Origin of the sequence: Sphingomonas sp. NFR15 (assembly GCF_900103265.1) — a bacterium.
In the GTDB taxonomy this organism is placed as follows: domain Bacteria; phylum Pseudomonadota; class Alphaproteobacteria; order Sphingomonadales; family Sphingomonadaceae; genus Sphingomonas; species Sphingomonas pollutisoli.
Genome location: NZ_FMWX01000007.1, coordinates 1 through 226850, shown reverse-complemented (window position 1 = coordinate 226850; position 226850 = coordinate 1). Strand labels below are relative to the sequence as shown.

At 68.0% G+C, this 226850-nt stretch carries 213 protein-coding genes, 2 tRNA genes, 1 other RNA gene, 1 pseudogene and 1 riboswitch (1 of these 218 running past the window's edge); of the genes and pseudogenes, 103 read left to right on the top strand and 114 right to left on the bottom strand.

Annotated elements, in window-relative coordinates; translation table 11 throughout:
* Positions 1 to 1362, top strand: the 3' portion of a protein-coding gene (locus tag BLS81_RS16195; protein WP_093225405.1) for a TonB-dependent siderophore receptor. It extends 1101 nt beyond the left edge of the window; the window shows 1362 of its 2463 coding nt (coding positions 1102-2463); the start codon falls outside the window, past its left edge; it ends in the stop codon at positions 1360 to 1362.
* 60 nt (positions 1363 to 1422) lie between these two features.
* Positions 1423 to 2505 carry a purine nucleoside permease gene (locus BLS81_RS16190; RefSeq protein ID WP_093225404.1) on the top strand — a complete coding sequence of 361 codons (1083 nt, stop codon included), beginning with the start codon at positions 1423 to 1425 and terminating at the stop codon, positions 2503 to 2505.
* Between the two features lie 30 nt (positions 2506 to 2535).
* Here BLS81_RS16190 and BLS81_RS16185 read toward each other — a convergent pair whose 3' ends face one another.
* Entirely contained in the window at positions 2536 to 3006 is a 471-nt protein-coding gene (locus BLS81_RS16185; RefSeq protein ID WP_093225402.1) for an Lrp/AsnC family transcriptional regulator, read from the bottom strand.
* 98 nt (positions 3007 to 3104) lie between these two features.
* Here BLS81_RS16185 and putA point away from each other — a divergent pair, with 98 nt between their 5' ends.
* Positions 3105 to 6701 carry a trifunctional transcriptional regulator/proline dehydrogenase/L-glutamate gamma-semialdehyde dehydrogenase gene (gene putA, locus BLS81_RS16180; protein ID WP_093225401.1) on the top strand — a complete coding sequence of 1199 codons (3597 nt, stop codon included), beginning with the start codon at positions 3105 to 3107 and terminating at the stop codon, positions 6699 to 6701.
* Between the two features lie 221 nt (positions 6702 to 6922).
* A complete protein-coding gene (locus BLS81_RS16175) occupies positions 6923 to 8476 on the top strand; it encodes an MFS transporter (protein WP_093225399.1) in 1554 nt (517 codons plus the stop codon).
* Positions 8477 to 8506: 30 nt separating this feature from the next.
* On the opposite strand, the gene BLS81_RS16170 is transcribed toward BLS81_RS16175, so the two are convergent.
* Complete coding sequence (locus BLS81_RS16170) at positions 8507 to 8995, bottom strand: MarR family transcriptional regulator (protein ID WP_093225398.1); 489 nt, start codon at positions 8993 to 8995, stop codon at positions 8507 to 8509.
* 71 nt (positions 8996 to 9066) lie between these two features.
* Here BLS81_RS16170 and BLS81_RS16165 point away from each other — a divergent pair, with 71 nt between their 5' ends.
* The 4 genes from BLS81_RS16165 (at position 9067) to BLS81_RS20465 (ending at position 14171) form a co-directional block, all read left to right on the top strand.
* Positions 9067 to 10194, top strand: coding sequence for a branched-chain amino acid aminotransferase (locus BLS81_RS16165; protein ID WP_093225396.1), 1128 nt, complete (start codon positions 9067 to 9069; stop codon positions 10192 to 10194).
* Positions 10195 to 10263: 69 nt separating this feature from the next.
* Positions 10264 to 10338, top strand: a tRNA-Gln gene (locus BLS81_RS16160).
* Between the two features lie 851 nt (positions 10339 to 11189).
* Positions 11190 to 13238 carry a beta-galactosidase gene (locus BLS81_RS16155; protein WP_256326293.1) on the top strand — a complete coding sequence of 683 codons (2049 nt, stop codon included), beginning with the start codon at positions 11190 to 11192 and terminating at the stop codon, positions 13236 to 13238.
* 72 nt (positions 13239 to 13310) lie between these two features.
* Positions 13311 to 14171, top strand: a complete 861-nt coding sequence (locus tag BLS81_RS20465; RefSeq protein WP_143023373.1) for a hypothetical protein — start codon at positions 13311 to 13313, stop codon at positions 14169 to 14171.
* Here the strand turns inward: BLS81_RS20465 and BLS81_RS16150 are convergent.
* The 4 genes from BLS81_RS16150 to BLS81_RS16135 all read right to left on the bottom strand — a co-directional run bounded on the left by BLS81_RS16150 (position 14087) and on the right by BLS81_RS16135 (position 19357).
* On the bottom strand, positions 14087 to 15370 hold the full coding sequence (locus BLS81_RS16150) for a ComEC/Rec2 family competence protein (protein ID WP_093225393.1): 1284 nt from the start codon (positions 15368 to 15370) through the stop codon (positions 14087 to 14089). The two genes, BLS81_RS20465 and BLS81_RS16150, sit on opposite strands and share 85 nt — an antisense overlap.
* 2 nt (positions 15371 to 15372) lie before the next feature.
* Positions 15373 to 17724, bottom strand: a complete 2352-nt coding sequence (locus BLS81_RS16145; RefSeq protein WP_176787198.1) for a TonB-dependent receptor — start codon at positions 17722 to 17724, stop codon at positions 15373 to 15375.
* 87 nt (positions 17725 to 17811) lie between these two features.
* Complete coding sequence (locus BLS81_RS16140) at positions 17812 to 18816, bottom strand: FecR family protein (RefSeq protein WP_093225390.1); 1005 nt, start codon at positions 18814 to 18816, stop codon at positions 17812 to 17814.
* On the bottom strand, positions 18758 to 19357 hold the full coding sequence (locus BLS81_RS16135) for an RNA polymerase sigma factor (protein WP_093225389.1): 600 nt from the start codon (positions 19355 to 19357) through the stop codon (positions 18758 to 18760). The genes BLS81_RS16140 and BLS81_RS16135 overlap by 59 nt, the downstream gene beginning before the upstream one ends.
* Before the next feature lie 263 nt (positions 19358 to 19620).
* Here BLS81_RS16135 and BLS81_RS16130 point away from each other — a divergent pair, with 263 nt between their 5' ends.
* Both BLS81_RS16130 and BLS81_RS16125 read left to right on the top strand, forming a co-directional pair.
* The gene (locus BLS81_RS16130; protein ID WP_093225387.1) at positions 19621 to 22284 is read left to right on the top strand and encodes a TonB-dependent receptor; all 2664 of its coding nucleotides are present in this window, start codon (positions 19621 to 19623) and stop codon (positions 22282 to 22284) included.
* Positions 22284 to 23375: a Ca2+-dependent phosphoinositide-specific phospholipase C gene (locus BLS81_RS16125; RefSeq protein ID WP_093225386.1), complete on the top strand. Its 1092-nt coding sequence runs from the start codon at positions 22284 to 22286 to the stop codon at positions 23373 to 23375. The genes BLS81_RS16130 and BLS81_RS16125 overlap by 1 nt, the downstream gene beginning before the upstream one ends.
* Before the next feature lie 180 nt (positions 23376 to 23555).
* Here BLS81_RS16125 and BLS81_RS16120 read toward each other — a convergent pair.
* The 4 genes and pseudogenes from BLS81_RS16120 to BLS81_RS16105 form a co-directional block, all read right to left on the bottom strand.
* Positions 23556 to 23972: pseudogene (locus BLS81_RS16120) on the bottom strand (transposase); the annotation flags it as partial.
* A gap of 108 nt (positions 23973 to 24080) precedes the next feature.
* Positions 24081 to 25550, bottom strand: coding sequence for a tryptophan halogenase family protein (locus tag BLS81_RS16115; RefSeq protein ID WP_093225384.1), 1470 nt, complete (start codon positions 25548 to 25550; stop codon positions 24081 to 24083).
* Between the two features lie 2 nt (positions 25551 to 25552).
* The gene (locus tag BLS81_RS16110) at positions 25553 to 27529 is read right to left on the bottom strand and encodes a glucosidase family protein (protein WP_256326292.1); all 1977 of its coding nucleotides are present in this window, start codon (positions 27527 to 27529) and stop codon (positions 25553 to 25555) included.
* Between the two features lie 132 nt (positions 27530 to 27661).
* Positions 27662 to 30307: a TonB-dependent receptor domain-containing protein gene (locus BLS81_RS16105; protein ID WP_093225381.1), complete on the bottom strand. Its 2646-nt coding sequence runs from the start codon at positions 30305 to 30307 to the stop codon at positions 27662 to 27664.
* A gap of 203 nt (positions 30308 to 30510) precedes the next feature.
* On the opposite strand from BLS81_RS16105, the gene BLS81_RS16100 reads away from it, so the two are divergent.
* On the top strand, positions 30511 to 31047 hold the full coding sequence (locus BLS81_RS16100; protein WP_093225380.1) for an MAPEG family protein: 537 nt from the start codon (positions 30511 to 30513) through the stop codon (positions 31045 to 31047).
* A 93-nt stretch (positions 31048 to 31140) separates the two neighbouring features.
* On the opposite strand, the gene BLS81_RS16095 is transcribed toward BLS81_RS16100, so the two are convergent.
* From BLS81_RS16095 to BLS81_RS16085, 3 genes are all read right to left on the bottom strand, one after another.
* Positions 31141 to 32106: a quinone oxidoreductase family protein gene (locus BLS81_RS16095; RefSeq protein WP_093225378.1), complete on the bottom strand. Its 966-nt coding sequence runs from the start codon at positions 32104 to 32106 to the stop codon at positions 31141 to 31143.
* A gap of 40 nt (positions 32107 to 32146) precedes the next feature.
* Positions 32147 to 32713 carry a TetR/AcrR family transcriptional regulator gene (locus tag BLS81_RS16090; protein ID WP_093225377.1) on the bottom strand — a complete coding sequence of 189 codons (567 nt, stop codon included), beginning with the start codon at positions 32711 to 32713 and terminating at the stop codon, positions 32147 to 32149.
* Positions 32714 to 32793: 80 nt separating this feature from the next.
* Positions 32794 to 33411, bottom strand: coding sequence for a TetR/AcrR family transcriptional regulator (locus tag BLS81_RS16085; RefSeq protein WP_176787197.1), 618 nt, complete (start codon positions 33409 to 33411; stop codon positions 32794 to 32796).
* 81 nt (positions 33412 to 33492) lie between these two features.
* Between BLS81_RS16085 and BLS81_RS16080 the strand changes: the two genes are divergently transcribed.
* Entirely contained in the window at positions 33493 to 35082 is a 1590-nt protein-coding gene (locus BLS81_RS16080; protein ID WP_093225506.1) for an ABC-F family ATP-binding cassette domain-containing protein, read from the top strand.
* On the top strand, positions 35070 to 36302 hold the full coding sequence (locus tag BLS81_RS16075; RefSeq protein WP_093225373.1) for an MFS transporter: 1233 nt from the start codon (positions 35070 to 35072) through the stop codon (positions 36300 to 36302). The genes BLS81_RS16080 and BLS81_RS16075 overlap by 13 nt, the downstream gene beginning before the upstream one ends.
* Positions 36303 to 36306: 4 nt before the next feature.
* Here BLS81_RS16075 and BLS81_RS16070 read toward each other — a convergent pair whose 3' ends face one another.
* On the bottom strand, positions 36307 to 36732 hold the full coding sequence (locus BLS81_RS16070; protein WP_256326291.1) for a DUF1348 family protein: 426 nt from the start codon (positions 36730 to 36732) through the stop codon (positions 36307 to 36309).
* A gap of 244 nt (positions 36733 to 36976) precedes the next feature.
* Between BLS81_RS16070 and BLS81_RS16065 the strand changes: the two genes are divergently transcribed.
* Both BLS81_RS16065 and BLS81_RS16060 read left to right on the top strand, forming a co-directional pair.
* On the top strand, positions 36977 to 38023 hold the full coding sequence (locus BLS81_RS16065; protein WP_093225369.1) for an alpha/beta fold hydrolase: 1047 nt from the start codon (positions 36977 to 36979) through the stop codon (positions 38021 to 38023).
* Positions 38020 to 38550 carry a cytochrome P460 family protein gene (locus BLS81_RS16060; RefSeq protein ID WP_093225368.1) on the top strand — a complete coding sequence of 177 codons (531 nt, stop codon included), beginning with the start codon at positions 38020 to 38022 and terminating at the stop codon, positions 38548 to 38550. Before BLS81_RS16065 ends, BLS81_RS16060 begins: the two co-directional genes overlap by 4 nt.
* Positions 38551 to 38636: 86 nt before the next feature.
* On the opposite strand, the gene BLS81_RS16055 is transcribed toward BLS81_RS16060, so the two are convergent.
* From BLS81_RS16055 to BLS81_RS16045, 3 genes are read right to left on the bottom strand one after another with little or no spacing between them, the layout of a single operon-like run.
* Entirely contained in the window at positions 38637 to 39416 is a 780-nt protein-coding gene (locus BLS81_RS16055) for an alpha/beta fold hydrolase (protein ID WP_093225366.1), read from the bottom strand.
* 22 nt (positions 39417 to 39438) lie between these two features.
* Positions 39439 to 39852 (bottom strand): organic hydroperoxide resistance protein, encoded by a 414-nt coding sequence (locus BLS81_RS16050; protein WP_093225365.1) that lies wholly within the window; start codon positions 39850 to 39852, stop codon positions 39439 to 39441.
* Positions 39853 to 39884: 32 nt separating this feature from the next.
* Positions 39885 to 41156: an epoxide hydrolase family protein gene (locus BLS81_RS16045; RefSeq protein ID WP_093225363.1), complete on the bottom strand. Its 1272-nt coding sequence runs from the start codon at positions 41154 to 41156 to the stop codon at positions 39885 to 39887.
* A 230-nt stretch (positions 41157 to 41386) separates the two neighbouring features.
* On the opposite strand from BLS81_RS16045, the gene BLS81_RS16040 reads away from it, so the two are divergent.
* The 4 genes from BLS81_RS16040 to BLS81_RS16025 all read left to right on the top strand — a co-directional run bounded on the left by BLS81_RS16040 (position 41387) and on the right by BLS81_RS16025 (position 47378).
* Positions 41387 to 42499, top strand: a complete 1113-nt coding sequence (locus BLS81_RS16040; RefSeq protein ID WP_093225504.1) for a redoxin domain-containing protein — start codon at positions 41387 to 41389, stop codon at positions 42497 to 42499.
* Between the two features lie 58 nt (positions 42500 to 42557).
* Complete coding sequence (locus BLS81_RS16035; protein ID WP_093225362.1) at positions 42558 to 43403, top strand: oxidoreductase; 846 nt, start codon at positions 42558 to 42560, stop codon at positions 43401 to 43403.
* A 3-nt stretch (positions 43404 to 43406) separates the two neighbouring features.
* Positions 43407 to 46154 (top strand): ATP-binding protein, encoded by a 2748-nt coding sequence (locus BLS81_RS16030; RefSeq protein ID WP_093225360.1) that lies wholly within the window; start codon positions 43407 to 43409, stop codon positions 46152 to 46154.
* Between the two features lie 186 nt (positions 46155 to 46340).
* Positions 46341 to 47378 carry a LacI family DNA-binding transcriptional regulator gene (locus BLS81_RS16025; protein WP_093225359.1) on the top strand — a complete coding sequence of 346 codons (1038 nt, stop codon included), beginning with the start codon at positions 46341 to 46343 and terminating at the stop codon, positions 47376 to 47378.
* On the opposite strand, the gene BLS81_RS16020 is transcribed toward BLS81_RS16025, so the two are convergent.
* Together BLS81_RS16020 and BLS81_RS16015 are read right to left on the bottom strand one after the other, a co-directional pair.
* Positions 47369 to 48943: an MGH1-like glycoside hydrolase domain-containing protein gene (locus tag BLS81_RS16020; protein WP_256326289.1), complete on the bottom strand. Its 1575-nt coding sequence runs from the start codon at positions 48941 to 48943 to the stop codon at positions 47369 to 47371. The genes BLS81_RS16025 and BLS81_RS16020 overlap by 10 nt on opposite strands.
* Positions 48940 to 50505 (bottom strand): glycoside hydrolase family 43 protein, encoded by a 1566-nt coding sequence (locus BLS81_RS16015; protein ID WP_093225357.1) that lies wholly within the window; start codon positions 50503 to 50505, stop codon positions 48940 to 48942. The genes BLS81_RS16020 and BLS81_RS16015 overlap by 4 nt, the downstream gene beginning before the upstream one ends.
* A gap of 339 nt (positions 50506 to 50844) precedes the next feature.
* Between BLS81_RS16015 and BLS81_RS16010 the strand changes: the two genes are divergently transcribed.
* The gene (locus tag BLS81_RS16010) at positions 50845 to 53871 is read left to right on the top strand and encodes a TonB-dependent receptor domain-containing protein (protein ID WP_093225356.1); all 3027 of its coding nucleotides are present in this window, start codon (positions 50845 to 50847) and stop codon (positions 53869 to 53871) included.
* Between the two features lie 62 nt (positions 53872 to 53933).
* Entirely contained in the window at positions 53934 to 55490 is a 1557-nt protein-coding gene (locus BLS81_RS16005) for a rhamnogalacturonidase (RefSeq protein ID WP_093225354.1), read from the top strand.
* Between the two features lie 229 nt (positions 55491 to 55719).
* Here the strand turns inward: BLS81_RS16005 and BLS81_RS16000 are convergent, their stop codons facing one another.
* On the bottom strand, positions 55720 to 56616 hold the full coding sequence (locus tag BLS81_RS16000) for a LysR substrate-binding domain-containing protein (protein WP_093225353.1): 897 nt from the start codon (positions 56614 to 56616) through the stop codon (positions 55720 to 55722).
* A gap of 87 nt (positions 56617 to 56703) precedes the next feature.
* On the opposite strand from BLS81_RS16000, the gene BLS81_RS15995 reads away from it, so the two are divergent.
* Positions 56704 to 57477, top strand: coding sequence for an alpha/beta fold hydrolase (locus BLS81_RS15995; RefSeq protein ID WP_176787196.1), 774 nt, complete (start codon positions 56704 to 56706; stop codon positions 57475 to 57477).
* A gap of 98 nt (positions 57478 to 57575) precedes the next feature.
* On the opposite strand, the gene BLS81_RS15990 is transcribed toward BLS81_RS15995, so the two are convergent.
* Positions 57576 to 58514 carry a cation diffusion facilitator family transporter gene (locus BLS81_RS15990; protein ID WP_093225351.1) on the bottom strand — a complete coding sequence of 313 codons (939 nt, stop codon included), beginning with the start codon at positions 58512 to 58514 and terminating at the stop codon, positions 57576 to 57578.
* Positions 58515 to 58793: 279 nt separating this feature from the next.
* On the opposite strand from BLS81_RS15990, the gene hrpB reads away from it, so the two are divergent.
* Positions 58794 to 61352: an ATP-dependent helicase HrpB gene (gene hrpB, locus BLS81_RS15985; protein WP_093225349.1), complete on the top strand. Its 2559-nt coding sequence runs from the start codon at positions 58794 to 58796 to the stop codon at positions 61350 to 61352.
* Positions 61353 to 61384: 32 nt separating this feature from the next.
* Positions 61385 to 61666 carry an ETC complex I subunit gene (locus tag BLS81_RS15980; protein WP_093225347.1) on the top strand — a complete coding sequence of 94 codons (282 nt, stop codon included), beginning with the start codon at positions 61385 to 61387 and terminating at the stop codon, positions 61664 to 61666.
* A gap of 162 nt (positions 61667 to 61828) precedes the next feature.
* Here BLS81_RS15980 and mscL read toward each other — a convergent pair whose 3' ends face one another.
* Positions 61829 to 62266, bottom strand: a complete 438-nt coding sequence (gene mscL, locus BLS81_RS15975) for a large conductance mechanosensitive channel protein MscL (protein ID WP_093225346.1) — start codon at positions 62264 to 62266, stop codon at positions 61829 to 61831.
* Between the two features lie 83 nt (positions 62267 to 62349).
* On the opposite strand from mscL, the gene BLS81_RS15970 reads away from it, so the two are divergent.
* The 4 genes from BLS81_RS15970 to BLS81_RS15955 are packed head-to-tail and all read left to right on the top strand — an operon-like array spanning position 62350 to position 64977.
* Positions 62350 to 62928 carry a LemA family protein gene (locus tag BLS81_RS15970; protein WP_093225344.1) on the top strand — a complete coding sequence of 193 codons (579 nt, stop codon included), beginning with the start codon at positions 62350 to 62352 and terminating at the stop codon, positions 62926 to 62928.
* Between the two features lie 2 nt (positions 62929 to 62930).
* Positions 62931 to 63800: a TPM domain-containing protein gene (locus BLS81_RS15965; RefSeq protein WP_093225500.1), complete on the top strand. Its 870-nt coding sequence runs from the start codon at positions 62931 to 62933 to the stop codon at positions 63798 to 63800.
* Positions 63800 to 64465: a TPM domain-containing protein gene (locus tag BLS81_RS15960; RefSeq protein ID WP_093225342.1), complete on the top strand. Its 666-nt coding sequence runs from the start codon at positions 63800 to 63802 to the stop codon at positions 64463 to 64465. The genes BLS81_RS15965 and BLS81_RS15960 overlap by 1 nt, the downstream gene beginning before the upstream one ends.
* Positions 64462 to 64977 carry an NUDIX hydrolase gene (locus tag BLS81_RS15955; RefSeq protein ID WP_371128296.1) on the top strand — a complete coding sequence of 172 codons (516 nt, stop codon included), beginning with the start codon at positions 64462 to 64464 and terminating at the stop codon, positions 64975 to 64977. The genes BLS81_RS15960 and BLS81_RS15955 overlap by 4 nt, the downstream gene beginning before the upstream one ends.
* 91 nt (positions 64978 to 65068) lie before the next feature.
* On the opposite strand, the gene BLS81_RS15950 is transcribed toward BLS81_RS15955, so the two are convergent.
* Positions 65069 to 65500 (bottom strand): RrF2 family transcriptional regulator, encoded by a 432-nt coding sequence (locus tag BLS81_RS15950; RefSeq protein ID WP_093225338.1) that lies wholly within the window; start codon positions 65498 to 65500, stop codon positions 65069 to 65071.
* A 42-nt stretch (positions 65501 to 65542) separates the two neighbouring features.
* Here BLS81_RS15950 and ssrA point away from each other — a divergent pair.
* Positions 65543 to 65892, top strand: a transfer-messenger RNA (tmRNA) gene (gene ssrA, locus BLS81_RS15945).
* Positions 65893 to 66217: 325 nt separating this feature from the next.
* Here ssrA and BLS81_RS15940 read toward each other — a convergent pair.
* Genes BLS81_RS15940 through BLS81_RS15920 form a run of 5 tightly spaced genes read right to left on the bottom strand, consistent with a single transcriptional unit; the run spans position 66218 to position 72177 of the window.
* Positions 66218 to 66703: a hemerythrin domain-containing protein gene (locus tag BLS81_RS15940; RefSeq protein WP_093225336.1), complete on the bottom strand. Its 486-nt coding sequence runs from the start codon at positions 66701 to 66703 to the stop codon at positions 66218 to 66220.
* Between the two features lie 54 nt (positions 66704 to 66757).
* Complete coding sequence (locus BLS81_RS15935; RefSeq protein WP_093225334.1) at positions 66758 to 70156, bottom strand: chromosome segregation SMC family protein; 3399 nt, start codon at positions 70154 to 70156, stop codon at positions 66758 to 66760.
* Between the two features lie 27 nt (positions 70157 to 70183).
* Complete coding sequence (locus BLS81_RS15930) at positions 70184 to 70930, bottom strand: DsbA family protein (protein WP_093225332.1); 747 nt, start codon at positions 70928 to 70930, stop codon at positions 70184 to 70186.
* Between the two features lie 27 nt (positions 70931 to 70957).
* Positions 70958 to 71638: a DsbA family protein gene (locus BLS81_RS15925; protein WP_093225330.1), complete on the bottom strand. Its 681-nt coding sequence runs from the start codon at positions 71636 to 71638 to the stop codon at positions 70958 to 70960.
* On the bottom strand, positions 71635 to 72177 hold the full coding sequence (locus BLS81_RS15920) for a DUF721 domain-containing protein (RefSeq protein ID WP_093225328.1): 543 nt from the start codon (positions 72175 to 72177) through the stop codon (positions 71635 to 71637). Before BLS81_RS15920 ends, BLS81_RS15925 begins: the two co-directional genes overlap by 4 nt.
* A 50-nt stretch (positions 72178 to 72227) precedes the next feature.
* Between BLS81_RS15920 and BLS81_RS15915 the strand changes: the two genes are divergently transcribed.
* Genes BLS81_RS15915 through nudC form a run of 3 tightly spaced genes read left to right on the top strand, consistent with a single transcriptional unit; the run spans position 72228 to position 75417 of the window.
* On the top strand, positions 72228 to 73232 hold the full coding sequence (locus BLS81_RS15915; RefSeq protein WP_093225498.1) for an A/G-specific adenine glycosylase: 1005 nt from the start codon (positions 72228 to 72230) through the stop codon (positions 73230 to 73232).
* Positions 73229 to 74551 carry a serine hydrolase domain-containing protein gene (locus BLS81_RS15910; protein WP_093225327.1) on the top strand — a complete coding sequence of 441 codons (1323 nt, stop codon included), beginning with the start codon at positions 73229 to 73231 and terminating at the stop codon, positions 74549 to 74551. Before BLS81_RS15915 ends, BLS81_RS15910 begins: the two co-directional genes overlap by 4 nt.
* Positions 74548 to 75417, top strand: coding sequence for an NAD(+) diphosphatase (gene nudC / locus BLS81_RS15905; protein ID WP_093225325.1), 870 nt, complete (start codon positions 74548 to 74550; stop codon positions 75415 to 75417). The genes BLS81_RS15910 and nudC overlap by 4 nt, the downstream gene beginning before the upstream one ends.
* An 82-nt stretch (positions 75418 to 75499) precedes the next feature.
* On the opposite strand, the gene BLS81_RS15900 is transcribed toward nudC, so the two are convergent.
* Positions 75500 to 76390, bottom strand: a complete 891-nt coding sequence (locus BLS81_RS15900; RefSeq protein ID WP_093225324.1) for a prephenate dehydratase — start codon at positions 76388 to 76390, stop codon at positions 75500 to 75502.
* Between the two features lie 106 nt (positions 76391 to 76496).
* Here BLS81_RS15900 and BLS81_RS15895 point away from each other — a divergent pair, with 106 nt between their 5' ends.
* Complete coding sequence (locus tag BLS81_RS15895) at positions 76497 to 77162, top strand: c-type cytochrome (RefSeq protein ID WP_093225323.1); 666 nt, start codon at positions 76497 to 76499, stop codon at positions 77160 to 77162.
* Between the two features lie 202 nt (positions 77163 to 77364).
* Here the strand turns inward: BLS81_RS15895 and BLS81_RS15890 are convergent, their stop codons facing one another.
* The gene (locus tag BLS81_RS15890; RefSeq protein WP_093225322.1) at positions 77365 to 78249 is read right to left on the bottom strand and encodes an LOG family protein; all 885 of its coding nucleotides are present in this window, start codon (positions 78247 to 78249) and stop codon (positions 77365 to 77367) included.
* Positions 78250 to 78319: 70 nt separating this feature from the next.
* Positions 78320 to 78967, bottom strand: coding sequence for an extensin family protein (locus BLS81_RS15885; RefSeq protein WP_093225320.1), 648 nt, complete (start codon positions 78965 to 78967; stop codon positions 78320 to 78322).
* Positions 78968 to 79171: 204 nt separating this feature from the next.
* Between BLS81_RS15885 and BLS81_RS15880 the strand changes: the two genes are divergently transcribed.
* From BLS81_RS15880 to BLS81_RS15870, 3 genes are all read left to right on the top strand, one after another.
* Positions 79172 to 80314: a phosphoserine transaminase gene (locus BLS81_RS15880; RefSeq protein WP_093225319.1), complete on the top strand. Its 1143-nt coding sequence runs from the start codon at positions 79172 to 79174 to the stop codon at positions 80312 to 80314.
* A 118-nt stretch (positions 80315 to 80432) separates the two neighbouring features.
* A complete protein-coding gene (gene serA / locus BLS81_RS15875; protein ID WP_093225317.1) occupies positions 80433 to 82010 on the top strand; it encodes a phosphoglycerate dehydrogenase in 1578 nt (525 codons plus the stop codon).
* A 223-nt stretch (positions 82011 to 82233) separates the two neighbouring features.
* Positions 82234 to 83337 carry an ATP phosphoribosyltransferase regulatory subunit gene (locus BLS81_RS15870; protein WP_093225316.1) on the top strand — a complete coding sequence of 368 codons (1104 nt, stop codon included), beginning with the start codon at positions 82234 to 82236 and terminating at the stop codon, positions 83335 to 83337.
* 118 nt (positions 83338 to 83455) lie between these two features.
* Here BLS81_RS15870 and BLS81_RS15865 read toward each other — a convergent pair whose 3' ends face one another.
* On the bottom strand, positions 83456 to 84781 hold the full coding sequence (locus BLS81_RS15865) for a dihydroorotase (RefSeq protein ID WP_093225314.1): 1326 nt from the start codon (positions 84779 to 84781) through the stop codon (positions 83456 to 83458).
* 44 nt (positions 84782 to 84825) lie between these two features.
* On the opposite strand from BLS81_RS15865, the gene BLS81_RS15860 reads away from it, so the two are divergent.
* Complete coding sequence (locus BLS81_RS15860) at positions 84826 to 85566, top strand: CAF17-like 4Fe-4S cluster assembly/insertion protein YgfZ (protein WP_093225313.1); 741 nt, start codon at positions 84826 to 84828, stop codon at positions 85564 to 85566.
* A 257-nt stretch (positions 85567 to 85823) separates the two neighbouring features.
* Here the strand turns inward: BLS81_RS15860 and BLS81_RS15855 are convergent, their stop codons facing one another.
* The 23 genes from BLS81_RS15855 to BLS81_RS15745 form a co-directional block, all read right to left on the bottom strand.
* Positions 85824 to 86948 (bottom strand): OmpA family protein, encoded by a 1125-nt coding sequence (locus tag BLS81_RS15855; RefSeq protein WP_093225311.1) that lies wholly within the window; start codon positions 86946 to 86948, stop codon positions 85824 to 85826.
* Between the two features lie 136 nt (positions 86949 to 87084).
* Positions 87085 to 87588, bottom strand: coding sequence for a DUF2793 domain-containing protein (locus BLS81_RS15850; protein ID WP_093225310.1), 504 nt, complete (start codon positions 87586 to 87588; stop codon positions 87085 to 87087).
* Between the two features lies 1 nt (position 87589).
* Positions 87590 to 89752, bottom strand: coding sequence for a phage tail protein (locus BLS81_RS15845; protein ID WP_093225308.1), 2163 nt, complete (start codon positions 89750 to 89752; stop codon positions 87590 to 87592).
* A gap of 1 nt (position 89753) precedes the next feature.
* Positions 89754 to 90146: a hypothetical protein gene (locus BLS81_RS15840; RefSeq protein WP_093225307.1), complete on the bottom strand. Its 393-nt coding sequence runs from the start codon at positions 90144 to 90146 to the stop codon at positions 89754 to 89756.
* A complete protein-coding gene (locus BLS81_RS15835; RefSeq protein ID WP_093225305.1) occupies positions 90143 to 90952 on the bottom strand; it encodes a DUF2163 domain-containing protein in 810 nt (269 codons plus the stop codon). Before BLS81_RS15835 ends, BLS81_RS15840 begins: the two co-directional genes overlap by 4 nt.
* Complete coding sequence (locus tag BLS81_RS15830; RefSeq protein ID WP_093225304.1) at positions 90949 to 93246, bottom strand: DUF2460 domain-containing protein; 2298 nt, start codon at positions 93244 to 93246, stop codon at positions 90949 to 90951. The genes BLS81_RS15835 and BLS81_RS15830 overlap by 4 nt, the downstream gene beginning before the upstream one ends.
* A gap of 12 nt (positions 93247 to 93258) precedes the next feature.
* A complete protein-coding gene (locus BLS81_RS15825; protein WP_093225302.1) occupies positions 93259 to 93825 on the bottom strand; it encodes a tail tape measure protein in 567 nt (188 codons plus the stop codon).
* Entirely contained in the window at positions 93818 to 94018 is a 201-nt protein-coding gene (locus tag BLS81_RS15820) for a phage tail assembly chaperone (protein ID WP_093225301.1), read from the bottom strand. Before BLS81_RS15820 ends, BLS81_RS15825 begins: the two co-directional genes overlap by 8 nt.
* Positions 94015 to 94329, bottom strand: a complete 315-nt coding sequence (locus tag BLS81_RS15815) for a GTA-gp10 family protein (RefSeq protein ID WP_093225299.1) — start codon at positions 94327 to 94329, stop codon at positions 94015 to 94017. The genes BLS81_RS15820 and BLS81_RS15815 overlap by 4 nt, the downstream gene beginning before the upstream one ends.
* Complete coding sequence (locus BLS81_RS15810; protein ID WP_093225298.1) at positions 94326 to 94733, bottom strand: phage major tail protein, TP901-1 family; 408 nt, start codon at positions 94731 to 94733, stop codon at positions 94326 to 94328. Before BLS81_RS15810 ends, BLS81_RS15815 begins: the two co-directional genes overlap by 4 nt.
* A gap of 30 nt (positions 94734 to 94763) precedes the next feature.
* Positions 94764 to 95147: a tail completion protein gp17 gene (locus BLS81_RS15805; protein WP_093225296.1), complete on the bottom strand. Its 384-nt coding sequence runs from the start codon at positions 95145 to 95147 to the stop codon at positions 94764 to 94766.
* Complete coding sequence (locus BLS81_RS15800; protein WP_093225295.1) at positions 95144 to 95341, bottom strand: hypothetical protein; 198 nt, start codon at positions 95339 to 95341, stop codon at positions 95144 to 95146. Before BLS81_RS15800 ends, BLS81_RS15805 begins: the two co-directional genes overlap by 4 nt.
* Positions 95335 to 95898: a head-tail connector protein gene (locus BLS81_RS15795; protein ID WP_093225496.1), complete on the bottom strand. Its 564-nt coding sequence runs from the start codon at positions 95896 to 95898 to the stop codon at positions 95335 to 95337. The genes BLS81_RS15800 and BLS81_RS15795 overlap by 7 nt, the downstream gene beginning before the upstream one ends.
* 136 nt (positions 95899 to 96034) lie before the next feature.
* Complete coding sequence (locus tag BLS81_RS15790; RefSeq protein WP_093225293.1) at positions 96035 to 97087, bottom strand: phage major capsid protein; 1053 nt, start codon at positions 97085 to 97087, stop codon at positions 96035 to 96037.
* 72 nt (positions 97088 to 97159) lie between these two features.
* Positions 97160 to 97561, bottom strand: a complete 402-nt coding sequence (locus tag BLS81_RS15785; protein WP_256326287.1) for an HK97 family phage prohead protease — start codon at positions 97559 to 97561, stop codon at positions 97160 to 97162.
* A gap of 53 nt (positions 97562 to 97614) precedes the next feature.
* On the bottom strand, positions 97615 to 97923 hold the full coding sequence (locus BLS81_RS15780; RefSeq protein WP_093225290.1) for a DUF6127 family protein: 309 nt from the start codon (positions 97921 to 97923) through the stop codon (positions 97615 to 97617).
* Entirely contained in the window at positions 97920 to 98933 is a 1014-nt protein-coding gene (locus tag BLS81_RS15775) for a phage portal protein (protein WP_093225495.1), read from the bottom strand. Before BLS81_RS15775 ends, BLS81_RS15780 begins: the two co-directional genes overlap by 4 nt.
* Positions 98934 to 99072: 139 nt before the next feature.
* Positions 99073 to 99741, bottom strand: coding sequence for a spermidine synthase (locus tag BLS81_RS15770; protein WP_093225289.1), 669 nt, complete (start codon positions 99739 to 99741; stop codon positions 99073 to 99075).
* Between the two features lie 125 nt (positions 99742 to 99866).
* Positions 99867 to 101189, bottom strand: a complete 1323-nt coding sequence (locus tag BLS81_RS15765; protein ID WP_093225287.1) for a DNA-packaging protein — start codon at positions 101187 to 101189, stop codon at positions 99867 to 99869.
* Positions 101186 to 101620: a hypothetical protein gene (locus BLS81_RS15760; protein ID WP_093225286.1), complete on the bottom strand. Its 435-nt coding sequence runs from the start codon at positions 101618 to 101620 to the stop codon at positions 101186 to 101188. The genes BLS81_RS15765 and BLS81_RS15760 overlap by 4 nt, the downstream gene beginning before the upstream one ends.
* A 69-nt stretch (positions 101621 to 101689) precedes the next feature.
* Entirely contained in the window at positions 101690 to 102109 is a 420-nt protein-coding gene (locus BLS81_RS15755) for a response regulator (RefSeq protein WP_093225284.1), read from the bottom strand.
* Positions 102106 to 103929, bottom strand: a complete 1824-nt coding sequence (locus tag BLS81_RS15750) for a sensor histidine kinase (protein ID WP_093225283.1) — start codon at positions 103927 to 103929, stop codon at positions 102106 to 102108. Before BLS81_RS15750 ends, BLS81_RS15755 begins: the two co-directional genes overlap by 4 nt.
* Positions 103926 to 104561, bottom strand: coding sequence for a response regulator transcription factor (locus tag BLS81_RS15745; RefSeq protein ID WP_093225493.1), 636 nt, complete (start codon positions 104559 to 104561; stop codon positions 103926 to 103928). Before BLS81_RS15745 ends, BLS81_RS15750 begins: the two co-directional genes overlap by 4 nt.
* 143 nt (positions 104562 to 104704) lie before the next feature.
* On the opposite strand from BLS81_RS15745, the gene BLS81_RS20835 reads away from it, so the two are divergent.
* Entirely contained in the window at positions 104705 to 105358 is a 654-nt protein-coding gene (locus tag BLS81_RS20835) for a hypothetical protein (RefSeq protein WP_093225281.1), read from the top strand.
* Positions 105359 to 105361: 3 nt separating this feature from the next.
* Here BLS81_RS20835 and BLS81_RS15735 read toward each other — a convergent pair whose 3' ends face one another.
* The 10 genes from BLS81_RS15735 to BLS81_RS15690 form a co-directional block, all read right to left on the bottom strand.
* A complete protein-coding gene (locus BLS81_RS15735) occupies positions 105362 to 105634 on the bottom strand; it encodes a hypothetical protein (RefSeq protein ID WP_093225280.1) in 273 nt (90 codons plus the stop codon).
* The gene (locus BLS81_RS15730) at positions 105627 to 105839 is read right to left on the bottom strand and encodes a type II toxin-antitoxin system antitoxin (RefSeq protein ID WP_093225278.1); all 213 of its coding nucleotides are present in this window, start codon (positions 105837 to 105839) and stop codon (positions 105627 to 105629) included. The genes BLS81_RS15735 and BLS81_RS15730 overlap by 8 nt, the downstream gene beginning before the upstream one ends.
* A gap of 13 nt (positions 105840 to 105852) precedes the next feature.
* Complete coding sequence (locus BLS81_RS15725; protein WP_093225277.1) at positions 105853 to 106755, bottom strand: SPFH domain-containing protein; 903 nt, start codon at positions 106753 to 106755, stop codon at positions 105853 to 105855.
* Between the two features lie 162 nt (positions 106756 to 106917).
* Positions 106918 to 107418, bottom strand: a complete 501-nt coding sequence (gene pal, locus BLS81_RS15720) for a peptidoglycan-associated lipoprotein Pal (protein ID WP_093225275.1) — start codon at positions 107416 to 107418, stop codon at positions 106918 to 106920.
* Positions 107419 to 107497: 79 nt separating this feature from the next.
* Entirely contained in the window at positions 107498 to 108928 is a 1431-nt protein-coding gene (gene tolB, locus BLS81_RS15715; protein WP_256326286.1) for a Tol-Pal system beta propeller repeat protein TolB, read from the bottom strand.
* On the bottom strand, positions 108928 to 109923 hold the full coding sequence (locus BLS81_RS15710) for a cell envelope biogenesis protein TolA (RefSeq protein WP_093225274.1): 996 nt from the start codon (positions 109921 to 109923) through the stop codon (positions 108928 to 108930). The genes tolB and BLS81_RS15710 overlap by 1 nt, the downstream gene beginning before the upstream one ends.
* Before the next feature lie 31 nt (positions 109924 to 109954).
* Positions 109955 to 110392 (bottom strand): protein TolR, encoded by a 438-nt coding sequence (gene tolR / locus BLS81_RS15705; RefSeq protein WP_093225272.1) that lies wholly within the window; start codon positions 110390 to 110392, stop codon positions 109955 to 109957.
* A gap of 3 nt (positions 110393 to 110395) precedes the next feature.
* On the bottom strand, positions 110396 to 111094 hold the full coding sequence (gene tolQ, locus BLS81_RS15700) for a protein TolQ (protein WP_093225271.1): 699 nt from the start codon (positions 111092 to 111094) through the stop codon (positions 110396 to 110398).
* Entirely contained in the window at positions 111091 to 111585 is a 495-nt protein-coding gene (locus tag BLS81_RS15695) for a YbgC/FadM family acyl-CoA thioesterase (protein WP_093225269.1), read from the bottom strand. Before BLS81_RS15695 ends, tolQ begins: the two co-directional genes overlap by 4 nt.
* Before the next feature lie 157 nt (positions 111586 to 111742).
* Positions 111743 to 112759 carry an NAD(P)H-dependent flavin oxidoreductase gene (locus BLS81_RS15690; RefSeq protein WP_093225490.1) on the bottom strand — a complete coding sequence of 339 codons (1017 nt, stop codon included), beginning with the start codon at positions 112757 to 112759 and terminating at the stop codon, positions 111743 to 111745.
* A gap of 101 nt (positions 112760 to 112860) precedes the next feature.
* Between BLS81_RS15690 and BLS81_RS15685 the strand changes: the two genes are divergently transcribed.
* Both BLS81_RS15685 and BLS81_RS15680 read left to right on the top strand, forming a co-directional pair.
* Entirely contained in the window at positions 112861 to 113286 is a 426-nt protein-coding gene (locus tag BLS81_RS15685) for a secondary thiamine-phosphate synthase enzyme YjbQ (protein ID WP_093225268.1), read from the top strand.
* Positions 113283 to 113684 (top strand): hypothetical protein, encoded by a 402-nt coding sequence (locus tag BLS81_RS15680; RefSeq protein WP_218123138.1) that lies wholly within the window; start codon positions 113283 to 113285, stop codon positions 113682 to 113684. The genes BLS81_RS15685 and BLS81_RS15680 overlap by 4 nt, the downstream gene beginning before the upstream one ends.
* Before the next feature lie 173 nt (positions 113685 to 113857).
* Here BLS81_RS15680 and BLS81_RS15675 read toward each other — a convergent pair whose 3' ends face one another.
* A complete protein-coding gene (locus BLS81_RS15675; RefSeq protein ID WP_093225266.1) occupies positions 113858 to 115120 on the bottom strand; it encodes an aspartate kinase in 1263 nt (420 codons plus the stop codon).
* 180 nt (positions 115121 to 115300) lie between these two features.
* On the opposite strand from BLS81_RS15675, the gene ubiG reads away from it, so the two are divergent.
* A complete protein-coding gene (gene ubiG / locus BLS81_RS15670) occupies positions 115301 to 116020 on the top strand; it encodes a bifunctional 2-polyprenyl-6-hydroxyphenol methylase/3-demethylubiquinol 3-O-methyltransferase UbiG (protein ID WP_093225264.1) in 720 nt (239 codons plus the stop codon).
* 122 nt (positions 116021 to 116142) lie between these two features.
* On the opposite strand, the gene BLS81_RS15665 is transcribed toward ubiG, so the two are convergent.
* Positions 116143 to 117675, bottom strand: a complete 1533-nt coding sequence (locus BLS81_RS15665) for an ABC transporter permease/substrate-binding protein (RefSeq protein ID WP_093225263.1) — start codon at positions 117673 to 117675, stop codon at positions 116143 to 116145.
* Positions 117676 to 117796: 121 nt separating this feature from the next.
* Positions 117797 to 118579 carry an ATP-binding cassette domain-containing protein gene (locus BLS81_RS15660; RefSeq protein ID WP_093225261.1) on the bottom strand — a complete coding sequence of 261 codons (783 nt, stop codon included), beginning with the start codon at positions 118577 to 118579 and terminating at the stop codon, positions 117797 to 117799.
* 106 nt (positions 118580 to 118685) lie between these two features.
* On the opposite strand from BLS81_RS15660, the gene BLS81_RS15655 reads away from it, so the two are divergent.
* From BLS81_RS15655 to thiC, 5 genes are all read left to right on the top strand, one after another.
* Entirely contained in the window at positions 118686 to 119462 is a 777-nt protein-coding gene (locus BLS81_RS15655) for an SDR family oxidoreductase (protein ID WP_093225260.1), read from the top strand.
* Positions 119463 to 119623: 161 nt separating this feature from the next.
* Positions 119624 to 120508 (top strand): MipA/OmpV family protein, encoded by an 885-nt coding sequence (locus tag BLS81_RS15650; protein ID WP_093225258.1) that lies wholly within the window; start codon positions 119624 to 119626, stop codon positions 120506 to 120508.
* Between the two features lie 138 nt (positions 120509 to 120646).
* Entirely contained in the window at positions 120647 to 121600 is a 954-nt protein-coding gene (locus tag BLS81_RS15645) for a ferritin-like domain-containing protein (protein WP_093225257.1), read from the top strand.
* 41 nt (positions 121601 to 121641) lie between these two features.
* Entirely contained in the window at positions 121642 to 122715 is a 1074-nt protein-coding gene (locus BLS81_RS15640; RefSeq protein ID WP_256326285.1) for a ferritin-like domain-containing protein, read from the top strand.
* 53 nt (positions 122716 to 122768) lie between these two features.
* A riboswitch (TPP riboswitch) is annotated at positions 122769 to 122885 on the top strand.
* A 41-nt stretch (positions 122886 to 122926) separates the two neighbouring features.
* Positions 122927 to 124804 carry a phosphomethylpyrimidine synthase ThiC gene (gene thiC / locus BLS81_RS15635; protein ID WP_093225255.1) on the top strand — a complete coding sequence of 626 codons (1878 nt, stop codon included), beginning with the start codon at positions 122927 to 122929 and terminating at the stop codon, positions 124802 to 124804.
* Between the two features lie 54 nt (positions 124805 to 124858).
* On the opposite strand, the gene BLS81_RS15630 is transcribed toward thiC, so the two are convergent.
* The 6 genes from BLS81_RS15630 to BLS81_RS15605 all read right to left on the bottom strand — a co-directional run bounded on the left by BLS81_RS15630 (position 124859) and on the right by BLS81_RS15605 (position 129181).
* Complete coding sequence (locus tag BLS81_RS15630; RefSeq protein WP_093225254.1) at positions 124859 to 125155, bottom strand: type II toxin-antitoxin system RelE/ParE family toxin; 297 nt, start codon at positions 125153 to 125155, stop codon at positions 124859 to 124861.
* On the bottom strand, positions 125152 to 125385 hold the full coding sequence (locus BLS81_RS15625) for a type II toxin-antitoxin system ParD family antitoxin (protein WP_338061556.1): 234 nt from the start codon (positions 125383 to 125385) through the stop codon (positions 125152 to 125154). The genes BLS81_RS15630 and BLS81_RS15625 overlap by 4 nt, the downstream gene beginning before the upstream one ends.
* A gap of 99 nt (positions 125386 to 125484) precedes the next feature.
* Positions 125485 to 126120, bottom strand: coding sequence for a 2-dehydro-3-deoxy-6-phosphogalactonate aldolase (locus tag BLS81_RS15620; protein ID WP_093225250.1), 636 nt, complete (start codon positions 126118 to 126120; stop codon positions 125485 to 125487).
* A gap of 9 nt (positions 126121 to 126129) precedes the next feature.
* Complete coding sequence (locus tag BLS81_RS15615; RefSeq protein WP_093225249.1) at positions 126130 to 127011, bottom strand: 2-dehydro-3-deoxygalactonokinase; 882 nt, start codon at positions 127009 to 127011, stop codon at positions 126130 to 126132.
* A complete protein-coding gene (locus BLS81_RS15610) occupies positions 127008 to 127883 on the bottom strand; it encodes an SMP-30/gluconolactonase/LRE family protein (protein ID WP_256326284.1) in 876 nt (291 codons plus the stop codon). Before BLS81_RS15610 ends, BLS81_RS15615 begins: the two co-directional genes overlap by 4 nt.
* The gene (locus tag BLS81_RS15605; RefSeq protein WP_093225247.1) at positions 127880 to 129181 is read right to left on the bottom strand and encodes a sugar MFS transporter; all 1302 of its coding nucleotides are present in this window, start codon (positions 129179 to 129181) and stop codon (positions 127880 to 127882) included. Before BLS81_RS15605 ends, BLS81_RS15610 begins: the two co-directional genes overlap by 4 nt.
* Before the next feature lie 94 nt (positions 129182 to 129275).
* Here BLS81_RS15605 and BLS81_RS15600 point away from each other — a divergent pair, with 94 nt between their 5' ends.
* The 6 genes from BLS81_RS15600 to BLS81_RS15580 all read left to right on the top strand — a co-directional run bounded on the left by BLS81_RS15600 (position 129276) and on the right by BLS81_RS15580 (position 135852).
* Positions 129276 to 131069 (top strand): IlvD/Edd family dehydratase, encoded by a 1794-nt coding sequence (locus tag BLS81_RS15600; protein WP_093225245.1) that lies wholly within the window; start codon positions 129276 to 129278, stop codon positions 131067 to 131069.
* A gap of 163 nt (positions 131070 to 131232) precedes the next feature.
* The gene (locus tag BLS81_RS15595) at positions 131233 to 132810 is read left to right on the top strand and encodes an aldehyde dehydrogenase (NADP(+)) (RefSeq protein WP_093225243.1); all 1578 of its coding nucleotides are present in this window, start codon (positions 131233 to 131235) and stop codon (positions 132808 to 132810) included.
* Complete coding sequence (gene araD1 / locus BLS81_RS20975; RefSeq protein ID WP_218123137.1) at positions 132807 to 133781, top strand: AraD1 family protein; 975 nt, start codon at positions 132807 to 132809, stop codon at positions 133779 to 133781. Before BLS81_RS15595 ends, araD1 begins: the two co-directional genes overlap by 4 nt.
* The gene (locus tag BLS81_RS20970) at positions 133778 to 134707 is read left to right on the top strand and encodes a Gfo/Idh/MocA family protein (RefSeq protein ID WP_256326282.1); all 930 of its coding nucleotides are present in this window, start codon (positions 133778 to 133780) and stop codon (positions 134705 to 134707) included. The genes araD1 and BLS81_RS20970 overlap by 4 nt, the downstream gene beginning before the upstream one ends.
* A gap of 22 nt (positions 134708 to 134729) precedes the next feature.
* The gene (locus tag BLS81_RS15585; protein ID WP_256326281.1) at positions 134730 to 135461 is read left to right on the top strand and encodes a FadR/GntR family transcriptional regulator; all 732 of its coding nucleotides are present in this window, start codon (positions 134730 to 134732) and stop codon (positions 135459 to 135461) included.
* Positions 135462 to 135642: 181 nt separating this feature from the next.
* Positions 135643 to 135852 carry a hypothetical protein gene (locus tag BLS81_RS15580; protein WP_093225240.1) on the top strand — a complete coding sequence of 70 codons (210 nt, stop codon included), beginning with the start codon at positions 135643 to 135645 and terminating at the stop codon, positions 135850 to 135852.
* A gap of 50 nt (positions 135853 to 135902) precedes the next feature.
* Here BLS81_RS15580 and BLS81_RS15575 read toward each other — a convergent pair.
* Positions 135903 to 135978, bottom strand: a tRNA-Ala gene (locus BLS81_RS15575).
* 257 nt (positions 135979 to 136235) lie between these two features.
* Here BLS81_RS15575 and BLS81_RS15570 point away from each other — a divergent pair.
* Positions 136236 to 137261 carry a DUF2171 domain-containing protein gene (locus BLS81_RS15570; protein ID WP_093225239.1) on the top strand — a complete coding sequence of 342 codons (1026 nt, stop codon included), beginning with the start codon at positions 136236 to 136238 and terminating at the stop codon, positions 137259 to 137261.
* Between the two features lie 141 nt (positions 137262 to 137402).
* On the opposite strand, the gene BLS81_RS15565 is transcribed toward BLS81_RS15570, so the two are convergent.
* Positions 137403 to 138185, bottom strand: coding sequence for an SDR family NAD(P)-dependent oxidoreductase (locus BLS81_RS15565; protein WP_093225237.1), 783 nt, complete (start codon positions 138183 to 138185; stop codon positions 137403 to 137405).
* A 117-nt stretch (positions 138186 to 138302) separates the two neighbouring features.
* On the opposite strand from BLS81_RS15565, the gene BLS81_RS15560 reads away from it, so the two are divergent.
* Positions 138303 to 140393 (top strand): RelA/SpoT family protein, encoded by a 2091-nt coding sequence (locus BLS81_RS15560; protein ID WP_093225236.1) that lies wholly within the window; start codon positions 138303 to 138305, stop codon positions 140391 to 140393.
* Positions 140394 to 140410: 17 nt separating this feature from the next.
* Here the strand turns inward: BLS81_RS15560 and BLS81_RS15555 are convergent, their stop codons facing one another.
* The 3 genes from BLS81_RS15555 to pgi form a co-directional block, all read right to left on the bottom strand.
* Positions 140411 to 140779 carry a type II toxin-antitoxin system VapC family toxin gene (locus tag BLS81_RS15555; RefSeq protein ID WP_093225234.1) on the bottom strand — a complete coding sequence of 123 codons (369 nt, stop codon included), beginning with the start codon at positions 140777 to 140779 and terminating at the stop codon, positions 140411 to 140413.
* Positions 140776 to 140967 carry a type II toxin-antitoxin system VapB family antitoxin gene (locus tag BLS81_RS15550; protein WP_093225483.1) on the bottom strand — a complete coding sequence of 64 codons (192 nt, stop codon included), beginning with the start codon at positions 140965 to 140967 and terminating at the stop codon, positions 140776 to 140778. Before BLS81_RS15550 ends, BLS81_RS15555 begins: the two co-directional genes overlap by 4 nt.
* Before the next feature lie 135 nt (positions 140968 to 141102).
* Positions 141103 to 142593 (bottom strand): glucose-6-phosphate isomerase, encoded by a 1491-nt coding sequence (pgi, locus tag BLS81_RS15545; RefSeq protein ID WP_093225233.1) that lies wholly within the window; start codon positions 142591 to 142593, stop codon positions 141103 to 141105.
* A 107-nt stretch (positions 142594 to 142700) separates the two neighbouring features.
* On the opposite strand from pgi, the gene lepB reads away from it, so the two are divergent.
* The gene (gene lepB, locus BLS81_RS15540) at positions 142701 to 143561 is read left to right on the top strand and encodes a signal peptidase I (RefSeq protein WP_093225231.1); all 861 of its coding nucleotides are present in this window, start codon (positions 142701 to 142703) and stop codon (positions 143559 to 143561) included.
* On the top strand, positions 143558 to 144229 hold the full coding sequence (gene rnc / locus BLS81_RS15535; RefSeq protein WP_093225230.1) for a ribonuclease III: 672 nt from the start codon (positions 143558 to 143560) through the stop codon (positions 144227 to 144229). Before lepB ends, rnc begins: the two co-directional genes overlap by 4 nt.
* 94 nt (positions 144230 to 144323) lie before the next feature.
* On the opposite strand, the gene BLS81_RS15530 is transcribed toward rnc, so the two are convergent.
* On the bottom strand, positions 144324 to 145334 hold the full coding sequence (locus tag BLS81_RS15530; protein WP_093225482.1) for a glycosyltransferase family 2 protein: 1011 nt from the start codon (positions 145332 to 145334) through the stop codon (positions 144324 to 144326).
* Between the two features lie 149 nt (positions 145335 to 145483).
* Here BLS81_RS15530 and BLS81_RS15525 point away from each other — a divergent pair, with 149 nt between their 5' ends.
* Positions 145484 to 145900: a Rieske (2Fe-2S) protein gene (locus BLS81_RS15525; protein WP_093225228.1), complete on the top strand. Its 417-nt coding sequence runs from the start codon at positions 145484 to 145486 to the stop codon at positions 145898 to 145900.
* 10 nt (positions 145901 to 145910) lie between these two features.
* On the opposite strand, the gene BLS81_RS15520 is transcribed toward BLS81_RS15525, so the two are convergent.
* Entirely contained in the window at positions 145911 to 146348 is a 438-nt protein-coding gene (locus tag BLS81_RS15520) for a hypothetical protein (RefSeq protein WP_143023372.1), read from the bottom strand.
* 144 nt (positions 146349 to 146492) lie between these two features.
* Here BLS81_RS15520 and gor point away from each other — a divergent pair, with 144 nt between their 5' ends.
* The 3 genes from gor to BLS81_RS15505 all read left to right on the top strand — a co-directional run bounded on the left by gor (position 146493) and on the right by BLS81_RS15505 (position 150900).
* Positions 146493 to 147842, top strand: coding sequence for a glutathione-disulfide reductase (gene gor / locus BLS81_RS15515; RefSeq protein WP_093225225.1), 1350 nt, complete (start codon positions 146493 to 146495; stop codon positions 147840 to 147842).
* A gap of 76 nt (positions 147843 to 147918) precedes the next feature.
* Complete coding sequence (locus BLS81_RS15510; protein WP_093225224.1) at positions 147919 to 149952, top strand: M13 family metallopeptidase; 2034 nt, start codon at positions 147919 to 147921, stop codon at positions 149950 to 149952.
* 183 nt (positions 149953 to 150135) lie between these two features.
* On the top strand, positions 150136 to 150900 hold the full coding sequence (locus tag BLS81_RS15505; RefSeq protein ID WP_093225222.1) for a helix-turn-helix domain-containing protein: 765 nt from the start codon (positions 150136 to 150138) through the stop codon (positions 150898 to 150900).
* Between the two features lie 126 nt (positions 150901 to 151026).
* Here BLS81_RS15505 and dprA read toward each other — a convergent pair whose 3' ends face one another.
* Together dprA and plsY are read right to left on the bottom strand one after the other, a co-directional pair.
* On the bottom strand, positions 151027 to 152109 hold the full coding sequence (gene dprA, locus BLS81_RS15500) for a DNA-processing protein DprA (RefSeq protein WP_093225221.1): 1083 nt from the start codon (positions 152107 to 152109) through the stop codon (positions 151027 to 151029).
* Positions 152102 to 152710, bottom strand: coding sequence for a glycerol-3-phosphate 1-O-acyltransferase PlsY (plsY, locus tag BLS81_RS15495; protein WP_093225219.1), 609 nt, complete (start codon positions 152708 to 152710; stop codon positions 152102 to 152104). The genes dprA and plsY overlap by 8 nt, the downstream gene beginning before the upstream one ends.
* A gap of 118 nt (positions 152711 to 152828) precedes the next feature.
* Between plsY and murI the strand changes: the two genes are divergently transcribed.
* Positions 152829 to 153626, top strand: coding sequence for a glutamate racemase (murI, locus tag BLS81_RS15490; protein ID WP_093225480.1), 798 nt, complete (start codon positions 152829 to 152831; stop codon positions 153624 to 153626).
* Here the strand turns inward: murI and BLS81_RS20830 are convergent.
* Positions 153623 to 153772 carry a hypothetical protein gene (locus BLS81_RS20830; RefSeq protein ID WP_176787195.1) on the bottom strand — a complete coding sequence of 50 codons (150 nt, stop codon included), beginning with the start codon at positions 153770 to 153772 and terminating at the stop codon, positions 153623 to 153625. The genes murI and BLS81_RS20830 overlap by 4 nt on opposite strands.
* 224 nt (positions 153773 to 153996) lie before the next feature.
* Here BLS81_RS20830 and hemA point away from each other — a divergent pair, with 224 nt between their 5' ends.
* Positions 153997 to 155250, top strand: coding sequence for a 5-aminolevulinate synthase (gene hemA / locus BLS81_RS15485; protein ID WP_256326277.1), 1254 nt, complete (start codon positions 153997 to 153999; stop codon positions 155248 to 155250).
* 415 nt (positions 155251 to 155665) lie between these two features.
* On the opposite strand, the gene BLS81_RS15480 is transcribed toward hemA, so the two are convergent.
* From BLS81_RS15480 to BLS81_RS15455, 6 genes are all read right to left on the bottom strand, one after another.
* Entirely contained in the window at positions 155666 to 156229 is a 564-nt protein-coding gene (locus BLS81_RS15480; RefSeq protein WP_093225217.1) for a Uma2 family endonuclease, read from the bottom strand.
* 31 nt (positions 156230 to 156260) lie between these two features.
* Positions 156261 to 156920, bottom strand: a complete 660-nt coding sequence (locus tag BLS81_RS15475) for a class I SAM-dependent methyltransferase (protein ID WP_093225216.1) — start codon at positions 156918 to 156920, stop codon at positions 156261 to 156263.
* Positions 156920 to 158146 (bottom strand): BtaA family protein, encoded by a 1227-nt coding sequence (locus BLS81_RS15470; protein ID WP_093225215.1) that lies wholly within the window; start codon positions 158144 to 158146, stop codon positions 156920 to 156922. Before BLS81_RS15470 ends, BLS81_RS15475 begins: the two co-directional genes overlap by 1 nt.
* A gap of 269 nt (positions 158147 to 158415) precedes the next feature.
* Positions 158416 to 158979, bottom strand: a complete 564-nt coding sequence (locus BLS81_RS15465; protein ID WP_093225214.1) for a fasciclin domain-containing protein — start codon at positions 158977 to 158979, stop codon at positions 158416 to 158418.
* A gap of 85 nt (positions 158980 to 159064) precedes the next feature.
* A complete protein-coding gene (locus BLS81_RS15460) occupies positions 159065 to 159799 on the bottom strand; it encodes an anti-sigma factor (protein ID WP_093225212.1) in 735 nt (244 codons plus the stop codon).
* Positions 159796 to 160380 carry a sigma-70 family RNA polymerase sigma factor gene (locus tag BLS81_RS15455; protein ID WP_093225211.1) on the bottom strand — a complete coding sequence of 195 codons (585 nt, stop codon included), beginning with the start codon at positions 160378 to 160380 and terminating at the stop codon, positions 159796 to 159798. Before BLS81_RS15455 ends, BLS81_RS15460 begins: the two co-directional genes overlap by 4 nt.
* 109 nt (positions 160381 to 160489) lie before the next feature.
* Between BLS81_RS15455 and BLS81_RS15450 the strand changes: the two genes are divergently transcribed.
* The 4 genes from BLS81_RS15450 to BLS81_RS15435 all read left to right on the top strand — a co-directional run bounded on the left by BLS81_RS15450 (position 160490) and on the right by BLS81_RS15435 (position 164044).
* Positions 160490 to 160939: an RpiB/LacA/LacB family sugar-phosphate isomerase gene (locus BLS81_RS15450; protein WP_093225209.1), complete on the top strand. Its 450-nt coding sequence runs from the start codon at positions 160490 to 160492 to the stop codon at positions 160937 to 160939.
* Entirely contained in the window at positions 160936 to 162261 is a 1326-nt protein-coding gene (gene glyA, locus BLS81_RS15445; protein WP_093225208.1) for a serine hydroxymethyltransferase, read from the top strand. The genes BLS81_RS15450 and glyA overlap by 4 nt, the downstream gene beginning before the upstream one ends.
* A gap of 1 nt (position 162262) precedes the next feature.
* Positions 162263 to 162739: a transcriptional regulator NrdR gene (gene nrdR, locus BLS81_RS15440; protein WP_093225206.1), complete on the top strand. Its 477-nt coding sequence runs from the start codon at positions 162263 to 162265 to the stop codon at positions 162737 to 162739.
* Positions 162740 to 162883: 144 nt separating this feature from the next.
* The gene (locus tag BLS81_RS15435; protein ID WP_093225204.1) at positions 162884 to 164044 is read left to right on the top strand and encodes a TrmH family RNA methyltransferase; all 1161 of its coding nucleotides are present in this window, start codon (positions 162884 to 162886) and stop codon (positions 164042 to 164044) included.
* Positions 164045 to 164133: 89 nt separating this feature from the next.
* On the opposite strand, the gene BLS81_RS15430 is transcribed toward BLS81_RS15435, so the two are convergent.
* Complete coding sequence (locus tag BLS81_RS15430; RefSeq protein ID WP_256326276.1) at positions 164134 to 165027, bottom strand: phosphatase PAP2 family protein; 894 nt, start codon at positions 165025 to 165027, stop codon at positions 164134 to 164136.
* A 247-nt stretch (positions 165028 to 165274) separates the two neighbouring features.
* Entirely contained in the window at positions 165275 to 165682 is a 408-nt protein-coding gene (locus tag BLS81_RS15425) for an EVE domain-containing protein (protein WP_093225203.1), read from the bottom strand.
* Between the two features lie 154 nt (positions 165683 to 165836).
* Here BLS81_RS15425 and BLS81_RS15420 point away from each other — a divergent pair, with 154 nt between their 5' ends.
* Both BLS81_RS15420 and BLS81_RS15415 read left to right on the top strand, forming a co-directional pair.
* On the top strand, positions 165837 to 166205 hold the full coding sequence (locus BLS81_RS15420) for a hypothetical protein (RefSeq protein WP_093225201.1): 369 nt from the start codon (positions 165837 to 165839) through the stop codon (positions 166203 to 166205).
* Positions 166206 to 166300: 95 nt separating this feature from the next.
* Complete coding sequence (locus BLS81_RS15415) at positions 166301 to 166567, top strand: DUF3297 family protein (protein WP_093225200.1); 267 nt, start codon at positions 166301 to 166303, stop codon at positions 166565 to 166567.
* 220 nt (positions 166568 to 166787) lie between these two features.
* On the opposite strand, the gene BLS81_RS15410 is transcribed toward BLS81_RS15415, so the two are convergent.
* Entirely contained in the window at positions 166788 to 167588 is an 801-nt protein-coding gene (locus BLS81_RS15410; RefSeq protein ID WP_093225199.1) for a LytR/AlgR family response regulator transcription factor, read from the bottom strand.
* Positions 167585 to 168691 (bottom strand): sensor histidine kinase, encoded by a 1107-nt coding sequence (locus BLS81_RS15405; RefSeq protein WP_093225197.1) that lies wholly within the window; start codon positions 168689 to 168691, stop codon positions 167585 to 167587. Before BLS81_RS15405 ends, BLS81_RS15410 begins: the two co-directional genes overlap by 4 nt.
* A gap of 253 nt (positions 168692 to 168944) precedes the next feature.
* Between BLS81_RS15405 and BLS81_RS15400 the strand changes: the two genes are divergently transcribed.
* From BLS81_RS15400 to BLS81_RS15385, 4 genes are all read left to right on the top strand, one after another.
* Positions 168945 to 170144: a toxic anion resistance protein gene (locus tag BLS81_RS15400; RefSeq protein WP_093225196.1), complete on the top strand. Its 1200-nt coding sequence runs from the start codon at positions 168945 to 168947 to the stop codon at positions 170142 to 170144.
* A 1-nt stretch (position 170145) separates the two neighbouring features.
* Complete coding sequence (locus BLS81_RS15395; RefSeq protein ID WP_093225194.1) at positions 170146 to 170844, top strand: HAD family hydrolase; 699 nt, start codon at positions 170146 to 170148, stop codon at positions 170842 to 170844.
* 71 nt (positions 170845 to 170915) lie between these two features.
* Complete coding sequence (locus BLS81_RS15390) at positions 170916 to 172139, top strand: GGDEF domain-containing protein (RefSeq protein WP_093225193.1); 1224 nt, start codon at positions 170916 to 170918, stop codon at positions 172137 to 172139.
* 482 nt (positions 172140 to 172621) lie between these two features.
* Entirely contained in the window at positions 172622 to 173944 is a 1323-nt protein-coding gene (locus tag BLS81_RS15385; RefSeq protein WP_093225191.1) for a glycosyltransferase, read from the top strand.
* 13 nt (positions 173945 to 173957) lie between these two features.
* On the opposite strand, the gene BLS81_RS15380 is transcribed toward BLS81_RS15385, so the two are convergent.
* Entirely contained in the window at positions 173958 to 174659 is a 702-nt protein-coding gene (locus BLS81_RS15380; protein WP_093225477.1) for a hypothetical protein, read from the bottom strand.
* 191 nt (positions 174660 to 174850) lie between these two features.
* On the opposite strand from BLS81_RS15380, the gene BLS81_RS15375 reads away from it, so the two are divergent.
* Entirely contained in the window at positions 174851 to 176428 is a 1578-nt protein-coding gene (locus BLS81_RS15375; RefSeq protein ID WP_093225189.1) for an amidase, read from the top strand.
* A 109-nt stretch (positions 176429 to 176537) separates the two neighbouring features.
* Here BLS81_RS15375 and BLS81_RS15370 read toward each other — a convergent pair whose 3' ends face one another.
* Positions 176538 to 177080 (bottom strand): hypothetical protein, encoded by a 543-nt coding sequence (locus BLS81_RS15370; RefSeq protein ID WP_093225188.1) that lies wholly within the window; start codon positions 177078 to 177080, stop codon positions 176538 to 176540.
* 132 nt (positions 177081 to 177212) lie between these two features.
* Between BLS81_RS15370 and BLS81_RS15365 the strand changes: the two genes are divergently transcribed.
* Positions 177213 to 177578 (top strand): PRC-barrel domain-containing protein, encoded by a 366-nt coding sequence (locus BLS81_RS15365; RefSeq protein WP_093225475.1) that lies wholly within the window; start codon positions 177213 to 177215, stop codon positions 177576 to 177578.
* Between the two features lie 218 nt (positions 177579 to 177796).
* Here BLS81_RS15365 and BLS81_RS15360 read toward each other — a convergent pair whose 3' ends face one another.
* On the bottom strand, positions 177797 to 178675 hold the full coding sequence (locus BLS81_RS15360) for a tyrosine recombinase XerC (RefSeq protein WP_093225186.1): 879 nt from the start codon (positions 178673 to 178675) through the stop codon (positions 177797 to 177799).
* Positions 178676 to 178810: 135 nt separating this feature from the next.
* On the opposite strand from BLS81_RS15360, the gene BLS81_RS15355 reads away from it, so the two are divergent.
* The 8 genes from BLS81_RS15355 to BLS81_RS15320 all read left to right on the top strand — a co-directional run bounded on the left by BLS81_RS15355 (position 178811) and on the right by BLS81_RS15320 (position 186382).
* Positions 178811 to 180979, top strand: coding sequence for a primosomal protein N' (locus BLS81_RS15355; protein WP_093225185.1), 2169 nt, complete (start codon positions 178811 to 178813; stop codon positions 180977 to 180979).
* 106 nt (positions 180980 to 181085) lie between these two features.
* Positions 181086 to 182663: a S1C family serine protease gene (locus BLS81_RS15350; protein ID WP_093225183.1), complete on the top strand. Its 1578-nt coding sequence runs from the start codon at positions 181086 to 181088 to the stop codon at positions 182661 to 182663.
* A gap of 55 nt (positions 182664 to 182718) precedes the next feature.
* Positions 182719 to 183618: an acetylglutamate kinase gene (gene argB, locus BLS81_RS15345; protein WP_093225182.1), complete on the top strand. Its 900-nt coding sequence runs from the start codon at positions 182719 to 182721 to the stop codon at positions 183616 to 183618.
* 61 nt (positions 183619 to 183679) lie between these two features.
* The gene (locus tag BLS81_RS15340) at positions 183680 to 183991 is read left to right on the top strand and encodes a YggT family protein (protein WP_256326273.1); all 312 of its coding nucleotides are present in this window, start codon (positions 183680 to 183682) and stop codon (positions 183989 to 183991) included.
* Positions 183958 to 184281, top strand: a complete 324-nt coding sequence (locus tag BLS81_RS15335; protein WP_256326271.1) for a DUF167 family protein — start codon at positions 183958 to 183960, stop codon at positions 184279 to 184281. The genes BLS81_RS15340 and BLS81_RS15335 overlap by 34 nt, the downstream gene beginning before the upstream one ends.
* 4 nt (positions 184282 to 184285) lie before the next feature.
* Positions 184286 to 185161 carry a bifunctional methylenetetrahydrofolate dehydrogenase/methenyltetrahydrofolate cyclohydrolase FolD gene (folD, locus tag BLS81_RS15330; protein ID WP_093225179.1) on the top strand — a complete coding sequence of 292 codons (876 nt, stop codon included), beginning with the start codon at positions 184286 to 184288 and terminating at the stop codon, positions 185159 to 185161.
* Complete coding sequence (locus tag BLS81_RS15325; RefSeq protein WP_093225177.1) at positions 185158 to 185751, top strand: hypothetical protein; 594 nt, start codon at positions 185158 to 185160, stop codon at positions 185749 to 185751. The genes folD and BLS81_RS15325 overlap by 4 nt, the downstream gene beginning before the upstream one ends.
* Before the next feature lie 10 nt (positions 185752 to 185761).
* Positions 185762 to 186382, top strand: coding sequence for a MarC family protein (locus tag BLS81_RS15320; RefSeq protein ID WP_093225176.1), 621 nt, complete (start codon positions 185762 to 185764; stop codon positions 186380 to 186382).
* Positions 186383 to 186504: 122 nt separating this feature from the next.
* Here BLS81_RS15320 and BLS81_RS15315 read toward each other — a convergent pair whose 3' ends face one another.
* Positions 186505 to 188280: a hypothetical protein gene (locus tag BLS81_RS15315; protein ID WP_093225174.1), complete on the bottom strand. Its 1776-nt coding sequence runs from the start codon at positions 188278 to 188280 to the stop codon at positions 186505 to 186507.
* A 92-nt stretch (positions 188281 to 188372) separates the two neighbouring features.
* Between BLS81_RS15315 and BLS81_RS15310 the strand changes: the two genes are divergently transcribed.
* From BLS81_RS15310 to BLS81_RS15280, 7 genes are all read left to right on the top strand, one after another.
* A complete protein-coding gene (locus tag BLS81_RS15310) occupies positions 188373 to 188771 on the top strand; it encodes a GtrA family protein (RefSeq protein ID WP_256326270.1) in 399 nt (132 codons plus the stop codon).
* The gene (locus tag BLS81_RS15305; protein ID WP_093225171.1) at positions 188771 to 189499 is read left to right on the top strand and encodes a class I SAM-dependent methyltransferase; all 729 of its coding nucleotides are present in this window, start codon (positions 188771 to 188773) and stop codon (positions 189497 to 189499) included. Before BLS81_RS15310 ends, BLS81_RS15305 begins: the two co-directional genes overlap by 1 nt.
* Positions 189500 to 189624: 125 nt before the next feature.
* A complete protein-coding gene (gene era / locus BLS81_RS15300; RefSeq protein ID WP_093225170.1) occupies positions 189625 to 190521 on the top strand; it encodes a GTPase Era in 897 nt (298 codons plus the stop codon).
* A gap of 74 nt (positions 190522 to 190595) precedes the next feature.
* The gene (gene tgt, locus BLS81_RS15295) at positions 190596 to 191741 is read left to right on the top strand and encodes a tRNA guanosine(34) transglycosylase Tgt (RefSeq protein WP_093225168.1); all 1146 of its coding nucleotides are present in this window, start codon (positions 190596 to 190598) and stop codon (positions 191739 to 191741) included.
* Positions 191738 to 191920, top strand: a complete 183-nt coding sequence (locus tag BLS81_RS15290) for a hypothetical protein (RefSeq protein ID WP_093225167.1) — start codon at positions 191738 to 191740, stop codon at positions 191918 to 191920. Before tgt ends, BLS81_RS15290 begins: the two co-directional genes overlap by 4 nt.
* A 201-nt stretch (positions 191921 to 192121) precedes the next feature.
* Entirely contained in the window at positions 192122 to 194962 is a 2841-nt protein-coding gene (locus BLS81_RS15285) for a M16 family metallopeptidase (protein WP_093225471.1), read from the top strand.
* A gap of 192 nt (positions 194963 to 195154) precedes the next feature.
* Positions 195155 to 196204, top strand: coding sequence for a cell wall hydrolase (locus tag BLS81_RS15280; RefSeq protein WP_093225469.1), 1050 nt, complete (start codon positions 195155 to 195157; stop codon positions 196202 to 196204).
* 176 nt (positions 196205 to 196380) lie between these two features.
* On the opposite strand, the gene BLS81_RS15275 is transcribed toward BLS81_RS15280, so the two are convergent.
* The 4 genes from BLS81_RS15275 to BLS81_RS15260 form a co-directional block, all read right to left on the bottom strand.
* Complete coding sequence (locus tag BLS81_RS15275) at positions 196381 to 196998, bottom strand: FKBP-type peptidyl-prolyl cis-trans isomerase (protein WP_093225165.1); 618 nt, start codon at positions 196996 to 196998, stop codon at positions 196381 to 196383.
* A gap of 87 nt (positions 196999 to 197085) precedes the next feature.
* The gene (gene rpsU, locus BLS81_RS15270; RefSeq protein ID WP_069203433.1) at positions 197086 to 197292 is read right to left on the bottom strand and encodes a 30S ribosomal protein S21; all 207 of its coding nucleotides are present in this window, start codon (positions 197290 to 197292) and stop codon (positions 197086 to 197088) included.
* A 109-nt stretch (positions 197293 to 197401) separates the two neighbouring features.
* Positions 197402 to 197704: a polyhydroxyalkanoic acid system family protein gene (locus BLS81_RS15265; protein WP_093225164.1), complete on the bottom strand. Its 303-nt coding sequence runs from the start codon at positions 197702 to 197704 to the stop codon at positions 197402 to 197404.
* Positions 197705 to 197791: 87 nt separating this feature from the next.
* Positions 197792 to 198208, bottom strand: coding sequence for a VOC family protein (locus BLS81_RS15260; RefSeq protein ID WP_093225162.1), 417 nt, complete (start codon positions 198206 to 198208; stop codon positions 197792 to 197794).
* A 189-nt stretch (positions 198209 to 198397) separates the two neighbouring features.
* Here BLS81_RS15260 and lnt point away from each other — a divergent pair, with 189 nt between their 5' ends.
* The 3 genes from lnt to BLS81_RS15245 all read left to right on the top strand — a co-directional run bounded on the left by lnt (position 198398) and on the right by BLS81_RS15245 (position 202388).
* Positions 198398 to 199933, top strand: a complete 1536-nt coding sequence (lnt, locus tag BLS81_RS15255; RefSeq protein ID WP_093225467.1) for an apolipoprotein N-acyltransferase — start codon at positions 198398 to 198400, stop codon at positions 199931 to 199933.
* A gap of 72 nt (positions 199934 to 200005) precedes the next feature.
* On the top strand, positions 200006 to 201226 hold the full coding sequence (metK, locus tag BLS81_RS15250; RefSeq protein WP_093225161.1) for a methionine adenosyltransferase: 1221 nt from the start codon (positions 200006 to 200008) through the stop codon (positions 201224 to 201226).
* Positions 201227 to 201290: 64 nt separating this feature from the next.
* Complete coding sequence (locus tag BLS81_RS15245) at positions 201291 to 202388, top strand: hypothetical protein (protein ID WP_143023371.1); 1098 nt, start codon at positions 201291 to 201293, stop codon at positions 202386 to 202388.
* Here BLS81_RS15245 and BLS81_RS15240 read toward each other — a convergent pair.
* The gene (locus BLS81_RS15240; protein ID WP_093225157.1) at positions 202381 to 203256 is read right to left on the bottom strand and encodes a formate/nitrite transporter family protein; all 876 of its coding nucleotides are present in this window, start codon (positions 203254 to 203256) and stop codon (positions 202381 to 202383) included. The genes BLS81_RS15245 and BLS81_RS15240 overlap by 8 nt on opposite strands.
* A gap of 100 nt (positions 203257 to 203356) precedes the next feature.
* Between BLS81_RS15240 and trmB the strand changes: the two genes are divergently transcribed.
* Complete coding sequence (gene trmB / locus BLS81_RS15235) at positions 203357 to 204037, top strand: tRNA (guanosine(46)-N7)-methyltransferase TrmB (RefSeq protein WP_093225466.1); 681 nt, start codon at positions 203357 to 203359, stop codon at positions 204035 to 204037.
* 81 nt (positions 204038 to 204118) lie between these two features.
* Positions 204119 to 204595: a DUF2721 domain-containing protein gene (locus BLS81_RS15230; protein WP_093225156.1), complete on the top strand. Its 477-nt coding sequence runs from the start codon at positions 204119 to 204121 to the stop codon at positions 204593 to 204595.
* 69 nt (positions 204596 to 204664) lie between these two features.
* Here BLS81_RS15230 and BLS81_RS15225 read toward each other — a convergent pair whose 3' ends face one another.
* Entirely contained in the window at positions 204665 to 204928 is a 264-nt protein-coding gene (locus tag BLS81_RS15225; RefSeq protein WP_143023370.1) for a hypothetical protein, read from the bottom strand.
* A gap of 239 nt (positions 204929 to 205167) precedes the next feature.
* Between BLS81_RS15225 and BLS81_RS15220 the strand changes: the two genes are divergently transcribed.
* The 6 genes from BLS81_RS15220 (at position 205168) to BLS81_RS15195 (ending at position 211210) form a co-directional block, all read left to right on the top strand.
* Entirely contained in the window at positions 205168 to 205881 is a 714-nt protein-coding gene (locus tag BLS81_RS15220; RefSeq protein WP_093225153.1) for a response regulator transcription factor, read from the top strand.
* On the top strand, positions 205878 to 207197 hold the full coding sequence (locus BLS81_RS15215) for an ATP-binding protein (RefSeq protein ID WP_093225464.1): 1320 nt from the start codon (positions 205878 to 205880) through the stop codon (positions 207195 to 207197). Before BLS81_RS15220 ends, BLS81_RS15215 begins: the two co-directional genes overlap by 4 nt.
* A gap of 53 nt (positions 207198 to 207250) precedes the next feature.
* The gene (locus BLS81_RS15210) at positions 207251 to 207655 is read left to right on the top strand and encodes a type II toxin-antitoxin system PemK/MazF family toxin (RefSeq protein WP_093225151.1); all 405 of its coding nucleotides are present in this window, start codon (positions 207251 to 207253) and stop codon (positions 207653 to 207655) included.
* Positions 207656 to 207943: 288 nt separating this feature from the next.
* On the top strand, positions 207944 to 208639 hold the full coding sequence (locus BLS81_RS15205; protein ID WP_093225150.1) for a carbonic anhydrase: 696 nt from the start codon (positions 207944 to 207946) through the stop codon (positions 208637 to 208639).
* On the top strand, positions 208636 to 210150 hold the full coding sequence (locus BLS81_RS15200; RefSeq protein ID WP_093225148.1) for a SulP family inorganic anion transporter: 1515 nt from the start codon (positions 208636 to 208638) through the stop codon (positions 210148 to 210150). The genes BLS81_RS15205 and BLS81_RS15200 overlap by 4 nt, the downstream gene beginning before the upstream one ends.
* 247 nt (positions 210151 to 210397) lie before the next feature.
* A complete protein-coding gene (locus tag BLS81_RS15195; protein WP_093225146.1) occupies positions 210398 to 211210 on the top strand; it encodes a TorF family putative porin in 813 nt (270 codons plus the stop codon).
* A gap of 96 nt (positions 211211 to 211306) precedes the next feature.
* Here the strand turns inward: BLS81_RS15195 and BLS81_RS15190 are convergent, their stop codons facing one another.
* Positions 211307 to 213877, bottom strand: coding sequence for an HWE histidine kinase domain-containing protein (locus BLS81_RS15190; RefSeq protein ID WP_093225145.1), 2571 nt, complete (start codon positions 213875 to 213877; stop codon positions 211307 to 211309).
* A complete protein-coding gene (locus BLS81_RS15185; RefSeq protein ID WP_093225143.1) occupies positions 213878 to 214426 on the bottom strand; it encodes a biliverdin-producing heme oxygenase in 549 nt (182 codons plus the stop codon).
* A 157-nt stretch (positions 214427 to 214583) separates the two neighbouring features.
* On the opposite strand from BLS81_RS15185, the gene BLS81_RS15180 reads away from it, so the two are divergent.
* Positions 214584 to 216227: a hypothetical protein gene (locus tag BLS81_RS15180; RefSeq protein ID WP_093225142.1), complete on the top strand. Its 1644-nt coding sequence runs from the start codon at positions 214584 to 214586 to the stop codon at positions 216225 to 216227.
* A gap of 83 nt (positions 216228 to 216310) precedes the next feature.
* Complete coding sequence (locus tag BLS81_RS15175; RefSeq protein WP_093225140.1) at positions 216311 to 216814, top strand: DUF1993 domain-containing protein; 504 nt, start codon at positions 216311 to 216313, stop codon at positions 216812 to 216814.
* Here the strand turns inward: BLS81_RS15175 and BLS81_RS15170 are convergent.
* From BLS81_RS15170 to BLS81_RS15135, 8 genes are all read right to left on the bottom strand, one after another.
* Positions 216784 to 217440 carry a trimeric intracellular cation channel family protein gene (locus BLS81_RS15170; RefSeq protein ID WP_093225139.1) on the bottom strand — a complete coding sequence of 219 codons (657 nt, stop codon included), beginning with the start codon at positions 217438 to 217440 and terminating at the stop codon, positions 216784 to 216786. The two genes, BLS81_RS15175 and BLS81_RS15170, sit on opposite strands and share 31 nt — an antisense overlap.
* Positions 217441 to 217665: 225 nt before the next feature.
* On the bottom strand, positions 217666 to 219057 hold the full coding sequence (gene lpdA, locus BLS81_RS15165) for a dihydrolipoyl dehydrogenase (protein WP_093225137.1): 1392 nt from the start codon (positions 219055 to 219057) through the stop codon (positions 217666 to 217668).
* A gap of 112 nt (positions 219058 to 219169) precedes the next feature.
* Positions 219170 to 220369, bottom strand: a complete 1200-nt coding sequence (odhB, locus tag BLS81_RS15160; RefSeq protein ID WP_093225136.1) for a 2-oxoglutarate dehydrogenase complex dihydrolipoyllysine-residue succinyltransferase — start codon at positions 220367 to 220369, stop codon at positions 219170 to 219172.
* A 106-nt stretch (positions 220370 to 220475) separates the two neighbouring features.
* Entirely contained in the window at positions 220476 to 223412 is a 2937-nt protein-coding gene (locus BLS81_RS15155; protein WP_093225134.1) for a 2-oxoglutarate dehydrogenase E1 component, read from the bottom strand.
* Positions 223413 to 223560: 148 nt separating this feature from the next.
* Positions 223561 to 224445 carry a succinate--CoA ligase subunit alpha gene (gene sucD / locus BLS81_RS15150; RefSeq protein ID WP_093225133.1) on the bottom strand — a complete coding sequence of 295 codons (885 nt, stop codon included), beginning with the start codon at positions 224443 to 224445 and terminating at the stop codon, positions 223561 to 223563.
* Between the two features lie 61 nt (positions 224446 to 224506).
* A complete protein-coding gene (mdh, locus tag BLS81_RS15145) occupies positions 224507 to 225469 on the bottom strand; it encodes a malate dehydrogenase (protein WP_093225131.1) in 963 nt (320 codons plus the stop codon).
* 117 nt (positions 225470 to 225586) lie between these two features.
* On the bottom strand, positions 225587 to 225901 hold the full coding sequence (locus tag BLS81_RS15140; protein ID WP_093225130.1) for a hypothetical protein: 315 nt from the start codon (positions 225899 to 225901) through the stop codon (positions 225587 to 225589).
* Entirely contained in the window at positions 225901 to 226227 is a 327-nt protein-coding gene (locus BLS81_RS15135) for a YbjQ family protein (RefSeq protein ID WP_093225128.1), read from the bottom strand. Before BLS81_RS15135 ends, BLS81_RS15140 begins: the two co-directional genes overlap by 1 nt.
* A 370-nt stretch (positions 226228 to 226597) precedes the next feature.
* Between BLS81_RS15135 and BLS81_RS15130 the strand changes: the two genes are divergently transcribed.
* Positions 226598 to 226850, top strand: a 253-nt coding sequence (locus BLS81_RS15130; protein ID WP_143023369.1) for a transposase, incomplete at its 3' end; no start/stop codon positions are given.

The window sequence follows — 226850 nt, the reverse complement described above, 5'->3', positions numbered from 1 at the left end:
GCGGGGCCCAACGATTTTCTGAAGAACAAGCAATCGACCGGCTATTTCGACATCATCTGGGATGGCGGCAACGATCTGGAAATCAAGAATCAGTTCTTCTACGATGGCACGCGCAACCGGAACAACAACGATTACGGCTTCTCACAATTCCACAAATCCTATGTGATTGAGGACAAGATCGTCGCGGCGAAGACCTTCAAGACCGACATCGGAAAATTTGCGCTGCAACTGTCGCCGTCTATCCGCTACACGGATTTCCTGCACGGCGACGATTTCACCTACGAATATTTCCACCGCGTCGATCTGTCGGTTGGCTACACGCCCGCATCCAACCGGCTGCTGTCGAACGAATGCGGCTGCAATTACACCAACTACATCAAGGGCCATGATACCGATTACGGGTTCGCCGGCCTGCTCGACGCCGACTTCGACTTCGGCCTCGATGTGATCCTTGGCGGCCGGTACGACAAGGTGGATGTCACCTCATCCTACAACCCGAGCAAGATGGAGGTCGCGCCGACCACGGTCTCGGGATCGGGCAGCAACGATGGCTGGTCGTGGAACGCCAGCGTGTCCTACAAACTGCCGTTCGGGCTGATCCCCTATGGGACGATCTCGCGCCAGACGACGATCATCGCCGGCCAGGGTTCCGAAATCGACCCAGTCACTGCAATCGCCGGCACCTTCATGACCGCCTCGAAGCTCTATGAGGGCGGCATCAAGGGAAGCTGGCTCGGCGGCCGGCTCTACGGTGCGCTCGCGGTCTATAACCAGGAGCGGGTCGATCACAACATCCAGTCGTCGACCGTCAACCAGTCGGTGCAGACCAAGGGCCTTGAGGCCGAGATGCGCTGGTCGGTCGACAAGCATCTGCTTCTCACCGGATCATACACGCACCTCAAGGTCTACAACCTGACCTTCTACGATGCGGGCTCGACATTCAGCTTCTTCGGGGTCGGCGATCTGCCCAACGTCACCAATCCCGCGCTGATCTTCGGCGGCCAGCCGGGCGGCCTCGTACCGATCCCGGACAAGGAGGCCTCGCGGCGGCAGGGCATTCCGACCAACACCTACACCGCGACGGGCACCTATAAGTTCGACAACGGCATCGCGCTCAACGCCAGCCTCGTCCACGTCGATTCGGTGTTCTCTGGCCAGTCGCGGACGGTCAAGCTGCCGGCATATACGTTGCTCGATGTCGGCGCATCTTACGAGACCGGACCGTTCCTGTTCCGCGTCATCGTCAAGAACGCCACCGATGCGACCTATTATCGCGCCAACTTCACCGAATTGTTCGGCGGCACGATCGTGCTGCCCGAGCGGCCGCGCAGCTTCCAGGCGACGATCCAGTACAAGTTCTGACATTCTCGAAGGGGCGCCCGCTTAGGCTGGCGTCCCTTCGCCCATTATGGAAACCCCGCCATGCGCCTGTTGACCCGCGCCACCATCCGCGCCGCCGCGCTGTTCGGCCTCGGCGCCCCCGCGCTTGCCGCGCCTGCGGATTGCCAACCCGGCAGCGCCTGCACGCACCCCCTGCCCGTCAAGGTCGTGATCGTCACGATGTTCGAGATCGGCGCGGACAGCGGCGACGCGCCGGGCGAGTTCCAGATCTGGAAGGAACGCCGCCACCTCAACACGCGCATTCCCTTTCCGCAATCCTATCACGATCTTTATTACAATCCGGACACGCAGACGCTCGGCATGGTCACGGGGATGGGCAGCATCCGCTCGGCGACGGCGACGCTCGCGCTCGGGCTGGACCAGCGGTTCGATCTCACCCATGCCTACTGGCTGGTCGCGGGCATCGCCGGGGTCGATCCCGCCAGGGCGTCGATCGGCTCGGCGGCATGGGCACGCTATCTGGTCGACGGCGATCTCGCGCATGAGATCGACGCCCGCGAAATTCCCAAGGACTGGAAATCGGGCTATTTCGCGCTCCACAGCAAGGGGCCGAACGACGCCAGCCCGCCGACCGGACAGGGCGAGGTGTTCGAGATCAACGCCGGCTTGCGCGATTGGGCGTTCGCGTTGACCAAGGACATCGCCTTGCCCGACGAGGCCGGCCTGCGGGCAGCACGCGCGCGCTTCACCGGCTATCCGGCCGGGCAGCGCCCGCCCTTCGTTCTCAAGGGGGACAATCTCGCCGCGATGACCTTCTGGCACGGTAAGCTCATGACCGGCTGGGCCGAGGATTGGGTGAAATATTGGACGCGTGGACAAGGCGAGTTCGTCACCTCGGCGATGGAGGAGACCGGTACCTACCAGTCGATCACCTATCTCGACACGATCGGCCGGGTCGACAAACGGCGCTTCATGGTGCTGCGCGCCGGCAGCAACTATACGATGCCGCCGTCCGGCGTGGACGCCGCGACCTATCTGCTGCGCGAGAACGAAGGCTATGCCGGCATGCACGCCGCGCTCGAGAATCTGTACACCGTCGGATCAAAAGTGGTCGATGAACTGACCGCGCATTGGGACCGATACGAGAAGAACGTACCGGAATAAGCCGATCTGCGGGCCGGACGTTCCCGCCGATCAGCCGCCGCGTTCCTTCACCGTCTCCATCGCGACGAACGTCGAGGTGCTCTCGACATGCGGCAGGCTCGAAATCTTCTCGCCGAGCACGATGCGGTAGCGGCGGATGTCGGCGGTGCGGACCTTGAGCAGATAGTCGAAGCTGCTCGCGATCATATGGCATTCCTCGACCTCGGGAATGCGGCGCACCGCGGCGTTGAAATCGCGGAGCGCGGCCTCGCGGGTGTCGGACAGCTTCACCTCGGCGAAGGCGACGTGATCGAGCCCGAGCCGCGCCGGATCGACGATCGCGCGAAATCCGCGAATCACCCCGGTCGCGATCAGCCGGCGCAGCCGCGCCTGGGTCGGGGACTTGGACAGACCGATCCGGCGGGCGAGATCGGTGACGGTCATGCGCGCGTCTTCGACCAGCGCCGCGACGATGCGGTGATCGAACTCGTCCAGATCGACTGTACGCGGGGTCTTTTCCATCCACTTTGCCTGCCACATGCACCTAAAAAAGTCGATCATCCACGGCTTTGCCGCGACATCGGTCGGAACGCCGTCACGGCTGTTGCTAGACTGGCGCGATGACGACACCCCCGCCCTTCGCCGCCTTCGCACCCCCGATCCGCCCCGCCACGCCGCTGCGCGCCGCCATCACCGCCGCCTACCGCCGCGACGAGGCCGAGGCGCTCGCTCCGCTGCTCGCCGCCGCGACGCTCGACGATCCGACCCGCGCCAAGGTGCGCGAGACCGCGCACACGCTCGTCACCACCTTGCGCGCGCAGAAGCGCGGCAGCGGGGTCGAGGGGCTGGTGCAGGAATATGCGCTCTCCAGCCAGGAGGGCGTCGCCTTGATGTGCCTCGCCGAAGCGCTGCTGCGCATTCCCGACGACGCGACGCGCGACGCGCTGATCCGCGACAAGATCGCCGATGGCGATTGGGGCGCGCATCTCGGCGGCGGCAAGTCTTTGTTCGTCAACGCCGCGACCTGGGGGCTGGTCGTCACCGGCAGACTGGTCGGCAGCGTCGATGATCGCGGGCTCGGCGCCGCGCTCACCCGGCTGGTGGCGCGCGCAGGCGAGCCGGTGATCCGGCGCGGCGTTGACCTGGCGATGCGGATGATGGGCGAGCAGTTCGTCACCGGCGAGACGATCGACGAGGCGCTGCGGCGCGCGCGGACGATGGAGGCGAAGGGCTTCGGCTACAGCTACGACATGCTCGGGGAAGCGGCGACCACCGCCGCCGATGCGGCGCGCTATTTCGGCGATTACGAGCGCGCGATCCATGCGATCGGGACGGCGTCGGCGGGGCGCGGCGTGTATGGCGGGCCGGGCATTTCGATCAAATTGTCGGCGCTGCACCCGCGCTACGTGCGCGCACAGGCCGGGCGCGTGATGGCCGAATTGCTGCCGCGCGTGACCGATCTCGCGCGACTCGCCAAACGCTATGATATCGGCTTCAACATCGATGCGGAGGAGGCCGACCGGCTCGAACTGTCGCTCGATCTGCTCGAAAGCCTCGCGCTCGATCCCGATCTCGCCGGGTGGAACGGGCTCGGCTTCGTCGTGCAGGGCTATGGCAAGCGCTGCCCGTTCGTGATCGACTGGATCGTCGATCTCGCGCGGCGCAGCGGACGGCGGATCATGGTGCGGCTGGTCAAGGGCGCCTATTGGGACGCCGAGATCAAGCGCGCGCAGGTCGATGGGCTGGCGGACTTTCCGGTCTATACGCGCAAGGTGCATACCGATGTCGCGTATATCGCCTGCGCGCGGAAGCTGCTGGCCGCGCGCACGTACGTGTTCCCGCAATTCGCCACGCACAATGCGCAGACGCTGGCGACGATCTATCATCTGGCCGGGCCGGGCTTCGCGGTCGGCGATTACGAGTTCCAGTGCCTGCACGGCATGGGCGAGCCGCTCTACGAACAGGTGGTCGGCGCGGAGAAGCTCGGGCGGCCGTGCCGGATCTACGCCCCGGTCGGAACGCACGAGACGCTGCTCGCGTATCTGGTGCGGCGGCTGCTCGAGAACGGCGCCAATTCGTCGTTCGTCAACCGGATCAACGACGTGTCGGTGCCGGTCGAGGCGATGATCGCCGATCCGGTCGAGATCGTGCGGGCGATGCCGCAGCCGGGCGCTCGTCACGACCGGATCGGGCTGCCGGCGAACCTCTACCCCGATCGCGCCAATTCGCGCGGGCTCGATCTGAGTGATGAGAGCGTGCTCGCCACACTCGAAGCCGCGCTGCTCGAGAGTGTCGCGACCGGCTGGATCGCCGCGCCGCCGGGTGGCGAGGGCGTGGCGCGCCCGGTGTACAACCCGGCGGATAGGCGCGACGTGGTCGGCACCGTGTTTGAACCGTCGCTCGCGCAGGCCGAGGCCGCGGCCGCGCGCGCCGCCGCGTCGCGCTGGGGCGCGGTGCCCGTGGCGGAGCGCGCCGCGATCCTCGACCGAGCCGCAGAGGCGCTTCAGGCGCGGATGCCGGTGCTGCTCGGGCTGATCGTGCGCGAAGCGGGCAAGTCGCTTCCCAATGCGATCGCCGAGGTGCGCGAGGGCGTAGATTTCCTCCATTACTACGCCGCACAGGCGCGGGCCACCTTCGGCGCGGAACAGGCGCCGCTCGGGCCGGTGGTGTGCATCAGCCCGTGGAACTTCCCGCTCGCGATCTTCACCGGCCAAATCGCCGCCGCGCTCGCCGCCGGCAATCCGGTGCTCGCCAAGCCGGCCGAAGAAACCCCGCTGATCGCGGCCGAGGCGGTGCGGCTGCTTCACGCGGCGGGGGTGCCGGGCGATGCGCTGCAGTTGCTCCCCGGCGACGGCGCGATCGGCGCGGCGCTGGTTGCCGCGCCCGAGACGGCGGGCGTGGTGTTCACCGGCTCGACCGAGGTGGCGCGACTGATCCAGCGCCAGCTTGCCACGCGCCTGTCGCCGGCCGGCAAGCCGATCCCGCTGATCGCCGAGACCGGCGGGCAGAATGCGATGATCGTCGATTCGTCGGCGCTCGCCGAGCAGGTCGTGGCCGACGTGCTCGCCTCGGCGTTCGACAGCGCCGGGCAACGCTGCTCGGCCTTGCGCATCCTGTGTTTGCAGGACGAGGTCGCCGATCGCACGCTGGCGATGCTGAAAGGCGCGCTCGCCGAGCTAAGCCTGGGGCGAACCGACCGACTCGCGGTCGATATCGGCCCGGTCATCACCGCCGAGGCGCAGGCGTCGATCACCCGACATATCGAGACGATGCGCGCCCACGGCCATGCCGTCACGCAAGCGCCGCTGCCGGCGACTTGCGCGCACGGCACGTTCGTTGCGCCGACGATCATCGAGATCGACCGCATCGCCGATGTGACGCGCGAGGTGTTCGGCCCTGTCCTGCATGTGCTGCGCTTCAAGCGCGAGCGGCTGGGCGAGCTTGTCGATGCGATCAACGCGACTGGCTACGGGCTCACCTTCGGGCTCCACACGCGGCTCGACGCGACCGTCGCCGAGGTGACGGCGCGGGTGCAGGCGGGCAATCTCTACGTCAATCGCAACGTCATCGGCGCGGTGGTCGGCGTCCAGCCGTTCGGCGGGCGCGGCCTCTCAGGCACTGGCCCAAAAGCAGGCGGCCCGCTCTATCTGGGACGGCTAACCCAGGTCGCGCCGGATGTCGCCGAGCATAGCGGGCACATCCCGCAGCGCTTGCGCGACTTCGCCGACTGGCTCGCCGCAAGGGGGGATGCACGCGGCGCGGCGCGGGCGCTGCGCTATGGCGCTGCCTCCGCGCTCGGCGTCGAGCGCGCGCTGCCGGGGCCAGTCGGCGAACGCAACCTCTACGCGCTTCACCCGCGCGGCAGCATCCTGCTGAGGCCGACGAGCGCGGCCGGGCTGATCGAGCAGATGGCGGCGGTGCTGGCGACCGGCAATCGCGGCGTGGTGGAGGGCATGGCGCTTCCCGCCGGCTTGCCGGCGCGCGTCGCGGCGGCGTTCGCGGTGGAGGCTGAATCCTGCGCGGCCGCTCTGGTCGAGGGCGATCCGGCCGAGACGCTGGCGCAGGTCGCGGCGCTCGACGGGCCGATCGTGTCGGTGCATCGCGCGGACCCCGCCCGCCCGCTCGCCTATGATCCGGTGTGGCTGGTCGAGGAGGTTTCGACCTCGATCAACACGACGGCGGCGGGGGGGAATGCGAGCCTGATGGCGATCGGGTGAGCCATCGTCGCCCCGGCGAAGGCGGGGGCCGCTGGGTCGCTTGGCGAGCCGGGGCCCCAGCACTCAGCGGCCCCGGCCTTCGCCGGGGCGACGATGATGGCGAGCGAGCGGTTCCCTTTTCCGGCCTGCACGCCCATATGGAGCTGACAAGCACGCCCGCATTACAGACGGACGGCCTATCGCGGGAGAGCTGATCCTCGCCCGTTCAACGAAGTGCTTCTATGTCCCTTCTCCCCTTTCCCGGTCAGCCGGCACAGCGCCCGAGGCGGCGCGGGGTCGCCTCGGTCAATGCCGAGGTGCGCGACGGCATTGTCCCGGCGGCGGGGTCGCTCGCCAAGACGCAGGATCTCGGGCCGGCGGTGTCGGGGCAGAATTACCGGCTGGTCGCGCTCATCATCGCCAGCGCGTTGTTCATGGAATTCGTCGACGCGACCGTGCTCGCGACGGCGCTGCCGACGATGGCGCGCGATTTCGGGGTGCGCGCGCCCGAGATGAGCATCGCGCTCACTTCGTACCTGCTCGCGCTGGCGATCTTCATCCCGGCCTCGAGCGTGCTGGCGGATCGCTATGGCTCGCGCACCGTGTTCCGCGCCGCGATCCTGCTGTTCATGGCCGGCAGCCTCGCCTGCGGGCAGTCGCGCACGCTCGAGATGATCGTGGTGTCGCGCTTCGTGCAAGGCATCGGCGGGGCGATGATGATCCCGGTCGGGCGGCTGGTGCTGCTGCGTTCGGTCGCCAAGCAGGACATGGTCAACGCGATGTCGTGGCTGCTGGTGCCCGCGCTGATCGGGCCGATCGTCGGGCCGCCGCTTGGCGGGTTCATCGTCACCTATCTCGATTGGCGCTGGATCTTCTACATCAACCTGCCGGTCGGCGTGCTTGGGGTCTGGCTGGTCGGGCGTTTCATCGCCAACATCAAGGAGGATCAGCCCGCGCCGTTCGATCCGCGCGGCTTCGTGTTGAGCGGGCTGTCGCTCGGCTGTCTGCTGTTCGGGTTCGAGATGGTCAGCCGCCCCGGCGAGGGCGGCGCGGCGACGGCCCTGGTCGCGATCGGCGTTGTCGCCGGCATCTTCTACATCCGCCACGCGCGCGGCCGCGAGGGGGCGATCCTAGATCTCACCCTCATGCGCGATCCGACATTTCGGCTGTCGGTGATCGCCGGTTCGCTGACGCGCATCACCCAGGGCGCGCAGCCCTTCCTGCTGCCGCTGATGATGCAGGTAGGCTTCGGCTTCTCCGCCGCGCGCAGCGGCACGATCACGGTGGCGACCGCGATCGGATCGCTCGCGATGAAGAGCGTCGCGCAGCGCGTGCTGCGGTGGTTCGGCTTTCGCCGCGCGCTGATCTGGAACGGCGTGATCGCGACGGCGGGCTATGCGATCTGCGGACTGTTCCGCCCGAACTGGCCGGTATGGGCAATGTTCGGGATGCTCGCGATTTCGGGCTTCTTCATGTCGTTCCAATTCACCGCCTACAACACGATCGCCTATGACGGCGTCGACAAGCGCCACATGAGCAGCGCGACCGCCTTCTATTCGACCTTCCAACAGCTGATGCTGTCGCTCGGCATCTGCGTCGCGGCGATCGCGCTGCATCTCGCGATGCTGGCGAACGGCCATGCGGCGCCTGCGCTCGAGGATTTCTCGGCGGCATTCTGGGTGGTGACGTCGATCTCGCTCAGCGCGACGCTGTGGAACGTCCGCTTCGCGCGGGACGCCGGCGCGGAGATCAGCGGGCATGTCGCGCCGGCTGCGGCGGAGAAGCAGGCGGCTTGAGGTGACGGGCGTGCCGCAGACGGCTCGCCTCTACTCGCCGAGCAGGCCGATCCGCTTGCGATCCTCGGCCGGGATCAGCCCTTCGAGCACCGCCCAGAAACCGCCGACCGCCGCCTGCCCCGCGCTCGCATAAGCGGCGGACAGCCGCTCGCGCAGCGCATCGAACAATTCGGTTTCGAGACGGCGCCCGGCCTCGCTGAGGCGGAGCAAGCGCTGGCGCCGGTCGCGCTCACCGGCGCGCATCTCGACCAGTTCGCGCTCGATCAGTTCGTTGAGCACGCGGCCGAGCGATTGCTTGGTGATCGCCAGCAGACCGAGCAACTGGCTCACCGTCAGGTCGGGCTGACGGGCGATGAAATACAGCGCGCGGTGGTGCGCCCGCCCCAGCCCCTGGTTCGCCAATCCCTGATCGATGGTGCGCGTCAAGTGGCTATTTCCAAAGTACAGCAGCTCGAGTCCGCGCCGAAGCTCGGGTTCGCGCAGGAAAAGCGGTGACGCGGCGGTGTTCTGGCCAGCCATGTTGACCGGATTTGGCCGCAACCCTATCAGGGTTCAACCCTGAATTTGTATCAAATTGTACGAAGGTTGCGATGCCCGATCAGACTCTCGATACCGCCGATCGGACCGCCGCCGACGCGCCGACCTTCACCTTCGAGCGCAACGCCAGCCCGATCGAGGCCAATGAGCGTGCGCGCCTGCTGGAAAACCCCGGCTTCGGGCGCGTTTTCACCGATCATATGGCGATGATCCGCTACACCGAGGAAAAAGGCTGGCACGACGCGAAGATCGTGCCGCGCGCGCCGTTCCAGATGGATGGCGCCTCGTCGGTGCTGCATTACGCGCAGGAAATCTTCGAGGGCATGAAGGCGTACCGTCTCGCCGATGGCAGCACCGCGCTGTTCCGGCCCGAGGCGAATGCGCGCCGCTTCCACGATTCCGCGGTCCGCATGGCGATGGAGCCGCTGCCCGAGGAACTGTTCCTCGCCTCGGTGCGCGAACTCGTCAGGGTCGAGCAGGACTGGATCCCGCATGCCGAGGGCGGCTCGCTGTATCTGCGCCCGTTCATGATCGCGAGCGAGGTGTTCCTCGGCGTGAAGCCCTCGTCCGAATATCTCTACGCGGTGATCGCCTCCTCGGTCGGCGCCTATTTCAAGGCGGGCGCCGGTGCGGTGTCGCTGTGGGTGTCGCAAGACTATACGCGCGCCGCGCCGGGCGGCACGGGCGCGGCCAAGTGCGGCGGCAATTACGCCTCCAGCCTGGTCGCGCAGGCCGAGGCGACCCGCAAGGGCTGTGACCAGGTGCTGTTCCTCGATGCGGTCGAGCGCCGCTGGATCGAGGAACTCGGCGGCATGAACATCTTCTTCGTGTTCGACGACGGCAGCCTCGCCACGCCGCCGCTGACCGGCACGATCCTGCCCGGCATCACCCGCGATTCGATCATCACGCTGGCGCGCGACATGGGGCTGACCGTGCGCGAGGAGCCCTATGCGATCGACCAGTGCCGCGCCGATGCCGAGAGCGGCCGGCTGCGCGAGGCGTTCGCCTGCGGCACCGCCGCGGTGGTCGCGCCGATCGGCCAGATGAAGATGGCGGACGGCGATTTCACGATCGGCAGCGGCGGCCCCGGCCAGACGACGATGCGCATCCGCGAGGCCCTGACCAGCCTCCAGCGCGGCAAGCTGCCCGACCCGCACGGCTGGGTCGAGCGGATCGCCTGATCGCACGGCCCTTTGCAAAAGGGTCTTTCCACCAGCGAATGCTGCGCCTAAAGGCCTGCGTTCGCGCGTTGGGGCGTCGCCAAGTGGTAAGGCAGCGGCTTTTGGTGCCGCCATTCGCAGGTTCGAATCCTGCCGCCCCAGCCAGCCGGATCACCATGGTACGGTTGATTCGCAGCGCGTCATGCAGAGATCCTTCCATCGGACAGGAGGGCTGGGTTGGACCCGGTTTGCCCGGATTCGACGGCTATTCTATCAGAATTGATTTTGTCTGCGCCGAGACCGTGTGAGGTTGGTCATGGCGAAGACGATTGCACTCACACCCGCGGCGATTGACGCGCTGCAAAAAAGCGGCCTCGCCGACCTTTCCACACCTAGCCTGTCGATCCGGGTCTCAAGAGCAGCAAGAAGCGCTGGCAATATCGTCGGCAGGTCGCCGGTACTACGTGGTCGCCATTCTGTTCGGAGGTCTCTTTCCGGCCTACTCGACCGCAGACGTACGTGGCTGAGCGCGACCATTAAAGTACTGGTTTGAAAAGGGAATTGACCCGCGCGAGGCGTTCCGCGCTCAGAAGGCGCGTTCCAGCATGACGGTTGCGCGCGCACACGAACTGGCCCCGTTGCTTCAGCTTGCCACCGATCCGTTCGCCTCTATCGCCGCACGCATATATGAAATCAACTTCGCATATATGCGATCATCATGTACCAAACCTTCGGCAACCGTATCCATCGGCAACGTGAGAAAGGGACAGTGGCAGCGACGTAGCGGTCACTCGCGTGGTGCGGTCTCAGTGTTTAGGCTGAACCGGGATCCCGCCCGCAACCTGTGCCAGTATTCGGCGCCCTGCGGATACCGCCGGACAAGACCTGATCGGGCCGGCGGCGGGACGCTTCTCGCACGATGCGATCGATAGCTGGGAAACGATAAGACGGAGAGGGACTTAGCGATGGAAGGCAGGATTATGCAGCGGTTCGGGAAAGCACTCGCATTGGCCGCGGTGGCGCTCCCGGCAGCGACGCAGGCGCAGGTGCCCGACACCATCCTGTACGGCGTCGCCTATTATGACGAGTACACGCCGGTTGACCGCGTCGATGAGGACGCGCGGATGATGAAAGCGGCAGGGATCAGCGTTGTCCGCATCGCAGAATCGACATGGGGCACCTTGGAACCGCAGCCTGGGGTGTTCGATTTCAGCCATGTCGATCGCATGCTCGCCGCGATGCATAAGCAGGGCATCAAGGTAATTGTTGGGACGCCCACCTATGCGGTTCCGACATGGCTCGCGCGGCAGCATCCGAATGTGCTCGTCGTCGGCCGCGACGGCGTCCGTGCGCAATATGGCACCCGGCAGAACATGGACATCACCGATCCTGACTATCGGGCCGCGGCCGAGCGGGTGATCGTCGCGCTGGTAGACCATGTGAAGGATCATCCTGCGGTGATCGGCTACCAACTCGACAACGAGACCAAGCCCTATGGCACCAGCGGTCCCGCTGTGCAGGCGGCGTTTGTCCAATCGCTCAAGGCGAAGTGGCCGACCCTCGATGCACTGAACAAGGCGTGGGGCCTGAATTACTGGTCCAACCGGATCAACCGGTGGGAGGATTTTCCGTCGACCAACGGCTCGATCAACGCCAGCATGTCGAACGCTTTCGCCGCCTACCAGCGCAGCCTCGTCACCGACTTCCTGGCCTGGCAGGCCAAGCTCGTGCGCGCCCATGCCCGGCCCGGCCAGTTCATGACGCAGAACTTCGATCTGGGCTGGCGTGAGGGGTCCTACGGCATCCAGCCGGAGGTCGATCACTGGAAGGCGGGGCGATCGCTCGATATCGCCGGCATCGACATCTATCATCCGACCCAGGACAAGCTGACTGGCGCGGAGATCGCCTTTGGGGGCGACGAGGCCCGCTCGATCCGCAATGGGCAGAATTACCTGGTGCTCGAAACCGAGGCGCAGGGGTTCCCGCAATGGACGCCCTATCCCGGCCAGCTTCGCCTGCAAGCGTTCAGCCATCTCGCCTCGGGCGCGCAGATGGTCGAATATTGGCACTGGGCGACGACCGCCAACGCGGTCGAAACCTATTGGCGCGGGCTGCTGTCGCAGGACTACAAGCCCAACGCGGAATATGAAGCGGCGAAGGGGATCGGTGCCGACATCGCGCGCCTCGGCCCGAAGCTGGCAGGCATGACGAAGCACAACAAGGTCGCCGTCTATGTCAGCAACGCCGCCCAGACCGCGTTCAATTCTTTCAAACCGGACGGCGTAGAATACAACCGGGTGCTGCGCCCATTCTACGACGCACTCTATCGAATGAACGTCGAGGTCGACATCCTGTCGCCCGACAGCACGCAGAAGCTCGATGATTACAAACTCATCGTGGTGCCTGCACTTTACGCGGCGAGCGCCGCCGAGATCGCGCGGCTCAATGACTACGCCAAGCGCGGCGGCCATTTGCTCTACACGTTCAAAAGCGGCTTTTCGGACGAGAACACGAAGGTCCGCTATGCCGCACAGCCGGGGGCGATCGCCGAAGCGGCGGGCGTCACCTATCAGGAGTTCACGATTCCTGTCGGGGTCACGCTGGCGGGCAATCCGTTCGGAGTTTCGGATGCCGACAACACGCCGCGGTGGTGGATGGAGATGTTGAAGCCCACCACGGCCGAGGTGGTGGCGCGCTACCAGCATCCGTCGTGGCCGGCTGCCGCCGCGATGACCCGTAACCACTGGGGCAAAGGCGAGGTCAGCTACGTCGGCTTCATGCCGAGCGATGCGCTTGCCGAAAAGATCGTCGCCGCCGAGGTGGCGCGTGCGGGCGTAGAGCCATCGGTTGCGGGCGTGCACTTCCCGCTGATCGTGCGCGGGGGCACGTTGAAGAACGGCCACACGGTCCGTTACGTGCTCAACTATTCGGCTGTGCCACAGCATATGGCGGCCCCCGCCGCGGGCACCGAACTTTTGCACGGACGCAAGGTACAGCGTGGGGGACAGATCGACCTAGCCGCATGGGACGTCGCCATCATCGAGGAAGACGGGCGATCCGACTGATACGGCGCCACGCGAACGCCTGCTCGCTGGAGAACCCGCGGCGTTCGCAGGACTCAGCGAAGGAGAGATTGCGTGAACGAGAAGACAATGCCGCATCGCTGGGCCATCACGCGGCGAGCACTGCTCGGAAGCGGTGCTGGCGCGGCGATCGCATCGAGCGGGCTGGTGCAAGCCGCGACAAGGGTGGCCCCGCCGAATCTCTTGATCCGTTCGGGCGATCTGTCGATTGCCGTCACGGCCTTGAGCGATCGTGCGTTCCGCGTCCGCGTCGCGCCTTTAGGGGCGCCGCCCGCCACGCTGAGCGAGATGCTGGCGCCCAGCGCGAAGCCGCCAACTCCAAAGCGCACGCGGGACGATGGCCGAACGCGGCTAACGCTCCCGAATGCGCAATGTGTGTGGGATGAAGCGACCGGCTGCCTGTCGTTCCATGACGGTGCCGGCAACCTGCTCCTGAGCGAAGTGCCCGGATCGCGCCACATCACGCAATCGACGATCCGCAACGAGCCAACGTTGGCCGTAACGCAGGGCTTTGCCAGCCCGGCCGACGAACGCCTCTACGGCACGGGTTGTTTTCAGGATGGTCATCTCGACATTCGGGGTCTGCCACGCCGCGCTATTGGCTGCTCCCCGAGCATCTGCGGCTTGAGTCCAACTTCGCGCCGCTGGCCAAGGGCGCGTTTTGAAGAATGCGCCGGGGCACCGGTCAGCGGCTTTAGCGCAAAGTCTTGCCCGTGCATCCCGCGTAGCAGGTCAATCTGCTCAGGCGGCAGCGTCCCTTCGCCGGTGACATCGCTGACGCCGGCCTTCTCGACCGACGGTCTCGTGGCGGCCACGCTGCTCGGGACGGCTCACGCTATCCGCGGCAGTTTGGCCAATCGCTCGCGGCTAACGGAGGTGATGCTGTCCCGCTCGTCCCGGCTGTCGGTGACATAGATCCTGTAGCGGCCATCGGCGTGTACCCGGACCACGACATTGCCTTCGGTACTCTTCACCTGTGGCAGAAAGCGCGCATTGATCGCGCGGCTGGCGGGATCGAGCCTCGTTATGAATACATCACGTGGAGACCGGCCGCGCCATGCGTTCGACAAGCGTTGTAGCGAGGACATCGCCGGGTGAGTCGCGTGCCAAGCCTGGATCACATAGGTGTCCGCGTCGAGCGCGCGTGTGAAACCCGGCCGGCACGCGTCGAAATAGCCGTGATGATCCGCCGATGCGACATCGACCCGGCCAGCCGCTTCGACGATCGGCGTCTCCACGTCGAGCCAAGGCACGGTGCCATCATGCGTATCGGCCACGAGATCACCACCGGCGAAATAGCGGAAGCCGCCGTAGGCGAGCACCATTGCGATCGACATGTGGTTCTCTTCGGGCGTCGCCTCTGGCGTCCACGACGATTTCGGCGCGAGCAGGTCGCGCGAGCGGCCCTCTGCGCCTGTCCAAACGCGACCGTCTCCACCCACGAACCGCAAAGTGAAGGCTCCCGCTCGCCGAGAGGTGACCTGTCGAGCCGATCCGACGGCGACCTTCTCGACACGGCGCCCGGCCTTCACCCTGGCCTTCAGCCAAGCGAGGTGGTTCACGGCAAAGGGGGCCGAAGTGAGCGGGAGCGAGGCGTAATCCGGAAAACCGCGGTCTATCACCGTCTGCGCGGGCATAAGCGCGTCCACTTCGCTCAGGCCGGTCAGAATATATCCCTCAGATGCCCTCCGGTCGCCCATGAGCGGTGAGCCGACGTGATCCGGATGAACATGCGTTGCGATCATGTAATCTAGCGAGGTGCGGCCCGCGGCGCGCGCATGTCGCAAGGCATAGCGCGCCACCGCCTCCCCAGCCGATCGCGCGCCGTCGGGTCGCAACGGGGTTGATGCCGGCGGCCCTCCGCGTGTCGCGCCGCAGTCGATCAGCAGCGTGGTGCCATCCGGCCCGAGCACGAAGGTCGCGTTGCCGACGCCCGTGTCGATGTGGTGGATGTCGAGCGTGCCTGGGCTCCAGGGCGGAAGGGTCTGCGGTTCGGTCCCCGCCGCCTTCCCGGTTGGAAGCGCAAGCGAGATGCCGCCGAGCAGCCCGCCCAGGAGAACGACGCGCCGCTCGAACGACGATTCGTCCCACCGCGTGATAAGCCGATTCCACATGGTCAGAAACGCGCGCTCAGGCTCGCGCCGATGATGCGCGGTTCACCCAGATAGCGCCCGAGCACGACCTGGTTGGACGGGATCAGCACGTAATCGCGATTGAGCAGGTTTCGCGCGAATACGGTCAGGCTGTAGCGTCGATCCAGCGTCGCCAGACCGATGGAGCCATTGACCAGGGAATAAGCCGGTACGGACAGCGTCCCTTCCTGCGTCGCGCCAGTGAAATACTGCGAGGTGTAGGAATAGACGGCGTTCCCGATCAGGCGAACGCGGCCCAGCGGCGCGTCGATGTCGAGCATGGCGGAGGCTTTGTCTTTGGGCGACGAGCCGAGACGATTACCGGTAAGCACGGCCCCGCCGGGGATGACGAAGCGGTCGTACCGGGTATCGAGCCAGCCATAGGTGCCGGTCAGCGTCGCCCAGCGTGTCGGCTTGACGGCGACCTGCGCCTCAATGCCATGGATCGTGGCCTTGCCCGCGTTCGTGATGTTCAGCACGCGGGTGAGATTGTTGAAATACAATTCCTGCTTGTTGCGGTATTTCGAGACGAACCCGTCAAGATCCGCGGTCAACCTTCCGCCGAACAGCGCGGTCTTGAGGCCGCCTTCGATATTCTCGAGCGTTTCCGGCTCGAAAGCCGCGTCGAACGCAGCCTTGGTCGCCGCCTGCGTGTTGAACCCACCGGCGGTATAGCCGCGCGAATAGATCACGTAGAGCATCGTCGAGCCGAGCGGTTTGACCTGCAACGATGCACGCGGGGTAAACTGGCTCCAGTTCCGGGTCGCATTGGTCTCGGCGAAATTACCAACGCTGTTGATTAGGTTCGAGAAGGCGAGGTCTGCCGCCTTGTGATCCCAAGTGTATCGCGCGCCGCCCGTCACCGACAGGAACGGCGTGAGGTTCAGCGTGCCGTCGACGAAGACCGCGGCGGTCTGGCTCAGCGCGCGGCCCTGCCAGAGCTGGTTGGTGACGAGCGCGCCGGTCCGCGCGGCGAGCGCGGTCTGGTTGAGGCGACGGCTGGAAACATCCGATGCGAGATAGAGGCCGGCGACGAACCGCCCGCGCCGCCACTCGGGCGACGCGAGCCGGATCTCCTGCGAGAAAGAGGAGACGTGATCCCGGTCGTCAGTCAGCGCCTGGCTCTGCGTGCCGGTCAGGAAGATGTAGTTGGCCGCGACGTTGGAATAGATGTCGGTCGAGTGCGATCCGCGCCACGCGGTAACGCTGGTCACCTGCCCCATGCCGGTATCGAGGAACAGGCGCGCCGAGCCGCCATAGACGGCGCGACTGAAATTTTGCGGCGTGCCGCTCTCGGCGGTACGCGGATCGCCATCACTGCCAGCACCGATCGAGGAGAGCGTACGGCCACCGGCGCTATCCGCCGCATAGTCGCCGCCGATCAGCGCCTCTAGGCGATCGCTTACGCGCAGGCGAAGCTGGCCGCGCGTATTGACGCTGTCGAGATTGTCCAACGCCTGACCGGTCAATCGATCGCGACCCCAGCCGTCGTGGCGGCGCGCCGAAAAGGCGATGCGGCCGGCGGCATCGTTGCCCAAACCGACATCGGCCAATGCGTCCAGTTCGGCGGTGCGGTAGGACGCGCCGGTGATACGCATCCGCATATCGGATTGGCCGTAAGAGGGACGACCGGTGTCGAACACGAGGGCGCCTCCCGTCACGTTCTTGCCGAACAAGGTGCCCTGGGGCCCGCGCAACACCTGGATCGATTCGAGCCCGAAGAGTTGGAACGTCGAGGCGCTGTTGCGTGGTATGTAGACGTCATCGACGAAAATGCCGACCGGCTTGTCGACCCCGATCTGGCTGAACGTGTTGGTCGCGCCTCGAACGGCGATCACCGGTGAGCCGATGCTGAAGTTGGATATCAGCAACCCCGGCGTGATGCGGGAGAGGTCGCGCAATTCGTTGATCCGCGCCTTCTCGATGGTCTGCCGGCCGATCGCGGTGATCGAGATCGGCACGTCGCGCGCGCGCTCCGGGCGGCGCTGAGCGGTGACGAGGATGTCCGCCGTCATGTCCGCGGCGTTTCCCACCACGGCCGCACGCAGGACGATGACGCCGCCTTTGTCCGATGCGACTTCGAGACCGGTGCCGCCGATCAGAGTCTTGAGGGCGACGCGCGTATCGAGCGTGCCATTGACGGGCTGGCTTGTCACGGCCGTCGCTAGGTCAGCGGGCGCGATGACCTGAAGGCCGCTCTGGCGTGCAAACATCGACAGCGCGGCAGAAAGGCTCTGAGCTGGTATATCGAAGCGTGCCGTCCGCGCCACGGCGGACATCGGCGATAGCGCGCCGACGATCGCCGCCATCGACAGCAGCGTGTTTCTCGAGATCATGTCACCCCCAAGCCGTTGCGGGCGCATTGCCCAACCGCGCTTAGGATGCGGTTCGCGGGGCTTCCCGCCATGCGCCGGCCAAATTTTTCAAGTTTTCGAGAGGATCACTTCGTTGCCCCGACGGACGCTCTTCAAGCCCAGGCTTAAAGCCACGTTCTCGGCGAAGCCGGCGGGGTCGCTGGTCGCATAAACGCCAGCGATGTGGAGATTGGCGATCGCAGGATCGGCGACGCGAATCCTCAGGTCCGAATATCGGCTGAATTCCTCGGCCGCCTCCGCAAGCGTCATACCCTGAAGGTCGATCCTGCCGCCACGCCAAGCCAGCGCGCTGTCGATCTGCGACGGGTTGAGCGTCTCTATCACCGGCGAGGCGGCGGCGTCCACGGCGAAGGCGATGCCGGCATGGACTTGCCCCAGGACATCCTGCCGCCGGGTCACCTCAACGATCCCTTCCGTCACGACGACCTTGACGGCACCCAAGGCGGTGCGTCGCACGGTGAAGCTCGTCCCCACTGCGCGCACGCTGAACTCGCCGACGTAAACAACGAAGGGTCGTTTAGGCTCTTTCGCGACGTCGAACAGCGCCTCGCCCTTGAGAAGATCGACCTTGCGTAGCGTATCGGTGAGCGATGGGCGGAGTTCGGTCATGGTGTTGAGCGTCACCGTGGAGCCCTCACCCAACGCGACTTCCCGAACCGCGCCTCTCGCTGTTCCGATCGTCCGCCGCTTTGGCGCGCCACCTCGCCGCTGCAACGTGAAGATGCTCAGACTCGCCGCGCAGGCGGCGGCTGCGCTCGCGGCGACGGCGATGACGCGACGCCGGCTCGGCGCCTCTACAGGCTGGTGCCTGGTGACATAATCCTCGCCGAGCGCGACGGCGCGATCGAGATGGAGGTTCACCGCCATCGCGCGCGCATAAGCGCCGGCACGCCGGGTATCCTGGGCGGCCCATGATGCGAGCGCCTGCTGCTCAGTGTCGGAAAGTGCGCCGCGATCGAGGCGCGCGACCCAATCCGCCGCCGCCTGCTCGATATCAGCGGCGGTCTCGCGCGGTCCTGTCGGTTCCATCGGCGTTGTGCGGTTCATGGTCATAAGATGGCGCGACGCGACGCTTTCCGCCACGTCCAATCACATGGCCGAGTAGGTTGAGCGCCTTCCCGATATGCTTTTCCACGGTATTCTCGGAGACCGACATCGCCGACGCGACCTCGCGCTGGCTAAAACCCCGCACCTTGCGGAGGACGAACGCTTCGCGGCACTTGGGCGGCAGCGCATCGATCAATTCCGAAAGCCGCCCCAATTCCTGCCGCCCGGCCGCGATCGCCTCGGGCGAAGGCATTTCGTCGGGGATCAGCAGCGCATCGAATTCGGCGATCGCGCTGAACGCGACCACCCGCGATTGCCGAAAGCTCTGAAGGATGACCGACTTCGCGACCTCGAAAAAATAGATCCGCGGATGATGGATATGATCTACCGACTGGAGACCCGCGAGGATTGCGTAACTCTCCTGAACGACGTCATCGACATCGAGTCCGGGCATGGCGCGCCGCTTGAGCCATGAGCGTAGTTCGGGCTCGTGCACGAGGATGTGCTTTGTCAGCCACAAGGCTCTGTCCGGCGTCGCGAGCGTCATTCGACCCGCTATGTCCATCGAAGATGACAGACTGGCGACTGGGACTGACAATACTGCCGGGAACGCTCCGGTCACAGTACGAAACGTCAGCGCTACGAAGATCCAGGGCATTGTGCCACGATCGAAGACTCATCGCCGTTCGCAGCACGATCCATAAGCTTCATTGTTTGGTCATCTTGGTGTAACCCTATCGCACGCAAAGCGTAACGATCTGCATCTACGCGCCCCTCCCAGCAGCAAAAGCTGGCTGCGGGGGAACACGAATGTCGAGCTATTCACGCCTGTTCCGGGCGACGCTGCCGTTCACGTTGGCGGCCTTGGGGATCACACAACCAGCCGCGGCGCAAACGAAGGCCGCTGTTCCGAACACAGGCGAACAGGCGCGCGCGGCCGGTACCGAAGGCGTGGACGACATCGTCGTGACCGGCTCCTACGCGCAGAGCCTCGCGGCGGCGGCGGAAACCAAGCGCATGGCGGGCTTTGGCGTCGATGCGATCAACGCCACCGACATTGGCAAATTCCCGGCGCAGAACGTCGCGGAAGCGTTGCAGCTCGTACCCGGCGTGGCGATCACCCGCCCGCGCGGCGAAGGCTTGTACATCAGCGTTCGCGGCCTAGGTCCGCAATTCCAGAACACGCTGCTGAACGGCCGCCCGATCGCCATAAATGATCTCATCGAGAACGGCGGCGCCAACGGCCGCCAGTTCCGGTTCGAGATGCTGCCGGCCGAATTCGTCTCGCAGATCGACGTCGTGAAGACGCCGACCGCCGACATGACGGAGGGCGCGCTCGGCGGCAACATCGACGTGCACACCTTCCGTCCGCTCGAGGTCGGCACCAAGACCACGCTCAACCTGCGCGGCACCTACACGACACTGACGGACAAGGTGAAACCGAACGCGACCGCGCTCAGCAGCTTCAAGAGCGGCGACGGCACCTTCGGCATCCTCGCCGCCGCGCAATATTGGGGCAAGTCGGTCCGCAACGACCGCACCTACAATACCGGCTGGTACCTCGATAAGTTCAGCTCCGCGCTCGGTTCCGGCTTCTACACGCCCGGCCGCACGCGTCCGACGGTGGAAACCGAGGACCGCAAGCGCCTGTCCGGCCTGATCTCGGCGCAGTGGCAACCGACGCCCGAATTGCAGACGACGCTCGACGTGCTCGCGACTCGGCTGGACGTCGCCTATGACGAGTTCGGACTCGACATCTATCCCGACGATTCGAGCGTCGCCGGGCACAAGCCGGTGATCGTGCCCGGATCGGTAAAGCTCGACGGCGATACCGTGGTGGCCGCGACGATCAACGACGTGCGCTTCATGGGCACGCGCGAGTACAGCCTCAACCGCCATGACCTCATCACCATCGGCCTCAAGCAGGTGTGGAATCCCGCCGGCTGGAACATCGTCGCGAACGCCAACTGGTCGTATGCGCACAGCTTCCACCCGAGCTACGCCGAAGGCACCGTCCGCAGCCGTATCCAGTTCTTCGCGCCGCTGAGCTACGATGCGTCCGGCGGCTACAAGGTCGCCCCGACGATCACCACGCCGACCAACGTGCTCAATCCGGCGAACTACACGCTCTACCCCTTCAACATCGCACCCAAGAACAGCAAGGATTGGGACCGCTACGTCCGGCTCGACGTCGACCATGAGATGGACGGCTTCATCACCAAGCTGTCCGCCGGCGGCGAATATCACTCACGCAAGCGCGACTACCGCCGCCGGGACTTCACGGTGAACCCGGCCGCCAACACCACGCTCACCGGCTTCGCGCCCAACGGCTTTGAGCAGATCCCGTTCGATGATTTCCTGTCAGGCGTGCCGGGCAACTATCCCCGCACCTGGATCGTGCCGATCACCAGCGCGTTCTACGACAAGCTGTTTACGGACGCCGTCGCCAACGCCCCGCTCACCGCCGCCGATCTCCGCGCGTCCTACGTCGTCACCGAGAAGACGGCCGGCGGCTATGTGCGCGCCGACTATGCCTTCGCGCTCGGCGGGGTTCCGGTCACCGGCAACGTCGGCGTTCGCTATGTCCACACCGATCAGGTGGCGAGCGGTACGCTCACCACCGGCAACGTGGCGACCCCGGCCAGCTTTCCGCAGACCTTCAACGACTGGCTACCGAGCTTCAACCTGCGCGCCGAGCTTAGGCACGATCTCGTCGGGCGTCTCGCCGCGAGCCGGGTGCTGACCCGGCCGAACGTGACACAGAGCGCACCGCAGATCAGCGTTTCGACCGATCAGCCGACCGCGAGCGGCGGCAATCCGGCGCTGAAGCCTTTCCTCGCAACCCAATTCGATGCGTCGCTCGAATGGTACTTCAGCCGCCAGGGCTCACTGACCGGCGCGTTGTTCTACAAGGCGATGGACGACTATATCACCGCGCAGAACATCAACGTAGAGATCCCGGGCCGCGGCACGGTGCTGCTCAGCACGCAGGTGAATGGCGGCAAGGCCAAGGTCTATGGCGCGGAAGCGGCGTATAACCAGGTGTTCACCTTCCTACCGGCGCCGTTCGACGGTCTCGGCTTCCAGGCGTCCTACACCCATACCTCGGTGCAGGCGAACTACACGGCCGGTGCGCGCCCGATCAAGGATCAGTTGATCGGCCTGTCCAAGAACAGCTTCAACGTCGTCGGCTTCTACGACAAGGGACCGCTGTCCACCCGGCTGTCGTACACGTGGCGCGACAAGTATCTGACCGGCATCGGCAGCACCACGCAGGCGACCACGACGCAGGCGGCATTCGGGTCGCTCGACGGCAATCTGTCGATCCGCGCCACCAGCCGCCTGATGTTCAGCGTCGAGGCGATCAACATCGCCAATGCGAACACCTACAGCTACAATGAAAAGGAAATCCAGTTCGGCGAGATCAACAATTACGGTCGCACCGTGCTGTTCGGCGTGCGGGCGCAGTTCTGATGATCAGAGCCACTCTTTTGGGACTCGCGGCGCTGGCGCTCGGCGGTGCCGCCCCACCACTCAGGATGAACGACATCCAGGTCGTCGGCTCGCACAACAGCTTCAAGGCGCGCATCCCGAACGCGGTTATGGCGAAAATCCGCAAGGTGGAACCGAAGCTCGCTCAAGGGCTCGACTATTATCATCTGCCGCTCGCGCAGCAGCTTGATCGGGGGGTGCGCCAGCTCGAGATCGACATCTTTGCTGATCCTGAGGGCGGCCGTTATGCCGATCCCAAGGGCGAGGCCTTGGCGCGCGCCGCCGGCGAGACGACCAGCTTCGATCGCGCGGCGATGCTCGAGCCCGGCTTCAAGGCATTCCACATCCCCGACGTCGATTACATCAGCACCTGCGTTACGCTACGCCGGTGCCTGGGCGAGATCGACCGCTGGTCGCGCGGGCACCCTGACCACCTCCCGATCATGATCACCATCAACGCCGCCGACACGCCCTCGAACCGGCCTGGGATAAGCGATCCCATCCCGCTCGACGATCCGAAACTGCTCGACGCGCTGGATGGCGAAATCCGCTCGGCGTTCCCCGGGCATCGGCTCATCACGCCTGACGAGGTCCGGGGCAGTGCACCGACGCTGCGGCAAGCTATACGGGAACACGGCTGGCCGACTCTGTCGGCGGCGCGGGGCCGGGTCTTCATCCTTTTCGATGTCCGGAAGGACGTTTCGGAGGCGTACCGCAAGGGGCACCCGGCGCTTGCCGGGCGGGCAATGTTCGGCTGGTACTCGGAAGAAGACTCCGATGCCGCGATACAGATCGTCCAGGACCCGATCGTGGATGAGACCAAGATCCGGCGCTGGGTCGAGCAGGGGCTGATCGTGCGGACCCGCACCGACGCGAACACCGTGGAGGCGCGCGCGAACGACTTCACCAAGGCGCGTGCCGCGATGTGGAGCGGCGCGCAGGCGGTGAGCACCGATTATTATCCGGGCGCGCCCGACCCGCTGCGCACAGGCTTCACGGTGACATTGCCCGAGGGGCAGATGGCCCGATGCAGTCCGGTGCGGGTACCGGCCGGTTGCAGACTACGGCCGTGAAGACCGTGGCATTATCATCTGCGTCACGGCTTCCTTCGGCTCTCGTCAAGGCGTCTCGCCGCGACGACGAGGCGCCGCTCATCGTCGAGTGGACGGTTGGTGATGCGGCACGCCGCACACGCTGCCCATTATCCGGCAGTTGGTGGATTGGATAGACAACGGGCCGGGCTGCCCCTGACGTCAGGGTTTTGGAGTTTGATTCAAAATTGATTGGCGCGATTTCCTGATCTGGCGGCAAATGACGGGCGGGATCGAGCCGATGAACAGCCATGCGGTTGCCGATGCGATGGTCTGCTCGCGGTTTTGGCGAGCCGGCGGTTTCGGTTGAGCCAGGCGAGGGTCCGTTCGACGACCCAGCGTCGAGGCCGCACCTCGAAGCCTTTTGCGGCATCGGATCGCTTGATGATCCCGATGGTCCACTTGCCGATGCGGCGGAGGCGTGCTCGAGTTTGTTGCCGGCGTAGTCTCCATCCGCGAATACATGACGCAGCCACGAGAAGCGACCGACGATTCCGGCGAGCACCAGCGGCGCCCGTCCCGGTCTTGGATGTCGGCGGTGTGGATCACGGCGTGGACGAGATTACCTTCGGTATCGGTCCACATCGTTGTATCCACGCTAGTTCTTGGCGCCCGCCTGAATCAACGACAGGCAAAGCCGTCAAGCTAACCTGCTGGTACCATTCACCTTAATCTCCGATCAGGCTCTCAGACGCTGGAAAGTTTCAACACGGTTTCTTTGATCGCGTCCCGGACCGCTTGCAATTGCGCACGATTGTCGCTCTCGGACATGACGTCGAGGAGGGGGTTATAATCCCGCGCACGCACGCCCTGCCCGCTCAGCACCGCGAACCAACTCGCGTCCCGGAACAATTCGTCGGGGGCGAGCATGATCCGCCCCGAGGCGCGGAACTGGTCGATCTTGTAGGCGAGCGTCTCGGGGATCGGCATCGTCTGGCAATGCTGCCATAGCGGCTCGTTACGACCGTGCGTGCGGTGATAATGGAGGATCACGAAGTCGCGGATCTCCTCGATCTCCCGCGCGGACAGGCGATTGTACTGTTCGGCGAGCAAAGGATTCATGTCGGCGCGCGGGAACAGCGACAGCAACTTGCCGATACCGCTCTGGATGAGATGGATGCTCGTCGATTCGAGCGGTTCGAGGAACCCGCTCGCCAGCCCGATCGCCACCACGTTGCCGACCCATGCGCGGTTACGCCGGCCGGGGGTGAAGCGGATCAGGCGCGGGTCCGCGATCGGCGGCGACTCCATCGCGCCGACGAGCAGCGCGCGTGCGTCATCCACATCCTGAAAACGTGTCGAGAAGACATAGCCGTTGCCGACCCGGTGCTGGAGCGGGATGCGCCAGCGCCACCCCGCCTCCTGCGCGGTCGCTTGCGTGTATGGCGTGACCTGCGCCTCCGCCGCCGATGGCGCCGCCCACGCGGCATCGCAGGGCAGCCAGCGCGGCCAATCCTCGTATCCGGCGTGCATCGTTTGCTCGATCAGTAGCCCGCGAAAGCCCGAGCAATCGACGAACAGATCGCCCGCGACCTGCGCGCCGCCTTCGAGGACGAGCGCGCGGACGTGGCCGCTCGCCTCGTCCTGCTCGACGCTGACGACCTTACCCTCGCGCCGGACCACGCCCCGCGCTTCGGCCAGCCCACGCAGATGCGCGGCATAGCGCGCGGCGTCGAAGTGAAAGGCATAGCCGAGCGTTGACAGCAAGGAGCGCGGGTCGCCGACCGGCTTGGCGAAGCGGCGCGCGCGCGCCAGTTGCGTGGTGAGCGAGAAGACCTCGATCGGCGCTTCTTCGCCGGCGAGCCAGGCGCGGGCGAGTCGATGCGGGAACGTCGCTCCATCGCCCGGGCTGCCATAGGTGCCGAACGGATGGAAATAGGCGCTGCCCTCGCCCTGCCAGCCGCGAAACTCGATGCCGAGTTTCCACGTCGCGCCGGTGTCCGCCATGAAGCGCGCTTCGTCGATGCCGACCAGGCCGTTGAACCAGTGGATTGTCGGGATCGTCGCCTCGCCCACGCCCACCGTGCCGATCTCCTCGGATTCGACCAGCGTGATCGTCGTGCCGCTACGTTCGAGCGCCTTGGAGAGCGCCGCCGCGGTCATCCATCCAGCGGTGCCGCCGCCGAGAATGACGACCTCGCGGACCGGCTCCGCCATGCTCAGCGCGCCTCGCAGGCGGGAGCGCCGACCGGACGCTTCACCGCGAGATAGACCGTGCTCCACAGTTGCGCGGCGTTGGATTCGTCCGCGTCCGCGCCGCTCTCTCCGAACGCGGCGATATGGTAGCCGCCGTCAGTGTAGCGCCACGACCAGAGTTCGGAACTCTGCACGCTGCGGCTCGTATCAATGGCTTGCCACAGGCTCGCTTGCGTGGCGCGCAGCCGTTTGCAGGTGGCGGCGGGCAAGTCCCTGCGGGCGAGTTGGCGCGCGAGGCCAGCGGCGACAAGTGCCTGCTGCCACGACCAGATCACCGTGCCGTGGTAGGCGGTCGGCCCGAACCGCGCCTGAAGTTCGGGCGTCGCGAACACCGGATTGGCGACCAGCATGCCGACCCCGGTCATCAGCCCGGCGGGGAACGGGTTCGATATCGTCGCGCTCGCGGTGTCGAGCGCGGCCGGCGCGGGATGCCCGAACAGCATCGCGAAGCCGTCGTCGGAGTTTTCGATCGGCACCGGCTTGCCTTGAGCATCGAGCGCGATCGCGGTGAAGCGCGTCGGCGCGTCGCCGGCCACCGATAGCGCCGGTGCCGCGGGCACGCCCGCCAGCTTTGCGTAGCGTTCGATCGCGGCGCGGGCAGCGCCGGCGGAAACGCTTTGCGCGAACAGACCGGGCGCGCGCGCGGACCATGTCGCCGCCATCGTGTTCAACCCGGCGAGCGCGACCTTGTCCGCGGGTTTGAGGTACGGAGACAGCAATCCCGCGCGCGCCATCGCATCGATCGACTGGAGCGCGGCGGGCACCAGCACCGCATTGATATCGTACGGATAGCGGCCACCGCCGAGCCCATCGTTGCTGTCACGCCATTCGCCCGCATCCATGCCCTTGGTGAGCGAGATGAGGTTGCTCCAGCGCGGATCGCGCGCGAACGGCGTCGCGCGGGCGACGACGAAGCGCGCGTTGCGCACCAGCGCGTCACCCAACCGCTCGCCGCCTACCCGCTGCGCGAGAAAGGCTCGCGCGCGGGCGCGGCCGCGTGCATCATCGACCAGCCACGCGCTCGCGACGGGTGCGAGCAGGAACGGGCTGTCGACCATCTTGTAATCGTAGGTCGGCGCGGACGACGCCGGATCACCCGCGCGGCGATGATCGAGCACGGCGAACTCGCCGATATCTTCCTCATGCGCGACGTTGCCCTCCGGCGACAGCCGCTCCAGAACCGAGCGCAGCCCCGTCTCGACGGCTTCGGGCTGCAAGGCGGGCATCAGCAACCGGACCGACATCAGCGTGTCGCGACCGAAATAGGTGAGGAAGCGCCAGGAGCCCGCCAGGAATTTCTCATGATAGCTGAGAAACTGGAGTGCCGCGCGCGCCTGCGGATCGGCAGCGGCGGCGCGGTTGAGCAAAGTACCCGGCGCGAACGGCGTCAGCGGCGTTTCGCCGGTGAGCGCGGTGACCGTCACCGTGATTGTACCGTCCGCCGCGGCGGTCAGCGTCGTGCCGTCGAGCGTGCCGTGATCGACATGGACGCTCAGGGCATAGCCGGGGGCGCCATCGAGCCGGTCGCGCGACCAGCTGAGATCGCTGCCATGCGCCTGCACCGGAGTGTCGAGTTCGGCGGGCGCGGTGCCGAGCGCCTGATAGTCGCGCAGCACACGCACGCTGGTGAGCAGCGCGCGCTTGACGGCGAGGCGCGGCGTGCGGATCGTCGCGGTGAACGTGACGCCGTGAAGCGGTCGCCCGCGTCGGTCGGTGGTGGTGCGCGGGCGCGCGGGCGCCTTCATCTGCCATTCGGCAGGCGCCGCGACACGGTCGAACCAGAGCCCCACGCCGCTGTTGCCGGCGGGGAATGCGACCAGCACGCGCGGGTCTTGCCCCGAGCGCAGCAGGACATGGGCCGCGACCGGGCCTTGCTGCGTGAAGCTGTTGAGGTTCAGTCCCTCGCGCTGCCCGACATCCGCCCGCAGCGGTGTTGCCAAACCGACGCAAGAGGCAGCGAGCGCAATCAGGGCGACCGGACGATACGAGGCGCGCGGCATGAGGGTTCGCTCCTGCAAGAAAGGGCGTGGCCGGATGCGCACATCCGGCCACGATCCACGTGTGACGTGAGCTTACAGTTTGATCGTCGCGCTGACGATCGCGTTGCGGCCATAAATCGCCCGGCCATAGAAATAGCCGTTGACGATCGTCTGGGTCTGGCCTTGCCGCGGGTTGCCTTCGGTGAAGCCCTTGGTGTCGGTCAGATTGTCCACGCTGACGTTGATGTTGAAGCGCTCGGTGACGTTCACGCTCGCGCCGACCGAGAACACGCTGTAATCGGGCAGCGACACGCCATTGCCGGCATCGGCGAAGATCTTGCCGATATACTTCCAGCGCCCGTAGATCTCGCCAAGGCCGCCCGGCAGCACGAACGACGGCGTAACGGTCAGCAGCTTCTTGGGCGTGCGCTCGGGCGTGTTGCCGTTGTAATTGCCCGCGATCGGCGCGCTGAACGTGAGGTTGGTCAGCTTCGGATCCTGATAGACGCCGCTCACCCCCAGGCTGAAGAAGCTGATCGGGTGAATGTCGGCATCGACCTGAACGCCGTTGGTCCGGCTGTCGGCCAGCGCGTTGGTCTGCACCGACGGATTGTCGGGGTTGATGATCTGATACGACAGATCGTTGATCTCGGTCCGGAACCCGATCACCGACGCGTTGAAGCCCGGCCAGCGCAACCGAACGCCACCCTCGTACAGCGTCAGTCCGGTCGGCTTGTGCGTGCCGCCGGTGTCGCCGCCGTTGGTCTGGAAGCCATAGGCGCCGCGTGCGTAGAGCGACACGTGATCGGTGAGTTCGTAGTTGATGCCGCCGGTGTAGGCGGCCTTGTCGAACGACGCTGAGGTGCGGGTATATTGGCCGCTGAACGTGCTGCCGACGTTTTGCACCAATCCGGGCGTGCCGGGTGGAACCGGCGCTGGGGTTTGTGCCTCCGTCCCGATCGCCACGCCGACATGCTGATGCTCGAAGCGCGCGCCGAAGTCGATGTGCAGCTTATCGCCGATCTTGAGTTCGTCGTTGAAATAGCCGTTGATCGAGTTGACCTGGTCCTGGAAGATCCCCTGCCCCCAGTTGCCGTAATTGACCATGCCGCTGTTGGTGAGCGATCCCAGCACGTTGCCACCCGCGCCCAGCGCGACCAGATCATAGACGTGCGAGTTGCTGGTCACGTCGTTGAGGACCGTGGCCACCGCCGACTGATCGTTCTTGCGGCGCACGTTGTAGAACATCGCGCCGATGGTGAGCGAGTTGTCGATCGCGCCGCTGCTGGCATCCCACTTGACGCCGAAATTGCTGCCGAAATCCTTGGTGGACAGCGTCTGGTGGTTGAGCACCGTCTGTTGCAGCAACCCGTTGCCGTTGAGCGCGGCGAGCGCGGCGGTGTTGCTCGCCGGGATGACCGCGCCGGTCTGGATATCACGCAGGCCATATTGCGCGGTGCCGGGGAAAGCGGCCGCCGCAGCGGTGAAATATGGCACGCCGCCGACCGACACGGAGTTCAACGGTGATACCGCCGGGTTCAAATAATCCTGTGCAGACGTCAGTCCGGCCGTGCCGGCACCCGAGCCGGGGAAGATGCCGTTGAAGTCGTAATAGCCGTCGAGATAGCGGACATGCGCGAACACGCTGACGTGGTCGAAAACCGGCTTGTCGATGTCGATCCGATAGGTATCCGCCTTGACGCGGACGCCGGTGGTCGAGCGGAACGAGCGCAGGCTGTTGCCGGTCGCCGGGCTATCGGGCACGTTGAAGTTCGTGAAGTAGCGGCCGCCCACGTCGCCGGTCTTGAGATCAAGGCCGGGGATGCTGCTGATGTCGCCGTTGCTGCTCACCTTGAACGGCATGTCGGCGTAATAGGGGTTGTGCTGGTCGATCCGCTTGTAGGTCAGGCGGATGGTGCCGCCGTCGTCGAAGCGCTTCTCGAGCATCGCCTTGACGTTATAGCCCTCGAAGCTGAACGGGGTGTCGCGCACGCCCTTTTGTGACTGGACGTAGCCGCCGACGCTGAACGCGAGATTGTTGGCGATCGGTGCGGAGAAATATGCATCGGTGCGCAAGTCGCCATAGCTGGCGCCGGTGAAGCGCGCCGAAGCGACGGCCTTGTCGTAGCTGGGCTTGAGCGAGATGAAGTTGATCGTCGCACCAGCGCCGTTGGGCGCGAGCACGCCCGAGGTACCGCCCTCGACGGCTTCGAGCCGCGCCGTGGTGATGTCCTGCTGGAAATAGAAGTCTGCGCCGCCGCCGCCGTAGAGGATCGGCATGCCATCCTCTTCGAGCGTGATGAACGCCTGCGACCCGCCACGCAGGCCGCGCACCGAATAGTTGTTCGAGATCGGGCCGGCGGTACCCTCGACGAAAACGCCCGGCACCAGTTCGAGCGTCTCCGCGACCGAGCGCGGTGCCTTGCGCGCGATATCGGCGGCGCTCGCGAGCGTCACGTTCGACGAGCTGTTGAATAGCGTGCGCTTGCCGGAGGTGTTGCCGGTGACGATGATGTCGGCCATCTGCGCGCCATCGTCCGCGGGCGGCTGCGCGCCCGGCGGGGTGCGCGGCTCGGCCGCGTTCTGCGCCGCTTCCGCGGTCTGATTCGCGGGCGCGGTGTTGGCGGGGGTGGCGGCGGCTGGATCGCTGCTCGCCTGCTGGGCAAGCGCGGGGCCGCACACGAGCGTGGCACCCCCCGCGAGCAGCGTCGCGCGGATGGTGAGGGTAAGCTTTGACATGGAACGGTTCCTCCTGCGGGCCGATCTGATCGTCGGGCTCCGAGGCGGCTGCCGATACGCCCATTACGCGTGCGCTTCAATTTGATGGCACAAACAAGAATGACGTGTTGCAGATACGACACGGGCGGCGGCGCAATCGGCTCGCCGGACACCGGTCGTTGGTTCATGTGCAACCAGGTCCGTCTGGTGGTAGAGTTGACGGAATGCTTCCCCTCAACAACTTCCAGCGCGAACAACGTGGCGTTGCGATCAGGATGGTGGCGGCGCTCTGTATCACTGTCGTGGTGGTGGCAGCATGCCTCGAGTTGACAGACCCGACGCCTCTCCCGCTGGCGGATCGCCTGATCGTCGTTGCAAGGGCAGACCTGTTGGTTCTCGTCTGGCTTGCAGCGACGATCGGAAACGTCGCGCGACTACGGTTCTTCTCGGCCAACGATATCGCGGGGAGCGCCTCTACTATCGGTACTGACCGTGTAAGCCGCGCCAACGCAGTTTTGCAAAATACCTTGGAGCAGGTGGTGTTGGCCGTCCCGATCCATGTCGCGCTCGCGGTGCTCGTTCAGTCGTCGTCCGCGCTGATCATTGCGCTCGCGCTCCTTTTCGCCATCGGTCGTTTCCTGTTCTGGATCGGATATGCGAATGGCGCGCGATCGCGGGCGTTCGGGTTCGCCTTGACCTTCTATCCGAGCGTCGCGGGGCTCGTCATCGCCATGACCACGGCGGCGCGATTGTCGCTGTAGCCAGGTGAGGAGGGCGGTGATGGCGCGATCCACCCTCGACACTGTATTTCGGCGGCAGTCATCGGGCCACTCCCATGCCACGCAAGCGGCGCGTCAAGGGATGAGAAGCAGCTTGCCTGTGGTCGCCCGGCTCTCCATCTTCGCATGCGCGACAGCCGCATCGGCCAAGCCGAATGTCGTCGCTGGCGTCAACTGCAGCTTGCCGTCCCGAACCCAGCCGAACAAACGCGCGGCGCGCTCGCGCAACAGCTCGGGGGTGGGGATGTGATCGAAGAACACAGCGTACCCGATTTTGACGCTCCTCGGCAGGCTCAAGAGGTTGAAGGCGCTTGGCTCGCCGAGCACCGGACCATACCAGCAAAACGTGCCCGAGCGCCGAAGCGCGTCAAGCGACCCCTGGAACGTCACGGGGCCTGATCCATCATAGACCACGTCGACGCCCACTCCACCGGTGAGCTGGCGGACCTGATCCGCAAAGCGCCCCTCCCCATCAACAATGACGTGGTCCGCTCCAGCCGCTTTGGCGGTATCTATCTTAGCGGCGCTGGAGACCCGCCCGATCACCGTACCACCGCGTAACTTGATGATTTGAGACAGAATCTGTCCCAGCCCGCCCGCAGCCGCATGAACCAGCGCGACGTCGCCCGGCTTCACCGGGTAAAAATCTGTCGCGAAGTGGCTGGCCGTCAACCCTTGCATCATCAGCGACGCAGCCGTGACATCGGCGATATCGTCCGGCACCCGCACGAGCGAATCGGCGGGCACCGCGACCCGCTCGGCATAGCTTGAGGGCGCGAACACCCACGCCACCCGGTCGCCCACGCGAAAGTCCACCACGCCGGGGCCGACGTCGAGCACGCGCCCGGCACCTTCAACGCCGAGGATCGTCGGCTTATACCCGCCGCCGACCAAACCGCGCCGCGCGCCAATATCCATGAAGTTCACGCCGGCCGCCGCGACCTCGACCATCACGTGGCCAGGGCCCGCGACGGGTTCGGGCACGTCGGCATAGCGCATTACCTCGGCGCCGCCTGCCCCGTTCAACGTGACTGCTTTCATCTCAAACTCCTTGAACGATCATTCCAAAACACGATAAAAATTAGCGCAGCGCGCGTAGTGCGAGGTCGACCAGAGCGGCGAGATGCTCGGGCGAGGCACCGCCGCGCGCGGCGATACGGAGTCCAGCGATCGACGCGACGATGAAGGTCGCGATCGTTGCCGGATCGAGATCGATCGCGATATCACCCTCAGCCTGTCCGCGCTCGACCGTGCGGATGAGTAGATCCCGCAGAGCGCCGCCGATCGCGGTGCGGATTTCGGTCAACTCGGCGTGAAGCTGGCCGAACTCGACGATCGAGCCGACGCCCAGACACCCCCGCTCCGCTTCGCCGACGACCCTCTCCAGCATTGCGCGTATGCCGTCGATCGCTGCGGGCCGACTGGCGAGTGCCTCGCGGTGTGCGTTCGTCTCGCAGAGTCCGTAACGGCGTACCGCAGCCCGGTAGATCCCCCATTTGTCACCGAATGTGTTGTAGAGGCTCTGCCGCCCGATCCCCATGGCATCGACGAGCATCTGTGCCGAAGTGCCCTCGTAGCCATGCTCGCGAAACACCCCGACCGCGGCATCGATCGCCGCATCCTCATCGAATTCCTTTGGTCTTGCCATGCACCTGAGATAGGATATTTGAACGATTGTTCAATATGCCGCGCGCGGATTTCGATGCCGCAATGACGAGGCGGCTGATTTCAGGGGTGGACCGCGCGCAAGAACAACTGCCAACGCATCTCGAACACGGCATCCGGTTCCCAGTGCGGTGAGTCGGACCATTTAGAGCGGCTGGCGGCGCCGTCGAGCAGGTCGATCAGGATCTCGGCGATATTCATGGCCTGATCGAGATCCCACCCCTGTTCGGGTGCGGCAGCCCTGATCCCGTCGCACATAGGTTCGAGCGCGGCGGCGGACCACAGACGAAGCTTGGCCCGCAGATGATCGGACCGGCCGGCCTCCAGCGCGATCGCGATATAGAGCGTTGCGTAGCCCGGCGACGCCGAGAAGCCGAAATAGGTACGCGCGACAGCTCGCAGCTTCAGGAGCGGGTCCGCCTCGGTACGAGCGGCTTCGATCAACGCCGCCCGGAAGCGTTCTACGTCGCGGTCGACCACCGCCTCCAGCAAAACGAGCTTGTTGGCATAGCGCCGGTAGATCGTGTGCTTGGACGATCGCAACACCGTTGCGACCTCGTCGATCGTGGTTCCGGCATAGCCCTTCTCGGAGAACAGTGCGCGCGCGGTATCGAGCAGGGCTTCGCTGCGCGCAGCGGCCTCGGCCTGGGTCGGGCGTCCACCGCTTGCACGTTCGATCACGCCAACGGCCTCCACACCTTGTCCATTTCGCTATTCACTGTTAACGACACGAAACCGTGCCGTTTACTTTCGATGATCTCCATGCCTTCGATTAGCCTATCTGACCTTGCCTGGGCGACCCCTGACGGACGCGCCGTTTTCAGCGGGCTCGATCTCAGCTTTTCGCGGGAGCGGGTCGGGCTGGTCGGGCGCAATGGCGTGGGCAAGACGACGTTGTTCCATATCCTGTCTCACGACCTTACACCGACCGCTGGACGCGTGAGCATCGACGGGACCGTCCGGCTGATGCGGCAGCGGGTCAGCGCGGAAGAATGCGCGACCATCGCGGAGCTGTTCGGCCTCACCGAGGCGCTTGCCGTCCTACGGCGTGCCGAGACCGGCACGGCAACGCTCGATGATCTAGCGGTCGCGGACTGGACGTTGGAGGAGCGAGTCTGCGACGCGTTGGCGCAGGTTGATCTGGATGTGGGCATCTCCACCCCGCTGGCGGCGCTCTCCGGCGGTCAGCGCACCAGGGCGCTGCTCGCGGCGGCCATTTTCGCGAGCCCTGACTTCCTCCTGCTCGACGAGCCGACCAACAATCTCGACCGTGCGGGTCGTGATGCGGTCGCGCGATTGGTGGAAAACTGGAAAGCCGGGCTCATCATCGTCAGCCACGACCGCGAACTCCTCGACCGTGTGGACGCCATCGTCGAGATGACCAGCTTGGGCGCTTCCCGTTACGGTGGCAATTGGACCCAGTACCAGGCGCGAAAGGCGGTAGAACTCAGTGCCGCCGCGCAGGATCTCGCTCACGCTCGGAAGCAGCGGGCCACGGCCGAGCGCGACGCGCGTACAGCGAAAGAGCGACAGTTGAGGCGAGAGGCCGCGGGCGCCCGCAAGGCAGCGAAAGGGGACATGTCCCGCATCCTGCTGGGCGCGCGCAAGAACGCGGCCGAGGCGACCCGCGGCAATAATATTCGCTTGGCGGAAAGGCTGTCGGCTCAGGCGGACGCGGCGGCCGCGGCCGCCCACGAACGCGTCGAGAGATTGCAGAAGCTCTCGATCGTGCTCCCCTCGACCAACCTTCCCGCCGGCCGAACGGTGCTATCGATGGCGGGTGTATCGGGCGGCTATGATCCGGCAGCACCGATAGTCCGGCGCTTCAACCTGTCGATTGTGGGGCCGGATCGGATCGCGATCGTCGGGTCCAACGGATCGGGCAAGACGACGCTCCTGAAGCTCATCGGCGGTGAACTCGCCCCTTTTTCCGGGAATATCCACGTCGCCGCGACCATGGCGATGGTCGACCAGCAGGTCGCGTTCCTCGATCCCGACGCGACGATCCTCGAGAATTTCAAGCACCTGAATCCAGGCGCGACCGAGAATGCGTGCCGCGCCGCCCTCGCCGGCTTTCTGTTCCGGGCCGATGCCGCGCTCCAGCAGGTCGGCACGCTGAGCGGAGGTCAGATGCTGCGCGCGGGGCTCGCCTGTCGCCTCGGCGCCGATCAGCCGCCCGAACTGCTGATCCTCGACGAGCCGACCAACCATCTCGACCTGGACTCGATCGCCGCGATCGAAACCGCGCTGCAAGCTTACGACGGTGCGCTGCTCGTCGTCAGTCATGACGAGCCGTTCCTGCGGAACATCTCGATCTCGCGCCAGATCGAGGCAGACGCATGGGCCGCATGAGCCCGCGCTGGTATCGCGATCTGGACGCGGAGGGACGGCGTGCCGTCTGGAGCACCTATGGCGGGTTCATCCTCGATGCCATGAACGTGCAGCTCTACGCCTTCGTCCTGCCCGTGCTGCTCATCCTCTGGCATATGTCCCCGTCGCGCGCGGGCGTCCTCGCCACCGCCGCGCTGCTCTCCGGCGCGATTGGCGGCTGGGTCGCCGGCATGGTCTCCGATCGGATCGGACGGGTACGGGTGCTCCGGCTCACGATCCTGTGGCTCGCGATATCGAGCGCGGTATGTGGTCTCGCCCGCTCCTACGACGAACTGCTGCTCGCCCGGATCGTCCAGGGCGTCGGGTTTGGTGCCGAATGGGCGGTGGGCGCGGTCTTCATCGCCGAGGTTGCCGCGCCTGCGACACGCGGGCGCGTTACGGGCTCCGTTCAGAGCGCTTGGGCACTCGGCTGGGCGATTGCCGCGGTCGTAACGGCGGTGGCGCTCTGGCGCCTACCTCCCGAGCTCGGCTGGCGGGCCACCTTTTTCGTCGGGCTGCTACCGGCCGCTTGGGTGTACTGGCTTCGCACCCGCCTCGACGAGACGCCGAGCTTCTCTAGTCCGCAGGCCGAGGGCGACTGGCATGCGATCTTCTCAAGCGTTACGCGCGGACGCACCCTGCGCGGCAGCATCCTCGCGACCGGCACGCATGGCGGTTACTGGGCGCTGGCGACTTGGTGGCCGACCATGCTCCGCCTCGAACACGCGATGACGGCGGCACAGGCGACATCGCACGTGGCCACCCTCATCGGCGGCTCGTTCGCCGGTTACCTTCTTGGCGGCTGGCTCGGCGATCGCGCCGGTCGCAGGCTGACGCTCGCCACCTTCGCGGTCGGTGGCATCGCGGCGGTGCTCGCCGCCACCTTCCTGCCGCTCCCGGCCTTCGCTTTCCTTGCCCTGAACGCCGTGATCGGCCTGTTCGCACTCGGCCTTTACAGCGCGATCACCCCGGTGCTGACCGAACTGTTCCCGACCCGGCTGCGAGGCTCCGGGCTCGGCTTCTGCTACAACGTCGGCCGGGGTCTCGCAGGCGCGGGGCCACTGGCTATCGGGGCAAGCATCGCCGCGTTCGGCATCGCGCCCGCGATCGGGCTGTATGTAGCGTTTTCCTACAGCCTCGTACTGATCGCAGTGGCGCTACTTCCCGAAACGCGCGGACTCGAATTTGGCGCTGCCGCCTGAGGGATCAGAAACCCAGCTCGGACAAAGTCGGGTGGTCGTCCGGGCGCGCACCGGCCGGCCAACGCAGCGCGCGCTCGTACTCCGCGATCGGCAGTTCGTTGGCCGCGGTCAGGCGGCGGGTGACGAGGCCGGCGGCATCCAACTGAAGGTCTTCGCTGCCATAAACGCGGAACCACGTTCCGCCGTCATCGCGAAACTCGCGGGCGAAGCGAAGCGACAGGCGTCCCACCCCTTCGGCCCAGCCTTCCAGGAGCACGCGCGCGTCGATCTCGCGGCAGACCTGGCGCTGCGCATGAGCGCGGATCTGCTCGCGCCCCCACAGGAAGTGGACGCGGTCACGCCAGTGGCAATCAATGGTGTTGCCGAACACGATCGCGTCAAGATCGCGCCTGTTCCACGCGTTCTCGGCATCGCGGACGTGCCGCGCCATCGCGAGGCTGGGTTGGGGCATGTCGTTTCCCATCTACAAAGCCGGCCCGAAGGATTGCGGCCGGACGCGCAGGTCATCATCACCAGCACGGCCTCAGGTGCCAGTTAGGGGGTGTTAGTTCATGTTCCCCGTCGCGCGCGGACGCTGGTGCGGCAGGAGGCTGACAGCGCATAACAGCGCCTAACGGGTGCGCGCGCGCGTGCCGCGCTATTTCGGCGGCACCGCATAGTCAGGAGGAACCGCCATGGACATCGCCCCGACCGACGCTGTCGACACGAATCGCCGAAATTTCGTCACCGCCGCCGCCGCAGGTGCCGCCGCGCTGCTCGGCGGCGCCGCGAACGCGCACACGGCGGTCGCACCACGCCGCCCCATCACCCGTACCGCCTCCACGCTCGGGCCGGTGCGGCAGATCGACGCCGGCGATCTCAACGTCGGCTATGTCGACGTGGGGCCGGCAAATGGCCCGGTGGTCATGCTCTTCCACGGCTGGCCCTACGACATCCACAGCTTCGCGGAGGTGGTGCCGCTGCTGGTCGCGAGGGGTTACCGCGTCGTGGTCCCGCATCTGCGCGGCTATGGTACCACGCTGCTGCGGTCGCCCGAGATCGCCCGCAACGCGCAGCCGACCGCGCTGGCGACCGACGCCATCACGCTCATGGACGCGCTCCGCATCAAACAGGCGATCGTCGCCGGGTTCGATTGGGGCGGCCGCACCGCCGACATCTTGGCGGTGCTCTGGCCGGAGCGCTGCAAGGCGCTTGTTTCGGTCAGCGGCTATCTGATCGGTAGCCAGGCCGCCGGCGCCAAGCCGTTGCCGCCAAGGCAGGAGTTGCAGTGGTGGTATCAATTCTACTTCGCGACTGAACGCGGCAAGAGGGGCTATGCCGCCAACACCAACGCCTTCAACCGGCAGATCTGGGAGCTGGCGTCGCCGAAATGGGCATTCGACGATGCCACGTATCAACGCTCCGCCGCTTCCTTCGCCAACCCGGATCATGTCGATATCGTGGTCCACAATTACCGTTGGCGGCTCGGGCTCGCCCAAGGCGAGGCCAAATATGACGCGGCGGAGGCGAAGCTCGCCGCCGCGCCGGCGGTGTCGATCCCGGCGATCACGATGGAGGGCGATGCCAATGGCGCGCCGCACCCCGAGCCGGCGAATTACCGCGCGAAGTTCACGGGCCCGTATGCGCACCGGCGCATCACCGGCGGGATCGGCCACAACCTCCCGCAGGAGGCGCCGGCCGCCTTCGCGCGCGCCGTCCTCGATGTGGCGCGACTGGCATGATCGCCGCGCGACCAGCGCTCAGCGCGGCCGTGGCGCTGTTCCTCGTCGTCGCGCTCCCGAGGGTTGCGGCACGAGCGGCCGATCCCGCCGAGGCGTCGCCCGTCTATGGGGTAAGGCTACCGCCCGGCTACCGGGACTGGAAGCTCATCAGCGTCGCTCAGGAGAACGGCAAGACCAACGACATCCGCGCGATCCTTGGCAACGACATCGCCGTGAAAGCCTTTCGCGCCGGCACGCGCCCGTTCCCGGACGGGGCGACGATCGTTCGTCTCGCGTGGCGCTACCAATCGTCGCCGCGCAACGACGCCGTGTTCCCGGCCCCGCAGTCCTTCGTTGCCGGCGCGCCGACCAACGTACAGGTGAGCGTGAAGGACGCGAGGCGCTATGCCTCAAGCGGTGGCTGGGGCTACGGCCAGTTCGAGGGCGGAAAGGCCAATCGCGACGAGACACTCACCCGCTCGTGCGTCGCCTGTCACACGAAACTGCCGAAATCCGCGGATCTGGTTTTCACCGATTACGCGCGCTGAACGAACGCAAATGGTCGGCTAGGATTGGAGGCAGCGCCGACCCTGAACATGCGCGCCGGCGGAAGGTAAGCCGCCGGCGCGGCGCGTCAGCGGGTCGCTGCGGCGCGTTCGATCACCTGCGCGACCTCGCCCGGATGCGAAACCATGACGACGTGCGACGCGCCCTTCACGACCACCGTCTGCCGGGCGTGCGCACGCGCCGCCATGAAGCCGAGCGCGGCGGGCGGGATGTTGCGGTCGCGGTCGCCATAGACGAAGTAGGACGGGATGCGCTTCCAGCCCGGTTGGGGCGACGGCTCGGTGAGCGCCCCCGCCGCGATCGGGCGCTGCCCGACCGACATCAGATATGCCCGTGCCGGGTCGACGTCGGCGGCGAACTGCGCGGGGAACTTGCCCTGCACGATGTAGAGGTTCTTGCCGCCACCCGGTAGCGGTACGGGTGGCGTGAGTGCACCGGCGAGCGTGCTGCCGGGGAACTTGCCGCTCAGCCCGAGCGCGGTCTCGCCCGCGTCGGGCGCGAAGGCGCTGACATAGACCAATGCCTTGACGTTGGCCGCACCGGTCGCGGCGGCACTGATGACCGAGCCGCCATAGGAATGGCCGACCAGCACGACCCGCCCCTTCAGGCGCGAGACGACGCTCGTGATCTCGGCCGCGTCGCTGCGCACCCCGCGCAGCGGGTTTTCCATCGCGATCACGAAATAGCCGTCTCTGCGCAGGATCGGGATCACCCCGTTCCAGCTCGACGAGTCCGCGAAGGCGCCGTGGACGAGCACGATGATGGGCTTGGCAGGCGCCTGCGCCTGCGCGGTAGGCGCGATGAGGGCCGCGGCGAGCGCGAGCCCGCCGGCGAGGAACGTTTTCATGGCGTTTTCCTTTCGGGAACGGTCAGGCGAGTGTGACGACCGCGTCGATGTTGCCCTTGATCGCCTTCGAATAGGGGCAGGTGCGGTGGGCGGTGTCGATGAGCTGGCGCGCGACATCCGCGTCGAGCCCCGGCGCGCGGACGGTCAGCCGGGCGGCGAGCGAATAGCCGTCCTCGCCCTGCCGCAGGCTCACCTCGGCATCGATCGCGAGGTCGTGCGGAAGCGCGATGCCCTTGGCGCGCGCGGCGTGCGCCATCGCGCCCTCGAAGCAGGCCGACCAGCCGGCCGCGAACAATTGCTCGGGATTGGTGCCCTGCCCCGGCCCGCCCGGCACCGACAGCGTGAGATCGAGCCGGCCGTCGGAACTCCGCGCGGCCCCGTCGCGTCCGCCGGTGACATGGACGTTGGCGGTGTAGAGCGTCTTGGTGTCGGACATGGTCTATCTCCTGATACTGCGTAAAGGATCGGTCAGCGGATCGATCGGAAGGCGGCGCGCACCTCATCGGCGAAGATCGCGGGCTGTTCCCAGGCGGCGAAATGGCCGCCGCCGCGCGCTTCGTTGAAATAGAAGAGGTCGGTGTAGGCGCGCTCCGCCCAGCTCCGGGGAGCGCGGAAGATCTCGCCCGGAAAGACGCTCACCGCGACGGGCAGGTCGATCACGCCGCGCGCATTGAAGTTGTTGCTATGGTCTTCCCAGTAGATCCGCGCCGCCGACGCGCCAGTCCTGGTCAGCCAATAAAGCGAGATGTCGTCGAGGATTTCGTCGCGCGTCAGCACGCGCAGCGGATCGCCGTTCGCGTACACCCATTGCGCGATCTTCTCGTACATCCACGCCGCGAGCGCGACGGGCGAATCGACCAGCGCATAGCCGATCGTCTGCGGCCGGGTGTTCATCTCGATCGCATAGCCGGCATTGTCCCGGTAGAAGGCCGCGAGCTGGTCGAACGCACCGCGCTCCTTGGGCGTGAGCGTCGCCGGCGCGGGATCTCCGGCCGCGAGCGTGCGGGCGATATCGGCCGGCACGACGGCGGGCATGTTGAGGTGGATGGCGAGCAACCCCGGCACCTTCTGCAACGCCATGCGCTGCGAGATGACCGAACCGCAGTCACCGCCTTGCGAAACATATTTCGCATAGCCGAGCCGCCGCATCAGCGTCGCCCAGGCGCGCGCCGTGCGATCCGAACCCCAGCCGATCGTGGTCGGCCGGGCCGAGAAGCCGAAGCCGGGAATCGAGGGAATCACGAGGTGGAAGGCGTCCTCGGCCTTGCCGCCGTGCGCGGTCGGGTCGGTCAGCGGCCCGATCACCTTGAGGAATTCCAGCACCGAGCCCGGCCAGCCGTGCGTCAGGATCATCGGCAGGGCATGGTCGTGGCGCGAGCGAACGTGGATGAAGTGGATGTCGAGACCGTCGATCTCGGTGATGAACATCGGCAGCGCGTTGAGCCGCGCCTCGATCTTGCGCCAGTCGTACGCGCCGCCCCAATAGCGTAACAGCGGCTCGATCGTCTGGCGGCGCACGCCCTGCCCATCATCAGGCGCCGGCTGCGCGTCCGCCCAGCGCGTGTCGGCGATGCGCCGCTTCATTCCATCGACCTCCGCGCGCGGTATCGCCACCTTGAACGGGCGGATCGCCGTGCCGCCGGCCTCAGCGCGGAGCATCGCGGGCAGCACCCCCGCCGCTCCCGCCGCCGCCGCGCTCGCCATGAACGTGCGGCGCGTTGTCATGAGGTCTTCGAGCATTTGCCGTCTCCCTGCCCCGGATCGACCCGGTCGAACCCGAAGTAGCGGGATGGCGGCGCGATGCCCGTTATCGCCAGTGATCCGGCGTTAGACGGTGATGGTCCGCGCGATCGGCGACGGACCTCTCAGTGTCTAACAGCGTGCGCGCGACGACTAACACCGGATTGCCGCCCGCCACGCCTAACGTGCGGACCAACCCGGCCGAGGCCGACAGCGCGAGAGAAACGGTCATGTTCAGGATCCGCTCCTTCACCTTCGCGGCGGCCGCCGCTCTGGTCGCCGGCGTCACCACGGCGGTGTGCTGCGGGGAGGCGCTGCAACTGGTCGCCGCCAAGCCGCTGCCGGTGCAGTCGGCGATCGCCGCCGCACCCGCGGACGCATCAGCGCAGCCGCTATCGGCCCTGTCCGAAGCGGAGCCGTGGCTCACCGCCGTTCCGGGCGGCGTGGCGGCGCTGCGCGGCAAGGTCGTGGTGGTGAATTTCTGGACCTATTCCTGCATCAACTCGCTGCGGGCGCTCCCGGCACTGCGCGCGTGGGACCAGCGCTACCGCGACAAGGGGCTGGTCGTCATCGGCGTGCACGCGCCCGAATTCGCGTTCGAGAAGGATCCGGCCAAGGTGCGCACCGCGTTGCGCGACCTCGGCGTGCGCTATCCCAACGTGCAGGACAATCACTACGCGACATGGCAGCGGTTCGGGAACGAGGGCTGGCCCGGCTTCTACTTCATCGACCCCAAGGGCGCGATCCGCGGCTATCGGCTCGGCGAGGGCCATTATGACGAGGCCGAACGGCTGATCCGCACGCTGCTGACCGAAGCGGGCCAAGACGTTTCCGGCATCAGGCCTGCCCCGCCGGTCGGGACAGGGATACAGGCCGAAGCCGATTGGAAAAACCTCCGCTCGCCCGAATCCTACCTCGGCTATGCCAAAGCCGGAGATTTCCAGTCGCCGGACGGGCTCCGGCGCGACGTCGCGCACCGCTACCAACCGGCGGCGAGCCTATCGCCGAACCATTGGGATCTTGCCGGGGTATGGGCAATCGGACGCGAGTTCGCGACCCTCGGCGGGACGACGGGTGCGATCCGCTATCGCTTCCACGCGCGGGATCTTCATCTGGTGCTCGGCGGCGCGGCGGACGGCCAGCCGGTCCGCTTCCGGGTTCTCATCGACGGCGCCCCGCCGGGCGCTAGCCACGGTGCCGATGTCGATGCGGCTGGTTGGGGCGAAGTTCGACAAGACCGGCTGTACCAGCTCGTTCGTCAGGCCGGCGTCATCGCCGATCGCACCGTGACGGTCGCGTTCACCCGGCCCGGCGTGCGCGCCTATGTCTTCACCTTCGGATGACAGCTCGGGCTTGAACGGACGTTCCAAAACATTCATACCGCACATGGAAGGGCAAAGCATGGCACGAACGTGGTTGATTACCGGCAGCTCTCGCGGCTTCGGTCGGGCGCTGTGTGAAGCCGTCCTCGAATCGGGCGACAATCTCCTCGCAACCGCGCGTGATCCCGGTCAGCTCCAGTCGTTGGCGGCGCGGCGGCCGGGCCAGCTCGCCACCGCCGCGCTGGACGTCACCAACGAAGCGCAGGCGCTGGCCGCGGTCGCGACCGCCATTCGCACGTTCGGCGGCCTCGACGTGCTCGTGAACAACGCCGGCTACGGCAATATCGGCTCGGTCGAGGATACGTCGATCGAGTCCTTTCGCGAGCAGATCGAAACCAATTTGTTCGGCACCATCATCATGACCAAGGCGGTAATTCCCCATATGCGCGAACGCCGCAGCGGGCATATCGTGCAATTCTCCTCGGTGGGGGGTCGCCTGGGCGCCCCCGGCCGCGCGCCCTATTCCGCCGCGAAGTGGGGCGTGGAGGGTTTTTCCGAAGTGCTGGCGCAAGAGATGGCGTCGATCGGCGTACGCGTCACCATCATCGAACCGGGCGGCTTTCGCACCGACTTCGCGGGCGCATCGACCAGTCTCGACAGCGGCCGCCCCGAATATGACGCGGTGGTGGGCAAGGCGGCACGCATGCAGCAGGCATATGACGGCCACCAGCCGGGCGACCCGCGGCGCGGCGCGCACGCCATCCTCGTGATCGTCGCGGCCGACGCACCGCCCTTGCGACTGCCGCTCGGCTCGGATGCGGTCGCCGCGCTCGAGCGTGGCGATCGCGCCCGGCTGGAAGAATTGACGGCGTGGCGGGCGCTCAGCATCTCGACCGATTTTCCGTCGGACGACGGTAGCGCCTGACCGATGCCCGAGCACGGCCGAACCAGCGAGCGGGTCCGCTTCGGCCCGTTCTGCCTCTCCACCTCGGAGCGGCTGCTCACCCGGGACGGCGTGCCGGTCGAGATCGGCGGACGATCGTTCGATCTTCTCGCCGCGCTGGTCGAGCAACCGGGGCGGGTGCTGTCGAAGCGCGAGTTGCTCAAGCGCGTCTGGTCCGATGTCGTGGTCGAGGACGGCAGCCTGCGCTTTCACATGGCGGGCTTGCGCAAGCTGCTCGGCGGGGGTGAGAACGGCGCGCGCTATATCGCGACCCAGGTCGGCGTCGGCTACGCCTTCGTGGCGCCGGTGGAGGCGGTGTCACCGTCGCATGCGGCTGCCGTTCCCGCCGAGGTCGCCGCTCCGTCGCGGCCCGCGCCGACCACCATCAACATGCCCGCACGCCTGCCGCATCTGATAGGGCGCGACACTGATCTTGCGCTCCTCACGCAGCGGATCGTCGGCACGCCGTTGTTCACGATCGTCGGCCCCGCCGGGGTCGGCAAGACCACGCTCGCGGTCGAGATCGCCCACCGCCTCGGGCCGGAATTCGGCGATCAGGTCACGTTCGTCGATTTCAGCCAGCTCGAAGATCCGGCGCTCGTCGCGCAGATGATCGCCGGGGCGATGATGATCGCGGTACAAAGCGACGATCCGCTCGCCGTCATTCTCGGCCACATCCGCGACAAGAAAGTGCTGCTGCTGCTCGACAATTGCGAGCATGTGATCGAGCCGGTGTCGGCGATCGTGGAGCGCATTGTCGCGGCCGCACCGGGCGCGCGCATTCTCGCGACATCGCGCGAGCCGATGCGGGTTCGCGGCGAGCACGTCCACCGTCTCGACGCCCTCGCCTATCCCGAGCGTCCCGAGAGCCTCGGCCGCGAACAGCTCCTGTCCTACCCCGCTATCCAGCTTTTCTGCGAGCGCGCGCTGGCGGGCGACAGCACACTTCAGCTCGATGAGGCGGCGGCGCGCCTGATCGCGGACATGTGCCGTCGGCTCGACGGCATGGCGCTCCCGATCGAGCTGACCGCAGTGCGCGCGGCGACGCACGGGATCGAGGCGACAGCGCGGCTGCTGGGCGATCGGTTCAGCCTCGGCTGGCATGGGCACCGCACTGCGACGCCGCGCCAGCAGACCCTGCAAGCGACGCTCGACTGGAGCTACGATCTGCTGTCCGGCGTCGAGCAGATCGTCCTGGCGCGGCTGGCGGTGTTCGTCGGCCTGTTCTCGATCGATGCCGCGCTCGACGTCGTCGCGGACGAGCGCATCAGCGCCGACGAGGTCGCCGCCGCACTCGACGAACTCGCCTCCAAATCGCTGGTCGTGCCGCAGCGTGCGCGCGGTATGGGCACCTATCGCTTGCTCGAAATGACGCGCGCCTATGCGCGTGAAAAGCTGCTCGCGCGCGGTGCCGACGAGGCGAGGGCGACGGCGCGGCGCCATGCGAGCTTCTATTTCCGCGAAATCGACGCCGCAGCCGGCCAGGACGCCGAGGCGCTGCACGACCTCCGCGCGCTGCGCCAGCAGCTCGGCAATATCCGCAGCGCGCTCGATTGGGCGTTCGGCCCGGATGGCGACGCCAGGCTGGCCGTCCTGCTCGCGGCCGCGAGCGCGCCGGTCTTCCTCAACCTGTCATCGCTGGTCGAGTGCCGGACGTGGTGCGCCCGGGCGCTGTCGATCATCCAGGACGAGCAACGCGGCACTTCGATGGAGTTGGAGCTTCAGGCGTCCCTCGGCACCGCGCTGATGTTCACGCGCGGCAACAGCCACGCGGCGGGTGCGGCGCTATCGCGAGCGCTCGAGGTCGCCTCCGCGCTCGACGACATCTGGAACGAGTTGCGACTGCTCGGCCGGCTGCACATCTTCCACGAGCGCCTGGGCGACTATGCCGATGCGTTCGCCCATGCCGAGCGCGCCGTTCGAATAGCCACCGCGATCGGCGAGCCGGAGGCGCTCGGCGTGGCTTATTCGCTGTCGGGCATCTCGCACCACCTCGCCGGCGATCAGACGCGTGCGCGGCGCGAGCTGGAGCTCTCACGAAAGAACAGCGCGCCGTCGCGGCGGGAACGAACGATCCACTACGGCTTCGATCATCGCAACCGCGCCACCATCGCGCTTGCCCGCGCGCTCTGGCTCACCGGCGATGCCGATCACGCGCTGCGCATGGCGAAGCAGGCGGTCCATGAGGCCGAACGCCTGGACCATGCGGTCACGCGCTGCATCGCGCTGGTCTGGTCGTTCTCGGTCCACCTGTGGGCCGGGGATGTCGAGGAGGCGGAGCGGGCATTGGCGGCGTTCGCCGACTGCGCGGACACCAACGCCCTCGGGCCATATATCGCGGCGACCGACGGGCTGCGCGGCGAACTCGCGCTCGCGCGCGGTGACGCAGTCGCGGCGGTCGGCTTGTTGGAGGAGAGCCTGTCGCGGCTCCGCGCCGCCCGCTACGAGCTTCTGACGACGCCCTTCTCGCTCGCGCTCGCGCGTGGCCTGATCCGCGACGGGCGATGGCCGGAAGCGCACGATCTGCTGATCGCGGCGATCGGACGCTGCGAGACGAGTGGCGAGCGCATACTCGTTCCCGAGCTGCTGCGTGCCCAAGCGGAAATTACCGAACGCGCCGACAACAGCCACGGTGCGGCCGCCGATGTCCTTCGCCGCGCGATCACTCTCGCGCGCAAGCAAGGTGCGGTGGCCTGGGAGCGGCGATCTTCATTGGCCCTTGCCGCATTATAGGAAGGCGCAACCGTATCGACCGATGCTTCGGCCGCTTCAAGCGTTCCGACGTTTCGCCGCACGCTATGATTGCCGGACCGTCCACTTCGCGGGCGCATCGGACAAAGGCCCATCCAGGATGTTCTTTCGAAATGCAGGCGGTATCCTTAACCTCATGCGGCGAGCAAAAGGCCGGAAGGGACGCTATTGCGACAGACGGAACGCCACTCCAGTGCCGACCCCACCATAACCGACGTCGCGGAGGCGGCGGGCGTATCGATCCGCACGGTGTCGCGTGTCCTCAACCACTCGCCGAAGGTCAATGCCGGGACGCGTGAAAAGATCGAGGCGGCGATCGTCCGGCTCAATTTCCGGCCGAGCGCGCGTGCGCGCGCGCTCGCGATGGGGCGATCGTTCCTGATCGGTATGGTCCACAACGATCGCAATGCACTGGTGCTCGAAGCGGTGCAGCGCGGCATCGTCGGCGAGGCCGCCCCTGAAGGGTATGAGCTTATAATGCACTCGACCCCGCCGGTGAACAACCGCGCGATCGAAGACGTCATGGATTTCGTCCGTCGCTCACGGGTCGACGGAGTTCTCGTGCTGCCGCCGGTCTCGGGCATCCCCGGCCTCGCCGCTGCATTGGCCGAGGAGGGCGTGCCGGCCGTGGCGCTTTCGGCGACCCCGGTCGAGGGCTATGCGTCCGTCATAATCTCCGAGGAACGCCGCGCCGCCGCGGAGGTGGCGCGCTATCTGGTCGGCCTGGGGCATGAGCGGATCGCGATGGTGACGGGCCCGCAGGATATGGTCTCCGCGGTCGAACGCCGGCTGGGCTTTCTCGAAGCGCTCGAAGAGGCCGGCGTGCCGCTGCTCGTCGAGGCCGAGGGCGATTACGGCTTCACCTCGGCCTTGGCGCCAGCCGAGGCGTTCCTGGCGCTTCCCGAACCCCCGACAGCGATTTTCGCGGCGAACGATATCATGGCGGCGGCGGTATTGAAGGTCGCTGCCGCGCGCAGCGTCGGCGTGCCGAGCGGACTCTCGGTCGTAGGCTTCGACGGCAGCATACTCGCGCAGATGCTCACGCCCGCGCTGACGACAGTGCGGCGCCCGTTCGACGAGATGGCGCGCCAAGCGACGCGGCAATTGCTTGACTGGCTCGGCGGGCTGCCAATAACCCAGGTGGCTCGCGCCGAACTCGTCCTGATCGCCGGGGAATCGAGCGCGCCGCCGCCGCATCAAACCTGAAGCGGCACGTCCGTGTTGGCGGCGACGACGAGGCGCTGCGGACGTCCATCCCTCAGCCGAAGCGTCAGCGACTGCGGGAGCGCTTCAAATCCGGTCAATCGCAATGGCCTGCCGTCCGCATCGGTGACGAGCCGGACACTGCCACCGTCGATCCGCGCAACGCGAACGGTATCGAGATGCAACGTCACGCCGCGCGCGTCATAGGAGAGTGTCGCAAGACGTCCTTTATCGGTCTTCAGCGCCACGCGCGTGCCTTGCGCGGCCGGATGCCGCGGGCGGCAGTTCCAATGGAGTTCCTCACCAGCCCGTTGCACGCCGACTAGCCGCCAAGTGAAATCGACCATCACCAACGCCGACGGCGAATAGCCCGCAGAGTCGGCTTGGGTGAATGCACCGGTTACCGGGTCGATTTGCTGGCGGAAGGTCGGGTCGCGCTGGATCGCCTCGCACCATTGGTTCATCAGTGTGCCGAACTCCGCCGAGCGCCGGTAATGGTCCATCCATCGCCCGGTGCGCAGCGCGGTCAAGGCCTGCGCGGCGCCGCCCCAACTGTTCCCTGGTATCGGCCGCACGAACGTCGGATCATCCAACGCTATCGAGGGCAATGGGTAGGGCGTCCAGAACGCCTTCGGATTACCGAGCTGGTGCTGCCAGAGGGAATCGAAAGTTCGGCGGTCAACGACGTGCTCTCCAACGACACGCGTGAGAATGTCGCCCCGGACCCGAACGAAGCGATCGTCGGCGTCAAGGTCGTAGAAGGCGGCGTCCTCCGCGACGTAGAGCCGGTCTAGGATCAACCGCCGGATCGCCTCGGCCTGCTCGTCCCAACGGGCAGCATCCGCCGTCCGGCCGAGCGCACGCGCCATCTCCGCGAGTGCCCGGCGTCCGCCGTAAACGGTGGCCGACAAGTCCGGGCACAGCCGCGGCAAGGCGAAACCCTGCGGGAAGCGCCGTGCGTCCTTGTTTGGACACTGATTGGGCACGCCAGCCCAGCGCGGGCTGTTGTCATGGCCCGTGTCATACGTGCAGAATCCTTCGATCAACCCGGTGCCGCGGGTGTTGCGATGGCGCATCAACCAGCCATCCCAGGCCGAGCAGGCGCGATATGCCGTTTCCAGCAATTCACCGTCACCAGTCGCGCGCGCGAGTTCCCATGCCGTCGCGGCGATCGGCACCACCATTTGAATCTGGCCAAAACCGGTTTCTGTCAGCTTGTTGTTGGCGGGCAGTTGTCCGTCCGCGCGCTGGAGATCGAAGAAGGTCCGGTGGCTCGCACGCGCCACGTCGGGCCGCCAATGGCGATAGACGAGCGCCTCGTGCGGTCCGCACTCCTGCCAGATGCCCTGATATTGCGCGCCCTCGATCAACACCGGATCTGGCACATATGGCAGTACGCGCACGTTGCCGGCGAGCACCGCCAGAGCTTTGTCATAGGCGGTCTGCCAGCGCGTGTTGGCGGTCACGAAAACGGGCGTGTCGCTCGCCACCGGCGCGGCGCGCGTCGCAGCGGGCAGCGCGAGCGCTGCGGCGGTGTTGGCGAGGAAGAGGCGACGGTCGATGGTCATGGCTGCTCCACCTGAAAGGAATCGACATCGATGCTGCCGCCCGGCACGGCGTGGGTGAAGCTGAACAAGGCCGGCCGCGATCCCTTCCACCATGAGAATTTGGCGAGCGCGATCGCGTCGCCGAACGGGAGGAAACGTCTACCGTCGAGGCTATAGCTGTAGCGCACGGTCTGGTCGGAGGCGACGTCCGCACGCAGCGTCACGGTGAGGCCGGATACTCTCGGTCCGGGGGTTTCGGCCCCTTTCGACGCGAGTGTGATCCGCCGTACACCATCATCCTGCGCGATGCCGATCCAACTCGGCCCGACACCGAACAACGACAGGCCAGCACGCTGACCATCGCGCATTCGCGACACGTCGATCCGTGTGCTGATCCGGCTGGACGGGCCATGCAGGATCTGCGTCAGGGTATTGCGAGCCGTCACCAGATGATCGCTTCGCAGCGCGGTCAGCCGCAACCAGCCGGGACGAACGGTTAGACTCCATGCGCGATCGTCCGGATTATGATTCCATTCCCATTGCACCCCAAGGCGCGGCGACGCGAAGTCGTCCGACGCCTGGATCTGATCCCGGGTGGGCGGACTTCCCGTATCTGGCATGGGCGCCGACGCGACCGGCTGCCCGGCCTCCGCGTCACCCGCGATCGGGTCGCCGATCACCGGCCAATCATCGATCCAGCGCAAGGGTTCGAGATAATCGATCCGTCCGAACGCGCCGGTCGAATTGAAGTGAAGAAACCAACCTTGCCCTGACGGGGTCTCGATCCACGCGCCCTGATGCGGTCCCTGCACGCCGCTCGTGCCGGGCTTGAGCACGGTCCGCCATTCGTATGGCCCCCGAATGTCGCGCGCGCGCCCGACCGCTTGCAAGCCGGTCGCGACACCGCCGTAGGGCGCGAATATGTAGTACCAGCCCGCGCGCTTGTAGAGCTTGGGGCCTTCGAGCGTCGGTAGGCGCACCTTGTCCTCCGCGACGACGGTTCCGGCGTCGAGCAGGCGGGTACCGTCTGCGCTCATCCGGTGGAGGATCAGCGGCCCGGCACCGGTTCGACTGTGGATGAGCCACGCGGTGCCGTCATCGTCCCAGAACGGGCACGGATCTTCCAGCCCCGCCTGCGCAATCACCGCGGTCGGTGTGCTCCATGGGCCGGCCGGATTGGTCGCGGTGGCCATGAAGATACCCTCGTCCGGCGTCGGCCAGTACACGAAGAACTTGCCCGCGTGGTATCGGATCGCCGGCGCCCAGACACCGCTCGCATAGCGAGTCCCGCCGATGGGCTTCGAAATCGCGTCGGTGAGCGTGTGGGGGCCGGGCATGTCATATTCGGACGCAAACGGCAGCTTGGGGAGGACATGGCCGATGATCGTCCAGTGGACGAGGTCGGTGGAGTGCAGCACGGGTAGGCCGGGAGAGAAGTGAAAGCTCGAAGCGACAAGATAATAGTCGCGGCCGACGCGAATCGCGTCGGGGTCGGAGTAATCGGCGAACAGAATCGGATTGGTGAAGCGCGATCGAGCGCCTCCGCCGTTCGCGTCGGCAAGACCGCAGGAGAATGCCAGCATGGCGACGCACGCTGTAACGCATCTGGCGATCTTCATCGTTCGGTCTCTCCCAAGCCGTCGTGCGGTGCGCACTTGACGAATATGTTTCTCATACCATAGACATTCGTCTCAACAAGTGGGCTATGCCAGCGCTAGCAAGATGGTGCGGACGGGCTCGATCAAGACGACCAAGATCGTTGCGATCAAGTGATCACGCCGCAGGCGTACAAAGGGAGGATATCAATGCCAAACACCAAGGCCGCCCGCCGGCGGCTTCTGAGCGGTGCAACCGCAGGCGTGCTAGCGCTAGCAATAGCAAGCCCGCTGGCGGCGCAGACCGCCGCTCCGTCGATCGGAAACATGTCACAGTCGGCTCCCACGCAATCGGGCGACAGCGACGGTCAGGCTATCGCGCCAGGCGTGCCGGCGGCGGAACCCGTCGCGCAGGACGTCGTCGTCACCGGGTCGCGCATCGCGCGCAGCGGCTTCGACGCTTCGACACCGGTAAACGTGTTCAACCAGCAGGACATCAAGCTTTCGGGCAACGTCAACATCGACAAGACGCTCGAGCAAGTGCCGCAGGTGGTCGCCTCCCAGCTTGGCGGCGCGACGTCCAACACCGTGCCGGGCGGCTATGCCGACGTGAACCTGCGCGGGTTCGGCTCAACCCGGAACCTCGTGCTCGTCAACGGCCGCCGGTTCGCGATTTTCGGACCCGAACAGGTCGTCGATCTCAACACCATCCCCTCATCTTTGATCGCGCGCACCGAAATCGTCACGGGCGGCAGCTCGGCGGTCTACGGCTCGGATGCGATCACCGGCGTCATCAACTTCATCATGCGCGAGGACTTCTCGGGCGTGGAAGCGCGCGCGCAGGTCAACGTCGACCGGCCCACCGGCACGCCGACCTATAATTTCGATCTCACGATGGGCGGCAATTTCTCCGAAGGGCGCGGCAACCTCGTCGTGTCGGGCAATTACCTCAATAGCGGCGCCATCACGCGCGGTGATCGCGGCAGCTTCGCCTATCTAAGTCTTGCCGATGGGTGCGTCGTGCCGGGATCGGGCAGCGCCACCCGACCCGGCACGCCGTTCACGCCGGCCGCCGGGCAAAGCTGCACCGGCGGCGGCGGGCAGCTCGGCTTCATCGCCAGCGGGTCAGGCGACATCCCCAACGGCCGCTTCTCGGGTATCCCCGCAGCCGGCGGTTCCAACGCAGCGCTGAACGCCGCTTATGCCGCCGCCGGCCTGTCGGGCCTGACCTCGCGCGGTTTCACCTTCAACAGCGCCGGCACGGTCGCGCGCCCCGCGCTGACGCCGCAGGACGACTTCAATCTCGGCCCCGACAATTATCTGATCCAGCCGCAGAAACGGTGGATGATCAACAGCTTCGGCCATTATGATTTCACCGACACCATCACCGGCTATATGGAGCTGCACTATAGCCACAACGAGGTGAACGCGCGGCTCGCGCCGACCAACATCGGCTCGCCGATGCTGTTCAACGTCAACAATCCCTATCTGTCGCCCGCGCTGCAAAACGTGCTCGGCGTGCTCGACCGATCGGAGACCGGCAACAGCACCGTGTCGGCGGGAACCGCCACATACACCAACCGCCCCAATGATGGTCTCGCCCAGATCACCGCCGGACGTCGCTATGTCGAAGTCGGCCCGCGCATGGCGAGCGAGCGGCGCAACGTGTTCCGCGGCGCGTGGGGCTTCCGCGGCGGCTTGGGGGACGTGAGCGAGAATTTCCTCAGCGACCTGAAGTACGACGTCTATTACACCTATTCGCGCAGCGAAGACACGCTGCTGCTCCAGAACGCACTGTCGCGTAGCCGCGTCCAGGCGGCGGTATTGTCGCAGAACGGCGCGGCGCCGGTGTGTGACATCTTCGGCGCGCAGATCACCGAAGCCTGCGCCGCCGCGATCCGGATCAGCGCGACCAACACCACCGTCGCGACGCAACAGGTGGCGCAAGGCAGCATCACCGGTACCCTGTTCCGCCTTCCGGCCGGCAAGGTTGGCTTCTCGTCGGGCTTCGAGTGGCGCAAGACCGATGCGGTGTTCTCCCCCGACAGCTTCCTTGCGTCGGGCGATGTCGCCGGTTTCAACCCCGGGCTGCCGACACAGGGCAGCGTGAGCGTGAAAGAGGGCTTCGGCGAGGTCCGCGTGCCGCTGATCCACGATACGCCGTTCATCCAGAACCTCACCGCCAATGCGGCGTTCCGCTATTCGGACTATGATCTGAAGGGAATCGGCGGCAACTGGACGTATCTGGGCGGGCTCGACTGGCGCGTGAACCGCAGCATCGCGCTGCGCGGCCAGTATCAGCGCGCGATCCGCGCGCCGAACGTCTCGGAACTGTACGGCGGCGTCAACCGCGTGACCAGCGTTGCGACCGATCCCTGCTCCAACCGCGGCTCCGCCGCGCTGCAGACCGCGTCGGTGCGGGCCGTCTGCCAGGCAACAGGCGTGCCCGCCGCCAACGTCTTCACCGCGGCGGTGCAGCCCAACACGATCATCCCGGCGGATTTCGGCGGCAACCCGAACCTCGCCGCCGAGAAGTCCGACACCTACACCGCTGGCGCGGTGTTCACGCCGGCGTTCGCGCCGCGCCTGTTGTTCAGCGTCGATTACTTCAACATCAAGCTGGATGGCGCGATTTCGTCGCTGGGCGGCGGTCTGCAGAACACGCTCAACCTCTGCTACACCGTCATCCAGGACGCGAGCAGCCCGTATTGCCAGGCCGTTCAGCGCAACCCGACCACCGGCGAGATCAACGATCCCTACGTCGCCAAGATCCTCAACGCCAATACCGGATCGTTGCGGACGTCGGGGCTGGACTTCGCCGCGCGGTACCGCTTCAACCTCGGCTTCGGTTTCCCGGGCCTGGGCGAGACCAGTTCGATCGACCTCAGCAGCACCTTCACCTGGTTGAACGACTTCACCTCGGTGCCGGTCGCAGCGTTCCCTAACCTCCAGAACCACTGCGAGGGATCGTACGGCCCGACCTGCGGCCAGCCGCTGCCGATCTGGCGTGGTACCAGCCGCGTGACGTGGGAAACGGGGCCGCTCAGCCTGTCGCTGCGCCACCGCTACATCGGCCCGGTGACCACCGATCGCTATCTGGTGCCGCTGCGCCAGGGTTCGACCGCGACTCCGGCGCTCAACACCTTGGTCTATCCCAAGCTGCCCGACCGGCATTATTTCGATCTGTCGTTCAGCTACGACGTCGCGAAAACCTTCCAGCTATTCGGCGGTGCGAACAACATCTTCAACCAGAACCCGCCGATCACCACCCAAGGGCCAAGTGCGAACACGTTTTCAGCGACTTACGACGTGATGGGCACCGAATTCTTCTTCGGCATCACCGCGAAGTTCTGATCGCTTCCCCTCTTCCCGGCCGGCATCATGCCGGCCGGGCCTTTTTCTTGCGGAGCGTGTGCATGAAGCGTCGAGACCTCCTCCTGTCCGGCGGCGCCGCGGCGCTCGCCGCCATGCTCCCGCGGAGCGCCTTCGCAGCCGACGCTGGCTGGCTCGACGTGCGCCGCTTCGGCGCGCGCGGTGACGGCAAGACCATCGATACGGCCGCGATCAATCGCGCAATTGCCGCAGCAGCGGCACGCGGCGGCGGCACCGTCTATTTCCCGGCCGGCCACTACGCCAGCTACACGATCCGGCTAATGAGCGCGGTGACGCTCCACCTCGATCCCGGCGCGATTCTGCTCGCCGCCGCGCCGCAGGGCGACGCGGGTTACGACCGCGCCGAGCCGATCGATCCGGTATACGAACACTTTCAGGATTTCGGCCATAGCCACTGGCGCAACAGCCTGATCCACGGCGAGGGATTACACGACATCGCCATCGCCGGCGGCGGGCTGATCTGGGGCAAGGGCCTCGGTCGCGGTGACGGCAAGGATGGGTGGCTCAAAGATCCCAATGGGCCGGGAACCGGCAACAAGGCGATCGCGCTCAAGAACTGTCGCAACGTGCTGCTGCGCGACTTTCGGCTGCTCGAAGGCGGCTGGTTCGGCATCCTCGCCACCGGTGTCGACAATCTCACGATCGACAATCTCATCATCGATACCAATCGCGACGGCATGGACATCGACTGTTGCCGCAATGTCCGCGTCAGCAATTGCACGGTCAACTCGCCTTATGACGATGGCATTTGCCCCAAATCGAGCTTCGCGCTCGGCTATCCGCGCACAACCGAAAACCTGACGATCACCAATTGCTACGTTACCGGCAATTATCAGGTCGGCTCGGTGATTGACGGTAGCTGGAAGAAGATGCCCGCCGATTTCGCGCCCAAGATCCACGGGCGAATCAAGTGCGGCACCGAATCGAACGGTGGCTTCCGCAACATCACGATCAGCAATTGCGTGATAGAGGACAGTCGCGGCATCGCGCTCGAGACTGTTGATGGCGCGACGATCGAGGATGTCACGATCAGCAACATCGCGATGCGCGGCACCATCGATGGCCCGCTGTTCCTTCGGCTCGGCCGGCGGATGCGTGGCCCGGCGGGACGCCCGATCGGGACGCTGAAGCGCGTGCTGATCCAGAACGTGTCGAGTTCGGGCGCGAACCTGCTCCCATCGGTGATCGCCGGGTTGCCCGGCCATCCGATCGAGGATGTGCAGATCAGCGACTGCCATTTCCAGCACGTCGGCGGCGCGCCGGCCGCGATGGCCACGCTGACCGCGCCCGAAAACGAACTCGGCTATCCCGAGGCGACCATGTTCGGCGATTTGCCGGCGAGCGGATTCTTCGTGCGTCACGCGCGGGGGCTACGGATGAGCAATGTCGAGGTCGAGACGACCGCGCCCGATCCCCGCGCGGCCTTCCGGCTCGAGGATGTGGATGGCGCCAGCTTCCTCGCCGTGCGCGCGCCGCGTGGTCGCGTCTTCGCGCTCGACCACGTGACCGACTTCACCACCGCCGCCACCCGCGGCGTGCGCGATCAAGTGGTCCCCGGACCGGCGAACGTGGCGTTCTGATGCCCCACCGCCCTTGTTGATTGAGCACGACGTGGCAGCGGAAATCGTTGAGGGCCGACTGGTGCAGGTGGTTGATCACTGGTGCCCACACGATCTTGGGTGCCATATCTACCCCAGCCGCCAAATCACGCCGGCGCTCCGTCCGTTTGTTGATGCGCTGAGATGGTGAGCAGGCTGACCAGCCGCGGGAATCAATGCGCTTGGGTCGAATCCTGCCCCCAACCCAGCATCATCCGGCCACCACCGCATGCGCGCGCGCCTCTTCGGCGAAGTGGCGCAGCGCGGTGGAGAGGTCGCCGCGGCGATAGGCGATCGCCATCCGCGCGCTGCGGCGGATGTCGGTGAGGTCGCGGTAGGCGACGCCCTGGATCAGCGCCATCCGCATCGAACCCGGCACCAGCGACACGCCGAGCTCGGCGGCGACGAAGGCGAGCACCGAGGCGATCTGCGGGGCGGACTGGCCGAGGATCGGCTCGAACCCGGCGTCGCGGCACGCGGCGATCGCCGCGTCGAACAGCGTCGGGCCGAGATCGCGCGGGGTGAGCACGAACGCCTCGCCCGCGAGCGCGGCGAGCGGCAGCGCGTCGGCGGTCGCGGCGGGGTGGGCGGCGGGCAGCGCCGCGACCAGCGGTTCGTCATCGAGCGTGTGGAGGTGGAGTCCGGCCCGGTCCACCGAATCGGGGCGCAGGAACGCCGCGTCGAGCATGTCGTCACGCAGCGCGGCGACCAGCTCGAGCGAATTGCCCTCGCGCAGCGTCAGGTCGATATCGGGGAAGCGGCGGCGGTAGCCGCGGATCACGGCGGGCACGATCGGGTTGAACGCGGCCGAGCCGGTGAAGCCGACCCGCAGCGCACCCGTCTCCCCGCGCGCGGCGCGTTGCGCGGCGTGGATCGCGGCCTCGGCCAAGGCGGGAAGGCCGCGCACGCCCGCGCGGAACGCTTCGCCCGCCTCGGTGAGTTCCGCACCCTGGGGGATGCGGTGGAACAGGCGCGCGCCGATCTCCTCCTCGAGATCGCGGATCTGCTGGCTGAGCGGCGGCTGGCCGATGCCGAGCCGCCGCGCGGCGCGGGTGAAATTCCCCTCCTCGGCCACCGCGAGAAAGTAGCGCACATGCCGCAATTCCATGCCATCTCCAAAAGCTATCGAGATCGTAGGCGCGAGATATTAGACAGATGGCAGCGGCGAGACCAAATTGTCGGTCGGAGATTCGCCATGTTCACCGATTTCGACGCTTTTGGGTTTGCCGCCGTTGACGATCATGCCCCGGCCCTGTCGGCCGTGCCGTCGCTGATGCCGACCGTGTTCCTGCCCGGCCTGCTCTGCGACGCGGCGCTGTGGCGCCCGCAGATCGACGCGCTCGCGCCCCACGTCGCGCCGCTGGTCGCCGACCTGACGCTCGACGACAGCATCCCGGCGATGGCCCGGCGCGTGCTAGCGGTGGCGCCGGCACGCTTCGCGCTCGTCGCGCTGTCGATGGGCGGCTATGTCGCGCTCGAAATCCTGCGGCAGGCGCCCGAGCGGGTTTCCTCGGTGGCGCTGCTCGACACCAGTGCGCGCGCCGATTCGGCCGAGCGGGCGGCGCAGCGTCGGGTCGGCATGGCCTCGCTCGAACGCGGGCGGTTCGTCGGCATCAGGCGGGCGTTGCTCGACCGGCTCGTCCATCCCGACAAGACCGAGGGGCCTGTCGCCGAGGCGCTCAAGGCAATGGCGCTCCGCGTCGGCGGCGCCGCGTTCCTGCGCCAGCAGCATGCGATCCTCGATCGCGTCGATATGCGCCCGGTGCTGCCCGGCGTGCGTGTGCCGACGCTAGTGGCGGTGGGTGACGGCGACCAGATCACGCCGCCGCACGAGGCCGAGGAGATCGCGCGGCTGATTCCGGGTGCCCACCTCCACCGGTTCGACGCCTGCGGGCACCTGCCCGCGCTCGAACAGCCAGGCGAGACGGCGGCCCTGCTCAAATGGTGGCTGGCGCGCGATCCGGGCTGAAGCGGCGAGCGGTACACCAACCGTTCGTGCCGAGCGAAGTCGAGGCACCTGCGTGCCGGGCATGTCCCTCGACTACGCTCGGGACGAACGGAACGTAACTAGCAGTCCACCGCGCATTCGCTGGTCTCGACCTGCACGGTCGCATGGCCGACGCCGAAGCGCGCGCGCAGCATCGCCTGCGTCTCCATCAGAAAGGCGTCGCCCGGATGGCCGCCGGGCATCAGCAAATGCGTGGTCAACACAGTCTCGGTCGTGCTCATCGGCCAGATGTGGAGATCGTGGATCTGCGTCACGCCGGGCAGCGCCCGGAGCGCCTCGCCCACCGCGTCGTAATCGATCGCGCGCGGCACCGCCGATAGCGACATTTCGACCGATTCGCGCAGCAACCCCCACGTCTGCCACACGATCAGCAGCGCGATGACGATGCTCACCGCCGGATCGAGCCAGGTCGTGCCGGTGAGCAGGATGATCCCGCCGACGATCACCACCCCCGCCGACACCGCCGCATCGGCGGCCATGTGGAGGAACGCGCCACGGATGTTGATATCGTCCTTGCGCCCGCGCGCGAAGAGCAACGCGGTGGCGAGATTGACGACGATGCCTACGCCGGCGACGATCGATACGGTCGCCCCGGCGACGGGCGCGGGCGCCGCGAGCCGCTGCGCCGCCTCGAGGATGATCGCGCCCAGCGCGACGAGCAGGAACAGCGCGTTGAGCAACGCCGCGAGGATCGTCGAACCCTTGAGGCCATAGGTGAAGCGCTTGGTCGCCGCGCGCCGCGCCAGCGTCGCGCCGCCCCAGGCGATCGCTAGCCCGAGCACGTCGGACAGATTGTGCCCGGCATCGGCGAGCAGCGCGACCGAATGCGCGACGAAACCGAACCCCGCCTCGACCCCGACGAACACGATGTTGAGCGAAATGCCGATCGCGAACGCACGGTCGAACGCGGCGGGCGCGTGGACATGGCCGTGCCCATGGCTATGCCCGCCATGATCGTGGCCGGTATGGTCGTGCGCGTGGTGATGATGGCCGGCCAAAGGGAACTCCGCGTCTCGGTTTCACGTGCCGTAGCACCCCCGGCGCAGGTGATACTAGGACGCGGGTATGACGTTGCCGATGCGACTTCTCGGCATGCTGGGGACGTTCGTCCAGCATATCTCCGTTCGTGCTGAGCGAAGTCGAAGCACGTGCCTAGCACGACAGCCAATTGCTCCGGGCACGTGCTTCGACTGCGCTCAGCACGAACGGGTGCTTTTGACGAGGAACAAACCGCCGCCGGGGCTGGCGTTCCGCACGACAGCGCGTAGAACGCCGCCGTGGCCGATCCCGCGCTTCCCGTTCTTGCCGTTCTGCCGGAATTGCTCGCCGCCCTGCGCGCAACATCGAACGCCGTGCTCGTCGCGCCGCCCGGCGCGGGCAAGACCACCGCCGTCGCGCCCGCGCTGCTCGCCCAGGATTGGTGCGGCGGTGAGGTGCTGCTGCTCTCCCCCCGCCGGCTCGCCGCGCGCGCCGCCGCCGAGCGGATGGCGGCGCTGGCGGGCGAGTCGGTCGGGCGCACGTTCGGCTATGCGACTCGGATGGACAGCAAGCGCTCGGCCGCGACGCGGGTGACGGTGCTGACCGAGGGGATCTTCGTCAACCGCATCCAGTCCGACCCCGAGCTGGCAGGCGTGTCGGCTGTGCTGTTCGACGAGGTGCATGAGCGCAGCCTCGACAGCGATTTCGGGCTGGCGCTCGCACTCGATGCGCAAGCGGGATTGCGCCCCGACCTGCGGCTGGTGGCGATGTCGGCGACGCTCGACGGCGCGCGCTTCTCGGCGCTGATGGGCGCGGCGCCGGTGATCGAGAGCGCGGGGCGGATGTTCCCGCTGACGCTACGCCATCTCGGCCGCGCCGCCGAGGCGCGGATCGAGGATTCGGTCGCGGCGGCGGTGCGGACCGCGCTGCGCGAGGCGGAGGGCGGCATCCTCGCCTTCCTGCCCGGGGTCGGCGAGATCGAGCGCACCGCCGAGCGGCTTGACGCGCTGGGCGATGGCATCGCGCTGCACCGGCTGCACGGCACGCTTGACCCTGTCGCGCAGCGCGCCGCGATCCAGCCCGATCCGCAGGGCCGGCGCAAGGTGGTGCTGGCCACGTCGATCGCCGAGACCAGCCTCACGCTCGACGGCATTTCGGTGGTGGTCGATTCCGGCCTCGCGCGTCGCCCGCGCTATGACCGGGCGGCGGGGATGACCCGGCTCGTCACCGAACGCGCGAGCCAGGCGGCGGTGACCCAGCGCGCCGGCCGCGCCGCGCGCCAGCGTCCGGGCGTGGCGTACCGGTTGTGGGAAGAGGCGGCGACCGCCGGCTTGCCGCGCTTCGACCCGCCCGAAATCCTCGAAGCCGATCTGTCGGCGCTGACGCTCGATTGCGCTTTATGGGGCGTCAACGATCCGCGCGCGCTGGCGTGGCTCGATCCGCCGCCCGACGCTGCGGTCAGCGAGGCGCGCGCGCGGCTGACCACGCTCGGGGCGATCGACGCCGATGGACGGCCGACGCCGCACGGCGCGGCGGTCGCCAAGCTGCCGCTGCCGCCTCGGCTCGGGCATATGCTGGTGCGCGCCGGCGAGATCGGGCTGGGCACGGTGGCGGCCGAGGTGGCGGTGCTGCTCGGCGAGCGTGGTCTGGGCGGGGCCGACGCCGATCTCGAGATGCGGCTGCGGCGCTGGCGGAGCGAGCGCGGCACGCGGGCGGAAGCCGCGCGGCGGCTGGCGGCGCGGTGGGCGTCCCTCCTTCCTCCCTCTCCCCGCTTGCGGGGAGAGGGCCGGGGAGAGGGCCGGGGAGAGGGGCAGTCACAGATGACACAGCCTCGCACGGCCCCTCCCCCAACCCTCTCCCCGCACGCGGGGAGAGGGCTAGACGTGGCCATCGCCCTCGCCTTCCCTGATCGCATCGCCAAGCGGCGCGATGGCAGCGGCGAGACCTGGGCGTCGGTCGGCGGGCGGGGCTTCAAGCTCGACCCGACATCCTCGCTCGCCCGCGCCGAGTGGCTCGCGGTCGCCGAAACGCAGGGGATGGCGGCGGGCGCGCGCATTCTGTCGGCCGCGCCGATCGAGCAGGCGAGCGTCGAGGCGCTGTTCGGCGACCGGATCGTCACGCATCGCAGCGTCACGTTCGATCCCGCCACCGGCGGCGTACGCGCGACGCGCGAGCGGCGGCTCGGCGCGATCCGGCTGTCGAGCGGCCCCGACGCCGAAGCCGATCCGGAGGCCATCGCCGCGGCCTTGTTAGACGGGGTGAAGCGCGGCGGCTTTCGCCTGCTCCCGTGGAGCGACGCGGCGCAGGCGCTGCTCGCGCGCATCGCGTTCCTGCGCGCGCAAGGCCGTGCCGTCGAGGCGATCGACGAGGCCGCGCTGCTCGACCGCGCCGAGGAATGGTTGACGCCGTTGCTCGTCGGCAAACGCCGGCTCGACGCGATCGACCCCGGCGCGCTCGCCGAGGCGTTGCACGGGGTGATCGGCTGGGACACGCTGCGGCTGCTCGATGCCGAGGCGCCGACGCACTTCCAGTCGCCCGCCGGCAGCAGCCATTCGATCGATTACGCCGCCGAGGGCGGCCCGCGCGTCGACCTCCGCCCGCAGGCGTTGTTCGGCCTCGCCACCCATCCGATGGTCGCCGGCGGACGCGTGCCGCTGGTGCTGAGCCTCACCTCGCCCGCCGGCCGCCCGATCCAGACCACGCGCGACCTGCCCGGCTTCTGGGCGGGAAGCTGGGCCGATGTCGCGCGCGAAATGCGCGGCCGCTACCCGCGCCACCCCTGGCCCGACGATCCCGCCGGCGCGAATCCGACGACACGCACGAAAAACGCGGATGCAAGGGCGCGCGGAGCGCGTTAAGGGGAAGTGTACAAGAGGGACATCGACGAGACATGGCCACCGCCCGTATTTACCAGCGCCCGAAGAACGCGATGCAGTCGGGCCGCGCGCGCACCCACGGCTGGGTGCTCGATTTCGAGCCGGCCGAAGCCAAGCGTGCCGATCCGCTGACCGGCTGGGCCGGATCAGGCGACACGCTCGACCAAATCCGTATCGGATTCCCGACGCAGGAAGCCGCGATCGCCTATGCCGAGCGCGAGGGTCTCGCCTACACCGTCCTCCCCGCGCCCGAGCGCAAGCTCAAGCTGCAGGCCTACGCGGACAACTTTCGGTAAATATCTATAGCCCACGCGCGCTTGGCGCCTTCGCGGGCATCCTCTCCGTTCGCGCTGAGCGAAGTCGAAGTGCGTGCCCCAAGCGCTGCGCGTGACGCACGTCCTTCGACTTCGCTCAGGACGAACGGCTTGGCGGTTTGGACGGTCAGCGCCGTCCAGCCGTCACACCGTCGGCCGCTTCTTCAACTCGTCGCGGATCTCGCGCAGCAGCGCGACGTCTGCGGGTTCTGGCGCTGCGGCGGCGGGCTCCTTGGGCTTGTCCATCAGCCTGTGGACGCTGCGCACGAGCAGGAAGATGATGAACGCGAGGATCAGGAAATTGACCGCCGCGGTGACAAACGCGCCGTAGCCGAACACTGCGACGCCGGCCTTCTTGAGCGCCGCATAGTCGCTCGATCCGGCGAGTTCGGCGGGTACCTTGCCGAGGATCAGGAAGTGGCTGGAGAAATCGAGCCCGCCGGTGATCTTGCCGATCACGGGCATGATGATGTCATCGGTCAGCGACGACACGATCTTGCCGAATGCGGCACCGATGATGACCGCCACGGCGAGATCGAGCACGTTGCCGCGCGCGATGAATGCCTTGAACTCCTTGAACACGCAGATCTCCCAACCGATTTCGCTTCCGCGCGGCCATGCTATCCGGGTAAGACGGCCACGCCAAGTTGAAGGAGCCGCCTCGCATGACCATTCGTGCCATTCTCACGCTCGCCGTCGCCGCGATGCTGTCCGCCTGCGGGCTCAACAGCGTGCCGACCGCCGAGGAGAACGCCAAGGCGAAATGGGGCGAGGTGCAGAACCAGTATCAGCGCCGCTCGGACCTGATCCCCAATCTCGTCGCGACCGTGAAGGCCGCCGGCGCGCAGGAGAAGGCGATCCTCGTCGAAGTCACGCAGGCACGCGCGGCGGCGAACACCGTCAAGGTGTCGGGCGACGATCTGAAGGATCCGGCCAAGGTCCAGCAGTTCGCGCAGGTCCAGGGCGCGCTCGGCCTGTCGCTGCAGCGCTTGCAGGAGGCGTATCCGGAACTGAAGTCACAGGCTAATTACGCGACGTTGATGGATCAGCTCGAGGGCACCGAGAACCGCATCACCAACGCCCGCCGCGATTACAACGACGCAGTCGAGAAGTACAATGTGACGATCCGCACATTCCCAGACGCGATCGGCGCCAAGATCTTCTACGGTGCCAAGCCGATGGTCCCGTTCCAGGCGACCACGCCGGGCTCCGAGACCGCGCCGAAGGTCGATTTCGGTAGTTGATGATGCCGCTGCTGCGGTTCCTGCTTCTGCTGCTCGCCGGGATGCTGATCGGCACCCCGGCGGGCGCGCAGACCTACCCCAAATTCACCGGCCTGGTGGTCGATGCGGCGAACGTGCTACCGCCCGCGACGCGCGCCGACCTCGAAGCCAAGCTGGAGGCGCTCCAGAAGGACACGCACCGCCAGCTCGTTGTTGCGACGATCCCCGACCTGCAAGGCAACAGTCTCGAAGACTACGGCATCGGCTTGCTGGGCGCTTGGGGGCCTGGCCTCAAGGACGTCGATAATGGAGCGATCCTGTTCATCGCGCCCAACGAACCCGCCGGGCATCGCGGCCCCCGCATTGAAGTCGGCTATGGGCTTGAGCCGATCCTAACGGACGCGTTTTCGGGCGTCACCATCCGCCAGCAAATGATGCCTAAGCTGCGCGCGGGCGACGTCCCCGGCGCGATGGAAGCGGGCACCGACGCGCTGATCGCGCAACTGCGCGCGTCGCCCGAGGAAGCCAAAGCGCGGACGGACGCGGCGATCAAGGAGTTCAACAAGACCCACCAACGCCAAGCTTCGGGCAGCGGTGGTGACATCCCATTCGGTCTGATCGTCTGGGGCTTCATCATCCTGTTCGTCGCGCTGTCGTGGTTCCGCCGCGCCGGCGGCAGCCGCTATGTCGGGCAAAGCGGCGGGGGCAGCGCGTGGCCGGTCATCCTGTGGGGTCTCGGCAACGAGATCGGCCGAGGTTCGGGCGGTGGCTTTGGCGGCGGCTGGGGTAGCGGCGGTGGTAGTTCGGGGAGCGACGGTAGCTGGGGTGGTGGTGGCTTCACCGGCGGCGGCGGCGGATCGGGCGGCGGCGGCGGCGCCTCGGGGGATTGGTGATGGCACGCTTCGCGCTCACACCCGCTGATCGAGATCGCGTCACGGCGGCGGTTGCCGCCGCCGAACGCGGCACCGATGGCGAGATCGTCACGATCGTCGCGGCGCAATCGAACAGCTATCATGACGTGCCGCTTCAGTTCGGCGTGCTCGCGGTCCTGCTCGTCACGGCGCTGGCGACGCTCGACGCGCGCTGGCTGGAGATCGGGCTAGACCCGTGGAGCGAGACCGATCTCCGCCATGTCCTGCTGATCCTGCTGGTCGCGCAGGCGGTGGCATTTCTGGCGGTGCGCTATCTCGTCGGCTGGTCGCGCTTGCGCTTCGCGCTCACCCCGCGCGCGACCAAGCGGCGGCGGGTACGCCGGCGTGCACTGCAATGTTTCCGTATCGGCGCGGAGAATCGCACAAGCGCCAAGGTCGGCATCCTGCTTTATCTCTCCACGCGAGAGCGCATGGCCGAGATCATCGCCGACGAGGCGATCCACCGTGCCGTGCCTGCGGAGCGCTGGGGCGACGCGATGGCGGCACTCGTCGCCGAGGTTCGCGCCGGCCGCGCGGGTGACGGCATGGCGGCCGCCGTCGCCGCGATCGGCGCGATCCTGGCCGAAACCTTTCCCAAGACGGAGCATGACGTGAACGAACTTCCCGACCGGGTGATCGAATTGTGAGCCAGCCCATCGAAACGGTCTGGCAGGGCAAGTTCATCACCGTCCGCAAGCAGGGCACGTGGGAATATGTCGGCCGCGCGCGCGATATCCACGCGGCGGTGATCCTCGCGGTCGAAGCGGGCGAGGTGTTGCTGGTCGAGCAATATCGCGTGCCGCTCGGGCGTGTCTGCATCGAACTGCCCGCCGGTCTCGTCGGTGACGAGACCGAGGGCGAGGCGATCACCGCCTCGGCCGCGCGCGAGCTTGAGGAAGAGACCGGCTACCGCCCTGCGCGCGTCGAGGTGATCGGAGAATTCTGCTCGTCGCCGGGAATGGTCTCGGAGAGCTTCACGCTGGTCCGCGCGAGCGAACTGACCAAGGTCGGCGATGGCGGCGGCGTGCCGGGCGAGGATATCACCGTCCACCGTGTCGCGCTCGCCCAATTGCCGGACTTCATCGCGGCCAAGCGCGCCGAGGGGCTGGCCGTGGACGTCAAGCTGCTGCTGTTGCTGGGCGCTTCGATCCTCACCTAACGCCGTTCGTGCTGAGCTTGTCGAAGGGGCGTCCCCGGGGCATGTGCTTCGACAGGCTCAGCACGAACGGGTCAGGGTACCTGCCCTGCGGCTAAGCGGCCGCCAGCACCTTCGTCGTCGTGTCGGCAAGGCTGGTGCCGTCGAGGATGCGCGCGGTCTCGTCGCGGACGCGGAGCATCGCGTGCCGGATCGCGCAGGCCGCTTCGTCCTTGCAATCGGTGCACGAGCGATAGGCGGTGCGGCTGACGCACGGCACCAGCGCGAGCGGCCCCTCGATCACGCGGATGATCTCGCCGAGCGAGATCAGATGCGTCGGCCGCGCGAGCAGATAGCCGCCCATCTTGCCGCGGTGGCTGTGCAGGAACCCCGCCTCGCGCAGATCGGCTAGGATCAGTTCAAGGAACTTGCGCGGCACGTTCGCCTCGGTCGCGATGCGGTTCATCGGGATCGGCGGGCTGCCGGCGGGGGCTTCGGCAAGGAAGATCATCGCGCGGAGCGCGTATCGGGAACGCTGCGTCAACATAGTATAGCCGCTATGGACCGATAATGTGGCGAGCGGAAGGCGCCCCTTTGCATTAAGTTTCGGCCTCCCTATATAGGCTCCGTCGGCCGGTTCGTCCGGTGACTATGGCGATAAAGTGCGGCGTGAAATAGATGCAGCGGACCCGGGGGCAGTACCCGGCGGCTCCACCACAGCCTGCCCTTTGAGGGCGGGCTATGAAGGGGCCGAACCAGGATCGACGTGTATTGAAAGGCGCTGTTTTTGCCCGGGCTGAGTAACCCGTTCAAGGCTCAAAACCACAAGTGCTAACGATAACGAAGCACTCGCGATTGCCGCGTAACTGACGGCTTAACGGCCTAAGTTACGACGCATAAACGCGGTTCGGGCCGCACCGGGCAACAGAAGCGGACACCGGCGGTACGGGGAGCACCGAGCAACAGAAGCTCCCCACTTTCTCGCAGATCGCGCGCTGGCGCAGCCCCCCTACCGTTCGTGCTGAGCGTAGTCGAAGCACGTGCATGACACGCATGGCCTTCGACTTCGCTCAGGCCAAACGGCAGATGGGATGCGAGCTCGATCCGCTTTTCGCGAGCGAAGCGCTCCGGCCGTCCCTCGACTACGCCGGGCTGAATGGTGGCTGAGGTGTTCCCGCCCGATCCGTTCCTGCCGAGCGACGTCGAGGCACCTGCGCGCCGGGGCGGCCCCTCGACTTCGCTCGGGACGAACGACGCTTGTGCGTTACTCCCGCGCGTCGCCGCTCGGCGGGTTGGCCTCCGCCTCGGCGCTTTCGAGCGGTTTGCGCTCTTCGTAGATTTCGGCGAGCTTCGCCTCGGTCGCGTCGGACAGTTCCTCGGCGGCTGCCGGGAACATCTCTTCCTCTTCCTCGGTGATGTGATGCTCGTAGCGGCGGCGCATGTGGAAGAACTTCTCGCTCCACGCGTCCGATCCGAATTCGAGCTCGTGCATTTCGCCGATCAGATCGTCGACCTCCTTATGCTCGGCGACCGAATGGCGCGCATCGTCGCGCAACTCGGGATCGCCGAGCATCGTCGCATAGAGCGATTCCTCTTCGGCGGCGGCGTGGCCCTGCAGTTCGACGCGGAACGCCTCGAACAGCGCTCTGCGCTCCTCGCTCGCGCCGGTCAGTTCGCCGAGCTGCTTGAGCATGTCGCGCTGCTTGTCGTGGTCGCGCTTGAGGTCCTGGTAAATCTGCGCTTCGGCCATGCGGTGTCTCCCTGCGTGTCGGGCGATAACCTCCGGTGGCGCGTGGAAGTTGCGTCAGGCGGCAAGCAATCCCGCAGCACCGCCAAGATCGACCGAGACCAGGCGGCTGACGCCCTGTTCGATCATCGTCACGCCGAACAGCCGGTGCATCCGGCTCATCGTCACGGCATTGTGCGTGACGATCAGATACCGCGTCAGCGTCTGGCGGCTCATCGCGTCGAGCAGATCGCAGAAGCGCTCGATATTGGCGTCGTCGAGCGGCGCATCGACCTCGTCGAGCACGCAGATCGGCGCGGGGTTGGTGAGGAACAGCCCGAAGATCAGCGCGACCGCGGTGAGCGCCTGCTCCCCACCCGACAGCAAAGTGAGCGATTGCAGCTTCTTGCCCGGCGGCTGCGCCATGATTTCGAGTCCCGCCTCGAGCGGATCGTCCGAATCGACCAGTTCGAGATGCGCCTGTCCGCCGTTGAACAAGGTGGTGAACAGCCGCCGGAAATGCGTATCCACCGCCTCGAACGCGGCAAGCAACCGCTGGCGGCCCTCGCGGTTGAGCGTGCCGATCGACCCGCGCAGCCGGTTGACCGCGAGCCCGAGTTCCTCGCGCTCGGCGGCATTGCCCGCGCTCGCGGCTTCAAGCTCGGCCAGTTCGGTTTCGGCGACCAGATTGACAGGCCCGATCCGCTCGCGATCGACGCTGAGTTTCTCATGCGCGGCGGATTCCTCGCCCGGCGAACGTACCGTGCCGCCGTCGAACCCGACTCGCTCGGGAAGCAGCACGGACGGGCATTGGAAGCGCTCGCCCGACAGGCGATTCATCTCGACGCGGCGCAGCTCGTGGTTTTCGGCGCGCGCGGCGGCGCCGGCGCGGGCCTCGCGCGCCTCGGCGAGCGCTTCGGCGGCGGCGTGGGTGCGCGCCTCGGCGTCGCGGAGCGCGATATCGGCTTTGCGCTCGGCGGCGGCGGCGGTGTCGGCGGCGGCGCGGGCCTCGGCGTGCGCGGCTTCGCGCGCGCCGATCTCGGCGGCGAGCGCGGCGGGGCGGTCGGCAAGCGTCACGGCTTCGGCAGCGAGATCGCCGGCGCGCTTGTCCATCTCGGTGATGCGCTTGGCCGCCTCGCCCGCGCGTGAACGCCACCCTTTCGCCTCGGCGGCGGCCGCCGCGAGCCGCTCGCGCGCGTCGCCGATCGCCCGGTCGAGTCCGGTGCGTTCGGCGCGGACGGCGGCGATGGCGGTGCGTTTGGCGTCGGCGGCGGCGGAGAAGCCGGCGACGCGCGCACGGGTCTCGCTGCCGTCGGGGAGCGCGGCGCGCGCGGCGGCGGCGCGTTCCGCCTCCGCGCCCGCTTCGGCATGTTCGCCGCGCACCCGCTCGGCGCGGGCGGTGAGATCGGCGCGCTGCGCTTCAAGCCGTTCGAGCGCGGTGGCGGCACGGTCCTCGGCGCGGCCCGCATCGCGCGCGGTGGCTTCGGACGAGTCGAGAAGCCGCCGCGCATCGGCGGCGGCGCGGCGCGCTTCGCCGATCGCCGCGTCGATCCGCCGCAGTTCGCCATCGGCGGTTTCGACCGCGCGGACCAGCTCAGGACGCAACCGCTCGATCGCGCGGAGTCGGTTGAGGCGCTCGAGCCGCTCGGCCGCCGCCGCGCCACCGCTGCGCGCGACGTAGCCGTCCCACCGGCGCAGCGCGCCACCGAGCGTGACGAGGCGCTGCCCGACCGCCAGCGGTGCGCCGTCATCCTCCGGCGCGACGAAGATCTGCGCAAGACGGCGGGCGAGCGCGTCGGGCGCGGCGACGTGCCCGGCGAGCGGGGTCGTGCCCGGCGGCGCTTGCGGGTCGCCGGGTTCGACCGCCGCCCCCGCCCAATGGCGCTCCGCCGCGGGATCGAGCCCGGCCTCGAGATCGTCGCCAAGCGCGGCGGCGAGCGCGCGTTCGTAGCCGGGATCGGGGCGGAGCCGGTCGAGCAGCCGGTCGCGGCCGTCCCGCCGAGTGGCCTTGGTGAGCGCCGCCGCCTCGCTGTCGAGCGCAGACAGTTCGGCATGCGCGGCGGAGCGCTGCGACTGGGCATGGTCGCGCCCGCCGATCGCGGTGCGTTCGGCGGCATCGGCGCCGGCCAGCGCGGCCCGCGCCGCTTCGGCATGGCGCAGCGCCTGCGCACGCGCCTCCCCGGCGCGCGTGCGTTCGGCAAGGAACGGCGCTGGATCGGCGAGCGCGGCGGCCTCCGCGGAGACGCGCGCGAGATCACGCGCGGCACGATCAAGCCGCGCCCGCGCTGCCGACAACGCCGCGTCAGCGACGCGGACATCGGCGATCTCGCTTGCCTGCGCGGCGAGCGCCTGCGCCAGTGCCACCTCGGCATCGCGCCCGGCGCGCTCGGCCTCAGCGACAGCGGTGTCGAGCTCAGGCAACCGCGCGGCCGCCGCCGCCAGCCGCGCCTCGATCATTTTGGCGTCCTCGGCAAGCCGGGCGATCGCTTCGGCAGCGTCGCTCGCCAGCGCGCCCTCGCGCGCGCGATCAGCGGCAAGCCGCGTCGTGCTGTCGTCGAGTTCCTTGATCCGGCGCAGCACCGCCGCGTGATCGGCACGCAGGCCGGCGAGCGCGTGCCCGGCCTCGCTCGCGGCATCGCGCGCCGCCTGCGCGGTGGCGCGCGCCTGCGCGACGCTTTCGGTCGCCTGTGAGCTGTACGCGGCCGCCGCGCGCTGCGCCTCGGCGGCGGTGCTGACGCGCGCCTCGCAGGTGGCGGCTTCGGCCTTCGCGGCGTCCGCATCGGCCTGCGCCTCGCGCCAGCGGGCGAAGATCGTCCGCGCCTCGGCGACGCGGATCTGGTCGGAAAGCGCGCGATAGCGTTCGGCCTGCCGCGCCTGCCGCTTGAGCGCGGCGGCGCGGGCGTCCTGATCGGAGATCAACTCGTCGAGCTTGGCGAGGTTGGCCTCGGTCGCGCGCAACCGTGCCTCGGCATCCCTGCGCCGCACATGCAGCCCGGCGATGCCGGCCGCTTCCTCGAGCATCGCGCGGCGCTCGGCGGGCTTGGCGGCGATCACCGCGCTGATCCGGCCCTGGCTGACCAGGGCGGGCGAATGCGCGCCGGTGGCGGCATCGGCGAACAGCAGCGACACGTCCTTGGCACGCACGTCGCGCCCGTCGATCCGATAGGCGGAACCGGCGCCGCGCTCGATGCGGCGGACGATCTCGGTCTCGGTCCCGTCGATCTCGGTGAGCATCGCGACTTCGGCGAAGTCGCGCGCCGGGCGGGTGGAGGTGCCCGCGAAGATCACGTCCTCCATACCCGCCCCGCGCAGCGAGCGCGCCGACGTCTCGCCCATCGTCCAGCGCAACGCTTCGAGCAGGTTCGATTTGCCGCAGCCGTTGGGACCGACGATGCCGGTCAGACCGGGTTCGATGCGCAGATCGGCTGGATCGACGAAGCTTTTGAAGCCCGACAATCGCAGCCGTGTGATCTGCACCCTCAGCCCCCCGACTGGCCTAGCGCGTTACAGCGCGCCGGCGGCCTTCAGCGCGGGTTCGAGCTGCTCGTACGCCGCCGCATTGGGCACGACCTTGCCGTTGACGATGAAGGTCGGCGTGCCAGTGATATTGTATTTCTGGTTGGCGGTGTCGGTCTGCTTGGCGATCGCCTCGAGCGCCTTGCCGTCGGCGAGGCACGCCTTGGCCTTGGCCTCGGGCACGCCGCGCTGCTTCACGAAATCGAGATAGCCGTAGAAGTTGGCGAGGTACGAAATGACCTCGGCGGGCGTCGCGGTGTTGAGCCGGGCCTGATCGGCGGCGGGGATCTGGTCCTTGCGGTAGATCAGCGATTCCTGGTTGGCGAACATCTGGTCGAGCATCGGGAAGAATTGCGCCGGCTCGACGCACTGGCCGAGCAGGATCGGGCCGAGATCGAGCTGGTTGTGGACCGGATAATCATGGAATTCGTACGAGAGCTTGCCCGCCGCGATCGGCCCGGCCTTCAGCTTGGGCAGACCCTCGGCATCGAACACGCCGCAATGCGGGCAGGTGCGCGAGCCATATTCGATCAGCTTCACCGGCGCATCGGGGTTGCCCATGCGGTAGCCGCCGTCGTCGGTCTTGGCGACGGTATCCACCCAGCTCTGGCCGGCCGGCGCGGGCTTGGCGGCGACCGGCGCCGACGTCGCGCCACTGCCGCCGGTATCGGCGGCGGGCTTGCAAGCGGCGAGGGTGATCGCCGCGACGATCGCGACCGACAAACGCATGGTCATTCTGAGTTAGCTCCTGGAGAAAAAGGGTCAGTGGGCGCCGGCGGCACGCAGCGCCTTTTCGAGATCGGCCCAGCCTTTGTATTCATAGGGCTTGCCGTTGAGCACGAAGGACGGGGTGGAGCGCACCTCCTTCCACGATGCGTCGCTCAGCTTGGCGATGGCGGCGATGCCGGCCTCGTCGGCGAAGCATGCGTCGATCGCCGCGTCGCTCATCCCGCGCCCGCGCATCATTTGGTCAAGCCCGCCGCCGGTCGCGATCTTCTTCAACTGCGCGCCGACCGGATAGCTGGCCAGTCGCGCGCCGTTGATCTGGTCATAGTCGAACGCGCGCGGCAGCCATGCCTGCTGCTGCGCGAAGATCGCGTCAGTGGTCGCCGAGAAGCCCGCCGGGCCGGCGCAGCGCGCGAGCTGCGCGGCGGCGAGATCGACGCGATCCCGCACCGCGTTGCGCACTTCGATGCTGGTCGAGCCGGACTTCACGAACGTGTCCTTGAGCGTCGCCGCTGACTCGACACTGAACGCGCCGCAATGCGGGCAGGTGTAGCTGAGATATTCGATCAGCTTCACCTTGGCTTTCGGGTTGCCGATCACATACGCGCCGCTCGCGGTCTTGCTCGCGACCTTGGTCCAGTCGGGCGCGGCGGCGGCGGCGGCGGGGAGCGCCGCCAGCCCCAGAATCACCAGCAGAGCCGCCAGCCAACGCTTCATTCCTCACCCTTCCCTACTGTCGGCGCGCCGCGCGTCGATGCGACGCCCGCCGCCAGCGCCTCGAGCACCGCTTTCAATTCCGGGTCCGCGATCGCCCGCAGGCTGGCGCCGAGCTCGACCGGCACTGGCTTGAGCGACGGCGGCGCGGCGCGCGGGCGGGGCGCGGGCACGTCGCCCTGGCGGATCAGCACGCGCGCGACCGCGTCATAGCCGAAGAAGCGGTTGACGCGCTCGACGATCTCGGGCGCGATATGCTGCATCATCGTCGCATGCGCGCCGCGCACGACCAGGTTGAGCGTGCCGCCGCTGCGCTCGCCCTGCGGGAATTTGATCGATTCGGGCGCCGACACACCGGCATAGCGGCTGCCGACGATCTCGCCCCAGCGCGTCACGACGGCGCTCTGGACGAAGCCGAACCGGCGGAAGGCGGTGCGAGTCGCGTCGGGCAGCAGTTCGGCGACCGCGCGTGCGCCGCCGCCGCGACGCGGCGCGGGCGCCGGTTCGGTGGGAGGGCGACGTTTGCTCATCGCGCAGTCCATGCCATAGCCGGGGCGTGCGCGCCAAGCTTCCTTCCAACATCGCCGGGCCTTTGCTCGACTGGTACGATGCGCATGCCCGCGCCTTGCCGTGGCGCAGCCCACCCGGACACCCGCGCGCCGACCCGTACCGGGTGTGGCTGTCCGAGATCATGCTCCAGCAGACCACGGTCGCGGCGGTGCGGCCCAAGTTCGAGATGTTCGTCGCGCGCTGGCCAAGCGTGGATGCGCTGGCGGCGGCCGACGAGGCCGAGCTGATGGCCGCCTGGGCGGGGCTCGGCTACTATGCGCGGGCGCGCAACCTGATCGCCTGCGCGCGCGTGGTCGCCGCGGCGGGCGCGTTTCCCGAGACCGAGGCGGGGCTGCGCGCCTTGCCGGGCGTCGGCGCTTATACCGCCGCCGCGATCGCCGCGATCGCCTTTGGCGAACGCGCGGCGGTGGTCGACGCCAATGTCGCGCGCGTGGTGGCGCGGCTGTTCGCGATCGCCACGCCGCTCCCCGCCGCGATGGAGACGATCCGCGCCGCAACCGACACGATCACCCCGGCCGACCGGCCCGGCGACTTCGCGCAGGCGATGATGGACCTAGGGTCGAGCGTCTGTACGCCGCGCAACCCCGCCTGCCTCGCCTGCCCGCTCAGCGCAGCGTGTCTCGCGCATGCGGCGGGCATGGCCGATGCCTACCCGGTCAAACCCGCCAGGGCGGCGAAGCCGCAGCGCTACGGCACGATCTTCTGGCTGGAGGATGCCGGCCGCGTGCTGTTGGTGCGCCGCCCGCCCAAGGGTCTGCTCGGCGGGATGCGCGCGCTCCCGACCGGGCCGTGGGCCGCCGCGCCGCCGGTGCTGGCGGACGCGCCGGTGCGGTCGAACTGGCAGATGCTGTCCGGCACGGTGGGACATGTCTTCACCCATTTCCGCCTCGAACTCGCGCTTGCGATCGGCCAGGCGCACGGGCATGCGGTGGCCGGCGAATGGTGGCCCGTCGCCGATCTCGAATCAGCCGGGCTGCCGACCGTTTTCGCCAAGGCCGCCGCTGAAATCAGGAGAGTGACCGCATGATCCGACAGATCGCTTCGGGGGCCGCGCTGGCCGCATTGCTGGCGAGCGGCGCGCTCGCGTTCCAGGCGATGCCGGCCTCCGCGCCAGCGTCCGTGGCCACGACGAGTCCCCTGCCCGACACGCAGGCATTGTTCGAATCCTACGTTCGTACCGACAAGACGCCCGGCATCGTCGGCGCGTTCGGCGCGGGCGACCTGCCGACCGTGTTCGTCTCGGCCGGGCGCATCGCCGACGAGGCGACCGCCCCCGCCGCCGGGCCCGACAGCCTGTGGCGGGTCTATTCGATGACCAAGCCGATCACCGCGCTCGCCGCGATGATGCTGATCGAACAGGGCAAGATCGGGCTCGACCAGCCGGTGTCGGACTTCATTCCCGCGTTCAAGACGATGCGGGTGCAGATCAGCCCCGATTCGCTGGCGAGCAAACCCGCCGCCAGCCCGATCACGATCCGCCAGTTGCTGACCCACACCGCCGGCCTCGGCTATACGATCATCACGCGCGGGCCGCTGCTCGACGCCTATGAGAAAGCGGGCATCACCCCCTTCACCGCCGACGCCAAGAGCGAGGCGAAGATGCGGCTCACCCGCCCCAAGACGCTTGAGGATTTCGCCAACACGGTCGCCACGCTGCCGCTGATCGCCGAGCCGGGCACCAAATGGAGCTATTCGATCGGCCTCGACGTGATGGGCCGCGTGATTGAGGTGGCGAGCGGGATGCCGTTCGATCGCTTCCTGCAAACGCGCATCTTCACGCCGCTCGGCATGACCTCGACCTATTTCACCGTGCCGGGCAGCGAGGCGAAGCGGCTGGCGACCGGCTATGTCTGGGTCGGCGACGGGCGCGTCCCCCTCGATCGGGGCGCGAGTTCGGTGTTCCTCCAGCCGCCGAGCTTCCCCTATGGCGGCGCCGGGCTGGTCTCCTCGGCGCGCGATTACGATCGCTTCACGCACCTGTTGCAAGATGGCGGCGCGCTCGACGGGGTGCGGCTCGTCAAGCCGGAGACGGCTGCGCTGATGATGTCGAACCTGCTGCCGCCGGGCGTGACCTATACCAGCGTGTCGGGCGCGACCGGCGGCACCGCCGGCGGTGCCGCGACGATGGGCTATGGCGCGGGCGGCTCGGTCACCCTCGTCGATGTGCCGGGCGGCGCGCACAAGGGCACCTATGCCTGGGGCGGGGCCGCCGGAACGATCTTCTGGGTCGATCCGGTACGGCGCTTCCGCGGCACCGTCATGGTCAACTATCTGCCGAGCGACAAATGGCCGATCCGCAGCGATGTCGCCAAGGCGTTGCGCACCGATCTGGCGCGCTATCGGTGATCGCGCCCGGCTTCACCGGCGGACTGCTCGACCGGTCGGACGCGCTGCGCCACGATCCCGAAGGCTTCGCCGCCGCCGCGCGTGATCCCGCCGCGCGGCTGCTCAGGCTCGATGGCTATGAGCCCGACGTGGACGGCGAGGGCCGGCTGATCTGGACCGGTCTGGCGGACGCGCCGGAGGACGCCGAACTCGTACTGCTCGGGCTTGGCGGCGGCGTGCCGTATTTCGCCGCCTTCTCGGCGGCGGGGGCCGCGCCTTCGCGTCGCTCGGCGCGGCTGATGGATCTGCTCGGCCGGTTCGCCCCCGGCGAGGCCGCGACCTATGCGGGTGCGCGCAGCGTGCTCGATTGGCACGCGCGCCACCGCTTCTGCGCCAATTGCGGCGCACCGACCGAGATGTTTCGCGCCGGCTGGGCGCGCCTGTGCCCGAACTGCCACGCCGAGCATTTTCCGCGTGTCGATCCGGTCGTCATCATGATCGCCGAACATGAGGGGCGTGCGCTGCTCGGGCGGCAGCCCACGTTTCCACCGGGGCGCTATTCGGCGCTGGCGGGATTCCTCGAACCCGGCGAAAGCATCGAGGAAGCGGTCGTGCGCGAGATCGCCGAGGAAGCCGGCGTGCGCGTGCGCGAGGTGCGCTACATCGCCAGCCAGCCCTGGCCGTTCCCCTCCTCGCTGATGATCGCGTGCATCGGCTGCGCCGACGACGACCGCATCACGCTCGACACCAACGAACTTGAGGATGCGATGTGGGTGCCGCGCGAAGAGGTGCGCCGGATCCTCGCGGGCGAACCGGGTTCGTTCCTGCCGCCGCCGCCCTATGCGATCGCCAACACGCTGCTGCATGCTTGGGCCAAGGACGCTTAGCCCAGACCGTTCGGGTCGAGCGACATCGAGACACCTGTGCTCCCGCGCATGTCCCTCGATTTCGCGCGGGAATGCGGCGGGCTCAGCCCCGCGCCCTCGCCCTCGGATACGCGCCCAGCACGCGCATCGATTTCGAATGGAAGCCCAGTTCCTCCAGCGCGCGGTCGACATTGGGGTCGCCGGGGCGGCCCTCGATATCGCAATAGAATTCGGTCGCGGCGAAGGTGCCGCCCTGCTGATAGCTTTCCAGCTTGGTCATGTTGACGCCATTGGTCGCGAACCCGCCCATCGCCTTGTAGAGTGCGGCGGGCACGTTCTTCACCTTGAAGATCAGCGTCGTCATGAACGGCCCCTCGCCGGTGGGCGGATGGCCGGCGCGCGCCAGCACGACGAAGCGGGTGGTGTTGTGGTCGGCGTCGGCGATGTCGGTGGCGAGCGTTTCCAGGCCGTAGATCTCGGCGGCGCCCGGAGGGGCGAGCGCGGCGGTGGCGGGGTCGCCGAGTTCGACCACCATCGCCGCCGCACCCGCGGTATCGGGATAGCTGACCGGTGCGATACCGTGCTCGCGCAGCCAGTGGCGGCATTGGCCGAGCGCCTGCGGATGGCTCATTGCGTCCCGCACGCCGCTAACCGGCCCCAGCCCCATCAGCGCATAGCGGATCGGCAGGAAATGTTCGCCGGTGATGGTCAGCCCCGATTCGGGGAGCAGGAAATGGATATCGGCGACGCGCCCGTGAAGCGAATTCTCGATCGGGATGATCGCGCAGTCCGCAAGCCCCTCGCGCACCGCGTCGATCGCGTCGGAGAAGTCGAAACAGGGCAGCGGCAGACAGCCCGGAAACGCTTCCAGCGCGGCGATGTGCGAATTGGCCCCCGGCGCGCCCTGGAACGCGACCGCGCGGTGCGGCGCGGCGGCGGCTTGTTCGATCATGCGCGCGACGATCGGTCGCGCCGGTGCTGCGAAGTTTTCCATGATCGGCGAGGCCCTAGCGATGGCGCCCGCCGCGCACAAGCTTGGCTTGCGGTGGCGTGCCGGCGAATCTAAGGGTGGGATAATATCGGAGAGGGGCCACGCAACGATGGACAGCCGTACAAACACGATCGCGGGGTGGACGCTGGGCGCGTGTGCCGCCGCGCTGGCGCTGACCATCGCGGGCAGCACTCTGTTCACGGCGGAAAAGCCAGAGAAAGCCGGTTATCCCGTCGAGGGCGTCGCCGCCGATGCCGGCGGCGGCGAGGCCGAGGAACCGATCGCCAACCTGCTCGCCAAGGCCGATGCCGCCCACGGCGCCGAAGTCTTCAAGAAATGCGCCGCCTGCCACACGATCAATCAGGGCGGCGCCAACGGCATCGGCCCGAACCTGTGGGGCACGGTCGGCGAGGCCAAGGGCCAGGGCAAGGGCGGCTTCGCCTTCTCCGACGCGTTGAAGGGCAAGGGCGGCACCTGGGATTTCGAGGCGCTCAACCAGTGGCTCGCCAGCCCGCGCAAATATGTGCCCGGCACCAAGATGACCTTCGCCGGCCTGTCGGCCGCCAAGGACCGTGCCGACGTGATCCTCTACCTCAATCAGCAGGGTTCGAACCTGCCGCTGCCCGCCCCGCAAGCCGGCGCGCCGACCGCGACCGACGCCAAGGCACCCCCCGGTGCCGCCCCCGCCGCGCCGGGCGAAGAAGCCAAGCCGAGCGCGGAAGGCCTGTCGAATGTCGCCACGCCCGCGAACGCGGCGGCCCCTGCGGAGAAGTGACCACCCTATCCGTTCGCCCCGGGCGAAGTCGAGGGGCCAACGAAGCGTAGGTGCCTCGACTTCGCTCGGCACGAACGGGTGGGTTGACGTGCCTGACGCTCAGCCCCCGTTCGTCCTGAGCGAAGTCGAAGGACGTGCCGCAAGCGCATGCGCGCGGGCATGCGCTCCGACTTCGCTCAGTGCGAACGGTCGAAGAAGCGGATCACTCCGCCGGAAACACCGCCGGATCGGCGTCACGGTAGAAGTCGCGTACCACGTCCCAGCCTTCCTGCGCCGTCTCGACGAACTTGAAGATGTTGAGATCGCGGCGCGAGACCACCCCTTCCTCGACCAACGCCTGAAAATCGACGACGCGGTTCCAGAAATCGCGACCGTAGAGCAGCACCGGAATCGGCGCGATCTTACCGGTCTGGATCAGCGTGAGCAGCTCGAACAGTTCGTCGAACGTGCCGAACCCGCCGGGGAACGCCGCCAGCGCGCGCGCGTGGAGCAGGAAATGCATCTTGCGCAGCGCGAAATAGTGGAACTGCATCGACAGCGCCGGGGTGACATACCGGTTTGGCGCCTGTTCGTGCGGCAGCACGATGTTGAGGCCGATCGATTCATGCCCCGCCTCGGCCGCGCCGCGGTTGGCGGCTTCCATGATCGAGGGGCCGCCGCCCGAACAGACGACGAAGTGGCGCTTGCCCGCCTCGTCGTTGGGGAAGCGGCTCGCCAGGCCGGCGAGTTCGCGCGCGACATCGTAATAATGCGATTTGGCGACCAGCCGCTCGGCGATCACCCGCGCTTCATCGCCCTGCGCGAGATCGAGCATCGCCTGCGCCTTGGCAGGCTCCGGGATGCGCGCCGAACCGTAGAACACGAAAGTCGAGGCGATGTTCGCCTCTTCGAGGATCAGTTCGGGCTTGAGCAGTTCGAGCTGGAAACGCACCGGACGCAGATCCTCGCGCAGCAGGAAATCCATATCCTGGAAAGCGAGGCGGTAGGCCGGGGTTTCGGTTTGGGGGGTGCTGACGCCGGTCTTGGCTTTTTCGGCATCCTGGCGAGCGCGCGGAAAGACGCGCGACGGTACATGGGTATCACTCATTTGGCGCTATGTAGGGGATAGTGGGGGGAGATTGAACCCCGGCGAGCACGATCCTCTCACCGCTCGCGCCTTACCGGCAGAAGCTCTTGTGATCGTCCTCCAGGTGAAGATGGTTGCGATGCACCGCGTTGTAATCGGGGCTGAGCACCGTGCCGAAGCGCTTGCACGCCGAATCGTGCAGGACGCGGAGGAACGCGCGGACTTGCGGATCGGGCGATTGCCAGCCGTTCAGCACGCTGATCCGCCGCCCGTCCTCGAGCACGAACGCCCCGACATCGACCGCGTTGGCGATGGCGTGACCGGACAACATCGGCCGCGCCGTGCCCACCGTGTTGCGGCAGGCGTAGGTTCCCATGCTCTCGACCCGTACCAGATCGCTGCCGAGCATCTGGCGCGCGGCCGGGACCGCCGCGTGCCGCACCCAGCCGCCGAAGCTCCGCGCGAGGCCGCAGCGCATCGCGGTCAGGTTGGTGACGGGCACGCCGATGTCGATCAACTGCACCGCGCCGGCGACCCGGCAACCGCCGCCATAGTCACGATCCGCGAGCGGACTGAACCGCACCGCCTCGCGCGAAAGATCGGTGTAGCAGGCCTGCGTCTCCCGGCTGGTCGGGATCGCGAGCGTGACCGGTTTCGATCCGCGCGGGCGCGGGGCGGGCCTGTTGGTGCCGCATCCGGCCAGCATGGCGAGTGCCGGCAGCACCAGCCACTTCGTCATGCCGGACTTGTTCCGGCATCCACCTGTCAGCGAACGCAACACGCACCGTTCTTGCTGCACCGTGGACGCCGGAACAAGTCTGGCATGACCGGTTTGAGATGAAGCGAACAACGCATCTGGTTGACACCCCGCCGATCGACGTTACAGCCGGCCCCGGGCCACGCGGTCCCAACGCCGCGCGTGCTCTCTGCAAGGAGAGACTATATGACTGACCTACCCGTGCTTCCTGCGCATAAGCCTGCGCGCCCCTTCTTCAGCTCCGGCCCCTGCGCCAAGCCTCCGGGCTGGTCCGCCGACGCGCTCGCCACCGAATCGCTCGGCCGTTCGCACCGCTCGAAGATCGGCAAGACCCGCCTCGCCTATTGCATCGATTTGATGCGCGAGTTGCTCAACCTGCCCGACACCCATCGCATCGGCATCGTCCCCGGCTCCGACACCGGCGCGTTCGAGATGGCGATGTGGACGATGCTCGGCGCGCGCGGCGTCACCACCCTCGCCTGGGAAAGCTTCGGCGAAGGCTGGGTGACGGATGCCGTCAAGCAACTGAAGCTCGATCCGACCGTGATCCGCGCCGATTACGGCCAGCTTCCCGATCTCACCACCATCGACTGGTCGACCGACGTGCTGTTCACCTGGAACGGCACCACCTCGGGCGTGCGTGTTCCGAACGGCGACTGGATCGCCGACGATCGCGAGGGTCTCTCGTTCGCCGACGCGACCAGCGCGGTGTTCGCCTATCCGCTGCCGTGGGACAAGATCGACGTCGCCACCTTCTCCTGGCAGAAGGTGCTGGGCGGCGAAGGCGGCCATGGCGTGCTCATCCTCGGCCCGCGCGCGGTCGAGCGGCTCGAAAACTACACCCCGGCCTGGCCGCTCCCCAAGGTGTTCCGCCTGATGGCCAAGGGGAAGCTCGCCGAAGGCATCTTCAAGGGCGAGACGATCAACACCCCGTCGATGCTTGCGGTCGAGGATGCGATCTTCGCACTCGAATGGGCCAAGTCGATCGGCGGTGCCGAAGGGCTGATCGCGCGCAGCGACGCCAATGCTGCCGCGCTCGATAAGATCGTGTCGGAGCGCGACTGGCTCGGCCATCTCGCCGAGGACGAAGCGTCGCGCTCGAAGACCAGCGTGTGCCTGACGGTGAAGGGCGCGGACGAAGCGTTCATCAAGACCTTCGCCGGCCTGCTCGAAAAGCAGGGCGCGGCGTTCGACGTCGCCGGCTACCGCGATGCCCCGGCGGGCCTGCGGATCTGGTGCGGCGCGACGGTCGACACCGCCGATATCGAGGCGCTCGGGCCGTGGCTCGACTGGGCCTATGCCGCCGCCAAGGCACCGGTCGCCGCCTGAGCCGCTATCCGTAAAGCGGGCCAACTCTCCTCCGTTCGCCCTGAGCTTGTCGAAGGGCGTGTCCAGGACACGTGCTTCGACAAGCTCAGCACGAACGGGTTTCGAAGGACTTGATGACATGCCTAAAGTTCTAATCAGCGACAAAATGGACCCCAAAGCCGCGCAAATCTTCCGCGAGCGCGGCGTTGAGGTCGACGAGATCACCGGCAAGACCCCCGAGGAGCTGAAAGCAATCATCGGCCAGTATGACGGGCTCGCGATCCGCAGCTCGACCAAGGTCACCAAGGACATCCTCAGCGCCGCGACCAACCTCAAGGTGGTCGGCCGCGCCGGTATCGGTGTCGACAATGTCGATATCCCCGCCGCTTCCGCCGCCGGCGTGGTGGTGATGAACACCCCGTTCGGCAATTCGATCACCACCGCCGAGCACGCCATCGCGCTGATGTTCGCGCTCGCCCGCGATCTGCCGGAGGCCGATAAGTCGACTCAGGCCGGCAAGTGGGAGAAGAACCGCTTCATGGGCGTCGAAGTGACCGGCAAGACGCTCGGGCTGATCGGCGCCGGCAACATCGGCTCGATCGTCGCCGACCGTGCGCTTGGCCTCCGCATGAAGGTAGTGGCGTTCGATCCGTTCCTGTCGCCCGAGCGTGCGCTCGAACTCGGCGTCGAGAAGGTCGAGCTCGACGAACTGCTCGCCCGCGCCGACTTCATCACCCTGCACACCCCGCTCACCGACCAGACCCGCAACATCCTCTCGGCCGAGAATCTCGCCAAGACCAAGAAGGGCGTTCGCATCATCAACTGCGCCCGCGGCGGGCTGATCGACGAAGCGGCGCTCAAGGAAGGTCTCGATTCGGGCCATATCGGCGGCGCGGCGCTCGACGTGTTCGTGACCGAGCCGGCCAAGGAATCGCCGCTGTTCGGCACGCCCAACTTCATCTCGACCCCGCACCTCGGCGCCTCGACCAACGAAGCGCAGGTCAACGTCGCGATCCAGGTCGCCGAGCAGATGGCCGACTACCTGGTCTCGGGCGGGATCACCAACGCGCTCAACGTGCCGTCGCTGTCGGCGGAGGAAGCGCCGCGCCTCAAGCCATACATGGCGCTCGCTGAGAAGCTCGGCAGCCTGGTCGGCCAGCTCACGCGCGGCGCGGTGCCGCGCATCTCGATCCATACGGAAGGCGCCGCGACCGAATTGAACGCGAAGCCGATCGTCTCCGCCGTGCTGCACGGCTTCCTGCGCACGCAGACCGATACGGTGAACATGGTCAACGCGCCGCTGCTCGCCAAGGAGCGCGGCATGGAAGTGCGCGAGGTGAAGACCGAGCGTGAGGGCGATTATCACACGCTGCTGCGCGTCTCGGTCAAGACCGACGCGGGCGAGCGCTCGGTCGCGGGCACGCTGTTCGGCGACGCCGCGCCGCGTCTGGTCGAGCTGTTCGGCATCAAGGTCGAGGCCGATCTCGCTGGGCCGATGCTCTACGTCGTCAACGAGGACGCGCCCGGCTTCATTGGCCGGCTCGGCTCGCTGCTCGGCGAATCGGGCGTCAACATCGGTACCTTCCACCTCGGCCGCCGCTCGGCGGGCGGCGAAGCGGTGCTGCTGCTGTCGGTCGATGAGCCGGTCACGCCCGAACTGATCGCCAAGGTCCGCGATCTGGCGGGCGTGAAGACCGCGATGGCGCTGGCGTTTTAAACCGGCCTTGGGGGTGAGCGCGATGCTCACCCCCCGTTCGCCCTGAGCGAAGTCGAAGGGCGTGCCCGGAGCGCTCTGCGTGCGAAACACGTGCTTCGACTTCGCTCAGCACGAACGGGCGCCGATGACCGTCCGCGCCAATCCACCCACTGTTCTTCCTGTGCAGAGAAACTACAGGGCATCGAACAGACCGCCCAATCGGGCTTCATGGATTGCCGCACCGATGACCTCGCTCCTCCCCCAAGGTTTCCGTGACCGCCTGCCGCCCGTTGCCGACGCGACCGCGCGGCTCGAACAGGCGGTTCTCGGCGCGGCGTTCCAGCACGGCTATGAGCGCGCGGATCCGGCGCTTGCCGAATTCGAGCAGGGCCTGGCAGGGCGGCTCAAATCGGCGACCGCGCAGGATGCGGTGCGCTTCGTCGATCCGGTCTCGCAGCGCACGCTGGCTATCCGGCCCGACATCACCGCGCAGATCGGCCGTATCGCGGCGACGCGGATGGGCCATCACCCGCGCCCGGTCCGCCTCTCCTATGCGGGTCCGGTGCTGCGGTTGCGTGCCTCGCAGCTCAGCCCCGAGCGCGAATTGCTCCAGATGGGCTGCGAGCTGATCGGCCTAGATACGGTCGCGGCGGCGGCGGAGATCGTCGGGGTTGCGGTCGAGGCGCTGGAAGCAGCGGGCGTGCGTGACATTTCGATCGATTTCACCCTGCCCGATCTGGTCGGAATTCTCGCCAACGGGCCGCTGCCGATCGACCCAGCGCAGATCGCCGCGCTAAGCGAGCGGCTCGATGCCAAGGACGCCGGCGGCGTGGCGGAGATCGCGCGCGCGTATCTGCCGCTGGTCGAGGCGGCGGGGCCGTTCGAGGCGGCTCACCACCGGCTCTGCGCGTTCGACGCCGGCGGCGCGCTCACCTCGCGGCTCGACGGGCTGTGGGCGATCGCTGAGGGGCTGAAGGGCCGCGTCGGGCTGACGCTCGATCCGACCGAGCGGCACGGCTTCGAATATCAAAGCTGGCTCGGCTTCTCGATCTTCGCGAGCGGCGTGCGCGGCGAGATCGGGCGCGGCGGCACCTACACGATCGTCCACGAGGATGGCGCGGAAGAGGCCGCTGTCGGCTTCTCGCTCTATGCCGACGCGATCGTCGCGGCGGGGCTCGGCGAAATCGACCGGCGGCGGCTGTTCGTTCCGCTCGGCACCGATCCGGCAGTGGCCGCGGCGATGCGCGAGGCGGGCTGGGTCACGGTCGCCGCGCTCGAGGCTGGAGATACGCCGGAGGCGCAGCTCTGCACGCATCTGCTCGCGGAGGGCGACGCGCGGGCGCTCTAAGAGCGCCCGTTTTACCTCCGTTCGTCCTGAGCTTGTCGAAGGACGTGCCACAGATGCTGCGTTTGCGGCACGTGCTTCGACTTCGCTCAGCACGAACGGATCATCTTACGATCGGACCTTAACCAAACTCGACCGCCTCAAACCGGATCGGCTCACCCACCGCCGCCTCGGCCAGCGCGCCGTCCCACATCACACGGTTGCCGCGCACGATCGTGCCGATCGGCTTGCCGGTCAGGTCCATCCCCGTGAACGGCGACCAACCGCAGCGCGACGCCAGCCAATCCTCGGTGATCGTCCAGCGCGCCTTCAAATCGACGATCGAGAAATCGGCATCATAGCCGACCGCGATCCGGCCCTTGCCGACGATCCCGAAGATCCGCTGCGCCCCCGCGCTGGTCAGGTCGATGACGCGCTGGAGCGTCGTACGGCCCTCCGCGACATGGTTGAGCAGCAGCGGCAGCAAGGTCTGCACCCCCGGCATGCCGCTCGGTGACTCGGGATAGGGCTTGGCTTTCTCCTCGATCGTATGCGGCGCATGGTCGGAGCCGATCACGTCGGGAACGCCCTGCCGCAGCCAATGCCACAGCCCGTCGCGGTGTGCGCCCGAGCGGATCGGCGGGTTCATCTGCGCATAGCTGCCGAGCCGGGGATACGCCTCCTCGCCCGCGAGCGTCAGGTGCTGCGGCGTAACCTCGCAGGTGGCGATGTCCTTGTGCTGCGAGAGCAGTTCGAGTTCCGCCGGCGTGGTGACGTGGAGCACATGAATTCGCCGCCGCGCCGCCCTCGCCAGCGCGAGGATGCGCCGCGTCGCGAGCATGGCGCTTTCGTCGTCGCGCCACACCGGATGCGACGAAGGATCGCCAGGAATGCGCTCGCCGGCGCGCGCGTTCATCCGCGCCTCGTCCTCGGCGTGGATCGCGACGCGGCGCTTGCCCGAGGCAAGCACTTCGGCGAGCGATGAATCCTCCGACACGAGCAGGTCGCCGGTCGAGGCGCCCATGAAGATCTTCACCCCCGCCGTTCCCGGCATCCGTTCCAGCTCGGCGAGGTCGGAGGCGTTCACGTTGGTCGCGCCGACGTAGAAGGCGTGGTCGCACCACATGCGATGATGCGCGCGCGTCAGCTTGTCGGTAATCGCGGCGGCGCTGTCGGTGTTGGGCTTGGTGTTGGGCATTTCGAACACCGCGGTCACCCCGCCGAGCACGGCGGCGCGGCTGCCGCTTTCGAGATCCTCCTTGTGGACCAGACCCGGCTCGCGGAAGTGGACCTGCGTGTCGATTACGCCGGGGAGGATGTCCAACCCCGTGCAGTCGATCGTCTCGCCCGCATCGCCGCTCACGCCGATCGCCGCGATCTTGCCGGCGACCACGCCGACAGAGGTTTGCGCCTGGCCGCTCGGGAGATGCACCGTACCGCCCGTCAGCATCAGATCGAACCGTGCCATGTCTGCCTCTTTCGCTTGTGTCTCAGCCCTCCTACCTGTTGACGATGACCGAAACCACCCCGACGCTGCTCGCTGGCCGCACGCTCATCCGCATCGCCGGAGACGACCCGCACGGCTTTCTGCAAGGCCTGCTCACGCAGGATGTGATCGGGCTCGATGCCTCGGGTCCGCGCTGGGCCGGGCTGCTGACGCCGCAAGGCAAGGCGCTGTTCGATTTTCTGCTATGGGCAGACGGCGACGCGGTGCTGATCGACTGCGAGGCGAGCGCCGCCGAGGCGCTCACGCGGCGGCTTTCGATGTACCGCCTGCGCCGCGCGATCACGATCGAGGCGGTCGAGGGCGGGGTGCATTGGTCGTCGCTGCAGGGCGCGTTCGCCGATCCGCGCCTGCCGGATCTCGGCTTTCGGTGGATCGGTGCGGCGGCGGGCGAACCCGCCGATGCGGCGTGGCGTGCGCATCGGCTCGCGCGCGGCGTGACCGAGGGGGTCGGCGAACTCGGCAGCGACCAGACGCTCTGGCTCGAATGCAACGCGCGCGAGCTGAACGGCGTCAGCTTCACCAAGGGCTGCTATGTCGGGCAGGAGAATACCGCTCGCATGAACTATCGCGCGAAGGTCAACCGCCGGCTCGTGGTGGCGCCGCTCGGCGAGCCGGGCGACCGCACGCGTGCGTCCTACCCTGAGCTCGGACTGATGGTCGAACTGCGCCGCATCGAGGCGCTCGGCGATGCGATGTGGCCGGCTTGGCTGGAGACGGCTTTGGCCGACTCCACCTCAATCTCGTAGCTCCAACCGGAATCCGACATTCCGTTCGTCCTGAGCGAAGTCGAAGGACGTGTCACAGGCGGTTCGCTTAGAACAGGCACTTCGACTTCGCTCAGTGCGAACGGATGCGTATTGGCATCGCGCTTCAACAGCTTGCGACGGCAATCCGACCGGCAGATACTGAACCGCGCTGCGGCGTCGTCGCTGCCCTTCCAACCACGCAAAAAAGGGGGCCGGTTTCCCGACCCCCTCTCTTAGGACTTTCGTCAAGCGCGGGCTTAGTTGCCCGAACCCGGACCGTAGGTGATTTCCACGCGACGGTTCTGCACTTCGCGAACGCCGTCGGCGGTCTGAACGCGCAGATGGGCGGGGTCTTCGCCGAACGCCTGCGTGGTCATGACGCCCTCGGGGATCGAGTGAGCCGACAGGTAAGCCTTCACCGAGTCCGCGCGACGCTGCGACAGGCCGATGTTGTACTTCGGCGTGCCCGAGCGATCGGTGAAGCCGGCCAGCATGACCTGCGCGTTGCCGCACGACTGGTACTGGCTGATCGCGTTGTCGAGGATCGACGCCGCTTCGGCCGTGATGTCCGACTTGTCCCACTCGAAGAACACGATGAACGGACCAGGCGAGCAGACCACCGGGGGCGGCGGCGGCGGAGGGGTCGGCTCCGGCGGCGGCGGCGGGGGCGGAGGAGGCGGCGGCGGCGGAGCGGCAGGCTCGCCGAAGTTGTAGGTCAGGCCGCCGAGCAGGCTGTGCGAACGATAGCGCGTCTCGTAGCTCGCGCCCTCGACACCGACCAGCTTGACGTTGTCGGCGTTGAAGAAACGATACTTGAGCGAGATGTCGACATGGTCCGAAAGCGGCGCGCGGACGCCCGCGATGCCCTGCCATGCGAACACCGTGTCGCTGTCGTCGAGGATCGCGGCGCGGTTGCCGGCGCGGACGCCCGCCATCGACACGCGCGCGACACCGACACCGCCGCCGACGAAGCCCTGGATGGCATTGTCGTCGCCGAAGTCGAGCAGGCCGTTGACCATGAAGCTCAGCGCCGACGTGTGGCTGTGCGGGCTGTTATAGTTGCCGGGAGCCGCGAAGCCGCCGGGGGTCGTCACGAACGGGCTGTTGACCGACGAGCGATAGTCGTCGCCCTTGGCGAACTTGTAAGCGACTTCGCTCTCAAGCCGGAACATGCCGAGGTCGTAACCGATGACGCCATCGACGTCGTAACCGGTCTTCGTCTTGTAGGTCGAAGCCGACGGCACGTTGCCGATATCGAACTTCGAGTCTTCGACGATCATACCGCCGCCTTCGACGCCAACATACCACGACTTGTCGCGGGCAAGAGCTGGCGTTGCGAGAGCAGTGGAGGCAAGCGCGATGATAACGGCTAGCTTCCGCATAGAAATCCCCTTTCATTAGGTGTCACTCGGACAGCCCAAACTCCCTAGGACGGGGTTGGTTTCCACGCAAGCGCACAAATACCTGGGACTGTTGCAGAAGCGCAACATCCAAGGACTTAAAGGGGTTTTCAGCCGGTTAACCGGCGATCAACCCGTGTGTTTGCAGTGCAGCAAGAATCGCCGCGATCGCGGCTCTCGCCTCGGCATCCACCACGTCTCCGTTCACAGGCGCGGCGATGGCGGATTGCTGCGCCGCAACAACACGAACGCCGTCGATTTCCACGCGTGATCCGCGAACCACGCCGACGCTCCAGCCCTCCCCGTCGAACACCGCTTCGCAACCGTCGGCGAGGTTCCACACGCGCATGCCCGTTCTGGGGATACAGAACCGCCACCCACCAGCGGTCCAGCCGGCGAGATGCCGTGTGCGTCCTGCCCAAAGGCCGCTCGGCGCATCGCCGACGATCCAGCATTGCCCCGGCACGGGCGTCGCCGGCGGTGTGTCGATCGCCATCGCGACCACCACCGGCTGCGCGAACAGATCCAGCAGCGCCAGCGCTTCGTTATGGGTCAGCTCCTTCTGCGCCTGCCCGGCGCTGAGCAGCGGCAACGCCAGCCGCGCGGTAACATCGTCAGTCATGTCATGCCTCCCAGGCGGGTATGAAAAGCGCCGCGGCGGCCGATGCGCCGGCCGAACCGATCTGGCGGATCGAAACGCTCACCCCCGTGGCGCGCTCGGCGGCGGTGAGGGTGTGTGCGGGTTCGCTGGTGTCGATGCTCGGCCCGGTTCCGATCGTCACCCGGTAGAGTTCCCGCTCCTCGGCGAGCGGGGCGTCGACGCCGTCGAGCCAGCGCCACCCCGCGCGACTGCGGCGCGTCCAGGCGATCGCGGCATCGCCCCCGCCAAGCTCGCGCCAACGCAGTCCGACCGGTGCGGGCGGCAACACCGATATGCCCGCGATCACGGTTCGCGCCGCGCCCGGCCCGGCGACATCCCCCACGCCGGAGGCCAGCACGCGGATCTCGCCCCCGAGCGCCGCGAGCGGCATGTCGAGCGTGATGAGCGTATCGCGCTCGATCAGCACGACACGATCGCCGACGGCCTGCGTCCCGATCGCCGCCTCGGTGCCCCGCCGGCCGCGATACAGGTCCGACAGTCGCCAGCGTGTCGCACCGATTTGCTCGGCCGTGCCGAACTGGAGCAGTTCGTCACCGCACAGGACCAGGTTCGCGCTCGCGTCGATCGCCCCCGCATTCGCGCCCGTCAACACCATGCCCGCGTGCGCGAGCTCGACCTCGAACCGCGAACGACGGTCGCGCAGCGTGGCGGGCACGGCAAGCGGTACCGAAACGAGCATGCCGAGCGTCGCGGGCGCGGCCGTCGCCCCGGCGCTAGACCAACGCGCGCCACCGTCGAGGCTGTGCAGCAGCGCCGCGCGCCGCCACCCCGGCGCGGTGCCCGCCGCCGCGATCATCACGCGCGGCGCGCTCAGCACGCCGTCGTCGAGCGGGGGAATCTCGAAGACGTGGACGATCGTCGTCCCGGCGACACTATCGGGCGACGGCAACACCCGCCCCCCGCTCGCCCGTGCCGGCAGCGCCGCGGCGGCGAGCCGGACGCAGTCGAGCGACAGCACCATCTGTTCGAGCGACCAGCCGGTCACCCGCCACACCCCCGCCTGCCCTTCGATCGCGACACGCGCGCCCGGCGCGATGCCGATCGCATCCCAGCCGAGCGCGACGGTCCGCCGTACGCGCGCCGCCTCGGCCCGGGCCAGCGTGGCCTCCGCCATCGTCTTGGCGCTGTCCGCATCGAGCGCGGCGGGCATGTCGATCTGCTGCTCGGTCTGGCCCGCGCCGGGCCGCCGCGCGCGCTGCACGCCGGCCTGATAATCACGCGCCGGGTCATAATGCCGCAGCGTCACCATGCGCGGCACGCTCTCGATCGCGGCGGCCGCGCTCACCGACCGCGCGCCGCCACGCACCCCCGCCGCGAACCCCGCATCGGCGATGATCCGCTCGGGGTCGCCGCCCGCGCGCATCGCCAGCCCGGCGCCCCTCGGCGCGAACCATCCGCCGGTCGCCACGCCGATCGTCTCAATCACGCCGCGCAGATTGCCATATGCCGCGAAGCCCGGCAGCGGCAGCGTCGCCGCCGCGCCATCGATCAGCCCGCCCGACACCGCCGCCGCAATCGCCCCGGCGGCGACCGGGGCAGGATCGGCGATCACCTCGAAGGTGAGCGAGGGAATCCGATTGCCGTAATCGGCAAGCTGGAGGCCTTCGAACACCGCATAGGCGATTCCGCGGTGCGCGGGCGCCAGCGCCACGCCTTCCGCCGAGGCGATCAGGGGATCGGCCTCCTGGTCCTCGCCGCCAAGGTGCAGGCGGAAGCCGGTCGAGACCTTGAAGTCGCCGGCGGCACCGCGCAACAGGTTGCCGTCCGCCCAAATCCGCCCGACGCGCTGGATCGGCCGCCCCGACAGCGCCACCGCGAATGAGGCCGAATAGCTGTAGCTGGTCACGCTCGGCTGCCCCTTGCCGCCGCCTGCCGTGCTGCGGCTTTCGATCAAATCGGTCGACCAGATCACGCAGCCCGCGATCCGCATCGTGCCGAACACCTGCTGGATCGGCGTGCCGTAAGAGGAGGTCTGCACCGCCAGTTCGGTCAGCCGCGGCCCCTCGCGCCCCTTGGGCTTGAAGATCACGTCGCGGTCGACCGCCTGTCCCAGCACCGCGCCGATCGCGCCGCCGATGGGGCCGCCGATCACGCTGCCGATCGTCGTCAGCACCAGCGTCGCCATATCAGTCTCCCGTCAATCGCCACGCCGCGACCAGCGGCCAGGGCGGCACGCCCGGCCGCTCGACCACGCGCCGCAGCATCGCATCGGCATGGATGATCCCGCCCGGCACCTGCACGGCGAGATGGAATTGCGCCGGCCCGGCCGCGAACAGCAGCAGATCGCCGGTCGCCGGTGCCGAGGTGCGCACCAGCCCCACCGCATCGATCGCGGTGGAGGGATCGCCGCCGCGGATCGCGTAATCGGCCGAGATAGGTGCAGCGAACCCCGCCGCGCGCGCGGCCAGCACCGCCAGTCCGACGCAGTCGAGCCCGAACGCGGGGTCGCGACCGTGCGACCGGAACCGCGCACCCACCGCGCCCCGCGCCGCCGCGACGGCGCATTCGGCGGGCGTCATGCGCCGGGATACCGGGTGAGCAGGTCGATGCCCGGCAGGTACGGCTCGCCGCGAAAATTCGCGACGTTGCCGAACCGCGCAGCACAGGTCGCCACGCTCTTGTCGCAGCCCTCAACCAGCTCGATCAGATCGCCCGCTGACGCCACAAACGGCGGTTCGGCGCGCAGCGTCACCGTCGCGCCGGCGGAAATCGCCACCGCGCTTTCCAGTCCGCTGTTCGCTCCCCCCACCCAGCGCAGCAGACCCCCGCCATAAGCGTCGTCACTCGGCTCGGCCGCATCCACCGTCACCATCTGCCCGGCGGCCGAGACCACGCGCACGAAGCGCCGCCGCCCCGCCATCGCCACGCGGCAGCGTTTGTCGCCCAGCTCGGCACGGCATTCCGCCGAGGTTTCCTCGCCCACCGGCCGGTCGAGCGCCGCACTCGCGCCGCGCAACTCGGCGGTGAAGGCGCCGTCGCGCGTCTCGACCGATCCGATCGTTCCCTCACCGAGATCCATGCGCCCTTCGGCGCCGCTCCAGTCGACCGCGAACAGCCGCACCCGCGCGCCGTCCCACCGCCCCGCGCCGAGATCGCGCGCGCTGATCGCCGCGCCGGTCAACGCCCCCGAAACGTCCATCGTGTCGGCATCGAGACCGTCGGCGCGCTTGATCGCGGAGGGCGTCATACCCGGCGCGGCACGGTGGACAAGGCCATCGATCACCAGATCACGGTCGTGCGCGGTCAGCCCGATCGCGATGCCGTCGCGCCGCTCGATCCGCCAGCACAACGCCACGGTCGAAAGCGGTCCATCCAGGAAGCTCATGACACGTCCTCGCGCACTTCGATGAGCGGCACCGACGCCGCGGACCCCGCCTGAAAGGTCGCGCGCGACACCGCGAGACTGTCCTCGGCGAAACGCACCGGCACGTCGAACAGGAACCCCGCCGTCACCACCGCGCCCGGCGCCGGCGCGGCGTCGAGTTCGATCATGCCGCCATCCACCAGCGAAAAAGCGGCGGTCGCGACACCATCCACGGCGACCGCCACGCTGCCGCCGAGCGGGCGCGTGATCCGCCGCACCACGGCGCCATAATGTTTGACCAGCGCGAAGCGGGTGGCGATGCCGTCGCCGATGCCGATCTGCTGGTCGAGCGGTGTCGGCACCGCGCCGCCCGAGGACGCATCGAATGGATCGCGCAGCCGGAACGCACGCGCAGGCCCCATCCGCGCGCGGAAGAACGCCAGCAACGTTGCGATATCGGCTTCCGACCGCACGCCCGGCCCGACATCATAGTGCGTCCGCGCCCCCGCCCAGCCCGCGTTGCGCGCCTCGTGACCGCCCGCGCTCGTCACGACCGCGGTCGAATATTCGGGCGCTACCTCCGCCTCGCGGCCGAGCGCGAGCGGGAATACCACATCGTCGAACGCCTGCATCTCCTCCGCCTCCTCCTCGAAATGCACGAACCCGTCGCGGATCACCTGCGGCAGTGCCCAGACGAAACCCCGCCGCACACCGCGCGCCCGCGCACGCTCCGCCGCCGCCTCGATCTCGCGCCAGCCGGCGCTGTCCTCGGGCCGCAGCACGAAGCCCGCGAGATAGTCGGTGTCGCCGGTCACATAACCGAGCCGCGTCTGCGCCTCCGCGATGGCCCGCGCGCTCAGCGCGCTGTTGCCCGCGGTGACGTAATCATAATCCTCGAGCTGGAGCACATCGAACGCGGGCCGCGCCCAGCCCAGCGGCAGATTGGCGCGCCGCACCTCGGGCGCGTCCGCCGCCAGCACGCTCGGCAGATAGGCGAGCAGATGCGTCTCGCATTCTGGCGCGACCGCCTTCACCGCCGCGATCAGCGCCGCCGTCGACGTTGCCAGCAGGGTTCCCGCCGCATCGAGCAGCGCCTTGGCGTCCGCCGCCAACGGCGCGCGCACGCTGGCGATCTGGATCGGGGCGCCGCCCAGCGCCGCCCGTGCCGCCGCGTCGTAGAGGCAGGGCCGGCCATCGGGCATCACCCACCACCAGGGCTCGCCGACCTGAAACTTCGGCGCCAGCCCCGCCGCCGCCGCGATGCCGATCACCTCCGCCGCGACCGCGCGCAGATAGGCCATCGCGCCGCCATGCGCGGGTGACAGCAAGGTCGAAGGCGGCACCCAGCCGGTCAGCGCGGGCGATCCGTCCCACGCGCGCTGCTTCCAGTCCTCGGGGCAATGCGCGTCGAACAGTTCGTAGCTGAGCGACCAGATCACGTCATAGCCGAGCGCCCTCGCCCGTTCGGCGAAATCGCGCTGCCACGCGCGCGCCGCGACGTTGAGCGCGCCACCGGACAGGGCCGCGACGCCCCCGCCTCTCGTGAGCCGGAAGTAATGGCTCATCCCGACATACTGGACGATCGCGCCGCGATAGCCGAGCTGCAACGCGTTCCGCAGCAGCCGCGCCGGCGTCAGATTGTAGCTGTCGTCATATCCGCTCGCGAGTTCCAGCGCGTGTGCCGGCACCACCACGTCGCCGATCGCCAGCACCGCCCCCGAGCCGGCACAGACGATATCGCTCATCTCGACCCAGCCCTCGGCGGCCTGCGCGAGCGGCGTGTCGGATGCGTCGTAATCGGGTGGCACCAAGGACACGAACATCCGGTCGATGTCGCCCGCCCATACCGGCACGGCCTCGTCAGGCAGCAGGAAGCCGCCCGCCACGTCCGCGAAGTCGATCGCGATCCGCGCGTCCTCGCGCGTGCCCGTCGCGTAATTCCACAGCCGCACGTACCAGGTTCGCGCCGCGCCGTCCGCGTCGCGCCCCTCGATCGTCAGCACCGGCCCGTCCACCGCGTCGAGCGGCCGCACCCCCGCCGACCGCCAGCGGAACGCCAACCGGCACCCGCGAAAATCCCGCGCCGTCTCATAGGCGAGCAAGGGATGGTCGAACCGGTCCTCCGCCGCCCAGATCAGCCCGGCGAGATCGTTCTTGCGATAGAACACCGCATCCACCCGCAGCGCATCGGGCGCGATCGTGGTGATCGCCGCCATCATCGGCCGCGGGAAATCGACCGTCCAGAAGCGAGGGTCGAACCGCGAGATCACGCCCTCGGCCTGATGGGTCCGCGCGCGCGCCAACCAATATGCCATGCCTGCCCCCTCTCACTCGGCCGCCAGCGCCGCTTTCACCGCGCGCGCGACCTGGCGGCCCGACGCGCTCAGCGCCGCGCCGCCCTCGCCGCGCGGAGCGTTGATCGTGATCGCCACACGCACATCGCGCGCGCCGCCGCCCCCGGCCGCGACGATGCTCCCGCTCGCCGTCGGCACGAACACTTCCGGCCCGCGTTCGCCGACGACATAGGGCCGCAGTGGCGACACCGGGCCGCCGGTCGCCCGCCCCGGCGCTCCCGCGAGCAGTCCGCTCAGCGCGGCGACGAGGCCGCCGCCACCCGAGCCGCCGCCGCGCCCCAGGATCGCGTCGATCCCGCTGCGGATCGCCGCGCCAGCGATGTCGGCCAGCACCGACAGCGCCACCTTGCGCAGATCCTCGAACCCGAGCGTCCCGCTCCGCGTCGCCTTGAGCAGCACGCTCTCGATCTCGCGCCCAGCCCGATCCGCCCCCGGTACCAGCACGTCGCCGAAACAGCCGCGCATCGTGTCCACGTCGCGCGCGAAGGCGGCGGTATCGGCGCGCACGCTCACCACCAGCCGGTCGATTTCCTCATCCATCGGGAAACGCCTCCATCAATGCCGCGATCGTCTCGGGTGTCGGCGGCGCCTCGCCCGCCGTGCCGCCGATCGCCGCCACCAGCGCCGCCAGCTCGGCGGGCGTCGCCTCCCAGAAGTGCGTGGGCGCCCAGCCGAACGCGACGCCCGCCAGCCCCGCCAGCCGCACCGCCGCATCGGCGAAGCGCGCGCTCATCGCCCGCCGAGAATCTGCGCGAGCAGCACGCGCAACACCGGCGTCGCCGCCGCGAGTCCCCCCGCCGCCACCGCCTCGCCGAACGCCTCGCGCGTCAGCGCCGCAGGCGCCTCGTGCCGGCAATGCCAGAACAGGCCGACCAGCTCGCGCAACGACAGGTGCCCGGCCGCCGCGCGCTCGACCAGCGCGAACAGCGGCCCCAGTTCCTCCTCCGCCGCGACCAGTGCCGCGAAGCTCGGCCGCAGCACGAGTTGCGCGCCCGCGACGCGGATCGCCGCCTCGCCCCGCGCCGCGTTCGCCACCCCGCTCATGCCGCCACCACCGCGCCCGAGCTTTCCAGCGCGATCGCGTAGCTGCGCTCGCCATTGTAATCGCCGGCATAGTCGAGCCGGGTGACGAGGAAACGCCCGCTCAGCGTCTCGCCGCTCTCGAAGCTTAGCCGATAGTCGTCGATCACCCCGGCGAGCGCATTGCCCTTGAGCCGCACCTCCGCCGCCGATCCGGTGAACACCCCCGCCCCCGATACGCTGACCGATCGGACCCCCGCGCCCGACAGCAATTCACGCCAGCCACCCGAATCCTTCGAGGTGATCGCCACCATCTCGCCGTTGATCGAAAGCTGCGTGGTGCGCAGCCCCGCCACCGTCGCATAGGCCACCGGCGATCCGCCGTTGCCGATCTTGAGCAGGAATGCCCTGCCGCTCTCCGCGCTCATATCATGCTCCTGTTGGTTTGATCCGCCGCCTCACGCGGCCAGCACCCGCACCCGATATTCGATCACCACGCCCCACCGCCCCGGCGCCGGCCGCAGCAGCCGCGACCGCACGAATGCCACGCTCGCGACGCGCCACGCGCCGAGATCGCGCGGCAGCGCCGCGATCGCCGCCCCCGCCGCCGCCGCGAGCGCCTGCACCCGCGCGGGCGTCTCCGCCGCATCGCGGATCGTCACCGCCAGCCGCAGCTCGCGCCCGTCGCGATCCTTGACGCTCCAATCGCCGCTCAGCGTCTCACCGATCTCCGCATAGGGCGGAGTCGCCTTGACCGGCGGCCCTTCGAACACGCCGTTCAGCCCGGCGATGTCTTTGAGCGCGGCGAGCAACGCGGCCTGCGCCACCGTTTCCGCGCTCATCGCAACAGGCTCCCGATCCAGCGCAGCCGCGCATCCTCGCGCGAGATCCGCCCGGCCAGCACGATCGCGTCCGCCTCGCCGCGCACCGCCAGTTCGGGGAACGCCGTCTGCAACCGCGCCACGCCCTCCGCGATCGCCCGCCGCTCCGCCGCCTCGCCGATCGCCGCCCCACGCGCCGCCACCCCGCTCAACATGCGCGTGTCCGCCGCGTCAGCGTGATCCGCCGGAAGGGCCGCCACAGCGCGGTCACCGCCGCCGGTGGCGCCGCCGCCGCGTCTCGCGCGGTGAACAGATGCGCCGCGAGCAGCACCGCGCCCTGCCGGATCGGCGCCGGCAGCGTCGCCCAGCCGGTCGCCAGCCCGGCGGTGAAGGTCACCCCCACCCGGGTCGCGCCACCCGCGTCGATCACCCGCACCCAGCCATCGCCGTCCGCGTCTATGTCGATCGCATAGGCTTCGCTCGCCAGCGCGCCGCCGCCCACCGCCTCGACCGCGCCGATCGCCCGCACCGGCGTCGCCGCCAGTTGCTGCCAGGCGCGACTCGCCGGCAGCACATCGCGCAACACGCGCGCGATCAGCACCTGCCCGATGAACCGTTCGCCCAGCCCCAGCGCGGTCTCGACCAGCGTCGCCACCAGCGCATCCTCATCGTCGCTCATCAGCCGCAGCATCGCCTTCACCTCGGCCAGCGCCGCCGCGCGATCCTCCCCGCCGAGCGCCACCGCGCCCGGCCCCTCGCTCCCGATCGTCATCACCATCTCCACCCAAATCCCTCTCCCAGCGGGAGAGGGAGGGAGCCGCCGAAGGCGGCGGAAGGGTGAGGGCGACCGATCCCACGATCACCCTCATCCGGCGCTACGCGCCACCTTCTCCCAACGGGAGAAGGCTTTAGTTCGCCGAAAAGCGCATCAGCTTGATCGCTTCCGAATTGCTCACGCAACCGCCGACCCGCTTGGTCGCGTAGAAATTCACGAACGGCTTGTTCGAATAGGGATCGCGCAGGATCGCGGTTTCGCTCCGCTCGGCGATCAGATAGCCCGCGCGGAAATCGCCGAACGCGATCGCCAGCGCGTTGGCGGCGATGTCGGGCATGTCCTCCGCCTCGATCACGGGATAGCCGAGCAAGGTCGCCGGCTGCCCCGCCGCCAGCCCCGGCACCCACAGGAACGCGCCGTCGGTCGTCTTGAACTTGCGGATGCGCGCGAGCGTGGCCGAGTTCATCACCCAGCTCGCATTCTGCCGATACGGCCCGCGCAGGCTCTGGACGAGGTCGATCAGCCGGTCCTGCGGGTTGGCGGCGAAATCGCCCGCCGCGCCGCTCGCCAGATATTGCAGCGTGCCGAACGCGCGCGCGGTATCGTTGGTCGCCGCGACCGGCGCCTGGAGAAACCCCTTCGGCCGCGCGGTGCCTGATCCGTTGACGAACGCCGCGCCCTCGGCGCGCGCGAACTCGGTGGCGATCTCGCCGGCGAGCCACCCCTCGACATCGAACAGCGCGTCGTCGAGCATCGCCTGGCTCGCGCTCGGGTTGGCATAAAGTTCGCCCATCGGCGGCGCGATCTCGGCATAGCTCGGCGTGGCGGTGCCGGGCCGCGCGTCGGTCTCCGCCGCCCAGCCTGAGGGCGTGCCGCCGCTCGTCACCAGCTTGCGATAGCCGGCCGAACCAACCTTGACGACATTGGCAATCGCCCGGATCGGCGATATCGATTTGAGCGTCGCATCGACCACCGCGTCGATTTCTTTGGGGATGGCATAGCCGCCGCTGTCGCCGGTCACGCCGGTGAACGATTTCATCTCGACGCTCGTGCCGCTACGCAGGAACCCCGCGAAAGCCGTCGCACCGCCATCGCGCGCGCCGCTCAGCAGCGGCCGCACCACCGCGCCGCCCATCTCCACGCCCGAGAAGCTCGTCTCGAGCGAATCCGCTTTGACTTCGATCATGTCATTCTCCCATGCGAAACCACCCCCGCGCAGGCACCCGCGCGGGCAAAAACTTCGGAAGTCGAAAAACCCTCAGGCGATCGCGTGAACCCGCGCGAGCGGCTGCATCGGCTGCGCGACCAGGCTCACCTCGACCAGATCGAGCGCGGTCAGCTCGCGATACCGCCCGCGCGCCGCCGCCTTGACGCGGTAGCCGAACGAAAGGCCGGAGACCGCGCCGGAGCGTACCAGACGCGCCAGCCGCGCATCATCGATCCGCCCGATCACGCGCAGGCCGCGCGAATCCTCGCCCGCCTGCTCGATCACGCCGACCGGCGCGCCCCGATGCTGCCACAGCAACGGCACCGCCCCGACCGCGCCGAACGCGCCCGAGCGCACCACGTCGCCACCCCGATCGGCCCGGTCGAACACGGCGGCATAGCCGGCAAACCGCAGCCCTCCCGTTCCCCCGCGAATGCGGGGGTCCAGAGCCACGGACGCGACGCTGCTTTGCTCTGAGCGCCCGCCTGCGCGGGAGAACGGCATCGTCACTTCACCCAGCCCCAAAATCCGAACCGCGCCGCCAGCCCCGCCAGCACCACCGCGCCGCCGATCCGCACCACCCAGCCGACCGCCGCTTTCCACGCCGAGCGCTTGGCGTCCCGCCATGCCCCGAGCAGCTCGCGCAATTCGGCCATGTCCTTGGCCGCGCCGGCATCGTCCAGCCCGAGCCGCATCAGCGCCCGGCTCGCGCCAAGCTCGCCCGCTTCCTCCGCGATCGCGCGCAACGTCGCGAGATCGGTGCCCTCGGCCTGTCCCTGCGCCATCAACTGCGCCAGCACCGTACTCACACTCATGCCACACCTCCCGCGTGCTCCGCGCTCAAGCCCAACATCGCCCGCTTCTCCTCGTCGCTGAGGAACCCGGCCGCATTCACCTGCGCCCACAGCCGTTCGCGGTCCTCGGCGAGCGCGGTGACCTTATCGACGTTCACACGCAGCCACGGCGCCTCGAACCAGCCGGCGAGCCCCTGCGCCAACCCCGAGAAAATCGTGTCGGCGAGCGGCAGGATCGCGAGCCGCCACAAAGCCCGGCTCGCCTCGCGGTAATTGGCGTAGGTGGCGTCGCCCGGCAGCCCGAGCAGCATCGGCCGCCCGGCATTGCCCGCGCCGGCGAACCCCGCCTCCATCTCGGTGCGCAGCCGCTCGAACTGCTCGCGCGACAGCACCGATCCGTCACCGGGATCATGCACCAGCGCACCAGAGGGGCGCGCCGCATTGTCCAGCAGCGCCTTGTTCCAGCGCGCCGCCGCATTGTGGAGCGCGATCGCGCCCGCCGTGGCGCCCAGGCACCCGAGCCCATAATGATCGTCGAGCGGATGGAAGCCGCGCAGATGCACCACTTCGGGCCGCGTCCCGTCCGCCATCAGCCGCGTCACCCGCTCGCCGACCCGGTAGCGATAGGCGACCGGCCATCCGCCCGCGTCCGCCTCCACGCTCACCCGCTCGGGCCTGAGCGCGAACAGCTCGACCACCGCCCCCGCCGGATCGGTCATGATCTGGACATAGGCGTTGCCGTGCAGCAGCAGATGCGCCGCCACCGTCTCGGTCAGCGCCTGCCCGCCCGACCGCGCCGTCACCAGGGCGAGCAACTCGGGCGAGGATGCCGCCAGCGGCGCGCCGGCCAGCCCTTGCGCGACGAGCCGCACCGCGCGTTGCGCGACCGCGTTGCGGCAATAGCCCTGCCGCACCTGCGCCGCATAATCGTCGCTCCACTCGCCCGGCGATCCGCCGCCCGACCACAAGCCATAGCGCGCCAGCACCGGACGCACGTCGCGCCCGGCTGATTTCCAACCGAAGAGTTTCATGATGATGTCCTTGTTCGTGCCGGCGACCGTCAATGCCGAGCCGCGGCAACCCAAAAACCCGTTCGCACGGAGCGCAGCCGAAGTGCGTGCCCCAAGCGCGACGCGTGCCGCACGTCCTTCGCGCGGTGTCGAAGCGGCGCTAGATCTTCTTCCCGAACCAGATCACATGCCGCGCGCCCTTGCCGCTGGCGCGCGCGCGGATCGTCACCTCGTCCACCACGAACCCGGCCTCGCCGAGCCGCCTGGCGAACTTCGCATCGGGCGCGGCCGACCAGATCGCCAGCACCCCGCCCGGTCGCAGCGCGCCGCGCGCCGCCTCCAGCCCGCGCGCCGAATACAACCGGTCGTTGCCGCGCCGGGTCAGCCCATCGGGGCCGTTATCGACATCGAGCAGGATCGCGTCGTACACGCCCCGCCCCTCGGCGATCACCGCGCCGACATCCTCGGTGATGATCCGCACCCGCGGATCGTCGAGGCTGGCGTCGGTCAGCGCCGCCATCGGCCCGCGTGCCCAGTCGATCACCTCCGGCACCAGTTCCGCCACCGACACGCTCGCGTCCGCCCCGAGCCGCGCCAGCGCCGCGCGGAGCGTGAACCCCATGCCGTAGCCACCGATCAGGAAGTGCGGCGCGCGCGCGGAAACCCGCTCCCACGCCATCGTCGCGAGCGCTTCCTCGGACCCGCTCATGCGGCTGCTCATCAGTTCCTCGACGCCGAACATGATGAAGAAGTCGGTGCCACGCTGCACCAGCCGCATCTCGCCGCCGCCGGGCACCTGCGCGCTATCAATCAATATTCTCGGAACCATTCGTCCTCCTAGCGCCCTAAAAGCCAATCGCCCAGCCCGTCGCCCCGGCGCAGGCCGGGGCCGCTGGGTTTTGGGCGTCCAGCTCGCCAAATTACCCAGCGGCCCCGGCCTCCGCCGGGACGACGCTAAAGCCCGCGCACCGCAGCCATCCCCACACGCCCCGGCAGCAACTCGGCCAGCGCCCACACCAAGGCATCCGCCCGATCCGGCGAGCGCCCCGGCCCCTGATAGCGCCCGCCAGCCACCAGCCCGCACATCTCGTCCTCCAACGCCGGGAACGCGCCGACATGATGCACCCGCCCGCGCGCGTATTCGATCGACACCGGCTCCGCGCGCGCCGCCTTGCCGCGCGTCGCGTTGACGGTGGCGAGCGGCAGCCCCGGATCGACCCGTTCCAGCACCGATCGCACCATCTGCCCGCCCTGATTGACCTCGGCCACCACACGGTCGGCCGCGTGCCGTGCCGCACACGCCACCACCGCCCGCGCCCAGCCTTCAGGGCTTTCGCCCGTGACGCTGGCGTCCTCGATGACATAGGCGTGGCCGTCCCGATCCAGCCCGGCCGCGACGATGCCGCATGCGTCCCCCTCACCGCTCGCCCGCCCCGCCGGGGGATCGACACCCACCACCACGCGCACCAGCGCGGGCGCACATGCGACCCGGCACGCCTCGATGGCGCCGCGAGTCCATAACGCGCCCGGCAGATCCTCGATCAGCTCGCCGTCGATTTCCTGTCGCCCGAGCCGCGTACCGCCATAGCCCTGCTCGATCGCGGCGATGAAGCCTTCGCCCAGATGGGCGTTGTCGTGCGTCCGCCCCTGCGTTTGTTTCAGGCCCTTGATCGCCATGATCCGCCGCAAGAGCGGCACGGCGCGCGGCGTCGTCGTCACCACCACTTGCTGCCGCGCGCCGAGCCTCAGCCCCAGCATCAGATTGTCCCACGTCGTCTCCGCGCGCCGCCATTTGGCGATCTCGTCGCACCAGGCGGCGTGATGCTGCGGCCCGCGCAACTTCTCGGGCGCCTCGGCCGAATAGGCGAAGGCGCGCGCCCCCGACATGAACGCCAGTTCGCCCGAACCGCGGTGCCAGTCGATCCGCTCGCCCGGTTGCGCCACCGACAGGATGCCGCTGTCGCCCTCGACCATCACGCGCGTCACATCCTCGATCGTCGCGCCGACCAGCGCGATCCGCGCGCCCGGCAGATCACGCGCGATCTGACTGACCCATTCCGCCCCGGCCCGCGTCTTGCCGAAGCCGCGCCCGGCGCGGATCAGCCACACCCGCCAATCCCCTTCCGGGCGATACTGGCCCTTATGCGCGCACAGCGCCCAGGTCCGCGCCAGCGTATATTTGACGGGAGCGTCGAGACTGTGGATCACCTCCGCCTGTTCGTCGGGCGGCAGCGACGCGAGCGTCGCCAGCAACTCGACCACCGTCGCTTCGGTCATGTCTTCGCCGGCAGCCGTTTAGCGAACGCCGCGAGCTTGCCCAGCAGCGCCTGTTCGACCTCCTCCATCGAAGCCGCGCGTGGCACCGCCTCGCGCGGGGCGTTCGGCCGTGCGCGCCGGGTCTCGTGGCGCGCGAGCATCTTGAGCGCCAGGGCCTGATCGAACGCATCGCCTTCGCGCGCGCGCGGATCGACCGCACGCGCCAGCAATTCGTCCTCGATCCGCGCATAGGCCGCGTTCAACGCCTCCTCCCACGCGTCAGCGAAGGCCGGATCGTGCCGCCGCAGCGCGTAGGCCGAAGCGTGCGTCCGCCCCGCTGCCTCGGCCGATCGTGCCACGTCGCCGCTCAGCGCCAACGTGTCGAGAAACGCGGTCCGCGCCGCCGCACCCCAGCCGGCGTCGCGCCGGCCCGTGCTCGCCATTTCGTCCATCGCCGCCCTCCCATCCTCGCTCCCCGCCGGGCGCGGTTTGCCATCATGACGATTCTCTTAAACCGAGCGTCACGCTGTAGGACAGAGGTTTTTAACCGTTTTGGTACGCTTCGAGATGATTTCGGCATATCGCCCGCGCACGACGGTCGCGAGCGTCATCGGATCGAACGGCTTGGTAAGCACGCCATCGGCACCGAGGTCGAGCCAGGCGCGGATATCGTCGCGCCGCGCGCTCGCGGTGACGAACAGCGCGGGCAACGCCGCCAGCCCGGCGCGCCGCCGCAGCGCCGCCAACAGCCCGCCGCCCGACATCCCCGGCATCATCATGTCGATCAGCGCGAAATCGGGCGTCCACCCGCCCGCGTCGAGCAGCCGCAGCGCGTCCGGCCCCGATTCGGCCATCCGCACGTCGAGACCGGCGTCGAGCCGCAGCGCCATGCCGACGATGGTGCGGATATCGGGTTCGTCATCGACGTAGAGGATCTTCATCCCGTCCGCGCGCTCCTGTACGATTCCGGCACGTCGAGGGTCGCGGTTCCGCTCCCGGCGAACGTGCCCTCCACAAGCGTGACCGGCGCCGCGCCCGCCACCGCCAGGTCGAAGCAGAACAGCGCGCCCTCCCGCGCCGGCGCGTGCCAGATGCGCCCGCCATGCGCGCGGACGATCTCGCGCGCGATGGTCAAGCCGAGGCCCGTGCCCGCGGACACGCCCGCCGGGCACTGCCCCTGTCCGAAGCGCGTGAACAGTCGCCGTCCCAACTCAGGGTCGATGCCCGGCCCGTGGTCCTGCACCGACACGGTGGCGCGGCCGGATGCGGCGTGCAGCGACAGCGTCACCACGCCGCCGTCGCGCGAAAAGCGAACCGCGTTGGAGAGCAGGTTGCTCGCCACCTGCACCAGCCGTCCGCTATCGCCGCGCACCATCACCGGCGTGTCGCCCGCCTCCATGCGCAGCACGATCCCGCGTGTCTCGGCGAGACCGCGCATCGTTTCGGCGGCCTCGCGCATCGCTGACCGCAGATCGAGCATCTGGAAATCGAAGCGCATCGCGCCCGCCTCCAGCTTTTCGATATCGAGCAGGTCGTTGACCAGACGGATCAGCCGGACCGCGTTGCTTTCGGCGATCACCACCAGCCGGCGCACGTCGCCGTGCAAGCCGGAGACCGCGTCGCCGCGCAGCAGCCCGAGCGCGCCGACGATCGACGTGAGCGGCGTGCGCAACTCGTGGCTGACGGTGGAAAGGAACCGGCGGCGCAGATCCTCGGCGCGTTCGCGTTCGGTCACGTCGCGGAACGCGGCGACGATATGCACCCCGTCCGGCAGGTCCATCGCGCCGAGCGAGACTTCGATCGGCAGCACCGCGCCGTCCCGCCGCCGCGCGTGCAGATTCGTGCGGAACGGGTTCGCCAGCCCGGTGGAGCGATAGCCGATCCGGTCGAGGAACGCGCCGTCGCCCGGCGCGAGATCGGCCAACAACGCCACGTCGCGGTGCAATAGCGCGTTTGCCGGATAGCCGAACAGATGCTCCGCCGCCGGATTGACCATCTCGATGCCGCCGTCGGGGTTGAGCAGCACGATCGCGTCCTGCGCGGCGGCGAAGATCGCATTCTGCCGGGTTCCGAAGCGCACCGCCTTCAGCGTCAGCGCGTGGTTGCGCCGCCGCGTCCGCCAGAACAGATATCCGAGCGCGAACGTGCTCACCGTCATCGTCAGCACCAGTCCCCAGATCAGGCGCTTGGTGGCGAGGATGCGCGCGCGCTGCCGCGTCACCCCGGTGTCGAGGATGCGGCCCTGCTCGGCGAGGATCGCGCCTTGTGTTTGCGCGATCGCCGCCATCAGCCGCTTCTCCTCACCGGCGCCGATCGCCGCCGCAGCCGCCGCCGGCCCCCGCGACCCGCGCACCGCATTGGCCCGCTCCATCGCGGCGAACTTGGCGGCGGCGAGCGCGTGCAATCGCCTCAGCCGCTCGCGCTGATCGGGCCGGCGGCGGAACGCCTCGCCGAGCGCCTCCGCAACGCGATCGAAGCGCGCGCGTGCCGCATGGTATGGCACGAGGAATGCCGCGTCGCCGGTGATGATATAGCCGCGCTGCGCCAGTTCGGCGTCCGTCAGCGCCGCCCCCAACGCGTCGATCTCGACCCGCTCGCGGTACGTGCGATTGACGTTGGCGGAGGTCGCGGTCGAGTGGTTGTATTCGACTCCGAACACCACCGCGAGCAGCACGAGCGCGCCCGATAGCGCGCTGGCGACCGCCATCGTCCGCCACAACTTCGGTTCCCAATCCGCCTTGAAGACCGGGATCGTGTTCATCGCGGCTGGTGCGGATCGAGCAGCGGCTGCATCGTCAGGATCGCCTGCACGCGGTTCTGCACCCCGATCTTGCGGAAGATCGCGCTGAGATGCGCCTTGATCGTCGCTTCGGTGACGTTGAGGTCGCCCGCGATCTGTTTGTTGAGCCGCCCGTCGGTCAGCGCCGCCAGCACGCGCCGCTGCGCGGTTGACAAGGTCTCGAGCCGCGATCGCAACTCGTCATGCGGCCCGCCGCCCTCCGCCGGGAAAACCGTACCGCCGCCCAGCAGCACCTCCACCGCGCCGACCAGCCTGTCGAGCGCGTCCGCTTTGGGCAGGAACCCCGCCGCACCCACCGCGCGGGCGGCGGCGATCAGCGCCGCGTCGTCGCTCGCCGAGATGATCGCGATCGGGCGGTCTCCCAGCGCCTGCCGCAGTTCGAAGAAGCCGGAGAATCCCTGCGCGTCGGGCAGCTTGAAATCGAGCAGCACCAGATCGTAGCGGCCGTTGGCGGCGATCAGCGCGCGCGCGCCCGCCACCCTCGTCGTGGTGTCGATGCAGCAATCGGCAATGCGCGCCCGCACGGCAAGCTGGATGCCGTTGCTGATCAGCGGGTGATCGTCCGCCACCAGGATCCGCCGAGGCGCGACCATCTCCATCCCCTTTTCTCATCCCGTTCGGATGACGGTGTTGCGCGCACTGTTCTGCACTTTTCGTTACGGATCAAGCAATGTTATGAAAAGCCTACGCTTTTTCCAGAAGGCGTGACTTTTCGACGCAGCACGAGGCCGCCGGTGTGACCAGTTCCGCGATCCTGTACGGCGATGACGCGCGCATGGCCGCTGCCGTGCGCCCCCTGCTCGAACCGTGCGGCTGGGCCGTTCACGCGACCTCGGACGCGGCGGTGGCGGTCGCGCGTCTCGACGACACCGTCGCGCTGCTCATGCTCGACGCGCGGGCCGCCGGTGCGGCCGCGCTGCTCGCGGATATCCGCGCCCGTCCCCATCCGGCGGCGAGCGTGCCGGTGCTTCAATGGGGCGGCGCCGGTTTGCCCGCGATGGGCGCGCCGGCGCCGGACGATGGCGCCGCGCTCGCCGCCGCGATCGCGCATGTCACCGGCGCACTATCCGATCACGCGCTGCGGCGGATGCCCCACTCGCCCTTCTACCGGCTCGTGCGCCTGCTCGGGACCGAGGACGCGGTCGCGATGATCGACCGCTTCGCCGGCACCATGCGCGCCGCGCTCACCGCACCCGTCATCACGCCCGATCTGGCGCATCGTCTCGCCGGGATCGCCGGCGCGATCGGCTATCCCGATCTCGGCCGTGCGTGGGGCGCGGCGGAACATGGCGGCGCGTACGCGATCGAGCGCGCGATGGCGGCGAGCCGCGCCACGCTCGCCGTGATCGAGCGCGGCGACGTCGCGCGCTACCGCGACCTGGGAGCCTGAGCCTCAACGATCCTCGCCATTGCCCCAGCGCCAGCGCAGCCCGCCATCGGTCTTGTTGGCGGCTACCACGCCGTACGCCGCGATCAGAGCGATACAGACGATGATGCGCGGCACCCCGCCCGGCAGCAATCGTGCTGCCGCCACCAGCGCGGCGAGCAGGCCCGCCGTCAGGGCCCAGCCCTGCCACGTCACCGGCGTCGCGCCGAACCCGAACCATTTGGGGACGAACCAATAGCCCTCGCGCGCGCGAAAATGCGCCTTCACTTCGTCAAGCATCGTCGTCCTCCATCCTGGGCGGCCGGCCGCGCCGGGCCGGCATCGGCGCTTCCAGCTTCACACCCCGCCGCGCCAGCGCCTCGCGCAGCAGACATTCGAACTCGGCATTGACGCTCCGCAGGTCTGCCGCCGCCGCCCGCTCGACCGCCGCGTACAGCGCGGGGTCGAGACGCAACGGAAACGCCTTCCGTGGCGGATTGGCCATGGTCCCGCCCGCCTTACTGATAGAGCGTGCCGGTGTTGACGACGGGCTGGGTATCACGCTCGCCGCACAGCACCACCATCAGGTTGGAGACCATCGCCGCGCGGCGCTCGTCGTCGAGCTCGACGACGCCCTTCTCGCTCAGCAGGTCGAGCGCCATCTCGACCATCCCGACCGCGCCCGCCACCAGCGTCTGACGCGCGGCGACCACCGCCTGCGCCTGTTGCCGCCGCAGCATCGCGCCCGCGATCTCGGGCGCGTAGGCGAGATGCGTGAAGCCGCATTCGTCGACCGTGATCCCCGCCACCTTGAGCCGCGCGATCAGCTCGGCGCGCAACGCCTCGCCGACCTGCTCGTGGTTGCCGCGCAGCGTGATCTCCTGATGCTCGTAATCGTCATAGGGGTAACGCGCGCCGATCGTCCGCACCGCCGCTTCGATCTGGACGACCACGAACGCCTTGTAATCGTCGATGTCGAACAGCGCCTGCGCGGTATCGGTCACGCGCCACACCACCTGCGCGGCGATCTCGATCGGGTTGCCGCGCAGATCGTTCACCTTGAGCCGCTCGGAAATCATGTTGTTGGATCGCAGCGAGATCTTGCGCTGCGCATACCACGGCCACATCCAGCGCAGACCGGTCGTCCGGTCGGTTCCCTTGTAGCTGCCGAACAGCAGCAGCGCCGCCGCCCGATTGGGCTGGAGCATGTAGAAGCCGCAGGCGACGAACAGCACCACCACACACGCCGCCGCGATCAGCATGCCGCCCAACCCGGGCGCGTCCTCCAGTTGCGACGCGCCGTAGATCCCGACGACGAGCGCCACGAGCATCACCAGCAACATGGCGTAACCGCTCGACGTCGCCGCCGCGCGTTCGCGCGACAGCGTCAGCGCGGTGTTCCCCGGTCCCGACTCGGACATCACTTCCTCCCATAAAGTGATATCATATTTATATCGCTCCGGCCGATGCGGCAAGCCTCCTCGTCTCCGATCCCTTTCAGGGAGCGAGTAAGACGGCAGCGCGCAAACAAAAACGGCGCGGGGATCGCTCCCCGCGCCGTTCCGCATTCCCTGTGGGATCGCTCAGTTCAGGACGATCGTCACCGCGCGGCGGTTCTGCGCCCAGGCCGCCTCGTCCGAGCCGAGCGCGATCGGGCGTTCCTTACCGTAGCTGATCGTCGAGATGCGCGCCGGGTTCACTCCGCGCGAGGCGAGATAGTTCTTCGCCGAATTGGCGCGCCGGTCGCCGAGCGCGAGGTTGTATTCGCGCGTGCCGCGCTCGTCGCAATGCCCTTCCAGGCTGATCGGCACGTTCGGATATTTGGTAAGCCACGCCGCCTGGCTGTCCAGGACCGCGCGCGCCTCGCTGTTGATGTCGTATTTGTCGAGATCGAAGTGGATCGTGTTGCTCGTCACCGAACGCTCGAAATCGGCGCGCGAGCCGGGAACGATCGAGGAGTCGCCCTGCGAAACCGGGCCGCTGTTGCCCGGCGGCGGCGGGATTTCCGCCGGCGGCTTCTTCGCGCAGCCAGCCATCGCGACGATTGAGGCGGCGATGAGGAACGTCGTGGTCAATCTTGCCATGTGGCTTCTCCTATTGTTCGGATATGGTCACTCGGGACATGCGCGCATCGCCTCCCGCCGGACGAGAGTCAATGTCGAGTCAGGGGCGTAACGGTCCCCAGGCTGGATCGGATCCATCGAGCGGCGTCGACAGCCGGCGTTCGTTGACACCGGTGAGATCGACCGACCACAGATCGGCGGTTCCGCCCCCGCCGCGCCCGGACCGGAAAAACATCAGCACGCGCCCGTTGGGCGACCAGGTCGGGCCTTCGTCCTGCCAGTCGTCGGTGAGCAGCTTCTCGTCGCCGCCCGCCGGGCTCATCACGCCGATGCGGAAATTGCCCGCCATCCGCGTGAACGCGATCAGGTTACCGCGCGGGCTCCACACCGGCGTCGCGTAGCGGCCGCCGCCGAAGCTGATCCGGCGCGGGTTCGATCCGTCGGCGTTCATCACGTAAAGCTGCTGCGACCCCGAACGGTCGCTCTCGAACACGATCCGGCTGCCGTCGGGCGAATAGCTGCCGCCGGTATCGATGCCGGGCGTGTCGGTCAGCCGTTGCGGCTGCCCGCCGCTAAGCGGCACGCGGTAGATGTTGGTGCTGCCCGCCACCGCCTTCGAGAACAGCACCCATTTGCCGTCGGGCGAAATGCGCGGCGCGAAGCTGAGGTTGCTCGCCGGCACCAGCAGCCGCTGGGTCGCGCGGGCGATGTCATAGACGTAGATCGCCGGCTTATCGCCGATGTAGCTCATGTACACGATCGAGCGCTGGTCGGGCGTGAAGCGCGGCGTCAGCACGATCGACTGGCCGTTGGTGAGGAAGCGGTGGTTCGCACCGTCCTGATCCATGATCGCCAGCCGCTTGATGCGCCGCCCCTTGGGCCCGCTCTCCGCGACATAGACGACGCGGCTGTCGAAATACGGCCCCTCGCCGGTCAGCTTGGTGTAGATCGTGTCGGCGCATTTATGGCCCGCGCGGCGCCACTCGCCCGGCGACACGACGAAGCCCGCCCGCGCCAGTTCGGTGCGCGCGAACACGTCGTAGAGATAGCAGCCGACCGTCAGCGTGCCGTCGCCATTGGCGCGCACGAAGCCCTGGACCAGCGCGGACACACCCGCCCCGCCCCAATAATCGAACGCCGGCGCGGTCACTTCGGGGTAGCTGACGCCCTTCAGCGCATTGGCGGCTGCCGGCTTGAACAGGCCCGAACTCTTCAGGTCGTTGGTGACGATCTGCGACAGTTGCTGGCCGAGCACGTCGGTGCGCCCGGCCGGCGTATCGACCGCCTGCGCGGTCGGCATCACCGGAATCGCGATGCCGAGCGGCGCCGCGATACCGCCCGTCACCGACACTTCGAGCGGCGGCGGCGTCTGCCCGGCGGCGGCTCCGGCGGGCGGCTGGCCCGCCGGCTGTCCGGGTTGCTGGAGCGGCGCCGAAGGTGTGGCCGGCGCGATCTGCGCATCGGCCGGAACCGCGACGGCGACGCCGAGCGCCAGCACCCCGCGCAACATATCGATTGAGAGAGCACGCATCAGCGAGAGCCTCCGAGCTTCCAGATATAGTTGAGGTTGTTCCAGCCGCCGCTTGGCGTCGAATAATATTCCGGCGGCAGTTTGAGCGGCGAACAACCCTTGAACGCGGCAACGCCCAGATCGACGACACGTTGCGCGTAGCGCTCGTTCTGGTCGTCGGTGCCCGACTGGCGCACCATCTTCGGCGTCGCCGAAAGCGTGCCGTCCTTGTTGAGCCGCAGGTTGAGCACGGTCACGATATCGGTCGCGCCCGGCCCCGGGATCACCTGCTTGTCCGCGCACGGCTGGATCTGGCGCTGGATCGCCTGCTGGATGCTGGCGAGCGATTTGGCGTCGATCTTCGCCGCGATCGGCGCGACCGATTTCGACGGCGACGGGGTCTGCACCAGCCCTTTGCGGAAATCGTCGTCGAGCAGCGATCCGCGCGGGCGCTTGAGCGTCGATTTGGCGTCGCTGCCGGTTCCCTTCGCCTTCGACGGAGGAGTCTCGGCCTTGGCCGGCGCGGCGGCGGCCTTCTTGGGTTCGGCCTTGGACGGCGTCGGCTTGGCGGCCGCCTTCTTCGGCTCGGCCTTCGATTCGGCTGCCTTGACCGGCGGCTTCTCGGGCTTGGGCTTGGCCTTGACCGGCGCGGGCTTGGGCTTCGGCGCGGGCGCTGGCTCCGGCTTGGGGGGAGCCTTGGCGGGCGGCTCGGGCTTGGGCTGCGGCTTGGGCGGCGCCGGCGCCTTCTCCGGTTCCGGCTCGGGCTCGGGCTGCGGCGCCGGCGGCGCGGCATCCTCGGGCGATCCCTGGTCGGGCGCCTTGGATTGCGCGGGCGGCTCGACCGCCTTGGGCGCCTGCGCCTCGAGCGCGACGTCCTCGGCGAGCGAGACCTCGATCGGCTTGGGCTTGTACAGCGCGGGGTCGATCGGCCGGCTGAAGCTGATCGACAGCAATGTGAACAGCAGGACGTGCCCGGCGAGCGCGACGCCGAGGCCGATCTTCTCCGCGCGCCGCATCAGCGCGCGCCTCCCGGCTGCGGCAGCGTTGTCACTGGTCGTCCTTGCCGACCGTCAGCAGCGCGACACGGTTCAGCCCGGCGCGGTTGAGCTCGCCCATCACGCGCATCACCTTGCCATAATCGAGCCCCTTGTCGGCGCGCAGGAAGATCTGCGGCGGCTTGCCGTTCTCGCCCTTCTTCGCGATCTGCGAGAGCACGTCGGGCAGCATGTCTTCACTGACCTCGTCCTTGCCGACGTGCAGCGTGCCATCGCGCTCGATCGAGATCTCGACCGGCTGCTGCTCCTGGTCGAGCGGCTTGGCGCGGCTGTCGGGCAGATCGACGGGCACGCCCGCCGTCATCAGCGGCGCCGTCACCATGAAGATGATGAGCAGCACCAGCATCACGTCGACGAGCGGCGTGACGTTGATCTCCGCCATCGGCGCGCGCCGGCCGCGGCCGCGCTGCGAGGGAAGGTTCATCGACACGGCTCAGCGCTTCCCCTCGGCTTCGAGCTGGCGGCTGAGCGTCGCGTGGAAACCGTCGGCGAAGCGGTTGAGCCGCGCTTCGATCCGGTTGATGCCGTGGCTGAAGCGGTTGTACGCGATCACGGCGGGGATCGCCGCGAACAGCCCGATCGCGGTCGCGAACAAGGCTTCGGCGATACCGGGGCCGACGGCGGCGAGCGACGAATTCTGCTTGGCGGCGATCTCGGTGAAGCTGTGCATGATGCCCCAGACGGTGCCGAACAGCCCGACGAACGGCGCGACCGAGCCGACCGTCGCCAGCACGTTTAGGCCATCCGAAAGCTCGTCGATCTCCCCCGCGACCGCCGCGCCCATCGCCGTCGCCAGCCGCTCGCGCGTGCCGTCGCGGTCGATCGTGCCGCCCACCGTCGATCGCCGCCATTCCTTGACCCCCGCCGCGAACACGCGCGCGGTCGGCAAGGGGTTCTCGCCCTCGATCCGGTAGAAGGCGTCGATATCCTCGGCCTTCCAGAAATCCCGTTCGAAACGCTGGACGCCTTTGCGGATCTTGCCGAGCCGCATCAGGAAACCGATGATGATCGCCCACGTCCAGATGCTCGCGAGCAGCAGCCCGAGCATCACGATCTTCACGATCCAGTCGGCCTGCAGGAAGAGCGCGATCGGCGACAGGCTGGTCGCGTCGGTGTTGAAGAACAGGTTCACGCGGGCATTTCCCCCTGGTTCGAATCTATTGCCGCTGCGCGTGCGGGCAGGAATCGCCCGAACGCCTCGATCCACGCCGCCGGTTGGCGCCGCGCCCGGCCCGAAGGCGCGACGAACGCGACGGTCACGTCCGCCTCGGCCAGTAAAACCGTGCCGCGCATGACTCGTTGCTGAATGAAAAGCGACGCCGGGCGCAGCCGTTCGAGCCCGGTCGCGACGATCAGCGCGTCGCCGAGCCGCGCCGGCGCACGGTACCGAATCGCGAGCGCCGTCACCGCATACGTGCCCTCGCCCGCCGCATGCGCGCCGTACTGGTCGATCCCGAGCACGCGCAGCATGTCCGAACGGCCCCGCTCCAGGAACTTCAGGTAATTGGCGTGATAGACCATGCCCGACAGATCGGTGTCCTCGAAATACACGCGCACCGGCAGATGATGCTCGTGCCCGAGGATGCGCCCTTCAGCCGGCAAGTCTGTTTCGCAGCGCGACATGGCCCGGCTGTACCGAAGCGGAACGATCTCGCAAACCCGTCATGTCGGGGTTTTTGGGGCAACAGCCCGTCGCCCCGGCGCAGGCCGCGGCCGCCGCGTGTGGTGCGAACGGCTTGCCCGGTTACCTGGTGGCCCCGGCCGGCGCCGGGCAACGAGGTCACCCCCGCTTCGCCAGCGCCGTTTCCGCCTCGCTCACCAACGCGGCGATGATCTCGGCGACCGGTTCTTCCTTGGTCACCATCCCGACCGACTGGCCCGCCATCACGCTGCCATGCTCGACATCGCCGTCGATCACCGCACGGCGCAGCGCGCCCGCCCAATAATGTTCGATCTGCAACTGCGCCTCGGCCATTGCCACCTTGCCCTCGTCGAGCAGGCCGGCAACCTCGCGCTGTTTCGCCGTGAACAGCTCGCCGCCGGCGTTCTTCAAGGCACGCACCGGGATCACCGGCAGCCGCGGGTCGATCTGCACGCTCGCCACCGCGTCCCGTGCCGAGGCGCGTAGGAACGCCTTTTTGAAATTGGGATGCGCGATCGATTCAGTCGCGCAGACGAAGCGCGTGCCGAGTTGCACGCCCGCCGCGCCCATCTCCAGATACGCCGCGATCGCCTCGCCGCGGCCGATCCCGCCCGCCACGAACACCGGCACCTTGTCGGCGACCTCGGGCAGGATTTCCTGCGCGAGCACGCTGGTCGAGACCGGGCCGATATGCCCGCCCGCTTCCATTCCCTCGACGACGAGCGCATCGACCCCGCTGCGGATCAGCTTTTTGGCGAGGCTCAGCGCGGGCGCGAAGCAGATCAGCTTGGCGCCGCCCGCCTTGATCGCCTCCAGGCTCCCCGCGGGCGGCAGCCCGCCCGCGAGCACGACGTGCGTGACGTTGTGGCGCGTGCAGACTTCGATCAGGTCCATCAGTTGCGGGTGCATGGTGATGAGGTTGACGCCGAACGGCTTGTCCGTGAGCGCCTTGGTGCCGGCGATCTCGGCGTCGAGCAGCTCGGGCGTCATCGCGCCGCACGCGATCAGCCCGAAGCCGCCGGCGTTGGACATCGCCGCGACGAGGTTGCGCTCCGACACCCACGACATCGCGCCGCACAGGATCGCGACCTCGCTGCCGAGGAATTCGGCGCCGCGCGCCATGAGGCTGGTAAGGCGCGCCGCGCCGCTGGTCATGCTGGTCATCGCAGCGGCCCTTAGAGGATTTCGAGTGTGAAAAGAAAGCCGTGCTTCGGTATCGGGTTGGGGCCCGCGCCAATGTCCTCTATCCTCGCGCCATGCTCCGCCAGTCCGCTGCCGAACTCGTCGTTTCCACGCCCGGCCAGGGCTTGCATGAGTGCACCGCCGCCGTCGCCCGCTGGGTCGCGGGCACGGGCATCGAAACCGGGCTGCTGACGCTGCTGCTGCGCCATACCTCCGCGTCGCTGCTGATCCAGGAAAATGCCGCCCCCGCCGCCGCGCGCGACATCGAACGCTATTTCGCACGGATCGCGCCGGAGAGTGCCGCCTACGAGCATGACGACGAAGGCCCCGACGACATGCCCGCGCACCTGCGCGCCGCGCTCACCGCGACCAGCCTGTCGATCCCGGTGATGGCGGGGCGGATGGCGCTCGGGACATGGCAGGGCATCTATGTGTTCGAGCACCGCCGCGCCCCGCACCGCCGTCGCATCGCCGCGCATCTGATCGGAGACGACACATGATCCTTGCGCTGGCCCTGATGACCGTCGCGCCACTCGCCGCCCCCGCGCCTCCGCCAGCCAAGAGAGCCGCCATGAAACCCGATTTCAGCGCCGTCACCAGCCGCGCCGCCGCCGAGGCGCTCGCCCGCCAGGGCAAGCTCGTCCGCATCCTGCTCTTCCCGGCCGAATTCGGCGGCGAGGACGTCCCCGAGAACGCCGTCTACATCACCCCCGAAGCGGCGGCAGCGCGGGAGCTGATCCTCGGCACGCTGCAGCGCTTCGCGAAGGAGGGCCTGATCGACAAGCTCGACGTCACGCCCGACTATAAAGGCGACAGCTTCGTGCCGAGCCGGATCGTGATGCACGCCACCCACAGCAAGAAGAAGGGCAGCTTCGAGCCGACGATCGAGGTCTGGTAGGGGCTGCCGACGGCTACATGGTCAGCCGGCCCCTGACTCATGTCTCATGAAGACCAGACGAGAAACGCCCGGCGCCCCCGTTCGCCCTGAGCGAAGTCGAAGGGCGTGCCCCAAGCGGCAAGCACTGAAGGCACGCGCTTCGACAGGCTCAGCACGAACGGAAGCGGTCGCGATCAGGCCGCGACATCCTCCGCGTCGAGCCCGTAGGCGGTGTGCAGCACGCGCACCGCCAGTTCGGTCTCGTCCTCGTGGATCAGCACGCTGACCTTGATCTCGCTCGTCGAGATCGCCTGAATGTTGATCCCGCGCGCGCCCAGCGTGGTGAACATCGTGCTCGCCACGCCGGCATGGCTGCGCATCCCCACGCCGACCACCGAGATCTTGGCGACGCGCGTGTCATGCACCAGCTCGGCGAAACCGATCTTGGCGCGCGCCTGGTTGAGCGCCTCGATCGAGCGCGCAAGATCGGCCTGCGGCACCGTGAAGGTCACGTCGGTGGAACCGGCATTATGCGCGATGTTCTGGATAATCATGTCGACGTTGATGTTCGCGCTCGCGAGCGGCTCGAAGATCGCGGCGACCGCGCCGGGCGTGTCGGGCACCGCCGTCAGCGTGATCTTGGCTTCGTTCTTGTCATGCGCGATGCCGGTGATGAGCTGGCGTTCCACGTCGTCTATCTCCTCTTCCCCGACGATCATCGTGCCGGGCAGTGTATCGGCCATCGGTGCGTCCGCGCCGGTGAACGACGACAGCACCTGCACACGGACCTGTTCCTTCATCGCCAAACCCACCGAGCGCGTCTGCAACACCTTGGCGCCGACGCTCGCGAGTTCGAGCATTTCCTCATAGGTCACGCGCTTGAGCTTCCGCGCGCGCGGCACGATGCGCGGATCGGTCGTATAGACCCCGTCCACATCGGTGTAGATATCGCAGCGATCCGCCTTCATCGCCGCCGCCACCGCGACCGCCGAGGTGTCCGATCCGCCGCGCCCGAGCGTGGTGATGCGCTGGTCGTCGGTCACGCCCTGGAAGCCGGGGATCACCGCCACCTCGCCGCGCGCGAGGCTCGCGTCGAGCGCTTCGGTGTCGATCGTGCCGATCCGTGCCGAGGCGTGCGCGTCGGACGTGTGGATCGGCAATTGCCAGCCGAGCCAGCTCCGCGCCGGTACGCCCGCCGCCTGCAGCGCGATCGCGAGCAGCCCGCTGGTCACCTGCTCGCCCGACGAGACGACGACGTCATATTCCTTGGGATCGTACAGCGAGGAGGCTTCGCGGCAGAAACCGACCAGCCGGTCGGTCTCGCCCGCCATCGCCGACACCACCACCGCGACCTGATTGCCCGCCTCGACCTCGCGTTTCACCCGTGCCGCGACGCTCCGGATGCGTTCCATGCCGGCCATCGAGGTGCCGCCGAATTTCATCACGATGCGCGCCATTGGGGTGTCGCAAAATCCTTGGGTTGGAAGGGGCGCCCTGATAGGAACCGCGCTTGACGATGGCAAGCCGTTCGCGCAGCCGTGTCACCTACCGCCCGTTCGTGTCGAGCGCAGTCGAGACACATGGGGGAGCGCAGGTGCCTCGACTTCGCTCGGCACGAACGGCTTTAGGGTAGCGGCATGACAATCACGATCGATCCGCAGGAAGCGGCGCATTTCGGCACGCTCGCCGCCGACTGGTGGGATCCGAAGGGCAGCTCCGCGATGCTGCACCGCCTCAACCCGCCGCGCCTTGGCTATCTGCGCGAGCGGATCGACGCGCATTGGGACATCGATCCCGCCACCTTCACCCCGCTCGCGGGCAAGCGCGCGCTCGATGTCGGCTGCGGCGCCGGGCTGCTGTGCGAACCGCTCGCCCGGCTCGGCGCGGCGGTGACGGGGCTCGACGCGGCGCCGGAGAACATCGGCGTCGCCCGAACGCATGCCGCGGCGTCGGGGCTCGTCATCGATTATCGCGCGGGCAGCGTCGAAGACCTCGCCGGAGAGCGGTTCGATCTCGTCACCAGCATGGAGGTGATCGAACACGTCGCCGGTCCCGCAGCGTTCATCGCCGGGCTCGCGGGCGCGTTGGCCGAGGGTGGGCTGATGGTCCTCTCCACCCCCAACCGCACGCTCGCCTCGCGCCTCGCGCTCATCACGCTCGGCGAAGGCTCGGGGCGGATACCCAAGGGCACGCACGATTGGGACAAGTTCCTGAAGCCCGACACGCTCGAAGCGCTGCTCGCCGACGCCGGCATGCGCGTGATCGACACGCGCGGCCTGGGCTTTTCCCCGGCCAAGGGTTTCGTCCTCTCGGACGACCTGAGCCTCGACTATTTCATGACGGCCGTGCGCGCCTGAACCGTCGCCCCGGCGCAGGCCGGGGCCGCTGCGTTTCGCGCGGTGGGCTCGCCAAATCATGCGACGGCCCCGGCTGCGCCGGGCGACGGAATAGCCGCTTCCCCGCTCTCGCGAGGGCACAGCTATAGCCCGACCCGTTTCTCCAGCCACCGCGCCGCCTGATCGGGCGATTTCTTGTCGGTGTCGCGGTCGACCAGATAATTCGCCTCGCGCATCGCCTCGACCGGAATCCGCCCGATCAGCGGCTTCAGCACCGCCTTAAACCGCGCGTCCCGCGCATGTCCGGGCGACAGCAGCAGGATCGCGTCATATCCCGGTATCGCGCCCTTGGGATCGCCGAGCACGGTCAGCCTGTCCGCCGCGATCCGGCCGTCGGAGGAAAACGCCGGGATCACATCGGCGGCGCCGCTTTCCAGCGCGCGGTACATGAAGGTCGGCTGGTACGGGCGCGCCGATCCGAACGCCAGGCCATAGGCACGCTTCACCGCCGCCCATTCGGGCCGGTCGAGGAACTCGATGTCGGTCGCGAGCCGCAGCTTGGGCGCGATCGGCACGAGATCGGCGATCGTCTTCACGCCGCGCCGCGCGGCATCGTCGCCGCGCATCGCAAACGCATAAGCGTTCTCGAACCCCAGGCCGCCGAGCAAGGTCACCCCGCGCGTCCGCGCCGCCCAGTCCCGCACGCCCGCGAAGATCGCGCCGCGTGGCGGCACATCGGTGCGCTTCATCGTGTCGGCCCAGATCGTGCCGGTATAATCGACATATACGTCGATATCGCCGCTCGACACCGCGCCCAGCGCGATGCCCGATCCCAGCCCCTCGCGATACGCCACGCGGTAACCCGCCGCCTCCAGCCGATGCCCGATCACGCGCGCGAGGATATATTGCTCGGAAAACCCCTTGGCGCCGACCACGACGCGGGCCTCCCCGCCCGGCCACATCGGCGCGAGCGCGATCGCCGCCCCGATCGCCAGTGCCGCGAACGCGCCCCACACCCGCCCCCGACGCCGCGCGGCGATGCCGTGCTCGACCACGCCGAGCAGCGCGTCGACCGCCAGCGCCAGCGCCGCCGCGCTGAAACACCCGGCGAGCACCAGCGCCCAGTTCTGCGTCTGGAGACCCGCGAAGATCATGTCGCCGAGGCTCGCCTGCCCGACCGTGGTGGAGAGCGTCGCCGCGCCGATCGTCCAGACGGCCGCGGTGCGGATGCCCGCCATCACCACCGGCGCGACCAGCGGCGCCTCGACCAGCCGCAGCTTCTGCCACGCAGTCATCCCCACCCCGTCCGCAGCCTCGATCACCGCCGGATCGAGGCCGGTAAGCCCGGTCACCGCGTTTCGCAGGATCGGCAGCAGCCCGTACAGCGTCAGCGCGAGCAGCGATGGCAGGAAGCCGAGCGCCGGAATCCCGCCGCCGACCAGCGCGGACAGCGACAGCAGCAGCGGATAGAACAAGGCGAGCAGCGCCAGCGTCGGGATCGTCTGGATCAGGCTCGCGAGGCCGAGCGCGAACCGCGCCACCCCCGGCCGCCGCGCCGAGACGATCGCGAGCGGCAGGCTGATGACGATCCCCAGCAGCAACGCCGACATCGCCAGCACCAGATGCTGCGCGAGGAGCGGCGGCACGCGGCCCATCGCATCGAGGAAGGCGGTCATGCCGAAAATTCCGTTCGTCCCGAGCGAAGTCGAGGGACATGCCCGGAGCGCAGGTGTCTCGACTTCGCTCGACACGAACGCGTGGCGAATGGCCGTATCTGCAACGGTTGGGAGAAAGCGCTCACGCCGCACCCCCGATCTCGCGCAGCCGCCGCGCCTGCTCGCGCGGCACCGCGACGAGCGCGTCGGCCTCCGCCCCGCCCGCGCCGGCGAGCAGCGCAGCCGGAGGCGCGTCCGCGACGATCCGCCCGCCCGCCATCACCAGCACGCGATCGGCGAGGATCAGCGCCTCGGCCATGTCGTGCGTCACCATGATCGTGGTGAGGCCGAGCCGATCGTGCAACGCGCGGATCGCGGACCCAAGCTGATCGCGCGTGACGGGATCGAGCGCGCCGAACGGCTCGTCCATCAGCATCAGCCCCGGTTCGAGCGCGAGCGCCCGCGCCACCCCGACGCGCTGGCGCTGCCCACCCGAGAGCGCATCGGGCATCCGATCGGCGAAGGCGCGCGGCAGGTCGACCAGGTCGAGCAGCTCCGCGACCCGCCCGGCGCGGTCCTCGCGGCCGGTCAGCCGCAGCCCGATCGCAATATTCTCGGCCACGTTCAGGTGCGGGAACAGGCCGACGTTCTGGAACACATAGCCGATCCGCCGCCGCAACAGATGCGCGTCATCCGCTGTCACATCGGCATCGCCGATGCGGATCGCGCCCGCGCTCGGCTCGATCAGCCGGTTGACCATCTTGAGCAGGGTCGATTTGCCCGATCCCGACGCCCCGACCAGGGCGACGAAGCTGCCCCCGGCGATCTCGACCGAAATGGCATCGACCGCGATCACGCCGCCGGCATAGCGCTTCGACACATGATCGAACGCCACCGAGGGGCCGGGAACGCGGGACGCTGGCATCGCGCAGTGTGTGAGCGAGCCGTCCGACAACGTCAAACCTCAAGTTCCCACGCGTTCGCGGGGGAACGAAATTTCAGGAAAGTCGCGACTGCGATATGGGCGATACATGACCAAGTCCATCTTCATCACCGGCGGCGCATCGGGCATTGGGCGCGCGACCGCGATCCTGTTCGCGCGGCACGGCTGGAGGGTCGGGCTGGCGGATATCGACGCCGACGGCCTCACCGCGACCCGCGCGCTGCTGCCCCCCGGCATGGCGGAAACCCATGTCATGGACGTGTGTGACCGCGCCGGCTGGGTCGCCGCGCTCGACGCCTTCACCGCGCCCGCCGCGGGCAGGCTCGACGTGCTGTTCAACAACGCCGGCATCGCCACCGGCGGCCCGCTCACCGCCACCGGCTTCGACGCGATCGACCGCACCGTCGCGATCAACTTCGTCGGCGTGCTCAACGGCGCGAAGATCGGCCACGCCTATCTCGCGCGCACGCCCGGCGCCTGCCTGCTCAACACCGCATCGGCATCGGCGATCTACGGCAGCGCCGGCCTCGCCACCTATTCGGCGACCAAATTCGCGGTACGCGGGCTGACCGAGGCGCTCGATGGCGAATGGGCGCGCGACGGCATCCGCGTGCGGGCGATCGTTCCCGCCTTCGTCGAGACCCCGCTGCTCGACGGCAGGGTCGAAGGCGGCGAGCGGACCATCCGCGAGACGGTGCGCGCCGCCGGCCTGGAACGCACGCCGGCGGATAGGGTCGCGCGCGCCGCGTGGGATGCGGTCCACGGCGCGCGCGTCCACACCTATGTCGGCCGTACCGCGCATATCATGGCGCTCGCCGCGCGCTTCGCGCCGATGGTGCTGCGCAATCGGATGCGGCGCGCCTGATCGCGGGCGATCTTTACGGATGCGCAACGATCCCGATCGTTGTACTTTGGCAACGCACGTGCAGCAAAATGCGCCCTCGTCGAAAGTTGAGGAGCGATTCCAACAAGCACGGCGTTACGCCGCCGTAATATGCCCGCCCCCAACATGACAGGGAGTCCTCAGTGCCGAATCTCATCCGCAGTGGCCTAGCCGCCGTTCTTCCGATCGCAGCGGCGCTGTGCGCCGCGCCCGCTGTCGCGCAGAGCGCCGCGCCGGCCGCGCAGGACAATGCCGATCTCGCCTCCAAGTTCGGCGGCGACAATGTGACGGTCGGCGTCGCCGCCGCCTATGTGCCGGATTACGAAGGCTCGGACTCCTATCGCTTCGTGCCGGCGCCGGTCGTGATCGGCCAGCTCAAGGGCTTCGCCTTCACCGTGATCGGCAACCGCGCCAGCCTCGATCTCATCCCGAACCGCCCCGGCGACAAGATCGACTTCCAGCTCGGGCCGATCGCGGTGCTCAACTTCGATCGCACCAAATTGAAGGACATCGACGATCGCTCGGTCCGCCGGCTCGGCAAGATCGACACCGCAATCGAGATCGGCGGCTATGTCGGCATCGGCAAGACCGGCATCATCACCAGCCCGTACGACAAGCTCTCGGTCTCGGTCAGCTATCGCCACGACGTCAACAACGCGCACGACAGCGAGATCTGGCAGCCGGCGATCAACTATCTCACCCCGCTCAGCCGCAAGGCGGCGGTCGGCCTCACCGCCTCGGCCACCCGCGTGGGCACCGGCTATGCGCACACCTATTACAGCATCACGCCGCAGCAGAGCCTGGCGAGCGGGCTGCCGGTGTACAACGCCAAGTCCGGCTGGAAGAACTATCAGCTCGGCGGCTATGTCACCTACGCGCTGACCGGCGACCTGCTGCACGGCTTCAAGCTGATCGCGGGCGGCGCCTATTCGCGGCTGCTCGGCGATTATTCGTACAGCCCGATCGTGCGGCTGCAGGGCAAGCCGAACCAGTGGATCGGCGCGCTCGGGGTTGCGTACACCTTCTAAACCGTCTCTACGGGGGCGCATGTGTGCGTGCCTCCGCGACTCCGGCCGTTCCCGCCCGCCATGGGCGCGAGCGGCCGTGGCGTATCCGGTTCCGGGCGGGGCGCGCACCCTGGCTCAAGGTGACATGCCGGAAGGACGATGATGACTGCCCTGCCCGAGGAAACCCTCGATACGCGTAACGAGCGCCGTGAATTTTTCCGTACCGCGATCGGCGCCGCCGCGATCACCGCCACCGGCGCCGCCGCCCTCACGATCACCTCGATCGCGCGCGCCGATACCGTCGCCGATTCGTCGCTGGTCAATTTCGCGCTCAACCTCGAATATCTGCTCGGGCAATTCTACGGCCTCGCCGCCACCGGCACCGGCCTTCCCGCCGCGCAATTGACCGGCGCGGGCACCGCCGGCGCCGTCACCGGCGGCCGCCAGGTGACCTTCACCGATCCGGTCGTCGCGCAGATCGCCAGCGAGTTCGCGAGCGAAGCCGCCGCGCGCGTCGCCTTCCTGCGCACCACCGCCGGCGCCGACGTGATCGCGCAGCCCAAGATCGACCTCGACGTCACCGCCACCAGCGCGTTCAGCACCGCGATGCGCGCCGCCGGCCTCGTCGCCTCGGGCACCGGCTTCGACGTTTACGCGAACGACAGCAATTTCCTGCTCGCCGCCTTCTTCCTCGAAGACCTCGTCGCCACCGCCTATCGCGGCCTCGTCACCAGCGCGACCAACGCCACCAACCGCGAATCGGTCGTCGGCCTGCTCGGCGCGGCGGCATATCGCGCGGGCACGATCCGCACGCTGCTCTATGCGAAGGGCGCCGCGAGCGGCTCGACGCTGCGCGCCAACGCCGATGCGATCTCGAACGTGCGCGACGCGCTCGACGGCTCCTCGGACGACGATCAGGGCATCTCGCCGACCACGGATGCGAACGGCAACCCGGTGTCGAACGTCACCCCGGCCGGCGCCGATGGCATCGCCTTCGGCCGCGCGGCGACGTCGGTGCTCAACATCGTCTATCTCAACAGCCTGTCGTCCTCGTCCGGGGGCTTCTTCCCCGCCGGCGTCAACGGCACGACCGTCGCCAGCGCCGCGAACTGATCCTCGCCGCACGCTTACGAATTCCGCCCGGAGACCTCCCCGTGACCGATACCGCGACCGACCTTCTTTCGACTTCGCCGAGCACCGCCGAAGACCGTCGCCGCCTGGCGCGCCGCCACTTCCTGCGCACCACTGGCCGGATGACCGCCGCCGCCGGCGGCCTCGCGCTGCTCAGCGCGTGCGGCGGCAGCGGTGACGGCTCGACCGACACGTCGACGCCCACGCCGACCCCGACCTCGACCGACACCAGCGCGATCATCAACGCCGACGCGCTCAATCTCGCGCTCAACTTCGCCTATCTCCAGGCGCAGTTCTTCACCTTCGCGACCACCGGCGCGGGCGTCGCCGCCGTGCCGGACTCCAACACTCCGGCCGGGCAAACCGACGGCAAGCCCAAGAAGGGCGCCTATCCGGGCGGCGGCGCGGCGCTGCTCACCGGCACGGGACAGCAAGGCACCGTGACCGGCGGCCGCGCGGTGAGCTTCGCCGACCCGCTGATCGCGCAATACGCGCGCGAGATCGCCGCCGACGATCTCGCCCATCTCGCCTTCCTGCGCTCGGCGCTGGGTTCCTCGGCGGTGGCGATGCCGTCGCTCAACATCGACGGCGGCGCGAGCGGCGCGTTCAGCACCTTCGCGCGCGCCGCCGGCTATGTCGCGAGCGGCGTGGCGTTCGATCCCTATGCGAGCGATCTCAACTTCCTGCTCGCCGCCTTCATCTTCAAGGATGTCGCCGTGACGGCCTACAAGGGCGTGGCGACGCTGCTGACGAGCACGCTCACGCTCGATGCCGCCGCCGGCCTGCTCACCACCCAGGCGTATCACGCGGCGCTGATCCGCACGACGCTCTACACTTTGGGCCAGGGCACGGCCGCCGGCCAGTTCAGCAACGCGCGCGACGCATTCGATGGCTCGGTCGATATCGACCAGGGCATCACCGGCACCGCGACCACGGCCAACATCGTGCCCGCCGACGCGCAGGGCCGGGTCTACACCCGCACCGCCGGCCAGGTGCTCAACGTCGCCTATCAGAACAGCGCGGCGGTGACCTCGGGAGGCTTCTTCCCCGCTGGCGCCAACGGCAACATCAAGACCAGCGCGGCGAGCAACGCCTGAACCTGCGTTAGCGCGGCGGGACTTCCCATCCCGCCGCAAAGCCGCTACGCGTACCACATTCCCCGGGGAGCCATGAGGCTGAGAGGGGCGGTGCGAATCCGTCCGACCCGTAGAACCTGATCCGGCCCCTTGATGGGCTTACCGGCGTAGGGAGGGAGCGGCCTTTTTCTCATCGGAAAGTCCGTTTTCTCTCACATGAGGAGACGACGAGATGGCCGACCTTCCCACCCGCACCGAAATCGGCGTGACCACCGGCCCGATCCGCGGATCGCGCAAGATTTACGTCCCTTCGCCCAACATCCCCGGCGCGGGCGTGGCGATGCGCGAGATTCATCTCGAACCGGGCTCGGGCGAGCCGCCCTTGCGCGTCTATGATACGTCAGGCCCCTATACCGATCCCAACGCGCTGATCGACATCAACACCGGCTTGCCCGAACTGCGCCGGAGCTGGATCGAGGCGCGCGGCGATGTCGAGAGCTATGACGCGCGCGAAATCCGCCCCGAGGACAACGGCCTGTCCGGCCCCGATCGCTCCGCCGGGGTGCCGCAATATCCCAACGTCGTGAAGCGCCCGCTGCGCGCCAAGCCGGGGATGAACGTCAGCCAGATGCATTATGCGCGGCGCGGCATCATCACCCCCGAGATGGAATATGTCGCGATCCGCGAGAATCTCGGCCGCGCGCAGGCGAAGGAAAAGCTCGTCCGCGACGGGCAGGATTGGGGCGCGTCGATCCCCGATTACGTGACTCCGGAGTTCGTCCGCGACGAGGTCGCGCGCGGCCGCGCGATCATCCCGTCGAACATCAACCACCCCGAAAGCGAACCGATGGCGATCGGGCGCAACTTCCTCGTCAAGATCAACGCCAACATCGGCAATTCCGCCGTCGCCTCCAACGTGGCGAGCGAAGTCGACAAGATGGTCTGGTCGATCCGCTGGGGCGCGGACACGGTGATGGACCTCTCGACCGGTCGCAACATCCATGACACGCGCGAATGGATCCTGCGCAACTCGCCCGTGCCGATCGGCACCGTGCCGATCTACCAGGCGCTCGAAAAGGTCGGCGGCATCGCCGAGGATCTGACTTGGGAGATCTTCCGCGACACGCTGATCGAGCAGGCCGAACAGGGCGTCGATTACTTCACGATCCACGCCGGCGTGCGCCTGCCCTATATCCCGATGACCGCCAAGCGCGTCACCGGCATCGTCTCGCGCGGCGGCTCGATCATGGCGAAATGGTGCCTCGCGCATCATAAGGAGAGCTTCCTCTACGAGCGCTTCGACGAGATCACCGAGATCATGAAGGCGTATGACATCGCCTATTCGCTCGGCGACGGTCTGCGCCCCGGCTCGAACGCCGACGCCAACGACGAAGCGCAGTTCGCCGAACTCTACACGCTCGGCGAACTCACCAAGCGCGCCTGGGAACAGGACGTGCAGGTGATGATCGAAGGCCCCGGCCATGTGCCGATGCACAAGATCAAGGAGAATATGGACAAGCAGCTCGCCGCCTGCGGCGAGGCGCCGTTTTACACGCTCGGGCCGCTCGTCACCGATATCGCGCCGGGCTACGATCACATCACCAGCGGAATCGGCGCGGCGATGATCGGCTGGTTCGGCACCGCGATGCTCTGCTACGTCACCCCTAAGGAGCATCTCGGACTCCCGGATCGCGACGACGTCAAGGTCGGCGTGGTGACGTACAAGCTCGCCGCGCACGCCGCCGATCTCGCCAAGGGCCACCCCGCCGCGAAGCTGCGCGACGACGCGCTCAGCCGCGCGCGCTTCGAATTCCGCTGGCGCGACCAGTTCAACCTCTCGCTCGATCCCGACACCGCCGAGCAGTTCCACGACCAGACGCTCCCGGCGGAAGGCGCCAAGAGCGCGCATTTCTGCTCGATGTGCGGCCCCAAATTCTGCTCGATGAAGATCACGCAAGAGGTTCGGGACTTCGCCGCCAAGCAGAACGCGCCCGTCGAGAGCTTCGTCGCGGCCGAGGATGCCGAAGCGGGCATGGCCGAGATGAGCAAGGTGTTCAAGGAAACCGGCAGCGAGCTCTACATGGGCTCGGGTGGGCGGGAGCATGATTGAACCGAAGAGCTAGAATCGTTCCGCGCTCGGTTGGACCTTCGGGATAAATGTCGCCTAAGTGTCCAACCAGCGCTCTATGTCCATCGCCTTGTGCAGCACACGCTGCACGACGACCCGATCCGGTAGCACGTCGTAATAGACCCGATGGCTACCACACGGCACGCTATGAATTGGGGGACGGATGGGGTCATGGCGGCGACCGGCTAACAGATATTCCCGAATGCGGGCAAAGGTCATATCGAAGCGACGTAAGTACGATTCGGCGCGCTCTATGCCGAACGCCTCGGTGCCGTAGGCGAGTATCGCAACCAGATCGGCCTTCGCAGCGTCCGCCAGTGTAAGCGCGATCACGCCTCGACGCGCTGCTCTCGCGCCTCGGCGATGATGCTTTCGATCGTCGCATCGCTTTCCGGCGACGCGCGACCGACATCGATCGCCGCCCGCAGCCGCTCAAGCTGCTCGGTCGCCGCCTGGTCGCGCCGCACCAGATCGCGCACATAGTCGCTGGTGCTGCTGTAATCGCCGTCGGCGACACGCCGCTCCGCCCAGCTCTTGAGCTTGTCGGGGAGCGAGATGTTCATCTGTGCCATATCGCGCTTATACAATTTCGCGCTAATTTTGCCAAAGGCGATCGATCCGAACCGGGTATGATGCATCCCCGGTACGACGCCGCCGCGCGACTACTTCCCGACCGCCGCCTTCCAAGCCGCCGTCAGCGCCGCCGCGCGTTCGCCGACCAGCGCGGCGCTGTCGCCGGGCTTGAACAGCGCGCCGCCCACGCCGATGCCTTCCGCGCCGGCGGCGAGCCAATCCTTGAACGTCTCGGCATTGGTGCCGCCGACCGCCCACACCGCCACGTCGCGCGGCAGCACCTCGCGCACCGCCTTGAGATAGGCCGGGCCGAGGCTCGCGCCGGGGAACAGCTTGAGCCGGCGCGCGCCGGCGGCGATCGCCTGGAACGCCTCGCTCGGCGTCATGAAACCCGGCAGCACCTCCAGCCCGAGCGCCACCGCGCGCGAAATTACCGCCGGGTTGGTGTTGGGCGTCACCATCAGCCGACCGCCGGCTTCGACCAAGGACTCGACCGCCTCGACGCTCAGCACCGTGCCGCCGCCGATCAGCGCACGGTCGCCGAACGCCGCGGTGATCGCCGCGATGCTCTTGAGCGGCTCTGGCGAGTTGAACGGGACTTCCAGGATGCGGACACCGTTGTCGATCAGCGCCGCAGCGACGTCGAGCGCCTCATCAGGGCGCAGCCCGCGCAGGATCGCGGCGACCGGGGGCACGCCCTCGCCGAGCAGGTGATCGAGCGTCATTGCAATCTCCTAGGATAAACCGGCGAGCACGCAGGCATCGCCGTCGAGCCGCCGCACGACGGCACCGATCCGTTCAAACGCGGTTTGGTAGCGATCGACGAGGTGCGGATCGCCGATGATGGTCATACGCGCGGCTTCGCCAAGCGCCGCCCGCATCTCGACGATCTCGCCGCCGATCAGCAGTCCGGAGAGATAGCCGAGCGCCCAATCGGGGGTCTTGCCGCCGCGCAATTGCATCGCGCGCGCGCCGAACAGGCCGCTCAGCACTCCGGTCTCGGCGCGAGCCAGTCCAGCCGCGAACCCCTCCGCCTCGGCACCGGCCTCCCCCGCCGCCAGCCCGCGCGCCAGCGTCGAATGCTGGCGCAGCAGTGCGAACAGCTCACCGGTGAGGATGGTGCGGAAGCCCGTGATAGCGCCATCCTCGATCACCGCCCATTTGCTGTGCGTGCCCGGCAGGATGACGATGTGCCGCCCCGTCGCCAGAGCGGGCGACAGCGCGAGCGCGCCGTAAAGCTGGGCTTCCTCGCCCCGCATCACGTCCGGCACGCCGTCCGCGTCGGCGCACGCCAGCCCGGCCATGATCGAGACCGGCACGCCGTCGAGCGTCAGGCCGGTTGCCGCCTTCAGCCACGCGTCGCGCGTCGCCGGGCAGTCGGCGTAGGGAACCTCGCGCCAGCCGTCGCGCGCGCCGACCATCCCGCACAGCCGGATCGCTTCGGGCGCGCCCGCCGCCAGCCAGGGCGCGAGCGCACCGCGCAGCACCGCCTCGGGCACGATGCCGGGCGTGCCGATCCCATCGCCAAAGACGCGATCGGTGACGACGCCGGCTTCGACCCGAAACAGCCGCAGCCGCGTCGTGCCCCAGTCACCAAGGACGGCATAACCGCTCACGCGCTCAGCTTCACCTCGCTCAGCGGCACGCCCGGCGCCGGCGCGTCGAACGCGAACAGCCCGCCGGCGAGCGGCTGGCCGTTGAGTTCGGCCTCCGACAGACCCTTGCGCGCGGTGGTGACATAGCCGGTGCTGAGATCCGGGCCACCGAACGTCACCTTGGTCACGTTGGCGCAGGGCATCGGCACCGTCGCGATCAGCGTGCCGTCGGGCGCGTAGCGCCGCGCCTGCCAGCCGCCCCACAGCCCGACCCAAACGCAGCCTTCCGAATCGACCGTCACGCCGTCCGGGTGGCCGTCGGCCTCGGCGATCTTCACGAACACTTCGCCATGCGCGAGGCTGGTGCCGCCCGAGATGTCGCAGCGGTAGATCGTCCGCCCGAGCGTATCGACGTGATAGATCGTGTTGCCGTCGCCGCTCACCGCCGGACCGTTGGTGATGACGCACTCGCCGCCGACCGCGCGTAGATCGGTCACGTCGAACACATGGATCGCCCCGGTATTGGCCTCTTCCTCATTGTCCATCGTGCCGAGCCACAGCCGGCCCGAGGCATCGACGGTCGCATCGTTGGTGCGGTTGTGCGCGGGCATGTCGATCTTCGCGACCGGGCCGGTCAGCGTGCCGTCCTCGAGCAGATACAGGCCATCGACCGAGCCGACGAGCAGCTTGCCGCCCTCGGCCGGTACGATGAAGCTCGGCATCCCGCCGACCTCGAACGACTGGCGATCGTCGCTCGCCGGATCGTAGCGGTGAACCTTGCCGCCCTTGATGTCGACGAACCACAAGGCGCTCTCGCGCCCGATCCACGCCGGCCCCTCGCCCAGCGTCGCCGCGACCGGCCAGACGAGCCGGGGTTCGATCATGGTGCTCATTTCGTTTCCTCCGCCGACACGCGGCAGCCCCACAGAGCGTAGAGCAGGACGATCACCTCGCACGCCGCGGTCAGCGCGAACGACGCCTGCAACCCGAAGCGGTCCGCCAGCAGCCCCTGCACGAACACCAGCGCCCCGCCCGCGATCGCCATGATCATCAGCCCCGAACCCTCTTCGGTCAGCGGGCCGAGACCGCGGATCGCGAGCGTGAAGATCGTCGGGAACATGATCGAGTGGAACAACCCGACCAGGATCAGCGCCCACATCGCAGCATGGCCGGTGGTGGTCAGCACCGCGAGCATTACCAGCAGCGCGCCGCCCGCGAACACCGCGAGCACGTCCTCGGCGCGGAACTTCTGCATGATCGCCGAACCGGCGAACCGGCCGACCATCATCCCGCCCCACAGCAAGGTCAGATATTGCCCGGCCTGCTCATGCGTCAGATCCGCGATATTGGGCTGGCTGACGAAATTGACGAACAGATTGGCCACGCCGATCTCGGCGAGCAGATAGGCGACCATCGTCGGAATGCCGAGCACCAGCGCGCGGTGCGTCCACAGCGACAAATGCTTGCGCTCCTCCTTGGCGACGCGGCTGGTCGCGTTCTGCCCGATCGCAGGCAGCGGGAAGCGCGCGATCACCACCGCGAGCACCACGAGCACGACCGCGACGAGCAGATACGGCAGCACCACCGAATGCGCGTCGGCGAGCCGCTCGGCGGGCGTCAGCACGCGGCCCGCCTTGGCGGTGCCGCTCACGGAGCGACCGAGGATCAGATACGCGCCGAACGCCGGCGCGAGCATCGTGCCGGCCGAGTTCATCGCCTGCACCAGATTGAGCCGCGACGACGCGGTCTCCGGCGACCCGATCACCGCCACATAGGGATTGGCCGCGACCTGGAGCAACGTGATGCCGCTGGCGATGACGAACAGCATGACGAGCGTGACGCCGTACGACGGGATCGAGGCCGCAAGGATCATGCCGAGCGCGCCAGCCGCCATGATGCCAAGCCCGGTGACGAGCGACTTCTGATAGCCGATCCGCTCGATCAGCTTGGCCGACGGAATCGAGGCGAAGAAATAGGCGATGAACCACACCGACTCGATCAGCGTCGTCTGCGTGTAGCTCAGATCGAACACGCTGCGCAGATGCGGCAGCAGCGTGTTGTTGATGACGGTGATGAACCCCCACATGAAGAACAAGGTGGCGAGCAACGTCAGCGCGGGTCCGTAAGACCGACCACCACCCGAGGCGGGGGCCACGGCGCCGCCTCCCGAATTCAAGACTGGACCTGCCACACACCCTCACGTGCTGATTGATTCTGTAATTGTATGAGTATATCTCGCGGTCGGAGCCGTCAATGCGATCGGCACCTTCGCTACGGGAACCGCTATGAGCCACACGCCCCCCAAACTCCGCAGCCGCGCCTGGTTCGACAACCCGGACAATATCGACATGACCGCGCTCTATCTCGAGCGCTATCTCAATTTCGGGCTGAGCCTGGAAGAACTGCAGTCGGGCAAGCCGATCATCGGCATCGCCCAGACCGGCTCCGACCTCTCGCCGTGCAACCGCCATCATCTCGTCCTCGCCGAGCGCGTGCGCGAGGGCATCCGCGAGATGGGCGGCATCGCCATCGAATTCCCGGTCCACCCGATCCAGGAAACCGGCAAGCGCCCGACCGCCGGGCTCGATCGCAACCTCTCCTATCTCGGCCTGGTCGAGCTGCTTTACGGCTATCCGCTCGACGGCGTGGTGCTGACGATCGGCTGCGACAAGACCACGCCTGCCTGCCTGATGGCGGCGGCGACGGTGAACATCCCCGCGATCGCGCTGTCGGTCGGGCCGATGCTCAACGGCTGGCACAAGGGCGAGCGCACCGGCTCGGGCACGATCGTGTGGAAGGCGCGGCAGATGCTCGCCGCCGGCGAGATCGACAATGCCGAATTCATCCGCCTCGTCGCCTCCTCGGCGCCGTCGACCGGCTATTGCAACACGATGGGCACCGCGACGACGATGAATTCGCTCACCGAGGCGCTCGGCATGTCGCTGCCCGGCTCGGCGGCGATCCCCGCGCCCTACCGTGACCGTCAGGAAGTCGCCTATCGCACCGGCCGCCGCATCGTCGAGATGGTCGCCGAGGATCTCAAGCCCTCCGACATCCTCACCCGCGAGGCGTTCGAGAATGCGATCGTCGTCAACTCGGCGATCGGCGGGTCGACCAACGCGCCGATCCACCTCTCGGCGATCGCGCGCCATGTCGGCGTCGATCTGCCGATCGAGACCTGGCAGGAAAAGGGCCATCAGGTTCCGCTGCTGGTCAACCTCCAGCCCGCCGGCGAATATCTCGGTGAGGATTTCTACCGCGCCGGCGGCGTCCCCGCCGTCACCGCGCAGCTCATCGCGCAGGGGCTGATCCACGAGGGCGCGCTCACCGCCAACGGCAAGACGATGGGCGACAATTGCCGCGGCGCGATCATCGAGGACGAGAAGGTGATCCGCCCGTTCGAGCAGCCGCTGGTCGAGGAAGCCGGCTTCATCGTGCTGCGCGGCAATCTGTTCAACTCGGCGATCATGAAGACGAGCGTGATCTCGGCCGAGTTCCGCGACCGCTATCTGTCGAACCCCGAAGATCCCGACGCGTTCGAAGGCCCGGCGGTGGTGTTCGACGGCCCCGAGGATTATCACCACCGCATCGACGATCCCGCCACCGGCATCACCCCCGAGACGTTGCTGTTCATGCGCGGCGCGGGGCCGATCGGCTATCCGGGCGCGGCCGAGGTCGTCAACATGCGGCCGCCGTCGTACCTCATCACCGAGGGCGTTCATGCGCTGCCGTGCATCGGCGACGGTCGCCAGTCGGGCACCTCGGGTAGCCCCTCGATCCTCAACGCCTCGCCCGAGGCGGCGGCGATGGGCGGCCTCGCGCTGATCCGCACCGGCGACCGTGTCCGCATCGATCTCGGCAAGCGTTCGGCCAACGTGCTGATCTCGGACGAGGAACTGGCGGAGCGCCGCGCCGCGCTGACGGCGGAAGGCGGCTTCAAATTCCCCGCCTCGCAGACGCCGTGGCAGGAGATCCAGCGCTCGGTGGTCGGCCAGATGGAAACCGGCGCGATCCTCGAAGGCGCCGAAAAATACCAGCGCATCGCCCAGACCAAGGGCCTGCCGCGCGACAACCATTGATGTGAGCGGTCGCCCTCACCCTTCCCACCGGCTTCGCCGGCGGGCCCCTTCCCTCTCCCATCGGGAGAGGGAGGGAGGCGCCGAAGGCGCCGGAAGGGTGAGGGCGACGAAGCTCTCACGCACGCCTACCACTTCCCCCTGCCCCTGATCCGGAGACATCACCATGTATAACGGAGCCATTCTGATCGGCGCGAGCGAGAGCCGCACCGCCGATACCTTCACCGCGATCAACCCGGCGACCGGCGAGAGCGGCGACGTCGCGTTCAGCAACGCCGGCCCCGCCGAAGTCGCCAAGGCGACCGCGCTCGCGGCGCAAGCCTTCCAGACCTTCTCGACGCTGAGCCTCGACGCGCGCGCGACCTTCATCGAGACGGTCGCCGCCAACATCCTCGCGATCAAGGACGATCTCGTCGCGACCGCAATGGCCGAGACCGCGCTGCCCAAGCCGCGCCTCGAAGGCGAGACCGGCCGCACCGTCGGCCAGCTCCGCATGTTCGCGACCGAAGTCCGCGCCGGCCTGTGGCTCGACGCGACGATCGATCCCGCCATGCCCGAGCGTACTCCGCTGCCGCGCGCCGATCTGCGCCGCGTCAACGTCGCGCTCGGACCCGTCGCGGTGTTCGGCGCGTCGAACTTCCCGCTCGCCTTCTCGGTCGCGGGCGGTGACACCGCCGCCGCGTTCGCGGCCGGCTGCCCGGTCGTGGTCAAGGGCCATCCCGCGCATCCCGGCACCGGCGAGCTGGTCGCGCGCGCGATCCAGCAGGCGGTCGCGTCGTGCGGTCTGCCCGAGGGCGTGTTCTCCTACCTGCCCGGCACCACCAACGAACTCGGCGGCGCGCTCGTCGCCGATCCGCGCATCAAGGCGGTCGGCTTCACCGGCTCGCGCGGCGGTGGCCTCGCGCTCGTCAAGATCGCCAGCCAGCGCGACGAGCCGATCCCGGTCTATGCCGAAATGTCGAGCATCAACCCCGTCGTGCTCCTCCCCGGCGCGCTCGCCGCGCGCGCCGAGGCGCTCGGCCCCGCCTTCGTCGGCTCGCTGACGCTCGGCGCCGGCCAGTTCTGCACCAATCCCGGCCTGGTCATCGCGATCGACGGCCCCGATCTCGAAACCTTCGTCGCCTCCGCCGCCAAGGCGCTGACGGCGGCGCAGCCCGCCGTCATGCTCACCCCCGGCATCCACGCCAGCTTCGAACGTGGCGTCGAGGAACTCGCGAGCCACGAGGCGGTCACCACGGTCGCGCGCGGCTGTGTCGGCGAGGGCGTCAACCAGGCGGTCGGCGCGCTCTTCACCACCGAGGCGGCGAAGTTCGAGGCCGACGTGGCGCTGTCGCATGAGGTGTTCGGCTCGTCGTCGATCCTCGTGCGCTGCAAGGACATCGGCGAGATCAAGACGGTCATCGCCAATCTCGAAGGCCAGCTCACCGCGACGATCCAGAGCGAGGCGAGCGACAATGACGCCGCCGCCGAACTGCTGCCCGCGCTGCAAGCCAAGGTCGGCCGCATCCTGTTCAACGGCTGGCCGACCGGCGTCGAAGTGACGCATGCGATGGTGCATGGCGGCCCCTTCCCCTCCACCTCGGATGGCCGCAGCACCTCGGTCGGCACGCTCGCGATGGCGCGCTTCCTGCGGCCGGTCTGCTATCAGGACACGCCTGACGCGCTGCTGCCGCCGGCGCTCCAGGAAGCGAACCCGTGGGGCATCACCCGCCGCGTGAACGGCGCGCTGGAGCAGGTGAAGTGATCCGTTCGCTCGTCCAGTTCGCCGAAGGCGAAACGCGCGGCGTCGCCGCGCTCGACGCGAGCGGCGCGGCGCGGCGGGTGGTCGGCGCGACTACCACGCTGGCGCTGGCACAGCAGGCGATCGCGGCGGGCACCAGCCTCGCCGCCGCCGCCGAGGCGGCGCTGGGCGACGCGATCGATCTCGCGGGCGTCCGGTTGCTGTCGCCGGTCGATCATGAGGATCCGGCCCACACGCTGGTCAGCGGCACCGGCCTCACGCACCTCGGCTCGGCCGAGGGCCGCGACAAGATGCACAAGGCCGCCACCGATTCGCAGACCGATTCGATGAAGATGTTCCTGATGGGCGTCGAAGGCGGCAAGCCCGCCGAGGGCGGCATCGGCGCACAGCCCGAATGGTTCTACAAGGGCGACGGCGGCATCCTCGTCGATCCCGGCACCCCCCTCACCATGCCGGCGTTCGCCGAGGATGGCGGCGAGGAACCCGAGATCGCCGGCATATACCTGATCGACGCGGACGGCGCGCCCGTCCGGCTCGGCTTCGCGCTCGGCAACGAATTCTCCGATCACGTCACCGAACGCGGCAACTACCTCTGGCTCGCGCATTCGAAGCTCCGCCAGGCCGCGCTCGCCCCCGAACTGCGGCTCGGCGATCTGCCCGAGGACGTGCGTGGCACCAGCCGCATCGTTCGGGGTGGCGAGGTGCTGTGGGAGAAGCCGTTCGTGTCGGGCGAGGCGAACATGTCGCACAGCCTCGCCAATCTCGAGCATCATCACTTCAAATATGCCGGCTTCCTCCGCCCCGGTTCGCTCCACGTCCACTTCTTCGGCACCGCCACCCTGTCCTTCTCGGACGGTGTGCGCACGCAGGTCGGCGACGTGTTCGAGGTCGAGGCGGACGCCTTCCTGCTGCCGGTGCGCAACCCGCTCGCCCGCGCCGAAGACGCCGGCATGGCCAAGGTGCGCACGCTGTGAGCGATGGGCTGAAGCTCGGTCTGGTCGGGCTCGGCAAGATCGCGCGCGACCAGCATCTGCCCGCGATCGCGAAGACCGACGGGATCGATCTCGTCGCGGTCGCCAGCCGCAACGCCAAGGGTGACGGCGTCGCGAACTACACCGATCTCGCCGCGATGCTGGCTGGGTCGCCCGAGTTGAACGCGATCGTGCTGTGCCAGCCACCGCAAGCGCGCTTCGAGGCGGCGGTGGCGGCGCTCACCGCCGGCAAGCACGTTTTCCTCGAAAAGCCACCCGGCGCGACCGTCTCCGAAGTCGAGGCGCTCATCGCGCTCGCCCGCACGCAAGGCGTCAGCCTGTTCGCGAGCTGGCATTCGCGCTACGCCGCCGCCGTCGCCGCCGCGCGCGACTGGATCGCGCGGACGACGATCCGCAGCGTCGATATCGCGTGGAAGGAAGATGTCCGTCACTGGCATCCCGGCCAGCCGTGGATCTGGGAAGCGGGCGGCTTCGGCGTGTTCGATCCCGGCATCAACGCGCTGTCGATCCTCACCGAGATCGTGCCCGATCGCGTGTCGCTGCTCGGCGCGACGCTCGAAGTGCCGTCGAACTGCCAGGCGCCGATCGGCGCGACGCTGACGATGCGCACCGGCTCGGGCGCGGCGATCGACACCGTGTTCGACTGGCGGCAGACTGGCCCGCAGAGCTGGGACATCACCGTCGAGACCGACGCGGGCACGCTGCGGCTCGCCGAGGGCGGCAACCGCTGGTTCATCGGCGATGCCGAGCAGCCCGCCGGCGCCGAGGAGGAATACCCCGCGATGTACCGCCGCTTCGTCGATATCGCCAATCGCAACGAGATCGACGTCGATCTCGCCCCGCTGCAACTGGTCGCCGATGCGTTCCTGTGCGGCCGCCACGTCGCCACGGAGGCGTTTCACGACTGAGCCGGAGGTTGGGGAGGCGCGCTTGGATCACGACACGGGGAACGAACCGGGCGCGCCCAAATCGCCGCTCCGCATCCACCAGACGATCGCCCGGGATCTCGGCATCGCCATCCTCAACGGGCGGCACCCGCCCGGCACGCTGTTCGAGGGCGAGATCGAAAGCGCCGGGCGGCTCCACGTCTCGCGCACCGCCTACCGCGAGGCGGTGCGTATCCTCGCCGCCAAGGGGCTGATCGAGAGCCGCCCCAAGGCGGGCACCCGCGTCACGCCGCGCGCGCGCTGGAACCTGCTCGATCCCGATCTGCTCGCCTGGATGTTCAGCGACGAGCCCGATCCCCAATTCGTCCGCGATCTGTTCGAACTGCGCGGCATCATCGAACCCGCCGCCGCCGAACTCGCCGCCACACGCCGCACCGACGCGCACCTCGCCGAGCTGGCCGCCGCGCTCGATCAGATGCGCGCGCACCGCCTCTCCACCCCCGCCGGCCGCGCCGCCGACCAGCGCTTCCACCACGCGATCCTCGCCGCCGCGCACAATGCCGCGCTCGCCAGCCTGGCGGGATCGGTCGGCGCGGCGGTGAGTTGGACCACCACCTTCAAGCACCGCAAGCAGCGCCTGCCGCGCGATCCGATCGTCGATCACGAAGCCGTGATGCGGGCGATCGCGGCGGGCGACGCACCGGGCGCGCGCGCGGCGATGCGCGCGCTGCTCGGGCACGCGCTCGCCGATATGGACCTCGCGCTGACGGGTTGATTACACCTGCATAATACCTGGATGATGCGGCCGTAATCGCCCAATCAAAAACGTTTCCACACCCGCCCGCGCCATTGGCAACCCCCCGCCCGCCCCGTATAGGTCCATTCCGGATGGGTTGAGTCGTGCGGGGGGCGCGACAAACCGTTCGGTTGCGCGTTTCGCGATATAGGAGCTAGGGGTGGCGGTCTTTCTGGTGTGTGCGGTCGCGGCCTTCGTGATCGCCTTCGTGGCCTATGCCATATATCTGCGCCGTCGCGACGCAGCCGCGCGTCGCGCGTGGGAGCAGCATTGTAACGAACAGGCGCTCGCCAACAACGCCGCGCTTGCCGCGCGACGCTCGGCCGCCCGGCCCGAAAAGACCGATCAAAACGTGACGGTGGACCGCTGACCTTCCCGTTCGGCCGCGCCCCGCGGCCTTGCCATCAGCCGCCCGGCGGCTGGTGGAGCTGAGGGGAATCGAACCCCTGACCTCTGCAGTGCGATTGCAGCGCTCTCCCATCTGAGCTACAGCCCCGTGCCACGCCGTGGATGCGGGACCACGCCTGTAGCCGCGCTTTTTCGGCGATGCAACGCCCGCCAGCGCAAATTTTCATCGACGTGAGACCACCTGTGGCGCTGCGATGAGCCGCGCCTGCGCTGCGGCGGCACGCGACACCCGGCGGCCGGCGCGTCGGAACAATCGCCGCGTTCATCCCTTCTTTGCAGGCAACCGACAGGCAGGCGCGAATGCCGCCGCCGGTCGCAGCACGACCGTCTCAGGAGGACGCCATCATGCCTTACGACCGTTATCCCCAGAACGACCCCGGCACCTATAGCCATAGCCCGGACCCGGACATCCAGGGCCGCGACTATGGCTCGGGCCGCGACTATACCTATTCCAGCGCGCGCGACTATCAGGCCGCCGGCGCGTTCGACCGTGATCGCGATCGCGGCGATTATGACCGCAACCGCGACTATGGCTACGGCGGCCGCGATTACGGTTATGCGGGCCGCGAGCGAGGGCGCTATTTCGGCGGCCGGGACGGCAACCGCGATTTCGACGGGCGCGGCTACGCGCGTGACCGCAGCAATTTCGGCGGCGGTGAATATCGCGGCAGCTACGGCAGCCACGGGCGCCGCTACACCGAAACCGGCGGACGCGACCAGGCGCGCGATTATGGCCGCCAGCCGCAAGGCTATGATTATGAGGATCGCGGCTTCTTCGATCGCGCCGGCGACGAGGTCCGCTCGTGGTTCGGTGACGAGGAGGCCGAGCGCCGCCGCGAGCTCGATTCGCGGTACGACGATCGCCGCGATCACTCGCACCAGGGCGCGTCCTATGGCCGCGACCATGATTATCATCAGTGGCGCCGCAGCCAGATCGACGCGCTCGATCGCGACTATCACGAATATCGCACCGAAAACCGTTCGAAGTTCGAAAACGAGTTCGGCGCGTGGCGGAACGAGCGCCAGACCCAGCGCGGCGCGCTCGCCAAGGTCGAGGAGCATTTCGAGGTGATCGGGTCGGACGGCCAGCATATCGGCACGGTCGACAAGGTGCGCGGCGACCGCATCATCCTCACCAAGAGCGATGCGGATGCCGGCGGCCATCACCATTCGATCCCCTCGCGCTGGATCGATTCGGTCGATGCCAAGCAGGTCCGGGTCCGCAAGACCGCTGAGGAGGCCAAGGCGCATTGGCGCGACGAGGATCGCAACACCGCTTTCTTCAACGAGAACGGCGACGATCGCGACGCGAACCGCACCACCTCGGCCAACGACCGGTCGCTCAACCGCAGCTTCTCGGGCACGTACTGAGGACTCGCCCGGCGCGCAAAACGCGCCGGGTCCGACCGAAAAAGGCGGGCGGGCGCCACTCCGGCGCCCGCCTTTTTTGATCTTCGGGCGCGCGCCGCCCGCCGGCTCGTCCCGAGCGAACGATGATTCCGCTCTAAGGCGTCACCCCGCGAGCATCTTCTGCACCCGCGCCGAGACGCGCCGCGTCAGCGCGCGCGGCAGCAACCCGACCGAGCCCGCCACCGCCGCGTTCATCGCGCCCGACACTTTGATCGCGCGCCCCCGCGCCAGCGCGCGCATGCCGTCGCGCACCACCGTCTCGGAATCGGCAGCGTTCCTCTCGAAGAATGCGCTCGCACCCATGCCGGCGATATCGGCGAACTCGGTCCGCGTCGGCCCTGGGCACAACGCCGTCACGCGCACGCCGCTCGCGCGCACCTCCTCGTGCAGCGCTTCGGAGAAACTCAGCACGAACGCCTTGGTCGCATAATAGACCGCCATCCCCGGCCCCGGCTGAAACGCCGCGGTCGAGGCGATATTGAGGATGCCGCCACGCCGCATCCGCACCATGCGCGGCAGCACCGCATGGGCAAGCTCGACCAGCGCGCGGCAGTTGAGGTCGATCATCGCCGTCTGCGCCGCGCCGTCGCTCTGCGCGAAGGCGCCCCGCACCCCGAAGCCGGCGTTGTTGATGAGCGTATCCACCACCAGCCCGCGCGCGGCGATCTCGCGCATCAGCTCGGCGACCGCCCCCGCCGCGCCGAGATCGCACGCGATCACGCTCGCCGTCGCCCCGGTCGCGGCGATCCGCGCCGCCAGCGCCTCGAGCCGGTCCGCCCGCCGCGCGACGAGGATCACGTCATGCCCCGCCGCCGCCGCGCGCTCGGCGAACAGCGTGCCCAATCCGGCGGATGCGCCGGTGATCAACCAGGTCTCGCGTGCCATCGCCTTCGCCTCTCCTCGTGCCGGAAACGTGGCAACAATCACACCGTCCCGGAAAAGCCCATCGCCGCGATCAAGATTGTGTTGCCAATCCGCCCGTCACGCCCCCATCTTACCGCCGTGCTACGACAATATGAACTGGTCGATCGGGTACTTAGCTACGATCCGGACGCCGACGAGGCGTTGCTCAACCGCGCCTATGTCTTTTCGGTACAGGCGCATGGCACGCAGAAGCGCGCATCGGGCGACCCGTATTTCAGCCACCCGATCGAGGTGGCGGGCATCCTGACCGACCTTCGCCTCGACGACGAGACGATCGCCACCGCGATTCTCCACGACACCGTCGAGGATACCGTCGCCACGCCCGAGCAGATCGAGAAGATCTTCGGCCCCTCGGTCGCGCGGCTGGTCGATGGCGTCACCAAACTCTCCAAGATCGAGGCGCAGACCGAGAACGAGCGCGCGGCGGAAAACCTCCGCAAGTTCCTGCTCGCCATGTCGGACGATATCCGCGTGCTGCTGGTCAAGCTTGCCGACCGGCTGCACAACATGCGCACGCTGCACTTCATCGCCAAGCCCGAGAAGCGCCGCCGCATCGCGCGCGAGACGCTCGACATCTACGCGCCGCTCGCCGAGCGGATCGGCATGTACGAATTCATGAAGGAGATGCAGACGCTTGCCTTCCAGCAGCTCGAACCCGAAGCCTATGAATCGATCACCCGCCGGCTCGCGCAATTGCAGGAAGGCGGCGGGGACCGCATCGCCAAGATCGGCTCGGGCCTTAAGCTGCTGCTCTCGCGCCACGGCATCGAGGCCGAGATCACGGGCCGCGAGAAACACCCCTATTCGATCTGGAAGAAGACCAACGAGCGCGACATCAGCTTCGAACAGCTCTCCGACATCATGGCGTTCCGCGCGATCGTGCCGAGCGAGGAGGAATGCTACGCGGCGCTCGGCGCGATCCACCGGCGCTGGCCGATGGTGCCGGGGCGGTTCAAGGATTACATCTCGACCCCCAAGCGCAACGGCTATCGCTCGCTCCACACCTCGGTGATCCACGCCGAGAACCGCCGCATCGAAATCCAGATCCGCACGCCGGAGATGCACAAGGAGGCCGAACTGGGGCTCGCGGCGCACTGGGCGTACAAGCAGGACAAGGTCCGCCCCGAAACGCAGGTGAGCTGGATCCGCGACCTCATCGAAATCCTCGACACCGCCGACAGCCCCGAGGAGCTGCTCGAACATACCCGCATGGCGATGTATCAGGATCGCATCTTCGCCTTCACCCCCAAGGGCGAGCTGCACCAATTGCCCAAGGGCGCGACGCCGATCGACTTCGCCTATGCGGTCCACACCGATCTCGGCGATCAGGCGGTCGGCGCGAAGATCAACGGCCGCGTCGTGCCGCTGCGCACGCTGATCGAGAATGGCGACCAGGTGCAGATCCTGCGTTCCAAGGCGCAGCACCCCCAGCCCAATTGGATGAACTTCGCGATCACCGGCAAGGCGCGCGCGGCGATCCGCCGGTACCTGCGCCAGTCCGAACGCGACGAGACGCAGGCGCTAGGGCGCAAGCTCTACGAGGAGGTCGTCTCGCGCCTGCCCGCGCCGATCGGCGCCGACGCGATCAAGCTCGCGCTGACCCGGCTCAAGCTCCCCGACGAAGCGACGCTGATGGAGGCGATCGCGCGCCGCCGCATTCCCGATGCCGACGTGATGGAAGCGCTGATGCCCGGCTCGGTCGAGGCGAGCGGCCAGCGGCAGGTGCCGCCGCAGACCAAGGCGATCTCGATCCGCGGTCTCACCCCCGGCGTCGCCTATGATCTCGCCGAATGCTGCCACCCGATTCCCGGGGACCGCATCGTCGGCCTGCGCCGGCCCGATCAGGGCATCGAGGTCCATGTCATCGACTGCCCGGTGCTGGCGCGCGCCGACGATGCCGACTGGATCGATCTCGCCTGGGGCGACAAGACCGAAGGCGGCACCGCGCGAATCTCGGTGGGGGTGAAGAACGAACCCGGCGCGCTCGGCACGATCGCGACGATCATCGGCGCGCAAAAGGCCAATATCGTCAACATGCGGCTCGACAACCGCGACACGGGTTTGCACACCAACACCTTCGATATCGAAGTCCACGATACCCAGCATCTGATGCGCCTGATCGCCGCGCTGCGCGCCGCCGACGCGGTCAACGGCGTCGAACGGGTCTAGCTCTGACCCCGCTCTGCTCAGGGCAGGTCGGCGGCAATACCGAGTTCGGCGGCAATCGCGCGCAAGCGTTTATCGCGTGTCCAAAGCGTCGAGCCTGCCGTCAAGCGCACGCTCGCCAGCAAATGGGCGTCGATATAGCCGATGCCACGCCCATGCAGGCTATGGCGCGTGATGAAGCCGATCGTTTCCGCGGTGTCGGCCACCACCGCCAAGGGTAGATCCTGCAAGGCGGCAAGGATCACCTCTCGTTGGCGCAGGCTCCCAAGGGCCAGTTCGCCAATGACGAACGGATGCGCCAGTACCCCGTTGCGCTCCAGCAGCGCCGTCAGCGCCGCATCGCCGCCGCGTAGATGATCGATCCAGACCGAACTATCGACCAGAATCATTCGGCACGGCGGCGCGGGGCTGCAACGGCTTCAGGTTCACTCCCGCCAAGGCGCGCGAGGCGGCGGGCGCTCTCGCGTTCGATCAGCGCCGTCAGCGCTTCGCGCACCAGCGCCGACTTTTCCTTGAGGCCGGTGAATGCCTGCGCCTTGGCGACCAAATCATCGTCGAGAGCGAGTGTGGTACGCATCGAAACCTCCATCACAGGCACGACAATAGCATCGAATGACGCCCGATTCCATGCAATACCCGTCAGTTCAACGGCAGCAGGCGTGGCCCATTGGCGAAAGGGATGAGGGCGAGTGGTAACCACCCGGCCCCGAGATCACCCGAACGCGCGCTTGATGAGGTCTGCGGTCGAGACGTCGAACTCCTGCCCGCCCGCATCCGCCGCCTTGGCCATTTCCTTGCCGAGCTCGACTCCGAACTGGTCGAACGAGTTGATGCCGAGCAGCACGCCGCTGACGAACGTGCGATGCTCGTAGAAGGCGATCAGCGCGCCCAGCGTGCGCGCATCGAGCGTGTCGAGCAGGATCGTCGAGGACGGCCGATCGCCCGAATAGGCGCGCGCCTTGTCGGCATTGTCGCGGCCCGCCATCAGCGCGGCGCCTTGCGCGAACGCGTTGAGCAGCAACTGGCGGTGGTGGTCTTCGCTCAGCGTATCGCCCGGCTCGATCACCGCGACGAACTCGACCGGCACGAGATGGGTGCCCTGGTGGAGCAACTGGAACACCGCATGCTGCGCATCGGTGCCGACACCGCCCCAGGTGATCGGCGCGCTCGGCCGGGTGAGCGGCGTGCCGTCGATCGTCACGCCCTTGCCGTTCGATTCCATTTCGAGCTGCTGGAGGTACGACGGCAGCAGCCGCAGCCGCTCGTCATAGGCGAAGGTCGCACGCGTCTCGCAGTGGCGGACCTGCGCGTAATAGAGATCGGCGAAGGCGGCGAGGGCGGGCGCGTTCTCGCCGAGCGCGGTCAGCTTGAAATGCCGGTCCATCTCGGCCGCGCCTTCGAGCAGCTCGGCGAACTCGTCCCAGCCGAGCGCGAGCGCGGCCGGAAAGCCGATCGACGACCACAAGGAATAGCGCCCGCCGACCGATTCCGCGAACGGCAGCACGCGGGTCTCGTCCACGCCCCACTCGACCGCCTTGTCGGGATCGGCGGTCAGCGCGACGACCCGGCCGTACACGTCCTCGACACCGCCTTCGGCCATCCATTGCAGCACGCTCTCGGCATTGAGCATGGTCTCCTTGGTGGTGAAGGTCTTGGAGGCGACCACCAGCAGCGTCGCGGTCGGATCGAACTTGGCGAACGCCTCCTCAAGCGCGGCGCCATCGACGTTGGAGACGATCGCGACGTCGTAGCGCCCCGACTCGCGCCCCAGCGCATCGACGAGCAGATCGGGGCCGAGCGCCGACCCGCCGATGCCGACATGCAGGATATGCTCGATCGGCCCGAGCGCCTCGCCCTCGATCGCGTCGATCAGCGCGCGCATGCGGGCGTGGAGCGCCTGCGCCTTGGCGACATCCTCCTCGGCGCCCTCGCCGCGCTCGGCGACGTGCGTGACCGAACGGCCCTCGGTGGTGTTGATGACCTTGCCCGCGAACAAAGCCTCGCGCTTGCCGGCGAGATCCTGCGCCTTGGCGAGCGCCTCGAACGCGGCGACCGCATCCTTGGTGAGATGCGTCTTCGACCAGTCGAAATGCAGCCCGGCGACATCGAGGCTGAAGCTGTCGAGCCGCCCCGCGTCCGCGGCGAAGAGATCGGTGAGCTTGGTGGCGGGGAGCTGTTCGATCGCGGTCCAGTCGGCAGGCATGGGCACCTCGGTATTGGGGGTAGGAACGGTTGGTGAGATCGTCCTAGTCGCACCACTTTGCAACCGCCAGCTTGACGCGCCGGCCCGCCCTGCCCAAAGCCCCGAAAATGTCCGATACCGACTCCACTCCGGCGCAGAACAGGGCCAGGGCGAAGAAACCCCGGTCCGAAACGCGCGAGACGCTCAGCTTCCTGCTCAAGCTGGCGGTCGTCGTGCTGGTGTTCCGCAGCTTCGTCTTCGCGCCGTTCAGCATCCCGAGCGAGTCGATGATGCCGCGCCTGCTGATCGGCGACTATCTGTTCATCTCCAAGTGGAACTACGGCTATTCGCGCTGGTCGCTGCCGTGGGGCTGGCCGCTGATTCCGGGGCGCATCTTCGGGCGCGATCCGGCGCGCGGCGACGTGGTCGTGTTTCGCGGGCCGCCGGGTGACGATGTCGACGTCATCAAGCGCGTGATCGGCCTGCCCGGTGACACGATCCAGGTTCGCCACGGCCAGGTGATCCTCAACGGCGTGCCCGTCCCGAAGCAGCGCATCGGCGATTTCCTGCTGCCGCTCAGCCCCAATTACGGCACCGATGCGTGCGAAACCCAGTTCCAGGATGTCGATGCCGGGGGCAAGCCGGTCTGCCGCTACATGCAGTTCCGCGAGACGCTGCCGAACGGCAAGAGCTACGACGTGCTCGACAAGGGCGAGATGCCCGACCGCGACGACACCAAGGTCTATAATGTCCCCGCCGGCCATGTCTTCGTGATGGGCGACAACCGGGACAACAGTTCCGACAGCCGCTTCCCCGCACCCGCCGACGCGCTGCCGGGCGAAAGCAGCGGCATGGGCTATGTCCCGCTCGAACGGATCGAGGGCAAGGCGGTGGTCGGCTTCTGGTCGACCGACGGCTCGGCCAACTGGCTGCTGCCCTGGACCTGGTTCACCGCCGCGCGGTGGAGCCGCATCGGGGCAGGCTTTTGAGCGGCGACGCGCTCGCGGCATGGCTCACCGAGATTCTCGGCCACGCGCCGGTCGATCTCGCCACCTTTGAGCGCGCGCTGACCCACGGCAGCCAGGCGGCGGCGAATTACGAGCGGCTGGAATTCCTCGGCGACCGCGTGCTCGGCCTCGTCATGGCCGAATGGCTCTACGCGCTCTACCCCAAGGAGCCCGAAGGCGCGCTGTCGCGGCGGCTCAACACGCTGGTGACGGGCGCCGCCTGCGCGGATGTCGCGCGCGCGCTCGGCGTGCCCGCGCACCTACGCCTCGGCAAGCAGGCCCGCGACGACGGCGCCTCGGACAGCGACAATGTGCTCGGCGACGTGATGGAGGCGCTGATCGGCGCGCTGTATCTCGAAGCGGGTCTCGAAGCCGCGCGCACCGCGATCCGCAGGGCTTGGGGCGACCGCCCCACACGCGCGACGGCGGCGCCGCAGCACCCCAAGTCCGCGCTCCAGGAATGGGCCGCCGCGCACAACCGCAAGGCACCGAGCTACGAGGTGATCGACCGCTCCGGCCCGCACCACGCGCCCCGCTTCATCGTCAAGGCCGCGCTCGGCAGCTTCGCCGAGGTGCAGGCTGAAGGCGGATCGAAGCAGGAGGCCGAAACGGCGGCGGCGGCGGCGCTGCTGGCGAAGGTCACGGCTTAGCCATTTTCCCCCAACACCGTTCGTCCCGAGCGAAGTCGAGGGGCGTGCCCCAAGCGCAGGTGCCTCGACGTCGCTCGGCACGAACGCGTTGGGATCAGGCGTCCGCTGCAGCCTCGCCCGAAACCTCAGCCGCCGGCACCGCGCTGAACCCCAAGGTCGCGTGGCCCCGCACCGGGCCGGCGACATCGGCGACAAGATACAGCGGCCGCCGCTTCGATTCGACATACAGCCGCCCGAGATATTCGCCGATCATGCCGAGCACGAACATCTGCACCGCGCCGAGCAGCACCACCACCAGCATCGTCGAGGTCCATCCCGCCACCGCCGAGCCGGTGAAGAAGCCGACCGCGATATAGACGAACAGCAGCAGCGACAGCCCGGTCAGCACCAGCCCGGCATGGCTGGCGAGCCGCAGCGGCGCGGTCGAGAAGCCCGTTACCGCGTCGAGCGCGAGACGGATCATCTTGCCGAGCGGATAATTGGTCTCGCCCGCGAACCGCTCATGCCGGTCATAGGCGAACGGCACCTGCCGGAAGCCGACCCACGCGACCATCCCGCGAATGAAGCGCGCCTGTTCGGGCAGCGCCAGGAACGCGTCGAGCGCGCGTCGGCTCATCAGCCGGAAATCGCCGGTATCGAGCGGGATCGCGGTGTCGGTGACGCGGTCGAGCAGCCGGTAGAATGCCGCCGCCGTCGCCTTCTTGAACAGCGATTCGCCCGCGCGCTTGCGCCGCACCGCATAGACGACATCGGCTTGCTGCTCGGTCATCACCCTGCGCATATCGGTGAGCAGTTCGGGCGGGTCTTGCAGATCGGCGTCGATGATGAGGATCTGCTCGCCCGCGCACAGATCGAGCCCGGCGGTGAGCGCGAGCTGGTGGCCGTGGTTGCGCGACAGGTTGATCGCGACGAGATGCGGGTCGGCGGCGGCGAGCCGCTGCATCACCGGCCAGCTCTCGTCCTTCGAACCGTCGTTGATGAACAGGATCTCGAAGTCTTCGCCCACCGCCGCCCGCGCGGCGGCGGAGACGCGCGCATGGAGCTGGTCGAGACAGGCGGCCTCGTTGTAGCAGGGGATCACGATCGACAGGGCGGGGCGTTTCATCGCAGTGCGCATAGCGCCTTGCCCGCCGGATTCCGATGCCGAAAATTGCCTCACCGCGCGCCACTCCCCCGCATTTCCCCAGTGTCGCCGCGCCGATAGCATCGCACCGGTTTATAAAGGATAAGGCCCCGCTTTCGCGAGGATATCCCATGCCAGCCGACACCCGCCTCTACGCCACGCCGCCGGGACTGAGGCTGAGCGCGCTCGCCGACATCGCCGATGGCGCCGCGCGCGGGTTCCGGCTGGACTTGAAGGGCGGCCGGTTCGACGGCTTCGTGGTGCGCAGCGGCGACAGCGTGACCGGCTATGTCGATCTGTGCCCGCACGCCGGCGTGCCGCTCGCCGCGCGGCCGGACGGATACACGGTCCACGCCGTCTCGACCGGCCTGCTGGTCGCCTGCACATGGCATGGCGCGCTGTTCCGCGTGGAGGACGGCGTCTGCGTGGCGGGGCCGTGCGTCAAGCAACGCCTGCGAAGCTGGCCGGTGGGCGTGCGCAAGGGGATGGTCGTCACCGCCCGCGCCGGCCCCGCGCCCTGGTGGTGGCGGCTGTTCGGCCGGGTCTAGGACGCCGGCGTCAATTCGCCGGCGGGGCCGCCACCGCGCTCACCTTGTGGAACCGGCAGGCCTCGGTGCCGTCGCCGATGTGCGAGGGATCGAAAATCACGTAGGAGACGGGATTGTCCTCGCCGACCACATTGACCTGAACCTTGCCGCCCGCGACCTTGTAGGAATCGACCGGCGTCGGAATGTCCTGAGCGGCCGAGCCGGTGCGGTGCATCACGCGCATGTCCTCGGTGAAGGTCAGCCGGTTGTAGATACAGGCGAGCCCGTCATCCAGCTTCCAGTCACCGATCAGCGGATTGTTGGGATCGGGGTCGATCGGCGATTCGGTCGGGTTGGGCGTATCGGTCTGCTCGGCGACCTCCTGCTGCGGCGCGGCATCCGTCTGTGGCGTGCTCTGCTGACACGCGGCGAGGGCCAGCAGGCCCAACAGGCACGGAATATGGCGCATCGACTGTCTCCTTGAAACGACCACGCGGCACTATCGACCGCTTCCCCAGGGCGCCCCGGCACCCTACCTATGCGCTTCGATACAGGAAAGCGGGCACGCGACAATGCGCTTTCGAAGCGATGTCGCGCGGTCTAGGAGCCATGCATGACCGACAGCTATGATTATGATCTCTTCGTCATCGGGGCGGGCTCGGGCGGGACGCGTGCCTCGCGCGTCGCCGCCGCCTACGGCGCCAAAGTGGCGGTGGCCGAGGAGTATCGCGTCGGCGGAACCTGCGTTATCCGCGGCTGCGTGCCCAAGAAGCTGCTCGTCTATGGCGCGCATTTCGCCGAGGATCTCGCCGATGCGCGCCGCTTCGGCTGGAACGTGCCCGATTGCGATTTCGACTGGAAGGTGCTGACCGCCAACGTCTTCGAGGAGGTCGATCGGATCAATCAGGCGTACACCTCGACGCTGACCAACAACAAGGTCGAGATCATCAACGATCGCGCCGTCATCACCGGCCCGCACGGCATCCGGCTCGGCGATGGCCGCGAGCTGACCGCGCGCCGCATCCTCGTCGCGACCGGCGCGACGCCGTCGGTGCCGAACTGCCCCGGCCACGAGCTCGGCATCACCTCGAACGAGGCGTTCCATCTCGATGCGGTGCCCAAGCGCATCGTCATCGCCGGCGCGGGCTATATCGCCAACGAATTCGCCGGCGTGTTCCACCAGTTCGGCGCGCACGTGACGCTCATCAACCGCACCGACGTGATCCTGCGCGGCTATGACGAGCAGATCCGCGACCGGCTGCTCCAGATCTCGATGATGAAGGGGATCGACTTCCGCTTCCACGCCGATTTCCGTGGCATCGAGAAACAGGCCGACGGCAGCCTGCTCGTGTCGATGACCGGGCACGATCCGATCGAGACCGATTGCGTGATGTTCGCGACCGGGCGCGATCCCAACACCAAGGGACTCGGGCTGGAGACCGCCGGCATCGAAGTGGACGCCAAGGGCGCGATTCCCGTCAACGACGCGAGCCAGACGTCATGCGAAAGCATCTACGCGATCGGCGACGTCACCAACCGCGTCCAGCTCACCCCCGTCGCGATCCGCGAGGGGCAGGCGTTCGCCGACACGCTATACGGCAACACCCCGCGCACGGTCGATTACGACAACATTCCGTCCGCCGTGTTCAGCCATCCGCCGATCGCCGGCGTCGGGCTGACCGAGGGGCAGGCCAAGAACAAGTTCGGCTCGGTCAAGGTCTACACCTCGGATTTCCGGCCGATGAAGAACGTCCTCGCCGGCCGCAACGAACGCGCATTGTACAAAATGGTGTGCGACAGCACGACCGACCGCATCCTCGGCCTCCACATGATCGGCCCCGACGCGCCCGAGATCCTGCAGGCGGCGGCGGTGGCGGTGAAGGCCGGCCTCACCAAACAGGCGTTCGACGATACCGTGGCGCTGCACCCGACGATGGCCGAGGAACTCGTGCTGCTGCGTTAGGCGCGCCTTCGGCTGGGGATTGCCGCCGGGCCGGCGCACCGCTATCCTCCACTAATACAGTTAGGTGGGGAATTTCATGCGCTTATCCGTTCTGCTCCGCACATCGGCGATGCTCGCCCTCGCGGTCGCCGTCCCGACGGTCGCGGCACCCGCCGCCAAAACCGCTTACGGCGATTTCGGCGTCGATCTCACCGCGCGCGATCCGGCGGTGAAGCCCGGCGACGATTTCTGGGCCTATGCCAATGGCGGCTGGGACAAGAAGACCGAAATCCCCGCCGACAAGGCCTCGACCGGCGCGTTCGTGCTGCTGCGCGACGCGTCCGAGGCGAACGTCCGCACCATCCTCGACGACATGGCCGCCAACCCCGCCAAATACGGCGCGACCGGGCAGCAGGTCGGCGATTTCTATGCGACGTGGATGGACACCGCCGGGATCGAGGCGAAGGGCACCGCGCCGCTCAAGCCGTATCTGGCCAAGATCGCCGCGGTGCAGGACCGCGCCGGGCTGCAGACGGTGTTCGCGAGCGTCGGCTATGCCACGCCGGTCGAGATCGGCGTGATGCCGGGCCTCGACGATCCGACCCGCTACACCGCCATCACCGAACAGGGCGGCCTCGGCATGCCGCGCGACAATTATCTGCTCACCGGCGAGAAGTATGATGCGTTCCGCAAGGCGTATCGCGCCTATATCGAACAGATGCTCACGCTCGCCGGCATCGACGGCGCCAGCGCCAAGGCCGATGCGATCTTCGCGCTCGAGACCGCGATGGCGAAAGATCAATGGTCGCCCGCGCAGAGCCGTGACATCGCCGCGCTCAACGATCCCGAGGATATCGCCGGGCTGACGCGCAAGGCGCCCGAGTTCGACTGGGCGCTGATGCTCCGCACCGCTGGGCTGGAGAACTCGCCCAAGGTGCTGATGATGCAGAACACCGCGCTTACAGCGATGGGCAAGATCTTCGCCGCGACGCCGGTCGCGACCTGGAAGGACTATCTCGCCTTCCACTTCGTCAGCGATCACGCCAATTATCTGCCCAAGGCGTTCGACGACGCGCGCTTCGCCTTCTACAACCGCACGCTGTCGGGCGTGCCCACGCAGCGCGAACGCTGGCGGCGCGGCGTCGCGCTCACCAACGACGCGCTTGGCGAGGCGGTCGGCCAGCTCTACGTCGCACGCTTCTACCCGCCCGCCGCCGAGGCGCAGATGAACGAGCTGATCGAGAATCTGCGCGGCGCCTATCAGACGCGGATCGAAAAGGCGGCGTGGATGGACGCGCCGACCCGCCAGGCCGCGCTCGCCAAGCTCGCCGCGTTCGAGCCGCGCATCGGCCACCCCGGCAAATATATCGACTATTCGAGCTTCAAGGTCGTACGCGGCGATCTGCTCGGCAATGCGATGCGCTCAGGCGAATTCGAGCATCAGCTCGAACTGTCGCGCTTCCCCAAGCCGGTCGATCGCACCTTGTGGGAGATGACCCCGCAGACGGTGAACGCCTATTACAACCCGCTGATGAACCAGATCACCTTCCCGGCGGCGATCCTGCAGCCGCCGTTCTTCGATCCCAACGCGGATGCGGCGGTGAACTATGGCGCGATCGGCGCGGTGATCGGCCACGAAATGGGCCACGGCTTCGACGATCAGGGCGCCGGCTTCGGCCCGACCGGCAAGTTCGAGAATTGGTGGACGCCGACCGCCAAGACGCAGTTCGAAACCCGCACCGCCGCGCTCGCCGGCCAGTATGACGCTTATGAGCCCGTCCCCGGCACGCACATTCAGGGCAAGCTCACGCTCGGCGAGAATATCGGCGATCTCGGCGGGATCGAGGCCGCCTATGCCGCCTACCAGCGCTATCAGGCCAAGCACGGCAAGGCCAAGGTGATCGACGGCCTCACCGGCGACCAGCGCTTCTTCCTCGCCTTCGCGCAAGCCTGGCGCGGCAAGACCCGGCCGGACGCGCAGCGCCAGGCGCTGCTCACCGATCCGCACAGCCCGGTCTATTTCCGCGCCAACGGCGTCGTCCGCAACGTCGACGCCTGGTATGCCGCGTTCGGCGTAAAGCCCGGCGACAAGCTGTACCTGCCGCCAGCCGAGCGCGTGCATATTTGGTGACACTGATCCTCCCCGCTTGCGGGGAGGTGGCGCGCGCAGCGCGACGGAGGGGGCTTCCTCGAACGATACCGTTTGGGGAAGCCCCCCTCCACCAGCCTGCGGCTGGTCCCCCTCCCCGTGCCGGAAAGGATACAGATTTTTTGGGGTGGTCGCGGCGATACCCCGGTCATAGGCCGAGCAGGCATGACGACGCCAAAAACAGGGTTTGACGCGCTCACCGAGAAGGAGAAGCAGACGCTTCGCCTCATCGTTCGCGGGTACGACGCCAAGTCCATCGCGCGCAGTCTCGGGCTGTCAGTCCATACGATCAACGAGCGCCTCCGCGATGCCCGGCGCAAGATGGAAGTATCGAGCAGCCGCGAGGCCGCGCGCATGCTGCTGGAGGCCGAAGGCGGCGACATCGTCCCTTCCGCCCCCGATACGGTTGGGGACACGGAAATCGGGGCAGACGCGACCCGCCTCGGGCGCGATCAGGAGACCGCGCCGATCGCCGGCGCAGGGCAGGCATACCGCCGCCCAATCCTCTTTGGAGTCGTGCTCATGACGCTCGTTCTCGGTCTCGCCTTGCTCGCCGCGCTGCCCCAGGCGTCATCTCCCCCAACGTCCGCTACCGAGACGCCGGATGCGGCGGCGGTGGACACCGCGCGCCAATGGCTTGCCTTGCTCGATCAGTCACGGTGGGACGAGAGCTACCGCGCGACCGGTACCGCCTTTCGCAATCATAACAGCTTGCAGAGGTGGGCCGCTGCCTCCGAACAGGCGCGCACTCCGCTCGGCGCCATGCTGTCCCGCACCTTCGTCAGCGAGGAGTTCCTCCCCGCCCCGCCCTCCGGCTATCACGTTACGAAGTTCCGCACCCGCTTCGCCAACGAAGCCGAAGCGTTGGAGACGGTCACGCTCGATCGCGAGGATGGCCATTGGGTCGTGGCAGGCGTGACGATCGGATAAATCCTCCCCGCTCGCGGGGCGGGGGACCAGCCGCAGGCTGGTGGAGGGGGGCTTCCCCAAAGGATACCGTTGGTGGAAGCCCCCTCGGTCGCGCTGCGCGCGCCACCTCCCCGCTCGCGGGGAGGATCAGATCAGGCTCACCCGCCCGCCGGCGTGCCGCTCCAGCCGCCCGGCCAACTCGAGCTCCAGCAACACCACCTGCACCACCGCAGGCGCGGCACCTGACTGGCGGATCAGCTCGTCCACCGCGACCGGCACCGGCCCCAGCAAACCGGTAACCACCCGCCGCTCATTCTCGCTCGCATCCACCGCGACCGGCGCATGGAAGCGCACCCCGCGCGACCGTACCCCGCGCGCGTCGATCGGGCGGATCGCCTCGATCACGTCCGCCGCCGCTTGGATCAGCGTTGCGCCCTCGCGGATCAGCCCGTTGCAGCCTTGCGCGCGCGGGTCAAGCGGGCTGCCGGGCACCGCCATCACCTCGCGCCCCGCCTCCCCGGCCAGCCGCGCGGTAATGAGCGAGCCCGAGCGCGGCGCGGCCTCGACCACCACCGTCCCCAGCGAGGCGCCGGCGATGATGCGGTTGCGGTATGGGAAATGCCGCGCGCGCGGCTCGGTGCCGGGCGGCTGTTCGGCGATCAGCAGGCCCTCGCACGCGATCCGCTCCTGCAAGGCGGCATTCTCCGGCGGATAGACCACGTCGATCCCGCCCGCGATCACCCCGACGGTGCCACCCTCGATCGCGCCGACATGCGCCGCCGTATCCACCCCGCGCGCGAGACCCGACACCACCGTCACGCCCTCGCGGCCGAGTTCGGCGGCGAGCTGGCGCGCGAAGCGGCACGCCGCCGCCGAGGCGTTGCGCGCGCCCACCATCGCCACCGTGTCGCGCGCGAGCAGCGCCGCGTCGCCGCGCACCATCAGCGCGGGTGGGGCGTCGTCGAGCTGCGCGAGCAGTTCGGGATAGTCGGCATCCTCGATGAACAGGTGCCGCGCGCCGAGCTTGCGCGCGGCGGCGATCTCGCGCTCGGCCGTCGCCGCCGACGCCACCACCGGCGCCCGCCCGCCCCCGCGCGCGGCGAGCGCCGGCAGCGCCGCGATCGCCGCCGCCGCATCGCCGAACCGCGCGATCAACTGCCGATAGGTGACCGGGCCGATCGACGCGGCGCGGATCAGCCGCAGCCGCGCGATCGACGCGGCATCAGCCACGCGCTTTGCCGCCGACCCTCGGCTCGGTGCCGTCGAGCAACCGCTCGATATTGGCGCGGTGCTTCCACAACACGAGCAGCGCGCAGGCGATCAGCAGCGGCACATGGTCGAACTTGTCGAAGAACGCGGCGGCGACCGGCGCACTCACCGCCGCCGCCATTCCCGCCACCGAGGAAATCCGCAAGGCCCCGAGCAGCCCGAGCCACACCGCCGCATAGACCAGCCCGACCGGCCAGTGCAGCGCGAGTGCCACGCCGAGCAGCGTCGCCACGCCCTTGCCGCCGCGAAAGCGCAGCCACACCGGATAGAGATGCCCGACGAACGCCGCCGCCGCCGCGATCACGCCCGTGCCCGGCGAAATCGCCTCGGCGATCGCCACCGCCGCATAGCCCTTCAGCGCATCGAGGATCAGCGTCGCCGCCGCCAGCCCTTTGCGGCCGGTGCGCAGCACGTTGGTCGCGCCGATATTGCCCGATCCGATCTGGCGCAGATCCCCGGCACCGAAGGCGCGCGTCAGGATCAGCCCGAACGGAATCGAGCCGAGCAGATAGCCAAGCAGCAACACGCCCGCCGGCGCACCCCAGAGATATTCGGTCGGCATGATCGGATCGTTTCGCCCCCAGACGCCACCGCTTCTAGCGAACCCGGCGCGCCCGCGCCATTGCTCTTCATCAAGCGCGACGATTGTCAAATCCGTGGCCGGCGGTATGGCGCGGGCGATGGTGGATACGCGCCCGATCCTGTTCTTCGATTCCGGTGTCGGCGGCCTCTCGGTGCTAGCGCCGACGCGCGCGCTGCTGCCGCGCGCGCCCTTCGTCTATGTCGCCGATTCGGCGGGCTTTCCGTATGGCACCAAGACCGAGGCGGAGATCGCCGCGCGCGTGCCCGCGCTGCTCGGGCGGCTTGCCGAGCGCTACCGCCCGCGCCTCATCGTCATCGCCTGCAACACCGCCTCAACGATCGCGCTCGGTGCGGTGCGCGGCGCGCTCGATCTGCCGGTGGTCGGCACCGTGCCGGCGATCAAGCCCGCGGCGGAGGCGAGCGCCACCCGCGCGATCGGCGTGCTCGGCACCGACGCGACCGTGCGCCAGCCCTATGTCGATGATCTCGCCGCGCGCTTCGCCGCCGATTGCCTGGTGCTGCGTCACGGCTCCGCCGAGCTGGTCGCGCTCGCCGAGGATGCGTTGCGCGGGCGGGCGGCGCCCCCGGGGCGCTACCGCGCGATTCTCGCCGGTCTGCTCGATCAGCCCGGCGGCGACCGCATCGACACGATCGTCAACGCCTGCACGCACTTCCCGCTGGTCGCGGACCAGCTCGCCGCCGCCGCGCCGCGCCCGCTCACCTTCGTCGATGGCTCGGCCGGGATCGCGCGGCGGATCGCCTTTCTCACGCAGGATCAGAGCTGGCCGGAAACGCCCGGATCGGGCCGCGCGGTGTTCACCGGCGCGGGTGCCGAAGATTTGGCGCTCCGCCCCGCCCTCGCCCGCTTCGGGCTCGCCGAAGCCGAGTCGCTTTAGCCGCGCGAGTCGCGAAGCGCCGCGTAGCGTTCGGCGAGCTCGGCATGCACGCGCCGCGCCAGCGGGTCATCGGATCGCGCCACCACGGCCCGTTCCTGCGCCGCGCGTCGCGCGTAATAGCGGGAGTTCTCCTGTACGTCGTCCATGACCGCGCCTCCGCATCGCGAGCCTAGCCGCATTCGGAGAAGCGCCGGGCGGCGCTTCGGATCGCAGGCTTGCTCGCGACTCGATGCCCTGCGATATTCGCCTTCATAGCAGGATCTGACCGAAACGGATTTGATCCAGAACAAGATGATTCCGGCGTGCGTCGCATAATGCCTTCGTATGGTGGCTGTGCAAATCGCTGGAATTCGGGAGGGGGTGGGTCTAGATGCCGACAATCATGGAATCGCATGCACCGGCGCGCGGGGTCGATTACTCGCGGATCTTCACCCAGGCGATCGACCGGCTGCACGCCGAAGGCCGCTACCGTGTCTTCATAGACATCCTGCGCAACAAGGGCGCCTATCCCAACGCGCGCTGCTTCGCCGGGCATAACGGCCCCAAGCCGATCACGGTGTGGTGCTCGAACGACTATCTCGCGATGGGCCAGCACCCCAAGGTGATCGCGGCGATGGAGGAGGCGCTCCACGACGTCGGCGCCGGCTCGGGCGGCACGCGCAACATCGGCGGCAACACGCATTACCATGTCGATCTCGAAGCCGAACTCGCCGATCTGCACGGCAAGCAGGGCGCCTTGCTCTTTACCTCGGGCTATGTCTCGAACGAGGCGACGCTGGCGACGCTCGCCAAGATCCTGCCCGGCTGCATCATCTTCTCGGACGAACTCAACCACGCCTCGATGATCGCGGGCATCCGCAACGCCGGCTGCGAGAAGTTCGTGTTCCGCCACAACGATCTCGACCATCTCGAGGAATTGCTGGCCGCCGCCGACCCGGCCGCGCCGAAACTGATCGCGTTCGAGAGCGTCTATTCGATGGAAGGCGATATCGCGCCGATCGCGGCGATCTGCGACCTCGCGGACAAATACAACGCGCTGACCTATCTCGACGAGGTTCACGCGGTCGGCATGTACGGCGCGCGCGGCGGCGGCATTTCGGAACGCGACGGCGTCGCCGACCGGCTGACCATCATCGAGGGCACGCTCGGCAAGGCGTTCGGGGTGATGGGCGGCTATATCGCGGCCGATCAGATGATCGTCGACGTGATCCGCAGCTATGCGCCCGGCTTTATCTTCACCACCTCGCTGTCGCCGGTGCTGGTCGCGGGCGTGCTGGCGAGCGTGCGCCACCTCAAGGCGTCGAGCGCCGAGCGCGACGCGCAGCAGGCCGCCGCCGCGAAGCTCAAGGCGATGCTCTCCGAAGCCGGTCTGCCGGTGATGCCGGGCGACACGCATATCGTGCCGCTGATGGTCGGCGATCCGGCGCGCGCCAAGAAGATCAGCGACATCCTGCTCGCCGAATACGGCGTGTACGTCCAGCCGATCAACTACCCCACCGTCCCGCGCGGCACCGAGCGGCTGCGCTTCACCCCCGGCCCCGCACACGACGAAGCGATGATGCGCGAGCTGACCGAGGCGCTGTCCGAGATCTGGAGCCGGCTGGAACTGCGCAAGGCCGCCTGATCCGGGCGGAACTGGCGGCGATGTCCGCGGTTATGTCACGATAACCGCAACGAAGGGCATCACGATGGGAAAAGGCTGCATTCTCTGGCTGTTGGGCGTGCCGCTGCCGGTGATTCTGGTGCTGTACCTGATCTTCCATCACTGATCGCACGGCGGCTAACGACCCGTTCGCCCTGCGGCTGTCGAAGGCGGCACACACCCCCGCCACTCACCCTGAGCGAAGTCGAAGGGCGGCCCACGCCCCCGCCGTTCGCCCTGAGCGAAGTCGAAGGGCAGCCCACACCCCGCCGTTCGGCCTGAGCGAAGTCGAAGAGCAACCCACACCCCCGCCGTTCGCCCTGAGCGAAGTCGAAGGGCGGGCCTCGGGCACGACGCTCGATAAGACCCGCACGAACGGTGCGCTGGCCCCGGGACTTCAGTCGATCACGATCGTTCCGGCGCCCGGCACCGCCAAGGGTTGCCCGAACCGCACCGTATTGATCGCCGCATAATCGCCATCCAACGGTTCGGTGAACACATGAATGGCCGAGCGAACGCTATCGACGACCCAATAGGTTTCGATACCGGCTGAGGCGTATTTGATCCGCTTGATGTCCTTATCTCGCGACACCGTCGTCTCCGCGATTTCAATGACGAGCATCACGTCCGACGGTTCAAGGATTCGTGTCTGTTCCACTGGCGCGTACAGCGCGGCGACGTCACAGATCAGAACCGTGTCCGCATCCACGCTTATGCCCGTTTCGACCGTCAACCGCTCTTTGGGCAGAACCGAAGCCAGCGCCAGACCGACCCAGAATTGTCGCTGACCGTGGCCGCTCATCGGTGGGGTCATACGTTCGAGGACTCCGTCGATGAGCTCAACCCTCATGGCGCTGAATGCGCCGGTCTCGACCATTTTCAGGAATTCAGCCGCAGTGAAGCGCGCCCGCGTATCGACTGCCGTGGCGCCGAGTGTATCGATTCGGCCGAGCGAGTTCATGGCGCGATCCTACCACACCCGCCGCCCGTCGTTAACCTGCCCGGCTCAACCGTGCCGACCAGGCATAGCCATTGCGGAGCGAGGCGAAGCTCGCGGTCAGCCCGGCGTCGCGCGCGACCGAGCAGGCCGCCCCCTTCAGGTCCGAACGCGGCGTCACGTCGAACTGCGCGAGCCACGCAAACAGCACCGTCTTGAACGCGCCCGGCAACCGCTCCTGCTGGCCGAAATCGACGATGTCGAGTCGCCCGCCGGGCGCGAGCTTGCCCGCGCCCTCGCGTAGCGCGCCCTTCCAGTCGGGGATCATCGACAGCGTATAGCTCTGGAAGATGCGGTCGAACGCCGCCACCCCGAACAGCGCCACCGTGTCGAACGCGGTCGCATCGCCCTGCGCGAGCGTGATGCGATCGCCGAGCCCGGCCTTGGCGACATTGGCGCGCGCCGTCTCCAGCATCGCCTCCGAGATATCGATCCCGTAATAGCGCGCGTCCGGCCACGTCTTCGCCGCCGCGATCAGGTTGCGCCCGGTACCGCAGCCGATCTCCAGCACGCTCCCGCCCGGCGGCGGCGCGAGATCGCGGATCAGCGCGTCGCGGCCGAGCAGATAATATTTGCGGGTGAGATCGTAGAAATGGCGCTGCGTCTTGTAGATCGCATCCATGTGCCCGGCATGGCCGGAGTCGATCGCAGCCATTATTTCAGGACGTACAGGTGGACGCCGCCATAGATCGAGGAGCGGTCGCGCTTGGTGTAATCGAGCGACTCCTCGGCGCGGTAATCCCATTTCGCGAGGATCTCGTCGGGCACGCGGCCCGGCAGGATCGTCTCGATCCCGGCGGTGCGGAACAGCACGCGCGCGCCCGGCTTGGCGGTGCGGGTGATCTCGCTCCACAGATCGGTGAGCTGCTGGTCGGTCATCCAGTCCTGCGCGTCGAGCAGGATGTAGCGATCGAGCGACGCATCCTCGCGCGAGCGCAGGTAATCGGTGAAGTTGGTGTGGCGCACCTCGATCCGGCTGACGCGCTCGACGATCTCGGCGTAATGCGCCTTCTGGAGATACGGCGGCAGCGGCGCATTGGGGTCTTCGCTATAGCCGCGGTTGAACGCCTGCCACGCGAAATAATTGTCCTTGAGGTCGAAGTCGCAGGCGAGCTTCTCGAGCCGCTCCCGCAGCACCACCGCCATCTTCTCGTCGCCGGCCAGCGCCTCATATTGCGCGGGCGGGATGCCGAGCCCGAACAGCGATGCCGGCTGGTCGGTCAGCCACTTGACGAAACCCTTGTCGAACACCGGCGCGAACTCGCGGTCGAAGATCTCGCGCTGTTCCTCGATCGTCTTGGCCTTGAGCAGCGCCTTGGGGTTGGCGCCGTTCAGCCGCGCGATCAAATGCGCCGCGCCGATGAAATTGCCGAGCAGCCCGCGCTTGTACACGCCCTTGGCGAACCCGCCGATCCGCCGCCGGCCGACCATGTCGCGGCCTTCCCAATAGCGCTTGCTGGTCTCGTCGAGGAACGGGCGCACATAGGTGCGATAGGCGAGGATGTTGGCGCGGCTGTTGGCGCGCGCGAAGAAGCGGTGGAAGGTCTGGTAATCCGGCAGGTGCCGCGCCGCGACCAGCTTGAGCTTGTTGAGCGCGATGTGCGCGGTGTTGAGATCGACCGCGGTGATCGCCTTCGGATTCGCGGTCAGATACGAAAGCACGTTGCAGCCGCCCGACGCGATCGTCACGACATGGCTGTCGGGCGTGATCGCCAGCGCCTCCATGTCGACCGCCGGGTCTTCCCATATCTGTGCGTACACCAGGCCGCGGAAGGCGAAGGTGAAGGCGCGTTCGAGAATGCCCTGCTTCGAGAGGTGTTCGTGGCGGTGAACCGCCGCACGCACGGCGCGGTTCTTGGGGGGGCGGGCAGCGGTGGCCATTACAATCTCCTGCGGGCCGGGCGGATGACGCGCGGCGCTCGCCTACGACAATGCGATGACGCTTCCATGACGCGTCCGCGACCAAATGAAAAGAACCTGTCGACGGAGAGTTCCGCCGACAGGTTCCGGTACGCCTCCCAGGCGGCTTCGGAGAAATCGCCGTCCGGGGCACACGCCTTTCGCCCGGGGGAGGGGAAAGGCCGATCAGATACGCAGCGCATCGCCGCCTGGATGCGCGCGGATCGACCGGTTCGCCGCGCTACGCTGCCTCAGGGCATCAACACCGTGTCGATCACGTGGATCACGCCGTTCGACTGGTACACATCGGCGACGGTGATCTTGGCGGTATCGCCCTTGCCATCCATCACCACCCAGCCGGCGCCCATCTTCTTGAAGCTGAGCGTGCCGCCCTCCACGGTCGCATAAGTGGCGGTGCCCATGTTCGCCTTGGCCTTGGCGGCGATGTCGGCGGCGGAAATGCGCCCCGGCACGACATGATAGGTGAGGATGCTGGTCAACGTCGCCTTGTTCTCGGGCTTCACCAGCGTATCGACCGTGCCGGCAGGCAGTTTGGCGAACGCGGCGTTGGTCGGCGCGAACACGGTGAAGGGTCCGGGGCCGCTCAGCGTCTCGACGAGACCGGCGGCCTTCACCGCCGCGACCAGAGTCGTATGATCCTTCGAGTTGACGGCATTCTCGACGATCGTCTTGGTCGGATACATCGCCGCACCGCCAACCATCGGGTTGGGTTTTGCGATCGCGGGCGCGGCAACGACGGTCGCGCTGCCGAGGACGAGAGCGACGGCCAGGCCGGCGCGGAAGATAGATGTCATGGGAGAACTCTCCTGTCTCGCGCCGGGTTTTGGCGCGAGGCAGGTACGGGCGAGCCGGCGAATGGACGCACGGGCGGGCCGAAGCTCAGACTCGCGAGAGATCACCCTTCAACACGATCGCCCCGGTGGGAAGGCCGGTCGGCGAGCCACCCGCGGGCTCGATCGTGACCGCGAGCGTCGCGCCCACCGTCAACTGGCGGCGAATCGCGGACGCGGGCGTTACGCGCGTCGTCGCGCCCGCGCTGAGCAGCCCGAGCGAATGCGGCGTCTTGTCGGCGCCGATCACCCACAGTTCGGCGCTGCGCCCGGCGGCGGGCGTTTCGGCGGCGGTCAGCCGCAACACGCCACGGCCGGAATCGTACACGGCGGCGATCGCGGTGCCCTTGGCGGTCGGCGCGAGCGAGGCGACGAGCAGCGGCTGGGTGGGCGCGACGACCGGCGCGTGCGACGGCGGCGGCTCTTGTGGCGGACGCGCGACGACGAACACCAGCAGCCCCGCCGCAGCGACGCTGGTCAGACCCGCCACCATCGGCCAGAACCGTCCGCGCGCCGGTGCTGCGGCCGCGAACGGCGCATCGATCGACCGCTCGACCCGCTCGAATACGCCGTCCGGCGCGGCGACCTCCGTCCAGACGTCGAAGAGTTGCGCGAGATAGACGCGCCACGTCTCGACACGCTGAGCGAACCCGGGTTCGGCGAGGACACGGCGCAGCGCGGTGGCGCGCTCCTCACCCTCCAGCACGCCGAGCGCCAGTTCGGCGGCGGCGACATCGGGCAGATCTTCCGGTGGCAGATCGTCAGGTGTGCGAATGTCGTTCATGCCTCGAGACACTCCCGCAAGCGCGCGAGGCCACGCCGCACCCAGCTCTTCATCGTGCCGAGCGGCACGTTCATCCGTTCCGCCAGTTCGGCATAGGTCACGCCCTGGAAGAAGGCGGTGCGGATCGACTCGCGCTGGTTGCCGTCGAGTTCGTCGAGGCAGCGCAGCAGGCTGTGCGCCTCCTCGTCCGCGATCAGCGTCTCGCTCGCCAGCGGCGCGGCGTCGGCGACCTCGGGTGCTTCCTCGATCGGCGCTGAGCGGCGCGAACCCTGCACGCGCCGCCAGTCGATCGCGCGGTTGCGCGCGATCGTTGCCAGCCAGGTGATCGGGCTCGCGCGCGACGGTTCATAGGCCCCCGCCCGCTTCCACACCGTCAGATAGACATCATGTAACACATCCGCCGCCGCTTCCCGTTCACCGCAGATACGCAGGCAGATGCCAAAAAGCTTCGCATTGGTGCGAACATAGAGGTCGCGGAACGCCGCGCGATCCTCCTCGCCGGTGCGCACCAGAATCTCGGTGAGTTCCGCCCGCGCCGCCGCGTCGCGTCCTCGGGTCGGTGCGGCGGGCGGAACCGGCATGCGGCCCGCTCTATGATCTAACGTGAGCCGGGGCAACAGCGGTGTGGCATTTGCATGACGGTTTGCGTAAGAGCCGCGCGTCTGCATCGCCTCGGGGACTCGCGCCGTCTTGCACATCGCTTTCGCTTCCGATCACGCCGCCGTCGATCTCAAGGCGGCGCTCGTCGCCTGGGCGCGCGCCGCCGGGCACGAGGTCGCCGATCTCGGCCCAGAGACGGCGGACCGAGTCGATTATCCCGATTACGGCTACAAGCTCGCCGCGCACCTCGCCTCGGGCGCGGCCGATTTCGGCGTGGCGCTGTGCGGGTCTGGCATCGGCATCTCGATCGCGGTCAACCGCAATCCGGCGTGCCGCTGCGCTTTGGTGTCCGATCCCTATGCCGCCGCGCTCGCGCGCCAGCATAACGACGCCAATGTCATCGCGATGGGCGCGCGGCTGATCGGCCCCGACATGGCGCAGGCGTGCCTCGAATCCTTCCTCGCCGCCGCATTCGCCGGCGGCCGCCATCAACCCCGCGTCGACAAGCTCGGCGCCCTTGCCGAAAGGGAAAGCGCATGAGCACCCAGATCCTCGACCCCAAGCCCTTGAATCAGGTCCAGCCCGACGGCTTCTTCACGCGCGGCCTCGCCGACGCCGATCCCGCCGTGTTCGCCGGTGTGCGCCACGAACTCAAGCGCGAGCAGGACCAGATCGAGCTGATCGCGTCCGAAAACATCGTCTCGCGCGCGGTGCTCGAAGCGCAAGGCTCGGTGTTCACCAACAAATATGCGGAAGGATATCCCGGCAAGCGCTATTATCAGGGCTGCCACCCGTCGGACGAGGTCGAGCAGCTCGCGATCGACCGCGCCAAGCAGCTCTTCGGCTGCGGCTTCGCCAACGTCCAGCCGCATTCGGGTGCGCAGGCCAATGGCGCGGTGATGCTCGCGCTGGTCAAGCCGGGCGAGACCGTGATGGGGCTCAGCCTCGACGCCGGTGGCCACCTGACGCACGGCGCGCGCGCCGCGATGTCGGGCAAGTGGTTCAACGCGGTGCAGTACGGCGTCGATCCGGTCAGCCACCTGATCGATTACGACCAGGTCGCCGAGATCGCCCGCGCCAACAGCCCCAAGCTCATCATCGCCGGCGGCTCGGCCTATCCGCGCGAGATCGACTTCGCGAAGTTCCGCGCGATCGCCGATGAAGTCGGCGCCTATTTCATGGTCGATATGGCGCATTTCGCGGGCCTCGTCGCCGCCGGGCTCCACCCCTCGCCGCTCCCGCACGCGCATGTCGTCACCACCACCACGCACAAGACGCTGCGCGGACCGCGTGGCGGCATGGTGCTGACCAATGACGAGGCGATCGCCAAGAAGATCAACTCGGCGGTGTTCCCGGGGCTCCAGGGCGGCCCGCTGATGCACGTCATCGCCGCCAAGGCGGTGGCGTTCGGCGAAGCGCTGCGGCCTGAGTTCAAGACGTACGCCGCCGCGGTGATCGAGAACGCCAAGGTGCTCGCCGCGACGCTCAAGGAGCGCGGCGCAGAAGTCGTCTCGGGCGGCACCGACACGCACCTCGCGCTGATCGATCTCACCCCGCTCGGCGTCACCGGCAAGGATGCGGACGAAGCGCTCGAACGCGCCGGCATCACCTGCAACAAGAACGGCATCCCCAACGATCCGTTGCCGCCGACCAAGACCAGCGGCATCCGCGTCGGCTCGCCCGCCGGCACGACACGCGGCTTCGGCGTCGCCGAGTTCCGCGAGATCGGCAACATGGTCGCCGACGTGCTCGACGGTCTGCGCAAGAACGGCGAACAGGGCGACGCGCAGGTCGAGGCGGACGTGCGTACGCGCGTCGCGGCGCTGTGCGCGCGCTTCCCGATCTATCCGGAAGGGGTGTGATGTGCGCTGTCCCTTCTGCGGGCACGACGACAGCCAGGTAAAGGACAGCCGCCCCACCGAGGACGGGGCGGCGATCCGCCGCCGCCGCCAGTGCGAGGGCTGCGCGGCGCGGTTCACCACGTTCGAGCGGATCCAGCTCCGCGAACTGGTCGTGCTCAAGAGCGAGGGCGCGTCCGGCACCTTCCGCCGCGAACCCTTCGACCGCGAGAAGCTGCTCCGCTCGCTGCTAATCGCCGCGCGCAAACGCCCGATCGAGCCGGTGCGGCTGGAAAAGCTGGTCTCGGGCATCCAGCGCCAATTGGAAACGCAGGGCGAGACCGAAGTACCCTCGCAACGCATCGGCGAGATGGTGATGGAGGGCCTCAAGGGCATGGACTCGGTCGCCTATATCCGCTTCGCCAGCGTGTATAAGGACTTCCGCGAAGCCAAGGACTTCGAGGAGTTCGCCGGGAATGTCAGCGCGGTGGCGAAGGGGTAAGGCACCACCCGCGACCGTTCGTGTCGAGCGAAGTCGAGACACCGGCGCTGCGGACGACCCTCGACTTCGCTCGGGACGAACGGATGGTGCGTGTGCCCGCTATCGAGCTTGTCGAGATAGCGTATCGAGGGATAGAGCCGCGCGATGAGCTTTTGGGTCTACATCCTCCGCTGCGCTGACGGCAGCTATTACACTGGCCACACCGACAACCTCGAAACGCGGATCGGCCAGCACCAATCCGGGCAGATCGAAGGCTACACGCGCTCGCGCCTGCCGGTCGAGCTTATGTGGTCGCAGGACTTTCCGTCGCGCGTCGAAGCGCTGGAAGCTGAACAACGGATCAAGCCCTGGTCGCGTGCGAAGAAAGAAGCGTTGATCGCCTCGGACTGGGCGGCACTCAGCGTCGCGGCCATGCCGCCATCGGAACGACGCGAGCGTCAGCACGCTGTCCCTCGACTTCGCTCGGGACGAACGGAGGATGAAGGCGCGTCCATTTCCCCTCCCGTTCGTGCCGAGCGAAGTCGAGGCACCGCCCCCGCGCCCTCGCCGGGCGAAGCCGAGGCACCGCGCACCACCCCACCCCCCGTCATCGTCCTCGTCCGCCCGCAGCTCGGCGAGAACATCGGCAAGGCCGCGCGCGCGATGCTCAATTTCGGGCTCACCGAGATGCGCCTCGTCGCCCCGCGCGACGGCTGGCCCAATCCCGCCGCCGGCCCCGCCGCCTCGGGCGCGGACGTCGTGCTCGAACAGGCGCAGGTGTTCGATACGCTTGCCGAAGCGATCGCCGATTGCCCCAACGTCTATGCCACCACCGTCCGCAAGCGCGGCGTGACCAAGCCGGTCGTCACCCCGGAGGTGGCGGCGCGCGCGATCCATGCCGGGCCGGGCCGCACCGCGATCCTGTTCGGCCCCGAACGCTCGGGGCTGGAGACCGACGATGTCGCGGTCGCGCGCGAGATCATCACCGTGCCGATCAACCCCGAGTTCGGCTCGCTCAACCTCGCCCAGGCGGTGATCCTGGTCGCCTACGAATGGTCGAAGGGGATCGCGCTCGCGCAGCCGCCGGAGGTCGATCTGCCCGAGCCGGCGCCGCAGGAAGACCTCGACGGGATGATCGCGCAGCTCGACGCGATGCTGGTCGACGCCAATTTCTTCTATCCGCCCGATCGTACCGTCGCGACGCGGCGGACGCTGCGCACGCTGCTCACCAAGCCGGGCTGGTCGAGCCAGGAGGTGCGCACCCTGCGCGGCGTGCTCTCGGCGCTGGCGGGCGCCAAGCGCAAGAAGGAACCGCGCGAAAAATAACCGTTCGCCCTGAGCGAAGTCGAAGGGCGTGCCAGAAGCGCTCTCTAACGGATAGCTGCTTCGACACACTCAGCACGAACGGGGTGAATTCAAACCCGGCTCGGCCGCAGCTCCCGCGCCTCGCACCTCCCGCTCCCCCGCTCGGCGGCGACGAAGCCGACCACCGCGATCGCCACCAGCGCGACCAGCATGCCGAGGATCATGTCGGAAAGGTAATGCGTGCCCTCGATCGGCGTCGACAGCAGCATCGCCACGTTGATCGCGACCACCGCCCAGCGCAGCGGGCGGATCTGCCACCCCGCCGCGATGAACACGAACGCGGCGGCGGTGTGGAAGCTCGGCGCGGAGACCAGGCCGCGCAACTGGCCCAGGTCGATCACCGTGTCGCGCCCCGCGCGCAGCGCCGGGATCAGCCCCTCCTGCCAGGTCTCGCTCTCGGGCAGATACGGCAGCGGCCCGTGCCACAGATAGGAGAGCGGGCCGACCGCCGGCATCATCGGATACAACACCAACGTGATCGTCGCCGCCAGCCAGAAGGTCGCAAGGAAGCGATAGGCGTCGGCGTTACGCCCCTCCCACGCGAACCAGCCAAGGATCACCGCCGGGGTCAGATAGATGCTGCGATAGGCGGCGGTGCCGAGCACCTGCAGGCTGCGGTGCGCGGCGACGGTATCGTACATCCCGATCCAGTCGAAGCCGATCAGCCGGTCGGCATGCTGGAGCGCGGCATCGCTGAACCCCTGCGACATCGCCGCGAGCGGATAGGAGGCGACCGCGCCCATCAGCACCATCGCGGTCAGCGCGGCGTAGAAGGCGCCGGTCCGCGCCGCGATCACCAGCAGCGGCGCGCGCCACCGCCGTGCCGCGAGCCGCAGCGCCACGACCGTCAGCGCGGCGGCAGCGAACGGCAGGTTGCTCGGGCTCCACGGATCTATGCTCAGCCCGGCATGATGCAGCAGCGCCACCAACACGATAAACGACATCAGGAGGCCCGAGGCGATCCATTTGGGCGCGGAGGAGAGGGTCAACACGGTCGATCAGAAGCTCCGGGGTGCCGGGCGGCACGAGAGCCGTGCCACGCGAATCACGCACGCTATAGCGTGTTACACATAAATGACAGCCCTGTGCGCCGCACCGGATATCGGCGCGCTGAACCCGGCATGACATGGCTGTCATGCGGGCTGTCATCCGGGCTGTCATCCGGCGCTGTCATTCGCCGGGCCGGTGCGTTCAGGCGGTGAGACCGCCCAACGCGAGCACCACGCCCCATGCCTCCGCATCGACCGGACTGACCGACAGGCGCGACTGGCGCAGCATCTCCAGCCCGGCGAGCCGCGGCTCGGCCTTGATCGCCGCCAGCGTGACCGGTGTGGGCATCGCCGCCACCGGCGCGACCGCGACCGACACCCAGCGCGGCTGATCGCCGTCCTGCCGCGCGCTCCGCACGACCTCCATCACGCCGACGACGGCCTTCTCCTTGCCCGAATGGTAGAAGAACGCGCGGTCGCCCACCGCCACCGCCTTCAGGTGCAGCGCCGCCGCCGGGTTGCGCACCCCGGTCCACTCGGTCGTGCCCTCGGCGACCAGATCGGCCCAGGTATAACTTTCCGGTTCCGATTTCATCAGCCAATATGCCATTGTCCGCTCCGTGCCCGATCGCGCGTATAAACCGTGGCTTAACGCTCCATTCCGAGCGTGTTCAGACCGACTCGGCTAGTCAAGTGCAACAAGCTGGTCCACCGAAGCGTTACGTCGGTCTCTGCGGACGGGCTTTGATACGAGGAGGTTGGAGATGAACGCGTTTTTGAAGAAGGCCGGTCTCGGTGTCGCCCTCGCCGCGACCGCGCTGACGGCGGCGATGCCGGCCGAGGCGCAGTGGCGCGGCGGATATCGCGGCTATCGTGGTTATCATGGCTGGCACCGGGGCGGCGACGCGACCGGCGCGGCGCTGCTCGGCGGGATCGTCGGCCTGGGCGTCGGCGCGGCGATCGCCAGCAACAACCGCGGCTATGATCGTGGCTATTACGATGGCCCGCGCGGCTATTATGCCGGCCCGCCCGCATATTATTACGACGATTATTATCGCGCTCCGCGCTGCTGGTCGTCGTGGCGCTGGGATCCCTATTACGGGGAAAACGTCCGGGTCCGCGTCTGCAACTGATCCGGCCACGCTGAACGTCGAGACGGCGCGGGCTTCCCCCGCGCCGTTTTCGCATCTGGCCTTCCCGCATATTTTCCGCCAAGAGACGCGCCATCATGACCGACACGCCCCCCGATCGCCTTTCGTCCAACCCGCGCAGCCCGTTCTTCGACGAGGCCAAGCTCTCGCGCGGAATCGGCATCCGCTTCAAGGGCAAGGAGCGCAACGATGTCGAGGAATATTGCCGCTCCGAAGGCTGGATCCGCGTCGCGCTCGGCAAGAAGGTCGATCGCAACGGCCAGCCGCTGACGCTCAAACTGTCGGGCGAGGTCGAGGCCTGGTTCGAACGCCCGGCCGAGGGCGAGGAAGAGACCCAAGCCTAATCACGTCGCCCCGGCGAAGGCCGGGGCCGGCGCGGAATTTGGCGAGCCGGTTGCCCCGAACCCGGCGGCCCCGGCCTGCGCCGGGGCGACGGATATGGCGTTGCCCAACCGTTCGTGTCGAGCGCAGTCGAGACACCTGCGCTTCGGGCATGTCCCTCGACTTCGCTCGGGACGAACGGGGAGTGGGGAAAGTGCCCATCCGCACCTCCCGCACGTCACCTCAATGCACGAACCGCGCGACCACGTCGCGGTAGCTGCGGCTCACCTTCACCTGCGCGCCGCTCCCGAGCACCAGGAAGCATTCGCCGTTGGTGTGGGGCTTCACCTCTTTGACCAGATCGAGATTGACGATCGTCGAGCGATGCACGCGCTGGAAGCGGCGCGGGTCGAGCCGTTTCTCGAGATCCTTCATCGTCTCGCGCAGGATCAGCGTGTTGTCGCCGGTGTAGATGCACATATAGTCGCCCGCCGCATCGATCCGCTCGATCGTGTCGACATCGACGCGGAAGATCTGGCCGCGATCCTTGATGTTGATGAGCTTCTCGAACCGGCTCGCCGAGACCTGGTCGCCGCCCTCGACGATATCTTCCACCGAGTCGGGCGCCACCTCGGCGAGCACCTCGCGCAGCCGGTCGACCTCCTCGACGCCGCGCTTCTCGGCGAGCCGCTGGCGCACGCGGTCGAGCGTGTCGGCGAGCCGCGCCTCGTCGACCGGCTTCATCAGATAGTCGGTCGCCTGCGCCTCGAACGCCTTCAGCGCATGGTCCGAATAGGCGGTCACGAAGACGAACAGCGGCGGTTCGACCTCCATCAGCCCCTGCACCACCGAAAAGCCGTCGAACCCGGGCATCTGGATGTCGAGGAAGACGAGATCGGGTTTGTGGGTCTTGATGGCCCGGATCGCCTCGCGGCCGTTGGCGCATTTGTCGATGATCTCGACATCCTCATGCGCTTGCAGTCTCAGCTCGAGCCCCTGGATCGCCAGGGGTTCGTCATCGACCAATATGGTACGGATCGTCATGCGGCCTCTCTCTTCGGTTCCTCTAACTGGAACGGTATTTCAATCTCGACCCCGTATCCGCCCCCCGGGATCGAACGCGTTTCGAAGCGGTGGTCAGCCCCGAAGGTCTGCGCCAGCCGCTCCCTGATATTGGCGAGCCCCACGCCAGTGGATGCGCTTGACCGCGCTTTCGTTTCATACAAGCCCGGGCCGGTATCGGATACGCCGATCTGCACCCGATCCCCGCTCAGCCGCGCGGTGACGTTGATTTCGGCCCCCTCCTCCTTCGGCGTCACCGCATATTTGATCGCATTCTCGACGAGCGGTTGCAGCAGCAGCGACGGCAGCCGCGCCTGCGACACGCGCGGGTCGATATCGAAGCTCGGTCGCAGCCGGTCCTCGAACCGCATCTTCTCTATTTCGAGATAGAGCTTCAGCGTTTCAACCTCCTGCTGCAGCGTCACGTTGGCGGTCGGCTCGTTGGCCAGCGTATAGCGCAGGAACGAGGACAGCCGGCTCAGCATCGCATTGGCGCGCTCGGTCTGCTTGAGCAGCACCAGCGTCGAGATCGAATTGAGCGTGTTGAACAGGAAATGCGGGTTGAGCTGGTAGCGCAGCATCGCGAGCTGCGCCGAACTGGCGGTATTTTCCAGCGCCGCCATCTGGTCCATCTGCGCCTCGACGATCAGGTAGAAATTGATCCCGAAGTACAGCGCCGACCAGCCCGCCAGCACGGTGAAGTTGAGGAAGATCGTCCCCAGCACCAGCCCGAGGTTGAGCCCCGGATCGGCGAGCTTGATGAACGAGAAGGAGAAGGCGTCAAGCACCGAATACAGCACCGTCGCCACCGCGAGCGTGACGATGGTCAGCAGGATCGCGGCGAGCTGCCGCTGGCGCCGGTAGTAATGGTAGAGCGTCGAGAGCAGCAGCGTGATGCAATAGCCGACGATCGATTCGACGATCACCGGCACCACGCCCGAAATGTCCTGCCCATTCGACACGCTGGAGACGCTGCGCAACAGCAGATAGCCCGACCAGCCCGCCGCCTGCAGCCGCCAGAACGCGCGCCCCTTGTCCTCGAAAAACGGCCGCGAGAAGATCGCGGGAAGGGAAAACAGCGCCATGCGGGGCATCCTAGCTTGGCTGAGCAAGGATCGCAAAATCGTCGCCCCGGCGCAGGCCGGTGCCGCTGCGTGATTTGGCGGATCGATCGCCCCAAACCCAACGGCCCCGGCCTCCGCCGGGGCGACGGTCGTGTCGCTTTCGCGGGGGAACCGGAACCGCTAGAGTGCGTCACAGCCAGAGATTGCAAAACCTCGTGTGTTATTTACATATAACAGCTTGAGACGGGCGAAACCCCCGCAAAGGAAAGAGACGATGGCCGATACCGACACGACCGAGCCGAGCCTGGTGCTGACCCCGCCCGACCCCGTGCCCGCGGTCGCGCCGGCGAAGGCGGCCGGGCTGGTGCCGGTCGACGACAAGGTCCGCACGCAATTGCAGGAGAAGGTCGCCGGCTTCGTCGACGAGCTGATCGCGCAGGACGTCAACTCGCCCGAATTCGGCAAGCGCGTCGATGCGATCGCCGCGATGGGGCAGAAGGAGATCCGCGACGCCGCCGGTCAGTCGAACCGCTTCCTCGACAGGCCCGTCAAGGCGATGGACAGCGAAAGCGGCGTCGGCGCCGATCTCACCGAACTGCGCCGCACGATCGAGAAGCTCGATCCCGCCGCCAACAGCAGCCTGCTGTCGGGCAAGGGCGGGCTCGTCAGCAAGATCTTCGGCGGCGGCATCACCAGCTATTTCGACAAATACCGCTCGTCGCAGACGCACATCAACGCGATCCTCAAGACGCTCGCGCGCGGCAAGGACGAGCTGTTGATGGACAATGCCGCGATCGATACCGAGCGCGCCAATCTGTGGGCGGCGATGGGCCGGCTCGAACAGATGATCGTCCTGTCCAGGGAAATGGACGCCCGGCTCGAGGATAAGGCCAACGAGCTCGACCATAGCGACCCCGCCAAGGCCAAGGCGATCCGCGAGACCGCGCTCTTCTACGTCCGCCAGCGCACGCAGGATCTGCTGACGCAAATGGCGGTGACGGTGCAGGGGTATCTCGCGCTCGATCTCGTCAAGAAGAACAATGTCGAGCTGGTCAAGGGCGTCGATCGCGCCTCCACCACCACCGTCTCGGCGCTGCGCACCGCCGTCACCGTCGCGCAGGCGCTCGCCAACCAGAAGCTGGTGCTCGACCAGATCACCGCGCTCAACACCACCACCGCCAACATTATCGATTCGACCGGCAAGCTGCTCAAGAGCCAGACCGCCGCGATCCACGAACAGGCCGCCGCCTCGACGATCCCCGTCGAGACGCTCCAGCGCGCGTTCCAGAACATCTACGACACGATGGACGCGATCGACACGTTCAAGCTGAAGGCGCTCGATTCGATGAAGACCACGGTCAACACGCTGTCGAGCGAGGTCGAGAAGTCGAAGGGCTATATCGCCCGCGCCGAAGGCGCCGCGCAGAACGCGGTTTCGGGCCCGAACAGCAGCTTCAAGCTGGAGGCGGTGTGACATGACCGACGTCGATCGCCAGATCGCGCGCACCAGCGAACTGCTCGACCGCACGCGCGACCGGGCCACCGCGCAGCGCCGCCGCGCGCGCGGCACCACCAGCCTCGCCAAGCGCGCGACGCTGATCGTGGGCGCCGATCTCGCGATTATCGTGGCGACGATCGTCGTCGGCTGGATCATGCCGATCGGCATGGGCGGCGCGCTCATCGTCGGCGCGCTGCTGCTCGCGGTGACGCTGATCCTCGCCTTCGCCCGGCTCGACACGCCGGTCGCGCCCGAGAGACTCGCGGAGGTGCCACTCAGGGCGCTGCCCGCGCGCACCGAGCAGTGGCTGGAGACGCAGCGCCCGGCGCTGCCCGCGCCCGCGCAGACGTTGCTCGACGGCATCGGCACGCGGCTCGACACACTTGCGCCGCAGCTCGCCACCCTCGACGAGCAGCAGCCCGCCGCGCTGGAGGTACGCAAATTGCTGGGCGAACAACTCCCCGAGCTGATCCGCGGCTATGCCCGCGTCCCCGAGCCGCTGCGCGCGCAGGCCCGCAACGGCAAGTCCCCCGACGCGCAGCTCGCCGACAGTCTCCGCCTGATCGACACCGAAATCCGCGAGATGACCGAACAGCTCGCCCAGGGCGATCTCGATGCGCTCGCCACCCGCGGTCGGTTCCTGGAAATCAAATATCGCGACGAGGGCGCCGTCTAGCGAACCACGCGCGTTAACCCTTTTTCGAGCGGCCCCGGTGTATATTCCGCCGCAGGAGGGGGCTTTCGGTCATGGATGGCGCGGTCTACGCTCTGATCGTCAATGCCTGCGCGGCGCTGCTGTTCGCGGTCGCCTTCGCCGTCATCCGCTTTTCCTATCACAGCCAGCGCGCGGTCGAATGGTTCTGCGTTAGCTACGCGCTCGTCATGCTGGCGCCGCTCAGCGAACTCGGCGTCCGCTTCAGCGCCTGGAGCCCGCTGTTCGTCGCGACGAGCTACGCGAGCCTGCTGCTTTCCACGCTGGCGACGCCGCTCGGCTTGGCGGCGATGTCGGGCCGCGCCTTGCCGTGGCGCGGGGCGGCGCTCATCCTCGTCTGCGGGGCGGTGCTGCGCGCGGCGATCTGGGGCGGCCATCGCAACGCCTTGCCCTATGAAATGGCGTTTCAGGCGCCGTTCGCCGCCGCCTCGGCGCTCTCGGCGTGGGTCGCGATCCGCACCGTGCGCGAACGCGGCGGCCGGTTATGGACGGCGGTGGCGATCCTGTTCGCGGTCAGCACCGTCTATTTCCTGGCGAAGCCGGTGTTCGCCAGCACCTTCGGCTCGGGCGCGAGCGCCCGGGAATACGCCAGCAGCAAATACGCCTTGTTCTCGCAGGCGACCGGCGGGTTGCTCCTCATCACCGTGGGGCTGCTCATCCTGCTCATCGCGGTCGAACAGGCGATGGGCCGCACCATTCTCGAATCCGAGACCGACCCGCTGACCGGCGTCGCCAATCGCCGTGGCTTCGAACGCGCCGCCGCGCGGATGATCGCCCATGCGGGGCGGACCCGCGAACCGCTCGCGCTGGCGATGTTCGATCTCGACCATTTCAAGCGCGTCAACGACACCTATGGCCACGCCGCCGGGGATGCGGTGATCCGCGCCTTCGCCGATCTGCTGCTGAAGATGGCGCCCCGCTCGGCGACGGTCGCCCGGCTCGGCGGCGAGGAGTTCGTGCTCCTGCTCGATCGCACCACGCTCAAAGGCGCGTGGCACGTCGCCACGGCGATCCGCAAGGCCCTGCCCGGCATCGCGCATCTGCCCAATATCACGGCGAGCGGCGGCATCGCCCAGTTGAAGCCGGGCGACACGCTGGCCACGCTGCTCGAACGTGCCGATCAACGCGCCTACGAAGCCAAATTCTCGGGCCGCGACCGCATCGTGCCCAACCCGCCCGGCGTGGTGAGCGCGCCCGTGCGCGCGGTGCCGGCGGAGGGGGCGCCAAAGGACGAGCCGAAGGATGCGGAGACGCGCTGAGGCAGGGCCAGCGCAGGCGGAAGAGAATCGTCGAAACACCACGCTATTACAAGGCTTGTTTCGCAAAATAATCTGATTCAAAAGCGATTCGTGCCCAACCCTGGGTACGCCGTCTTAACAAGCGAAAGGAGGTGATCCGATGTCTCATGGTTCAGCAATGGGGTCGGTTCAGTTCGTTCGGGGGACGCACCGCTAAGCTTCGCGGAGGCGACGGGGAGGATCATCTCCCATCCAACGTCGCGCCTTTCCGCTGAGGACTTGCGGTTCGCATGGTCTCCCAAGCTGGAGCTTCCGGCCGCTGACCATGTCAGGAGGTTGCCGGGTGCCGAAAGGCCCCGGCAGCCTCTTTTCATTTTCATACCATGTCTGCCGGGCTCGCTCGCCCGCCGCGCGCATCGCCGCCCCGCCGCCGGTCGCATTTCCCACTTCGGAACAATCCCGAGATTGACGATCGCCGCGCGATTCCACAGGAAGGCGGCGGCATGCGCAAGATTGTCCTAACCACCATCGGAACGCTCGGCGATCTGCATCCCTTCATCGCCATCGCGCAGGCGCTGCGCCGCCACGGTTTCGCGCCCGTGCTCGCGGTGGCGGAGGATCAGCTCGCCAAATGCCGCGCGGCGGGGATCGAGGCGGCGGCGGTGCTGCCGGGGTTCGATTCGGTCCAGCGCCGGCTCGGTCTCGCCGAGGACGAAGCCGTCAAGCGCATCATGGGCGACCAGATCGAGATGCTCGATCAGGTGCTGCTCCCGGCCCTGCCCGCCTGCATCGACAAGCTCGAAACGGTCGCCGCCGGCGCCGAGGCGATCATCGCCTCCACCTTCGTGTTCGCCGCCCCGATCGTCGCGGAGAAGCACGGCATACCGTTGATCTCGGTGGTGTTGCAGCCGATGGCGATGCTGTCCGCGTACGATCCGCCCTGCACCCCCGATTTCTGGATGATGAAGCACGCGCCCAACAGCGTCGTCGGCCGGCTGTGGAACCGCGCGGTGTACGGCACGATGCGTGTCGCGGTGCAGCTCAAATGCGGGCCGGAGGTCGATCGCGCCCGCGCCGCCCAGCGCCTGCCGCGCAAGAGCGCGCGGCGGCTGCTCGAGGCGAGCGAACGCTCGGCGCTGACGCTCGCCACCTATTCGCGCCATTTCAGCCCACTCCCACCCGACGCGCCCGCCAATGCCCGGCTGGTCGGCTTCCCGATCTTCGACAGCCAGAGCGGCGCCGAGGAAACGCTCGATCCCGCGCTTGCCGCCTTCCTCGCCGATGGCCCCGCGCCGATCATCTTCACGCTCGGCAGCTTCGCGGTCCATTGCCCCGGCAATTTCTACGCCGAGGCGGCGGCGGCGGCGCGTGCGCTCGGGCGGCGCGCGGTGCTGCTCACCGGGCATGGCGCGCCGCGCCGCGACGGCGACATCTTCCGCTGCGCCTATGCGCCGCACTCGCTGCTGTTCCCGGCGGCGGCGGCGGTGGTCCATCACGGTGGCGCCGGCACCACCGGCCAGGCGCTGCGCGCCGGCAAGCCGCAGCTCGTCGTGCCGCACATGGGCGACCAATATGATCACGGCCAGCGGATCGAGCGGCTCGGCGTCGGCCTGTCGATGAAGGCGCACCGCTTCACCGCGACGCGCGCCGCGCGCATGATCGCCCGCCTGCTCGACGATCCCGCTTATGCCGCCGCCGCCGCCCGGATCGGCGCGCAGGTCGCGCGCGAAAACGGTGCCGACGCGGCCGCCGCCGCGATCGCCGAAGCGCTCGGCCCGGCCCGCGTACCCGCGCGCACCTTCGTCCCCCGCCTCGCGATGGCCTGACGCGGCGCGGGCGTCAGCCCCGCCGCCCCGCCGCCGCCGCCAGCCCGGCGGGATGATGCGGCGAAGGCTGCACCTCTCCCGCATCCGCCCAGTCCCGGCTGCGCGGCAGCCAGGGGTTGAGGAACAGCAGCGGCAGCTTCACGAACAGCAATTCGCGGTGGATCCAGAAGTCGATCAGCTTCTCGCGCCGCCGCGCCTGCCGCCGGCCGGTGCGCGCGAGCCAGTCCTGATACGGCTGCCAGTGGCTCGGCTCGTCGCGCTCGACGATCCGGAAGATCTTCATCAGCACGGGATCGGAGCGAACCAGCCGCGATCTCAACAGCACCTCGACCTGTTTCATGCCCCGCATCTCGGTGAGCATGATGACCCGGCACAGCCGCTCGAACATCGCCTCGCTCGCGATCACCGCCTGCGTGTCGAGCGCGTCGATGGTCGATCCGAACACGATCTCGACGAAACGGTCGATATGCCCGCACGCGCGGCCCACCGACAGCGGCATGCACCCGCGCAGTTCGAACCAGCGCCGGAACATCACATAATGTTTGCGCTCGTCGGCACGATGCTTGCGGATCGCGGCGATGAACGCGGCGTCGTCGGGGCAATGCGCCCGCACCGCCTCCAGCACGCGGTCGATGCTCGTATAGCCGCGATGCTCGTTGTAGATGTAGATCGATCCGAGCACGTCGAGATAGCGGCGTCTTAGGGCGTCGAACATCGTCGGTTGTGTCACCCTTTCAGGGCCGCGCGCGGCCGTCTCTCCGATGCCTCTTCGGGCTTTCGCCCACGATAGCATCGTCGCGGCGCGCTGCACCATCCTTTCTGCCGGCTTGCCGGATCGATCGGCCGGCCGCATGATCGCCGCGCTCTTGCCGCGACGGCCGAGCTGCGCGCGGCGGGGAGAAAACGATGCGTCTTGGAGTGTTCATGCTCGCGGTCGCCACCGCCGCGCCGCTTGCCGCACAGACGCGCGTCGAGGAAATCTCGATCGCCGAACTGGATGCGCGCCTCGCCGCCGGCAAGGCGACCAGCCAGGGTCTGACCCGCGCCTATCTCGCGCGCATCGCGGCGATGGACCGCAAGGGTCCGGCGCTCCACGCGGTGATCGCGCTCAACCCCGATGCGCTGGCGGCGGCGCGCGCGAGCGACGCGCGCCGCCGCGCCGGCCACCCGCTCGGCCCGCTCGACGGCATACCGGTGCTCATCAAGGACAATATCGAAACCGCCGATCCAATCGCCACCACTGCCGGCAGCCTCGCGCTCAAGGACAATGTCACCCGCCGCGATGCGCCGGTGGTCGCGCGGCTGCGCGCAGGCGGCGCGGTGATCCTCGGCAAGACCAACCTGTCCGAATGGGCCAACATCCGCTCGAACCATTCGATGAGCGGCTGGAGCGCGGTCGGCGGGCTGGTCCGCAACCCCTATGCGCTCGATCGTACCGCCTGCGGCTCGTCGAGCGGATCGGGCGCGGCGGTCGCGGCGAGCTTCGCGGCGGCGGCGGTCGGCACCGAGACCGACGGATCGGTGGTGTGCCCTTCGGCGATGAACGGGCTGGTCGGGCTGAAGCCGACGCTGGGCCTCGTCAGCCGCACCCATGTCGTGCCGATCAGCCACAGCCAGGACACGCCGGGCCCGATGGCGCGCGGCGTCGCGGACGTCGCGATCCTGCTCGACGGGATGGTCGGCTTCGACCCCGCCGATCCGGCCAGCCGCAACATCCAGTATGTCGCGGCGCATTCCTACGCCGCCGACCTCAAGCGCGCGAGCCTGCGCGGGGTTCGCATCGCGGTGCTCCACCCCGATATGCCCGAGGCGATGGAGCCGGCCTATGCCGCCGCGCTCGCCGTACTCAAAGCGCAGGGCGCGGTGCTGGTGGATGTCGACATGCCCAAGCTCGACGGTCTCGGCGAGGCGGAGACGCAAGTGCTCCATACCGAACTCAAGGCCGATCTCGACGCCTATCTCGCCACCACGCCGGCAACCGTGAAGACGCGCACGCTCGCCGACGTGATCGCCTTCAACCAGGCCAACGCCACGGCGGAAATGCCGTTCTTCGGACAGGAGACGTTTCTCGAAGCCGCCAAGACCAACGGCCTCGCCGATCCCGAGTATCTCGGCGCGCTCGCCAAATCCCGGCGGCTCGCCGGCAAGCAGGGTATCGACGCGATGCTCGCGCAGGCGAACGCGACGCTGATCGTCGCGCCGACCTACGGCCTGCCGTGGCTCAGCGACACCGTCTCCGGCGACGGCGGCGAAGGCCCGAGCGCGAGCCAGTTGCCGGCGGTCTCCGGCTATCCGCACCTCACCGTGCCGATGGGCCTCGTCAAAGGGCTGCCGGTCGGCCTGTCGTTCATCGCCACCGCGATGGGCGACCAGACCGTGCTCGATGCGGGCTATGTCTACGAACAGGCGTCACACGCCCGCGTCGCGCCGCGCTATCTGCCGGCCGCCGATGTGGTGCCGGGCGTAGCGCACGATCATGAATAGCCCATAACGCCACCCCAACCCGTTCGGGTCGAGCGAAGTCGAGACACATCGCGCAAGCTCGGCCACACGCCCCTCGACTTCGCTCGGGACGAACGGATCGTAAAGCGCGTTACGTCCGGCAATCCTCGGTGACGCGCCCGATCTCGGCCCAGGCCGGGATCACCAGTGTCGGATAACCCGCCTGCTCGATCACGAACCGCCCGCGGCTGAACGCCATCGCGTCGAGCAGCGAATCGCGCGGCGTCAGCGCGACCGCCAAATAGGGCGTCGCGCCCCCGGTCGGGGTGAGGCTCAGCGTGCGCGCGGTGCTGGTGGTGCGGATCGTCGCGGCCCCCGCACCCCCTGCGCCGGCGCGCGACAGATAGACCATCCGCGCACCCGCGTCGCAGCGCAGCGTCAGCACCGCGTCGGAGCCGGGCATGCCGTATAGCGCAAGCGATCCGCGCGCGTCGCGCCGGTACACCCAGTCGCCCGGCGTCAGCGGCCAATCGCGCCAGTCCGACGTCGCGGGCGGCGGCGGCGCGGACGGGGGCGGCGGCGCGACCGGCCGGGCCGCCACCACCGGCGCGGGGCGTGGCGGCGGCGGGGCCGGCGCGACGCATCCTGCCACGGCGAGACTGAGGGCGACGGCGGAGAGGAAACATGCGCGCATTCCCGCGCTATGGGGGATGCGCGCGCGCGGCTCAACCATTCGCGTCGCGCGCACGACGAAATGCCGCGCCGCCACGATCAGGAACCGCGAGCGCCACCCGGCCGTTACGCAACCGACACAGAGGGATTTCCGATGACAGACCAACCCGCCACGCAATTGCTGATCTCCTCGAACCGCAGCGACGCGATGAAGGTGCGCAGCCGCGACGGCGAACGCATCGGGTCGGTCCACGCCTTCATGATCGACAAGCGCAGCGGCCACGCGCTCTACGCGGTGCTGACGATCGGCGGCTTCCTCGGCATGGGCAAGGCGTTCTACCCGCTACCCTTCGCGCTGCTCGATTTCGATCCCGTCGCCGACGCCTATGTCGTCACGATCGACCGCCGCGTGCTCGAAGGCGGCCCGAGCTGGGCCAACAACGCCCCCGATTTCGACCAGGCCTATGCCGATCGCGTCGCCAGTTACTATTCGGTGCCGGCTGAGAATTTGGCGGTGTAACCGCCTTCGGACAAAAAAGTCCCGTTCGTGCTGAGCCTGTCGAAGCACGTGCCCCGCACCCGCTGTCACCTGCGGCACGCCCTTCGACACGCTCAGGGCGAACGGACGGGCAAATAGTACGTCCGCGAACGCTCAGACAGACAGCGCCGCAGGCAATCTCACTCTTTTCTTCTTCTCTCCGCGCCTCCGCGCCTCCGCGTGCGAAAACGCCCCGCCCGTCACGCCCGAGGATGCGCATTCCGATACACATCGAGCAGATGCGCCGCATCGACCGCCGTATAGATCTGCGTCGACCCCAGGCTCGCATGCCCGAGCAGCTCCTGCAACGCGCGCAGATCGGCTCCGCGCCCGAGCAGATGCGTCGCGAAACTGTGCCGCAGCGCGTGCGGCGTCGTCCGCTCGGGCAGCCCCAGCCGCACCCGCGCCTTCTGCACCGCGCGGCGGATCAGCCCGGGCGCGAGCGGCCCGCCCTTCGCGCCGCGAAACAGCGGCGCCTCGCGCCCAAGCGCATAGGGACAGAGCGCGACATAGTCCTCCACCGCCGCGCGCACCTGCGGCAGCAGCGGCACGATCCGCGTCTTGGCGCGCTTGCCGGTGACGACCAAGGTCTCGCCGAGCGGCAGCGCCGCGCCGGTAAGCCCGACCGCCTCGCCGATCCGCAGCCCCGCGCCGTACAGCAGCAGTAGCACCGCGAGATCGCGCGCGCCGATCCACGCTTCGTCACGATCCTCGGCGACCTCGTCGGCGAGCGCGACCGCCTCGTCGGGCGAGATCGGGCGCGGCACGCCCTTCTTGACGCGCGGCCCGGCAAGGCGCGGCACCGCGACACCCGCGAAGCCAAGGAACGCGCGCACCGCCGAGAGCTCGCGCGCCGCCGAGGCGTTGCCGATCCCGCCGCCCGTGTCGGCGCCACGCCGCATCGCCAGAAACGCGCGCAGATCGGCGGCGGTCAGCGCCTCCAACACTGGCGGCCCGCCGGTGTGCGCCTGCAGGAAGGCGAGCAACCGCTCCGCCGTCGCCTGATATGCGCGCACCGTATGCGTCGAGCGCAGCCGGTCACGCGCGAGATGCTCGGCAAAGACCTGGGGGAGGGTCATGTGTGTTGTTTACAACAACCCGTCGCCCCGGCGAAGCCTGTCCTGAGCGGCTGGCTTGCCAGCCGCTCAGGACAGGCTTCGCCGGGGCGACGGACAAGTCGCCTTTTCCCGCACCACCTCCTAAATACCCCCAGAATGTCCCGCGCCCGCGTCCTCGTCATGAACTCCGCGCTCGGCCCGCTCGATTACCGCGTGCCGCACGGCATGCGCGTCGAGCCGGGCTCGGTCGTGGTCGCGCCGCTCGGGCCGCGCCAGTTGCTCGGCATCGTGTGGGAACCCGATCGCATGCCGTCGGACGCCGAGGTCGGCGACAACCGGCTGCGCAACCTGCTCGCGGTGCTGCCGGTACCCCCGCTCGCCGCCCCTTTGCGGCGGCTGATCGAATGGACCGCAGACTATTATCTCGCCGCCCCCGCCGCGGTCGCGCGGATGGCGCTCGCCTCGACCTCGGCGCTCGAAGGCGCCAAGCTCGTCACCGAATATCGCGCCACCGGCGAAGTGCCCGATCGGCTCACCCCGCAACGCGAACAGGCGCTCGAACGGATCGGCGCGCATCAGGGCCTGATCCGCGAACTCGCCACGATCGCCGACGTGTCCGACGCGGTGATCCGCGGCCTCGTCAAGACCGGCGCGATCGAGGCCGTGTCGGTCGATATCGACCAGCCCTTCCCCATCCCCGACCCCGCCCACGGCGCCCCCGCGCTCAGCGCCGACCAGCGCGCCGCCGCCGCCACGCTCGTCGCCGATGTCGATGCGAGCCGCTTCCAGCCCACCCTGCTCGACGGCGTGACCGGATCGGGCAAGACCGAAGTCTATTTCGAGGCGGTCGCCGCCGCCATCGCGCAAGGCAAGCAGACGCTCGTCCTGCTTCCCGAGATCGCGCTGACCGAACCCTTTCTCAAGCGCTTCGCCGCGCGCTTCGGCTGCGCGCCGGTCGCGTGGCACTCGGGCTTGCGCCAATCGCAACGCCGCCGCGCCTGGCGGCAGATCGCTGACGGTCAGGCGCTGGTCACGGTCGGGGCGCGCTCGGCGCTGTTCCTCCCCTACGCCAATCTCGGCCTCATCATCGTCGATGAAGCGCATGAGACCAGCTTCAAGCAGGAGGAAGGCGTCCATTATCACGCGCGCGATGTCGCGGTGATGCGTGGCAAATTCGAAAGCTGCCCGGTCATCCTCGCCTCGGCCACGCCCGCGATCGAAACCCGCCAGCAGGTCGCCGCCGGCCGCTACGCCGAGGTCAAGCTGCCCGGCCGCTGGGGCGCCGCCGAAATGCCGTCGATCGCACCGATCGACCTGATCGCCGAACCGCCCGAACGCGGCCGCTGGATCGCGCCGCGTCTGGTCAAGGCGATCGAAGAGACGCTCGGCCGCCGCGAACAGGCGCTCTTGTTCCTCAACCGGCGCGGCTATGCGCCGCTGACGCTCTGCCGAACCTGCGGCCACCGCTTCCAATGCCCGAACTGCACGTCGTGGATGGTCGAGCACCGGCTGGTGCGCCGGCTCGCCTGCCACCACTGCGGCCATACCGAACCGGTGCCGCGCGTCTGCCCCGAATGCGGCACCGAGGATACTTTGGTGCCGGTCGGCCCCGGCGTCGAGCGCATCGCCGACGAGGTCAAACTGCTCTTTCCCGAAGCCAAGGTCGCGGTCGTCACCTCGGACACGATCTGGTCCCCCGCCAAGGCCGCCGAATTCGTCGGCCGGATGGAGGCGCACGACATCGACCTGATCGTCGGCACGCAATTGGTGACGAAGGGCTATCATTTCCCCAATTTGACCCTGGTCGGGGTGATCGACGCCGATCTCGGCCTCGAAGGCGGCGACCTGCGCGCGAGCGAGCGCACCTTCCAGCAGATCATGCAGGTCGCCGGGCGCGCTGGGCGCGGCGCCAAGCCCGGCCACGTCTATCTCCAGACGCACAGCCCGAACGCCGGCGTGATGCGCGCGCTCATCACCGGCGATGCCGAGGCGTTCTACGCGGCCGAGACCGAGAACCGCCGCGAAGCCGGCGCGCCGCCGTTCGGCCGCTTCGCGGCGATCGTCGTGTCGAGCGAGGACCAGGCGGCGGCGCAGGAGGCGGCCAAGGCGATCGGCCGCGCCGCGCCGAACATCGAGGCGATGCACGTCTACGGCCCCGCCCCCGCCCCGCTCGCGATGCTGCGCGGCCGCCACCGCTTCCGCCTGCTCGTCCACGCCAAACGCGCGCTCGACGTGCAGGACGTGATCCGCACCTGGCTCGGCGGCGTGGACTGGTCGGCCAAGGTGCGCGTGGTGGTGGATGTGGACCCGTATAATTTCCTGTGAGCTGGCGCGCCGCGAACCGGTTTTTGGGGCGAGCGATCGCTGCGGCGCGATACCGCGCGTGCTTTTGGCCTGTCCTACACCGCCGCTTCCTGTCAAAATTGGGGCGATGACCATTCCATCCCGCTCACGCCCCACGCGCCGCTCGCCCGTGCGCGTTCTAGGCAACCTTAGCCACTTTTGCGCGCTCCTGCTCGCGCTGCTGACGCTCGCCGCCCCCGCCCACGCCGACGATATCGGCGCGACCGCGCGCGGCGTCGTGCGCGTCGTCACGATCGCGATGGTCGATGGCGAAGTCGTCGGTTTCGGCCACGGCAGCGGCTTCGCCGTCGCGCCGAACCGCATCGTCACCAACGCGCATGTCGTCGAACTCGCGCAGAAATACCCCGACAACGTCGTCGTCGGCGTCGTCCCGTCGGAGGGCAGCAAGAGCTACGAAGGCAAGGTGATCGCGCTCGACGCCAAACGCGATCTCGCGATCGTCGAATTCACCGGCGGCCGGCTCCCGCCCACGACGATCTACAGTGGCCCGATCGACGAGGGCAGCGCCGTCACCGCGCTCGGCTATCCCGGCAACGTCGATCTCGCCACCGCGCAATCGGCGACCGATTACATCCACCCGCTCACGCCGATCCGCACCGAAGGCGTGTTCTCCGGGCGGCGGATCATGACCGGTGTGCAGGTGCTGCTCCACACCGCCGGCATCGCGCGCGGCAATTCGGGCGGCCCGCTGCTCGATCCGTGCGGGCGCGTGCTCGGCGTCAACTCGGCGATCACGCATGGCGACGAGGGCGACACCAGCTTCGGCTTCGCGATCGCCGACAGCGAGTTGACCGCGTTCCTCGCCGCCGCCAACCAGCCGTACGGCGCGGTCGGTTTGCCGTGCACCAGCCTCGCCGACACGCTGAAGCGCGACAGCGACGCCGACGCGCAGGCGAACGCGCAGGCCGAGGCGGCGAAGCGCGACGCCGCCGCCAAATCCGCCGCCGCGCGCGAAGCCGCGCTCGCCAAGGCGCGCGCCGATGTCGAGAACAACCGCGAGGACGTGATGGCGCTGGCCGCGGTGCTGCTCGTGCTCGGCGCGCTCGGTGTCGGCGGCGCGGGGCTGCTCGAAGTGCGCGGCGAACGGCGCTGGGCGATTGGCGTCGGCGCGGGCGGCGTGCTGCTGATGGTCGCGGCGGCGATCGTGTTCCTCAACCGCCCGACCGGCGAACCCGTGCTGCCGCCCGAGACGGTGGCGGTCGCGACGCCGGCCCCGCCCGCCGGCGAAGCGGCGGCCGGCAAGTTGCTCTGCTCGGTCGTGCCCGAACGCAGCCGCATCGTCTCGTCCTCGACCGAGGACGTGAAGCTCGATTGGGGCGCGGACGGCTGCATGAACGGCCGCACGCAATATGCCGAGGACGGGGCGAAGTGGGACCGGTTCCTCGTTCCGAACGAGGAGCAGACCGCGTCGCTGCTCCAGTTCGATCCCGCGACCAGAACCTACACTGCGCTACGCTACTTCCTCGGCGCGGACCAGATGGACGCGCTGCGCAAGATCCGCTCGCAGATCCCGCTCAAGGCCTGTTCGGCCGATCCCGCCGCGCGCGCCGCGCTCGCCACGCAGCAGGGCGCGATCCGCGCGGCTTTGCCCGCCTATCCCAACGAGAAGATCGTCTATCGCTGCACCGCCGATACGACGCCGTGATTTCCGCGCGCACGCCCCCTACTCAGCGCACGCGGAAGCCTGTAAGCGGCGCGGCATGACCGATCACACGCCCCACGCCTCGCTGCTCGCCAAGGCCGAAACGCTCGTCGAGGCGCTGCCCTATATGCAGCTCCACGAAGGCACGACCTTCGTCATCAAATATGGCGGCCACGCGATGGGCGATCCCGAGGCGGCGCGCGATTTCGCCGAGGACGTCGTGCTGATGAAGGCGGTCGGCATCAATCCGGTCGTCGTCCACGGCGGCGGGCCGCAGATCGGCGCGATGCTCAAGCGGCTCGGCGTCGAATCGCGCTTCGTCGATGGCCTGCGCGTCACCGACGCCGAGACCGCACGGATCGCCGAAATGGTGCTGGCGGGGTCGATCAACAAGGAGATCGTCGGCTGGATCGATCAGGCCGGCGGCCGCGCGGTCGGCATTTCGGGACGCGACGCCAATTTCGTCACCGCGGAGAAGGTCGGTCGCTCCACCCCGGACAAGCTCCAGGGCATCGAACGCCATGTCGATCTCGGCTTCGTCGGCGAACCCGTCGCGGTCGACCGGCGCATCATCGATACGCTCTCCGACGCGGGTGTGATCCCGGTGATCGCTCCGATCGCGCACGGCACCGACGGCCAGACCTACAACATCAACGCCGATACGATGGCCGGCGCGATCGCCGCCGCGCTCGGCGCGAAGCGCTTCTTCCTGCTCACCGACGTGGCGGGCGTGCTCGACAAGAACAAGGAACTCGTGACCGATCTCGATCCCGCCGGTGTCGCCGCGCTGCGCGCCGATGGCACGATCAGCGGCGGCATGATCCCCAAGCTCGAAACCTGCGTGATGGCGGTCGAGCAGGGCGTCGAGGCGGCGGTGATCCTCGATGGGCGGGTGCCGCACGCGATGCTGCTCGAAATCTTCACCAAGCGCGGCGCGGGTACGCTCGTCCACGCGTAAACTGTCGCGCGGGCGCGCTGTCTAAGCTACTATCGGTCGATCGCAGCGTCGGGAGATTTCGTTGGCCTCGTTTTTCATCATGTTGCTCAACATCGTCCAGATCCTGCTGGACGTGGCGAGCTTCATCATCATCGCGCAGTTCATCGTGTCGATCCTGATCTCGTTCAACGTGGTCAACACGAGCAACGAGGTGGTGCGCTCGCTCGATCGCGGGCTGAGCGTCATCACCGAGCCGGTGTACCGGCCGATCCGCCGCATGCTGCCGAACACCGGCGCGATCGATTTCGCGCCGCTGGTCGTGCTCATCATCATCCGAATCCTCGATCTCGCGGTGCTGCCGTGGCTGTATGGTCTGGCGGTATCGGCGGGTTGAGCGCGTGGCGGCATAGCGGCGACGGCATCGACATCGCCGTCCGGGTGACGCCGCGTGGGGGCCGCGAGGCGCTCGGACGGGGCACGGACGCGCATTTCGCGGCGCGGATCGCCGCCGCGCCGGTGGACGGCGCCGCCAATGCCGCGCTGCTCGCGCTCGTCGCGCGCGAGTTCGGCGTCGCGAAGCGGTCGGTGACGCTGACCGGCGGTGCCACCGCACGGCTCAAGCGTCTGCACATCACGGGCGATCCAGCGGCGCTGGGGGTGATCGCCCAGGAGCGAATGGGGTGACGGCATGAGCGCGAACATCATCGACGGCAAGGCGTTCGCCTTGGCCCTGCGCGAGCGGATCGCGGTGCAGGTTTCGGATTTCGTGAGCGCGGCGGGGCGCAAGCCCGGCCTCGCGGTGGTGCTGGTCGGCGAAGACCCGGCCTCCGCCGTCTATGTCCGCTCGAAAGGCAAGGCGACGGTCGCCGCCGGCATGGCGAGCTTCGAGCATCGCCTGCCCGCCGACGTGTCGCAGGATGACCTGCTCGCGCTGGTCGATACGCTCAACGCCGATCCGGCGGTGGATGGCATCCTCGTCCAACTGCCGCTGCCGGGGCACCTCGACGAACTCGCGGTGACGACGCGGATCGACCCCGACAAGGATGTCGACGGCTTCCATCCGGTCAACGCCGGGCGGCTCGCCACCGGGCTCGAGGGCTTCGTGCCCTGCACCCCGCTCGGCTGCGTGATGCTGCTCAAGGATCAGCTCGGCGATTTGACCGGGCTCGACGCGGTGGTGATCGGGCGGTCGAACATCGTCGGCAAGCCGATGGCGCAATTGCTGCTCAAGGAAAGCTGCACCGTCACGATCGCGCACTCGCGCACGCGCGATCTGTCGAGCGTGGTCAAACGTGCCGACATCGTCGTCGCGGCGGTCGGGCGGCCCGAGATGGTCAAGGGTGAATGGATCAAACCCGGCGCGACCGTGATAGACGTCGGCATCAACCGCACCGCGACCGGGCTGGTCGGCGACGTGGATTTCGGCGGCGCGGCGAGCGTCGCCGGCGCGATCACGCCAGTGCCCGGCGGGGTCGGCCCGATGACGATAGCGGTGCTGCTGCGCAACACCCTGGTCTCGGCCGCCCGCCGCGACGGCGTCGCGATCGACGAGGCCGCGCTGTGATCGTCGCGCTGCTGCTCGCCGCCGCCGTTCCGCAGACCGCGATCGATGCCGAACTCGCCTTCGCCGAGGCGGCGCGCGGCGAAGGCCAGTGGACCGCGTTCCGCCGCTTCGCCGCGCCCGACGCGGTGATGTTCGTGCCCGACGCCGTGAAGGCGCAGGACTGGCTCCAGAATCGCGACGATCCCGCCACCGCGACGCGCTGGCAGCCGGCGGTGAGCTATGTTTCGTGCGACGGCTTCTGGGCGGTCAACACCGGCGGCTGGCAGCGCCCCGACGGCACCAGCGGCTATTTCACGACGATCTGGCACCGCGGCAAGCGCCACTGGCGCTGGGTGTTCGACCATGGCGACACCACCGCGGGGGCGCGGATCATCCCGCCCAAGCCAGTGGTCCGCCACGCCGCGTGCAGCGGCAAGGACGCGCACACGTTCGGCGTCGATGCCGACGCCGGGTTCGGATCGTCGGGCGACCAGACGCTGCGCTGGCGCTGGAACGTGACCTACACCAAGGGCCGCACGCTCTCGGTCGAACTGTGGGACGGAAGCCAATATCAGCGCGTCATCAACGACGTGGTCGCGCCCCCGCAATGATCGCCGCGCGATGATCGAGCTGTTCATATCCTCGCTCATCACCTTTTTCGTGGTGATCGATCCGCCCGGCTGCCTGCCGATCTACGCCGGGCTGACCGCTACCGCGACGCCGGCACACGCGCGCGCGATGGCGGTGCGTGCGGTGCTGGTCGCGGCGGCGATCCTGTTCGTCTTCGCGCTGTTCGGCGAGGATCTGCTGCGCGGCCTCGGCATCAGCATGGCGAGCTTTCGCATCGCCGGCGGCATCATGCTGTTCCTGATCGCGCTCGAAATGGTGTTCGAAAAGCGCACCGAGCGGCGCGAGGATCGGGCCGCCAAGGTCGCCGCGACCCCCGAGGCCGATGACGTTTCGATCTTCCCGATGGCGATGCCGATGATCGCCGGCCCCGGCTCGATCGCCTCGGTGATGCTCCTGATGAGCCGCAACGAGGGCATCGAACGCAGCCTGGTGATCCTCGGCGCGCTGATCACGATCCTGCTGCTGACGCTCGCCGCGCTGCTCGCGGCGGGGCCGCTGATGCGCATTCTCGGCGCCAAGATCGAAGCGGTGGTGACGCGCATCCTCGGCGTGCTGCTCGCTGCGCTGGCGGTGCAGTTCGTGATCGACGGGGTGAAGATCAGCCTGGGGTGAAGAAGGCTCGCCCCCGTTCGTGCTGAGCTTGTCGAAGCACGTGCCTACGCGCCGACGTTGGCTTGCTTGGCACGCCCTTCGACAAGCTCAGGGCGAACGGGGGGTATCAAGCGGTGCCGCCCTCAATACCGTATCCGCCACAACCGCAGCGGCGATTTCGCCGGCAGCGGCAGTTGCTCGAGCCACGCCGGCACCTTGCCATGCGCGAGCTGGTCGTAGAACCCGCCGGGATGGTGCGCGCGGTACACGGTCGATTCGGCCATGTTCGGGCACACCAGCAGCAACGTCGCGCCATGCCGTTTGGCGATCGCGCGGAATTCGGCCGGGCTGCGCGTGAAGGCGTGCTGCACGTCGAGGATCGCGTCGCCGTTGCGGTGATAAGGCCCCGCCACCGCATTGTGATGCGTCAGCGTGATGAGCCGCGGCCCGAGATCGACGAAGGTGAAGATCGTCGCCGCCGGATAGCGATCGAGCGGGCGCAGCGCGCCGTTGGTGTTGCACGATCCGCTCGCGCGCATAACCGTGGTCACGCGCGCGCTCGGGCGGGCGAACGGCAGATATTGGATCACATAGCCCGCGAATAACCCCGACACGATCAGGAACGCCACCACCGTGCCCGCCACGCGCACCGCCAGCCAGCGGCTGCCGAGCAGATGCGGCAACACCAGCCAGGCGAGCGCCACCGCGCCGGGCACCGCGAGCATCTGCGCGCCCGGCCCCGCGCGGGCCTGCCACAGCAGCAACAGCGCGGCCATCGTCGTGAACAGCAGCACCGTCATCCAGCCGACGAACGCGGGCCGGCGGCGCGCCCGCCAGGTCGCGATCGCGGCGCCGATCACCCCGATGATCGGCAACGTGACCACGGGAATCGCGGTGCGCAGCGGATGCTGGTAGATCGGCTTGGCCTCGCGCACATTGGCGAGCCAGGTCCGCGCCAGTTCGGGCGAAACCTGTTCGGGGCGGCCGAGGCATTGCGGAAACACAAGCGCGAAGCCGGCGACGATCGCCAGCCCCGCCGCCACCGCCAGCACCAGCCGCAGCGTGCGGGTCTCAGGGTTGATCCGCGCGAGCAGGAACAGCAATGCGCCCGCGACCACCATCACGCTCAGCCACACCGGCGTCAGCGCGTCGCAGCGGAGCACGCTGTTGGCATAGGATGCGAAACCGGCATAGCCGAGCGCGCACCCGCCCGCGAGACACAGCGCATAGGTGCTCATCCGCGGCCCGTCGGCGCGGTCCCACACCCAGCACAATGCGATGATCGCCCCGGCCCCGGCGCAGAACGGCAGCATTTCCAGCCCGATCGTCAGCGACAGCGCGCTCGCCAGTCCGACGATCAGCCCGCCGCGCGCGCGCATCGGATCGGACAGCCCCGCCACCGTCAGGCTCAGCATCGCGAGTTGCCAGCCGTGATGGTCGATCCGCTCGGGCATGAACATCAGCATCGTCGCGGAGCAGCACAGCAGGAACGCGATCGCGAGCGGCCAGGCGATCGGGCTGACCAGCCGCCGCACCGTCGCCACCAGCCCGAGCATCGCGATGCTGAGCGGCAGCAGCGGCGCCACCCCGCACGCCAGCCGCTCCGCCCAGGCGGGGCCGCAGAACGGGCGGAGCAGCAGAATCAGCCCCGCGATCGGCAGATCGACGACGCGGCTCCAGTGCATGTTGAACCCGCCCGGCGGGTTCATCCGATACTGGCGCAGATCGTACCAGCCCTGGCCGTTCAGCAGCGCGCGCACCTGCATCAGCCGCATGTTGTCGTCGGTGTCGGGCAGCGACAGGAAGTGCATCTGCGCCCAGCGGTCGCGCAGGAACCACGCGGCGATCACCACCCAGGCGATCAGCGTGAGCCGTACCCAGTACCGATCGAGCAAATCCTTGGGCTGCGCGCTAACCATGCAAAAAGCTTTCCACGTGTGTCGGCGCGCTCTACTAGGCGCGGCGCAAAGGGCAAGTGAACGACATGACATTGGCAAGGCGAGTGGAAAACATGCGATCGAGCGGAATGCTCGGCCAGTTGATCCGCTTCGGCATCGCCGGTGGCGTCTCGACGCTGATCTATTCCGCGGTCTATCTGCCGCTCACGCTCTACGTGTTCACGCGGCACCATGCCGTCTATGCGGTGCCGTTCGCCTTCGCGGTGGCGGTGACGGCGGGCTATTTCCTGCACAGCCGCTGGAGCTTCAAGGACCACGGCACGCGCGAGGGCGGCGGCACGCAGCAGGCCAAGTTCGTGCTCGTGCAGGCATCGGGCATGGCGCTCAACGCGATCATCACCTGGATCGGCACCGCGCTGCTCGGCTATCCCGCCTGGGTGCCGCTGCTGCCAGCGGTCGCGCTGGCGACGATCTTCACCTTCATCCTCAATCGCTGGCTGGTATTCGGATAATGGACCGCATCGTTTACGACCGCATGGCGGCGCATGACTCGACCCACTGGTGGTATCGTGCGCGGCGCGACATCCTCGCCGACTTCCTCGCGCGCGAAGGCAATCTCCCCAAGGATGCGCGCATCCTCGAGATCGGCTGCGGCACCGGGCACAATCTTCCGATGCTCGCGCAGTTCGGCACCGTCGAGGCGATCGAGATCGATCCCGCCGCGCGCGAGATCGCCAGCCAGCGGCTCGGCAAGCCGGTCGGCGCGGCGCCGCTGCCCACACTCACCGGGGTCGAGCGTGGCGCTTATGACCTCATCGCGGTGCTCGACGTGGTCGAGCATATCGAGGACGATGTCGCGGCGCTGAAGGCGATGGCGGAGTGTCTCAAGCCTGGCGGCAAGATCCTCATTACCGTGCCCGCGCACCAATGGATGTGGAGCGCGCACGACACCGTCAACCATCACCACCGCCGCTATTCCAAGGCGAGCCTCGCCAAGGCGATCGGGGCGGCGGGGTTGAAGGCGCGTAAACTTGGCTATTTCAACTCGCTGCTGTTCCCGCTCGCCGCCGCCTCGCGGATCGCCGGGCGGCTGACCGGCAAGGACGACAGCGACGACTCGCCGCCGCCCAAGCTGGTCAACAGCGTGTTCGAAACGGTGTTCCGGCTCGAACGCCACCTGGTCGGGCGGGTGCCGCTGACGCCGGGGGTTTCGATCGTGACGCTGGCGTCGCCGAAGTAAGCGCCCGCCCCTCACGCCGTTCGCCCCGAGCGAAGTCGAGGGGCCGGACTGCAGCGCAGGTGTCTCGACTTCGCTCGACACGAACGGTTGTGGTATCGGGGCGGAACATACCAGAAAGTACATTCATGACCGATCAATCCTGCGGCCTCGTCGCCGTGCTCGGCGCGCCCAATGCGGGCAAGTCCACGCTCGTCAACGCGCTGGTCGGGCAGAAGGTCGCGATCGTCAGCCCCAAGGCGCAGACCACGCGCACGCGGCTGATGGGCGTCGCGATCGAAGGCGATGCGCAGATCCTGCTGGTCGACACACCCGGCATCTTCGAACCCAAGCGCCGGCTCGATCGCGCGATGGTGCAGGCGGCGTGGGGGGGCACCGAGGGCGCGGACATCCTCGCCTTGGTCGTCGATGCCAAGGGCGGCCTCAAGGACAAGGTGACCGAAATCGCCGAGGCGATCGCCGGCCGCCCCGAACCCAAATATCTGATCCTCAACAAGGTCGATCTCGCCGACAAGGCCAAGCTGCTGCTCCATGCCGAGCGGCTCAACGGCCTCGCGCCGTTCGCCGAGACCTTCTTCGTCAGCGCCGCGACGGGCGATGGCCTGGCCGAACTCAAGGCGCATCTCGCCAAGGCGATGCCGGCGGGGCCGTGGCACTATCCCGAGGATCAGGTCTCCGACGCGACCGAGCGCGCGCTCGCCGCCGAGGTGACGCGCGAGCAGCTCTACCTCCAGCTCCACGCCGAGCTGCCTTATGCGAGCGCGGTGGAGACCGAACAGTATAAGGAGCGCGAGGACGGATCGGTCGAGATCCACCAGCAAATCCTGGTCGAGCGCCCGACGCAACGCGCGGTCGTGCTCGGCAAGGGCGGCGCCCGCATCAAGGAGATCGGCGCGCGCGCCCGCACCGAACTTAGCGGCATCATGGGCCGGCCGGTGCATCTCTACCTCCACGTCAAGGTGCGCCCCGGCTGGGACGACGAGCGCGAGGTGTACCGCGACATGGGGCTCGACTGGGTGGATTGAACCCGCCCCTCTCTCCCAGGGAGGGCAGAGTCTGATGGTTCCCAACCGGCCCGATCCGCGCTACCACCCCGCCGATGACGGCCCCGCGTTTCGAGTTCACCATTAGCGCCACCGACGGCAAGGCGCGCACCGGCACCCTCCAGATGCGGCGCGGCGAGATCCGCACCCCGGCCTTCATGCCGGTCGGCACCGCCGCGACGGTTAAGGCGATGAAGCCCGCCGACGTGCGCGCGGCCGGCGCCGACATCATCCTTGGCAACACCTATCACCTGATGCTCCGCCCCGGTGCGGAACGCGTCGCGCGGCTGGGCGGGCTACACGATTTCATGGGCTGGAACCGGCCGATCCTCACCGACTCGGGCGGCTATCAGGTGATGAGCCTGTCCGATCTCACCAAGCGCGACGAGAACGGCGTCACCTTCAAGAGCCATCTCGACGGCACCCGCCACACGCTCAGCCCGGAGCGGTCGATCGAGATCCAGCGGCTGCTCGGCTCGGACATCGTGATGGCGTTCGACGAACTGGTGCCGACCACCTCCACCCCCGAGGTACAGGCGGCCGCGATGGCGCGCTCGATGCGCTGGGCGAAGCGCAGCCGCGACGCCTTCGACGGCGGCGGCGCGCATGCCGAGAACGCGGCGATTTTCGGCATCCAGCAGGGCGCGCTCGATCAGACGCTGCGCGGTGACAGCGCCGCCGCGCTGATCGACATCGGCTTCGATGGCTATGCGGTCGGCGGGCTTGCGGTCGGCGAGGGGCAGGAGGCGATGTTCGGCTGCCTTGATTTCGCCCCCGGCCAGCTTCCCGCTGACAAACCGCGCTATCTGATGGGCGTCGGCAAGCCCGACGATATCGTCGGCGCGGTCGAACGCGGCATCGACATGTTCGATTGCGTGCTGCCGACGCGCTCGGGCCGCACCGGCCAGGCGTTCACCCGCGAAGGCCCGATCAACCTGCGCAACGCCAAGTTCGCGGAGGATCACGCCCCACTCGATCCCGCCTGCGGCTGTCCGGTGTGCTCAACCTGGCCCCGCGCGTACATCCATCATCTCGTCCGCGCTGGCGAAATTCTCGGCGCTATGCTGATGACCGAGCACAACCTTTACTTCTACCAGGCGTTGATGGCCGATCTGCGGGGCGCAATCACAGCGGGCACGCTGACTGCGTTCGCGGATCGATTCCGATCGGACTATGGCCGACACAAAGAGAGGGTGACATGACCGACGAGATCAACGAAATCGCCGCCGCCGCGCGAGACGCGAAGCGCGTGCGCGAGGCCGCCGCCGATCCAACCGTCTATAATCGCCAGAGCTGGCCGGTCGTGCCGATCGCGATCGGCGTGGGTTCGGCCGCGCTCGCCGCCGCGTTCCTCTACGTGAACGGCAGCCGTAAGAAATAAGCCAGCATCCTTCCCCGCCAGCGGAAGGTGGCGCCGAAGGCGACGGATGGGGAGGATGCGGTTCCCCCCGCAATCGTCGCGCTTCTGCCTCCTCCGGCACGCTTCGCGCGCCACCTCCCCCCGGCGGGTGAGGTCTTAGGGACATTGACAGCGCCCGCCGCGCGGCGACAGGTAGCGCATCCCTGTTCTCCGGAGATGTTGATGCGCCTGTTCCGTGCCGCCCTGCTGATGGGCGCCGCCCTGCTCCCGCTCACCGCGCAGGCACAATCGCCGGGGGCGGTCGCCAAGGCCCCGGTCGCGGCGCTCAAGCCGCTCGACTTCACCGAACGCACCTTGCCCAACGGCCTCAAAGTGTACGCGATCCGCGACACCGGCACCTCGAACGTGTCGGTGCAGGTCTGGTACGATGTCGGCTCGAAGGACGATCCCGCCGGACGCTCGGGCTTCGCGCATCTGTTCGAACATTTGATGTTCAAGGCGACGCGCAACCTGCCGCCCGAGACGTTCGACCGGCTGACCGAGGATGTCGGCGGCAACAACAACGCCTCGACCAGCGACGATTACACCGAATATCACGAGACCGTCCCCGCCAACCATCTCCAGCGACTGCTGTTCGCCGAAGCCGACCGGATGGCGAGCCTCGTCGTCGATCCCGCCGGCTTCGCCTCCGAACGCGACGTGGTGAAGGAGGAGTTGCGCGGCGACTTCGCCCGGCCATACGGCAAATTGTTCTCGGCCTATGCCTCGGCGGTGTCGTACAGCCGCCATCCCTATGCGCGCTCGACGATCGGCAGCATCGCCAATCTCGACAGCGCCAGCATCGACGATGTCCGCGCCTTCCACGCGGTCTATTACCGGCCCGACAATGCCGTGCTGGTCGTCTCCGGCAACTTCGATCCAAAGCAGCTCGACGCCTGGGTCGATCAATATTTCGCCGGCATCAAGCACCCGACCACCCCCATCCCGCGCGTCGCCGTCGCCGAGCCCGAGCGGACCACGGCGACGCATTACATCGTCTATGAGCCCAACACGCCGCTGCCGGCGGTGCTGATTTCCTATCCCGTCCCCGCCGACAAAGACCCCGACAATCCCGCGCTGACCGTGCTCAACGCGGTGCTGTCGATGGGCGAGAGTTCGCGGCTGTATGAAACGCTGGTCTATCGCGATCAGCTCGCCGCGCAGGCGCAGAGCTATGTCGATACCAAGCAGGGTCCGGGCAACCTCATCCTGTTCGCGGCAATGGCGAGCGGCAAGCCCGCCTCGGCGGGCGAGGCGGCACTTCGCGCCGAAGTCGCGCGGCTGCGCGACACGCCGGTCAGCGCCGCGGAACTGACCGAAGCCAAGAACCAGATCCTCACCTCGGCGCTGCTCGGCCGCGAAACCGCCGAGGGCAAGGGCCGCGCGCTCGCCATGTCGGCGATCATCGACGGCGATCCGCGCACCTCCGACCGTCAGCTCGCCGAGATCGCCAAGGTCACCGCCGCCGACGTGCAGCGCGTCGCCCGCAAATATCTGCGCGACACGCGTTCGGCGGCGATCACCTATCTCCCGCCCGAAGCCGCCCCCGCCAGCAGCAAGGGCGATACGATCGCGATCGCCGATACCGTCCAGGTCGCGCCGCTGACCCCGCCCGCGCACATCGATACGCCGGTGTTGGCCAGCGAGGCCGACCGGATCGCGCCGCCCAAGCCCGGTACGCCTGTCACCGCTGCGATTCCCGCGCCCAGCGAGTTCCGCCTCGCCAATGGCCTGCGCGTGGTGGTGGTCGAGAAGCACGAACTGCCGCTGCTCAGCGCCGCGCTGGTGACGACCGGCGGCGGTGCGGATGACCCCGCCACCCGCGCTGGCCTCGCCGATCTCACCGCCGACCTGATGACCAAGGGCACGACCACGCGCTCGGCGACGCAGATCGCCCGCGAGATCGAGGCGCTGGGCGGCTCGATTTCGAGCGACGCCGGCTGGGACGGATCGGATGTCGATGTCACGATCAAGTCCGATCAGGCCGCGCCCGCGCTCGCCATCCTTGCCGATGTCGCGCAGCATCCGGTGTTCGCGCCCGAGGAGATCGAACGCGCCCGCGCGCAGGCGCTCGACGGGGTGACGGTGACGCTCAAGGACCCCGGCCAGCTTTCCGGGCTGGTCGCGGCGCGCGCGGTGTTCGGCGACGCGCCCTACGGCCATCCGCTGGCGGGCACGCCCACCTCGCTCAAGGCGATCACGCAAAGCGAGATTCGCGCGGCCTATGCCAAGGCATGGCGCCCCGACCAGGCGACGCTGATCCTCGTCGGCGACATCACGTCGGCACGGGCGAAGGCGCTGGCCGAAGCCAATTTCGCGCGCTGGTCCGCGCCCGGCGCTCCCGCGCCGGTCGCGCCGGTGGCGAGCGCCTATCCGGCGCCGCGCGTGATCGTCGTCGACATGCCCGATGCCGGGCAGGCCGGCGTCGTCGTGGCGCGGCCGGGCATCGCGCGCAGCGACCCGGCCTATTACCCGGCGAGCGTCGCCAACGCGGTGCTGGGTGGCGGCTATTCGTCGCGGCTCAATGCCGAGATTCGCATCAAGCGCGGGCTGGCCTATGGCGCGAGCAGCGCGCTCACCGCGCATCGCGGCCCCGGCACGCTCTCGGCGCGCACGCAGACCAAGAACCCGACCGCGCCCGATACGGTCGCGATCATGGTCGAGCAGATGAAGCGGCTCGGCAGCGAGCCGGTGCCGGCGGCCGAACTGGAGACGCGCAAGGCGGTGCTGATCGGCGGGTTCGGCCGTGCGAGCGAGACCACCGGCGGCATCGCGGCCGTGCTCGGCCAATATGTGCTGGAGGGCGTGCCGCTCGACGAACTCAAACGCTACATCCCGGCAGTGACGGCGGTCGATCCGGCCGCAGTGCAGAAGGCGGCGCAGGCGGTGATCGACCCGTCGCGCGCGAGCATCGTCGTGGTCGGGGATGCCAAGCTGTTCCTCGACGCGCTCAGGAAGGCGTATCCGCAGGTCGAGGTGATCCCGGCGGATACGCTCGATCTGGGCAAGGCGAGCCTCAAATGACCGTCGCCCCGGCGCAGGCCGGGGCCGCTTCGTGATGTGGCCGCGCGGTCGCCCCAAACATGGCGGCCCCGGCCTGCGCCGGGGCGACGGCTGATTTTCGCCGAACCTTACCGTAACCCTCACCTGTTCCATCGCGAGACACGCTCGAAAAGCCAGGCGCGACGCCGGCCGCGATCGGTTATGCGCGGGCGCATGCCCTCCCCGCCCGGCCCCGAATCGCGACCCGATCGCGCGCTGACGGCGCTTCACGTCGCCGGGCTGGCGTTGCTGGTCTGCGCGGGGGTGTCGGCGCATGCGGCGTATCGCGCGATCGAGGAGCAAGCCGCGAGAGCGGCGCCGGTCACGACGATCGCGTCCGGTTATGAGGCGCAGGAGCATTTTCCCGGCGCGGCGCTGCTCTACGCCGAAGACGACAGTGCCGCCGACGCGCTCGCCGCACCGGCCAAGGGCACGACTGGCACGACCGCCCTGCCCGATCTGCCGCTCCCGCCCGAGGCCGCGTCGTTCGCGACCGCCGACGGCTCGATCCACCCCGCCGCACCGTTCAACATGCGCCGCGCGAGCGCGCTCGATCGCGGCCGCGCGCTCGATTGCCTGACGACGGCGATCTATTACGAGGCCGCGACCGAGCCCGACGCCGGCCAGCAAGCGGTCGCCCAGGTGATCCTGAACCGCGTTCGCCACCCGGCCTTCCCCGCGACGGTGTGCGGCGTGGTCTATCAGGGGTCAGAGCATAGCGGCTGCCAGTTCAGCTTCGCCTGCGATGGTGCGATGACGCGCGGCCAGCCCGCCCGCGCCTCCTGGCTGCGCGCGCTGCGCGTGGCGGCGGCGGCGCTCGGCGGCTATGTCTATGCGCCGGTCGGGCTGGCAACGCATTACCACACCTATGCGGTCACCCCCGCGTGGAACCGCCATCTCGTGATGACGGCGGCGATCGGCGCGCATTTCTTCCACCGCTGGCAGGGCTGGTGGGGCACCCCCGGCGCATTCCGCCAGATCTACGCGGGCGGCGAGCCGGTGCCCGGCCCGCATGCCCGCATCATCGAAACGCTGCCGGTGCCGGCGATCACGCTCGCCGCCACTGCGCCTGCGCCGGTGGTAGCGAAGACTGCACCCGCGACGATCCAGCCGGCCTATGCGCAAAGCGGCACGCTGCTCACGCCAGCGCGCACAGCGGAAGCTCAGCCCGGCGATTCGCAGATCCTCGATCGCTGGAAAGACTCAGGCAAGCTGCTGCAATAACCCCGCTCCGTTCGTTCCGAGCGAAGTCGAGGAACCGGGGATAACGCACGTGTCTCGACTTCGCTCGACACGAACGGTTGACGGGTACCCATATAAGAAAACACCCCGGTCTCGCGACCGGGGCGCCTTGATACTCGATCGATGAGAAGCGGCGCCGAAACGCCGCCTCCCGCGAATCACTGCCCCAGCGGGACCGTACCCGGTGCCGCACCGCCGGCGGGAGGCGCCGCGCCCGGCGCGCCGCCACCCTGCTGCATCTGCTGCATTTGCATCTGCTGCTGCATCTGCATCTGGCGCAGCGTCGCCTCGGGGATGAAGTCGAGCAGGTCCACCGTGAACACCAGCACCGAATGCGCCGGGATCGGACCCTTGGCCTCATCGCCATAGCCGAGGCTCGGCTTGATCCAGAACTGGTACTTCGACCCCTTGGTCATCAGCTTCAGCGCCTCGCTGAAGCCCGGCACGACGCCCGTGACGGGCATCGGCGTCGGCTGCTGCGACTTGTCGAAGGTCGTGCCGTCGAGCAGCTTGCCCTCGTAATTGACGAGCGCGACATCGGCGTCGGTCGGCTTGGCATCGCCCTGGCCGGGCGACAGCACCTTGTACTGGAGGCCCGACGCCGTCTCCACCACGCCCTTGGCATGGCGGTTCTTGGCGAGGAAGCTCGTCACCGGATCGGCGGGCGCCTGCATGGCGAGCGCCGCCGCCGCGACCAGCGCCAGCGCCACGCCGATCCAGACATAGACCAGAATGCTCCGGCGGATCGGCTTCATCGGTACGGCGGTGATCGACATGGGCAGCCTCCCGGAAAGACCGGCGCGCGCGCCGAATCAGATCGTTACGATATGACGGACGGGCGCGTCGCCGCGCCCGCCACCCGATTACCGGGCGCCGTCACGCTCCAGGCGCTTGCGCTCGAGCTTGCGAGCACGGCGAATCGCGGCGGCGCGCTCGCGCGCACGCTTTTCGCTGGGCTTTTCGTAATGCCGGCGCAGCTTCATCTCGCGATAAACGCCCTCGCGCTGCAGCTTCTTCTTCAGGGCGCGCAGCGCCTGGTCGACGTTATTGTCGCGAACGATGATTTGCATAAAACGCTCAGACTCCGGATCAATAGAAATCGGTCGTCGCGAGGCAAGGCCCGCGCCGCAAGGCGTGCGCCCTACACGCGCCGCTCGCGGTTTTCAACCTCTTGTTGAGTCAGGCGAGCAGCTTCGGCCCTTCCTTGGCGAGTTTCGCGCGAATCTTGTCGGCGAACAGCCGCAGAAACGGGGGCAGATCGACGATCGCGTGCACGTGATCGTCGAACAGATCGACTCGGCTCGCCACGCGCTGCCCCATCGCGACGAGCGTGAAGTGGAGCGAATCGCCGTCCCAGCGATGCTCGGCCACCGAGCTGCCGGGCAGCATCGCGCTCGCCTTCTGAAGGCCCTCCTCCAGCCGCGCGCGCACGATCGCGCGGGTATGTTTGTGGGGGATGTCCACCGTGATCGGATCGGCCATTGAAAGTCCTTAAACCGTTGGTCCCGAGCGAAGTCGAGACACCTGCGCCACCCATGTCCCTCGATTTCGCTCGGGACGAACGGGAGGCTATTTCGCGAAGATCATCGTATCGTCGGCGAACGCCTTGAACTCCAAAGCGTTGCCGCTGGGATCGCAAAAGAACATCGTCGCCTGCTCGCCGGGCTGGCCGACGAAACGGATGTGCGGTTCGATGCCGAAGCGCGTTCCCGCCGCGCGCAGCCGGTCGGCGAGCGCCTGCCAGTCGGCCATCGTCAGTACGACGCCGAAATGCGGCACCGGCACGTCATGGCCATCAACCGGGTTGGCGACCGCGACTGGCTGTGCGGCGGGATCGAGATGCGCGACGATCTGGTGGCCGAACAGGTCGAAGTCGATCCAGGTCGCCGCGCTGCGCCCCTCCGCGCAGCCGAGCGTGTCGCCGTAGAAGGCGCGCGCGGCGGCGAGATCATGGACCGGAAAGGCGAGATGGAACGGGCGCGGCATACGCATGAGATACCGCCGGCAACAGCATTCGTCACCCCGGACCCTTCGACGAAGTTCAGGAGAGCCTTGTTCCGGGGTCCACCGTTCCGCATACGCACATGCCCAGGCTCTCGCGGCCCGGTGGATGCCGGAACGAGTCCGGCCTGATGTTGAGTGGGACGGTGCGTGGCCAACAAAATCGTTTCGGTGATTACGGACCGCCCTGCCCTGCCGTGCCCCGTCCTCGGCGGCCTCGCCGTGCTCGGCTTCGCGCCGTGGGGCTGGTGGCCGGTGACGCTCGCCTGTTTCGCCGCGTGGCTGTGGCTGGTCCATGCCGCGCCGACGATCCGCGCGGCGCTGTGGCGCGGCTGGCTGTTCGGCGTGGCGCATTTCACCTTCGGCAACATCTGGATCGCGCAGGCCTTCTCCTATCAGGATGCGGTGCCGCACTGGCTGGGACCAATCGCGCCGTTCCTGCTGGCGCTGTATCTGGCGATCTATCCGATGCTCGCGGCCGGGGCGGCATGGCGCTTCCGCCGTGCGCAGCCCGATGCGAGTTACGTACTGGCCTTCGCCGCCGCCTGGATCGTCACCGAATATCTGCGCGGCACGCTGCTCACCGGCTACCCGTGGAACCCACTGGCGGAGATCTGGCTGCCGCTGCCCGGCGTGACGGCGCTGCTCGCGTACATCGGCACCTATGCGCTCTCCGGCATTACGATCCTCGCGGCGGGGGCGCTCTCCTTGCTCGCCGCGCGGCGATGGCCTCTGGCGGCAGTCACGGGCGGAGCGCTCGGGCTGCTCGCGCTTGGCGGCATCGAACTGCCGATCACGCCTGTCGCGCCGCCCGCCAACACGCCCCGCGTCCGCATCGTCCAGCCCGATCTCGATCAGGAGCAGCGCCCGCGCGACGATTACCCGGTCGCCAATCTGCGCGCGCTCCAGGCGCTCGGCGGCACGCCCGGCCCGGCCCCGCGCCTGATCCTGTGGCCAGAGGGTGCGTTGCGCTTCAACGTCGAGGACGGCTATCCGCCGCAATATAACTACCTCGCGGACCCGGCCGAGGTGCGCGCCGCCATCGCCGCCCCGCTCGGGCCGAACGACGTGGTGCTCACCGGCGGACAGGCGCTGGAATTCGACAAAACTGAGAAGCTCGTCAGCGCCGGCAATTCGATCTTCGCGATCGACGCGAACGCGCGGCTGATCGGCCGCTACGACAAGGCGCATCTGGTGCCGTGGGGCGAATATCTGCCGGCGCGGCCGCTGATGTCGGCGATCGGCTTGTCGCGGCTGGTGCCCGGCGATATCGACTTCGCGCCCGGTCCGGGTCCGCGCACGCTCGCTCTGCCGCGCTTTGGCAAGGCGGGGTTCCAGATCTGCTACGAGATCATCTTCTCGGGCAGCGTGATTGATCCGGCGCACCGCCCCGACTTCATCTTCAACCCTTCGAACGACAGTTGGTACAGCCGCTCCGGCCCCGAGCAGAACCTTGCGCAAGCCCGCATGCGCGCGATCGAGGAAGGCCTGCCAGTGCTCCGCGCCACACCCACCGGCGTGTCCGCGATCATCGACGCGCACGGCCGCGTCGTCGCGTCGATCCCGTGGAACACGCGCGGGACGGTCGAGGCGCCGTTGCCGCGCCCGCTCGCGCCCACGCTGTTCGCGAAGCTCGGCAACGCGCTCGCCGCGCTCGTCGCGGCCGCGATGCTGCTGTTGGCCGTTGCCTTCCGCCGGTCGCGCCGCTAGGTGGTCATATAAGGAAAGCTTTATATGCGCCGTTCCGGGATTCCGGCACCGCGCCAGCAAAGGGCCAGATTGATGCGTGCTTCGTTCCTGTTCACCTCCGAATCGGTCTCGGAGGGCCATCCCGACAAGGTCGCCGACCAGATTTCCGATGCGGTGGTCGATCTGTTCCTGTCGAAAGACCCCTATGCTCGCATCGCCTGCGAAACGCTGACCACCACGCAGTTGGTCGTGCTCGCCGGCGAAATCCGCTGCAAGGGCGTGTACGAGAATGGTGCCTGGGCGCCGGGCGCGCAGGAAGAGATCGAGGCGGCCGTCCGCGCGACCGTGAAGCGGATCGGCTATGAGCAGGACGGCTTCCACTGGGAGACCTTCCGCTTCGAGAACAACCTGCACGGCCAGTCCGCGCACATCGCGCAGGGCGTCGATGAGAGCGGCAACAAGGACGAAGGCGCCGGCGATCAGGGCATCATGTTCGGTTATGCGACCGACGAGACCCCCGATCTGCTGCCCGCCACGCTCTATTACTCGCACCGCATCCTCGAGAAGCTCGCGTCGGACCGCCACAACAAGGTCGTGCCGTTCCTCGAACCCGACGCCAAGAGCCAGGTGACGCTCCAGTATGAGAACGAAGTGCCGGTGCGGGCGACCGCGCTGGTCGTCTCGACCCAGCATGCTCCGGGCTATTTCGACGATGGCGGCGAGGGCAGCGACGCAGCCAAATATCAGGAACTGCGCGATTATGTGGTCGGCGTGTTCCATGAGGTACTGCCGGAAGGCTTCATCACCGACGAGACCAAGATCTACGTCAACCCGACCGGCCGCTTCGAGATCGGCGGCCCCGATGGCGACGCCGGCCTGACCGGACGCAAGATCATCGTCGACACCTACGGCGGCGCTTCGCCGCACGGCGGCGGCGCGTTCAGCGGCAAAGACCCCACCAAGGTCGATCGCTCGGCCGCCTATGTCGCGCGCTACATGGCGAAGAACGTCGTCGCCGCCGGTCTCGCGCGCCGCTGCACGATCCAGCTTTCCTATGCGATTGGCATCGCCGAGCCGCTGTCGCTGTACGTCGACCTGCACGGCACCGGCACCGTTCCCGAAGCCAAGATCGAGGAAGTGCTGCCCAAGCTGGTCCGCCTCACCCCCAAGGGCATTCGCGAACACCTCAAGCTCAACGCCCCGATCTATCAGAAGACCGCGTCCTACGGTCACTTTGGCCGCAAACCCGAAGGCGACAGCTTCACCTGGGAAAAGACCGATCTGGTCGATGCGCTCAAGGCGGCAGTGGCGTAACGCCATTTCGCTTTTCGCGTGAAGGGATTAGCCTCCCGGAGCAGAGACTCCGGGGGGCTTTTTCATGCGTTTCGTTTTGGCAGTATTGTCGATCGTCGCCGTCGCGGCGCCGCTCATCGCGTCGGCGCAGCAGAAGCCGCCGGAACTGGCGATCCCCGCCGACAGGCCCTATCGGCACGCGCCATCTGGCCTTGTCATTCCCGCCGCGCTCGACGGCTTGCCACGCATTTCCGCCAACGCCTTCGCGCCCGATCATCTCGACGAAGCCTTCAACTTCGGCACGCCGAATTCGAGCGAGGACATCACCGTCTTCGTGTTCCGCAACGTGGCCGGATCGGTGCCGGTCTGGTTCGATCGCGTGGCGCGGATCGTGGAGCAGCGCGACACCTATGGCGGGCTAACCATCGCCAAACCAGCCGCCGCCTTCACGCCGCCGGGGCAAACCACCGCCAGCGGGCTGATCGCCAGCTATCGCCCGATGCGGGGGCCGTATCGCAGCACCGCGATGGCCTTTTTCCCGCTCGGCCCCGACTGGTATGTCGAACTGCGCTACTCCTCGACGACGATCGACGCCGATGCGATCGATACGCGGCTGCGCGGCGCGATCGCTGCACTGGGCTGGCCCCGCCAGATCGAGCCCCAGCCGGCCGCCGAACCGGTTGCCGATTGCACCGCCCCGCTCGCGCTGACCGGCCCGGCGAAGGCGGTCAAGGGAGAGAATGCGATGGCGTCGAGCCTGTTCGCCGGGCTGCTCGCCAGCGTCGGCCACGATGCGGCGAAGAAAACCAAGTATACGCCACCGCCGTCGCCGTTCGTATGGTGCCGCGATACCGCGAACTATCCCGCGCTGAAGGCACACGGCGTCTATCGGCCAAGCGATACGACCGACCAGTATCTCATCGCGCTGACCGACGCCGGGCGCGGCATTTGGGTCAGCCCCGATCCGATCACGGCCCTGCTCGGCAAGGACAAGGGCGAGGCCGCAGCAGTCTGGTCGCTGACCCTCAACGATGTCGCGGCGACGACCTCCTATGCCGGGCGCGACCGCCTGCCCCCGCCCGATCAGGCTGTCGCGATCGTCAACAGCGAACCCTATGCCTCTCGCACGACCACCTGGGGCAAAAAGCGGAACGTCCAGGTGAACAGCGACAGCCTCAAGTAAGCTTTGCGCTGCGCAGACCCCGCCGCTCCAACCGCCGCTGGCGGCGAGCGGCTTTCTTGCTGCGGCGCATCTCCTCGGTCATCTCGCCGCGCACCTGCCCGTGCGCGAGCAGCGCGAAGATGCCGGCGCCGCCGATCAGATTGCCCGCCACCGCCGGCACGATCAGCCCGAACACGGTGCGCAGTGCATCTGCGTGGCCCGAGTAGAACAGCAGGAACGCCTCGCTCGACCCGACCACCGAATGCGAGAACCCGCCGATTGCCACCACCCATGTCACTGCGAAAATCACGAGGAAGGATTGCTCGCGCGCATTGGGCAGCGACCAGGCGAGGATTGCGATCAGGAAGCCGGCGGGCACCGCATTGACCAAGGTCGCGAACGGCGAATGTTCGAGGATCGGCAGCGCCACCGCGATCATCGCATCGTGCGCGCCCGCCGAACCGAGCCCGCCGAACGCAATCACCGCCGCGCCGGTCGCGGTGCCGATCAGATTGGCGCCGAGCACCACGCCCCACAGCCGCAGCGTGCGCAGCAGCGATTCGCGGGTCGGGTCGCTCACCAGCGGCAACACCGCAGTGATCGTGCTTTCGGTAAACAACTGCATCCGCCCGAGGATCACGATCAGGAAGCCGACCGGATAGCCCATCGCCACCACCAGCTCGCGCCACGCGCCCATCGGCAGTTTCTGGTAGAGCACGCCTTCCGCCAGCAGCGACGCGTTGATCGCCAGCCCAGCCGCGATGCCCGACCAGAACAGCGATGCGAGCGGACGGCGCAACTCATCCTCGCCCTCCTCGCGGATCGCCCGGTGCAATTCCTTCGCGTTCGCCGCCTTGAGCTCGTCGACGCCGCCTGTCTCTTCCGCCAAAACCCGTCCTCCCTGTCGTGTGGAGCGCAACGGCTGGCCGCGCGATTGTCTCCGCAGCGAGGGTGACGCGGCGCGACGGCTTCGCTATCGCCGCGCGATCATGAACGACCCCACTACTATCCGCCGCCTGTACGGCCGCCGCCAGGGCCACAAATTGCGGCAGGGCCAGTCCGCGCTGGTCGAGGATCTTCTGCCGCGCGTGAGCGTGCCCGACGCCGGTCCGATCGATGCGCGCACCCTGTTCGGTGATGACCGCCCGCTGGAGTTGGAGATCGGCTTCGGCGCGGGCGAGCATCTCGCCGGCCAGGCCGCGATGCGCCCGGCCCACGGCTTCATCGGCTGCGAGCCGTTCCTCAACGGCGTGGTCGGCGCGCTCAACCACATCCGTGACGGCGCGCTGGAAAACGTGCGGCTGCACATGGGCGACGCGCTCGAAGTCGTCGAGCGGCTGCCCGACGCATCGCTCGACCGGCTCTACCTGTTGCACCCCGATCCGTGGCGCAAGGCGCGCCACGCCAAGCGCCGCATGGTCAACCACGGCCCGCTCGACCTGATCGCCACCAAGCTCAAACCCGGCGGCGAGTTCCGCCTCGGCACCGACGACCCGACATATTGCCGCTGGGCCATGATGGTGATGAACCAGCGCCGCGATTTCACCTGGCTCGCGGAGACCGCCCGCGATTTCCTCGAACGCCCCGCCGACTGGCCCGAGACCCGCTACGAACGCAAGGCGCGCCGTCAGGGGCATGAGGTGTGGTACTTCCGCTATCGGCGCGAATGATCCCCGGCCTTCGAAGCGGACACCTTCATTTCGCGCAAGCGGACTTGCACATCACGCACGCCGCTTGCACACACGGGCGCCATGAACGCCCTCCCGAACGCGCTGCCGCCGATCCATACGATCGCGCAGGCGATTCAGCTTTCGCTCTCGCCGATCTTCATGCTGGCGGGCATAGGATCGCTGCTCAATGTGTTGGCCGGGCGGCTGTCGCGCGTGGTCGATCGCGCGCGTGATCTCGAGGCGCTGCACCCGCGCTCCGCCGGGCCGGAACATGATCGTCACGTGTGGGAGCTGCGCATCCTCGACAAGCGCATCAACGTCATCAATCGCGCGCTCGTCCTCACCGTGTCGAGCGCGGTGATGACCTGCACCGTCGTCGCGATCCTGTTCGTCGCGGTGCTGTTCAAGCTGCATATCGGCACCGCGGTCGCGGTCTCGTTCATCCTCGCGATGATCCTGCTCATCGCCGGGCTGATCTCGTTTCTCGTCGAAGTCCATATGTCGCTGACCGCGATCCATATCCGCCCCGAATTGCTCGAAATCGGCGACGAGGCGTAGCCGACGACAAAACGCGCCGGCGCACGGATGCGCGCCGACGCGTCGACGGACCTCTGCGGGCCCTTGCGATCAGTTGGTGGCGGCGATCTCCGCCGTGCGCTCGGCGCTGGCGAGCGCCTTGCCGCACGCCGCCGGAGCCGCGGCCATGTGCGGGGTCTTGCCCGACAGGTGCAGCGGGGCGGCGGCCGGCGCGCAGCCGCGCTTGTTGGGGTGATAGCTTACCAGCGGCGTGGTCTTGCCGGCCGGCGCCCAGCGCATCTGGTGCGTGTCGGACAGTGATTGCGCCGCGGCGGGGGCGGCGATCAGCGCAAGCGGGAACAGGGCGAACTTCATCGAAATCACGGGCAATCCTCTCATACCAAGTATGAGCGCCAAGATAGCGCGCCGGCTTTGCCCGCACCTGTCCGGTTCGTGTTGAAACATGGCGCGTACCTCTCCCGTCATTTGCGCGAACGTGACAAAATATTGCTCGCTGTCGCACACCCCGCCCGGGCGGCGGCGTGGCCGTTGATCGCCCGCCCCTTCGCGCCTAGACCTTGCGCCATGTTTGCGTTTCAACGATCCGCCGCCGCGTGAGCGAACCCGTCATCATCCTGGTCGAAGACGACCCGCCGCTGCGCACCCTCACCGCACGCGCGCTGCGCGAGAACGGCTATGCCGTCCACACCGCCGGCTCCGCGCCGGAGCTGTGGATCGCGTTCGACAACGTGCCGGCCGACCTGATTGTACTCGACATCATGCTGCCCGGCACCAACGGCATCGATCTGTGCCGGCAGATCCGCCGCAAGAGCGACGTGCCGATCATCTTCGTCAGCGCGCGCGGCAGCGAGGAGGACCGGGTGATGGGCCTCGAACTCGGCGCCGACGATTATCTCGCCAAGCCGTTCGGCACGCGCGAGCTGATCGCGCGGGTGCGCGCGGTGCTGCGCCGCCGTTCGGGCAGCGAGAGCCTGGGCGGCGTCGAGCGCCAGGACGAAGCGCATTTCGATGGTTGGACGGTCAATTTCCCGCGCCGCGAATTGCGCGCGGCGAGCGGCGCGACCGTCGAGCTGACCGGCGCCGAGTTCGATCTGCTCGCCACCTTCATCGCCCAGCCGCAGCGCGTGATCGCGCGCGAGCGGCTGATCGAACTGTCGCGCACGCGGCTCGGCGAAAGCTCGGACCGCAGCATCGACGTGCTGGTCAGCCGGTTGCGCCGCAAGCTCTCCGCGACCGGGCAGGACGCGCCGATCGTCACGGTGCGCGGCATCGGCTATATGTTGCGCGCCGGAGTGACGCGGTCCTGAGCCTCGCGCGGCGCATCTCGATCGGGCTGCTCGGGCGGCTGCTCGTCATCCTGCTGCTGACGATCGTCGTCGAATTCGGCGCGAGCACCTTGTTGTACGAGCGCGCGTCCGAACTGTCGCTGCGCGAGGACGAGGCCAACCGCCTCGCCGAACATCTCGTCGTCTCGCGCAAATTGCTCAACGAATGGCCGCAAAGCCAGCGTGTGCGGATCGCGCGCGAACTGGCGACCGATCGCTACCGGATCGGTTGGAGCAGCACCGATCCCGGCGGCAACGCGTTCCGCCCGCACCTGGGCAGCATGCAGGCGCAGATCGTCGCGTGGGAGCCGGATCTGGCTCGCTCGAACCTTCGATTGCACCTGCCGGCGCTGCATCAGGATGGTTCGATCGTCATCGGCGACCTGCGGCTTGCCGACGGAAGCTGGATGACCTTCCAGATGCGCGGTATCACCAGCGCGTTCAATCCGTCCTACGACCGGATCCTGCGCGCGCTGCTGCCCGCGATCCTGCTCGCGATGCTGGCGGGGTTGCTGATCCGCTCGACGCTGCGGCCGCTGCGCGGGCTGATCCGCGCGTCGCATCACGTCGGCCTCGGCCAGCGCGCGCCGATCGCGGAAGAAGGCTCGGCGGAAATCCGCAGCCTGATCCATGCGTTCAACGAGATGCAGGACCGTATCCACGAGCTGATCGAGAGCCGCACACAGGCGCTGGCGGCGGTCGGCCACGATCTGCGCACGCCGCTCGCGCGGCTGCACCTGCGTCTTGAAGGCATAGACGACCCGGAACTGCGCGCCGAACTCGCCGAGGACGTCGCCGAGATGAGCGAGATGCTCGGCTCGTTGCTCGCGTTCTTCGGCGGCCAGAGCGACCCGGAAAAGCCCGCGCTCACCGATCTCGCGGTGTTGGTGGCGACGCTGGTGGACAATGCCGCCGACCGCGGGCTCGACGCCAGCTACGACGGCCCCGATCATCTCGAACTGCGCGTGCGGGCCTCGGCGATGCGCCGCGCGATCGCCAATCTCGTCGAGAACGCGCTCCATTATGGCGAGCGCGCGCGCGTCCGCCTCGAAGCCGACGCGACCAACATATGCGTCATCGTCGAGGATGACGGCCCCGGCATTCCGCCGGAGCGGATTCGCGACGTGCTCACCCCCTTCGTCCGGCTCGACGAAGCCCGCGCGCGCAACACCAAGGGCATGGGCCTCGGCCTCGCCATCGTCGCGCGTGCGGTCGAAGCCGAAGGCGGCACGCTGACGCTGGCGAACCGCGCCGGCGGGGGGCTGACCGCGACGATCCTATTGAAACGAACCGAATAGAAGCAGTCGCATCGAAGATTTACCGGAGATCGACAGACCGTTACGTTTTGGCAATGCCTCTGCCATTTCATCCGAAGCCCGGCACGATCGTCGTCTGCGACTATTCCACCGGCTTCCGTGAACCGGAGATGGTCAAGCGCCGGCTCGCCGTCACGATCTCGCCCAAACTCAAACGCCGTAACGATCTTGTGACGGTCGTTCCCCTCTCGACCACAGCACCGCACGCCGAAGAGCCGTGGCATCATAGGCTGGAGTTGACACTTCCACCGCCGTGGGGCGACGGCCCACGGTGGGCCAAGTGCGATATGCTCGCAACGGTTGGCTACGCCCGCCTGAACTTGCCGCACACGCGGCATCCCGTGACAGGGGCGAGGCGATATGTGCAAATCCAGGTCTCGGACGAAGACGTTCTTGCCCTACTACACGCGACGCGATGCGCGCTCGGCATCGGTCATTGAAAATCGCCAGTTGTGCGCTATATCGGGCGAGTTCCTGCGCTGTCTGCCATGGCGGATATCAGGCTTAAGTCCGGAGCGATCCGGCGGAATCCTTGGCGATGCAAGCTGGAGATTCGACAAAACCCCGGCCGCCCTGCGGCCGGGGTTTTTGCTGTCCGGCGACCGGATTAGCGACGTCGCCCGTCGGAAACACTTTGTCACGGCGTCGCCGCGTCGCAGCAAGATTGCACCCGTATCTTGGGAGCCTGGCGCACCTCCGTGTGTGCGCGTTCCAAAAGGAGTGCGACAATGAACGAATTGATCGGGCGCGTCTTTAGCTTCGAAAAGACGGTGTTCCCCAACCAGAGCGCCTTGTTCGGCCAGCTCGTCCGCGATGGCCAGAGCCCCAAGGCCCTGATGATCTCCTGCGCCGATTCGCGCATCGTGCCCGAGCAGGTGCTGCAGGCGAACCCCGGCGACCTGTTCGTCTGCCGCAACGCCGGCAACATCGTGCCGCCTTATGGCGAGATGCTCGGCGGCGTTTCGGCAACGGTCGAATATGCCGTCATGGCGCTCGGCGTGCGCGACATCATCGTGTGTGGCCATTCGGATTGCGGCGCGATGAAGGCGGTCGCGAATCCGAAGGGGCTCGATGCGATGCCCAACGTCGCCTCGTGGCTCAAGCATTCGGCCGCCGCGGAGAGCGTCGTATCGAGCGGCTATTCCGAGCTGTCGCCGTCGGAGCGAGTCCACGCGATCGCGCTCGAGAACGTCGTCGCCCAGATCGCGCATCTGCGCACGCATCCCTCGGTCGCCGCGGGCATCGCACGGGGTGAAATCTCGCTGCACGGCTGGCTGGTCGATATCCACGCCGGCCAGGTGCTTGGTCTCGACGGCACCACCGGGCGCTTCGTGCCGATGCGCGAAGGCTCGCCGCTGCCGGTCGCGCACGCCGCGGCGCAGCGTCTCGCCGCCGACTTCGCGCTGCCCGAGGCAGCGGAATGACCACCGCCGCCGATAACCCCAAAGGCTGGATGACCCGCGATTTCGCGGCGTCGATCGTGGTCTTCCTCGTCGCGATGCCGCTGTGCATGGGCATCGCGATCGCGTCGGGCGTGCCGCCGGAAAAGGGACTGGTCACGGGCATTATCGGCGGCATGGTCGTCGGCCTGCTCGCCGGATCGCCGCTCCAGGTGAGCGGCCCGGCGGCGGGCCTCGCCGTGATCGTGTTCGAACTGGTGCGCGATCATGGCCTATCGGCGCTCGGCCCGATCCTCGTGCTGGCCGGGCTGTTCCAGCTCGTCGCCGGCGTGCTCCAGCTCGGCGGCTGGTTCCGCGCGATCTCGCCCGCGGTGGTGCACGGCATGCTCGCCGGGATCGGCGCGCTGATCGTGGTCGGCCAGTTCCATACCCTGTTCGATGCCAAGCCGCTGTCGAACGGCCTCGCCAACCTCGCCGCCGTGCCCGGCCGCGTGATGGGTCTCGATCCCACCAACGTGGCGGGCACCGAGATCGCGCTCGGCATCGGGCTGCTCACCATCGCGCTGATGATCGGCTGGGAGAAGCTGCGCCCGGCCTCGATGAAGCTCGTGCCCGGCGCACTGATCGGCGTGGTCGGCGCGACGCTGGTCGCCTGGCTCGCCGGCCTGAGCGTGGTGCGCGTGAGCGTTCCTGAATCGATCGTCGCGGCGGTGGCGGTGCCCGACGATGGCTTCCTCGCCCCGCTGTTCGCGAACCCGGCGCTTTTGCTGAGCGCGGTCGCGATCGCCTTCATCGCCAGCGCCGAGACGTTGCTGTCGGCGGCGGCGGTCGATCGCATGCACGATGGCGTTCGCACCGACTATAACAAGGAACTGCGCGCGCAGGGCATCGGCAACCTGCTGTGCGGCGCTGCCGGCGCGCTGCCGATGACCGGCGTGATCGTGCGCAGCTCTGCCAACGTCCAGGCCGGCGCGACGACGCGGCTGTCGACCGTGCTGCACGGCGTCTGGATCCTGGGCTTCGTCGCGCTGCTGCCGTGGCTGCTGCGCGAGATCCCGATGGCGGCGCTCGGCGGCGTGCTGGTGGTGACGGGCGCACGGCTCATCAGCCTCAAGCACGTCCAGCACCTGTTCGCGCATTACGGCGTGTTGCCCGCGCTGATCTGGGCGGCGACCTTCGTGCTGGTGGTGACGACCGATCTGCTGACCGGCGTGCTGGCCGGGCTCGCGCTCTCGCTGATCGAACTGGCGCCGCATGTCCGTCGCCTCAACCTCAAGGTCGATACCCACCACAGCGCCGAACGCAGCCACGTCCGGCTCGACGGCGCGGCGACCTTCCTCAGCGTGCCCAAGCTCAACAAGGCGCTCGACGCTCTGCCCGAAGGCAAGCCGCTGACGCTCGAGCTCCACAAGGTGCCGGCGATCGACCATAGCTGCGCCGAACTGCTGCGCGAGTGGCTCGGTCGGCAGCGCAAGCGCGGCATGGAGGTCGAACTGCTCGGCTCCTCGGCGCACCTGCACCGCCTGGCCGCGTAGGGCATATACCGAACCGTTCGTGCCGAACGGTTCGGTTCCTACACATTTTCGCGAAGACACTGGGGGAGGTGGTCCATATGGGCCGCCTCCCCCAGACACGTTTTGTCATGAAGCGGCAACGCTTCGGCCAAGCTGGCCTGTCACATCCTAGGCTCCCGCAGCGGATGCCGCCCCGACCTTAGATCGAGAGGCAGCACCGCGCGGGCGCAGGCGGGGACGTTCACCGATAAAAGGGGAAGGTCTTCCAATGAAATACGCAATCGCGCTCGTCGCCTCGCTGTGTGCGGCGGCCCCTGCCTTCGCACAGGAAGAAGCGCCGCCCAAGCCGATCACCGTCTCGGGCAGTGTCGCGCTCGTCAGCGACTATCGTTTCCGCGGCGTCTCGCAGACCGACAAGCAGATGGCGATCCAGGGTGGCCTCACCGCGACGCATGAAAGCGGCTTCTACGCGGCGCTGTGGGGATCGAACCTCGCCGGCTGGGGCCAGTTCGGCGGCGCCAACATGGAACTCGACGTGGTCGGCGGCTACAAGCACAGCTTCGGCGGCACCACCGTCGATGTCGGCCTCACCTGGTACATGTATCCCGGCGGCAGCGACAAGACCGACTTCGCCGAGCCTTATGTCAAGCTCAGCCACACGCTCGGGCCCGTCTCGGCGCTGATCGGTGTCGCCTATGCCCCCGAACAGCAGGCGCTCGGCAACTGGAGCAACACCCCCGAAAGCCGGATCGGCGACAAGGAGGACAATCTCTATGTGTGGGGCGATGCCGCCGTGGGCGTGCCGAACACCGCGCTCACCGTGAAGGGCCATGTCGGCTATTCGAACGGCAACCCCGGCCTCGGCCCCAACGGCACCAGCGTCACGCCGACCGGCAGCTATGTCGATTATCTCGTCGGCGCCGATTACGTGCTGTCGCCGGTCACGCTCGGCATCGCCTTCGTCGGCACCGACATCAAATGGCGCGATTCGCTGTACCTCCAGCCGAACTTCTCCAGCACCAAGGATGGAAAGTCGATCGCGTCGGGCAAGGTGCTGTTCTCGGTCAGCGCGGCGTTCTGACCGATACGCCATGAGCACGGGCCGCCCTCACCCTTCCATCCGCCCGGCGACACCCGGCGCGAAGGGTGAGGGCGAACCGCCCCGGTTCCGCGAACCTCACCCGCCGCGGTGGCTGGCGATCAGCGCGTCGAGCGCCCGCGCGACATTCTCCAGCGTATAAGGCTTTTGCACCACGCTGCGCCCGCGATGGTCCTCCGGCAGTTGCGCCTGCTCGCCATAGCCGGTCGCGAATACGAACGGCACGCCCAGCGCCATCAACCGGTCGGCCACGGGGAAGCTGTTGCGATCGCCGAGATTGATGTCGAGCATCGCCACGCCGGGCGCGTGCTGCTCGATCGCGTCGAGCGCTCCTTCGACGGTCGCCACCGTCGTCACCGTCTCGGCGCCGAGCCGGGTCGCGATATCCTCGGCGTCGAGCGCGATGATGAGACTGTCCTCGACCAGCAGCACGTCGAACCCCGCCAGCACCTTGTCCGGCGGCGCCTGCGGGTGGCCGGGCGCCGGGCGCGGATAGCGGATCGCCGGCCCGGCGACGCTTTTCGCCTGCGAGACGTGGCGCGCGGGAATGCGGAAATGCGCCTCGACGCCATCGGGATCGTACGCGATCCGAGCCGTCCCGCCGAGATCATAGGGCACCGAACGGTCGATGATCGTTGTGCCGAAGCCCTTGCGCGTCGGCGCCCGCACCTGCGGACCGCCGCTTTCCTGCCAGGTGATGACGAGATCGTCATTCTCGTCGCGCCGCCAGCCGATCCGCACCTGCCCCTTCGGCACCGACAGGCTGCCATATTTGGTCGAGTTGGTGACGAGTTCGTGGATCACCAGCGCCATCGTCGAATAGGCTTGCGGGTTGAGCAGCACCGGCGTCCCCTCGGACACCACGCGCTCATATTCATCCACGAACGCCGCCACTTCGGCGTCGATCAGCGCCTGGATCGGCGCCGGCCCCCAATGGTCGTCGGTGATCTGGTTGTGCGCGCGCGCCAGCGCGTGAATGCGCCCGTCGACCATCTTGACATAGTCCCGGACCGCGTCGTCGGAAGGCTGCGACTGACGGATCAGCCCCCGGATCACGCCGAGAATATTGCGGACGCGGTGGTTGAGTTCGGCGATCAGCAATTCCTGCCGCGCGCTCGCCTGCTGCCGCTCGGCCGAAGCCTCGTCGGCGAGCCGCAGCACAACCTCGATCAGCGTCGCCCGCAGCGTCTCGGCGACGCGCAGTTCCGACGCGGAGAAAGGCTGTGACCGCCCCTCGACGCGCTCCTTCCACTCCTCGAAGCTCTGGCGCGGTGTGAGCCGTGGCCCGTTGGGGCCATATTCGACCGGCTTGTGCGGATCGCCTCCCCACCGCACCGATCGCACCAGTTCCGAGCGGAACAGCACGACGTAATCGCGCGGAGACCGCGAGATCGGGATCGCCAGCAGCCCCGCCGCGCTCGGCGCGAAACGCTCCGCGCCCGGTACCAGCCCGGCGATATGGTCGGTCGCATAGACCTTCCCCGCCGCGGTGCCGTTGAGCGCGCGGATGATCCGGCGGAAATCGTCGAGCGGCGGCGTCGTGCCCGAAAAGGCGTGATTGCCCGCGATCCATACGCCCACGCCATCGGCCGGAATCGCGTGCGTCAGGATGTCGCCCAGCCAGTCGGGATCCTTGAGCAGCGTCTCATCGGACGCGACCGCGCCGAGCAACTGGTCCGAAATATCGCGCGCGCGCCGTTCATATTCGACCGTCGCCTGCCGCTCGCGGCTTTCCAGCCGCATCGAGAACATCTGCGCGAACAGCTCGCTAACCGATCGCCGCTCGAACGACGGGCAGAGCGGGGCATAATGGTGGCAAGCGAACAGCCCCCACAATTTCCCGTCGACGAGGATCGAGATCGACATCGACGCCTCGACGCCCATGTTCTTGAGATATTCGATATGGATCCGCGAGACCGCGCGCAGCACCGACAGCGACAGGTCGAGCGGCACCCCCGCCTCGTCGCGTGCCGGGATGATCGGCACCGGCGCAGCGTTCACGTCGGTGATGACGCGCAGCAGGTTGCGCTTGTAGAGTTCGCGTGCCTGCGCGGGAATGTCGCTGGCGGGGTAATGCAGCCCCAGGAACCGGCCGATGCCGGGGCGCACCGCCTCCGCCACCACCTCGCCGGCGCCGTCCGGCGCGAAGCGATAGACCATGACGCGGTCGAACCCGGTCAACGCGCGGATCTGGCGCGCGCCTTCGCGGAAGAACGCGGTGAAATCGTCGCATTGGTCAAGCCGCGCGATCATCGCGCGGACCATGCCGGTCGCATCGCCATGTTCGTTGGAGGCTGGCTCGGCCTCGATCACGATCTGCCCGCCCGACAGATGGATCGCCACGTCGAAGGTGCGCCCGCCCTTGACGATCTCGCAGTCGAACATCCGCTCGACCGCATCGACCCCGCGCAGCATCGCGGTGCGGTTGCGCAGGTCATGAACGACCCGCGCCTCGAAGATTTCCGTGAGCGGGCGCCCGATCAGATCGTCGGGCGCGAAACCGATGAAGTCGGCGGTGTTCGCCGAGACCCGCGCGATCATCCAATCGGCGGTGAGCGCGAGCAGGAACCCGATCGGCTGGATCGCGCCGAGGATGTGGATCGGCTCGCGATCGCAATTGGTCAGATCGACCGGTACGTTTTCGTCCACTCAGTCCGCCCTCAGATAGCGTTGCCCGCTGCTTTCGAAGAGCATGAACACACGAGACGCCGATTCGACCGCCGACGATCGTTCGCCAGGCGAAATTAATCTATATTGAAGAAGGTCTAACAGATCACGCCAAGTCGCGGCTTGATCTGAAGCAAGAAAACTCTTCGGGAAATCGGCGGGCACGTCGCGCGCCAGCATCGCCCCGCCGAGCCGCGATCCTTCCAGCACGTACACGCCGCCGAGCACCGCCGCGTCGTCGTCGAACCCAACGTCCGCCTCGTCTTCGGGCACGGCGACACCGAGCGCGGCGAGATCGGCGGTGAGCCGCGACGCCCGGCGGCGCGTCTCCCAATCGGGCACGATCCGCGCGGCACCGGCCCGGGCGAGCGCCGCCTCGACCGGAAGATAGGCGCCCGCCTGCGCTTGCAGGAAACGGGCATAATCGACGCGGTTGGTCAGGTCGGCGCGCGAGAAGACGGCATCGACCCGCTCGTGATGCGCCGCAGTCGCGGCGCGCAACGCGCCGCGGGCGGAGAAAGCGGAACTCATCACCCCATCCTATGCCCAAATCGCCCGCCGCGCAAAGCACGCGGTGCCCCAAACCCGGCATGAACGATGAAGCCAGACCGCGTTCAGGCGCGTTGTGCGACCTCAAGAGCCCGTCTCGGCCTTCGATGGAGCATGACAGATGTTTCGAGCGCGAGAAATGTTCATCACCGTGAGCGCGCTGGCGCTTGCCGCCTGCAATCCGCAGGCGACGCGGAACGATCAGGCCCCTGCGCCCGACAACGGCACCGCTGTCGCGACCGGCAACGCCGCGGCGCTGCCGCCGCTGCCGCAGGTCCAGCCGCTCGTCAGCGGCCCCGCCGCCCCGGTCCGTACCGCGCCCGCCGCCGCCGCGCTGCCGATACCGCGGCGGATCGCCTACGCGCCCGCCCCGCCGGCGGACACCTACGCCTGGATCGACCGCGCCGATCGGATCAGCGACACGATCGGCGACGCCCCGCCCGATTACGCGTTCGATTACGATGGCGGCGTCCAGCCCTATGGCTGGGACGTCGCGGGCGGTTACCGCACCTATGCCGAACCGGTCGACGGCGGCTATCGCTATTATTACTACCAGCCGGGCGACGACGCGCCGTATCTCGTGCGCGATCCCGAATATAGCTACGGCTATTCGGGCGGGCGTGTCGTGACCGTCTATCGCGACGGGCGGGCGCTCGACGCAGCCGAGGCGCAGCGCCGCGCGGATGACGCCGCCCGGTATTACGCCCGTGCGCGAGCGCTGTACGTGGCCGCCGATCGGCGCGAACGCCGTGGCGTCGTCGCCGCGCAATGGGCGGAACGCCGCGCGCAGATCGCCAGCCAGCGCGCCGCCTGGGACCGCGCACGCGCGGAGGACGCGGCGTGGCGCGCCTATCGCGCCAGCCATGATGCCGAAGGCGCCGCGCAACTCGCCGCCGAACGCGATCGGCGCGCGCAAGCCGCGCAGCGCTTCGATCGCTGGCAACAGCAGGGCGGTCGCGACGCGCCGCCGCAGCTCTACGCGCAGCAGGCCGCGTTCCAGGCACAGGCGCGGGACGCGCAACGTCGCGACGCCGCGATCGCACGCGATGCGCAGCTTCAGCAACAGCGCATCCAGCAGCAACAAGAGTTCGCCGCGCGGCAGCAGCGGCTGAACGCCGCCGCGCAGCAGGCGCAACAGCAGCGCCTCGCCGAGCAGCAAGCCGCGCGCCAACGCGCCGATCAGCACCACGCGGATCTCGATCAGCGCCGGCAGGCGCAGCAACAGGCGCAGGCGGGGCGCCAGCAACGCGAGGTCGCCGACCAGCGCGCGCAGGCGGAGCGCCAGCAGGCCATTGCCCAGCAGCGCCAGCAAGCCCAGACCGAGCGCCGGCAGGCGATCGAACAGCAGCGCGCGCAAGCCCAACAACGCGCAACGCAGGCCCGCGCGACCGAACAAGCGCAACGCGCTCAGGCGCACGCCGCCGCGCAACAACAGGCGCAGGCCACCCGCCAACAGGCCGCCGAACAGCAGCGCGCGCAGGCCCAGCAACGCGCCGCACAGGCCCGCGCGGCCGAACAAGCGCAACGTGCTCAGGCGCACGCCGCCGCGCAGCAGCAGGCACGGGCCGCCCGTCAACAGGCCACCGAGCAGCAGCGCACGCAGGCCCAGCAACGCGCGGCACAGGCCCGCGCGGCGGAACAGGCGCAACGCGCCGAGGCGCACGCCGCCGCGCAGCAGCAGCGCCAGCAGGCGCTGGCGCAGCGCGCGCAGGCCCATCCGCCGCATCCGCCCGAGCCGGGCCACCCCGCGCGGCCCGAAAACCCGCGGCGCGATCCGCACTAGGCGCTTGCCGAGCCGGCGGCACGCGCCCATGTCGGCGCGGCGCCGCCGGACGGTTCAAGGCGCGCGAGGAAGGAAATCGATCCGTGCTCAGCCTCTATACCGTATCCGTGCCGATCTTCGTGCGTGGCCTCAAGAATCTCGATCACCTGCTCGTCAAGGCGAGCGATTGCGGCATCGATCCGCAGGCGTTGCTCGAGGCGCGGCTGATCGAGGACATGCCGCCGCTGCCGCGTCAGGTGCAGATCGCATGCGACACCGCCAAGTTCGCCGCCATGCGCGTGGGCGGCGCGCCCGCGCTGCCGATGGCCGACGACGAAACGACGCTCCCCGAGCTGCGCGCGCGGATCGCGCGGACGCTCGCCTATCTCGACAGCGTCGATCCCGCCGGCTTCGACGGACGCGAGGATGCGGAGGTCGTCCTGAAGCTGCCGAGCAGCGAACTCACCTTCACCGGGGCCAGTTACATCACCGATTTCGCGCTGCCCAACTTCTTCTTCCACGTCACCACCGCTTATGCGCTGCTGCGCATGAAGGGGGTGGGCATCGGCAAGATGGATTATCTCTCGGGCGGCGTCGGCGTCGCCTGATCGCGCCGATACGCGGGGAGCGCGATCCGCCAGCGGATCGCCGCCGCGCGCAGCGCGAACCCCGCCACCGCCGCGACGGGCGCAGCCATCGTCGGCGGCGCGCCGAGCACGACCAGCGCGACATGCGACCCCGCCGCCAGCGCCCCCGCCGTCACGTAGAGTTCCGGGCGCATCAGGATCGACGGCTCGCCCGCCAGCACGTCGCGGATGATCCCGCCGACGCATGCGGTAACGACTCCCATCAGCGCCGCCGGGATTGGCGGCACCCCGAACGCGAGCGCCTTGGCCGCGCCGAACACCGCATAAGCCGCCAGCCCGACCGCATCGAGCCACGCCAGCGTCGCGCCTCTCCACCAGCGCGCCGGCGTCCACCACACCAGCACCGCCACCCCCAGGCACACGCCCGCGACGAGCGGATCATGCACCCAGAACACCGGCACGCCGATCAGCAGATCGCGCACCGATCCGCCCCCGACTCCGGTGATGAGCGCGAAAAAGGTCGCGGTGACGAGCGTCTGGTTGCGCTGCGTCGCCGCCAGCGCGCCGGTGCTGGCGAACACCGCGATCCCGAACAGATCGAGCCAGGGAAGGATCGAACCGACCTGCCAGGGGAGCGCTGGATGCATGGGGCAAGTCTAGACGTGCACACCAAGTAGCGCCACCACCCGTCGCCCCGGCGAAGGCCGGGGCCGCAATGTTTCGGGCGGATCGCTCGCCAAGCCAGTGACCGGCCCCGGCCTCCGCCGGGGCGACGTCAAGATGGGCAGCGCCGCGGGCAGAGCCCGCGTCGTCGGCCGGCGCTGGAGCGCCGCCGGCCGGGCAAGCCCTCTCGATTCACATCTAAGCTGCGCTTAGATGTGAATAGGCTTGCCGCGCACCGCCATCGCCGCTTCCTTGATCGCTTCCGAATGGGTCGGATGCGCGTGGCAGGTGTAAGCTATGTCCTCGCTGGTCGCGCCGAACTCCATCGCCTGCGCGGCCTGCGCGATCATCGTGCCGGCAACGCTCGCGATGCACCACACGCCGAGCACGCGGTCGCTCTTGGCGTCGGCGATGATCTTCACGAAGCCGTCCGGCTCGTGGTTGGTCTTGGCGCGGCTGTTGCCGAGCATCGGGAACTTGCCGACCTTGATCTCGCCGCGTTCCTTGGCGACCTCCTCGGTCAGCCCGACGCCCGCGATCTCGGGCCACGTATAGACCACCGACGGGATCACGTCATGGTTTACGATGCCGGTCTGCCCGGCGATGTTCTCGGCGACCGCGATGCCCTCGTCCTCGGCCTTGTGCGCGAGCATCGGCCCCGGCACCACGTCGCCGATCGCCCACACGCCATCGACCGCGGTCTTGAAGCGGTGATCGATCTCGATCTGCCCGCGCGCGTTGGTGGCGAGACCGGCCTTCTCGAGCGCGAGTCCGTCGGTGTTCGGCTTACGGCCGATCGACACCAGGACGACATCGGCCGAGATCGTCTCGGCCGCGCCGCCGCCGGCTGGCTCGACCGTCAGCGTCGCACTGTCGCCCTCGACGGTGACGCCCGTCACCTTGGTCGACAGCTTGAACTCGATGCCCTGCTTGCGGAAGATCTTATTGGCTTCCTTACGGACATCGCCGTCGAAGCCCGGCAGGATCTGGTCGAGATACTCGACCACCGTCACCTTCGCGCCGAGCCGCCGCCACACCGACCCCAGTTCGAGCCCGATCACGCCGCCGCCGATCACGACGAGATGCGCGGGCACCTTGGGAAGTTCGAGCGCACCGGTTGAATCGACCACGACTTTCTGGTCGATCGTCACGCCCGGCAACGGCGTCACCGACGATCCGGTCGCGATCACCACGTCCTTGGCGGTGACGGTCTGCTCGCCGACCTGGACGGTATGCGCATCGACGAACGCACCGCGACCCTTCAGCCACGTCACCTTGTTCTTCTTGAACAGATATTCGATGCCGCCGGTGAGCTGCTTGACCGCGTCGATCCGCTGCGCGTGCATCGTCGGCAGGTCGAGTTCGGGCGTCACCTTGATGCCGAGCTTGGCCATCGCGCCGTTCGCGGCGGCGTCGAAATATTCCGACGCATGCAGCATCGCCTTCGACGGGATGCAGCCGACGTTGAGGCAGGTGCCGCCCAGCGTCTCGCGGCTCTCGACACACGCAGTGCGCAGACCCAGCTGCGCCGCGCGGATCGCCGCGACATAGCCGCCGGGGCCGGACCCGATCACCAGAACGTCATAGTCGAATTCAGCCATTTAACTTCTCCGTCGCCCCGGCGAAGGCCGGGGCCGGCCAATGGTGTTGCGCCACATCGCGCAGCGGCTCCGGCCCCAAAGACATTTTGGCACCGGAGCGACGTCTATATAGTTACAGGTCGATCAGAATGCGCGTCGGGTCCTCGATCGCGTTCTTCAGCGCGACCAGGAAGGTCACCGCCTCGCGGCCGTCGATCAAGCGGTGATCGTAGCTGAGCGCGAGATACATCATCGGCCGCACGACGACCTGACCGTCGCGCACCACCGGACGTTCCTCGATGCGGTGCAGCCCGAGCACCGCCGCCTGCGGCGGGTTGATGATCGGGGTCGACATCAGCGAGCCGAACACGCCGCCGTTCGAGATGGTGAAGGTACCGCCCTTCATTTCGTCCATCTTGAGCGTGCCGTCCTTGGCGCGCTTGCCGAAATCGCCGATCGTCTTCTCGATCTGCGCCACCGACATCTGATCGGCGTCGCGGATCACCGGCACGACCAAGCCGCCCGGACCCGACACCGCCACCGAGATGTCGGCGTAATCGTGATAGACGATCTCGTCGCCCTCGATCGACGCGTTGACGCTGGGGATGTCCTTGAGCGCCATCGTCGCGGCCTTGGTGAAGAAGCCCATGAAGCCCAGCCGGACGCCATGCTTCTTCTCGAACAGATCCTTGTACTTGGCGCGCGCCTCGATCACCGCCGTCATGTCGACGTCGTTGAAGGTGGTGAGCATCGCCGCGGTGTTCTGCGCGTCCTTGAGGCGCTTGGCGATCGTCTGGCGCAGCCGCGTCATGCGGACGCGCTCTTCCTTGCGGCCGGTCGCGGCGGCGACCGAGGGCGCGACCGGCAGCGGCTCGGCGGCGGCAGGCGCGGCGGCCGGCTTGGCGGCGAGCACGTCGTCCTTGGTCAGGCGGCCGTCCTTGCCGGTGCCCTTGAGGTTCGACGGATCGACTCCGGTTTCGAGCACGGCGCGGCGCACCGACGGCGAGAGCGCGGCGGGCGTGTCGCTCGGCTGCGCGGGTGCCTGCTGGCCGGCGGTCGCGGGGGCTGCGGCCGGCTTGGCGGCGGCCGAACCGTCGCCAGCCTCGATCGTCGCGATCATCGCGCCGACCTCGACGGTATCGCCGACCTTGACCGCCCATTCCCCCATCACCCCGGCGACCGGCGACGGCACTTCGACCGAGACCTTGTCGGTCTCCAGGCTGGCGATCGGCTCGTCGGCCTTGACCGCCTCGCCCGGCTTCTTGAGCCATTCGCCCAGCGTCGCTTCGGTGATCGATTCGCCCAGAACGGGGACTTTGACTTCGGTTGCCATCGCTATCTTCCTCGTTCCCGGCTGCGGCCGGGGTCAGTTCGCGCACTGGGTCGCGTGCGCACATTCACCCATCGGCAGCCGCCCCGGCGAAGGGGCGGCCGCCGCGTCAGTTCTTTCGCGCGCGGCGAATTTCACCGCGCACATTGTGGCCGAGCGCCTCGGCGACGAGCGCACCTTGCTCGACGAGATGGCGTTTCATCAGCCCGGTCGCGGGCGATGCCGCCGCCGCGCGGCCGGCGTAGCGCGCCCGCTTGACCGGGCTGTCCGCCGCGCCAAGACATGCCTCGATGAACGGCTCGACGAAGAACCACGCGCCGTTGTTCTTCGGCTCTTCCTGCGCCCACACCACCGTCTCGAGGTTAGGCATGGTCTTGAGCCGCGCGGTCAGCGCCTCGCTCGGGAACGGATAGAGCTGCTCGACCCGGACGATCGCGGTGTTCTTGTCCTCGGCGGCGTCACGCGCCTCGATCAGATCATAGGCGACCTTGCCGGTACAGAGCACCAGCCGCGTTACATCGGCATCCGCCGGCGCCGAAGGATCGGAGAGCAGTCGCTTGAAGTGGCTGTCGCCGAGGAAGTCGGCCGTTTTCGACACCGCGAGCTTGTGGCGCAGCAGCGATTTGGGCGTGAACACGACCAGCGGCTTACGGAACGGACGGTGCATCTGCCGGCGCAGCAGGTGGTAATAGTTGGCCGGCGTGGTGCAGTTCGCGATCTGGATGTTGTCCTGGGCGCAAAGCTGAAGGAAACGCTCCATCCGCGCCGAGCTATGCTCCGGCCCCTGCCCTTCGTAGCCGTGCGGCAGCAGCATCACCAAACCATTGGCGCGAAGCCACTTGCTCTCGCCCGAAGCGATGAACTGGTCGATCATGATCTGCGCGCCGTTGGCGAAATCGCCGAACTGCGCTTCCCAGATCACCAACGTCTTCGGGTCGGCGAGCGCATAGCCATATTCGAAACCGAGCACGCCATATTCGCTCAAGGGGCTGTCGAGCACCTCGAAACGGCCGTGCGGGATTGTTTCGAGCGGGCGGTATTTGTGCTCGTCGGTCTGGTCGGTCCACACCGCGTGCCGCTGGCTGAACGTGCCGCGCCCCGAGTCCTGCCCCGACAGACGCACGCCATAGCCCTCGGACAGCAACGAACCGAAGGCGAGCGCCTCGCCGGTCGCCCAGTCGAAATTCGCGCCGCTCTTGAACATCTCGCGCTTGGCGTCGAGCACGCGCGCGAGCGTCTTGTGGATCGTAATGTTCTCGGGAACCGTGGTGAGGGTGCGCCCGATCGAGTCGAACAATTTCTGTTCGATGCCGGTCTCGACGCTACGCCGCGCGGTCTCGGCATCGGCCGGCGCGTGCAGCCCGGACCAGCGTCCGGCGAACCAGTCCGCCTTGTTGGGCTTGTACGAGGCACCCGCCTCGAACTCGCCTTCGAGCAAGGTGGTGAATTCGCTGACCGTATTGTCGATCCAAGCGCGATCGACCACCTTCTGCGCGATCAGCTTCTCGCCGTAGATTTCGCTGACCGGCGGATGCTGGCGGATCTTGGCGTACATCAGCGGCTGGGTGAAGCCCGGCTCGTCGCCCTCGTTGTGGCCGAAGCGGCGGTAGCACCACATGTCGATCACCACGTCGCGGTGGAAGCGCTGGCGGAACTCTATCGCCATCTTGGTCGCGAAAGTCACCGCCTCGGGGTCGTCGCCGTTGACGTGGAAGATCGGCGCCTGCACGCCCTTCGCCACATCCGACGGATAGGGCGATGACCGCGCGAACTGCGGCGAGGTGGTGAAACCGACCTGGTTGTTGATGATGAAGTGGACGCAGCCGCCGGTGTTGTAGCCGCGAATGCCCGAGAAGCCGAGGCACTCCCAGACGATGCCCTGCCCCGCGAAGGCGGCGTCGCCGTGGATCAACACCGGCAGCGAGGCGGTGTGCGTCTCGAGATCGTTGGAGATCGTCTGGATCGCGCGCGTCTTACCCAGGACGACGGGATCTTCCGCCTCGAGGTGCGACGGGTTGGCGACCAGCGACATATGCACGCTGATCCCGTCGAACTCGCGGTCGGTCGAGGTGCCGAGGTGGTATTTCACGTCGCCCGAACCGGCGACATCGTCGGGATTGTCCGAACCGCCGCCGAATTCGTGGAAGATCACGCGGAACGGCTTGGCCATCACGTTCGACAGCACGTTCAACCGGCCGCGATGCGCCATGCCGAACACGATCTCGCGCACGCCAAGCGCGCCGCCATATTTGATGACGCTTTCCAGCGCCGGGATCATGCTCTCGCCGCCGTCGAGGCCGAAGCGCTTTGTGCCGACGTACTTCTTGCCGCAGAAGCGCTCCCACTGCTCGGCTTCGATCACCTTGTTGAGGATCGCCTTCTTGCCGATCTCGGTGAATTCGATCGCCTTGTCCTGGCCCTCCATCCGCTCCTGGAGGAAGCGGCGCTCCTCGACATCGGCGATGTGCATATATTCAAGGCCGACATTGCCGCAGTAATTGGCGCGCAGCGTCGCGACGATGTCGCGCACGGTCGCCCATTCCATGCCGAGCGTGCCGCCCATATAGACCTTGCGGTCGAGATCGGCGCCCGAGAAGCCGTGATATTCCGGCGTGAGGTCGGCGGGCAGTTCGCGCGAGGACAGACCGAGCGGATCGAGCGTCGCGGCGAGGTGACCGCGCACGCGGTAGGTGCGGACCAGCAGCATCGCGCGGATCGAATCGGCGGCGGCGCGGACGATGTCGGCTTGCGAAGCGGGTGCGGCGGCCGGCGCGGCGGCGGGCTTGGCGCCACCCTTGGCGGGCTTGGGAGCCGCTTCCATCTGCGTCGGGTCGAGCGCCGCGGTGAGATCGTCGGTGCTGGTGAGCGGCCAGCTCGCACGCTCCCAGCTCGGGTTCTGCGCGATGCCGTCGAGACCGTCGAACAGGCCACGCCATGCCGGCTCGACGCTTTCGGGGGAGGTCTTGTAGCGCGTGTAGAGCGTCTCGATGAACGCCGGGCTCACCCCGGCTGCGATATCACCGAAATCCTGGCCTTCGTAGCCCATAGTCTTCGTCCTTCTTCCCCTCTCCCCTTGTGGGAGAGGGAGGGGCCCAAGCGAAGCTTGGGAGGGTGAGGGGGAACGGACGTACCGCCTATCCCCCTCATCCGGCCCTTCGGGCCACCTTCTCCCACAAGGGGAGAAGGGTTTAGGGTTAGCCCTTCAGCACCGCGACCAAAGTCTCGCCGAGCAGCGAGGGGCTGTCCGCCACCTTGATGCCGGCGGCTTCCATCGCCGCGATCTTGTCCTCGGCGCCGCCCTGGCCGCCCGAGACGATCGCACCGGCATGGCCCATGCGACGCCCGGGAGGCGCGGTGCGGCCCGCGATGAAGCCAGCCATCGGCTTCTTGCGGCCACGCTTGGCCTCGTCACGCAGGAACTGCGCGGCTTCCTCTTCGGCCGAGCCGCCGATCTCGCCGATCATGATGATCGACTGGGTGGCATCGTCGGCGAGGAACAGTTCGAGCACGTCGATGAAGTTCGTGCCGTTGACCGGATCGCCACCGATGCCGACCGCCGTGGTCTGGCCAAGACCCGCGTTGGTGGTCTGAAACACCGCCTCATAGGTAAGCGTGCCCGAGCGCGAAACAACGCCCACCGAGCCCTTGGAGAAGATGTTGCCCGGCATGATGCCGATCTTGCACTCGCCCGGCGTCAGCACGCCCGGGCAGTTCGGGCCGATCAGCCGCGACTTCGAACCCGACAGCGCGCGCTTGACCTTGACCATGTCGAGCACCGGAATGCCTTCGGTGATCGCGACGATCAGCGGGATCTCGGCGTCGATCGCCTCGAGGATCGAATCGGCCGCGAAGGGCGGCGGCACGTAGATCACCGACGCGTCGGCGCCGGTCTTGGTCTTGGCCTCGAGCACGGTGTCGAACACCGGCAGGTCGAGATGGGTGGTGCCGCCCTTGCCCGGCGTCACGCCGCCGACCATCTGCGTGCCATAGGCGAGCGCGGTCTGCGTGTGGAAGCTGCCGGTCTCACCGGTCATGCCCTGCGTGATGACCTTGGTATTCTTGTCGACGAGAATGCTCATGCGGCACTTTTCCCTGAAACGAGGACACGGCGCGGAGAGCTTCCGCGCCGCCGGAGGTCAATCAATTGAGCGAGGGGTCGATCGCCTTGCAGGCGACCAGCAGTTCCTTGACCGCATCGACCGAAACGTCGAGGTTGGCCTTGGCCTCGTCCGAAAGCGCGATCTCGACGACCTGCTCGACGCCGCCCGCGCCGATCACGCAGGGCACGCCGACATAGAGGTTGTCGACGCCGTACTGGCCGGTCAGATGCACCGCCGCCGGCAGCACGCGCTTCTGATCGTAGAGGTAGCTCTCGGCCATCGCGATCGCGCTGGTCGCGGGCGCGTAGAAAGCCGAGCCGGTCTTGAGCAGCGCGACGATCTCGCCGCCGCCGCCGCGCGTGCGCTTGACGATCGCGTCGATCTTCTCCTGCGTCGAACGGCCCATCTTGATGAGATCGGGGATCGGGATGCCCGACACGGTCGAATATTCGATCACCGGCACCATCGTGTCGCCGTGGCCGCCGAGCACGAAGCTGGTGACGTCCTTGATCGAAACCTGGAACTCTTCGGCGAGGAACGCCGAGAAGCGTGACGAGTCGAGCACGCCGGCCATGCCGACCACCTTCTCGTGCGGCAGGCCGGAGAATTCGCGCAGCGCCCACACCATCGCGTCGAGCGGATTGGTGATGCAGATCACGAAGGCGTCCGGCGCATTGGCCTTGATGCCCTCGCCGACCGACTTCATCACCTTGAGGTTGATGCCGAGCAGATCGTCGCGGCTCATGCCCGGCTTGCGGGCAACGCCGGCGGTGACGATGATGACGTCCGCGCCCGCGATATCGGCATAATCGTTGGTGCCGATGATCTTGGCGTCGAAGCCTTCGACCGGCGCGCACTGGGTGAGATCGAGCGCCTTGCCCTGCGGAACGCCCTCGACCACGTCGAACAGGACGATATCACCAAGGGACTTCAGCGCGGCGAGATGGGCGAGCGTGCCGCCGATATTGCCTGCGCCGATGAGCGCGATCTTCTTGCGGGCCATTGTCATCCTTTCCGGATCGTTACGGGCCGCGCGCGCGGCCTTATGCCATCTGACGCGGCGCGGCTTAGGCCGGATTGCGCGCGAGGGCAACCGCTAAAGGATTCCCCGCGTAGCTTATTATTGCAATTCATTCGCAGGTGCATTAACAGAGTCGCCCTCAAGGACGTAGCGGCGCTCGCCGCTGCTCGGACTGACCCACACCACCATCACCCTGCCCGACGCGTCATCGATGAACCGCTCCGGCGTTTCGCGCCAGTCGCCATCCGCCGGCCGCTCGCGCGCCGCGCCATAGCGCGCGCGTTCGAACACCACCCCCGCCAGCACCGCCCCGGTCCAGATCACCGCCGGCCATTGCGTGAGCGCGAACGCGGCCACGACCAGCGCCACGGTGAACGCCACCATCGCCGCCACCGTCACGAACACGCGCAGCATCACTCGGGCGCCGGATCGAGGATGACGGCGGTGCCATACGCGACCACCTCGTTCATCGACTGCGCGATCTCGCCCGAGTCGAACCGCATCATCACGATGGCGTTGGCGCCCATCACCGTCGCGTTCTGCACCATCCGGTCGATCGCGTGACGGCGCGTATCTTCGATCAGCCGGGTATATTCGGGGATTTCCCCGCCGACGATCGAGCGCAGGCTCGCGGTGATGTTCCCGCCCAGCCCACGACTGCGCACGACGACCCCGAACACGGGGCCGAGCGTCGCACGGACGGCATGGCCGGGGACGTTCTCGGTGGTGGTGACGAGCATGGCGATCCTCCTTTACGACGGCGTCATACGTTAGCCACGCCGATCGATCGCCGCACGCAAATTGACAGGCTGGACAATGTTGCCCAAATGTTCCGGACGCTCAGGGACAGGAGTCGGCATGTCGAAGCGACGTCCGCCGTGGACGTCTTGTTCACGATCAACTGTCGACCAGAAAGTCTGAAGCTCCCAAACGCATGTAAAGGGATTAGCCGTGGCAAACGATGAGACGCAAAGCCTGCTCACTCAGATCGGCCACCTCCTCGCGGAAGACACCGAATATCCCTTGGACGTGACCTGCTGCCCGTTTCTTGGGCCGTTTTGAGCTGGAAAATTCCAGTTATGGAGAAGGGCCAGGGAAGCGGAGTGAGCGATGAAGAGGTCGAAGTTTTCGGAGGCGCAGATCGCCTTCGTGTTGAAGCAGGCGGAGGATGGGACGAGCGTCGGCGAGGTGTGCCGCAAAACGGGGATCAGCGAGGCGACGTTCTATGCGTGGCGCAAGAAGTACGCGGGTCTGATGCCGTCGGAGATGCGCCGGCTGCGTCAGCTTGAGGAGGAGAACGCCAAGCTCAAGCGGCTGGTGGCTGATCTGAGCCTCGACAAGGCGATGCTGCAGGATGTCGTCT

Bases quoted from the DNA above. Each gene is read 5' to 3' on its own strand.
- BLS81_RS16190 (WP_093225404.1), top strand. From the start codon at position 1,423: ATGCGCCTGTTGACCCGCGCCACCATCCGCGCCGCCGCGCTGTTCGGC.
- BLS81_RS16185 (WP_093225402.1), bottom strand. From the start codon at position 3,006: ATGGAAAAGACCCCGCGTACAGTCGATCTGGACGAGTTCGATCACCGC.
- putA (WP_093225401.1), top strand. From the start codon at position 3,105: ATGACGACACCCCCGCCCTTCGCCGCCTTCGCACCCCCGATCCGCCCC.
- BLS81_RS16175 (WP_093225399.1), top strand. From the start codon at position 6,923: ATGTCCCTTCTCCCCTTTCCCGGTCAGCCGGCACAGCGCCCGAGGCGG.
- BLS81_RS16170 (WP_093225398.1), bottom strand. From the start codon at position 8,995: ATGGCTGGCCAGAACACCGCCGCGTCACCGCTTTTCCTGCGCGAACCC.
- BLS81_RS16165 (WP_093225396.1), top strand. From the start codon at position 9,067: ATGCCCGATCAGACTCTCGATACCGCCGATCGGACCGCCGCCGACGCG.
- BLS81_RS16150 (WP_093225393.1), bottom strand. From the start codon at position 15,370: ATGTGGAATCGGCTTATCACGCGGTGGGACGAATCGTCGTTCGAGCGG.
- BLS81_RS16145 (WP_176787198.1), bottom strand. From the start codon at position 17,724: ATGATCTCGAGAAACACGCTGCTGTCGATGGCGGCGATCGTCGGCGCG.
- BLS81_RS16140 (WP_093225390.1), bottom strand. From the start codon at position 18,816: ATGACCATGAACCGCACAACGCCGATGGAACCGACAGGACCGCGCGAG.
- BLS81_RS16135 (WP_093225389.1), bottom strand. From the start codon at position 19,357: ATGACGCTCGCGACGCCGGACAGAGCCTTGTGGCTGACAAAGCACATC.
- BLS81_RS16130 (WP_093225387.1), top strand. From the start codon at position 19,621: ATGTCGAGCTATTCACGCCTGTTCCGGGCGACGCTGCCGTTCACGTTG.
- BLS81_RS16125 (WP_093225386.1), top strand. From the start codon at position 22,284: ATGATCAGAGCCACTCTTTTGGGACTCGCGGCGCTGGCGCTCGGCGGT.
- BLS81_RS16115 (WP_093225384.1), bottom strand. From the start codon at position 25,550: ATGGCGGAGCCGGTCCGCGAGGTCGTCATTCTCGGCGGCGGCACCGCT.
- BLS81_RS16105 (WP_093225381.1), bottom strand. From the start codon at position 30,307: ATGTCAAAGCTTACCCTCACCATCCGCGCGACGCTGCTCGCGGGGGGT.
- BLS81_RS16100 (WP_093225380.1), top strand. From the start codon at position 30,511: ATGCTTCCCCTCAACAACTTCCAGCGCGAACAACGTGGCGTTGCGATC.
- BLS81_RS16095 (WP_093225378.1), bottom strand. From the start codon at position 32,106: ATGAAAGCAGTCACGTTGAACGGGGCAGGCGGCGCCGAGGTAATGCGC.
- BLS81_RS16090 (WP_093225377.1), bottom strand. From the start codon at position 32,713: ATGGCAAGACCAAAGGAATTCGATGAGGATGCGGCGATCGATGCCGCG.
- BLS81_RS16080 (WP_093225506.1), top strand. From the start codon at position 33,493: ATGCCTTCGATTAGCCTATCTGACCTTGCCTGGGCGACCCCTGACGGA.
- BLS81_RS16075 (WP_093225373.1), top strand. From the start codon at position 35,070: ATGGGCCGCATGAGCCCGCGCTGGTATCGCGATCTGGACGCGGAGGGA.
- BLS81_RS16070 (WP_256326291.1), bottom strand. From the start codon at position 36,732: ATGGCGCGGCACGTCCGCGATGCCGAGAACGCGTGGAACAGGCGCGAT.
- BLS81_RS16065 (WP_093225369.1), top strand. From the start codon at position 36,977: ATGGACATCGCCCCGACCGACGCTGTCGACACGAATCGCCGAAATTTC.
- BLS81_RS16060 (WP_093225368.1), top strand. From the start codon at position 38,020: ATGATCGCCGCGCGACCAGCGCTCAGCGCGGCCGTGGCGCTGTTCCTC.
- BLS81_RS16055 (WP_093225366.1), bottom strand. From the start codon at position 39,416: ATGAAAACGTTCCTCGCCGGCGGGCTCGCGCTCGCCGCGGCCCTCATC.
- BLS81_RS16050 (WP_093225365.1), bottom strand. From the start codon at position 39,852: ATGTCCGACACCAAGACGCTCTACACCGCCAACGTCCATGTCACCGGC.
- BLS81_RS16045 (WP_093225363.1), bottom strand. From the start codon at position 41,156: ATGCTCGAAGACCTCATGACAACGCGCCGCACGTTCATGGCGAGCGCG.
- BLS81_RS16040 (WP_093225504.1), top strand. From the start codon at position 41,387: ATGTTCAGGATCCGCTCCTTCACCTTCGCGGCGGCCGCCGCTCTGGTC.
- BLS81_RS16035 (WP_093225362.1), top strand. From the start codon at position 42,558: ATGGCACGAACGTGGTTGATTACCGGCAGCTCTCGCGGCTTCGGTCGG.
- BLS81_RS16030 (WP_093225360.1), top strand. From the start codon at position 43,407: ATGCCCGAGCACGGCCGAACCAGCGAGCGGGTCCGCTTCGGCCCGTTC.
- BLS81_RS16020 (WP_256326289.1), bottom strand. From the start codon at position 48,943: ATGACCATCGACCGTCGCCTCTTCCTCGCCAACACCGCCGCAGCGCTC.
- BLS81_RS16015 (WP_093225357.1), bottom strand. From the start codon at position 50,505: ATGCTGGCATTCTCCTGCGGTCTTGCCGACGCGAACGGCGGAGGCGCT.
- BLS81_RS16010 (WP_093225356.1), top strand. From the start codon at position 50,845: ATGTCACAGTCGGCTCCCACGCAATCGGGCGACAGCGACGGTCAGGCT.
- BLS81_RS16005 (WP_093225354.1), top strand. From the start codon at position 53,934: ATGAAGCGTCGAGACCTCCTCCTGTCCGGCGGCGCCGCGGCGCTCGCC.
- BLS81_RS16000 (WP_093225353.1), bottom strand. From the start codon at position 56,616: ATGGAATTGCGGCATGTGCGCTACTTTCTCGCGGTGGCCGAGGAGGGG.
- BLS81_RS15995 (WP_176787196.1), top strand. From the start codon at position 56,704: ATGTTCACCGATTTCGACGCTTTTGGGTTTGCCGCCGTTGACGATCAT.
- BLS81_RS15980 (WP_093225347.1), top strand. From the start codon at position 61,385: ATGGCCACCGCCCGTATTTACCAGCGCCCGAAGAACGCGATGCAGTCG.
- BLS81_RS15970 (WP_093225344.1), top strand. From the start codon at position 62,350: ATGACCATTCGTGCCATTCTCACGCTCGCCGTCGCCGCGATGCTGTCC.
- BLS81_RS15965 (WP_093225500.1), top strand. From the start codon at position 62,931: ATGCCGCTGCTGCGGTTCCTGCTTCTGCTGCTCGCCGGGATGCTGATC.
- BLS81_RS15960 (WP_093225342.1), top strand. From the start codon at position 63,800: ATGGCACGCTTCGCGCTCACACCCGCTGATCGAGATCGCGTCACGGCG.
- BLS81_RS15950 (WP_093225338.1), bottom strand. From the start codon at position 65,500: ATGTTGACGCAGCGTTCCCGATACGCGCTCCGCGCGATGATCTTCCTT.
- BLS81_RS15940 (WP_093225336.1), bottom strand. From the start codon at position 66,703: ATGGCCGAAGCGCAGATTTACCAGGACCTCAAGCGCGACCACGACAAG.
- BLS81_RS15930 (WP_093225332.1), bottom strand. From the start codon at position 70,930: ATGACCATGCGTTTGTCGGTCGCGATCGTCGCGGCGATCACCCTCGCC.
- BLS81_RS15925 (WP_093225330.1), bottom strand. From the start codon at position 71,638: ATGAAGCGTTGGCTGGCGGCTCTGCTGGTGATTCTGGGGCTGGCGGCG.
- BLS81_RS15920 (WP_093225328.1), bottom strand. From the start codon at position 72,177: ATGGACTGCGCGATGAGCAAACGTCGCCCTCCCACCGAACCGGCGCCC.
- BLS81_RS15910 (WP_093225327.1), top strand. From the start codon at position 73,229: ATGATCCGACAGATCGCTTCGGGGGCCGCGCTGGCCGCATTGCTGGCG.
- BLS81_RS15900 (WP_093225324.1), bottom strand. From the start codon at position 76,390: ATGGAAAACTTCGCAGCACCGGCGCGACCGATCGTCGCGCGCATGATC.
- BLS81_RS15895 (WP_093225323.1), top strand. From the start codon at position 76,497: ATGGACAGCCGTACAAACACGATCGCGGGGTGGACGCTGGGCGCGTGT.
- BLS81_RS15890 (WP_093225322.1), bottom strand. From the start codon at position 78,249: ATGAGTGATACCCATGTACCGTCGCGCGTCTTTCCGCGCGCTCGCCAG.
- BLS81_RS15885 (WP_093225320.1), bottom strand. From the start codon at position 78,967: ATGACGAAGTGGCTGGTGCTGCCGGCACTCGCCATGCTGGCCGGATGC.
- BLS81_RS15880 (WP_093225319.1), top strand. From the start codon at position 79,172: ATGACTGACCTACCCGTGCTTCCTGCGCATAAGCCTGCGCGCCCCTTC.
- serA (WP_093225317.1), top strand. From the start codon at position 80,433: ATGCCTAAAGTTCTAATCAGCGACAAAATGGACCCCAAAGCCGCGCAA.
- BLS81_RS15870 (WP_093225316.1), top strand. From the start codon at position 82,234: ATGACCTCGCTCCTCCCCCAAGGTTTCCGTGACCGCCTGCCGCCCGTT.
- BLS81_RS15865 (WP_093225314.1), bottom strand. From the start codon at position 84,781: ATGGCACGGTTCGATCTGATGCTGACGGGCGGTACGGTGCATCTCCCG.
- BLS81_RS15860 (WP_093225313.1), top strand. From the start codon at position 84,826: ATGACCGAAACCACCCCGACGCTGCTCGCTGGCCGCACGCTCATCCGC.
- BLS81_RS15855 (WP_093225311.1), bottom strand. From the start codon at position 86,948: ATGCGGAAGCTAGCCGTTATCATCGCGCTTGCCTCCACTGCTCTCGCA.
- BLS81_RS15850 (WP_093225310.1), bottom strand. From the start codon at position 87,588: ATGACTGACGATGTTACCGCGCGGCTGGCGTTGCCGCTGCTCAGCGCC.
- BLS81_RS15845 (WP_093225308.1), bottom strand. From the start codon at position 89,752: ATGGCGACGCTGGTGCTGACGACGATCGGCAGCGTGATCGGCGGCCCC.
- BLS81_RS15840 (WP_093225307.1), bottom strand. From the start codon at position 90,146: ATGACGCCCGCCGAATGCGCCGTCGCGGCGGCGCGGGGCGCGGTGGGT.
- BLS81_RS15835 (WP_093225305.1), bottom strand. From the start codon at position 90,952: ATGAGCTTCCTGGATGGACCGCTTTCGACCGTGGCGTTGTGCTGGCGG.
- BLS81_RS15830 (WP_093225304.1), bottom strand. From the start codon at position 93,246: ATGGCATATTGGTTGGCGCGCGCGCGGACCCATCAGGCCGAGGGCGTG.
- BLS81_RS15825 (WP_093225302.1), bottom strand. From the start codon at position 93,825: ATGGATGAGGAAATCGACCGGCTGGTGGTGAGCGTGCGCGCCGATACC.
- BLS81_RS15820 (WP_093225301.1), bottom strand. From the start codon at position 94,018: ATGAGCGCGCGCTTCGCCGATGCGGCGGTGCGGCTGGCGGGGCTGGCG.
- BLS81_RS15815 (WP_093225299.1), bottom strand. From the start codon at position 94,329: ATGAGCGGGGTGGCGAACGCGGCGCGGGGCGAGGCGGCGATCCGCGTC.
- BLS81_RS15810 (WP_093225298.1), bottom strand. From the start codon at position 94,733: ATGAGCGCGGAGAGCGGCAGGGCATTCCTGCTCAAGATCGGCAACGGC.
- BLS81_RS15805 (WP_093225296.1), bottom strand. From the start codon at position 95,147: ATGAGCGCGGAAACGGTGGCGCAGGCCGCGTTGCTCGCCGCGCTCAAA.
- BLS81_RS15800 (WP_093225295.1), bottom strand. From the start codon at position 95,341: ATGTTGAGCGGGGTGGCGGCGCGTGGGGCGGCGATCGGCGAGGCGGCG.
- BLS81_RS15795 (WP_093225496.1), bottom strand. From the start codon at position 95,898: ATGACGATCGGGAGCGAGGGGCCGGGCGCGGTGGCGCTCGGCGGGGAG.
- BLS81_RS15790 (WP_093225293.1), bottom strand. From the start codon at position 97,087: ATGATCGAAGTCAAAGCGGATTCGCTCGAGACGAGCTTCTCGGGCGTG.
- BLS81_RS15780 (WP_093225290.1), bottom strand. From the start codon at position 97,923: ATGAGTGTGAGTACGGTGCTGGCGCAGTTGATGGCGCAGGGACAGGCC.
- BLS81_RS15775 (WP_093225495.1), bottom strand. From the start codon at position 98,933: ATGAAACTCTTCGGTTGGAAATCAGCCGGGCGCGACGTGCGTCCGGTG.
- BLS81_RS15770 (WP_093225289.1), bottom strand. From the start codon at position 99,741: ATGGTTCCGAGAATATTGATTGATAGCGCGCAGGTGCCCGGCGGCGGC.
- BLS81_RS15765 (WP_093225287.1), bottom strand. From the start codon at position 101,189: ATGACCGAAGCGACGGTGGTCGAGTTGCTGGCGACGCTCGCGTCGCTG.
- BLS81_RS15760 (WP_093225286.1), bottom strand. From the start codon at position 101,620: ATGGACGAAATGGCGAGCACGGGCCGGCGCGACGCCGGCTGGGGTGCG.
- BLS81_RS15755 (WP_093225284.1), bottom strand. From the start codon at position 102,109: ATGAAGATCCTCTACGTCGATGACGAACCCGATATCCGCACCATCGTC.
- BLS81_RS15750 (WP_093225283.1), bottom strand. From the start codon at position 103,929: ATGAACACGATCCCGGTCTTCAAGGCGGATTGGGAACCGAAGTTGTGG.
- BLS81_RS15745 (WP_093225493.1), bottom strand. From the start codon at position 104,561: ATGGTCGCGCCTCGGCGGATCCTGGTGGCGGACGATCACCCGCTGATC.
- BLS81_RS15735 (WP_093225280.1), bottom strand. From the start codon at position 105,634: ATGCTTGACGAAGTGAAGGCGCATTTTCGCGCGCGCGAGGGCTATTGG.
- BLS81_RS15730 (WP_093225278.1), bottom strand. From the start codon at position 105,839: ATGGCCAATCCGCCACGGAAGGCGTTTCCGTTGCGTCTCGACCCCGCG.
- BLS81_RS15725 (WP_093225277.1), bottom strand. From the start codon at position 106,755: ATGTCCGAGTCGGGACCGGGGAACACCGCGCTGACGCTGTCGCGCGAA.
- pal (WP_093225275.1), bottom strand. From the start codon at position 107,418: ATGGCAAGATTGACCACGACGTTCCTCATCGCCGCCTCAATCGTCGCG.
- tolB (WP_256326286.1), bottom strand. From the start codon at position 108,928: ATGCGTGCTCTCTCAATCGATATGTTGCGCGGGGTGCTGGCGCTCGGC.
- BLS81_RS15710 (WP_093225274.1), bottom strand. From the start codon at position 109,923: ATGCGGCGCGCGGAGAAGATCGGCCTCGGCGTCGCGCTCGCCGGGCAC.
- BLS81_RS15695 (WP_093225269.1), bottom strand. From the start codon at position 111,585: ATGTCGCGCTGCGAAACAGACTTGCCGGCTGAAGGGCGCATCCTCGGG.
- BLS81_RS15690 (WP_093225490.1), bottom strand. From the start codon at position 112,759: ATGACCAGCGGCGCGGCGCGCCTTACCAGCCTCATGGCGCGCGGCGCC.
- BLS81_RS15685 (WP_093225268.1), top strand. From the start codon at position 112,861: ATGCTCCGCCAGTCCGCTGCCGAACTCGTCGTTTCCACGCCCGGCCAG.
- BLS81_RS15680 (WP_218123138.1), top strand. From the start codon at position 113,283: ATGATCCTTGCGCTGGCCCTGATGACCGTCGCGCCACTCGCCGCCCCC.
- BLS81_RS15675 (WP_093225266.1), bottom strand. From the start codon at position 115,120: ATGGCGCGCATCGTGATGAAATTCGGCGGCACCTCGATGGCCGGCATG.
- ubiG (WP_093225264.1), top strand. From the start codon at position 115,301: ATGACAATCACGATCGATCCGCAGGAAGCGGCGCATTTCGGCACGCTC.
- BLS81_RS15665 (WP_093225263.1), bottom strand. From the start codon at position 117,675: ATGACCGCCTTCCTCGATGCGATGGGCCGCGTGCCGCCGCTCCTCGCG.
- BLS81_RS15660 (WP_093225261.1), bottom strand. From the start codon at position 118,579: ATGCCAGCGTCCCGCGTTCCCGGCCCCTCGGTGGCGTTCGATCATGTG.
- BLS81_RS15655 (WP_093225260.1), top strand. From the start codon at position 118,686: ATGACCAAGTCCATCTTCATCACCGGCGGCGCATCGGGCATTGGGCGC.
- BLS81_RS15645 (WP_093225257.1), top strand. From the start codon at position 120,647: ATGATGACTGCCCTGCCCGAGGAAACCCTCGATACGCGTAACGAGCGC.
- thiC (WP_093225255.1), top strand. From the start codon at position 122,927: ATGGCCGACCTTCCCACCCGCACCGAAATCGGCGTGACCACCGGCCCG.
- BLS81_RS15625 (WP_338061556.1), bottom strand. From the start codon at position 125,385: ATGAACATCTCGCTCCCCGACAAGCTCAAGAGCTGGGCGGAGCGGCGT.
- BLS81_RS15620 (WP_093225250.1), bottom strand. From the start codon at position 126,120: ATGACGCTCGATCACCTGCTCGGCGAGGGCGTGCCCCCGGTCGCCGCG.
- BLS81_RS15610 (WP_256326284.1), bottom strand. From the start codon at position 127,883: ATGAGCACCATGATCGAACCCCGGCTCGTCTGGCCGGTCGCGGCGACG.
- BLS81_RS15600 (WP_093225245.1), top strand. From the start codon at position 129,276: ATGAGCCACACGCCCCCCAAACTCCGCAGCCGCGCCTGGTTCGACAAC.
- BLS81_RS15595 (WP_093225243.1), top strand. From the start codon at position 131,233: ATGTATAACGGAGCCATTCTGATCGGCGCGAGCGAGAGCCGCACCGCC.
- BLS81_RS15570 (WP_093225239.1), top strand. From the start codon at position 136,236: ATGCCTTACGACCGTTATCCCCAGAACGACCCCGGCACCTATAGCCAT.
- BLS81_RS15565 (WP_093225237.1), bottom strand. From the start codon at position 138,185: ATGGCACGCGAGACCTGGTTGATCACCGGCGCATCCGCCGGATTGGGC.
- BLS81_RS15555 (WP_093225234.1), bottom strand. From the start codon at position 140,779: ATGATTCTGGTCGATAGTTCGGTCTGGATCGATCATCTACGCGGCGGC.
- BLS81_RS15550 (WP_093225483.1), bottom strand. From the start codon at position 140,967: ATGCGTACCACACTCGCTCTCGACGATGATTTGGTCGCCAAGGCGCAG.
- pgi (WP_093225233.1), bottom strand. From the start codon at position 142,593: ATGCCTGCCGACTGGACCGCGATCGAACAGCTCCCCGCCACCAAGCTC.
- lepB (WP_093225231.1), top strand. From the start codon at position 142,701: ATGTCCGATACCGACTCCACTCCGGCGCAGAACAGGGCCAGGGCGAAG.
- BLS81_RS15530 (WP_093225482.1), bottom strand. From the start codon at position 145,334: ATGAAACGCCCCGCCCTGTCGATCGTGATCCCCTGCTACAACGAGGCC.
- BLS81_RS15525 (WP_093225228.1), top strand. From the start codon at position 145,484: ATGCCAGCCGACACCCGCCTCTACGCCACGCCGCCGGGACTGAGGCTG.
- BLS81_RS15520 (WP_143023372.1), bottom strand. From the start codon at position 146,348: ATGCGCCATATTCCGTGCCTGTTGGGCCTGCTGGCCCTCGCCGCGTGT.
- gor (WP_093225225.1), top strand. From the start codon at position 146,493: ATGACCGACAGCTATGATTATGATCTCTTCGTCATCGGGGCGGGCTCG.
- BLS81_RS15510 (WP_093225224.1), top strand. From the start codon at position 147,919: ATGCGCTTATCCGTTCTGCTCCGCACATCGGCGATGCTCGCCCTCGCG.
- BLS81_RS15505 (WP_093225222.1), top strand. From the start codon at position 150,136: ATGACGACGCCAAAAACAGGGTTTGACGCGCTCACCGAGAAGGAGAAG.
- plsY (WP_093225219.1), bottom strand. From the start codon at position 152,710: ATGCCGACCGAATATCTCTGGGGTGCGCCGGCGGGCGTGTTGCTGCTT.
- murI (WP_093225480.1), top strand. From the start codon at position 152,829: ATGGTGGATACGCGCCCGATCCTGTTCTTCGATTCCGGTGTCGGCGGC.
- BLS81_RS20830 (WP_176787195.1), bottom strand. From the start codon at position 153,772: ATGGACGACGTACAGGAGAACTCCCGCTATTACGCGCGACGCGCGGCG.
- hemA (WP_256326277.1), top strand. From the start codon at position 153,997: ATGCCGACAATCATGGAATCGCATGCACCGGCGCGCGGGGTCGATTAC.
- BLS81_RS15480 (WP_093225217.1), bottom strand. From the start codon at position 156,229: ATGAACTCGCTCGGCCGAATCGATACACTCGGCGCCACGGCAGTCGAT.
- BLS81_RS15475 (WP_093225216.1), bottom strand. From the start codon at position 156,920: ATGGCTGCGATCGACTCCGGCCATGCCGGGCACATGGATGCGATCTAC.
- BLS81_RS15470 (WP_093225215.1), bottom strand. From the start codon at position 158,146: ATGGCCACCGCTGCCCGCCCCCCCAAGAACCGCGCCGTGCGTGCGGCG.
- BLS81_RS15465 (WP_093225214.1), bottom strand. From the start codon at position 158,979: ATGACATCTATCTTCCGCGCCGGCCTGGCCGTCGCTCTCGTCCTCGGC.
- BLS81_RS15460 (WP_093225212.1), bottom strand. From the start codon at position 159,799: ATGAACGACATTCGCACACCTGACGATCTGCCACCGGAAGATCTGCCC.
- BLS81_RS15455 (WP_093225211.1), bottom strand. From the start codon at position 160,380: ATGCCGGTTCCGCCCGCCGCACCGACCCGAGGACGCGACGCGGCGGCG.
- glyA (WP_093225208.1), top strand. From the start codon at position 160,936: ATGAGCACCCAGATCCTCGACCCCAAGCCCTTGAATCAGGTCCAGCCC.
- BLS81_RS15435 (WP_093225204.1), top strand. From the start codon at position 162,884: ATGAGCTTTTGGGTCTACATCCTCCGCTGCGCTGACGGCAGCTATTAC.
- BLS81_RS15430 (WP_256326276.1), bottom strand. From the start codon at position 165,027: ATGTCGTTTATCGTGTTGGTGGCGCTGCTGCATCATGCCGGGCTGAGC.
- BLS81_RS15425 (WP_093225203.1), bottom strand. From the start codon at position 165,682: ATGGCATATTGGCTGATGAAATCGGAACCGGAAAGTTATACCTGGGCC.
- BLS81_RS15420 (WP_093225201.1), top strand. From the start codon at position 165,837: ATGAACGCGTTTTTGAAGAAGGCCGGTCTCGGTGTCGCCCTCGCCGCG.
- BLS81_RS15415 (WP_093225200.1), top strand. From the start codon at position 166,301: ATGACCGACACGCCCCCCGATCGCCTTTCGTCCAACCCGCGCAGCCCG.
- BLS81_RS15410 (WP_093225199.1), bottom strand. From the start codon at position 167,588: ATGACGATCCGTACCATATTGGTCGATGACGAACCCCTGGCGATCCAG.
- BLS81_RS15405 (WP_093225197.1), bottom strand. From the start codon at position 168,691: ATGGCGCTGTTTTCCCTTCCCGCGATCTTCTCGCGGCCGTTTTTCGAG.
- BLS81_RS15400 (WP_093225196.1), top strand. From the start codon at position 168,945: ATGGCCGATACCGACACGACCGAGCCGAGCCTGGTGCTGACCCCGCCC.
- BLS81_RS15395 (WP_093225194.1), top strand. From the start codon at position 170,146: ATGACCGACGTCGATCGCCAGATCGCGCGCACCAGCGAACTGCTCGAC.
- BLS81_RS15390 (WP_093225193.1), top strand. From the start codon at position 170,916: ATGGATGGCGCGGTCTACGCTCTGATCGTCAATGCCTGCGCGGCGCTG.
- BLS81_RS15385 (WP_093225191.1), top strand. From the start codon at position 172,622: ATGCGCAAGATTGTCCTAACCACCATCGGAACGCTCGGCGATCTGCAT.
- BLS81_RS15380 (WP_093225477.1), bottom strand. From the start codon at position 174,659: ATGTTCGACGCCCTAAGACGCCGCTATCTCGACGTGCTCGGATCGATC.
- BLS81_RS15375 (WP_093225189.1), top strand. From the start codon at position 174,851: ATGCGTCTTGGAGTGTTCATGCTCGCGGTCGCCACCGCCGCGCCGCTT.
- BLS81_RS15370 (WP_093225188.1), bottom strand. From the start codon at position 177,080: ATGCGCGCATGTTTCCTCTCCGCCGTCGCCCTCAGTCTCGCCGTGGCA.
- BLS81_RS15365 (WP_093225475.1), top strand. From the start codon at position 177,213: ATGACAGACCAACCCGCCACGCAATTGCTGATCTCCTCGAACCGCAGC.
- BLS81_RS15360 (WP_093225186.1), bottom strand. From the start codon at position 178,675: ATGACCCTCCCCCAGGTCTTTGCCGAGCATCTCGCGCGTGACCGGCTG.
- BLS81_RS15355 (WP_093225185.1), top strand. From the start codon at position 178,811: ATGTCCCGCGCCCGCGTCCTCGTCATGAACTCCGCGCTCGGCCCGCTC.
- BLS81_RS15350 (WP_093225183.1), top strand. From the start codon at position 181,086: ATGACCATTCCATCCCGCTCACGCCCCACGCGCCGCTCGCCCGTGCGC.
- argB (WP_093225182.1), top strand. From the start codon at position 182,719: ATGACCGATCACACGCCCCACGCCTCGCTGCTCGCCAAGGCCGAAACG.
- folD (WP_093225179.1), top strand. From the start codon at position 184,286: ATGAGCGCGAACATCATCGACGGCAAGGCGTTCGCCTTGGCCCTGCGC.
- BLS81_RS15320 (WP_093225176.1), top strand. From the start codon at position 185,762: ATGATCGAGCTGTTCATATCCTCGCTCATCACCTTTTTCGTGGTGATC.
- BLS81_RS15315 (WP_093225174.1), bottom strand. From the start codon at position 188,280: ATGGTTAGCGCGCAGCCCAAGGATTTGCTCGATCGGTACTGGGTACGG.
- BLS81_RS15310 (WP_256326270.1), top strand. From the start codon at position 188,373: ATGCGATCGAGCGGAATGCTCGGCCAGTTGATCCGCTTCGGCATCGCC.
- BLS81_RS15305 (WP_093225171.1), top strand. From the start codon at position 188,771: ATGGACCGCATCGTTTACGACCGCATGGCGGCGCATGACTCGACCCAC.
- era (WP_093225170.1), top strand. From the start codon at position 189,625: ATGACCGATCAATCCTGCGGCCTCGTCGCCGTGCTCGGCGCGCCCAAT.
- tgt (WP_093225168.1), top strand. From the start codon at position 190,596: ATGACGGCCCCGCGTTTCGAGTTCACCATTAGCGCCACCGACGGCAAG.
- BLS81_RS15290 (WP_093225167.1), top strand. From the start codon at position 191,738: ATGACCGACGAGATCAACGAAATCGCCGCCGCCGCGCGAGACGCGAAG.
- BLS81_RS15285 (WP_093225471.1), top strand. From the start codon at position 192,122: ATGCGCCTGTTCCGTGCCGCCCTGCTGATGGGCGCCGCCCTGCTCCCG.
- BLS81_RS15280 (WP_093225469.1), top strand. From the start codon at position 195,155: ATGCCCTCCCCGCCCGGCCCCGAATCGCGACCCGATCGCGCGCTGACG.
- BLS81_RS15275 (WP_093225165.1), bottom strand. From the start codon at position 196,998: ATGTCGATCACCGCCGTACCGATGAAGCCGATCCGCCGGAGCATTCTG.
- rpsU (WP_069203433.1), bottom strand. From the start codon at position 197,292: ATGCAAATCATCGTTCGCGACAATAACGTCGACCAGGCGCTGCGCGCC.
- BLS81_RS15265 (WP_093225164.1), bottom strand. From the start codon at position 197,704: ATGGCCGATCCGATCACGGTGGACATCCCCCACAAACATACCCGCGCG.
- BLS81_RS15260 (WP_093225162.1), bottom strand. From the start codon at position 198,208: ATGCCGCGCCCGTTCCATCTCGCCTTTCCGGTCCATGATCTCGCCGCC.
- metK (WP_093225161.1), top strand. From the start codon at position 200,006: ATGCGTGCTTCGTTCCTGTTCACCTCCGAATCGGTCTCGGAGGGCCAT.
- BLS81_RS15245 (WP_143023371.1), top strand. From the start codon at position 201,291: ATGCGTTTCGTTTTGGCAGTATTGTCGATCGTCGCCGTCGCGGCGCCG.
- trmB (WP_093225466.1), top strand. From the start codon at position 203,357: ATGAACGACCCCACTACTATCCGCCGCCTGTACGGCCGCCGCCAGGGC.
- BLS81_RS15230 (WP_093225156.1), top strand. From the start codon at position 204,119: ATGAACGCCCTCCCGAACGCGCTGCCGCCGATCCATACGATCGCGCAG.
- BLS81_RS15225 (WP_143023370.1), bottom strand. From the start codon at position 204,928: ATGAAGTTCGCCCTGTTCCCGCTTGCGCTGATCGCCGCCCCCGCCGCG.
- BLS81_RS15210 (WP_093225151.1), top strand. From the start codon at position 207,251: ATGCCTCTGCCATTTCATCCGAAGCCCGGCACGATCGTCGTCTGCGAC.
- BLS81_RS15205 (WP_093225150.1), top strand. From the start codon at position 207,944: ATGAACGAATTGATCGGGCGCGTCTTTAGCTTCGAAAAGACGGTGTTC.
- BLS81_RS15200 (WP_093225148.1), top strand. From the start codon at position 208,636: ATGACCACCGCCGCCGATAACCCCAAAGGCTGGATGACCCGCGATTTC.
- BLS81_RS15195 (WP_093225146.1), top strand. From the start codon at position 210,398: ATGAAATACGCAATCGCGCTCGTCGCCTCGCTGTGTGCGGCGGCCCCT.
- BLS81_RS15185 (WP_093225143.1), bottom strand. From the start codon at position 214,426: ATGAGTTCCGCTTTCTCCGCCCGCGGCGCGTTGCGCGCCGCGACTGCG.
- BLS81_RS15180 (WP_093225142.1), top strand. From the start codon at position 214,584: ATGTTCATCACCGTGAGCGCGCTGGCGCTTGCCGCCTGCAATCCGCAG.
- BLS81_RS15170 (WP_093225139.1), bottom strand. From the start codon at position 217,440: ATGCATCCAGCGCTCCCCTGGCAGGTCGGTTCGATCCTTCCCTGGCTC.
- lpdA (WP_093225137.1), bottom strand. From the start codon at position 219,057: ATGGCTGAATTCGACTATGACGTTCTGGTGATCGGGTCCGGCCCCGGC.
- odhB (WP_093225136.1), bottom strand. From the start codon at position 220,369: ATGGCAACCGAAGTCAAAGTCCCCGTTCTGGGCGAATCGATCACCGAA.
- BLS81_RS15155 (WP_093225134.1), bottom strand. From the start codon at position 223,412: ATGGGCTACGAAGGCCAGGATTTCGGTGATATCGCAGCCGGGGTGAGC.
- sucD (WP_093225133.1), bottom strand. From the start codon at position 224,445: ATGAGCATTCTCGTCGACAAGAATACCAAGGTCATCACGCAGGGCATG.
- mdh (WP_093225131.1), bottom strand. From the start codon at position 225,469: ATGGCCCGCAAGAAGATCGCGCTCATCGGCGCAGGCAATATCGGCGGC.
- BLS81_RS15140 (WP_093225130.1), bottom strand. From the start codon at position 225,901: ATGCTGCGCGTGTTCGTGACGGTGGCGGCGATGGTGGCGTTCACCGTG.
- BLS81_RS15135 (WP_093225128.1), bottom strand. From the start codon at position 226,227: ATGCTCGTCACCACCACCGAGAACGTCCCCGGCCATGCCGTCCGTGCG.